Below are 227,023 nucleotides of genomic sequence, written 5' to 3'. Positions count from 1 at the left end.
GCCTTGGCCCCGGGCTTCAGGGCGGCCAGGGCAGGGGATGCAGCGAGCACGGCAATGGCCGCGAGGCCTGCGGTCAGGCGGTTCATAGGAGACTCCACGGTTTTCGTGCCCGAGTTACGGTGCGCCCGGCAATTTGGACGCCTGAAGATGGAATACAAGCCATGGTCGGAAAAGCCCCGCACTTGCCGGGCCGGAGCCTTTCCCCTAACCCTCCGCCCCCAGGAACCGCATGAATCTCTAGAACGGAGCGGGCTTTCATGAGCATCGCCTTCATTTTCCCCGGTCAGGGCAGCCAGGCCGTCGGCATGGGCACTGATCTCGCCGAGGCCTTTGCCGCCGCCCGCGAGGTGTTTCAGGAAGTCGACGACGCCCTGGGCCAGAAGCTTTTTGCCCTGATGAAGGAGGGTCCCGAGAGCGACCTGACCCTCACCGAGAACGCCCAGCCGGCCCTGATGGCCGTCAGCCTCGCGGTCAGCCGTGTGCTGGAAAAGGAGTTCGGCATCGGGATTGATCGCGCCGCCTTTGTGGCGGGCCATTCGCTGGGCGAATACTCGGCCCTCGCGGCGGCAGGGGCCATTACCCTGGCGGATACGGCGCGGCTGCTGAAGCTGCGCGGCCAGGCCATGCAGCGCGCCGTGCCGGTGGGCGAGGGGGCCATGGCCTCCCTGATCGGTCCGAAGACCGATCTCGCCCTGGCCGAGGCCGCCGCAGCGGCCGGCTCCGAGGTCGGTGTCTGCGTTGTCGCCAATGACAATAACAACGGCAATGTCGTGATCTCCGGTGACAAGGCTGCGGTCGACAAGGCCATCGAGAAGGCCAAGGAACTGGGCGCGCGGGCCATTCCGCTGAACGTCTCGGCTCCTTTCCACTGTCCGCTGATGCAGCCGGCGGCCGACGAGATGGCGGAGGCCCTCGCGGGCACCACGATCGTTTCGCCGCGTGCGCCCCTGGTGGCCAATATCACTGCGGGTCCCGTCCACGATCCCGACATCATTCGGGGCCTGCTGGTCGAGCAGGTCACCGGCCGGGTGCGCTGGCGCGAGAGCATGATCTGGCTGGCCGGCGAGGGCGGGGTTACGCGCTTCGCCGAGGCCGGGACCGGCAAGGTGCTGTCGGGCATGGCCAAGCGTATCGCGCCGGATTCCGAGGCGACGCCGCTCAACAGCCCGGCCGACCTCGAAGCTTTCGCGAAATCGCTCTAACGACTCCGAACGGAGAACCATCATGTTTGATCTTACCGGCAAGACCGCTCTCGTCACGGGTGCCACCGGCGGCATCGGCGGGGCCATCGCCCGGGCGCTGCATGCCCAGGGTGCCCATGTCGTGCTCTCGGGCACCCGCGAATCAGCCCTGACCGAGCTGAAGGCCCAGCTCGGCGAGCGCGCCTCTTTCGTGGTCGCCAATCTCTCTGACGCCGAGGCCGTCGACGGCCTGGTCGCCAAGGCCGAGGAGGCCGCCGGCGCGCCGCTCGACATCGTCATCGCCAATGCCGGCATCACCCGCGACGGCCTGATCGTGCGGATGAAGGACGAGGACTGGGACACCGTCATCAAGGTCAATCTGGAGGGCTATTTCCGACTGGCCCGCGCCGCCGCCAAGGGCATGATGAAGCGCCGCTCCGGCCGGATCATCGGCATCACTTCGGTGGTCGGAGTCACCGGCAATGCGGGCCAGACCAACTATGCGGCCTCCAAGGCCGGAATGATCGGGTTTTCCAAGGCCCTGGCCCAGGAACTGGCCAGCCGCAATGTCACCGTCAACTGCGTGGCACCCGGCTTTATCGCCAGCCCGATGACCGACGCCCTGACCGATGCCCAGAAGGCCGGTATCCTGTCGGGAATTCCGGCGGGCCGCCTGGGCGAGGGCGACGATATCGCCGCCGCCTGTGTCTATCTCGCCAGCCAGGAAGGTGCCTACGTCACGGGCCAGACCTTGCATGTCAACGGCGGCATGGCGATGATCTAGCCGCCACTGCCTGGCTCGGGTTCTTTGTGTTCGCAAAGACCCGGGCGGCACGTATCTTCGCTGGTGACCCGCTGGTCACCCGAAAAAGAACGTGATAGGCGGAGGCCGACAATTCCCGTCAATGGCGAGGCTTCGGCCGAAATCGTTGGCGGACAACAGATTCAAAACTGAGGGACTAACAGAATGTCCGACATTCTCGAGCGCGTGCGTAAGATCGTCATCGAGCATCTGGATGCCGATCCCGAGAAGGTCACCGAGAAGGCCAGCTTCATCGATGACCTGGGCGCCGACAGCCTCGACAACGTCGAGTTGGTGATGGCGTTCGAAGAAGAGTTCGACATCGAAATTCCGGACGACGCCGCTGAGCACATCCAGACGGTTGGCGACGCCGTGAAGTTCATCACGGAAAAGACCGGCGCCTAAGGGCCCCGTTCGCCTCTTGCGAACAAGTCTTCAACCGCCGCGCAGCACGGGCTCTTGCCATCGTGCGCGCGGCGGTTTTCGTATGTGGCCAGGATTCGCGCCGCGCGGGCCGACGGGTTCGCCCGTCTCTCCGGTGGCGCGCGAGAAGGTTGGGAGTGATCCATGCGTAGAGTTGTTGTCACCGGACTGGGACTGCTGACCCCCCTGGGTCATGGCGTTGACGTGTCCTGGAAGAACATTCTCGCCGGCAAGTCGGGTGCGAATCGCATTTCGGCGTTCGACCCGACCGACTATGCCTGCAAGGTGGCCTGCGAGGTTCCGCGCGTCGACGGCCGTGGTGGTGGCGGTCCGGACGTGGAAGGGGCCTTCAATCCCGACCTGACCATGAGCCCGCGTGATCAGAAGCGGGTCGACGATTTCATCCTCTATGGCATCGCCGCCGCAGATGAGGCCGTGAAGGATTCGGGCTGGGTCCCGGAGACCGAAGACGACCGCTACCGCACCGGCGTGATCCTGGGATCCGGGATCGGCGGTCTGTCGACCATCGCCGATACGGCCCTGGAGCTTGAGGCCAAGGGGCCGCGCAAGATCAGCCCGTTCTTTATCTCCTCTGCCCTGATCAACCTGATCTCGGGCCAGGTTTCGATCCGCTATGGCTTCAAGGGCCCCAACCACTCGGTGGTGACGGCCTGCGCCACGGGGGCCCATGCCATCGGCGACGCGGCCCGCCTGATCAAGTACGGCGATGCCGACGTGATGGTGGCCGGCGGGGCCGAGGCGGCCGTCTGCAAGGTCGGCATTGCCGGCTTCATCGCCTGTCGCGCCGTCTCGACCGATTTCAACGACACGCCGGAAAAGGCCTCGCGGCCCTATGACCAGGATCGCGACGGCTTCGTGATGGGCGAGGGCGCCGGTGCCATGGTGCTGGAAGAGTACGAACACGCCAAGGCGCGCGGGGCCAAGATCTATGCCGAGGTCGTCGGCTATGGCCTGTCGGGCGACGCCTATCACATCACGGCCCCGTCCGAAGACGGCGACGGCGGCTTCCGGGCCCTCTCGGCGGCCGTGAAGGATGCCGGCCTGCAGCCTTCCGACATCGACTATGTCAATGCCCACGGCACCTCGACCATGGCCGACGGCATCGAGGCCAAGGCTGTTGAACGCTTCCTCGGCGATCACGCCAGCAACGTCGTGATGTCCTCGACCAAGTCGATGACCGGTCACCTGCTGGGCGCTGCGGGTGCCATCGAAGGCATCTTCTCGGTGCTGGCCATCCGCGACCAGATCGCGCCGCCGACGATCAATCTCGACAACCCGAATGTCGACGTGGCCATGAACCTGGCCCCCAACAAGGCCGTTCCGATGAAGATCGATGTCGCCGTCTCCAACAGCTTCGGTTTTGGCGGCACCAATGCCTCCATCGTGTTCCGTAAAGTCTCGTGAGCCGTAAAGCCGCCTCGCCGCGTCGGCCCGGCAAGCCCGAGACCGCCCCGATCGGTCGACGGCTGATCGCCATGGCCTTTGCCGCCGCCGCGACCCTCGCCGTGATCGGCATGGTTGTCGTGGCCGGTGCGCTGTGGCTCTACCAGGGGCCTGGACCGGCGGCTAAGGGCGGCGACATCACCTCGGTGGTCCTGCGTCGCGGGGCCAGTGTGCCGGAGATCGCCGCCAGCCTCGAACGCGGCGGTGTGATCCGCTCCTCGTCGCTGTTCATGACCGCCGCCCAGATCACCGGCGCGGCGCGCGCGCTCAAGGCCGGCGAATACGAGTTCAAGAGCCGGGCCTCGATGGCCCAGGTTCTGGAGACGATCCGCAAGGGCAAGGTCGTGCGTCACTTCGTGACCATTCCCGAAGGCGTCACCTCTGACATGGCCGTCGAGATCCTGATGCGCTCGCCGGTCCTGACCGGGGTCGCCCCGACCCCGCCGGAAGGGGCCATCCTGCCCGAGACCTACCAGGTCGAGCGAGGCGAGGATCGCGCCGCGGTTCTGCAGCGCATGATGGATGATCGCGACGAACTGCTGAACCAGCTGTGGTCGCAGCGGCAGAAGGATCTGCCCTTCTCCACCAAGGACGAGGCCATGACCCTGGCCTCGATCGTCGAGAAGGAGACCGGCATCGCGTCGGAGCGTCCCCGCGTGGCGGCCGTGTTCGTCAACCGGCTTCGGACCGGCATGCGGCTGGGTTCTGATCCGACCATCATCTATGGCCTGACGCGCGGACGGCCTCTCGGGCGGGGCATCCTGTTGTCGGAGCTTCGGCGCGAGACACCCTACAATACCTATCTGATCGACGGCTTGCCGCCGACGCCGATTGCCAATCCCGGCCGGGCCGCTATCGCCGCCGTCCTGGATCCGCCCAAGAGTGACGAGCTCTATTTCGTCGCTGACGGCACCGGCGGCCACGTATTTGCCAGGACCTATCCCGAGCACGAGGCCAATGTCGCCAAGTGGCGGCAGGTCGAGCGCAACCGGGCAGCCAAGAAGACGGCTGCCACGCCCCTGAGCGGAGGCTGAGGTGGCGCTGTCGGGCATGACCGGCTTTGCCCGCGTCGACGGGGCTCTGGGAGCCTGGTCGTGGGCCGTGGAAGCCCGCAGCGTCAATGGCCGCAACCTCGAGACCCGCTTTCGGGGTCCTCCGGGCTTTGACAGCCTGGACCGCGTGGCGCGCGACGGGGCCCAGGCCCGCTTCCAGCGCGGCCAGCTGACCGTCAATGTCCAGGGCAAGCGGGCCGAGGCTGTGGGGCAAACCCAGGTCAGCGTCGAGACTCTCGAGCGCTATCTGAAGGCGGGCGGCCCCTATGTGGCCACCGGCATGGTCGTAAAGCCCTCCCTCGATGGCCTGCTGGCCCTGCGCGGCGTCATCGAGGTCCGCGAGGAAGACGATGACGCAGAGACCCGCGCCGCCGTCGAGCAGGCCATGGCTGCCTCCATCGTCCAGGCCCTGGAAGCCCTGAAGCTTGCCCGGCAGGAGGAGGGGGCTGCCCTTACGCCCGTCCTGAATGGCCAGGTCGATACCATCGAGCGGCTGACCACGGCGGCCGGTGCCGAGGCTGCCGGTCAGCCGGCCGTTCTGAAGGACCGCTTCGCGCGCCGGATGGCCGATTTGCTCGGCGAGGCCGCGTCCGAGGACCGTATCATCCAGGAAGCTGCTGCCCTGGCCGTCAAGGCCGATGTCCGTGAGGAACTGGATCGTCTGGCCGGCCACGTCACAGCTGCCCGCACCTTGCTGACCGGTGATGCCGCCGCCGGTCGCCGGCTGGACTTCCTGTCCCAGGAGTTCATGCGCGAGGCCAATACCCTCTGCTCGAAATCGGCCCTCAGCAGCCTGACCACAATCGGTCTGGAGCTGAAGGCGACGATCGAGCAGTTCCGCGAACAGGTTCAGAACGTTGAATAAGTCCCACCATAAGACCCGCGGCCTCTTGCTGATGGTCGTCGCGCCCTCTGGCGTCGGCAAGACCTCCCTGACCCGCCGCCTGGTGGCTGACCATGGCGACCTGCACCTGTCGATCAGCGCCACCACCCGGGCCCCTCGTCCGGGCGAGCACAACGGGCGCGACTACCACTTTGTCTCCCGCGAGACGTTCCAGGAGATGATCGCGGCTGACGCATTCCTCGAATGGGCCGAGGTCTATGGCAATTTCTACGGCAGCCCCAAGCCGCCGATCATGGACGCCCTGGACCGCGGCGAGAGCGCCCTGTTCGATATCGACTTCCAGGGCGCGATGAAGGTCCACAAGCAGGCCGGCGCTGATAGCGTGCTTGTCTATATCCTGCCGCCGTCCCTGGCCGAGATGAGCCGTCGCCTGCACGCCCGCAGCCAGGACAGCGAAGAGGTCATCCACCGTCGTCTGGCCCGGGCCAAGGATGAAGTCGCTGCCTGGGAGCAGTTCGACTACGTCATCCTCAATGACGACTTCGACAAGGCCTATGCCGATCTGGCCCATATCTATCATGCCGAGCGTCAGAAGCGGGCCCGCAATCCGTGGATCGGCGACCTGGTTGAAAGCCTTCTGAAGGAAAACATCTAGGAGACCTGGACCTCGGTCCTGGTCGGTTTTCTGCCTATCTCATTACCTTGCAGCGCAAGGTACCGTGTATTGCAAGGCTTTCCGGTTCAATGACCGGGGCAGGGAGGGCCACATGTCGCTCGCCACGATGATGTTTGATGCCCAGGGCAAGCTACGCAGTGGCTGGTGGGCGGCGATCTTCATGGTCGTCCTGACGCTGCTGCTGTTTCCGGCTCTGCTGATATCCCAGCACCTGGGTCGCGAACTGTCGATTGCGGAGCAGGCACTCATCCTTCTGGTGACGACCTGGCTTTGTCAGCTCCTGCGCCGCAGACCGCTGACGGAGGTCGTCGGCCGGCTGGACGGGCTTTGGGCTGTGCAACTTGGGATCGGGGGTGCGCTGGGCGCAGCCCTGATGCTGGCACCTGCCGCACTCCTGGCGCTGGGCGGATGGATCAACTGGAAACCGAATTCGACCGGACTCGATGCCCTCATCGCCAGTCTGGCGCTCATGGCTGCCGTGGCCGTGGCCGAAGAGCTGATGTTCCGCGGCTTCCTGTTCCAGAGGCTGCTGGCCGGTCTGGGCGAGTGGCCGGCCCAGATCCTGGTCGGCGGCTTCTTTCTGCTGACCCATCTGGACAATGAGGGGATGCACGGCGCGACCAAGATCTGGGCGGGGATCAATATCTTCCTGGCCTCGATCCTGTTCGGACTGGCCTATCTGCGAACCCGGAGCCTGGCCCTGCCGATCGGCATCCATTTCATGGCCAATGTCACCCAGGGCGGCATTCTGGGTCTCGGCGTGAGCGGGGCCTCTGAGGCGGGCCTGCTGACACCGACCCTGGACAGTGGAATCACCTGGCTGACCGGCGGAACCTTTGGTCTGGAGGCCAGCTTGCCCGGCCTGGTCGCGGTGATCGTCCTGCTGGTGATCCTGGCCCGATGGCGCGGCGTGAAGCCCGCTGTCCAAAACCGCGAGGCCTAGAGCCCTTTCCAACCTGATGGCTTCATCAGGCCCGGGCGAAAAGGGCTCTAAATCAGAAGGTTAGAGCGTTTTCCGATCCTCTAACCGGTGCACACTTATCGGAATACGCTCTAGGACAGGGTCGCCCTGGCCAACGCCAGGAAGCCCTCGATCGGCACGTTCTCGGCGCGGATGTCGGGGCTGATGCCGGCCTTTTCACAGAGATCGCCGCCGCCGAGCGCCTTGAGGCTGGAGCGAAGCATCTTGCGACGCTGCCCAAAGGCCGCGGCGGTCACGCGTTCCAGGGCGGCCAGTTCGGCGGCCGGCGGGATGACCGCTCTGGGAACAAGCTTGATCACCGCCGAATTGACCTTGGGCGGCGGGGTGAAGGCGCGGGCCGGAAGGTCCATGACGATCTTGGCCTCGCAGACGGTCTGGGCGATGACGGCAAGCCGTCCATAGGCGTCGTCATTGACCTGGGCGGCAATACGTTCGGCCACTTCCTTCTGGAACATCAGGGTCATGGAGACGGGCAGGAACGGGCCCGTCAGCCAGTTGATCAGCAGCTGGGTACCGACATTGTAGGGCAGGTTGGCGACCACATGGGCGGGAACGCCGCCGACGGCGCGGCTGGCGTCGACCTTAAGGGCATCGCCCTGCACGACCTCCAGGCGCTGGTCAGCGGCTTCGCCCAGTTCGGCCAGGATCGGCATGAACCGGCTGTCCATCTCGATGGCGACCACGCGGGCTCCGGTTTCCAGCAGGGCGCGGGTCAGGCCGCCGGGACCGGGCCCGACCTCGACCACCACGTCCTCGGGACCGATGCCGGCCAGCCGCGCGATCTTGCGGGTGATGTTGAGGTCCAGCAGAAAGTGCTGACCAAAGCTCTTGCGGGCCAGAAGGTCGTGACGCTCCAGGGCGTCGCGCAGCGGCGGCATATCGGCCAGGCTCATGGGCTCAGGGTCTCGGCAAGAGGTCAGGCGGCCCGGCGGGCGGCGATCTGGGCCGCCATCCGGATGGCGGCAATCAGGCTATCGGCTCGGGCCAGTCCGCGTCCAGCAATGTCGAACCCGGTGCCATGGTCTGGCGAGGTGCGGACGATCGGCAGGCCGAGGCTGACATTCACGCCGCCCCAGAAGTCGAGCATCTTGACCGGGATCAGGGCCTGGTCGTGATACATGCACAGCACGGCGTCATAGCGGGCCCGGGCCTCGGCGTGGAACAGGGTGTCGGCGGGGGCTGGCCCCATGACCTCAACGCCCAGATCGCGCAGGACGCGGGCGGCGGGTTCGATGATCTCGATCTCCTCCCGGCCCAGAGCCCCGCCTTCGCCGGCGTGGGGATTGAGGGCCGCCAGGGCCAGTCGCGGGTGGGCTATGCCGAAGTCGCGTTTCAGGGCCTGGTGGGTGACCATGCCGGCCGTGACGATGGCCTCCACCGACAGGGCGGCCGAAACATCGTTCAGGGCCTTGTGGATGGTCACCAGGGTGGCGCGCAGATTGCCGGCCGCCAGCATCATCACGGGGCCACGTAGGCCCTCGCAGGGTGCCCCGGCCGTCAGTTCGGCCAGGAACTCGGTATGGCCCGGGAAGGCAAATCCGGCCTCATAGAGGGGGGCCTTGGCGATGGGGGCCGTGACCAGGCCCGAGACTGAGCCGGACAGGGCCAGGCCCGCCCCGGTTTCGATGCAGCGGATGATTTGGGCGGCGTGGGTGCTGGAAGCCTGGCCCGCGATCACGGGGCTCAGCAGGGGGACATCCAGCACGGGCAGGGCGGTTGGAAACAGATCCATGGCCTCGGCCGGACCCGTCACGGTCCTGACCCGGACGCCCGAGCCGGCCGCAGCCAGGGATCGCGCATCACCCACGACCATGAACGGCGGGCCTTCCCAGCGCAGCGCCGTCCAGGCCTTGGCGATGATCTCGGGCCCGATGCCGGCGGGGTCGCCGGCGCTCAGGGCCAGGGGGGCGATCGTCACCGGGTTTCTATGGTCGCCGAGTTGCGCAGGTCGCGCAGGTAGCGCTTCGAAATCAGGGCCAGCTGCTGGCCGCGCAGACGGTTCTCGATCTGGTCATGGGACGGCGCATTACCGCCCGACTGTCGCTTGCCACAGACGGCGATCAGGTGGAGCCCGGCGTCCGTACGGATCGGATCGGAAACCTGACCGATATCCAGAGCCGAGGCCGCAGCCTGGAAGGCCGGGGCCAGGTCGGTGATCTCGGCTTCGCCGAGGTCGCCGGCGACCAGTCCGTCCACCTTGTTGGCCGCCGCTTCCAGAGCCGAACAGCTCGTGATCTGCGGCTTCAGGGCCAGCAGGGCGCTGTTGGCGGCTTCAACCTGCTGGGCCGAGGCATCGGCGGCCAGCGGATAGGCGACCTGTTTGAGATCGACCAGAGCGGTCTTGGCCCCGGCGCGCTTGTCGCGGAGATAAATGATATAGACGCCGTCCCGCACCGGGATGGGTCGCGAGAGTTGTCCGGGGCGGAGCTCTTCAAGGGCCGCGTCGACTTCAGGCGGCATCTCGCCCGGGCCGACCCAGCCGGCGTCTCCGCCATTGGCTGCGGTGGCGGCCGACGAGAACTGGCGCGCGACCGCGGGGAAGGGTGCGCCCTGCTGCATCTGGCCGACCAACTGGGTGGCCCCGTTTACAGCTGTCTCCATACCGCCCACGCGGGTGGCGTCGATGAACACTTCGCTGACCTGATACTGCGGCTTGCTGGCCGACTCGGCCAGGCGGCGCTGGAAGGCCTTGATCTGGTCTTCACCCACCCGCAGGCGCGATCCGTAGCGGCCGCTGATCCAGTTCTGCCAGCTGCTGTCGATGCGGATCTGCGAGCGGAAGGTCTCAGCGCCAACCCCTTGCGAGGCCAACTGGGCCATCAGCATGGCACCGGTCATGTTGGCATTGTTGCCCTTGGCTATGTCGTCGATCTGCTCGTCGACTTCCTTGTCGGTCGAGATGATCGTGATCTTCTGGGCCTTTTCGACCCGGCGCAGTTCCTGCAGCTGGACGCGCTCGTCAATCAGCGAGCGAAGGGCTTCCTGCTCCAGTTGGGGCAGGTTCTCTTCGGTCGGCTGAACACCGGAACTGACCATCAGCAGGCGCATGCGCTGGGTCAGGTCGTAGCTGGAGACGATATCGTCATTGACCACGGCCGCGACGCTTTCCGACAGCGGGCGGGGCGCAGCCGGGGCCCGGGGCGGCGTTGCCTCGACCGGCGCTGTGTCCTGGGCGAGAGCCGGCGCGCCGAGGCTCGCCATGGCCAGGGCGATGATGGACGCGGCTCCGGCCGCGGCTAGGGTCTTCACGCTACGCGCAGGCCGCATGGGTAGTGTCGTTCCTCTAGGCGCATCGTGCCGATCACGCGCGCGAAAATCACGCGCGCCGGCGGCGACGCGGGATCATTTTTACTGGCTGTACCCTGTATCACCCAATGTGGCGAGGGTTAGGCGAAACACGACGGACTGATCGGCCTGAAGTTTCAGGCCACCGGTTGAGGCCTGGCTGAATCGGTCTTCGTTTTGGTAGATCACGTCGATGCGGATGCAGTCGTCATTATAGACGACGCCCAGATCGCGCCGACGCCAGACACCGGCAACGAGGTCCTTGCCGCCATAGGCCGTTATGCCCCAACGCTTGGTCAGGTTGAGCTGGCCGCTCATTTCGAAGGTTTCCAGCGGCGCGCCGACGGCGTCCTGCTGATCCTTGATATAACGCACCGAGCCGTTGGCGACCTTGTGGACAGCATTGAGGCCGGCCTCAATGCGCCGGAACTTGTTGCTGGCCAGATCCGGTGCATAGCGGGTGCGGACAAAGCCCGTCACGCCCTGAACCGGGGTGACGGTCGCCGCGACGATCCAGTCCGACGACTTTTGCTGCAGGCCCGAGCGGGACGGCAGGAGCGGGTCAAACTCGCTGCGGAAGCTGCGGCCAACCAGCATGCTGGCGCCCCGGCCGTCCTTGTACTTGACGGTCGCACGGCCCCCAAGGTTCAGGCGCTGGCCGCCTTCATAGAGATCGAAGCCCGGCGACTTGTTGGCGCGGAACAGGTTGGTTTCGTCAAACTCGAATGAGGTGCTGTCCTCGTTATAGAGGTAGCGTGTCGTCCCGCTGGATCCGACCACGATCGGCACGCGGCGGCTCTCGGAGCCGGCAGCGAGCTGGGCCAGTGGCTCAAGAATGACAGAGCCACCCTTGAGCGGCTTGAAGAAGGGGTAGCTGACATCGATGCCGGTCACGCCGAGAGCGCGCGAATAGGTCTGGCTGTCGTCGGCTCCGGGCAGGTCGGAGACGCGATAGGCGTCACCGCGGGCCTGGGCGAAGGGTGAGATGCGCACGCCGGACTTCAGGGTCAGGGTCGAACGCCAGTCGGCGCTGACGCTGCCGCGTTGACTGTCGACCCCGTCCAGGGTCGCGCCATAGGGTGACTCCGAACGGGTGAGGATGACGCCCGTGCCCTGGAGCCGCAGGCGCCCGCCTAGCACCGGATCCTTGGGCTGCCAGCGTCCCTCGACCAGTGGACCGATCAGCGGAAAGACGTCGCTGTTCTCGAAGCTGGCCAGTCCGGTGACCGCATCAATACCCGACACCCGCAGGCCCTGAACCGTGACGGCCGAGAGCGACAGGTAGGACCGCTGGTCCTGGCGAGTGGCATAGATCTGCGAACTGAGGCGGCGGTCCTCGCTCGTGAACAGGCCGCGTTGCTGATAGACGTCACTGATCGAATAGTTGTCGAACAGCAGCTTGTCGGACGTGCGTTCGGCGCTGAAGCCCCACTTCCACTTGTCGTTGATGTCGAACAGTCCGCGGGCCAGGATATAGCTGCGCGGCGTGGCCTCGCCGAAGCGTTCGCCCCGGTTGTCGATGTCCTTTTCATAGGTGAAGCCGCCCCGGACCTCGGCGATGCCGGAATAGAAGCGCTTGCGCCAATGGGCATTCAGGAACGGGTTGATACTTGAATTGATCTGAGGGCTTAGGACCACATCCTGAGACGGCGAGATCACGTAGAGATAGGGCTGCTGATAGGACATCCCCCGGCGCTTTGACGCGCCAAGCTTGGGGGTCAGGAAGCCGGAGCTCCGGGTCGCCTGCGGATCTGGATGCCAGAAGACCGGCAGGTACATCAGCGGCGCGCCCCACAGGCGAATGACCGCGTTCTTGTAATAGACCAGCTGGCGGTCCTTGTCCTGAACCACCTTGTCGGCGGACACGGACCAGGTCGGCGTCGGTTTGTCCGCGCAGATCTCGCACGGCGTATAGATCGCCTTGTTGAGCTCCTGGATGCTGTCATTGCGCCGGATCGCCGAGACGGCTGCGATCTTGACGTTCTCTTCCATGCGCGCCGAGAAGCCGAGGGCGAAGCCGGCCTTCAGCTCCTTGTCCAGGGTCATCTCGTCGGCGAACTGGGCCGTGCCGTCACCATTGATCAGGGTGACCTTGCCCTTGGCCGTGATGACACCCGCCTTGGTGTCATAGACCACTTCCTCGGCGCGCAGCGTACGGCCCTGATAGCGGGCCTCAACTTCGCCGCGGGCGGTGAGCACGCCGGTCTTGTCATCGCGGATCAGCAGGTCTGACTCGAGATAATAGCCCTCTTCGCCCAGGCCGTCAGACGGCGGGGCCTTGATGGCGGGCGCAGGCGGCGTGCTGGCCAGGGGTTGCTGGGCCTGGGCCGCCGTGGCGGCCAGCACCAGCGAGGCGACGCCGCCAAGCAGATACAGGCGGGCCCGCAGGGGCAGAGCGCCTTGACGCTGATCCATCATGAACGACCTCGGAAACACGGACTCAACCATCCTCGGTATAGCAAAGTAGGGTGAAGCCCGCCAAAAGCGCGACAAGGGGCGGGGTCCAGGCGGCGACTGCCGGATGTAGCACCTCGGCCTTCGCCAGCGCGCTGCACAGCTCGTTGAAGAAGAAGAAGCCGAAGCCGAGGGCAACCCCCGAACCGGCCAGGGCCGCCAGTCCGCCGAGACGCATCAGGCGGAGTGAAAAGGCCGCCGCCAGGACCGACATGGCGGCGAACAGCAGCGGTGTGGCGAGGATCTGATGATAGCGCAGCTTGAACGGGGTCGCTGAGAACCCGGCGTCTTCGGTCCGCGCAATGGTCGTCGGCAACCGCCAGAGTGCGACGGCCTGGGGCGAGTTGAAGCGCTCGGAGGCGGTGCGGTCATCGAGATTGGACGGAATCGACAGGCTTTCCGAGCGGATCGCCCCGGCTCCCGGGGTGGCCTCGCGCACGCCGATCAACCGCCAGAAGCCAGGCTCGAGCCTCGCCTCATTGGCCTCGATCCGCCGGGAGAAGTCCATCACGCCCTTGCTGTTGAGCGTATAGACGAACAGAGAAACACCCCTCAGCCGCACGGAGCCATCGACCTGGTCACGGGCGCGGGCCCGGATCACAATCTGGGTCTTGTCGTCGCCCTGGCGCAGCCATGTGCCCTTGGGCGCGGCCTTGAGATAGTTCTCCATCAGGGCGTCGCGGGTGGTTTCATACTGCGCCGTCATGGCCGTGCTCAGGGGGTTGAGCAGGGTGATGGTCAGGACGCCCATGACAAAGGCCGCCATGGCCGCCGGCAGGATGAAGCGCCAGGCTGAGACCCCGGCGGCGCGCATGGCGATCAGTTCGCTGCGCCGGTTCAGGCCAACAAAGGCGCCCAGCGTGCCGAACAGGAAGATGAACGGCGTCAGCACCAGGATCGTGGCCGGGGCCTGAAGGATCGTCAGATAAAGCAGCTGGAAGAAATTGATGTCGGCTCGGGTTCCGACATTGCGGGCAATGTCGACGAAGGCGATCAGCATCACCATCGAGCCTAGCACGGCCAGGGCCGCCCCCAGAGAGGCCATGGTGCGCTGGAGGACGTAGCGCTCGACCATGCCGATGCCAAGGCTCATGCGGCACCTGCCTGCGGGGCGTAGGCGGCCTTGCGTCGTCCGATCGCGATGTGCCGTGACACCCTCTGCCGGAAGATCTGGGCCAGTCCCCACCACAGGGCCCCCAGGGGCACGACATATTGCAGGATGTTCAGCCAGGCGGAGTCTTCGCAGGCGGCCTGGACGCCGAATCCGATGATCCGCACGACCGCCGCCGCCGCACCGACGGCCGCGATGCGCTTGCCATAGCCCATGCGGCTGAACTGACCGCCGATCACGGCGGCCAGGGCCATGGCCATCAGGGCGATATTGTACAACGGCGTGGCGAAGCGGGAATGGGCCTCGGCCAGCAGGCCTGTCCGGTTCTTCTGCTCCCACTCCTGGGTCAGGTCGGGATAGAACAGCTCGTGCAGGTAGCGGTCGGCGATCTTGTAGTGCAGCAGCTCGTCGCTCTGGAACAGGGACGAGAGGTCGAAGGTGTACTCCTCGAACGAGGTGTACTGGAGCACGCCGGCATTGGAGAACTGCTGGTTGGAACCCTTCAGCATGATCAGGACCGGGGCCCCGTTGCGGGTGGCGATCACCGCTTCCCGCGAGGAATAGGTCGAGGCTCCGCCATCCGGCCGTTCCTGGTGGATGAACAGGTTGTGGATCAGGTTGTCGCGGTCGATCGACTGCGCATAGACGGTCAGGCCTGGCCCTGGCTCGGTGAACTGCCCTGGCTGCACCAGGGTCGAGGCCACATCGGTTTTCACCGCGAAGGCGGTCTCGCGAATCTGACGGGCGCTCCACGGCTGAACCCACAGGCCCAGGAACAGCGAGAACAGGGCCGCAAACACGGCAAGGCGCATGGCGGGGGAGATCACCTTCCAGCGACTCATCCCGCCCGCGAAACAGACCACGATCTCCTGCTCGGTATGCAATCTGTTGAGCGCGACGAGGGCGGCGACAAACAGCGAAATGGGCAGGACGATGTTGAGGAGCTGGGGCAGGGCCAGCAGGATGATCTTCAGGAAAACCAACGCGCTCTGGCGCTGAGTGACCAGGATATCGAACTCCGACAGGCTTCGGGCCAATAGCGCAAGCGCCGCCAGGGCTGCCGTCGCGAAGAGCGTCGGACCCAGCAATTGGCGGAAAAGATAGCGTTCGATCAGGCGCATCGAATGGGGGTTCGGTCGGACGGATTCGGGAAGAGCGAACCCCAGGGAATGGGCTGTTCTACACGGGCGCTTTGCCCCGGCACAACCGAAGACCTCGCCGGGTACGGCGCCGCGAGTCTTTTCTCTCGACGAGGCTTAGACTATGCCGCCTCATCAAGGTCGAGACGGCCCAGCAAAAAGGCCGCGCCGCGAGTCGCCACGCGTTTGGCGGAGTTCAAGGTGCGAAGCCAAATCAGGAGCGTGTGATGCGTATCGAGTTCGTTCCCGCCGATCTCCATGCCGGGGCTACGGCCGCCGTGGCGGTTCTGGCCCATCAGGCTGCCGCCCTGTCGCCGGAAGCGCGCGTCATCGACGAGGCCACCGGCGGAGCTCTGTCGCGGGCCATTGCCGGCGGGCGGTTCACGGGGGCCAAGGGGCAGATCCTGGACCTGGTCGCGCCCCACGGCCTGGATGCTGCGCGTGTCGTGCTTGTTGGTGTGGATGGCGTCGGCGCTGTTGAGCCGGAGGGGATCGAGACCGCCGCGGCCCATGCCTTCCAGGCCGTGAAGGCCACCGGGGTCACCGAACTGGTGCTGAAGCTCGGCGCGGACGCCGAAACGGCAGCTCGAGCCGCTTTCGGGGTCAAGCTCGCCGCCTATCGCTTCGACCGGTATCGCACCACCGAGAAGGCGGACAAGAAGCCGTCGGTCACCGTGGTCAAGGTCGCTGCCGCCGATCCGGTCAAGGCGGCCAAGGTCTTCGAAGGGCTTGATGCCCTGGCCAATGCCATTCTGTTCAGCCGGGATCTGGTCTCCGAGCCCGCCAATATCCTGCATCCCGAGGAATTTGCCGCCCGTGCCAAGAGCCTGGAAAGCCTGGGTCTCGAGGTCGAGATCCTCGGCGAGGCCGAGATGGCCGAACTGGGCATGGGCAGCCTGCTGGGCGTCGGTCAGGGCAGCGTCCGCGAGAGCCAGCTGGTGATCATGAAATGGAACGGCGCAGTCGATAAGGCGGCCCAGCCCATCGCCTTCGTCGGCAAGGGTGTCTGCTTCGATACCGGCGGCATCAGCATCAAGCCGGCCGACGGCATGGAAGACATGAAGTGGGACATGGGCGGCGCGGCCGCTGTGGCCGGCGTCATGCACGCCCTGGCGGGCCGCAAGGCCAAGGTCAATGCCATCGGGGTTCTGGGCCTTGTCGAGAACATGCCGGACGGCAACGCCCAGCGTCCAGGCGATGTCGTCACTTCGATGTCCGGCCAGACGATCGAGGTCATCAATACCGATGCCGAAGGCCGCCTCGTTCTGGCCGATGCCCTCTGGTACACCCAGGAACGCTTCAAGCCGCAGTTCATGATTGATCTGGCCACCCTGACCGGGGCCATCATCATCTCGCTGGGTCATGACTACGCAGGTTTGTTCAGCAATAACGATGGTTTGTCGGAGAAACTTCTGGCGGCTGGCAAGGCTGAACGCGAGAACCTCTGGCGGCTGCCCCTGCCGGCGGCCTATGAGAAGCAGATCGAAAGCCCGATCGCGGACATGAAGAATATCGGCGGGCGTCCGGCCGGGTCGATCACGGCGGGTCTGTTCCTGCAGAAGTTCGTCAATGGCGTGCCGTGGGCTCACCTCGACATCGCTTCGGTGGCGTGGCGCAAGCCCTCGACCGATCCGACCGTGCCGGACGGTGCCGCCGGATTTGGCGTGCGCCTGCTCAATCGCCTGGTCGCCGACGCCTACGAAGGCTGATCCGGCGGATGTCCGACGCGCCCTGCGAGGTCTGGTTTTACCATCTGGAGCGAAGCAGCGCCGAGCAGGTGCTGCCCGAGCTTCTGGAAAAGACCCTCGGGCGTGGCTGGAAGGCCCTGGTGCGCGGGGTTGATCGCAGTCGACTGGAGACCCTGGACGGTCTTCTCTGGACCTATCGCGACGACGCCTTCCTGCCGCACGGACTGGCCCATGAACCCATGGCCGACCGGCAGCCGGTTCTCCTGACCGAGGGGCTGGACAATCCCAATGGCGGCGATGCCCTGTTCCTGCTGGACGGGGCCGAGCCGGGGGATTTGGCGGGCTTCGCCCGCTGTGTCCTATTGTTCGATGGTCGTGACGAGTCGGCCCTGGCTCAGGCCCGGGGTCGCTGGACATATTTCAAGAAGGGCGGCCATCCGGTGTCATACTGGCGGCAGGGTGCCGAACGCGGATGGGAGAAGCAGGCATGACATCCTTGCGGGTTTTGGGCGTTGCCGTCACTGCGGCCCTTCTGGCGGTGTCCTGCACCAGTGCGCCACCACCCGCGCCCCTGCCACCTCCGGAGACGCCGGTGGCTCCTCCGCCGGTGGCGATTGCCCCGCCCCAGCCGAAGGACCAGTGCGGCATGGTTGAGGCCAAGGCCTATATCGGCAAGAATCGCACTGAATTGCCGGCCGCCGTGGACCCCACCCGTTGGCGGGTGGCCTGCACGACCTGTCCGGTGACCATGGACTTTCGGCCAGATCGCCTGAACATCTTGTTCGACGCCGACACCGGCAGGGTGAAAGAGGTCAAGTGCGGCTAGCGGCGCAGGAGATGGGGCGCACCGCGCTGGCCTCGCTGATTGCGGGGCTGGGATTTGCCCTGCTCGCCTATGTCGGTGTCGAGGTGCCCCGCGCCTACGGGCAGGTGACGCCGATCTGGCTGTCCAACGGCTTCGTCCTCGCCTGCCTACTCGCGGTCAATACGTCGCGCTGGCCCTGGATGCTGGCTGCGGCCCTGGCCGGGGCGCTGTTGGCAGGGGCCCATGCCGGCGACTCCCTGCTGGTCAATCTTGTACTAGCCCCGAGCAACATTGTTCAGATCTGGCTTTGCGCCTGGTCTACCCGCCGATTTTTGGGACGGGACATAGACCTGGGTCTGCCCAGGCATATGATCGGCTTTGTCGGCCTGGCCGGTTTTGCTGTGCCCCTGGTGACCGGGGTTATTGCCTCGCTCCTGCATACGGTGACCCGGGGTGGCGAGATCTGGACCAATATGGCCATCTGGGTTCTGGGCGACATTCTGGGCGTTTTGACCGTGACGCCGTGTATTCTGGTGCTGGTCCGGGCCAGGGCCAATCTCGCCGAGCGCAGTGTGACCCGCGAGGGGCTGGTGGCCCTTGCGGCCCTACTTCTGGTCACTACGGTTGTCTTCGCCCAGAGTCGTTATCCCTTACTGTTCGTGGTTCCGCCGGTGATGCTGCTGGTGGCTTCGCGGCTGGAAATTCTGGGGGGCGTTATCGGGGCGGCCATGGTCGCCATGATCGCTGTCGTCTTCACCATGGCCGGCCTCGGCCCCATCCATCTGATCCACGGCTCGACCTCTGAACAGTCGATCATCCTCCAGGCCTTTCTGGCCGTGTCGATCTTCGTAAGCCTGCCGGTAGCCGCCTATCAGCGACAAAGGCGCGATATCCTCGATCGCATGGCCCAGGCCAGCGAAGCCGTCGCCCGCAGTGAAGCGCGCTATCGGCTGCTGACCGAGAATGCCCTCGATGTGATCGTCCACAGCGACCTTGCCGGTCGGGTGACCTATATGTCGCCCTCCGTCGTCGCCGTGCTCGGTTATACGGCCGAAGAATTGACCGGCGGGCGTCCGATCGAGCTCGTTCACCCAGACTATGTGAAGGCCGTGGTCTCTATCAGCCAGGCGCGGGTTGAAGGCCGAAGCGAAGGCTATCCCGACCGCATTGAGTATCTGGCCTTTCGCAAGGATGGCACGCCCATCTGGCTGGAATCACGACCGACACTGGCCCTGGATCCCGTCAGCGGCAAGAAGATCGGCCTGACCGACGTGGTCCGTGACATCACCGCGCGCAAGGCCCTGGAGCAGGAGCTGCGCGAAGCCCGCGCCACCGCCGAGGCCGCCGCGGCCGCCAAGGGCGAGTTCCTGGCCAATATGAGCCATGAGCTGCGCACGCCCCTGACGGCCGTGATCGGCTTTGCCAATCTCGTCGACGAGCAGCCGAACCTGGCGAGCGAAACGCGCCGTCATGTCAGCCGGATCGTCGATGGCGGCCGGTCGCTTCTGGCGACCATCAATGACATCCTGGACTTTTCCAAGCTTGAGGCCGGCCAGATGGAGATCCGGCCGCGTTCAGTGGCTGTGGCGGAACTGGCGCGCGAGGCTCTGGATATCTTCAGCCTGCAGGCGTCCGACAAGGGTCTGGCCCTGACCAGCGAGGGGTTTGAGGCCCTGCCGGACCAGCTTTGGCTTGATCCCGAGCGCCTGCGGCAGGTCCTGCTCAACCTGATCGGCAATGCCATCAAGTTCACCGAGGCCGGTGGGGTGACCCTGAGTCTCGGCTATGCAGCGGACACCGAAAGGCTTTCGGTGGCGGTCAGGGATACTGGCCAGGGCATCGCCGAGACAGACATGAAGCTGCTGTTCATGCGCTTCTCCCAGGTCGACGCCTCGATCCGTCGCCAGCATGGTGGCACTGGCCTTGGGCTGGCGATCTCCAAGGGGCTGGTGGAAGCCATGGGCGGTCAGATCGGCGTTGAAAGCCGGCTGGGGGAAGGCTCCTGTTTCCGGTTCGACCTCAGCGCGCCCGTACCGATTGACGGCCTGTCGGAGGGTGAGGAGCCTGTCCTGACTCTGCCTCCGGCCTGCCGGGTGCTGGTGGTCGATGACAATGCGACCAATCGCGAACTGGTCCGGACGATCCTGGAGGCCTTCGGGGCCAAGGTCAGCGAGGCGGCAGACGGCGAAGAGGGTGTCAGCGCCGCCGAAGGCGAGACCTTTGACGTCATCCTGATGGATCTGCGCATGCCTCGCCTCGACGGCGTCCAGGCGGCGGAAAGGATCCGCAGCGGGGCGGGGCCCAGCGCCCATTGCCCGATCATCGCCTTCTCGGCCGATGTCAGCTCGGGCCCGCCCGGAGTGCCGTTTGACGGTTCGGTATCCAAGCCGATGACGGTCGCGTCCCTGGTCGGTGCAATCTCGGCGGCCATGGTGGCGGCCTAGATGCGCTGAGGCTCAGGCTTCGGCCTCGGCCAGTTCCTCGGCCAGGGTCATCCAGGTCGCCTCTGCTTCGTCGAGCTTTGACTTGGCCGTTTCACGACGCTTGGTCAGTTCGGCCAGCTTGGTGGGGTTCTTGTAGAGCTGGGGGTCGGCGAGCTGGGCGTCGAATTCGGCGACCTGGCGGGTCGTGCGGGTGACGACCTGCTCGGCGGCCTCGATCTTGCGCTTCAGGGGCTCGATGGCGACGGTCTTGCGTGGCGGGGCGGCGGGAACGTCCGGCTTGGCCGGATCCCGGGCGACCTGGGTCGGCTTGACCGCCTGCTTGGCGCGATCCAGCACGAACCTGGCATAGTCGTCCATGTCGCCGTCGAACGGCTTGACCGTGCCGTCGGCGGCCAGCCACAGGCGGTCGGCGACCAGTTCCATCAGCGAGCGGTCGTGGGTGATCAGGATGACCGCGCCTTCATAGTCATTGAGCGCGTCCAGCAGGGCCCGGCGGCTGTCGATGTCCAGGTGGTTGGTCGGCTCGTCGAGGATCAGCATGTGGGGCGCATCCATCGCCACCATGTTGAGCAGTAGACGGGCCCGCTCGCCGCCGGACAGGTTGGCGACCGTGGTCTCCTGTTTGTCGAAGCCCAGGCCGAACTGGGCCAGCTTCGAGCGCCGCGAGGATTCCGAGGCGTCCGGCATGGCCCGGCGGATGATTTCCAGCGGGGTGTCGTCCGGATCCATGGCCTCGATCTGGTGCTGGTGGAACCAGCCGACCTTCATCTTTCGGTCGCGGTGGAACTCGCCGGACTGCACGCCGAGGGCCCCGGCGATCATCTTGGCGAAGGTCGACTTGCCCGCGCCATTGACGCCCAGCAGGCCGATCCGGTCGTCCAGGTCCATGCGCAGGTTGAGGTTCTTGAGGATCGACCGGCCTTGCTCATAGCCCACATTGGCCCGCTCCAGCCGGATGAGCGGTGGCGGCAGGGGGCGGGGGGGCGAGGGCAGGGTGAAGGGCGCGACGCGCTCCTCGATCGTGGTCGCGACGGGCTCCATCTTGGCCAGCCGCTTCATTCGCGACTGGGCCTGGGCCGCCTTCGAGGCCTTGGCCTTGAAGCGGTCGACGAAGGACTGCAGGTGGGCGCGCTCGGCATCCTGCTTGGCCTTGGCCGAGAGCTGCAGGCGGGCCTTCTCGGCCCGGCGCTTTTCGAAATCGTCGTAGCCGCCAGTGTAGAGCTCCAGCTTGCCGCCGGCGAGGTGCAGCATGTGGGTACAGCTGTTGTTGAGCAGTTCGCGGTCGTGGCTGACGATCAGGGCGGTGTGCGGGTACTTCTGGAGCCGGGCTTCCAGCCACAGGGCGCCTTCGAGGTCGAGATAGTTGGTCGGTTCGTCGAGCAGCAGCATGTCCGGCTCGGCGAACAGGGCGGCGGCCAGGGCGACGCGCATCCGCCAGCCCCCCGAGAACTCGGCCATCGGCCTCTGCAGGTCATCCTGGGAGAAGCCCAGGCCCGACAGGATTTCCGAAGCCTTGGCCGGTGCCGCATCGGAGTCGATCTCGATCAGGCGGGCCCAGATCTCGCCCATTTCCTCGGGCGGGGCGTCCTCCAGCCGGGTCAGAAGGCTGTGACGTTCTTCGTCGGCCTCAAGCACCGTGGCCAGGAGTGAGACCGGCGTGGCGGGGTGCTCCTGGTCGACCGAACCGATGCGCGCCGTTTTGGGCAGGCTGATCTCGTCGTCGCTGGCGGCAAGCTGGCCCAGGATGAGCTTGAACAGGGTGGACTTGCCCACGCCGTTGCGGCCGATCAGACCCACCTTCGCCCCCGGCGGCAGGCTGACGCTGGCATGGTCGAAAAACTTCCGTCCCCAGGCGTTGAAGGTCAGGTCTTTGATCTGAAGCATTTGTAAGGACGACTACGCGGCGGGTTGGCGGGGAGGAAGCGCCCGGCTATAAGCCCGCAACCTCCCAATTCACAACTTTATGTGTGAGATATCTTCGTGACCGAACGCACCTTCTCGATCCTCAAGCCGGACGCCACGCGTCGCAACCTGACCGGCGCCATCAATGCGGTGATCGAGGCCGCCGGCCTGCGCATCGTCGCCCAGCGCCGCGTGCATCTCACCGATGCCCAAGCCAAGAAGTTCTACGAAGTGCACGCCGAGCGTCCGTTCTACGGCGAACTGGTCGGCCAGATGACCGCCGAGCCGGTCGTGGTTCAGGTTCTGCAAGGCGACAACGCCGTCGCGCGCTATCGCGAAGTCATGGGCGCCACCAACCCGGCCAATGCCGACGAGGGCACCATCCGCAAGCAGTTTGCCCTGTCGATCGGCGAAAACTCGGTCCACGGTTCGGACAGCCTGGAGAACGCCGCGATCGAGATCGCCCAGTTCTTCACGGAAGACCAGATCGTCGGCTAAGGCTTTCCAGCCCTTGCACACCGATCAGGCCGGGGCGAAAGCTCCGGCCTTTTTCGTTCAGGCGGGGCGCAAGCCGCGTCCGGCAACGGGAAACAGGCGCTTCCAGCCCAGATATGCCAGGAGCCCCAACAGCAGAAGGCCGGTCCCGAGGGCGACGCCGGCGACAGGGTCTGTCGTCAGCAGGTGCAGGTTTCGGGCGGCCATGTAGCCCGGGGCCAGCATGGCAATGACCCAGAGCGGGGCGGTCAGGACGCTGGCGGCCTGGAAGGCCCAGGGCCGAGAGCGGGTCATGCCCGCCACGATCGGAATGAACGGGCGAACCGGGCCCATGAAGCGTGCCAGGGCGATGGCAATGATCCCATGCCGCCGCGAAACCAGCTTGGCGCGGGCCAGCAGCCGTCGGTGACCGGCCAGCAGGCCGTTGGCGAGCCGCCGGGCTCCAAGACCCCGGCCGAGCAGATAGGACAGGCCGTCACCGATGATCGCCCCGGCGCTGCACCAAAGGATCGCTTCGACCGGATGCAGAACACCCTGGGCCACCAGGGCACCAGCCATGACCATGACAGCAACGATGGGGATCAGCAGTCCGACCAGCAGGAGGGCCTCCAGCAGGGTCAGGACGAACAGGGCCAGCCCCGCCCAGAGGCTGTTCTGGGCGATCGTCTCGGTCAGTTGGGGCAGGAGCGATTCCATGACCGCCATTCTGACCCCGAATAGTGACAACTCCCTGACCCTGGATGGTTACCAATTCGAAGCGCGACATTCGGTCTCGCCGGGTCCGCCCCATTTGCGTCACAGATCGGGTGCGGCTGGGCCCAGGCGGGATAGCCTGTTCACGGAGGCTCACCTTGAAGGACTATGCCGGGCGTGACGTAGCCCTTGCGGCGGCTCTTTCCGGCGTGGCCGGCTATGTCGACGCCATCGGTTTCCTGAAGCTGGGCGGCTTCTTTGTGTCGTTCATGAGTGGCAACTCGACGCGACTGGGTGTGGGCCTGGCCACCGGCCATGTCGCGGCGGCCCTGACGGCCCTGGGTCTGATCGGCCTCTTTGTGGCCGGGGTGGTGCTGGGCGCGCTTGTCGCCCGAAGGGTAGGCGAAGACCGACGGTCCGCGGTCATGGCTCTGGTGGCCGGTCTGCTGGTCAGCGCTGCGATCTTGATCATGATGGGGCTGGACGGCCCGGGCGTTGCGGCGATGGTCCTGGCCATGGGGGCCGAGAACGCGGTCTTCCAGCGCAATGGCGATGTCGGCGTCGGCCTGACCTATATGACCGGGGCCCTGGTCAAAGCCGGCCAAAGGATCGCTGCGGCGCTGACTGGCGGTGACCGCTGGGCCTGGGTCCCGTTCTGCCTGCTCTGGACCGGCCTGACCCTCGGCGGAGCCCTCGGTGCGGCGGCCTATCTGAAGTTTGGCGTCATGGCCCTGTGGGGTGCGGCCCTGGTTGTCACGGCCTTGGCGGTGGCCCGCTATCGTTTCGAGAAGGCTTCAGCCTAGGCCCCGGCAGAAGCTGGCCAGGGTCTGGGGATAGAGCCTGTGCTCCTGCTCCAGGACCCGCAGGGCCAGGGCGTGTTCGTCATCGCCGGGCAGGATGGGCACGCGGGCCTGGCCCAGGATGGGCCCCTCATCGACCCCGGCCGTGACCAGGTGGACGGTACAACCGGCCTCGGCCTCGCCAGCGGCCAGCGCCCGGGCATGGGTGTCCAGGCCCGGATAGGCGGGCAGAAGGGAAGGGTGGATGTTCAGCATCCGTCCGGCCCAGGCATCGACCAGGAAGGGTGTCAGGATGCGCATATAGCCCGCCAGGGCGATGACCTGGATGCCCCGCGACCGCAGGGCGGTGTCTATGGCGCGTTCATGGGCCTCGCGGTCCTTGCCGAACGGCTTCTGGTCCACGCAAAGCGCCTCGATCCCGGCCGACTGGGCCGTGGCAAGACCGCCGGCCTTCGGCTTGTTGGCCAGGACCAGGCTGATCTCGAACGGGCAGTCCCCGGCCTGGGCCGATCGGACGAGGGCCTCCATGTTGGAGCCCCGCCCGGAGATGAAAACAGCCACCTTGGTCTTCGAGGCCATCAGGTCCACCCCATCCATCTCCCGCAAGGGGAGAGGGCCCAAACCTAGCCCGCGACCAGCTGGCCGCAGATGAAGGCGTCCTCGCCGGCATTGAGCAGGGCGGCCAGCACGGGTTCGGCATCGCTGGACGCCACCACCAGAATGAAGCCGACGCCACAGTTGAAGGTTCGGCGCAGTTCGTGATCCGAGATGCCCCCGACCTCCTGCAGCCAGGCGAACACGGGGGGCAGGGGCCAGGCGTTCCAGTCAAACTCGGGAACCAGGCCCTGGGCGATACAGCGTGGCGGGTTTTCGATCAGGCCGCCGCCCGTGATGTGGGCCCCGCCCTTGACGCGGCCTGACTGCAGCAGGGGCAGGATCGACTTCACATAGATCCGGGTCGGGGCCATCAGGGCCTCGGCCAGGGTCTTGCCGTCTTCGAAGGGAGCCGGGGCGTCCCAGGTCAGACCCGAGCGCTCAACCACCCGACGGACCAGCGAATAGCCGTTGGAATGGGGACCGGAAGAGCCCACGCCGATGATGATGTCGCCGGCCCTCTGCTTGTCGAGCTTGGGCAGGACACCGTCGCGCTCGACGGCACCGACCGAGAAGCCGGCCAGGTCATATTCACCGTCGCTGTACATGCCCGGCATTTCGGCGGTTTCGCCGCCGACCAGGGCCGCGCCGGCCAGCTTGCAGCCTTCGGCAATGCCCGCGACCACGCTGGTGGCGGTGGCCAGGTCCAGCTTGCCGGTCGCGAAATAGTCCAGGAACAGCAGGGGTTCGGCCCCCTGGGCCAGCAGGTCGTTGACGCACATGGCCACCAGATCGATGCCGACCGAGCCATGCATCTTGGCGTCGATGGCGATCCGCAGCTTGGTACCGACGCCATCCGTGGTGGAAACCAGCAGGGGATCGTCGTAGCCGGCGGCCTTCAGGTCGAACAAGGCACCGAAACCGCCCAGGCCGCCATCGGCACCGGGGCGGCGCGTGGCCTTGGCCAGGGGTTTGATCGCTTCAACCAGGGCGTTGCCGGCATCAATATCAACGCCCGCCTGGGCGTAGGTGAGGCCGCTCTGCTGATCGCTCATTCGCTTGCTCTGGTCTAGTTGAGGACGCCAACGCGCCTTCAATTCGCGGAAATCTGCGCCCCGGGGCTGCTTGACGCTTGCAGACTCGGGGGTGCGCGAGGCTATTAGCAGCCGATGAAGCCGATAACCACTACCGCCGCGCTGGCGGCGTTTTGTAATGAGTTGCAGGGTCAGCCCTTTGTCGCCGTGGACACCGAGTTCATGCGTGAGACGACCTACTGGCCCAAGCTCTGCCTGATCCAGGTTGGCGCCCCCAATGTCGAGGCCGTAATCGATCCGCTGGCGGAGGGTATCGACCTGACGCCCCTGCTGGATCTGATGCGCGACGAGCGTGTGCTCAAGGTGTTCCACGCCGCCCGTCAGGACGTCGAGATCTTCAACAATCTGGGGGCCATGCCCCGACCACTGTTCGACACCCAGGTGGCCGGCATGGCCGCCGGGTTTGGCGAGCAGATCGCCTATGACGCCCTGGTCCGCCAGATGCTGAAGATCGAGCTCGACAAGTCCAGCCGCTTTACCGACTGGGCGCGGCGTCCCCTGTCTGAGGCCCAGCTGACCTATGCCCTGGCCGATGTCACCCATCTGGCCTCGCTGTATCCGATGCTGCGACAGCGTCTGGAGGACGCGGGACGGCTGGCCTGGGTCGAGGAAGAGATGCAGGCCCTGTGTGATCCGGCCTTCTACGATGTCGATCCGGAAAAGGCCTGGCGCCGACTGCGGCCGCGCAAGACGGCGCAGAAATATCTGGCAGTCTTCAAGGCGGTCGCCGCCTGGCGCGAACGCACCGCCCAGCAACGGGACCAGCCGCGGGGCCGCATCCTGAAGGATGAGGCCATCGACGAGCTGGCCACCCAGGCACCGACCACGCTGGACGGGCTCAACACCTTGCGTGGCGTGCCCAAGGGCTTCGGCGGCAGCAAGTTTGGCCCGGACCTGCTGGCGGCCATCAAGGCGGCCCTGGCAGATCCTGAAGGCTATGCGCCCGTTCTGGAAAAGGCCGGTCCCGCGCACCCGCCGTCGGCAGGGGCCGTGGTCGAGCTGCTGAAGGTCTTGCTCAAGGCCCGGGCCGAGGAAGCCGGCGTCGCGTCGAAACTGATCGCGACCGTTTCGGACCTGGAAAAGATCGCCGCCGACGACAATGCCAGTACCCCCGCCCTGGCGGGCTGGCGCCGCGACGCCTTCGGGGCTGACGCCCTGAAGATCAAACGTGGTGAGCTGGCCTTGGTGCTGGATGGTGCCCGGGTGCGGGTCGTGGAAGTTCGACGGGCCCCCAAGGCGGACTCTGAAGCCTGAGGCGTGCGTCCGCCGGGCGTTCAAGCCATAGCGAGTAAAGTTTAGGCTGCGGGCAGTTTAGTGACCCTGCTGCGCCATGGGCGGCCTGCTATCGGCCTTGCTGACCAAGGACCTAGCCTGGCCATGCCCTGATCTGTCTTTTGGAGAAGCCTGGCGGCGGAAAGCCGTCCGGGCGAAGGGGCGTGCTTCATGCTTGCCCTGGCAGGATCAGAGGGCTCTGCTCCAGCCTCTGCTGTTCTCGCCGACCTGCTGGCGGTGGCGTCCCGGGAGAACTGGCCCAAGATCCAGTTTGGGCCCTTCCAATGATCGACAATGTTCGCGCCAGGCCGGGGCGGGCGTCGGACCCCCTGGCCTTGCGGTGCGCGAGGCCAGGGAGGCAAAGACTGTTAGTGGGGCAGGACCGCGCCGCCGGCAGCGAGACCCAGGGCGACCAGGACGCTGACATGGAAGACGATGGCGATCGCGACGGTGCGTCGGACCGACCAGGTCGACTCCTGGGCAAAGACCCGGCCGATTTCATGCTGGAGACTGTGCGCAGCACTTTCCACCGGCGCATCATTATCATTGGCGAGGCGTAGATCAGGACGCTTGCGCGGGTTGGGCGCGATAGCGTCAAGGTAGTCCACTTTACGCTGCAGCATCACTGGCCTCCTTATGTCGTTACAGACACGCTAGCGAAGTGAAGCTAACAAATTATGCTCAAACGACAGCAGTTTGACTGCGTCATTCGGCCTCGTTTGCATTATGGGTAGATTTAGACTGCATTAAGCACGTCTAACACTCAGCAACATCTTGTTTAGGATGTTGAGATCTTCAACTTCAGGCCCAGCAGATGGGCGACCGTGCCGGCACGCTTGCTGGTCTGTTCCCCCAGCAGCAAGTCGGCATAGCCGGGCTCTGCGGTGAGGGTCAGCTGGGTCCTGTCGATCATCAGCCGTGAGCGGGCGAGCAGGGGCGCGCTGCGTCCCGAGAGGTCGCAGCCGAGGCGGATGGCCGCGCCAAGGGCCCGGGCCCGCTTCAGCCGCAGGGGGCTCAGCAGGCGATGCAGCACCTCGATCTCGGGCGGGTCGAAGGCGGTGGAGTGACGGGCATAGGCGGCAGTGGCCAGAAAGGCCCGCTCGGCGTGATCCTGGCCGGCGATCGGCGCGCGCAGCACCTGCTCGAAGACCAGGTCGGCGCGATGGTCGGGATGCAGCCGGGCGCCGAGATCGGCCAGGCGGCAGGCGGCCGACATCAGCACCTCGTCCCGCCCGCCCTCGAACAGCGGCGGCAGGCTGGTAAAGGCCGGGGCCAGCCAGGCATTGAGGCCCTGGCCCAGTTCGTCAGCGACGCCCTGTCGGGCGCCGAGCGAGGCGCAGCCCTCGATCAGCGGGTCCAGACCCCGGGTGCGCGGCGGCATGGCCTCGAACAGCAGTCCTTCGCGGACGCCAAAGGCCGAGATCTCGATCCGCTTGAGCGCCAGGCTATCGATCAGGCTCTCGAGCACCACCGCAGCATAGGGCAGGGTTTCCGAGCGCTTCTTGCTCATGCCCTCGATCCGCTCGAGCGAGGCCCTGGACTGGTGCGAGACCAGCCGGGCGGCATCGAGAGCCTCGCTGGCGCTCATTTCATACTGGTGCACCACATGCAGCGGGTAGCCTGACAGCCGCATGTGCAGCAGGGCCAGGTTGCGCCAGGCTCCGCCGACCGCATGGAAGGTGTCGGTGCGGAAAGCGCTGGCCACGGGCGCCAGGCGCTGGGCGCACAGCCGTCGCACGCGCTCGCCGTCGAAGCCCTCCGACAGGCCCAGGCTGAACGGGCCCAGGGGCAGGGTGACGCCGAGGCCCGCGCCGGTGGTTTCCAGTCGGACGAGCTCGAGGCTGGCTCCGCCGAGGTCGCCGACGACCCCGGTGGCCGAGGGCGCGCCGGCCAGGACGCCCAGGGCGGCGTAATGGGCCTCTTCCTCGCCCGACAGCACCCGGACGCTCAGGCCGGTCTCGGCCTTGACCCTTGCGACGAAGTCAGGCCCGTCGCTGGCCTCGCGGGCTGCGGCGGTGGCGACCACGAAGATCTCGGCCGGGGCCACGGCCTCCAGCACGGCGCGGAAACGCTTCAGGGCCGCCAGGGACTGCTGCACGCCCTCGGGCGACAGGCGGCCATGGTCGCCGAGGTCCCGGCCCAGGCCCGCCAGCACCTTCTCGTTGAACACGGTCCAGATGGCGCGGCCTTCCAGCCGGTACACCACGAGGCGCACCGAGTTGGATCCGATATCGATCACAGCCGCGTCGCGCGGCGCCGGGAAAGGCATGGGCGTGGTTTAGCCTATTCGGCCGCAGGAGAAAGCGGGGCCGGAAGAAAATCGCTGCAACAGGTCAGGACGCGCCATTAATCCGGCAGGCCAGCAAGCGCCAGCGGGTTTCGGTCCTTACGTAGAAGCAGGTGCCGAAGGTTTTCTGCGCCCCGTCGGCCCGCAACCCACCCTTGGTGGCTGCGTGATTCCCGTCGAGCAGCAGCATCTCGACCGTCGGGGCGTGGGTCGGACAGCGGCCCCAGGAGCGGATCTGGCCCAGACGCAGTCCCGGACCATAGATCTTGCCCTTGGCCTGCAACTGCCGGTCCACAGGGGCGAGGGCGCCGCCGTCGCCGATCCGGTCAAGGCCGGGCACGCCGGGCGCGGCCAGGATGGCGCAGATCTCGGCCTGTTCCGCGGGCGCAGGGCCGCAGCCGGCCAGGCCCAGGACTGCCAGAGCGGCGAGGCGCTTCAAGGCCCGCGGCCCTAGCCGCGCCTTGGTCCCACATGGTCAAAGGCCATGGGCAGATCCTTCACCTTGTGGCCGCGCCCCGACAGGCTGGGATTGGTCATGAAATAGTCGTGGGCCGAGAAGGCTCCCTTCCTGTCCCAGGCCGGATTACGGACATAGTCGCCGTCGCTCTTGAGGTTCCAGCTCTGGGCCTCGTCCTTGAGATTGGCGACCATGATCTGGCTGAGCACCTGCTGGTGCACGGTCGGGTTCTCGACCGGCACGAGGGTCTCGACCCGGCGGTCGAGGTTGCGGGGCATCCAGTCGGCCGAGCTGATGAACAGGCGGGTTTGCGGGCCGGGCAGGGTGGCCCCATTGGCAAAGGCGACGATGCGGGCATGTTCCAGGAACCGCCCGACGATGCTCTTGACCCGGATGTTTTCCGACAGGCCCTTCACGCCCGGACGCAGGCAGCAGATGCCGCGCACCACCAGATCGATCGAGACCCCGGCCTGGCTGGCGGCATAGAGGGCATCGATGATCTGCGGATCGACCACCGAGTTCATCTTGGCCCAGATGCCTGCGGGCTTGCCGGCCCGGGCGTTCTCGGCCTCGCGGGCGATCATCCTCAGCAGATCCGGCTTCAGGGTCTCGGGCGAGAAGCTCAGCTTCTCCAGGCCCGAGGGCTGGGCATAGCCGGTGATGAAGTTGAACAGCTTGCCGCCGTCCCGGCCCAGGGCCTGATCACAGGTGAACAGCGACAGGTCGGTATAAACCTTGGCCGTCTGGGGGTGATAGTTGCCGGTCCCGAAGTGGCAATAGGTCCGCAGGGCATCGCCCTCGCGCCGCACCACCACCGACAGCTTGGCGTGGGTCTTCCAGTCGACGAAGCCGAACACCACGTGGACGCCCGCGCGCTCCAGGTCGCGGGCCCATTTGAGATTGTTCTCCTCGTCGAAGCGGGCCTTGATCTCGACGAGGGCCGTGACGTTCTTGCCGTTGTCGGCCGCCTCGATCAGGGCCGCCACGATCGGGCTGTCCTTGGAGGTGCGGTAAAGGGTCTGCTTGATCGCCAGCACATTGGGATCGCGGGCCGCCTGGCGCAGGAACTGCACCACCACATCGAAGCTCTCGAAGGGGTGGTGGACCAGGATGTCCTTCTCGCGGATCGCTGCGAAACAGTCGCCGCCATGGTCGCGCACCCGCTCGGGGAAGCGCGCATTATAGGGCTTGAACTTCAGGTCGGGACGGTCAGGCGGGATCAGCTCGCTCATCTGGGCCAGGCCCAGCTTGCCCTCCACCAGCACCACATCCTCGGCCTCGGCCCGCAGGCCCTCGATGATGAACTCGCGCAGGTCCTCCGGCATGGTGGTCTGCATCTTGACCCGCACCACCTGACCCAGCCTGCGCTTCTTCAGCCGCGCCTCGAACTCGCGCACCAGGTCTTCGGCCTCTTCCTCGATCTCGAGGTCGCTGTCGCGGATCAGGCGGAACAGGCCCAGGCCCTCGACCTCATAGCCGGGGAACAGGTGATCCAGGAACAGGATGATGAAGCTTTCCAGGGCGACGATCTTGCGCTGGCGCTTCTTGCCGCGGGTCATCACGCTGGACAGTTCCCAGAACCGCTGCACCTGGCTGGGCACCGGCACCAGGGCATAGAGGTGCTTGTCGTCGGCGATCCGGCGCAGCTTCAGCGCCAGGCAGAAGCCGAGATTGGGGATGAACGGAAACGGATGGGCCGGGTCGATGGCCAGGGGCGTCAGCACCGGGAACATCCGGGTCAGGAACAGCTCCTCGGCCCGGACCCAGTCCTCGCCGACAATGTCCTTGGCATCCAGCAGCTTCAGGCCCTCGGCCCACAGCTCGGCCCGGATCTCGCGCCAGATCTTCTGCTGCTCGGCCATCAGGTCGCTGGTCGAGGCATTGATCTTGGCCAGCTGTTCGCCGGGCGTCAGGCCGTCCTGGCTGATCACCCGCACGCCCTCGCGGACCTGACCCTTCAGGCCGGCGACGCGGACCATGTAGAACTCGTCGAGGTTGTTGGCCGAGATCGACAGGAACCTCAGGCGCTCCAGCAGCGGATGGCGCGGATTGGCGCTCTCTTCCAGCACCCGCTCATTGAAGGCCAGCCACGAGGTCTCGCGATTGATGAACCGCTCCGGCGAGGCCATCAGTGCCATGTCGAGGCGGCAGGTGACGTCGTGCGGCCCGGCTGGAGCGGCGGTTTCGTTGGCGGCGGTCGGCAGGGCGGCGGCGTCAGTCATGCGGGCAACCATAGGCGAACTGTGTTCGCACATGGTGAACGCGGCAGGTGACAGGGGCAAGACAGCGGGGGCGTGCCCACAAACCAGGCACGTCATCCCGGACAGGCCCGGCGAAGGCCGGGCGCAGATCCGGGACCGCCGGGAGCGCAGGGCTCAGGCGTCGGTCCCGGATCTTCACGCTGCGCGTTCGTCCGGGATGACAGCCCTATTGGAGTGCCCCCTCAGTCCTCCGCCTCATCCGCGTCAAAGGCCAGGACCTGACCGGCCAGCAACCGGCTGATGGCCCGGCCCTCGGCCGAGGCGGCCTCGTCCAGCAGGTCGACGGCGGCTATGGCCTCCAGGGACGAGCGGGGGATGCGGCGCAGCAGATAGGGATAGACCTCCTCGGCCGGGGTCATGGCCCGGGCCGCAAAGGCCCGGCGCAGCACGGCCTCCAGCACGATGTCGTCGGGCTCGTCGATGCGGGCGACGCTGGTGGCATTGAGCCGCGAGCGCAGGTCCGGCACCGCGCAGTCCCAGGCCACTGGCGCCAGTCGGCCGGTGAGGAGCAGCGTGCCGCCGTCGACCCCGGCCATGTTGATCAGGTGAAACAGGGCCTCGTCATCGAGGTGCCCGCCCTCGGCCCGGCGGTCGGCATCATCGACCAGCACGGCCCGGCCGCGCAGGGCCGAAAGGTCGACCGGCTCCGACAGGGGATTGGCGGCCTCGATCACCAAGGCATCGGCCTTCAGGGCCCAGTCGCGCGCCAGATGGGTCTTGCCGGCCCCGGCCTCGCCGATCAGGGCCAACCGTCCCTCGACCCAGCCGGGCCAGGTGTCCAGGGCCGCCAGAGCCAGTGCGTTGGTCGGCGACACGGCAAAGTGCTCCCGTGCAAACGATGGCGGGCTGTGCAGCGGCAGTCTGAACTGACGGGACAAACGCGAGGGGTCCGGCGTGGTTACGGGATGGTTTGGTATAGGCCGGGTGGGGCGTCAGGGCGAGTGGGGCGGGGAGGGAAGGTGGGGATGGAGTGGGGCGGGGTGTGGATGGGGGACCATCAGAGTCCCCACCGCACCGCCAACAACCCAAACCCCAGCAAGATCACCGGCCCGAACACCGCAAAGGTCCAGCGGGTGATCCGCTCCGGCAGGAAGGTGTCGTAAGCCCCGTCCCTGGTCGCGCCGTACTTCACGGCGATGGCGGTCAGGGGGCATTTGAGGCCGAAGGCGGCGAAGACCGCGCTCTCGACGGCGACCAGAGCGACCGCCACCCACAGCCACGGGCCGTGCGCGCCGGTGATCCCGGCATAGAGGACGACGAGGCTGGCGCCGGCCATCACGACATAGATCACCGTGTGCAGGGCGCGGACCAGGGTCAGGCTTTGGGCGTCGGTCATGGGGGTATTCTACGCTTCCAAATACTCCCGTCATTCCCGCCCTTGTGGCGGGAACCCCTCGCGCCGCTGCAGGTGCAGAAGGGGCGAAGTGCGCGCGCACTTCGCTTGCGCCTCACGTGCAAGCTGAAACAGGGGTTCCCGCCACAAGGGCGGGAATGACTGGGGTATGGGGAGTGGTGTGGGGGCCCTATATCTCACCCATGCAACACCCACCCCCCGACCTCGCCGCCTGGCGCGCCCAGATGACCAAGCCCGCCGGCCCGCTCGGCGGCCTTGCGCGCAAGGCCCAGGTGAGGATCAACCAGATCATCCCCGAAAAGGTCCATGCCACCATCACCACGGCCATGGAGGGCCTGACGCGGGGCATATTGACCGGGGCCGACTTCGCCACCGGCTCGCCGCAGCACGGCCTGAGCCTGGACGAAAAGCGCGCCAAGGCCGCCGCGGCCATCGACGGCTGGAAGAAGACCGCCAGTGTCGAGGGCGGGATCACCGGAGCCGGGGGCTTTCTGGCGGCGGCGGCGGATTTTCCGCTGCTGATGAGCTTCAAGATCAAGCTGCTGTTCGAGATCGCCGCCATTTTCGGCCATGACGGCACTGACCTCGATGAGCGGCTCTACATCCTGCACATCTTCGAGCTGGCCTTTTCCGACGCCGGGCACCGGGCCCGGGTGCTGGCCTCCATGGACGATTGGAACGCCCGGCGCGGGGAGCGTCCCGCCAGCCTCGAGGCCTTCGACTGGCGGGCCTTCCAGCAGCAGTATCGCGACCATATCGACCTGGCCAAGCTGGCCCAGCTGCTGCCCGTGGTCGGCGCTCCGGTCGGGGCCATCGTCAACTGGCGGCTGGTCGAGCACCTGGGCGTGACGGCGGTGATGGCCTACCGGATGCGGGAGGAGGGGGCCGCGCTCCCCCGGCCAACGCCGCTGGCCCCCTCCTGACCGCTACGCGGTCGTCCTCCCCCCTGCGGGGGGAAGATGAAACACGCGAACCCATCTTCCCCCTCCGGGGGAAGACGATCGCGAAGCGATCCGTAGGGGGCAAGTGCGGGGATAGAGACCAATCAATCCCCGGGGCTTTCAGGGAAAAGCTCAACCCGATCAACGCCCTGCAAAAACAACCATCGCGCCAATCCGACGCGCCCAAACCTGCCGTATTCTTGACCCACCTCGTCGCAAGGAAAGGGCGCAGGGCCAGCGACCATTGCGGCGGCGGGGGGTGATCGAGCGGGGCTGGGCTTCAGGGGGATACTGAAGCGTGTCCGGGGATCTGGTTGCTGGCCAGACCCGCCCGCCGTCGGCGTGGTTGAAGGCAAAAGGGCGTGTCTGGCTGTAAGCCCGTCCTCTTCGACCGCCGGAACGCGCTGGAAACGGCGGGATCCGGGTCCCGGTAAGGCCTCAACAGGGCCACCTGGCGGGAGGCTGGCGGATAACGGTCGCGCGGAGCGCTCGGCTTCGTCGAAACGGTATTTTCTATCTCTCATCCGGACGTGGTCCGGACGCTCCGCGACCCTTTCCAGAACCTCAGCGAGGGATCGCGTGGGGGCGTGGAGCTGTAGCTGCTCCCCCTCTGGGGGAGCTGTCGCGGAGCGACTGAGGGGGCTAATGTGGCCTTCGCCCAGATGGCCCCCTCCGGCCCCTCGGGCCACCTCCCCCGGAGGGGAGGATCAGGATCAGACGTCCAGATCCGCCGCGGCGAACTCGGCGTTTTCCTGGATGAAGCGGAAGCGCAGTTCCGGCTTGCGGCCCATCAGGGTCTCGACCAGGGACTCCACCGCCTCTTCCGAGCGCGGCAGGGTCACCCGCGCCAGGGTGCGGACGGCCGGGTCCATGGTGGTTTCCTTGAGCTGGGCGGCCATCATCTCGCCCAGGCCCTTGAAGCGGCCGATCTCGGGCTTCTTGCCCTTGAACTGCGTGGCCAGCAGCTCGTCCTTGTGGGCGTCGTCGCGGGCATAGGCGCTCTTGCCGCCATGGCTGATGCGATAGAGGGGCGGAAGGGCCAGGAACAGGTGCCCGCCGCGGATCAGCTCGGGCATGGTGCGGTAGAAGAAGGTGATCAGCAGGGAGGCGATGTGGGCGCCGTCGACATCGGCGTCGGTCATGATGATGATCCGCTCGTAGCGCAGATCTTCCTCGCGATACTTGTTGCCGCCCTGGGCCCCCAGGGCCAGCATCAGGTCTGACAGCTCCTTGTTGGCGCTCATCTTCTCGCCGGTGGCCGAGGCGACATTGAGGATCTTGCCGCGCAGGGGCAGGATGGCCTGGGTCTTGCGGTTGCGGGCCTGTTTGGCCGAGCCGCCGGCGCTGTCGCCTTCGACGATGAACAGTTCGGCCCCGTCGACCGCGCCGCCGGCGCAGTCGGCCAGCTTGCCCGGCAGGCGCAGCTTGCGGGTGGCGCTGGCGCGCTGGACCTCCTTGTCCTTGCGGCGCTTGAGGCGTTCCTCGGCCCGTTCGACCACGAAGTCGAGCAGGGCCTGGGCGCTCTTGGGCGAGGCGGTCAGCCAGTGGTCGAACGGGTCGCGCAGGGCGGCCTCGACGAAGCGCTGGGCCTCGGAGGAGGACAGCTTTTCCTTGGTCTGGCCCTGGAATTCCGGATTGCGGATGAACACGGAAATCAGGGCCCCGGCCTGGGCGATGACGTCGTCGGCGGTGATGATCGCCGCCCGCTTCTCGCCCTTCAGCTCGGCATAGGCCTTGAGGCCCCGGGTCAGGGCGGCGCGCAGGCCGCTCTCATGGGTGCCACCCTCGGGGGTGGGAACGGTGTTGCAGTAGGACTGCATGAAGCCGTCATGCTCGCCGAAGCCGCGTGGCGTCCAGGCGATGGCCCATTCGACGGCCCCGGCCTCGCCCTGGCGCTCGATGCGGCCGGCAAAGCTTTCGGGGGTGACAGTTTCCAGGCCCTTGGTGCGCTCGGCCAGGAAGTCGGCCAGGCCATTGGGGAAGTGGAAGACGGCCTCGGCCGGGGTCTGATCCTGGATGCGCTCGGCCGCGCAGGACCATTTGATCTGTACGCCACGGAACAGATAGGCCTTGGAGCGGGCCATGCGGTACAGACGCGCCGGCTTGAAATTGGTTCCCTCGCCGAAGATCTCGTCATCGGGCTTGAAGCGGACCATGGTGCCGCGCTTCTTGCTGGGGCCGATCTTCTCGACCGGACCCAGGGGCTTGCCGCGCGAGAAGACCTGCAGGTGCTCGAAACCGTCGCGCCAGACGGTGACCTCGACCAGCTCCGACAGGGCGTTGACGACGCTGGCGCCGACGCCGTGCAGGCCGCCGGAGGTTTCATAGGCCTTGCCGCTGAACTTACCGCCGGCGTGCAGGACGGTCATGATGACCTCCAGCGCCGACTTGCCCGGGTGCTTGGGGTGGGGGTCGACCGGCATGCCCCGGCCGTCGTCCTTGACCGACAGGAAGCCGTCGGCGTCGAGCTTGACCTCGATGGTCTTGGCGAAGCCGGCCACGGCCTCGTCCATCGAGTTGTCCAGCACCTCGGCGAACAGGTGGTGCAGGGCCCGCTCGTCGGTGCCGCCGATGTACATGCCCGGTCGCTTGCGGACCGGCTCCAGCCCCTCCAGCACCTCGATGTCGCTGGCGGTGTAGCCGCCCGATGTCGCTGCAGCCGGGGCAGGCGGCGGCGGGGCAGGGGCGCGCGGAGCCGGCGTCGGCGCAGGCTGGGCAGCCTTGGCCGGCGGCTGGGGCTCGTCGCCGAACAGCGAGAACAGGGAGTTGGAATCGTCAGAAGAGGACATTACGGGAACATGCGTCGATTCGGGCGGAAGCTCCGTATGGGCTTCCCATCGCCCCCTGAAAAGAGGCGTGTCGTCGCGGGCCGGAAAATCCCGGGGAAACCGGGCCCTGCCGTTGTGGCAGGGCCCGGTCGCCGGCTAGCGGTAGGCGATCGGCAGGCCGTTATCGGGGGCCGCATAGCGGTCGCGCAGCTGGGTCTGGCGGCTGTCCTTCGGCTGCTCGACCCCGCCGATGAACACCTTCTCGGGCCAGGTGGTGGTCTCCAGCGGATCACCGGTCCACAGCACGACATCGGCGACCTTGCCGACCTCGAGCGAGCCGATGCGATCGGCCTGGCCCCAGAGCCTGGCCGGGTTGAGCGTGATCGCCGCCAGGGCCTCGGCATAGGGCAGGCCGTTGGCGACAGCGAGACCGGCGTTCAGGCGCTCCTGGCGCAGGTTGGCCAGGTCGCGGGAGCCATTGATCGACACCTTGACCCCGGCCGCCTGCAGCCGGGCGGCATTGTCCAGCCGCGAGCCGATCGTCTCGAAGCTTTCGGGCAGGTCAGCCTGGGGATCGACGATCACCGGAACGCCGGCCTTGGCGATCTCGGCAGCGACGACCCAGCCCTCTTCGACACCTTCCAGGATGATCCGGACCTTTTCCTCGGCCGCCAGCTTCAGGGCCAGACGGATGTCCGATGCCCGGTGGACACTGATCAGCAGGGGCGTCTTGCCCTGCACGACCGGCACCAGGGCCTGAAGGTCGAGGCGCGAAAGGCCGTAGTCCCGGGTCGCGCCCTGCTCGAAGGCCGCCCGATTGCGGGCAAAGGCGCGGGCGTCCTCGAGGGCCGACTTGATCAGGACGATCGAGGCTCCGCGCGATCCGCCGGCGGCCCGTGCCCCGGACTCGCCCAGCGACACGGTCACGGCAAGTCTGGAGCCCTCGACGAGATCGGAGTCACCCGCCTGAAGCCGAACAAAGGCTGCCTGGCCGCCGAACAGGGGCGGATCGCCAGAGCCACCGGCACCGGCGGTCATTTCTTCGACCACGCCGTCGTCCGCATGGTCATGAGCCCCACCGCCGGCGCCCGACAGCACTGGCGTCACGGCCGAGGCCGTGATCCCGCCGTCGCGGGCGAGGCCGATCTTCGGCGAGGCCGGATTGACGCTGTAGGAAATGTCGAAGGCGGCCGAGAGCGCGGAGCCCGTGCCGTCATCGCGGGTCTCGCGGACGCCGCTGATCTCCGAGGCCGTCAGGTTGGAAGACGGCGCGATCAGGCCGGGGGTGACCACGCCACCCTTGGCGTCGATCACCGTCGCCCCGGCCGGGGCCGTGACCTGGGGCCCCAGGGCGGCGATCTTGCCGTCCTTCAGGACGATGGTCCCCGAAGGGATGGCCGGGCCGCTGACCGGCTCGATCCGGGCATTGGTGATGGCAATGGTCTGGGCGACTGCGGGTGCCGCGAGAGCCGCGCAGGCCACGCCTGCGAGAAGGATGGACCGGATCATCAGTTGAACGCTCCCTGGCCGGTTTGGCCAAGTTCGAAGTCGGACTTGGGCTGGTACTTCGGATCATGACGATCATAGGTCAGGGCACCGTCGATGTAGACCTGCTCGGCCTGGGCATAGACGCTGAACGGGTCGCGATTCCAGATCACCAGGTCGGCAGCCTTGCCCGGGGCGATCGAGCCGGTCTTGTCGCCAATGCCCATGGCCTTGGCCGGATTGGCAGTGATCCACTTGATCGCTTCGGCCCGGCTGATGCCATAGCCCAGCTTGTTGCCGGCGGTCATGGCGATGGCGGCCTCCTGGTTGAGGCGCTGGGTCATGATCGGATCATCAGAGTGGATGACGACACAGGCACCGGCCTTCCAGAGGAGGGCCGCATTGGCGTCGATGCCGTCCAGGCTCTCCATCTTGAAGCCCGTCCACGAGGCCCAGGTGGCCGAACAGATGTCCTCCTTGGCCAGCAGGGCACCGACCTTGTAGGACTCGATGGCGTGGTGGAACATCGTGATCTTGTAGCCAAATTCGCGGGCAATATCGATCATCACGGCCATTTCATCGCCGCGATAGCAGTGGTTCTGCACCAGGATTTCGCCCTTGAGGACACCGCTCAGGGTCTCGAGCTGAAGGTCACGTTTCGGCGCATCGGCCTTCTCGCCCTTCTGCACCTTGGCGCGATAGTCGTCCCATTTGCGGGTATAGTCCGCAGCGTCGATCCAGGCTTTGCGGAAACCGAAGACATTGCCCATCGCTGTCGACGGTGTGCGACCCTTGCCGCCATAGACGCGCTTGGGATTCTCGCCGCAGGCCATTTTCAGCCCGTAGGGTGCGCCAGGAAACTTCATGCCCTGCATGGTGGTCGACGGCACGTTCTTGAGAGTCACCGATCGGCCGCCGAACAGATTGGCCGAGCCGGGCAGGATCAGAAGGGTCGTGACCCCGCCAGCGCGGGCCCGGTTAAAGCCGGGGTCCTGCGGCCAGACCGAATGCTCGGACCAGACCTGGGCCGTGTTGGGGTCGGTGGCCTCGTTGCCATCTGACCTGGCCTGGACACCGGGCGACGGATAGACGCCCAGGTGGCTGTGTGCATCGATGATGCCGGGCGTCAGCCATTTGCCCTTGGCCTGGATGACTGCAACATCAGCCGGGATGGGCGTGTCAGCTCCACCAACCGAGACGATCTTGCCACCGGAAACAAAGACGACGCCGCTCTCGATCTGATCGCCCGTCGCGGTCAGCACCGTGGCACCGACTATGGCCGTGGCCTTTGAGGGCAGGGGCGAATAGGTCGATGGGAAGCCTGACGAGGCTGCACCGTCGAGGCCCTTTGGCAAGGGCTTGATCTCGACCTTCTCCGCCGGTTTTGCGGCCGGTGTGCCAGGCTTGGCTCCGGCCCCACCCGTAGTCGCGCAGGCCGATAGACCTAGCGCAAGCAGACTTGCAGCCGCAGCCGCGCGACGCCATTCAAACATGAAAATCCCCGACTCCCGCAGAAGGGAGAAGCACAGACGAAAACACCGGTCCAGGCAAGGGACCTTGCTGTTTGAAACGTCCGTTCCCCCCAGATTACCACTATCTTCTGTCCGGCAGTCGGACGCTGACCTCAATGAAAAAGGGGCCGCAGATCGCTCTGCGGCCCCTCGATTTTCCGACTACGGGATCGGCTACATCTTCACGTTCAGCGAGACACCGATCACGCGGGGCTCGTTGACGAACGCGGTGTTGTTGTTGAAGTCGATCGCGCCCTTGAGGTTGTTCTCATCGGTGATGTTGCGGGCAAACACCGCCGCCTCCCAAGCACCGTCCAGCTTGGCATAGCCGAGCTTGAGGCCGCCTTCGAAGTCGCCCTTGCTGTAGAACTCCTTCGATTCATAGAGGAAGAAGTTCGTCAGACCCTGCACCTTCCAGTCGGTATAGGCGAAGAGCTCGCCATCAGCACCGAACGGGACAGCGTAACGGGCCGTCACGTCAAAGGTATATTCGGGTGCATTGGGGAAGGGGTTACCGTTGATCAGGGCCAAGCCGGTCGAGGTGCGCGGATCGGTTACCGTGCACTGAGCGCAGGTCGCCGTCGTCAACTTGGAGTCCTTGATCTCGGTTTTGGCGTAGGAATAGCCCGCCGTCACGACGAGATTGTCCGTGACGACGAACTCGGCGTCCAGTTCCACACCGTAGGCCTCAGCCTTGTTGGCGTTGATCAGGCGGTTGGAGTTCGAGCCGCCGCCGACTGCACTGAACTGAGGATTGTCGATCGTATAGGTGAACAGCGCGCCGTTCAGGCGAACGCGGCGATCGAGCAGTTCGCTCTTCAGGCCGACTTCGTAGGACAGGATGGTTTCGGACTGCGCGACTGAGGCGGGAGCGAAGAAAGCGATGTCGCGGCCCTGGATCGACGGACCACGGAAGCCCGAGGCCACCTTGCCGTAGACGCTGACATTGTCTGCGACTTCATAGAATGCGCTCAGATCCCAGCTGACTTTTTCGTCAGAGACCGAGACTGGGGCCACCTTGTTCGGACCGGACACAACGCGCATGTCCTTGTCGTCGCTGGTGTAGCGAAGGCCACCCGTCAGGGTCAGGGCTTCGGAGGCCTTGTAGGAGGCTTGGCCGAAGACGGCCCAGGAGGTGTTCTTCTGCTCAAGGGTCGTCACCGGCGCAAAGCCAGGGTCGGTGCGGATCTGGTAGCTGGTGTCGAAATAGAAGGCACCAACCTGCCAGCTCAGCGGTCCATCGGTATCGCTGGCCAGGCGCAGTTCCTGGGTGACCTGGTCAAGTTCCTTGATACCGTCGGTGCTTTCCGACGGGAAGGGAATGAAGCCCGGACCCTTCAGGTTGCCGCCGTCGATGTCGCCGCGGCTGGAGCCGTGGGTTTCTTCATAGGCGGTGATCGAGGTCAGGGTGACGTCGCCGAAGTCGTAACCGATGTTGGCCGAGGTGCCCCAGCCCTTGTACTTCTGCGGGTTGCCGGCCCCCGCGTCGAAATAGACCGTCTTGCGGTCATAGTTGGCATTGAGCTTGTTGGAGCCCTTGGTCAGGACGTTGGCGCGGAACGTGGCCGAGGTGCCGTCCAGGTCGCGGCCGTGAATGTTGAACAGGGCGCTCATTGCTTCGGTCGGCGTGAACAGGACCTGCAGACGCGCCGCCTTTTCGTCGAAACCGCCCAGGGCGTCATTCTTCTTGGTGAAGGCGTTATTGATGTAGTCGTCACGGTGCTGGACGAGCAGCGAGGCGCGCGCCGCGACCTTGCCGGGGACCAGAGCGCCACCAAAACCGCCGTCAAAGGTCAGGGTGTTGAAGCTGCCATAGGACAGGGCGGCGCGGGCCTTGGTTTCTTCGCTCGGCTTGACCGAGCTGAACTTGACGATGCCGGCCGTGGTGTTGCGACCAAAAAGCGTGCCTTGCGGACCGCGCAGGACTTCCACCTGATCAATGTCATAGATCGGCGAGCTTTTCAGGACGACGTTTTCCAGAACGACTTCGTCCTGGATGATCGAGACCGGCTGCGAGGCGGCCAGGTCAAAGTCGCTGTTGCCCAGGCCGCGGATATAGAAGCGCGGGGCCGCGCGGCCGTTCGAGGATTCGGCATAGAGGCCAGGAGCCTTGGCCGACAGCGCCAGGATGTCGTCACCGGCGGCAAAAGCCGATTGCAGCCGCTCGCCACCGAGAGCGGTCACCGAGACCGGGACATCCTGAAGGTTTTCGCTGCGCTTCTGGGCGGTCACGATGATGTCGCTGACGGTATCTTGCGCCATCGCGGCCGGTGCGGCTGCGATGGCTGCGCTGAGGGCGGCGAAACCGCAGGTGACGCGCAGAGCGCGGCGAAGGAGCTTATTGGAGCTTTGCATGGAGAGATCCTGTGCTGACCAAGCTTCGAGATGCCGATTCTAACGAGGGCGTTCGCGTCGCTTCCGTGGGAGATGCGATACGCTCAGTTCGCCTGATGGCGATATCGTCCATTGTCTGATTTCAGGCGGTTATGGTGGATTGCGGCGGTTCTGTTGCGGAGTTGCGACAATTTTGTTCAGCCGATGCTGCCTAAGTAAGAAGTCATTCTCATTCGGCGACGGGCCCTGGGACAGCTCGGGCAAAAAAAATGGGCCAGAGAATGCTCTCTGACCCATTTCCGAACTTCGGAAGACGCTTAGGTTAGCACTTGTAATACATCTCGAACTCAACCGGGTGTGGATGCAGTTGCAGACGCATCACTTCTTCCATCTTGAGTTCGATATAGCTGTCGATGAAGTCGTCATCCATCACGCCACCGGCCTTCAGGAAGGCGCGGTCCTTGTCGAGGTTTTCCAGGGCTTCGCGGAGGCTGCCGCAAACTTCCGGGATCTTCTTCTGCTCGCGCGGGGGCAGATCATAGAGGTTCTTGTCGGCGGGCGCGCCCGGATCGATCTTGTTGTTGATGCCATCGAGACCAGCCATCAGCAGAGCCACGAAGGTCAGATAGGGATTGCCCATCGGGTCGGGGAAGCGGGCTTCCAGGCGCTTGGCCTTCGGCGAGTCGACGTGCGGGATCCGGATCGAGGCCGAGCGGTTGCGGGCCGAATAGGCCAGCTTCACCGGAGCTTCATAGCCGGGCACCAGGCGCTTGTAGGAGTTCGTCGTCGAGTTCGAAAAGGCGTTGATGGCCTTGGCGTGCTTGATGATGCCGCCGATGTACCACAGGCACATGTCGGACAGACCGGCATACTTGTCGCCGGCGAAGAGCGGCTTGCCGTCGCCCCAGATCGACTGGTGAACGTGCATGCCCGAGCCGTTGTCGCCAAACATCGGCTTGGCCATGAAGGTGGCGGTCTTGCCGTAGGCGTGGGCCACGTTGTGGATCACGTACTTATACAGCTGCAGACGGTCGGCCATGGTCACCATGGTGTCGAACTTCAGGCCGAGTTCGTGCTGGGCCGGTGCCACTTCATGGTGGTGCTTTTCCGGCTTCATGCCGAGTTCGCCCATGACTGCCAGCATTTCGCCGCGCAGGTCTTGCGCCGAGTCAATCGGGTTGACCGGGAAGTAGCCGCCCTTGGGACCCGGGCGGTGGCCCATATTGCCCTCGGGATAGGTCTTGGCGGAGTTACCCGGCAGTTCGACGGAATCGAAGGAGTAGCTGGTGTCGTTCGGCGAGGTGTTCCACTTGACGTCGTCAAAGATGAAGAACTCGGCTTCGGGGCCGAAGAACACGGTGTCACCGATGCCCGAAGCCTTGACGTAGTTCAGGGCAGCCTTGGCGATCGAGCGCGGGTCGCGGTTATAGGGCGTGCCGGTGTCAGGGTTCACCACGTCGCAGAACAGCGCCAGGGTGGTTTGCTGATAGAACGGGTCGATGATGGCCGTCGTCAGGTCCGGACGCAGCTTCATGTCCGACTCATTGATGGCCTTCCAGCCGGCGATCGACGAGCCGTCGAACATGGTGCCGTCATTGAGGAAGTCGTCATCAACGAGATCGATGTCGAAGGTGACGTGCTGCATCTTGCCGCGCACGTCGGTGAAGCGAACGTCAACATACTTGACGTCCTTTTCCTTGATGAGATTCAGGATTTCCTTGGCCGTGCTCATTCCGTATCCCCTTCTTGAGCGTCGTATGCGTTCAAAGGTCCGTGCCTAGACGGCAGCTGGACCGTTTTCTCCGGTTCGGATGCGGATGACTTCCGCGATCTCCGAGACGAAAATCTTGCCGTCGCCGATGCGGCCCGTCCGGGCGGCGCGAGTGATCGCCTCCAGCGCCGGTTCCAACTGGCTATCCTCGATGACGACCTCCACCTTGATCTTCGGCAGGAAGTCGACGACGTACTCTGCGCCGCGATAAAGCTCGGTGTGACCCTTCTGGCGGCCATAACCCTTGGCTTCGAGCACGGTCATGCCCTGGACGCCCATCTCCTGGAGGGCCTCCTTTACCTCATCGAGCTTGAACGGCTTGATGATGGCTTCAATCTTCTTCATCGGTTCCACTTTCGGGCCCGCCGACGCGCCGCGTCGCTTGTGACGGGCACCGACCACGCCCCCCGGGGGACTCGCAAGCGCCGCCCCGGAGGAATCTGCCTGCCTGAGGGCGGTTTGATCGTGATGTTCAAATTTTGTGCAGCGCGAGCATGAAAACTAGTCATAGCGAGATTGCCGTCCAATTGACCTTGCCGTGCGCTGTTTCGCCCCTAGGATCGGCCCCAACAAGCGTTTGAACGGGGGTGAACATGCGTGACAACACGCCAGTTTTGATCGGGGCCGGCCAGTTCACCTTTCGCGGAGAGATCGAAAATTCACCGTCTCCCCTGCAACTGCTGAAGATTGCAGCGGAAAGGGCTGTGGCAGATGCAGGCCTCTTGGGGTCGGATCTTGCCGGACTCGACGCCATGGCGGTCATCGCATTCAGTATCGATGCGCCGGGGGGGCTTTCGAAGCTTCCGATGCCGCGCTTGATCAATCCTCCGGCAAGTCTGGCCAGGGCGCTTGGTGCCGACCCTGCATGGAAAGTCTACACGGAGACGGGCGGCAACAGTCCCCAGCAAGCCGTGAATGCGGTCTGCGAGCGCATCGCACAGGGAAGCTCGGAGCTGGCGCTCGTAGCGGGTGCCGAGTTTCTCGGTTCTTTGATGAAGCGCCTGAAAGGGGGGCATGGCTTTGACGGATGGGGCGATGACCTCGTTGAAGCCCCAGAGCGAATGGGCGACTCCCGGCCTGGCGTGACAGCTCAGGAGGCCGCGCATGGCCTCGGCTATCCGGTCAACACCTATCCGCTGTTCGAGAATGCACTTCGGGCGCGCGACGACCGGTCTCTGCAGGACCACCAGCAGCGCCTGGGTGAGCTGTTTTCGCCGTTCAGCAAGGTGGCGGCCGGCAATCCCATGGCCTGGTTCCCGCTGGAACGGTCAGCAGAGGAGCTGACAACGGTCACCGATCGGAACCGGATGATCAGCTTTCCCTATCCCAAGTATCTGAATGCGATCATGGAGGTCGACCAGTCCGCTGCGATCTTGATCTGCAGCGTCCGGAAGGCGCGGGAACTAGGCGTATCGGAAGACAAGTGGGTGTACCTGCACGGCTGCGCAGATGCGGCTGATCTCTGGTATCCATTGGACCGGCAGAATTTCCATTCCAGCCCGGCCATCCGTTTGACGGGAGAGCGCGCCCTGGAGATGGCGGGGGTCACCCTGGCCGATATTGACATCATCGACCTCTATTCCTGCTTTCCGTCCGCTGTTCAGGTGGCGGCAGAGGAACTGGGCCTGGCGCTTGATGATCCGCGAGGTCTGACGATTACCGGAGGTCTGCCCTATTTTGGTGGACCGGGTAACAACTACGCTCTGCACTCGATCGCGGAGATGATGACCCGGCTCCGGGAACGTCCCGGTGCCTTTGGTCTCTGCACGGCCAATGGCTGGTTCCTGACCAAGCAATCGATCGGGATCTATTCCACCAAGCCGTTCGACGGCGATTGGGTGCGCGAGGCTCCCTCACGAATTCAGGCGCAGATCGACAGCCTGCCCCATCCGGAGATTGTCGAGCGACCCGTCGGGCCATCGACGATCGAGACCTACACCGTTGTCCACTCACGAGAGGGCGTGCGGATGGGCATTGTCGTGGGGCGTGACGCTTCGGGGCGTCGCTTCGTCGCCCATACACCTGATGATCCTGCAACCCTTCTAGATCTTGAGTCTCGGGAGGGCGTCGGTCGCACCGGGATCGTCGGTCCACATCCTGATGGCGTCCGAAATCTCTTTATTCCGGATTGATCCCATGGCCCGCGTGTACGTCATCAGACATGGCCGTCCGGCATCGAGTTGGGGAGGGGACGACGGCGACCCCGGGCTGGATGAGATCGGCCGCCAGCAGGCCATCGAGGTGATGGAGTCCATGCTGACTCTGCCCGAGGCGACAAGGCCGCGACGGGTGGTCTCTTCGCCGCTCCGTCGATGCCGGGAGACCGCTGAGCCTCTGGCTCAGGCACTGGGTCTGGATCTGCACATTGATGCCCGCGTTGGCGAGATCCCAACGCCGGCGGCCTTGTCAGATCCAGAGCGTCCCGCCTGGCTCAGGACCGCGTTCGGCGGTGAATGGGACCAGATCGTAGGCGATATGGACTACGCCGCTTGGGCGAGGGGTGTGGCAGCTGCGGTGGCTGAGTACCCCCTGACAGCCGTATTCAGCCACTTTGTCGCCCTGAACGCAGCCGTCGGCGTTGCGACCGGCAATAGGCAGGTAGCCGCCTTCAGGCCGGACCACTGTTCGGTCACAACCTTCGATATTCAGGATACGCGCTTGCTCTTGATCGAGAAAGGACGCGAAGCTCAGAGTCAGGTTCTCTGAGGGAGACGACGTGTCGCGGGAAATTCTGACCGTCGCTGAGATGACGCAGGCTGACCGCCAGGCGGTCGAGCAAGGCCTTTCCATCGATCTGCTAATGGACAGAGCCGGGTTTGCAGTCGCGGAAGCGGTCATGAAGCGCTTTCCGCCGGGCCGAGCGGTGATCTGGTGTGGTCCGGGCAACAATGGCGGCGATGGCTATGTGGTTGCGCGATGCTTGCACGACAAAGGCTGGTCCGTTCGGGTTGAAGCCGCCGCGGCCCCGGCGACGGAGGCCGCCAAAAGAGCCGCTGCGCTTTGGAAGGGCGAAACGGTTCCGCTATCGCCTTCACCGTTCCCAGCGGATCTGTATGTGGATGCGCTGTTTGGCGCTGGTCTGTCGCGCGGCCTTGAGGGTGACGTGGCCAAACTTGCGTGTGCGTGCGCCCAGTTGAATGAGCCGGTCGTCGCGATCGATCTACCCAGTGGCTTCAATGGGGATACGGGGCGACGTCTGGGCGAGGCTGTTTTCTGCGCCGATCTCACGGTGACCTTCCATCGCCTGAAGGTCGGGCACTGCCTTTACGAGGGGAGGGCTGCCTGTGGCGAAGTTGTCGTGGCCGATATCGGCTTGCCTGCGTCAGAAGGGACTGCATCGCTCTTTGAGAACACGCCTGATCTCTGGGAGAGGCATTTTCCGTGGCCGGCTCTGAATGTGCACAAGTACCAACGGGGCAGGCTAAAGGTCGTTAGCGGCGACGCCGGGAAGACCGGGGCGGCGCGATTGGCTGCCCGCGCGGGCCTTCGGATCGGCGCAGGCGTTGTCACCCTTCTATCCCCATCCGGAGCCCTTGCCGAAAACGCGGCTCACCTTGAAGCGGTGATGCTGGCACCTTTTGAAAGCGATGCAGATCTGCGGGCTGCGGGGGAAACAGCGGACGCTGTTGTGATCGGACCTTCAGCGGGCGTAGGCGAGACGACGGTTCGAAACCTATTCGCCCTCGCCGGGACCGGTTCGGCCCTTGTGGTCGATGCCGACGCCCTGACCAGTTTCCGGCAGGATCCTGAGGCGCTCTTTTCTGCCCTCGATCGCGATGACGTGCTGACGCCGCATCCGGGTGAGTTCGAACGGATTTTCCCTGGTCTATTGGCACGCTCGGCCGAACGGATTTCGGCAACTCGCGAAGCCGCAAGACTGGCTGGCGCCGTTGTATTGCTGAAGGGCCCCGATACGGTCATTGCCGCCCCGGATGGACGTGCTGCCGTGTCGCTCAATGGCTCGCCCTGGTTGGCAACGGCCGGATCGGGCGACATCCTGGCGGGGTTCATCGGCGGCTTGATCGCCCAGGGCATGACGAGCTTTGAGGCAGCCTGCGCCGGAGTGTGGATTCATGCCGAATGTGGCCGTGCACAAGGGCCGGGTCTGATCGCTGAGGATTTGCCGAATCTCGCGCCTGCCGTCCTTGCCGGACTCCTGGCTCGACGTCCTAGCGTCAAGCGCAGCGGACTTGCCTCGGGGCGGTGAAATCCGTAAGGCCTGCCCCAATGCGGATGTGGCGAAACTGGTAGACGCACCAGATTTAGGTTCTGGCACCGAGAGGTGTGGAGGTTCGAGTCCTCTCATCCGCACCAAGATCGACCTAATGCTCTCCCGATGAAGAGGGATGGGCGTGACTTTTGCCGCTGGCGCTCTTGGATGGTCGCGCACGTCGTGACATAAGGGCGCTCTTTCGCCGCCCCGGCCTCGCGGGCGGCGTCGATGTTTTTGACCCCAGGGCGGACCCCCGGCGCATGCGTCGCAGGTTCGAGAATATGACCATGTCGATGCAGATCGTTGAAAAGTCGGGCGAAGGCCTCAGCCGCGTTTATGGGGTGACCGTGCCCGCCGCCGAGTTGGCCACGCGTCTCGAAGCGCGGATCGCTGAAGTCGCGCCGCAAATGAACGTCAAGGGCTTCCGCCCCGGCAAGGTCCCCGCCGCCCATGTGCGCCGCCTCTATGGCAAGGCCCTGATGGGTGAAGTCGTTGAGCAGGCGCTCAATGAGACGACCCAGAAGGTTCTGGACGACAACAAGCTGCGCCCGGCTGGCCAGCCCGAACTGAAGCCTTCCTCTGACATGGAAAAGGTTGTCGCCGGCGGCGAAGACCTCGCCTTCGAGGTGGCCATCGAAATCATGCCTGATTTCGAGCCGATCGATCCGGCCGGCATCGAGCTGACCAAGCCCGTTTACAAGGTCTCGGACGCCGAGGTCGACGAGGCCCTGGCCGAGCTTGCCAAGCAGGCCCGCACCTATGAGCCCCGCAAGGGCAAGAGCCTGAAGTCCAAGGACGGCGACCAGCTGTTGATCGACTTTGTCGGCACCGTCGATGGCGTCGAGTTCGCCGGTGGCAAGGCCGAAGGCGCAGAACTGGTCCTCGGTTCGGGCCAGTTCATCCCGGGCTTCGAGGACCAACTCATCGGTGCCAAGCCGGGCGACGAACTGGTCGTGAAGGTCACCTTCCCGGAAGATTATCAGGCCAAGGATCTCGCAGGTAAGGCCGCCGAGTTCGCCACGACCGTCAAGGAAGTGCGCGCTCCGCTCGACGCCGAGGCCGACGACGAACTGGCCAAGCGTTTGGGCCTGTCCGACCTCGCTGCCCTTAAGGAACTGCTGAAGTCAAACCTTTCGGGTCGCTACGAAAATTCGTCGCGGTTCAAGCTGAAGCGCGCCCTGCTGGACATCCTGGACACCAAGCACGAGTTCGACCTGCCGCCGCGCATGGTCGACGCCGAGTTTGCGGGCATCTGGCAGCAGGTTCAGGCGGACAAGGCGCAGGGCGGCCTGCCGCCTGAGGACGCCGACAAGACTGAAGACCAACTCAAGGACGAGTATCGCAAGATCGCCGAGCGTCGGGTTCGCCTGGGTCTGGTGCTTGCCGAAATCGGTCGCAAGAACGAGGTGGTTGTGACCGACCAGGAACTGACCGACGCTATCATGCGCGAAGCTCGCCAGTATGGCGCGCAAGCCCAGCAGGTGTTCGACATGTACCGTCAGCGCACCGATCTGCAGGCCGCTCTGCGCGCCCCGATCTATGAAGACAAGGTCGTGGACCTGATCTTCGGCAAGGCCAAGATCGAGGAAAAGGAAGTCTCCAAGGAAGAGCTCCTTGAAGAGGACGATCTGCCGGAAGGCTACGGCGGCTAAGGCTTCCGTTTAGAAATGAGACCAGGCGCGACTCGCAAGGGTCGCGCCTTTTTCTTTGGCCCACGAGGGCCTTCGGCTCCTTGCAACCTGTTAATCGCCACGCGATATGCGTTGGCGACGCTGTGCGAGGTCTGATTCGCGCAGCCCCAAAACGCGAAAAAGGGCGAACCCTATGTACGATCCGGTTGCAACGGCGATGAACCTCGTTCCGATGGTGGTCGAACAGACCAGCCGCGGTGAGCGCGCGTTCGATATCTTCTCGCGCCTGCTCAAGGAGCGGATCATCTTCCTGACCGGGCCCGTCGAGGACGGCATGGCCAGCCTGATCTGCGCCCAGCTTCTCTTCCTGGAGTCCGAGAACCCCAAGAAGGAAATCGCGATGTACATCAACTCGCCGGGCGGCGTGGTGACCGCTGGTCTGGCGATCTACGACACCATGCAATACATCAAGAGCCCGGTTTCGACGGTCTGTATGGGCATGGCGGCCTCTATGGGCAGCCTGCTGCTGTGCGCCGGTGCCGCTGGGCAACGGATCTCACTGCCAAACTCGCGCATCATGGTGCACCAGCCTTCGGGTGGCTTCCGCGGTCAGGCCTCTGATATCGAGCGTCATGCCGAAGACATCATCAAGACCAAGCGTCGTCTGAATGAGATCTACGTCAAGCATTGCGGCCGCACCTATGAAGAGGTCGAGCGCACCCTGGACCGCGACCACTTCATGAGCGCTGAAGAGGCCAAGGCTTGGGGTCTGATCGACCATATCAATGAGACCCGCGACGAGACCGACGCCAAGGCTTAGGCCAAAGCGTCCCTCACCAGGTGATCAAGCCGCCGCCCGCAAGGTCGGCGGCTTTTTTGCGCCGGCCTAGATCGGCCTGCCGCGAAAGACGCGATAGCCACGCTCATCGGCGATGGCCAGCATCTCGGTATCTCCGGAGGTGTCGCCATAGGCGGCGGTCAGCCGAACCTCTTCGCCAAACAGTTCCTTCAGTCGGACAACCTTTTCCCGGGCGCGGCAGTTTGGTCCGGCCAGGACGCCAAGGGCGCAATCATCTGGACCGAAGGCCAGCCTTGTGCCGATCAAAACGTCGGCGCCAAGGCCTCGGGCGAAGGGTGCGACCGTGATGTCGGGAGACGCGGTGACGATCACCATCTTGGCGCCCTTGGCCCGCCAGCGCCGCCAAACCGCAAGAGCGTCGGGCCGAAACAGGGAAGGGGCGTAGAGTTCAGCAAAGGTGCGTGCGTCTGATTCCAGCTCGGTCTGGGTTGCGCCTTTCAGGAACTCCCGAACGGCCGCAGCCTTGAGCTTGCCGCGATTGCGATTGAACGCGTAGCCCAAGAGAGCTGGCGACAGGCGGACAATTCCGAGTGTCCAGCGCGCGGGCCCGGCGCGCCATTTCAGAAAGGCGTTGAAGCTGTCGCGAACGGTCAGGGTGCCATCGAAGTCAAAGGCCACCAGCGCCGGGGCGTCAGTCATTTCCCCTGTCATCGGCATCGAGGCCGTAAGGCCTTTGGACATCAATGAGCGCTTCGCCATTCTACTCCACGCGCGCCTGGCGCGTCCCGTTCATCAAGCGGTTGTTCGAACACGATTCCCGGCTGCGCTCTAAACGCTTCCGCGCCCTCGAACGCTATCGGAATAGCCCTGTCGTTGTGTCTACGACCTTGGTAACCATTTTAGACTCTAAGATCGTTACAGGGTACGGCGCATTGACGGGTTGGGCGGCCGAAAAAGCCTCCAAGGCTTGTGAACTGCGGCCGGATCGGGGAATGTCAAGGATTAGACAACTCCCGGCCTGTAAGCTGTCGCTTCGGTGGCGGCATGTGAGCCAGGAGCGGGCGTCACGGCAGTGGCCGTCGCCGCCATAGCGTGAGAAGCGACCATGACGAAAGCCGCGAGCGGCGATACCAAGAGCACTCTGTATTGTTCTTTCTGCGGAAAGAGCCAGCATGAGGTGCGTAAGCTCATCGCGGGACCGACGGTGTTCATTTGCGATGAATGCGTTGAGCTCTGCATGGACATCATTCGCGAAGAGCACAAAATAGCCTTCGTGAAGTCAAAGGACGGCGTTCCGACGCCGCGTGAAATTTGCGAAGTCCTGGACGATTACGTGATTGGACAGGGGCACGCCAAGAAGGTGCTCGCCGTAGCGGTGCACAATCACTACAAGCGTCTGAACCATGCGTCGAAGAACAATGACGTTGAACTGGCCAAGTCCAACATTCTTCTGGTCGGCCCGACCGGTACCGGCAAGACCTTGCTGGCCCAGACCCTGGCCCGAATCATCGACGTCCCCTTCACCATGGCCGACGCCACGACCCTGACCGAAGCCGGTTATGTGGGTGAAGATGTCGAAAACATCGTGCTCAAGCTCCTGCAGGCGGCCGACTATAACGTCGAGCGTGCCCAACGGGGCATCGTCTACATCGATGAAATCGACAAGATCAGCCGCAAGTCCGACAATCCGTCGATCACCCGTGACGTCTCGGGGGAGGGCGTGCAGCAGGCTCTGCTGAAGATCATGGAAGGCACCGTCGCCTCCGTGCCGCCCCAGGGCGGGCGAAAGCATCCCCAGCAGGAGTTCCTGCAGGTGGACACCACGAACATCCTGTTCATCTGTGGCGGGGCGTTCGCCGGCTTGGAGCGCATTATCTCGGCGCGGGGCCAAGGTAAGTCGATTGGCTTCGGTGCCAAGGTCGCAGATCCGGAAGAGCGCCGTACCGGCGAAATCCTGCGCGGCGTCGAGCCGGATGACCTCCAGCGCTTCGGCCTGATCCCGGAGTTCATCGGGCGCCTTCCTGTGGTCGCCACCCTTGAAGACCTGGATGAGATCGCTCTGGTCAAGATTCTGACCGAGCCTAAAAACGCCTTCGTCAAACAGTACCAGCGACTGTTCGAGATGGAGAATATCGGTCTGACCTTCACTGAGGATGCGCTTCACGGGGTCGCGACCAAGGCGATCGCCCGCAAGACAGGTGCGCGGGGCCTCCGTTCCATCATGGAGGGGATCTTGCTCGAGACCATGTTCGAATTGCCCAACTATGAGGGCGTCGAGGAGGTTGTGGTCAATGCAGAGGTCGTTGAAGGCCGTGCCCAGCCTCTACTGATCTATGCCGAGAAGAAGGGTGGCGCTGCGTCAGCCTGACGCTCGCCTCCAATCCAGTGATCAAGGCGCGCTCCTTGGAGCGCGCCTTTTTCGTGAGTCGCTGCGGCTATTCGGCCGGGCCCGACCCAATCTGCATTAGTGACCTGTGAGAGTGGTCAAGTCGTTCCAGCTCAGCTGATCCCTGATTTTGGAACGAATTTGCGCAATGGAACCCTTTGGGGGCATATCCCCTTCAGCTTGGCGACTAATGCGCGACTCGTCGCCGCTATCAGGCGACTCGGCTTGAACGCAGTTGCGAAACGTCCACATAAATAGGGACCATTCCGTCCAGTCCCGGACGGACGGACCGAGCGACTCAGGCGCATCGTCTGAATAACGCCGGCCCGCATGGCCGAGCGCGAATGTCGCGACGGCCGGGAGTAAGAGCATCATGTCTGAACTTCGTACGCTTCCAGTCTTGCCACTTCGGGATATCGTTGTTTTCCCGCACATGGTGGTGCCGCTCTTTGTCGGGCGCGACAAATCTGTCCGCGCCCTTGAAGAGGTAATGCGCGGCGACAAGCAAATTCTCCTGGTCACCCAGAAGAACTCTGCAGACGATGATCCGTCGCCGACGGACATTTATGACGTTGGGGTTCTGGCCACCGTTCTTCAGTTGCTGAAGCTGCCTGACGGTACCGTGAAGGTTCTGGTCGAGGGCAAGGGACGGGCCGCCGTGGTCAAGTTCACGGAACAGGAGTCGTTCTACGAGGCCCAAATCGGTGAGGTCAGCGAAGACGAAGGCGCTGGCCCCGAGGTCGAGGCCCTGTCGCGGGCTGTGGTCGAGCAGTTTGAAAACTACGTCAAGCTCAACAAGAAGGTGCCTCCGGAGGCCCTGGCTTCGATCCCTCAAATCGCGGAGCCCGGCAAGCTGGCGGACAGCATCGCTGCCCATCTCTCCGTCAAGATTGGCGACAAGCAGAGCTTGCTGGAAATCTTCGACATCGTGAAGCGGCTTGAAAAGGTCTTCGCCCTGATGGAAGGCGAGATCAGCGTCCTTCAGGTTGAGAAGAAGATCCGCTCGCGCGTCAAGCGTCAGATGGAAAAGACCCAGCGCGAGTACTACCTCAACGAACAAATGAAGGCGATCCAACGCGAGCTGGGCGATCCCGACGACCAGCGGGATGAGCTGATTGATCTCGAAAAGCGGATCAAGAAGACCCGTCTGTCGAAAGAAGCCCGGACCAAGGCCGAGAGCGAGCTCAAGAAGCTTCGCAACATGAGTCCGATGTCAGCGGAAAGCACGGTTGTTCGCAACTATCTCGACTGGATGCTGTCGATCCCCTGGGGCAAGGCCAAGACCAAGAAGATTGACCTCAATGAAGCCGAGGAGATCCTCGACGCGGATCACTATGGGCTGGAGAAGGTCAAGGAGCGCATCCTTGAATATCTCGCCGTCCAGGCCCGCACAAACTCGCTGAAGGGCCCCATCCTTTGCCTCGTCGGCCCCCCCGGGGTCGGCAAGACCTCCTTGGGCAAGTCCCTGGCCAAGGCCACGGGGCGCGAGTTTGTTCGCATGAGCCTGGGTGGGGTTCGCGACGAAGCCGAGATCCGCGGTCACCGGCGGACCTATATCGGCTCGATGCCCGGCAAGGTCATTCAGTCGATGAAGAAGGCCAAGACGACCAACGCCTTCGTGCTACTCGACGAAATCGACAAGATGGGCAGCGACTACCGGGGTGATCCGGCTTCAGCACTGCTGGAAGTCCTGGATCCGGCCCAAAATTCGGCCTTTGGCGACCACTATCTGGAGGTGGATTACGATCTCAGCCAGGTGATGTTCGTCACGACGGCCAATAGCCTCAACATGCCCCAGCCTCTGCTGGATCGCATGGAGATCATCCGGATCGCCGGCTATACCGAGGATGAGAAACTCGAGATCGCCAAGCGCCATATCCTGCCCAAACTGACCAAGGATCATGGTCTGAAGGCGGCTGAGTTCGTGGTTCCGGAAAAGGCGATCCGTGATCTGATCCGCTACTACACACGGGAAGCCGGTGTGCGGTCGCTTGAGCGCGAGCTTGGCGCACTGGCGCGCAAGACGGTCCGTGACCTCTCCCGCGAAAAGGTGGCATCGATCACGATCGATGATGAGCGTCTGGCCAAGTACGCCGGCGTCAAGAAGTACCGCTATGGCGAAACCGACGAAGTTGATCAGGTCGGAATCGTGACCGGTCTGGCCTGGACGGAGTTTGGCGGCGACATCCTGACGATCGAAGCCGTGAAGATGCCCGGCAAGGGCCGCATGACGGTGACCGGCAATCTCAAGGACGTCATGAAGGAGTCGATTTCGGCCGCTCAGTCCTATGTGCGGTCTCGGGCTCTGCACTTTGGCGTAAAGCCGCCGATCTTTGAAAAGACGGATGTGCACATCCACGTGCCCGATGGGGCCACGCCCAAGGATGGTCCTTCCGCAGGTGCCGCCATGGCCGTCGCCATGGTGTCCGTACTGACGGGAATTCCGATCCGCAAGGATATCGCCATGACTGGTGAGATCACCCTGCGGGGGCGGATTACGGCCATCGGCGGGCTCAAGGAAAAGCTCCTTGCGGCTCTGCGTTCGGGCGTGAAGACGGTCTTGATCCCTCAGGAGAACGAGAAGGATCTGGTCGATGTCCCGCAGTCCGTCAAAGACGGTCTGGAGATCATTCCGGTCTCGACTGCCGATGAAGTTCTCAAACACGCCCTTACAGGTCCGCTGACGCCGATTGAATGGAATGAAGCGGATGAGCCAATTGCTGCAAGTGCGAAGGCGGATGAGGGCGAGGTTGACGCCATTTTGACTCACTGAATGTAAGTTATTGTTGATAAGTTGAGCGGCGCGGGACTTTGCCGCGCCGCCTTCATTTGACGGGGCATTTTCCGCCGCCATAATCCCGGCCGAGCGAAGTGGCGTAGGCTTTTGCGAAGCGCCGCCGCTTTATTGGCTGGGAGAAAAACATGACCACAAAAGCCGAACTCGTCACGGCGATCGCCGAGAAGGCGGGCATCAATAAAAACCAGGCCAAGGACGCCCTGGAAGCCTTCATCGAAACCGTCACCGACTCTCTTAAGTCAGGCCATGACGTTCGCCTGGTCGGCTTTGGCACATTCAAGGCCGTTGCCCGGGCGGCGGGCACTGCCCGCAATCCGCGGACCGGTGAAACGGTCAACCGTCCGGCTTCGAAGACGGCGCGGTTCCAGGTCGGCGAAGGCTTGAAGACCACATTGAACGGCTAAAACGGTCTATGAGATTACAGGGCGGTGCGCCACTTGGCGGACCGCCCTTTTTTGTTGGCGCTTTTCAGGGGCGCTACTGACGGCTAGAAGGCCGCTTCGGCATCTCTAGAGGGCGGTTAGCTCAGCGGTAGAGCGTCTCGTTTACACCGAGAGGGTCGGGGGTTCGATCCCCTCACCGCCCACCAGAATGTCTTGGTTCACGTCAGCAGGCCCTCCAGCAGGGTTGCGGCGGATCGCTGGTCCTGATCGGCCCTGATCGCTTCGCCAAGGGCTGCGGCGGCCTGGCGATAGCGGCTATCCTCCAGCAGCTCTGCAAGTGCTGCCGTGATCGGCTCAATACCAGCGTCGGGTGCCAGACGCAGCCCGGCACCGCGGGCCGAGACACGTGCTGCATTGTCAAGCTGGTCGCGTCCCATCGGCAGGCAAAGCAAGGGAACGCCAGCCATCAGCGGCCTGAGGGTCGAGCCATGGCCCGCGTGAGTCACGAAGACCGCAGCTTGCTTCAGCAGATCAGCATGGGACGCGCTGCGGACGACCGTGACATTTTCAGGGTGAGAAAACTCTGCGGGGTCCAGGGTGGGGCCGGTCGTAACCAGGCCCCGCACCGGGAGTCGGCCCAAGGCGGCTATAACATTGGCCAGTGCGGCCTCTTGCGCTTGATAGAGGCTTGAAAAGGAGACTAGCACCAGAGGAGCTGTCCCGGCCGGGACCGCTTCAAGTTCGATCCAGGCCGGATCAGCGAGGTAGGGGCCTGCATAGGCAAAGGGCTTTGGGAGCGGGTCCGGCCCGAAGTCAAAGGCGCGGCTGCTGGCAATCAGGATCAGACTCGCTGCGTTAAGTTGCGCAAACAGATCGTTCAGGCCCTCTAGGCCGAGGTGGCTACGCGCCGCATTGAGTTCCTCCAGCCCGACCTGAAAGAAGCCCCGGCTCATCTGGGTCACCATGGCGTGCATGGCCCGTTCGTCGTCCGAGTTGGCCGGTAGCATGCCGGCACCAAACGGAGGGACGCCGGGCAGGGTAGGGAGCGACCAGATGTTGGCAGCGAACAGGGCCAGCGGCAGGTTGCGCGCCTCAGCAGCGGCCATAACGCCTAAAAGCAGTTCCTGGGTGACCACGGCATCCGGCCTGAAGGTGTCGATGGCCGACAAGGTGTCTTCTGCATAGGCCTGGGCCGGGCCGGCCATGACCCGTTCGATCAACCGGTGAATGACCTCCAGAGGATTGTCGGCTTCATGATCCTTCAGGCGATCATCCTCGCGTCGTTTTCCAGTTTGGTTCGGCGCCTTGGTCCAGGGCAGGAAGTCCAGGCCCAGGGCGGCTGCGTCTGACGCATTGCAGATGTCGCTCAGGATCAAGACGCTGTGGCCGCGGTCTTTGAGTTCCAGTGCTGCGAGCAGCATGGGTTGGACGTGTCCGCCGCCTTCCCAGGTCGTGAATAGATATCGCGGCATCTCGTCCTCACTCTGTCGGCTCAAGGGCTTACGCGGTCCGGGTTCGCCTTGCCAATAGCGATCAAAGTGATATCACTTGTATATCAATTTGGAGAATGGCGATGGACCAGGTGCACACCATCAACAGATCAGTCGAGCGGATCGGAGCCGGTCGCAGCGGAGGTCTACCACTCCTGTCAATGCCGTTGCTCATTGGCCTAGGGGTCTGGGCCTTTATCAGCGCTGAAACCTATGGGGGTGGCTACAACGCGCTTGGGGCCATTCTGGTCACCTCGGCCGTTCTGGTTGGTTGCGGCTTCTATTCGCTGCAGCCGAACGAAGCGTCTGTGAATACGCTGTTTGGGGCCTATGTCGGAACCGACCGCACAACGGGACTGCGCTGGGTCTTACCCTGGTACGGGCGAAAGAAGATCAGCCTTCGGGTTCGCAACGTCACAAGCGAAATGCTCAAGGTCAACGACAAGCGCGGCAATCCCATCGAGATCGCTGCCAACATTGTCTGGCGCGTCGCTGACTCGGCTCAGGCTCTGTTCGATGTCGATGACTATGTCGCCTTCGTGAACATCCAGATTGAGACCGGCCTGCGGGAGGTCGCCTCGCACTACGCCTACGACCATGCCGAAGAGGGGGAGCCTACGCTCAGGGCCGATGCAGAGGAAGTTGGCGCCAGGCTGCAGGCTGACCTGCAGGCCCGGATCGCCGTGGCGGGCGTGGCCATCGATGAGGCACATCTGATGCACCTTGCCTATGCGCCCGAAATCGCCGGCTCGATGTTGAAGCGGCAGCAGGCCGAAGCGGTGCTGTCTGCCCGGCGCACGATCGTAGCCGGGGCCGTAGGGATGGTTGAAAACGCCCTCAATCAGCTCAATGAACGTGGCGTCGTTGTCCTGGACGACGAGCGCAAGGCCGCAATGGTGTCCAACCTCCTCGTGGTCCTGTGCGCGGATCGAGAAGCTCAGCCGGTCGTCAACACCGGCACCCTTTACGGCTAAGCCTTGAAAGCGGTGCCGGAGGAAACGGGTAAGACAGTGCGGCGATCGTTCCTGATGCGCGTCCGCCCAGACGTGTTGGCCGCCGTCGAGCGCCTTGCAGCAGAAGAACTGCGGAGCGTGAACGCCCAGGTTGAAATGCTGCTGCGGGAAGCTCTTATCCGTCGCGGGAGGTCGCTTAAGCTGCCGCCAGGCAGTGAGGAACCCGAGTTGTCGTGAAAGCTTTATCGTTCTGAGCACGAATGCGTGGTCGGGGTTACGATGAGGATTCGGCGTGACGGACATGAGATCGAACCACCCGATCAACAGGGTCGGGCCTGCGCGCGGCGAGGCTGAATATGATGCGCGCGTTCGCCTCGTCGACACGACAATGCTCTATGCGCCCCGCAGCGGTGGCGTTCGCCGCTACCTCAATTCAAAGCGTGCCTGGCTTTCGGTTCACCGTCCGCTGGTCCAGCATACCCTTGTCGTGCCTGGTGCTCGTGACGCTCATGACGGGCAGGGTCGGGTTTCGATCTATGCCGCGCCCTTGCCATTCGGGGACGGATATCGCTGGCCTGTCGTCAAGCAGGCCTGGATGGAGAGGTTGATCCGCCAAAGTCCGGACATCATTGAAGCGGGAGACCCTTATACGCCCGGGCTTGCGGCTCTGCGTGCCGGCGACAGTCTCGGCGTGCCGGTCGTCGGATTCTGCCATACCGACCTCGGGGCGCTGGCGGCGCTGCATATCGGTGAATGGGCTGAGAAGCCTGTGCAGAAGCGCTGGGCTGCGATCTACGGCCAGTTTGATCAGGCCGTTGCGCCGAGCCGCTTCATCGCGGGTCGCCTGATCGAGGCCGGAGTGGCCAATGCGATCGGGCTGCCCTTAGGCGTGGATGTGGATGTCTTTCACCCCCGATGCGGCGACAGGGCCAAACTCAAGACGACTCTCGGCCTGAGGCCAGACCACCGCATTCTCGTTTTCGCTGGCCGACCTGCGCGCGAGAAGCGGCTGGACGTGCTGGTGGAGGCCGTCGAGCGACTCGGCGATCCTTACGTGCTGCTTCTGATCGGTGCCGGCAGTGGAGCTCCGGCCAGCGATCGCGTGGTCTGCCTGGACTATCAGCGGGATCCTCTGGCCCTGGCCGCGATTCTGGCCGGTTGCGACGCCTTTGTGCATGCCAATGACAATGAGCCGTTTGGTCTTGTCGTTCTTGAAGCCATGGCCTGTGGTTTGCCGGTTATTGGCGTAGCGGCCGGAGGCGTGGCGGAATCCGTGGATAGCTTGGTTGGCGAACTTGCCACGGCGTCGGAGGCTGGCGCGTTCGCGGAGGCTATCGAGTCGGTTTTCGCGCGCGGTTCGGTTCAGCTGGGTCAGGCTGCGCGGCGTCGCGCCGAAGAGCGGCATGGCTGGGACTCGGTTTTCACCGCCCTTTGCCAGATCTATGGCCGTCTCACGGGCGCAGCGGGTTTTTCCCAAGGTTCGACGCTACCACGGCACCAGGCGCATTGATCAGGCGGGCAGAGCAATACGCTCAAACACGCCGGACAGGATTTCATAGCTGCGAACACGCGCCGCATGCTCATGGATCTGCGATGCTGCCATGAGCTCGTCGGCACCCGTCAGGGCGAGGACCGCCTCGATCTTCTGTTGGACGGTCTTTGCCGAGCCCACGGCCGAGTAGCGGAAGATCTGGTCCAAGCCGGCGATTTCTGACGTCGAAGCGATCTCGCCGATATCGTCCACCGGCGGCGGAAGCAGCCCTGGTCGGCCACGCCGCAGGGCCAGGAACTGTTGTTGGGTAGACGTGGAAAGCCTGCGGGCCTCCTGGTCCGTGTCCGCCGCGCAGACGCCAATACAGATCATCACATAGGGCGCAGCCAATGATTCCGAGGGTTTGAAATGGCGGCGGTAGAGGGTGATCGCGTCCATAAGTTGGTCTGGCGCGAAATGGGCTGCAAAAGCAAAAGGCAAGCCCAGGGCCGCCGCAAGCTGGGCGCTGTAGGTACTGGATCCCAGCAGCCAAAGCGGAACGTCCTGGCCCTCGCCAGGTATGGCGCGCACGGCTTGATCGGCAGTGGCCGGTTTGAACCAGGCCTGAAGCTCAACGACATCCTGCGCGAACGAATCAACAGCGCCCATGTAGCGTCGAAGTGCCCTCAGGGTGGCTTGGTCCGTCCCCGGCGCCCGACCCAAACCCAGATCGATGCGACCGGGAAAAATGGCCGCCAGGGTGCCGAATGCCTCCGCGACCATCAGGGGCGCATGGTTTGGCAGCATGATTCCGCCGGAGCCGACCCGAATCGTTGATGTGCCCGCCGCGACATGACCGATCGCGACCGCTGTCGCCGCACTGGCGATCCCCGGCATGTTGTGATGTTCGGCCAGCCAATAGCGGTGATAGCCCAAGCGCTCGGTCTGCCTTGCGAGATCGAGGCTGTTTCGCAAGGCATCCCCAACACTGGAGCCCATCGGGACCGGGCAGAGGTCGAGAACGGAAAGCCGTGGGGAGGGGGGAGGGGCCATTGATGCTAGATCATGCCGCCGCGCGAAAAGCTCAACCCCAATTCACCAGACAACTGGTCGGAGGCTAGCCAAACAACTGTAAAATATGGGATCTTGCTTTTGAAGCAGGACGGTGGCGCGAATGACGGGACTTGAACCCGCGACCTCCGGCGTGACAGGCCGGCGCTCTAACCAACTGAGCTACATCCGCGTCGTGCGCCATGGCGCGACGGTCGTCCGTATTTCGCCACTGAAGTGGGAAGCATCACCACCACCCAAGAAAGGTGGCGCGAATGACGGGACTTGAACCCGCGACCTCCGGCGTGACAGGCCGGCGCTCTAACCAACTGAGCTACATCCGCATTGGGCCTCCGCCGGAGCGAAGGTGCGACCCGCCCTTCGGCGAGGCGCGTCTGATATGTCGGGCGCGGACTCGTGTCAACGGCCATGTCGTACCATCTGTCACTGACGATCAGTTGCGACCGTTTCTCAATGTGTCGCAGGTGTTTGAAGCGTCGGCGGGCATGGGCTACAACCCGCACGATTCAAGCCAAGGGCTGTCATGAACGCCTTCCTTCTCCAATACCTGCCGATCGTGATCTTTCTCGGGATTGCGACCATCATCGGCGTTGCATTCCTTGCGGCGGCTGCTGTCCTGGCACCCAAGGCGCCGGACCCTGAAAAGCTGTCCGCCTATGAATGCGGCTTCAACGCCTTCGACGACGCGCGCATGAAGTTCGACGTTCGATTCTATCTCGTGTCGATCCTCTTCATCATCTTCGACCTGGAAGTGGCATTCCTGTTCCCTTGGGCGGTCACACTGATGAAGCTGCCGCATGAGGCGGCTGTCTTCGCCTTCTGGTCGATGATGACGTTTCTGGGCATCCTGACTGTCGGCTTTATCTACGAATGGAAGAAGGGCGCCCTCGAATGGGAGTGATCGTTCCCGGCAATAGCTCGCCCCTGATACCAGCCGGCTCCGCTGGTCGCTCGACGGTGCAGGGTTATGATCCCAAGTTGCACGATCCGTTCTTCGACGGCATCTCGGGTCAATTGGCCGACAAGGGCTTCATCACGGCCGCTGCTGACGACCTCATCACCTGGGCCCGTACGGGGTCGCTGATGTGGATGACGTTTGGCCTGGCCTGCTGCGCTGTGGAAATGATGCAGGCCTCGATGCCGCGCTATGACCTTGAGCGTTACGGCTTCGCACCGCGGGCCAGCCCGCGCCAGAGCGATGTGATGATCGTCGCCGGTACCCTGACCAACAAGATGGCTCCGGCTCTGCGCAAGGTTTACGACCAGATGCCCGAGCCGCGCTACGTGATCTCCATGGGCAGCTGCGCCAATGGCGGCGGCTACTATTATTACAGCTACAGTGTCGTTCGCGGCTGTGATCGCGTGGTGCCGGTGGACATCTATGTTCCGGGTTGCCCGCCGACCGCAGAGGCACTGGTCTATGGCGTGCTGCAACTGCAGAAGAAGATCCGTCGCACGGGGACGATCGAGCGATGAGCGCAACCCTCGAACTTCTCGGCCAGGATATCGTCGCCCGTTGTCCCGGGGTGCTCGGTCATTCGGTAGCCTTTGGTGAGCTGACCATCGTGGCGCGCTCGGCGACGGTCTGCGACACGCTGATCTTCCTGCGTGATGACGCCGCCTGCCGTTTCCACCAGTTGATTGACCTGGCTGGCGTCGACTATCCGGAACGCGCTGCGCGCTTTGATGTGGTTTACCACCTGTTGTCGCTGGTGAAGAACCATCGCATCCGTCTGAAGGTCTCGACCGACGAGGATACGCCGGTTCCGACGGTCACTCCGGTGTTCGAAGTGGCCAACTGGTTCGAACGCGAGGCGTTCGACATGTACGGCATCTTCTTCGACGGGCACCCGGACCTGCGCCGAATCCTGACCGACTACGGCTTCCACGGCCATCCGCTGCGGAAGGACTTCCCGATGACGGGTTACGTGGAGGTTCGCTACGATGACGAGCTGAAGCGCGTCGTCTATGAGCCCGTAAAGATTACCGAGTTCCGTGCGTTCGATTTCCTCTCTCCCTGGGAAGGCGCGAAGTACGCCCTGCCGGGCGATGAGAAGGCCGAGAAGAGAGCAGGGGATGCATGATCATGGGTCTGCGCCGGCCGACGTTTCGCTCCGCCACAGCGTTTTTCCTGGTGACCTTTTCGACGGCCTTCCTGATGACCATCGGCATGAGGCTCACAGGCTGGTTCACGCGGGCACCGGTTATCACGGTCGAACAGAACAAGGGGCTTGGGATTGCGATCATGATCGCGGTCATGACCCTTGCGGTTGGGGCCGGGCTTCGTCGCATGGAGATCGCCGAGCTCCGCAGTGCGCTTCTCGGGGCGGCGTCCGTCCTTCTGGCTTTGCCGCTGTCACAAGCCGCGATTTCCCAGTCCTGGGATGTCGCGACCACCATCATCACGCTGCTGGGCGCCGTTCTGCTGGTTGCCGGGCTGCTAGTTTCGCTCAGCATCGAGCAGCGTAAGGAAGGCCAGGAAGCATGACCGGCCATGACACCCCCGCAGCGGTGACTGATCTCGTTCAGGACGAGTCGACGGTTCCGGCGATTCCGGAAACTCCAGTCCGCAAGTTCAACATCAATTTCGGCCCGCAACACCCCGCCGCGCACGGTGTGCTGCGCCTTGTGCTTGAGCTGGACGGTGAAGTCGTCGAACGCGTCGATCCGCATATCGGCCTGCTGCATCGCGGCACCGAGAAGCTGATGGAGGCCCGCACCTACCTTCAGAACATTCCGTATTTCGACCGCCTCGACTACGTGGCGCCGATGAACCAGGAGCACGCCTTCTGCCTGGCCATCGAGAAGCTGCTGGGCGTCGATGTGCCCCGCCGTGGCTCTCTGATCCGGGTGCTCTATTCGGAAATCGGCCGGGTTCTGAACCACCTTCTGAATGTGACGACCCAGGCCATGGATGTCGGCGCCCTGACGCCGCCTCTCTGGGGCTTCGAGGAACGCGAAAAGCTGATGGTGTTCTACGAGCGCGCCTGCGGCGCTCGCTTGCACTCCAACTACTTCCGTCCGGGCGGCGTCCACCAGGACCTGCCGCCGCAGCTGATCGAAGACATCGACACGTGGGCCAAGGCCTTTCCGAAGATCTGCGACGACATTGAAGGCCTGATCACCGACAACCGCATCTTCAAGCAGCGCAACGTCGACATTGGCGTGGTGACGCGCGAGCAGGCGATTGAGTGGGGCTTCTCGGGTGTGATGGTGCGCGGCTCTGGCATCGCCTGGGACCTGCGCCGCAATCAGCCCTATGAGTGCTACAACGAGTTCGAGTTCGATATCCCGCTCGGCAAGAACGGCGATTGCTACGATCGCTATCTGTGCCGCATGCAGGAGATGCGCGAGTCGACCAAGATCATCCGTCAGGCCTGCGACATGCTCCGCAAGACGCCGGGCCCTGTGATGACCGAGGACAACAAGGTCAGCCCGCCGCGTCGTGCCGAGATGAAGCGCTCGATGGAAGCCCTGATCCATCACTTCAAGCTCTACACTGAAGGGTTCCGCACGCCGGCCGGCGAGGTCTATGCCTGCGTCGAAGCCCCCAAGGGCGAGTTTGGCGTGTTCGTGGTCTCCGACGGGACCAACAAGCCTTATCGCTGCAAGATCCGCGCACCGGGCTTCCCGCACCTGGCGGCCATGGACTGGATGAACCGCGGCCACATGCTGGCCGACGTTTCCGCCATCCTGGGTTCGCTGGACATCGTGTTCGGGGAGATCGACCGGTGAGCTTCGCTGCCGTCGCTCAAGCCCAGCTGGATGCCTACAACGCTCAGGACGTGGACGGTCTCTGCCGCCACTTCGCCGACGACATGGCCGTCGCCGACCTGAACGCCGAGCCAAACCTGCACGGCGTCGAAGCCTTTCGCGAGCGCCATCTTGGCCTGTTCGCGCAGTTTCCAGATAACCGCGCCGAACTTCTGTCGCGCGTGGTGATCGGCAACAAGGTCATCGACCACGAGCGGGTCTTCCGTTCGCCCGACGCGACGCCTTTCGAGGTCGCCGCCATCTACACCTTCGCCGGCGAAAAGATCGCCCGCGTTGATTTCGTGAAAGCCTGACGCATGTCCGTTCGTCGTCTCGCCAAGGAACAGCCCGCCAGCTTCGCCTTTTCGAAGGACAGCCAGGCCAAGGCCGACTGGTGGAAAGCCAAGTACCCCGCCGAGCGCAAGCAGTCGGCGGTGATCCCCATGCTCTGGCTGGCCCAGAAGCAGGAAGGCTGGATCCCTGAGCCCGCGATCCAGGAGATCGCCAAGCAGCTCGAGATGCCGGTCATCCGGGTCTTGGAAGTCGCGACCTTCTACGTGATGTTCCAACTGCAGCCGGTCGGCAAGGTCGCCTTCGTGCAGCTCTGTGGCACGACGCCCTGCCAACTTCGCGGCGCGCTCGACCTGCGCCAGGTGCTGAAGGACAAGATCGGCGAAGCCCACCACGTCTCGGCTGACGGCAAGTTCAGCTGGGAAGAAGTCGAGTGCCTGGGCGCCTGCTGCAATGCGCCGATGGCCGCGATCAATGATTACTATTACGAGGACCTGACGCCCGAGAGCCTGGCCCAGATCCTCGATGACTTCGCTGCCGGCAAGTCGCCGCAGCCCGGAAGCTATGAAGGCCGCAAGGCTTCGGAGCCCAAGGACTCGATCAAGACCCTGACCGATCCCAAGCTCTATGACGGCTCGCTGGCCAAGAAGATCAAGATCCCGAACCTCCCCGAAAAGCCCAAGAAGGCCAAGGCGGAGCCTGCCGCCTGATGAACGCTGACGCCGTCTTGCAGAAGAAGCGACTGACCGCGATGCTTGCCATCGACGCGGTCTGCTTCGTGCTGGCCGGCGCGGCGATTGTCGGCCATGTGGCCATGGGAATCGGCTGGCTTCTGCCGGCTTTCCTGGTTCTCGTGGCGGCCGGTCTCGGCGCACAGATCTGGTTTGTGCTGGGCTGGATGCGCGCCGTGAAGCGTGAAGGGGGCGCAACGTCATGATCGACGACAGCGACTTCAACACCCGCAAGGCGGCCTATCTGGAGTCGATTCGTGTTCTTGGTCGCCGCGAACGCGGCATCGGCTTCGTGGCCTGTCTGCTCGGTGCCCTGCTCCTGATCTGGGGCCGGGTCGTGGCTGGTGCGCCCGAATGGGCCGTTGCACTCGGTCTTGTGACTATTGCAGTCGGCTGGCTGCTTTTCGCCTATGTCATCCTACGTCGGACGCGCTATGTGCGCGCCCATCCATTCGATCCGCAAAGCTGAGTCATGGTCGGTATCCTCGAAGACAAGGACCGCATTTTCACGAACCTCTACGGTCTCCAGGATTGGGGCCTCGAGGGCGCGAAGAAGCGCGGCTGCTGGAATGGCACCAAGGACATCCTGGACGCGGGTCGCGACTGGATCATCGACAACATGAAGAACTCCGGCCTGCGCGGCCGGGGCGGGGCGGGCTTCGGCACCGGCCTGAAGTGGTCGTTCATGCCCAAGGAAGTGAAGGACGGTCGTCCGCACTATCTGGTCGTCAACGCCGACGAATCCGAGCCGGGCACCTGCAAGGACCGGGAGATCATGCGGCATGACCCGCATCTCCTGATCGAGGGCTGCCTGATCGCCTCGCGCGCCATGCTGGCCCACGCCTGCTACATCTATATCCGCGGCGAATATGTCCGTGAGCGCGAAATTCTGGAAGCTGCCATCAAGCAGGCCTACGAGGCCAAGCTGGTCGGCAAGAACAATGTCCATGGCTGGGACTTCGAGATCTACGTCCACCACGGTGCGGGTGCCTATATCTGTGGCGAAGAGACGGCCCTGCTGGAAAGCCTGGAAGGCAAGAAGGGCCAGCCGCGCCTGAAGCCGCCTTTCCCTGCCGGCGCAGGCCTCTACGGCATGCCCACGACGGTCAATAACGTGGAGAGCATCGCTGTCGCCGGGACGATTCTGCGTCGCGGGGCTTCATGGTTTGCGGGCTTTGGTCGTCCCAACAACACCGGGACCAAGCTCTTCTGCGTCAGCGGCCATGTGAACACGCCCTGCAACGTCGAAGAGGCGATGAGCATCCCGTTCCGCCAGTTGATCGAGGATCACTGCGGCGGCATCCGGGGCGGCTGGGGCAATCTGAAGGCCGTGATCCCGGGCGGATCGTCCGTACCGATGATCCCGGCCGAGCAGTGCGAAGACCTGCCGATGGATTTCGATGCCCTGCGCGCCCTTCGTTCGGGTCTCGGGACCGCAGCGGTCATCGTTATGGACAAGGACACCGATCTGGTCCGCGCCATCGCTCGCCTGTCGTACTTCTACAAGCATGAGAGCTGCGGCCAGTGCACGCCGTGCCGCGAAGGCACCGGCTGGATGTGGCGGGTCATGGAACGCATGGTCACCGGCGAGGCCGATCCGAAAGAGATCGACACCCTGCTGGACGTGACGACCCAGGTCGAGGGTCACACCATCTGCGCCCTGGGCGATGCGGCCGCCTGGCCGATCCAGGGCCTGTTCCGTCACTTCCGCCACGAGGTGGAGGACCGGATCGCATCCTATCGTAGCGGTCGCCTGCACGTGCAGGGCGCCAAGCTGATCGCGGCGGAGTAACAAGAATGGCTATCGCCAAGGTCAACGGCGTCGAGGTCGAGTTCGAGCCCGGCATGACGGTTCTGCAGGTCGCGGAACTGGCCGGGGAAGAGATCCCGCGCTTCTGCTATCACGAGCGTCTCAGCATCGCCGGCAACTGCCGGATGTGCCTGGTCGAGGTGAAGCCCGGCCCGCCCAAGCCGCAGGCCTCTTGCGCCCTGCCGGCTGCCGAGGGCCAGGAGATCTTTACCAAGACCCCGATGGTCAAGAAGGCCCGCGAAGGGGTGATGGAGTTCCTGCTCATCAACCACCCGCTGGATTGCCCGATCTGCGACCAGGGCGGCGAGTGCGATCTGCAGGACCAGGCCATGGGCTATGGCCGCGACGACAGCCGCTACGAAGAGAACAAGCGCGCCGTTGAAGAGAAGGCCATGGGCCCGCTCATCAAGACGGTGATGACGCGCTGCATTCAGTGCACGCGCTGCGTCCGTTTCATCACGGAAGTGGCCGGTTCTCCGGAAATCGGCCTGATATCGCGCGGCGAAGACGTTGAAATCACGACCTATCTGGGCGCGGCAGTGACGTCAGAACTGTCGGCCAATGTGATCGATCTCTGCCCGGTCGGTGCCTTGACCTCCAAGCCTTACGCCTTCGAGGCGCGGCCCTGGGAGTTGAAGAAGACCGAGAGCATCGACGTCATGGACGCTCTGGGCTCGGCGATCCGCGTCGACAGCCGCGCCGCCGCCGTTCTGCGTGTGCTCCCGCGCGTCAACGAGGACGTCAACGAAGAGTGGATCTCCGACAAGACGCGCTATGCCGTTGATGGCCTGCAGCGCCAGCGTCTGGACCGGCCCTATGTGCGCGTCGGCGGCAAGCTGCAGCCCGCGACCTGGGGCCAGGCCTTCGCGGCCGTGGCCGAGAAGATCAAGGCTGCCAAGCCCGAGCGCATCGGCGTCATCGCCGGTGACCTGCAGGATGCCGAAAGCCTGAAAGCGACCAAGGATCTTTTCGCCGCCCTGGGCGTGAAGAACCTCGATGCGCGCCAGGATGGCGTCGCGCTAGGTGCCGGTCCACGCGAAAGCTGGCTGTTCAACTCGACGATCGCCGGCATTGAAGACGCCGATGTCGTGTTGCTGGTCGGCACGAACCCGCGCCTGGAAGCGCCGGTCCTCAACACCCGCCTGCGCAAGCAATGGCTGGCCGGCAAGGTCCGCGTCGGGGTGATCGGCGAGCAGTCAGAACTGACCTACGGCTATGACTATCTGGGTGTCGGCGCGAAGACCCTTTCGGGCCTGAGCAAGAGCAAGTCCGATTTCGTCACCGCTCTGAAGAACGCTGAACGTCCCGCGATCATCATCGGCCAGGGCGCACTGACCCGTGCCGACGGCGCTGCGGTGCTGAAGGCAGCTGGCGCTGCCGCCAAGAGCTTCAAGATCGTCCGCGAGGGCTGGAACGGCTGGAATGTGCTGCACACCGCCGCCGCGCGTGTGGCGGGTCTCGATCTGGGCTTCGTGCCGGGCGAGGGCGGTCTGTCGACTGGCGACATGCTGAAGCCGGGCGCGCTGGACGTGCTGTTCCTGCTCGGTGCCGACGAGTGCGAGACGGCCGCTTCGGACGCCTTCAAGATCTATCTTGGCACTCACGGCGACAACGGTGCGCACAAGGCCGACGTGATCCTGCCGGGCGCGGCCTATACCGAGAAGAACGGCCTCTATGTGAATACCGAAGGCCGCGTCCAGATGGGCGAACGGGCCGTGTTCCCGAAGGGCGAGGCCAAGGAAGACTGGTCGATCCTGCGGGCCCTCTCCGAGGTCCTCGGCCATAAGCTGCCCTATGACAGCCTGGACCAGCTTCGGGCCAAGCTGTTTGCCGACCACCCCACCTTTGGCCAGATCGACTTCGCGCCGGGTTCGATCCCGACCGTGTTCGACGCTTCGGCCCTGGGCGAAGCCGGCGATCTGTCGGACGCCCCGTTCGAGAGCACGGTGAAGGCGTTCCACCTGACCAATCCCATCGCGCGCGCCAGCGTGACCATGGCCGAATGTGCGGCCACGGCGTCGGGCGCGGCCAAGATCGCGGCGGAGTAGGCCGACATGAGCGAGTTCCTCTCCAACCCTGCCGTAACCTGGACCCTGCTGACCACCGGCGGGATCCTGCTGGTCGTGATCTGGGTGCTGCTCAGCCTGGCTTTCCTGCTGCTGGCCGACCGCAAGATCTGGGCCGGCGTCCAGATGCGCAAGGGCCCCAATGTCGTGGGTCCCTTCGGCCTGCTGCAGTCCTTCGCCGACTTCTTCAAGTTCGTGCTCAAGGAAATCATCATCCCGGCTGGTGCCGACAAGGTGGTCTTCATCCTGGCGCCGCTGCTGAGCCTGGTTCTGGCCTTTGTCGGCTGGGCGGCCATTCCGTTTGCTCCGGGCTGGGTCGTCTCCAACCTGAACGTCGGCATCCTGTACCTGCTGGCGATGAGCTCGCTGGGCGTCTACGGCATCATCATGGGTGGCTGGGCTTCGAACTCGAAGTACCCCTTCCTGGGAGCCCTGCGCTCGGCGGCCCAGATGGTTTCCTACGAGGTTTCAATCGGCCTGATCATCATCACGGTGATCCTGCTGGCCGGTTCGATGAACCTGACGACGATTGTCGAAGCCCAGTCCGGCTGGTTCTGGAACTGGAACGTCTTCGGCGGCGGCCTCAAGAACATCGTCCTGCTGCCGGTCATGGTGATCGCCATGGGCATGTTCTACATCTCGGCCCTGGCCGAGACCAACCGCCCGCCCTTCGACCTTCCCGAAGCCGAATCCGAGCTCGTGGCCGGCTATCAGGTCGAGTACAGCTCGACCCCGTACCTGCTGTTCATGGTCGCTGAATATTCGAACATCGTCCTGATGTGCGCGATGATCAGCGTCCTGTTCTTTGGCGGCTGGAACCCGGGCTTCCCGACCGACTTCCTGGTGACCTGGGGCTGGTGGGGTAACTTCTTCCTGGCCTTGGTGTTCTTCGCCAAGATCTGCTTCTGGTTCTTCATGATCGCCATGGCCAAGGCCATCGTGCCTCGCTACCGCTATGACCAGCTGATGCGTCTGGGCTGGAAGGTGTTCCTGCCCACCGCTCTGGTGCTGGTCGTCCTGGTCGCGGCCTGGCGCGTGTTTGGTCCGGGTGCCTGATGAACCGCCAAGTCGCCATTGCCCTGATGGGACTGACCTTCGCCTCACTCGCGGCCTGTTCGGCCACGATGGCGTCGGACCGGTCCTATTCGCTGGGCCGCGGCGTGGTGAACTATGACGAACTCCGCCGGGCCGGCGACAAGTGCAAGGCCGACGGCGGGGTGCTGCAAGCCAAGCAGGACGGGGGAGATCCCGCCCAGCTTTCAAACTACACCTGCGTCATTCCGAAGGGTGATTGACGGCCATGATGCAACGCATTTCCCAGGCGATTAAGGGTGCGGCCCTTCTCGACTTCGCCAACGCCTTCGGTCTGGCCATGAAGTACATGGCCGCGCCGAAGAAGACCGTCATCTATCCGAACGAGCGCAACCCGCAGTCGCCGCGCTTCCGGGGCGAGCATGCCCTGCGTCGCTATCCGTCGGGCGAGGAGCGCTGCATCGCGTGCAAGCTGTGCGAGGCCATCTGCCCCGCCCAGGCGATCACGATCGAGGCCGAACCGCGCGAGGACGGCAGCCGCCGGACGACCCGCTACGACATCGACATGGTCAAGTGCATCTATTGCGGCCTGTGCCAGGAGGCCTGCCCGGTGGATGCGATCGTCGAAGGTCCGAACACCGAGTTCGCGACCGAGACGCGCGAAGAACTCTATTATGACAAGGAACGGCTTCTCGATAACGGCGACCGTTGGGAACGCCTGATCGCGAAGAATCTGGAGTTGGACGCGCCTTACCGTTAAGGACGGGGCGCGATTCCGAAGAGGGCGACGCGCCGATCGGCGCTGTTGTCGTGGATGTAGTTTTCAGGGGAGCAGCCTTGCAGGCGATCGCTTTCTATTTGCTGGCTTTTGTGACGCTGGCGGCGGGTCTTCTCGTCGTCTCGGCGCGAAACCCCGTGCACTCGGTGCTCTTCCTGATCACCGCCTTCTTCTCGGCCGCCGGCCTCTTCGTCCTGCTGGGCGCGGAGTTCCTCGCGATGCTGCTGATCGTCGTCTATGTCGGCGCGGTCGCGGTGCTGTTCCTTTTTGTGGTCATGATGCTCGACGTCGACTTCGAGGAACTGCGAAAGGGCTTCGCCCAGTATCTGCCGATCGGCGGACTGGTGGCGGGTGTGCTGACGCTGGAGATGATCTTCGTCGCCGCCACGGTCGCCACGAACGGCGCTGCCGGCAAGAACGCCCAGCCTCTGGCGTCGCCGGAAGGTGTCAGCAACACCGAGGCGATCGGTCGGGTGCTCTACACCGACTACGCCTTCTTCTTCCAGTTGGCCGGGATGGTTCTGCTGGTGGCCATGATCGGTGCCATCGTCCTGACCCTGCGCCACAAGCCGGGTGTCCGCCGCCAGAACATCGGCGATCAGGTCGCCCGTTCGCCGAAGACCGGCATGGAACTGGTTCAGATCAAGCCGGGTGAGGGGATCTCCGAATGATCGGCCTGTCGCACTATCTCGTTGTCGCTGCGATCCTGTTCACGATCGGCGTCTTCGGCATCTTCGTGAACCGCAAGAACATCATCGTCATCCTGATGTCGGTCGAGCTCATCCTGCTGGCCGTAAACATCAACCTGGTCTCGTTCTCGGCCTATCTGCACGACGTGGTCGGCCAGATCTTTGCGATGTTTGTGCTGACCGTCGCTGCGGCAGAGGCCGCCGTCGGCCTGGCCATCCTCGTTACCTTCTTCCGAAACCGCGGCGATATCGCGGTTGACGATGCCAGCATGATGAAGGGCTAAGCGACATCATGCAGTCTCTCGTCACCATCCTCGTTTTCGCCCCGCTGGTCGCGGCGATCATCGCGGGCCTGTTTGGCCGACGCATCGGCGACGTGGCCTCGCAAGCCGTCACGACCGGCGCCCTGCTGCTGGCCTGCGGCCTGTCCTGGTACACCTTCAGCCAGTGGACCTGGGGGCACATGGAGGCCTTCACGGTCACCCTGCTGCCGTTCATCCATATCGGCGACTTTGTCGCCAACTGGTCGATCCGTATCGACGCCCTGTCGGCCGTGATGCTGATCGTGGTCACGACGGTCTCGGCCCTCGTGCACATCTATTCCTGGGGCTATATGGCCGAGGACGACAGCAAGCCGCGCTTCTTTGCCTATCTGTCGCTGTTCACCTTCGCCATGCTGTCGCTGGTCACTGCCGCCGACTTCATGCAGCTGTTCTTCGGCTGGGAAGGGGTGGGTCTGGCCTCGTATCTGCTGATCGGTTTCTGGTTCAAGAAGCCCTCAGCCAGCGCCGCAGCGATCAAGGCCTTTGTGGTCAACCGGGTCGGTGACTTCGGCTTCGCCCTGGGCATCATGACCACCTACTGGGCGTTCGGAACGATCCAGTTCGCCGAGCTGTTCCCGCAGATCGCCGCCAATGCCGGCCGCACCTGGGAGTTTGTGGGCCACAGCTGGCCCCTGATGGATATTGCCTGCTTCCTGCTGTTCATCGGCGCGATGGGCAAGTCGGCGCAGTTTTTCCTGCACACCTGGCTTCCCGATGCGATGGAAGGCCCGACCCCGGTCTCGGCCCTGATCCACGCGGCCACCATGGTCACGGCCGGCGTCTACATGCTGTGCCTGCTGTCGCCGATGTTCGAATATGCCCCCATCGCCAAGAACATCGTCACGGTGATCGGCGCGATTACGGCCCTGTTCGCCGCCACGGTCGGCCTGACCCAGAACGACATCAAGCGGGTCATCGCCTATTCGACCTGTTCGCAGCTGGGCTACATGTTCTTCGCGGCCGGCATCGGTGCCTATCAGGCGGCCATGTTCCACCTGTTCACCCACGCCTTCTTCAAGGCCCTGCTGTTCCTGGGTGCCGGTTCGGTGATCCACGGCATGCACCATGAACAAGACATGCGTCGCTATGGTGCCCTGGCTAAGCTGCTGCCAGTGACCTTCATCGCCATGACCATCGGCACGATTGCGATTACGGGTCTCGGCTTCCCGCCGCTCCACCTGGGCTTCGCCGGCTTCTATTCGAAGGACACGATCATCGAGGCGGCCTTTGCGGCCGGCGGCGAGAATTCCATCGCCATGTTCGCCTTCGTCATCGGCCTGCTGGTGGCCGGCCTGACCGCCTTCTATTCCTGGCGCTTGGCCTTCTTCACCTTCAATGGTCACGCCCGCTGGGGTCATGACGATCACGGCCATGACGCGCACGCCGCCCATGGCCATGACGACCATGCTGCGCCCGCCTCCGCTGATCACGGCCACGACGATCATGGCCATGGCCATGACCACAAGCCGCACGAGAGCCCGCTGATCATGCTGTTCCCGCTCGTGGTGCTGTCGATCGGGGCTGTTCTGGCCGGCTTCGTGTTCGTCGAATACTTCGTCGGCCACCATCAGGAAGAATTCTGGCGCGGCGCGATCTACAACGCCCCGACCAACCATGTCCTGCATTTGGCCCATGAGGTTCCGACCTGGGTGAAGTGGGCACCGCTGGTCGCGTCCGTTCTGGGCCTGCTGGGTGCCTTCTATGTCTACATTCTGAAAGAAGGCCTGGGTGCCAAACTCGCCGCCCGCAACGGCCCGCTGTACGTGTTCTTCTACAACAAGTGGTTCTTCGACGAACTGTACCAAGCCACCTTCGTGCGCGCGGCCAAGTTCCTGGGTGACCTGTTCTGGAAGGGCGGTGATCAGAAGATCATCGACGGGCTTGGACCTGACGGTGTCAGCGCCCTGAGCTACGAGGTCGGCCGCCGGACCGGCAAGCTCCAGACCGGCTATGTCTATCACTATGCGTTTGTCATGCTGCTCGGCGTCGCCGGTCTGCTTGGCTTCGCCCTGTACGCCTTCCATTGAGGGGGACGGAGCTTATGAGCGGCCTTCTCAGCCTGACCACTTTCGCCCCGCTCGCCGGCGTCGCCATCCTTCTGGCGGTTCGCGCGATCAAGGGTGACAATGCGGCTACCGACGCCCTGGCCAAATGGATCGCCCTGGCGACCACGCTGGTCACTTTCGCGCTGTCGATCCTGATGGTCGCCCAGTTCGACCCCAAGAACCCGGGCTTCCAGTTCGTGGAAGACGTGTCTTGGTTTGCGGGCCTGCACTACCGGATGGGCGTTGACGGGATCTCGATCTTGTTCGTCCTGCTGACGGCCTTTCTGCTGCCGATCTGTATCCTCGCCAGCTGGCGCTCGATCGAGAAGCGGCTCGTCGAATATTTGATCTGTTTCCTGGTTCTGGAGACCCTGGTCATTGGCGTCTTCTGTGCGCTGGACCTGATCCTCTTCTACCTGTTCTTCGAAGGCGGCCTGGTGCCGATGTTCCTGATCATCGGGATCTGGGGCGGGAAGCGCCGGATCTATGCGGCCTACAAGTTCTTCCTCTACACCCTGCTTGGCTCGGTGCTGATGCTGGCCGCCATCCTGGCGATGATCACCATCTCGGGAACCTCTTCGATCCCCGAACTGATGACCTTCAAGTTCGCCCCGTGGCTCCAGACTTGGCTGTGGCTGGCCTTCTTCGCCAGCTTCGCGGTGAAGATGCCGATGTGGCCGGTCCACACCTGGCTGCCTGACGCACACGTCGAGGCACCGACGGCCGGTTCGGTCATCCTGGCGGGCATCCTGCTGAAGATGGGTGGCTATGGCTTCATGCGCTTCAGCCTGCCGATGTTCCCCAATGCATCGGAGATGTTCCAGCCGCTGGTGTTTGCGATGTCGGCCATCGCGATTGTTTACACCTCTCTGGTTGCCTTCCGTCAGACCGACATCAAGAAGCTCATCGCCTATTCGTCCGTCGCCCATATGGGTTTTGTGACCATGGGGATCTTCTCGGGCAATGCGGCGGGCGAGCAGGGCGCGATCTTCCAGATGCTGAGCCACGGGGTGATTTCCGGCGCGCTCTTCCTCTGCGTCGGCGTCGTCTATGACCGCATGCACACCCGAGAGATCGCCTTTTATGGCGGCCTGACCAATCGCATGCCTTTGTACGCCGCGACCTTCCTGCTGTTCACCATGGGCAATGTCGGCCTGCCGGGCACCTCGGGTTTCGTCGGCGAAATCCTGACCATGACCGGTGTGTATCAGGCCTCGACCTGGACGGCGGTGTTCGCTGCGAGCGGTGTGATCCTCTCGGCCATGTACGCCCTGACGCTCTATCGTCGGGTGATGTTCGGCGAGATCGTCAATCCTGAACTGAAGACGATCACCGACCTCGACAAGCGCGAGATCCTGATCTTCGCGCCGCTGATCATCTCGACCCTGGTGCTCGGCATCTATCCGAATTTCGTATTTGACCTGACCGCGTCGTCCGTCGACGCGCTGGTCGGCGCCTGGCGCGCCGCCTTGGCCGGGTGAGGGACTGATGACGCTTTCAGCCAATCTTTCGCTGATCCTCCCTGAGGTCATTCTCGCGGGTTCAGCCCTCGTGCTGCTGGTCTGGGGTGCGTTCCAGGGCAAGACGAGCCCCCTGTTCACTCTGGCCGCTGTGGCGGCGCTGCTGGCGGCGGCCGTCGCTGCGGTCGTCGGGCCGCACGGACATGCCTTCAATGGCGTCTATTCGGCAGATGCTGCGGCGACCTACGCCAAGGTCGCCATCTTTATCTCGAGCGCCATCGGCATCGTGCTGGGCGACCGCTGGCTGGCCCAGCGTGGGGATCAGAAGTTCGAGTATGCGGTGTTGGTGATCCTGGCGGCGCTGGGCATGGGCGTCACCGCCTCGGCCGGCGACCTGATCAGCCTCTATATCGGCGTCGAACTTCAGTCCCTGGCGCTCTATGTGCTGGCGGCCTTCCGCCGTGACGATGCCAAAGCCTCCGAAGCCGGCCTCAAGTATTTCGTCCTGGGTGCTCTGTCATCGGGCCTGCTGCTTTATGGTTCGTCGCTGATCTACGGCTTTGCGGGTTCCACCCGGTTCGCTGACATTGCCGCCGCCGCCCATGGCACACACGGCGTGGGCCTGCTGTTTGGTCTGGTGTTCCTGATCTGCGGTCTGGCGTTCAAGGTCTCTGCCGCGCCGTTCCATATGTGGACACCGGACGTTTATGAGGGTGCGCCGACTCCGGTCGTGGGCTTCTTTGCAGCCGCGCCCAAGCTGGCGGCCATGATGATGTTCGCCCGCGTGCTGGGCGACGCCTTCCCGGACTCCGTCGCTCAATGGCGCCAGGTCCTGGTGATCGCCGCCCTGATCTCGGTCTTTGTCGGTGCCTTCGCGGGCCTGGCCCAGACCAACCTCAAGCGTCTGTGGGCCTATAGCTCGATCGCCAATGTCGGCTATGCCCTGCTGGGCGTCGCCACCGGCGGAGAGACCGGCCTGCATGCCATGCTGGTCTTCATGGTGCTCTATATGGTCGACGTGACCGGCTTCTTTGCCTGCCTTCAGGCCCTGAGCCGCAACGGCAAGCCGATGGAAACCATCGAGGACATGGCCGGCCTGATCAAGGAACGTCCGGGCATCGCCCTCGCCATGACGGCCTTCTCGCTGTCGGCTCTCGGCCTGCCGCCGTTCTCTGGCTTCTGGTCGAAGTTTTATGTCTTCAAGGCCGCGATCGGCACGGGCGACGTGATGATGCAGTGGGCCGCCGTGCTGGGCCTGGTCGGAAGCGTGGTTGGGGCCTTCTACTATCTGCGTCTGATCAAGAGCATCTGGTTCGATGCCGCCAAGGGCCCTGTCGATGCGCCTGCGCCTGCGGCGCGGGCCGTGGGCTTTGCCGCCGCACTGTTTTCGTTCCCGGTGGTTCTGGTTGCCCTGGTCTGGCTAGACCCGGCTGCAAAGGCAGCCGCAGCGGCCTTTGGCCACGCGTGACGTGACGGGCGAACCCCCAGCGCCTGCAGCGCGCCCTGTCGTCGTCTTTGACGAGATTGACTCCACCAATGCCGAGGCGCGCCGTCGCGCCGAGGCGGGCGAGCCCGGGCCTGTCTGGCTTCTGGGCTTGAGGCAGAGCGCTGGCCGTGGCCGGAGGGGGCGGGCCTGGGAAACAGGCGCAGGCAATCTCGCGGCGACTCTGCTCTTTTCAACCGACAAGCCGCCGGCAGTGGCCGCCCAGGTGTCGTTCGTGGCAGCGCTTGCCGTGGCAGACCTGCTGGCGAGTTTTGTTCCGTCCCAAATGGTCAGTCTGAAATGGCCGAACGACCCAATGCTCGATGGATTGAAGGTCAGCGGAATACTGGTTGAATCCGGCACGCGGCCTTCGGGAGGCCTTTGGATCGCAGTTGGCTTCGGGGTCAACCTGGCCGCCAAACCGCTCGAAAGTGAACGTCCAGCGACCGCATTGTCGGTTCATCTTGCTGGCGCGCCGCCCTTGCCCACTGAGGCTGTTCAGATTCTGGCCGAGGCCTTCGACCGTTGGTCGCTGGTTTGGGACAGCCTGGGATTCCCGGCCATTGCTGACGCCTGGACTGCAAGAGCCCACGGTCTGGGCGCGCCTTGTGTAGCGCGATTGGGGACTGAGACCGTCGAGGGCATAGCCGAAGGGCTGGATGATGACGGTGCTCTGAGGCTTCGTTTGCCTGATGGGCGCTTGCGGCGCATCACAGCTGGCGATGTCTTTTTCGGCGAGGCGATTTGATGCTGCTGGCGATCGAACAAGGCAATACCAACACCATGTTCGCCATCCATGATGGCGAGCGTTGGATTGCCCAGTGGAGGTCCGCGACGGAGAGCACGCGCACCGCCGATGAGTATGTCGTCTGGCTGTCCCAACTGCTGTCCATGCAGGGTCTGGGATTCAGGGCCATCGATGCCTGCATCATCTCGAGCGTGGTGCCGCAGTCGATTTTCAATCTGCGCAACCTGTCTCGGCGCTATCTCAATGTCGAACCTCTCGTGATCGGCGAGAACGCCAAGCTTGGGGTGGATGTCCGGATTGAAAAGCCGTCAGAGGCCGGTGCGGACCGTCTGGTCAATGCCGTCGGGGCCAGCATGGTCTATCCGGGCCCCCTGATCGTGATCGATAGCGGCACGGCGACCACCTTTGACATCGTCGCTGCCGATGGAGCCTTTGAAGGCGGGATCATCGCGCCAGGCATCAATCTCTCCATGCAGGCCCTGCACGAGGCGGCGGCCAAGCTCCCGCGGATCGCAATCCAAAGGCCGGCTCGCGTGGTCGGCAAGGACACCGTCGGGGCCATGCAATCCGGCGTGTTCTGGGGCTATATCGCCCTGATCGAAGGCCTGATCACGCGGATCAAGGCCGAACGCTCAGAATCCATGACCGTGGTCGCAACGGGCGGCGTCGCATCCCTGTTTGAGGGCGCGACCGACAGCATCGACCACTTCGATCCCGATTTGACCATTCGTGGTCTCCTGGAAATTCACCGTCGCAACACCATCTCAGAGACCTGATGACAAAATCCTCCCAAGACGAACTCGTCTTCCTGCCGCTAGGCGGGTCGAACGAGATCGGCATGAATTTCAATCTCTATGGCTTTGGGCCTGCCCATGATCGCAAGTGGATCGTGGTCGATCTTGGTGTGACCTTCGGCGATCAGACAACGCCCGGCGTCGAGATCATCCTGCCTGATCCCGAATACATCGAGGCCTATGCCGACGACATTCTGGGCATTGTCCTGACCCACGCCCATGAAGATCACCTTGGTGCCGTCCACTGGCTATGGCCCCGTCTGAAGGCCCCGGTCTACGCAACCCCGTTCACAGCCTTCCTGCTCCGGGAAAAGCTGCGCGACGCTCGTCTGCTGGACGAGGTCTCGATCACCGAGATTCCATTGGGTGGACAGTTCAAGATCGGCCCCTTCGATCTGGAAATGATCACCCTGACGCACTCGATCCCGGAACCCAATGGTCTGGCGATCAAGACCCCGCTGGGAACGATCCTGCACACGGGCGACTGGAAGATCGACCCGAACCCGCAACTGGGCGAAGCCACAGACATCGAAGGCCTCCGTCGTCTCGGTGACGAAGGCGTTCTGGCCATGGTCTGTGACTCGACCAACGTCTTCGTCGATGGCGAGGCCGGCTCTGAGGCCGATGTGCGCGTGGCGATGAACAGGCTGATCTCGGGCCTTAGCGGCAAGATCGCCGTCGCCTGCTTTGCCTCGAACGTTGCCCGTATGGACACCGTCATTCGCGCCGCTCAAGCCGCCGGACGCAAGGTTTGCCTGGCCGGCCGCTCAATGCACCGCATGGCCGCAGCGGCCCGATCGGTCGGCTTCCTGACGGGACTAGAGCCGTTTGTAACAGACGATCAAGCCAAGTATCTGCCGGAGAACGAGGTCCTGTTCCTGTGCACGGGCAGTCAGGGCGAGGCGAGGGCAGCCTTGTCCCGTATTGCCGAGGGCAACCACCCGCATGTGAAGCTCTCACAAGGCGACCACGTGATTTTCAGCTCACGGGTCATTCCGGGCAATGAAATTCCGATCCGCAACCTGCAGAACAAGTTGGCCGACCGAGGTGTCCGTCTGCATACCGAGCGCGATACGCCCGGCATCCACGTCAGCGGTCACCCCTGTCGGGATGAGCTCAAGCAGATGTACCAGTGGGTGCGTCCAGAGATCGCTGTCCCGACCCATGGGGAGCGGCGCCACCTGATCGAGCATGCGGCCTTTGCCAAGGATCTGCAGGTTCCACACGCCATTTCGCCGCGCAACGGTGACATGGTTCGCCTGGCCCCAGGGCACCCCGAGATCATCGACGAGGTTCCGTCTGGTCGACTCTATGTTGATGGCGGCGTCGTGACGCCCGAGAATGGTCAAGCCCTGAGAGAGCGTCGACACGCTGCGTTCAACGGCATGTTGGCCGTCTCAATCGTCATTGACGGCAAGAACCGCATCGTCTCTGGGCCGCAGGTTCGCGGCCTGGGTCTCGCAGGCGACAAGGACTACCCGCTGGACGAAGCCATGGATGATCTGGCTGAGGAAGCCGAGAGCGCCTTCAAGCGCCTGGGCGGCGACGACAGGGAAAGCGATGAAGCGATCGAGAATGCGATTTCTCGCGCTGTAAAAAAGGCTGCTTTCCGCATCTGGGAGCGCAAGCCTGTGGTCGAGACCACCGTTTTGCGCACCTGACATCTAGCAAGCGACTGCCCGCCGTGATTTTGCCACGGCGGGCGCAACCTGTTCGCGCCAGGGCCTAGATGTTAGGTCTTCGCGCGGGCAATTGGATAGGCAGGACTAAGGGCCATGATCGGCAAGCTGAACCATGTTGGCGTCGCCACGCCCTCCATCGATGAGGCGCTCGTGATGTATCGCGACCTTCTGGGCGCGACCTCCGTCACCGAGAAATGGGCCATGCCGGAACAGGGTGTATGGGTCTGTTTCGTAAACCTGCCCAACAGCCAGATCGAACTTATTGAACCCTATGGCGAGAAGTCGCCGATCCATGGTTTTTTGGCCAAAAATCCCAAGGGTGGGCAGCATCATATCTGCTTTGAGGTCGACAACATCTACGAGGCGCGCGACGCCCTGGTCGCAAAAGGTGCGACAGTCCTGGGCGAGCCGCGCATCGGCGCACATGGCACCCTGATTATCTTCGTTCACCCCAAGGACATGGGCGGCCTTCTGGTCGAACTCATGGAGACGCCCAAGGAGGCGCAGCACTGATGGGCCCAATCACCGGGATCGCAATCTTTTTTACTATCTGGTGGACGGTGCTGTTCGTCGTCCTGCCCCTGGGGTCGCGAAGCTACCACGAGATGGGGCTGAAGCCGCCGGGCGGCGGCGACCCGGGTGCGCCGGTCAATCCAAACCTGAAGCGCAAGTTCATCACGACGACCTGGGTGTCTGTCGTCGTGTTCGCTGTGCTTTGGTTGATCATCCGTTTCCAGCTGATCACCCTGCCGCAGCTGCCGGCGACCTATTAGGCCTTCCGGTTGCCCAAGCCTTGGGCGTCGCGCGAGCTTTCTCCCTGCAATCGCCCAAGCCTTGGGCGAAAAGACCTAAAGCTCCAGGCCGTTGGCATGCACATGCCCCAACAGTTGTTCGAGGGACTAGGGTGACCTTGCGAGATCGGATGTTCCTGATCTCACTCTGTGGCGTCTTCCCCGACGACGAACTTGCAAGGCCGCGCGAGGATCGCGCGGCCTTCTTTTCGTTTGCAACGGACTTGGTGGCCATCTTTTCGCCGCGTGCGTTGCCAAGCTGACGGCCAAGAGGCTATCTCAGGCCCTCGCATTTCCTCGGAGACGTCTTTCTGATGCGCCTGTCGCGCTATTTCCTGCCCGTGCTGAAAGAAGCTCCGTCCGATGCCCAGATCGCATCGCACCAATTGATGCTGCGTGCCGGCATGATCCGCCAGGAAGCGGCGGGTATCTATGCCTGGCTACCGCTGGGCCTGCGCGTCCTGAACCGCATCGAACAGATCGTGCGGGAGGAGATGGATCGTGCAGGGGCCATCGAGCTTTTGATGCCGACCCTGCAACTTGCGGATCTCTGGCGCGAGTCAGGGCGTTACGATGCCTATGGCCCCGAAATGCTCCGCATCACCGACCGTCATGAGCGCGAGCTGCTCTACGGGCCGACGAACGAAGAGATGATCACCGAGATCTTCCGGGGTTCGGTGAAAAGCTACAAGGACCTGCCCAAGAACCTCTACCATGTACAATGGAAGTTCCGGGACGAGCGACGCCCGCGCTTTGGGGTGATGCGTGGCCGTGAATTCCTCATGAAGGACGCCTACAGCTTCGACCTCGATGCCGATGGCGCGCGCAAGTCTTATAACCGCATGTTCGTCGCCTATCTGAACCTGTTCTCGAGGATGGGTCTCAAGGCCGTGCCGATGCGCGCCGACACCGGACCGATCGGGGGCGACCTGAGCCACGAGTTCATCGTTCTGGCCGAAACCGGTGAAAGCGCCGTCTTCTGTCACAAGGACCTGGTCGAGATGGACGCGCCTGGTCCAGACGTCGACTGGTATGGCGACCTCCAGGCCCTCGTGGATCAGCGTACGGCGCTCTATGCGGCGACCGAGGAAATGCACGACGAGGCCGCGTTCTCTGCGGTACCGGAAGGCGATCGTCTGTCGGCTCGCGGCATCGAGGTCGGCCATATCTTCTCATTCGGCACGAAGTATTCCGAGCCGATGCGGGCTTTGGTCACCGGACCGGACGGCAAGGACGTCCCGGTTCAGATGGGCTCGTACGGTGTGGGCGTTTCGCGTCTGCTGGGCGCGATCATCGAGGCCAGCCATGACGACGCCGGGATCATCTGGCCGGAATCGGTCGCGCCGTTCGATGTCGGAATCATCAACATGCGTCAGGGCGATGCGGCTTGCGACGCGGCCTGCGAAGCGGCCTACAAAGCCCTGACGGCTGCCGGCAAGACGGTGCTCTATGATGACACCGATGCCCGGGGCGGTGCCAAGTTTGCCACCATGGATCTGATTGGATTGCCCTGGCAGATGATCATTGGTCCCAAGGGCATTGCTGAAGGCGTGGTCGAGATCAAGAACCGGGCGACGGGCGAACGCTCCACCGCGTCGCTCGATTCCGTTCTGGCGGGCCTCATTCAAAGCAAGGCCGGCTAATGAGCGATCTGCGGGCGGCCGGACCGTTCAGCCGCTGGGAGAGGTCCGTCGCGCGGCGGTACCTGTTCGCCAAGCGCAAGAACGGCGGCGTCGCCCTGATTTCGGTGATCTCGTTCAGCGCCGTGATGCTGGCGGTTTTCGCCCTGATCACGGTGATGAGCGTCATGAACGGCTTCCGAGCGGAGCTGCTGGGTCGCATTCTGGGGTTCAATGGGCACCTGTATGCCCAATCACCACTGATCAACGGTCCGGATCGCGAGGGTGTGATCAGTAGAATTCGGGCAGTGCCGGGCGTGATCCAGGCCGTCCCGATGGTTGAGGCCCAGGCCATGGTCATCGGTCCGGGACAGGTGACCGGGGGTATCGTTCGCGGTGTCACCCCCCGTGACCTGCTCGGCCTGAAGATCATTTCCGGAAACATCAAAAAGGGCTCGCTCGCCGGCTTTGGCCAAGGCGAGTTCGGTGGCGACATCGTGCTCATCGGAGACCGAATGGCGGCCAATCTCGGTGTCGGCCCAGGCGATGCGATCACACTGATCTCGCCCTCCGGGCCGGCAACAGCGTTCGGATCCTCGACCCGGGAGAAGGACTACATCGTCGGCGGCGTCTTCAGCGTCGGTATGAGCCAGTTCGATGAGGCCTATGTCTATATGCCCCTTGAGCAAGCTCAGCTGTTCTTTGGCCGTGACACCTCGGTGGACTATGTCGAGATCAAGGTCGACGACCCAGACGACGCCAAGCTCCTGAAACCTGCTGTTGAAGCCGCCAGTGGTCCCGGGGCCCTGGTCGCCGACTGGATGGACAAGAACCACAGCTATTTCACGGCGCTCCAGGTCGAGCGGAAAGTCATGCGCCTGATCTTGTTCTGCATCGTGGCCATTGCCACCCTGAACATCATTTCCAGTCTGGTCATGCTGGTGAAGAACAAGGGCAAGGACATCGCCATCCTTCGCACCATGGGGGCGGGGCAGGGGGCTGTTCTGCGAATTTTCGTGATGGCCGGGGCCTCGATCGGTGTGGCCGGCACCCTGGCAGGGCTGATGTTGGGCGTACTGTTCTGCGCTTACATCACCCCTATCCAGAACTTCGTTGAGTGGGTGACCGGAACGGCCGTGTTCAGCGCCGACGTCTATATGCTTTCCCACATCCCGGCCAAGATCGACTGGGTTGAAGTCAGCGGGATCGTCGGCTTGTCCGCCCTGATGAGCGTCGCGGCGACGCTTCCGCCGGCCTGGCGTGCCTCACGTATCGATCCGGTTGAGGCGCTGCGTTATGAGTGAGCCTGTTCTGTCGCTGCGCGGGGTTGAACGCGTCTACAAGACCGAAGCTGGTGATTTGCCCGTACTTCGCGGTGTCGATATCGACGTGTATCCTGGCGAAGTCGTCGGCCTGATCGGCCCTTCCGGGTCGGGAAAGTCATCGCTTTTGCATTCTGCCGGGCTGCTGGAACGGCCAGACGCGGGGATCGTCGCCCTGGGTGGCCGCGACTGCTCAAAGCTTTCAGAGCGGGTCCGTACCCGCATTCGTCTGGGCACGGTCGGTTTCGTCTATCAGTTCCATCACCTCTTGCCCGAGTTCACGGCCCTCGAGAATGTCGCCATGCCGGGCCTGATCGCCGGGCGTAGCCGGGAGGTCGCCGAAGCCCGAGCCCTGGAGCTGCTCGGCGAGCTTGGCCTCACCGCCCGTGTCAACCATCAGCCTGCCCAGATGTCCGGCGGCGAGCAGCAACGGGTTGCGATAGCCCGGGCCTTGGCCAACAAGCCACAACTGCTGCTGGCAGATGAACCGACCGGCAATCTTGACCCGACGACATCAGCGGCGGTGTTTCAGTCCCTTTACAGCCTGGCGCGGGGACAGGGCGTAGCCGCCCTGATCGCAACGCACAATATGGACCTGGCACGCTACATGGATCGGGTCTTCGCCCTGAAGGACGGCTACCTCGCGCCACAGACCTTCTAGGGGCCGTGACGGTTAGAGCAGCGCCTGGCGCATGGCCTTGAAGAAGGCCGCTTGGTCGACCTTCTTGATCACACGAGCGTTCGGCGGTTTCCGCTTCAGGGCGGGATCGGCCAGCTCGATATCGGGCAGAATGGCATGCGAAACACTGAGATAGCCGCGTGTGAGTTCGCCAAGGGTTTCGACATCAACCACGGCTTGATCGGCCTCCAGGATCAGTGAGGGATCCAGAGCCAGTGCGCAGGTCAAGGCGTCGGGATGCAGGCTACCGTTCAGGCCCTCTGTTTCCTGTGCGAAGGCCAGGGAAGCCCGGTTGACCTGCGTGAAGAACCTCGCGCGTGGCGTGCCAAGTGCCTCCAGTTCGGCCAACTGAGCAAGGTCGAGGAGGCCATCGCGCAAAGTCTCGGTCCAGGTCACAACAGACAGGTCAAAGCCCGCATTGACGACGATCTTGGCGGCTTCGGGATCGACATAGAAATTGTACTCGGCGGCGGGCGTGACATTGCCGACCCCGTTGTCGGTTCCGCCCATCACCCAGAGATGCTTCACGGCCTGGGCGATGCGGGGCTCGCGCAGATAGGCCAGGGCGATATTGGTCAGGGGGGCCTGGGCGATGAGGGTGATTTCACCGGGCGCAGCCATCACTCGTCTGACGATCTCGTCGACGGCATGACCGGCGGCCGGGCGTTGGCTGGCGGGCGCAAAGTCCATGTCACTCATGCCATCCGCGCCGAAGACGTAGGCCGCATCGAGCGGCGCGCGGGAGAAGGGCGCCTGGGCACCCTTATAGACGGGCACCCCGGCCTTGTCGCAGACCGCTAGGGTGAGGAGCGCGTTCTCGGCGTGTTGCACGAAGCCCACATTGCCGTGGGCGATGGTGATGGCCTCAACAGTCACACCCGGACGGGTAAGGGCGAGCATCAGGGAGAAAACGTCATCCCCGGCGGTGTCTGTGTCGATGATCAGGCGCATGGCCCGATCTGACCTGATCTGGGGCCTATCGCCAACACCGGGCCGCAAGGCTCCATGGCACGTTCACAGAAAAAGCGGTGGAACGTTCTGGAACATCTTGTGAACGGAACAAAAGTAGAATACGGAACAAACACGAAACAAATGTGGAGGTCCCCATGGTCCGTATCGCGCGTGAGTCATTGGCGCTTGTATCCGTCGTCAGCTTCGTCTGGATGATGTGCACGGTCGCCCAGTTGGTGGCCTGAGTCGAACGGAGGCGGAGCTATGGCGGACGGCGAAGGACAGGGTTTCGTCCACCTTCGGGTTCGCTCGGCCTATTCACTCCTCGAAGGGGCCATCAAGGCCGACCAGATCGGCAAACTGGCAGAGGCAAGCCACATGCCGGCCGCTGGCCTGACCGACCGGGCCAACCTTTTCGGCGCGCTCGAATATTCGTCCTATGCAAAAGACGCTGGAATCCAGCCGATCATTGGCTGCGCCTTGCCGGTGTCAGGAATCGGCGCGGGCCCGACTGAGCGGTGGGCACGAGCCCCGACCATTACCCTTCTGGCTCAGAATGAGCGTGGCTATCTCAATCTCTCGGAACTTTCTTCGATCGCTTATCTGGAAAGCGGTGAACTGGCCGAACCCATCGTGCCTTGGGCCAGGGTCGTTGAACACGCTGAAGGCCTGATCCTGCTGTCGGGCGGTACCGACGGCCCGGTGGACGCCTTGTTCGCCGCAGGAAAAGGCGCAGAGGCCACCCAGGCCCTGGCGGAGATGAGCCGGGTGTTTGGTGACCGGTTCTATGTCGAACTTCAGCGGCACGGCCTGCCCAGGCAGGCCGCAGCTGAGCCCGGTCTGGTGAACTGGGCCTATGAGCATGACGCGCCGCTGGTGGCCACCAATGACGTCTATTTCGCCAAGGCAGAGCTCTATGATGCTCACGACGCCCTGCTTTGCATCTCCGATGGCGCTTTTGTCGGACAGGATGAACGCCGCCGGGTGACGCCAGAGCACTGGTTCAAGCCAGCAGCCGATATGCGCAAGCTGTTCGCCGACCTGCCCGAGGCCTGCGACAACACCCTCGATATTGCGCGGCGCTGCGCCTTTCTGGTCAAGAAGCGCGATCCGATCCTGCCCAGTTTCCCAACTGGAGACGGCCGCAGCGAGCCCGAAGAACTGGCGCACCAGGCGCGAGAAGGCCTGAAGGCCCGGCTGGCCGAAAACGTCCTGGCGGTGGAGGAGCAGGTCTATTGGGACCGACTGGATTTCGAGCTCGGCATCATCACCCGCATGGGTTTTCCCGGCTACTTCCTGATCGTGTCCGACTTCATCAAATGGGCGAAGTCGCACGGCATTCCCGTCGGCCCAGGACGGGGGTCCGGTGCCGGTTCACTGGTCGCCTGGGTGCTGACGATCACCGATCTGGATCCCTTGCGCTTTGGTTTGCTGTTCGAGCGGTTCCTGAACCCAGAACGTGTCTCCATGCCCGACTTCGACATCGACTTCTGTCAGGAGCGACGGGAAGAGGTCATCGTCTACGTGCAGGAGAAGTATGGCCGCGACCGTGTGGCCCAGATCATTACCTTCGGCTCCCTGCAGGCCCGCGCCGTCCTCCGGGACGTAGGCCGCGTTATGCAGCTTCCGCTCGGCCTTGTGGACCGGCTCTGCAAGATGGTGCCGAACAATCCGGCTGCCCCGGTAACCCTTGCCCAGGCGATCGAGCTGGAACCGCGACTCAAGGAGGCCAAGAGGGAAGACGGCAATGTGTCGGCTTGTCTCGATGTCGCCCTGCAGTTGGAAGGCCTTTACCGCAACGCCTCTACCCACGCGGCGGGTGTGGTCATCGGTGACCGGCCCCTGACCCAGCTGACGCCGTTGTACAAGGATCCGCGCTCGGATCTCCCGGCCACCCAGTTCAACATGAAGTGGGTCGAGAGCGCTGGTCTGGTGAAGTTCGACTTCCTGGGCCTCAAGACCCTCACCGTGCTGGACCGGGCCATAAAGCATCTAAAAAAGCGGGGCGCGGACGTCGATCTGGGCAAGCTGCCGTTTGACGACGCCAAGACCTACGAGTTGCTCGCGTCTGGTCAGACGGTCGGTGTGTTCCAGCTGGAAAGCCAGGGCATGCGCGACACGCTGCGCAAGATGCGCTGCGGGTCCATTGAGGAAATCACCGCCCTGATTTCCCTGTACCGCCCCGGTCCGATGGACAACATCGACACCTTTGTTGACTGCAAGTTTGGTCGCAAGCCGGTCGATACACTGCATCCCTCACTCGAGACGGTGCTCAAGGAGACCTATGGCGTCATCGTCTATCAGGAACAGGTGATGCAGATCGCCCAGATCCTGGCGGGCTACAGCCTGGGCGAAGCCGACCTTCTGCGCCGCGCCATGGGCAAGAAGAAGAAGGAAGAAATGGATCTGCAGAAGATCCGTTTCGTCGACGGCGCAAAACAGAAGAACGTTCCGGAAGAACAGTCCGGCTCGATCTTCGAACTGGTGGCCAAGTTTGCCGGCTATGGCTTCAACAAGAGCCACGCGGCCGCCTACGCGCTGATTGCCTACCAGACGGCCTGGTTGAAGGCCAACACGCCGGTCGAGTTCCTCGCTGCGTCGATGAGCCTGGATATCTCCAACACCGACAAGCTGGCGGTTTTCCATCAGGACGCGCGCCGGTTCGACATCACGGTTCGGGCACCCGACGTCAATCGCTCGGGCGCGGATTTCGAGGTCGAGAACGGCGAGGTGCTTTACGCCCTGGGCGCGGTGCGCAATGTGGGTCTTGAAGCCATGAAGCACCTGGTCGCTGTGCGCGAAGAGGGTGGCCCCTTCCGTGACATTTTCGATTTCGTCGAACGGGTCGATCCCAAACAGGTCAACAAGCGGGCGATCGAGAACCTGGCTCGGGCGGGAGCCTTTGACTCCTTCCACAAGAACCGGGCCCAGATCCTAGCCTCATCCGATGTGCTGATCGCCCACAGCCAGAGCATCGCTGCGGACCGCCAGGGTGGCCAGCACGCCCTGTTCGGAAGTGATCCGGCGGCAGGACGGCCCCGCCTGAAGAAGACCGAGCCCTGGAGCCAGGTCGATCTGCTCGATGAGGAACTGGCCGCCGTTGGCTTCTATCTGACCGGGCACCCGCTGGAAGACATGGTGGGGCTGTTGCGCCGCAAGCGCACTGCCATGTTGACCGAGGTGATCCCCCAGGCCGAAGCGGGCATGGAAGCTTTCCGGATGTGCGGCGTGGTCCGTCGTCGACAGGAGCGGGCGTCCCAGAACGGAGAGCGGTTCGCCTTCGTCTCGCTATCCGATCCGACCGGAGAGTATGAGGTGCTTTTCCCCCCAGAAGCCCTTCGCAAGTGCCGGGACGTGCTGGAGCCCGGCAAGTCTGTGGCCATCAAGGTGCGGGCCAAGGCGCGAGACGGTGAGGTTCGCTTTTTTGGTGACGACGCTGAGCCTATCGAGAAGGCGATCGAGAACGTCGTGGCGGGACTGCGCGTCCACCTATCGCCGTCGGCGACGGAAATCGAAGCCTTACGAAAACGTCTTGAGCCGGCCGTGTCGCAGAAAGGCGGGGAAATCAGCTTCATCGCTGCGATCGGCGGTGGACGCGAGATCGAACTGAAGCTGCCCGGCCGCTATGCGTTGGATGCGTCGTTGCGCGGGGCCTTGAAGACCGCGCCCGGCGTGGCGCTTCTGGAAGACGTCTAAGGATGGGCAGGCATCAAGGCGGTTGTCAGTGCGGCAGGGTGCGGTTCGAGGTCGAAGTCGAGCTCCAGGACCTCATCAGCTGCAACTGTTCGCGTTGTGGCAAGCTGGGCTCGGTTCTGGCCTTTGCGGCCGAGGATGATTTCAAACTCCTGCAGGGGCAGGGCGCTCTGACCGAGTACCGGTTCAATACAGGCAAGATCGCCCATCTGTTCTGTTCCGAGTGCGGGATCGAATCCTTCGGGCGCGGTGAAGGTCCCGGCGGCGTGCTAATGGCAGCGATCAATGTGCGTTGCCTCGACGAGGTCGATGTCTTCGCGCTTGAGCCCGTTCAGGTGAACGGCAAGGCGTTCTGAAGGGTTAGAGCCAGCAGCGTCGGACCAGCCTCCTGCAGCTCACAAGGCCTTGCTCTGGTTCATGACGTCAAAGTGGATGCCCTAGCTGTCCCCCCGGCCGCGCTTCGCGACATCAACGCTATGGTACTGGCTCCCGTCTGGATCGCGGAGCAAGGACTGCATTGCTCGCTCAAGTCCGGTTTATATGCCGCCGACGGGGTGGCCAGGGAGACTGCGGCCTGGGGGATTATTCTGGCGGATCGCGCGGGTCACGTCGCGGATGCGCTCAGCGCCGGTGGCATGGGTGCCAAAGCCGACTTGTTCGAAGCCATTGTCGATGGCTTCAACGAAGAAGTCTCGGCACCATCCTCTACACGGATGGGCCAGTCCGGGGCCGGGTCCAGCTAGTCTCTGAACCATGGGCTATAGGGTCCGCTCCGTGGCATCCGATCGAGACCGGCCATGGCCAACCTCTTTCCGCTGCAGTCGGACAAGGCTTGCTTTTTGGATCAATCCCGCCTATCTGCGCGCCATTCCACACGCGGACGTTCGGCTGTGACCCGGGGAGACATCCCGGCATCGCCGTTCCGGTCCCGCTCCAGATGTCTGGATCGGGGGTGTCCGCGGAGGTTCAACCGGAAGAAGGATTATAGGCCTCATGGCGCTTCCCGAATTCTCCATGCGTCAGCTCCTCGAAGCTGGCGCCCACTTCGGCCACCAGACGCACCGCTGGAACCCGAAGATGGACCGCTACATCTTTGGTTCGCGTTCGAACATCCACATCATCGATCTGTCGCAGTCGATCCCGCTCCTGCACCAGGCTCTGGTGAAGGTGCGTGAAGTCGCCGCAGCCGGTGGCCGCGTGCTGTTCGTCGGCACCAAGCGCCAGGCTTCCGATCCGGTCGCCACCGCCGCCAAGCGTTGCGCCCAGTACTATGTCAATCACCGCTGGCTCGGCGGCACCCTGACCAACTGGCGCACCGTGTCGGGCTCGATCGCTCGCCTGCGCGAGCTGGAAGGCGTTCTGTCGGGCGAAGGCCAGGGCCGTTCCAAGAAGGAACTGCTGCAGCTGACCCGCGAGCGCGACAAGCTCGAGCTGTCGCTGGGCGGCATCAAGGACATGGGCGGCATCCCCGACATCATGTTCGTGATCGACACCAACAAGGAAGCGATCGCGATCCTTGAAGCCCGCAAGCTGAACATCCCGGTCATCGCGATCCTCGACACCAACTGCGATCCGGATGGCATCACCTATCCGATCCCGGGTAACGACGACGCCGCTCGCGCCCTGCAACTGTACTGCGACCTGATCGCGGATGCGGTTCTGGACGGTCTGGCCGCTGGCCAAGCCTCTTCGGGCGTCGATCTGGGTGCCTCGGTGGCTCCGATGGAACCGACCCTGGCCCGCGAGCTGACCCCCGAGCCGGTGGCTGAAGCCGCCGCCCCGGAGGCCGCTCAGGAAGCGACTGCAGAGGCCATCGAAGCCGTCGCTGAAGAGCCGGCTGCGAGCTGATATCCGACGGCCGCCAGGCGGCGGCTGTTGTGACCCTGACATGCGACCGGGCTATCAAGCCCGGTCGCTAACCGTTTGAATATGGAGATTTTCCATGGCTGAGATCACGGCTGCGCTGGTTAAGGAACTGCGCGAGAAGTCCGGCGTCGGCATGATGGACTGCAAGAAGGCCTTGCAGGAAAATGGCGGCGACATCGACGCTTCCATCGACTGGCTGCGCGCCAAAGGCCTGTCCAAGGCCGCCAAGAAGGCTGACCGGGTTGCCGCTGAAGGCCTCGTTGGCATCGCCGTTCGCACCGATGGCGCCGGCATGACCGCCGCGGCCGTCGAAGTGAACGCCGAAACCGACTTCCTGGGTCGCAACGAACTGTTCCAGAACGCCGTCCGCAAGATCGCGGCGGTTGGTCTGGACAATGATGGCGTTGAAGCCATCAGCGCCGGCAAGACCGCTGACGGCGAAGTCGTTGCCGACCTGCTGACCAACCTGATCGCCACCATCGGCGAGAACATGGTTGCCCGTCGCTCGGCGCGCTTCAGCGTCGCCCAGGGCGCGGTTTCGACCTACATCCACAATGCTACGGCACCGGACCTCGGCCGCATCGGCGTGCTCGTGGCTATCGAAGGTGCTGGCGACCAGGCCAAGATCCTGGAACTCGGCCGCAAGATCGCCATGCACGTCGCAGCGACCTCGCCGCTGTCGCTGTCGCCGGATGATCTGGATCAGGCCGCGATCGAAAAGGAACGCGCCATCTTCACCGAACAGGCGCTGGAGTCGGGCAAGCCCGCCGCCGTCGTCGAGAAGATGGTCGAAGGCCGGATCCGCAAGTTCCTGGAAGAAGTCGTGCTTCTCAAGCAAGCCTTCGTCATGAACCCCGACCAGACCGTCGAACAACTCGTCGCCGAAACGGGCAAGGAACTGGGCTCGCCGCTGACGGTGAAGGGCTTCGTTCGTCTGGCCCTGGGCGAAGGCGTCGAAAAGGCACCGGCTGGCGATTTCGCCGCTGAAGTCGCCGCAATGGCTGGCCAAGCCTAAGGTCCGGGGTTTGATGGGCCTCGCAGGAGGCTCGTCATCCGATATCTTCAAGAGGCGCGGCGCGTTTTGCGCGTCGCGCCTTTGTTGCGCCTGCGTGGTGCCGCTCACGACTTGCTTTGCCGAGCGGTGCCGCCCCGGCGCAAAACCAATCCCACTTTTTCTGAACCCGCACTATGTTGCATTCCGACGACTCAGGAACAGCACGGCCCATGTCTGAAACCGCTCCCGCCATGCCCAAACGCTTTCGCCGCGTCCTCCTGAAGGTCTCTGGAGAGGTGCTGATGGGCGATACGCCCTACGGGATCGACACCAACACCGTTCAGTCCGTAGCCGAAGACATTGCCGAGATCGTCAAGTCCGGCGTGGAGCTGTGCCTTGTGATCGGCGGCGGCAATATCTTCCGGGGCATGGCCGGTGCCGCCAAGGGCATGGAACGTTCCAGTGCTGACTATATGGGCATGCTGGCGACCGTCATGAACGCCCTGGCGATGCAGGATGCCCTCGAGCGGATCGGTGTCTCCACGAGGGTCCAATCTGCCATTCCGATGGCAACGGTCTGTGAGCCCTACATCCGCCGGCGTGCCCAGCGCCATCTGGAAAAGGGCAGGGTGGTGATCTTCGCCGCCGGGACTGGCAATCCGTTCTTCACGACCGACACCGCCGCCGCCCTGCGCGCCGCAGAAATGCAGTGTGATGCCCTGTTCAAGGGCACCAGCGTCGACGGTGTCTATACGGCTGACCCCAAGAAGGATGCCACGGCTGAACGCTATGACCGCCTGACCTATATGGATGTCCTGGCCAAGGACCTTAGAGTCATGGATGCGTCAGCTGTTGCCTTGATGCGTGACAGCAACATCCCGATCGTAGTCTTCTCCATCAAAGGGCGCGGCAATCTGCTGAATGTCCTGCGTGGCGAAGGCACCTTTACCGTCGTCGCCCAAGACGCCGCCGCCTAACTCAAGCGAAGAGAGCCCCGCCATGGCCGCCGCCGAAAAGCCCGTTCTGTCCCGCTATAAAGAGCGCATGGAAAAATCCGTATTGGCTCTGAAAGAAGATTTCGCCGGTTTGCGGACGGGCCGCGCGTCTTCAAACCTGCTCGACCAGATCATGGTCAATGCCTACGGTTCCATGGTTCAACTGAATACGGTTGCCTCGATCAGTGTTCCGGAGCCGCGTCAGATCAATGTCAATATCTGGGACAAGGGTGTCGTCTCGGCGGTAGAGAAAGCGATCCGCAATTCGGATCTCGGGCTGAACCCTGTCGTTGAAGGTAATAACCTTCGCATTCCTATCCCGCCCCTGACCGAAGAGCGTCGTAAGGACCTCTCGAAGATTGCTGGGAAATACGCTGAGGCCCAGAAGGTGGCCGTGCGCAACATCCGCCGTGACGCCAATGACGATCTGAAGAAGGCCGAAAAGGCGAGCGTCATCAGCGAGGATGAGCTCAAGAAGATGGAAACCGAGGTCCAGAAGATGACCGACGAAGCCATCAAGAAGGTCGACGAGGCCTTGAAAATCAAAGAGCAAGAGATCATGCAAGTTTAAGGACCGGCCTGAGTATATGGGACGGTTAGGGAAGGCTTGAAACGATGTCGGCGACGACCGGCCTGCAGGATGTTTCGGCGCGCGCTGGGGGCGATGCGTCGAGTCGCTCCTTGCATGTGGCCATCATCATGGACGGGAACGGTCGCTGGGCGAAGCGTCGCGGGATGCCGCGTGCGCTGGGTCATCGCGCCGGCGTCAACGCGCTCAAGCGCACGGTCGAAGCCGCCCCAGACCAGGGTGTCGGCGTTCTGACCGTGTTCGGTTTTTCGACCGAAAACTGGAGCCGTCCTGCGCATGAAGTGTCGGAGTTGATGGGCCTTCTCAAGGCCTATGTGGAATCCGATCTGGAGCGTCTGGACCGAGAGGGGGTTCGGGTTCGGATCATCGGCCGCAGAACGGGCCTAGCTCCGGATATACAGGAGATTATCGAGCGGGCGGAGCGGCGAACAGCCAGCAACACCAAGTTCACGCTTCAGGTCGCCTTCAACTACGGTGGCCGCGCCGATATCGCTGATGCTGCCCGGGCCTTTGCTGAAGCCGTGGAACGTGGCGAGGCCAAGGCGGCCGACCTCAATGAAGCCGTTTTCGAAAGCCTTCTTTCGACATCCGCCGCGCCGGCTCCTGATGTGATTGTGCGCACCAGCGGAGAGCAAAGGATTTCAAACTTCCTGCTTTGGGAATGTGCCTACGCCGAACTGGTTTTCCAGGACGTGCTGTGGCCCGATTACGGACCCGAAGCCCTCTCTGCGGCCATCACAGAATACCGCGGTCGTGACCGTCGCTATGGAGGCATTGCTGCCGATGACGTCGCCGTCGCCGGCTAAACGCTTCAACTGGAAAAACCTGCGAGTGCGCGTGCTGTCTGGCACCGTACTCGTGCCTACGGTCGTGGCCGCCGTTTGGTTTGGTGAGATCTGGTTCCTGGCACTTGTCGCCGTCTGTGTTGCGCTTTTGGCCCGCGAATGGGGCAAGATGAGTGCGCCCAGAGCCTCAGGTGGCGTTGCCTTTGCCATCGGTGCGGCAGTGCTGGTTGCCGTTATTGCAGCCTATAGAGGCCACTATTATCTTACCTGGCCGCTCCTCGTTGCAGGGGCGATCCTGGCCGCATTGCTCGCCCGCGGCGCAGTTGAGCGACGCGCGGACGCTGCTTATGGCGTGATCTATATTGGTCCGGCCTGTATCGCGCTGGTCTGGTTACGTGGTCTGGATGTGGGGCTAAGCTGGACGCTGTTGCTGTTCGCCGTCACCTGGTTTGCAGACATTTTCGCCTTTGTCGTCGGCAGTATCCTGAAGGGGCCCAAGCTCTGGCCCCGGTTCTCGCCTAACAAAACGTGGTCGGGCTTTTTCGGCGGGCTGGTGGCAGCTTCCCTCGCGGCTGTCGGAATTGATGTTCTTTCCCGTCATCTCCCGGCTCTGCCCGACCTAAATCTCAGCTGGCCCGTGGCGGCCTTGATTGGATTGCTGGGTGGTCTCTCGACCATGATGGGCGATCTCTGGGAGTCGATGCTGAAACGGCGTTTCGGCGTGAAGGACTCCGGCGATCTGATCCCTGGACACGGCGGCCTGCTCGACCGGGTAGACGGGTTGATGTTCGCAGCCATCGTCATCGCGGGCATCCGCCTGATCTATCTTTATGGATGGGCCAATTGACGCCGATCCGGAAGGTCGTGGTTCTGGGCTCCACTGGCTCAATCGGTGTTTCGACTCTGAGCCTGTTTGAAGCCTCTGGCGTCGAGGTTGACGTCCTGGCGCTCACGGCTGGTCGCAACGTCGAAAAGTTGATCGAACAGGCGCTACGCTGGCGGCCCAACGTTGTGGTCATTGAAGATGAGGCGCTGCTCCCCAGGCTTCGAGACGGCCTTCAAAACACGGGCATCCGAACCGCTGCCGGGGCCTCGGCTATTGTCGAAGCTGCGGCAATGGGTGCCGACTGGGTGATGTCGGCTATCGTCGGGGCTGCTGGCCTGGCACCGACCCTGGCGGCAGCGCGGACCGGAGCCGTGATCGCTCTGGCGAACAAAGAGAGCCTTGTTTGTGCTGGACCTGCGCTGTTGCGGATTGCCCGCGCAGCAGGCGGATGCGTGATTCCGGTCGACTCAGAGCACTCCGCGATCTTTCAGGTGCTGCAGCCGGCCTGCATCCACAGGGTATCGCGACTGATCCTCACGGCTTCCGGTGGGCCTTTTCGAACCTGGACTCGCGAGCAGATGGCCGTGGCCACGCCCGAACAAGCCGTGGCTCATCCAAATTGGTCGATGGGCGCCAAGATTTCGGTCGATTCCGCATCCATGATGAACAAGGGCCTCGAAATGATCGAGGCGTCCTATCTGTTCGATACACCTGAAGAGCGCATCGAGGCCGTGATCCACCCACAGTCCGTCATTCACAGCCTGGTCGAGTATGTCGACGGCTCGACCCTTGCCCAATTGGGACCTCCGGATATGCGGAGCCCGATCGCCTGCGCCTTTGCATGGCCTGATCGCCTGCCTTGGCCGGCGCCCCGACTTGATCTGGCGGCCTATGGCCAGCTGACTTTCGAGCAACCGGATCAAGAGCGCTTTCCCTCCATCGGCATCGCCCGAGAGGCGATGCGGCTAGGCGGTGGCGCTCCGGCTGCTATGAACGCAGCCAATGAAGTGGCCGTAGCGGCATTCCTTGACCGTCAGATCGGCTTTCTCGATATTGCCGCTTCGGTGGCGGGGACCCTGGAACGCATGAATAGCTTGGGGGCCTTGATGGAAGCTGACGCCGATCCAGTCGAAAGCGCCATGACTACGGACGCGAGCGCCCGCCGCATTGCGGCCGAGGTTGTGCGTCAAGTTCAACGGCACAACTGAAGACGAGAAGAAAACCGACATGCTCGGCTTCATGCAATCGGCTATCGCCTATATCATCGCTTTCCCGCTCGTGATCCTCGTTGTGGTCACCGTGCACGAGCTTGGTCACTTCTGGGCGGCCAAGGCCTGCAAGGTAGAGATCGAGAAGTTCTCCATCGGTTTCGGGCGCGCCATCGTATCGTGGCGTGATCGCGACGGCGTCCAGTGGCAGATCGGATGGCTGCCCCTTGGCGGTTATGTACGGTTCGCCGGTGATGAGAACGCGGCAAGCGTTCCTGACCAGCAGGACCTCGCAAGCCTGCGCACCGCCATCGAGCGTCGGGAGGGGCAGGCAGCAGTCAGTCGCTATCTGCATTTTAAGCCGCTTTGGCAAAGAGCCTTTATTGTCGTGGCGGGGCCTCTGGCCAATTTCGTCCTGGCCATCGTGCTGTTCGCCGCTCTGCTCGGCGTGTTTGGCGAAACAGTGCGTCGCCCCGTCATCAGTGGCGTCAACGCCGGCAGCCCTGCAGCCGCCGCGGGCTTCCGCCAAGGCGACGTGATTCTTTCGGCCGACGGCCGCACGGTCAAGAATTTTGGCGAACTGGAAACCTACGCCCTGCTGCGCAGCGATGTTCCAATCCGCTTCAAGATCGAACGCGACAAGCAAACCCTCGAACTGGTGGCGACCCCGGCCCTGGTTGAGGTCTCAGATGGTTTCGGCGGCAGCCAGAAGGCCGGGGAGCTCGGCTTTGGCGCTCCGCCTCTGATCGCCAATGTGGAACCAGGCTCGGCCGCTGATAAGGCTGGGCTGCGCCGCGGGGACCTTGTGCAGAAGGCTGATGGCGCTGCGATCGGCAGTTTCGAAGACCTCACGCAACATGTAGCCCAGAGTGGTGGCCGCCCGATTGCGTTTGATGTCTATCGTGACGGCGCGACGATCCAGGTCCTCGCTACCCCGAGGCTCCAGACCCGACCCGATGCGGCGGGTAAGCCCAGCACGCGCCTCCTACTTGGGGTGGCCGGTGGGCTGCCAGCCAGCGACGTGCAGCGTGTTCGCTACAATCCGGTTGAGGCCTTGGCCGGCGGCGTGGCCCGTACGTGGGATGTTCTTGAGACCACGGTCTACTATCTGGGGCGCGTCATTCGCCTGGAGGTTTCGGCCGAACAGATCAGCGGTCCGATCGGCATTGCCAAGACGTCTGGCCAGTTGGCTCAGGCCGGTGCGGCCGGTGCGGCCGATTTTCCGTCCATGCTGCTTGGGTCAGCGGTGGCTCTGATCTGGCTGTCAGCCATCCTGTCCGTCAGCGTCGGCTTCATGAACCTGTTGCCGATTCCTGTATTGGATGGTGGGCATCTCTTGTTCTACGCCTATGAAGCGATCGCCCGGCGTCCGCTTGGCGCACGTCTTCAGGCCGCTGGTTACCGGGTTGGTCTTGCGCTCTTGCTGAGTTTCATGTTGTTCGCGACCTGGAATGATCTGCAGCGCCTGAGCGTCTTCAAATTTTTTGGTGGGTTGTTCTCTTGAACGGCCACCTTCCGTCCATGATTGGTCCCATGAGCAAAATTCGCGCCCACAGCGCCGCGTTCGCCACCGGTGTGGCGATTCTCTTCGGTTCGACCGCGTTGGTCGCGCCCGCTGCGGCATTCGCCCAGTCGGCGCAGACCAGTGTGGTTCAGAGAATCGTCGTGCAGGGAAATGAGCGGATCGAGCAGGGGACCGTGATGTCCTATCTGCCGATCCAACCCGGCGATACTGTGGACGCCGCGCGGCTCGATTTGGCGCTCAAGACTCTCGCCCGCACGGATCTCTTTGCAGACGTCAAGATCGACATGATCTCGGGCGACCTGATCGTGAAGGTCGTCGAGAACCCGATCATCAATCAGGTCGTCTTTGAAGGGAACTCGTCGCTCAAGGAAGACAAGCTCAAGGACGAAGTGCAGATCCGGCCGCGGGGCATTTTCACCCGCGCCAAGGTTCAGGCCGATGTTCAGCGGATTATCGAGCTCTATCGCCGGTCTGGACGTATCTCGGCGACGGTTACGCCCAAGGTCGTGGAACTGCCGCAGAAGCGCGTCGATCTGGTCTTCGAGATCAATGAAGGCCCCAAAAGCGGCGTTCTGGGCATCAACTTCCTCGGAAATTCGGAGTTCTCCGACAACGATCTGCGTGATGTGATCGTGACCAAGGAGTCGCACTGGTACAAGTTCCTGACCAGCAACGACAATTACGATCCCGACCGGATCGAGTACGACCGCGAGCAACTGCGCAAGCACTACCGCAACCGCGGCTATTTTGATTTCCGGGTCGTCTCCTCGATGGCCGAGCTGGCACCCGACAAGAACGGGTTCGCCGTAACCTACACCCTGGACGAAGGGCCGAAGTATAAGTTCGGCAAGGTCACGGTTGAGACTGAACTCAAGAAGCTGGACGGCACCCTGCTTGCCCAGATTCTGCCGATCCGCACCGGCCAGCTTTATGAAGACGAGCGTATCGAACAGGCTACCGATGCTCTGACCTTTGCGGCCGGCGCGGCAGGCTTCGCCTTTGTCGATGTTCGCCCCCGCTATGTGCCCAATCGCGAAACCAACACCGTTGATGTTGTCTTCCAGGTTCGTGAAGGCCCGCGGGTCTATGTCGACCGGATCGATATCGTCGGCAATACGCGTACCCTGGACTATGTCCTGCGCCGCGAACTCGAAGTGGCCGAAGGCGACGCCTATAACCGTGTGCTGGTCGACCGTTCGAAAAACAACATCCGCCGCCTCGGCTTCTTCAAGGAAGTCGAGATCGAGGAAGTTCCCGGCAGCGCACCAGACCGCACAGCCCTGCGTGTGAAGGTCGAGGAACAGCCGACCGGGGAACTCTCGTTCAGCGCCGGCTACAGCTCGGTGGACAAGCTTGTGCTCGACGTCGGCATCACGGAACGCAATTTCCGAGGCCGCGGTCAGAACATGCGCGGACGGATTTCCGTCGGTTCCCTGCGTCAGCAGATCGATTTCGCCTTTACCGAGCCGCGGTTCCTCAATCGCAATCTGGTCGCAGGCGTCGATATCTATTCGTTCCGCTATGACCTGAGTGACTATGCGGCCTATGACACCCGATCGCTGGGGGGCAATGTTCGCGTCGGCTTCCCACTGACCCAAAACGCCTCCATGAGCATGCGTTATACGCTGCGGCGGGATGAGGTCAGTGTTTCTGACGGCCTCTGCAACAGCGGGTCAGTTTCTCAAATTCTCTGCCTGCAGCGCGGTGCTTATATGACCTCGCTGGTGGGCTACGGCCTTAGGATCGACAAGCGAAATGACCCGATCCAGCCGACCCGTGGCTGGTTCGCAGACCTGAACCAGGATCTGGCCGGCTTTGGCGGCGACGTGAAGTACCTCAAGACCGAAACCGATGCCGGCTGGTATTGGGGCTTCAACAAGGACTTCATCTTCAGTGCTACGGGCTCCGCCGGCTATATCGAAGGCTGGGGTGGGGACAATGTCCGCATCAATGACCGCTTCTATAAGGGCGGCACCAACTTCCGTGGCTTTGAAACGGCTGGCATCGGCCCGCGTGACATCTCGACCCAGAGCAATTCGCTGGGCGCGAAACTCTACGCCATTGGCACGTTCGAGCTAACCGTTCCGACGCTTCTGCCGGAGCAGTACGGGATCAAGGCGGCTTTGTTCAGCGATTTTGGTACTGCGGGCTTGCTCGATGACTCAGACCGTCAGTCTTCGGCTGGCGTCTTTGACCCGAACATCCGTGACAACCTGGGTCTTCGGGCCTCGGCGGGTATCAGCATCGACTGGAAGTCGCCCATGGGTCCGATCCGGTTCGACTTCAGCAAAATCCTTTCCAAGGAAGACTACGACCGGACCGAAACGTTCCGGTTCTCCACCTCCACAAGGTTCCAATGATCATGACTTCCAAGTTCCTGTTTGCGGCCGCTTCGGGCGTCGTCGCCATCGCCATGTCGAGCACCGCCCTGGCCCAGACAGCACCGGCCGCCGCTACCGCCGCACCGGCGATCACGCACGGCGCACCGATTGCAGGTGTTTGCATCTTTTCGAGCCAGCGCGCTGTCGGCTCCTCGGCTGTCGGCAAGGCGGTCGACGCCCGTCTGAAGACGATCATTGCGCAAGTGAATGCTGAACTGACCGGCGAACGCACCACGCTCGACAATGAAGCCAAGGCGCTGGACGCCAAGAAGGCCACGCTGGATCAAGGTGCACTCGAGCAGCAAGCCGCGGGCCTTCAGGTCAAGGCCAACGCCTGGCAGCGCAAGGGTCAGCTTCGCCAGAAGGAAGTCGAAGCAACCGAGCAAAAGGCGCTGTCGCGCGTCTATCAGGAGCTCGATCCGGCCATCAAGCAGGTCTATCAGCAACGCACCTGCGGCATTCTGGTTGACCGCGAGTCGGTTCTGCTGGCGAACCCCGCCATGGACATTACTGACGCCGTCGTCGTGGCCTTGGACGCTCGCATCAAGACCCTGACCTTCGATCGCGAACGTCTGGACCAACCGGCCGCCGGCGCTCAAGCTCTGACGCCGACCAAGAAATAAGCGACTCGGCAGGCGCTGAGCGCCGTGCCATTCGCCGAGAGGACCAGATGCCGGACCCACGATTTTTCGATCACCTGGGTCCGGCGTCACTTCAGGAGCTCGCACTCCTGGGCTCTGCCGAACTCTCCGACGCTCGACAGGCGTCTCGAGCCTTTGCCCAGGTCGCGCCACTCGACGCCGCCAACAGCGAGGCCATTGCCTTCTTTTCGGACGTCAAGCGTCGGGATGCTGCCGCCGCCACTCAGGCGGGGGCCTGCTTTGTCAGGCCTGAATATCGCGATCTGCTAGGCCCTGGCTGCGCGGCCCTGCTGACGGCCCACCCTCAGGCTTCCTGGGCGGCCGCAGCGGCGAGGCTGTATGCCCCACGCCGGCACGAGCCTGATACAGACCAGATCCATCCCGATTGTGAACTGGAAGAGGGCGTCAGGTTGTCTCCCGGCGTTACAATCGGGCAGGGGGCCCGGATTGGCCGAGGGACCCGACTGGCACCCGGTGTCGTCATTGGGCCCGGCGTCACTCTGGGCCGTGACTGTCTGATTGGGGCCAATGCCGTGATCGGGTTTGCCATCATAGGTGACCGCGTCAACATTCATGCTGGAGCCGTGATTGGCGAGGCCGGTTTTGGGGCCGCAGCCGGGCCCAAAGGGGTGGTGGATCTTCCACAGCTTGGCCGGGTCATTATTCAGGACGGCGTTACCGTCGGGGCCAACAGCTGTATCGATCGCGGAGCCTTTTCCGATACGACCGTCGGTGAGAACACCAAGATCGACAATCTGGTCCACGTCGCGCACAACGTCCGCATAGGTCGCAATTGCGTGTTGGCGGCCTATACCGGTATCTCTGGCAGCACCGTTGTCGGTGATGGCGTTGCCTTTGGAGGCAAGGCCGGGGTAGCCGACCATCTCACGATCGGCTCAGGCGCGAGCATTGGCGCTTCTGCGGCAGTGTTTAAGGCCGTGCCTGACGGTGAAACATGGACTGGATTTCCGGCCCGGCCGCTGAAGCGGTGGCTCCGGGAAACCGCATGGCTCTCGCGCATGGCGGGTGGCCGGGGAACAAGGGGCTAAGTATGGGCCAGGACATCGCCGAAACGGCGCAAACCGATATCGACATCGCCGAGATCCTCGCTCGGATCCCGCACCGTTATCCTTTCCTGCTCGTCGACCGGGCCGAGGACTATCGTCCACATCAGTCCATCGTCGGCATCAAGTGCGTCACCGTGAACGAACCCTTCTTTCAGGGCCACTTTCCCGGCAATCCGGTCATGCCGGGCGTCCTGATCATTGAAGCCATGGCCCAAACGGGAGCCGTGCTCATGAGCAAGTCGCTTGAGGTCGATACGGAAGGCAAGACGATCTTCTTCATGTCGGTCGACAATGCCCGCTTCCGCAATCCGGTCCGCCCCGGTGACGTCCTGCGGATGGAGGTCGAGGTGACCCGTTCGCGCTCGACCATCTTCAAGTTCAAGGGCGTTGCCAAGGTGAACGAGAAGGTCGCGGCAGAAGCAGAGTTTGCCGCCATGGTGGTGGAGACGCCGACCAAATGAGCCAGATCCATCCTACCGCCCTGGTGGCTCCTGGTGCTGAACTGGGTGCCGATGTCGAAATCGGCCCGTTCTGCACGGTGGGCCCGAAGGTCAGGCTCGGCGACGGCGTGCGTCTGATCTCCCATGTCGTGATCGACGGCGCGACCTCGATTGGCTCGGAGTGCACCGTCTATCCGTTCGCGGTCCTCGGCGCGCCACCCCAGCACCTTGCTCACAAGGGCGAAGATACACGGCTCGAAATCGGCGACCGCAATCTGATCCGCGAGCATGTGACCATGCAAACCGGGACCGTGGGCGGAGGCGGCGTAACGCGGGTTGGGTCCGACAGCCTCTACATGGTCGGCGCTCACGTCGCGCACGACTGCATCGTTGGCGACCGGGTGACGTTCGCCAATAGCGCCACGCTTGGCGGCCATGTGACCGTTGATGATTACGTGTTCATGGGCGGTCTTTGTGCCGTTCACCAGTTCAGTCGCATTGGTCGCTACGCGTTCGTAGGCGGCGGCGGCATCGTCACCAAGGATGTCATCCCCTATGGCTCCGTCTGGGGGAACCACGCGCACCTCGAGGGTCTGAACCTCGTGGGTCTTAAGCGTCGAGGTTTCAGCCGGGAGGCCATCAACGCCCTGCGGGCCGCCTATCGCCTGTTGTTCGCAGACGAGGGAACCTTCCAGGAGCGGCTCGAGGACGTGGCCGAAATCCATGCTTCCAATGCTGAGGTCATGGAGATCGTGAATTTCATCCGGTCGGACAACAACCGGCCCCTCTGCCTGCCCGAGCGGGAAGTCTAGGCACCGCGAATGCGCAAGCTTGGCCTGATTGCTGGTGGTGGCGCACTCCCCGTCGAACTGGCAGCCCATTGTCAGGCTGCTGGACGGCCGTTCAGCGTCATGCGATTGCGCAGCTTTGCTGAACCCAGCCTGGCCGACTATGCCGGCGTTGAAGTCGGACTTGGCGAGTTCGGCAAGATCTTCAAGGCGCTGAGGGCGGAAAACTGCGAAGTCGTTTGCTTCGCTGGAACGGTCGATCGGCCTGATTTTGCGGCCATCATGCCTGACCTTCGCGGCATGGCTGTCATTCCCGGTTTGATCAGCGCCGCCCGCCAGGGCGATGACGCCCTGCTACGCCGCGTTCTCCTTGAGTTTGAGAAGGAAGGCTTTGAGGTCGAGGGGGCCCACGAGGTGGTCGGCGAGCTCACCCTTCCGCCCGGGCCGCTCGGAGCCCATGCTCCGCGTCCTGAGGACAGGCCTGACATCGACCGGGCGCTGCTCGTCGCCCGTGCGATCGGCAATCTCGACGTCGGGCAGGGCGCGGTTGTCTGCGAAGGCCTGGTCCTGGCGGTCGAGGCGCAGGAAGGCACTGACGCGATGCTCCGACGGGTTGCGGACCTACCCGAAGCCATCCGAGGGACAGCTGAAGCGCGTCGCGGCGTATTGGCCAAGGCCCCGAAGCCGATACAGGAAACCCGGGTCGACCTGCCCACCATCGGGGTCGCCACCTTGCAGCGCGCGGCCCGAGCCGGATTGGCGGGTATTGTCGGTGAGGCCGGTCGCCTGCTGATCGTCGATCGTGCCGCCGTGATCGCCTGCGCCGACGATCTCGGCCTGTTTGTGCTTGGCGTTGAGCCATAGGCCACTGCGTGACCCAGCCCCTGACCATCATGCTTGTTGCCGCCGAGGCTTCTGGCGATTCCTTGGGTGCCGGTCTGGCAAAGGCCTTGAAGCACCGGCTGGGCGAGCAAGCCGTGCGCTTCGTTGGAGTCGGCGGTGCCAAGATGGCGGCGGAGGGATTGGTCAGTCCGTTCGATATCGCCCAGCTCTCGATCATCGGAATTGTGGAAAGCCTCAGGGCCTATCCCAGGGCCATGGCGCGCCTCAAGGACACCTTGGCCCTGGCTGAACGTGAAAAGCCCGACGTTGCGGTCCTGATCGACTCCTGGGGCTTCAACATCCGACTCGCCCAGGCCTTGCGGCGGCAGGATCCTGGGCTTCCCTTGGTGAAATATGTCGCCCCTCAGGTTTGGGCCTACAGGCCCGGACGCGCCAGAGCCCTGGCGAAGGCTGTTGATCTGCTTCTGTCCATCCAGCCGATGGATCGGCCGTTTTTTGACCGCGCTGGATTGGACAGCGTGTTTGTCGGCAACTCGGCCCTCGCCAAGGACTTCAGCCAGGCCGACAGTGGCCGCTTGCGCAGGGCGCTCGGTTTGACGAACGACCAGCCCATTCTGCTGGTCTTGCCGGGTAGTCGCCCCTCCGAGATCGAGCGGGTCATGCCGGTTTTCGAGGATGCGGTAAGGCAATTGAAGGCGGGACGTCCCGATCTTGCCGTTGTCGTTCCCGCTGCCTCGACTGTAGCCAGTGCCGTCAAGGCGCGCGTTGCAGGCTGGCCATTCCGGGCCCACGTGATCGAGGACGAGGCCCTGAAGGACGATGCTATGGTGGCCGGGACGGTCGCCCTGGCCTGCAGCGGTACAGTGACGACGGAACTGGCCCTGGCCGGGTGCCCGATTGTCGTAGGCTATCGCACGGGTGCGATCACCTACGGACTATTGAAGCTCCTGTTCAAGCCGCATTGGGTTACCCTGATCAACATTGCGGCCGGAAAATCCGTAGCGCCCGAGTATCTCCAGGACGCGATGCAAGGCTCTGCCCTGTGTCGGGCCGTAGCGGCCAGACTCGATGATCCGGCTCTTCGTCAGGACCAGGTTGAACAGCAGAATGCCGCTCTTGAACTGATGGGACGAGGCATGCCTGATCCCTCGGACGCTGCGGCCGAAGCGCTCCTCGCATTTTTGAAGGCTAGACCTGCGGTCATGCCACCGAGCGCCTGAGCTTCTGCTTCAAGCCATGCTGAGCAAAGAAAAAGCCCCGTCGATCGACGGGGCTTTTCCAGTTCAACAGGCGATGGAAACCTTAGCCGCGCTGGTCCAGCGGCTTGTAGTCGCGCTGCGTCGCGCCCGTATAGAGCTGGCGCGGACGACCGATCTTGCGCGAGGGATCCTCGAACATTTCCTTCCACTGGCTGATCCAGCCCACGGTCCGGGCCAGGGCGAACAGCACGGTGAACATGTTGGTCGGGAAGCCCATCGCCCGCAGGGTGATGCCCGAATAGAAGTCGATGTTGGGATAGAGCTTGCGTTCGATGAAGTAGGGATCGCTGAGGGCGATCTTTTCCAGCTCCATGGCCACTTCGAGCAGCGGGTCATTGATGCCCAGCTGACCCAGCACTTCGTGGCAGGTCTTCTGCATGACCTTCGCGCGCGGGTCGAAGTTCTTGTACACGCGGTGGCCGAAGCCCATCAGCTTGTACTTCTTGTCCTTCACGCCCTGCACATAGGCGGGAATGTTCTCGACCGTGCCGATTTCCTCGAGCATTTCGAGGGCTTCCTGGTTGGCACCGCCATGCGACGGGCCCCACAGGCAAGCAATGCCGGCCGCGATACAGGCAAACGGGTGCGCGCCCGACGAGCCGGCCAGGCGAACGGTCGAGGTCGAGGCGTTCTGCTCGTGGTCGGCGTGCAGGATGAAGATGCGGTCCATGGCGCGGGTCAGGACGGGGTTAGGCACCCAGTCTTCGGCCGGCACGGAGAAGCACATGCGCAGGAAGTTTTCCGAATAGGACAGCTCGTTACGTGGCGACACAAACGGACGGCCCACGCTGTACTGGAAGGCACGGGCAGCGATCGTCGGCATCTTGGCGATCAGCCGGTGGGCGCTGATCTCGCGCTGCTTGGGATCATCGACATTCAGGCTGTCTGCATAGAAGGCCGAGAGGGCACCGACGGCACCGGTCATGATCGCCATCGGATGGGCGTCGCGGCGGAAGCCCTGAAAGAAGCTGTCGAACTGGGCGTGCAACATCGTGTGGTAGGTGATGTTGTGCTCGAACTTGGCAAATTCGTCGGCCGAGGGCAGTTCGCCGTTCAGCAGCAGGTGGCAGACCTCAAGAAACGACGACTTCTCGGCCAGCTGGTCGATCGGATAGCCGCGGTGCAGCAAAATGCCGGCGTCACCGTCGATATAGGTGATCTTGCTTTCGCAGGATGCGGTCGAGGTGAAGCCCGGATCGAAAGTGAAGTGGTCGCTGTCGCCGTAGAACTTGCGAACGTCCACGACGTCAGGACCCGTGCTGCCCTTGAGGATCGGCAGGTCGTAGCTCTTTTCGCCGATCGTCAGTGTGGCTTTATCGGTCATGCGGGAACCCCCTTCATCGATGGAACGAGCAGTCCAAGTTTCATTTCGCGAGTGCGTTATAGCGCCTCATGCGCGCTCAGCCAGCGCGTCGTCAAGACGGCCCAGGCTCTCATCTCGACCCAGGGCAGCCATGATCTTGTTCAGGTCGGGAGCCTGTGATCCGCCGGTCAGGATGCCGCGCAGGGACGGGCCGAACTTGCCGAACCCGACGCCTTCGGATTCCGCGAAGGATTTCAACAGACTGCCCAAGGCCTCAACCTCCCAGTCCGGGGTTTGGGCGAGGCGATCCCGCAAGCGGGCCAGCCGCTCGACGGTCTCGGCAACCAGTTGCTTGGTCGTCTTTTCCTCAAGGGCGAACGGACGAATTTTCAGCGCAAATGCGCAATGCTCGGCCAGTTCGAGGATGGTCTTGGCCCCTTCCTTGACCTGGGGCACCACGGCGAGCAGCCGGGTGGCGGCGTCGGCCGGCAAATTCGCGCCCTGAGCGATCAGGGCCTTCAGCACCAGGTCCGCCAGACGCGCATCGTCGGCGAGGCGCAGGTGCTGGCTATTGATGTGATTCAGCTTGGCCCAGTCCAGTCGGGCAGGAGCCTTGACCACATCCTTGACGTCGAACCAGCTGATGGCCTGGGCGTCGTTGAAGACCTCGTCATCGCCATGGCCCCAGCCGAGCCGCGCGAGATAGTTGCGCAGGCCTTCGGGGATGTAGCCCATGTCAGCGAACTCGCCGACGGCCTGAGCCCCGTGGCGCTTGGACAGCTTGGCCCCGTCGGGACCATGGATCAGTGGGATGTGGGCAAACGCCGGCAGATCCCAGTCCATGGCCTGATAGATCAGGGTCTGGCGGGCAGCGTTGTTCAGATGATCATCGCCCCGGATCACGTGGGTGACGCCCATGTCGTGGTCATCGACCACCACGGCGAGGTTGTAGGTCGGGGCTCCGTCGGCGCGCAACAGGACCAGGTCATCCAGGTCGGTATTGCGGAACGTCACCGGACCCTTGACCAGGTCATCGACCAGGGTCTCGCCGTCGGCAGGTCCCTTGAAGCGGATGACGTGCGGCAGGGCAGGATCGCCTGGCTCGGCAGCGTCACGCCAGGGCGAGCGGATGGCATGGCCCTCTGCACGAGCCTTTTCGCGGGCAACCTCTAGCTCCTCGACGCTCATCCAGCAGCGATAGGCCCGGCCACGCTCCAGCAGCTGCTGCACGACCTCGGCGTGACGGGGCGCGCGGGTGTGCTGAAACACCGGTTCTTCGTCCGATGTCAGGCCCAGCCAGTCCAGACCCTCAAAGATCGCTGCGACGGCAGCCTCTGTCGAACGCTCCCGATCTGTATCTTCCACGCGAAGAAGGAACTTCCCACCCGTATGGCGCGCATATAACCAGTTGAACAGCGCCGTGCGCGCCCCGCCGATATGCAGGAAGCCGGTGGGCGAGGGGGCGAAGCGGGTGACCACGCCGCGGTCGGTGGAGGAGGGGTTCGACATCGAACTCAATGCTGACAAGCTTGACGCCGCCGAGACGGCTAGGAGTGCGCGCCTGGGCGCGCCTTGGGCGGGGCGTCTTAGCACGGCGTTTCGCGCATGGCCTAGTCCGTCGACTCTGTTCGGACAGCTTGCCGCAGAGTTCGAGGCCAATCTGAAACGCTGGTTCCTTTGGAGCCCTGTGTGCCTTGGAATGGGGGCTGCAGCCTATCTTGAGGCTCCGATTGAACCGCCGCTTCTCTCATTGGTGATCTTGGCCCTTGGAGGTTGCGCACTTTGGTGGCGGGCGAGGTCGGCCAAGCCCGTCCTCGCTGTGATGGCGGCGCTCCTCGCCTTCGCCTTTGTCGGAGGACTTGCGGCGAAGATCCGCAGCGATGGGGTCTCAACACCGGTCATCGATGGCGAGCGTGCGCCGCGCTGGGTGAAGGGATTTGTTGTTGATGTGGTCAGCCCAGGCGCAGGCGGGCCGAGGTTACTCATCGCTCCGGTTGCGATCAGCGGCTTGGAGCCTCGTGATACGCCGAAAAGAGTCCGCATAACGGTGGACGCCGAACATCTGCCGAGTCCGGGAGAGGCCGTAAGGCTACGCGCCATACTGGGGCCTCCGCCACCGCCTGCGGCTCCCGGTGCATATGATTTCGCCCGCGACGCCTGGTTCAACGGTGTCGGTGCGGTCGGTTTTTCGCTTAGCGGCGTGGACAGGGTTCGTCTCGAGGCAGCGCCGCAGCGGCTCAAAGCGACGATGGCGGTGAATGCTTTCCGATGGCGCCTGGCAGAGCGCATCTACACTCGTATGGGCCCAGCCAGCGGAGGGATCGGAGCGGCCATGGTCACAGGCCATGAAAACTGGATCCCCGCCGAGCAGACCGAGGCCATGCGTGCGTCTGGGTTGGCTCACATTTTGTCGATATCCGGACTGCACATGGCCATTGTTGGAGGCTTTGTATTCGGCGCTGTCAGGCTAGGGATTGCAGCCTGTCCCTGGCTGGCCCTTCGTGCGCCCGGCAAGAAGATTGCAGCAACCGCAGGACTGTTTGCGGTCGCGACCTATTTGGTAATCTCCGGTGCGCCCGCGCCGGCCGAGCGAGCGGCCATCACAGCCAGCGTAGCCTTTGCCGCCATTCTGGCTGATCGTCAGGCTGTCAGTCTCCATGGCCTGGCCTTGGCGGCGCTGATCATTCTCTTGATGCAGCCTGAGGCCGCCGGCGCGCCGGGTTTTCAAATGTCGTTTGCAGCCACGACGGGCCTGATCGCTCTGGCCGAAGGGTGGCCGAGGCCCGCGCGCGAAATCTCGGTCCCATGGCTGATCCGGATCATCCAGGCCGCCATCAATTGGCTGGCCATCAGTATTGGGGCCAGTTTTGTGGCAGGGCTGGCGACTGGCCCTTTCGCCATGCAGCACTTCAATCGCGTCGCGATCTGGGGCCTGCCGGCCAATCTGATGGTGGCTCCGTTGTCCTCCTTCATCATCATGCCCTTTCTGGCGCTCGGCGCAGCGCTCGAGGCCACGGAGTTGGGTCGGCCATTTCTGCAAATCGCGGGATGGGGTGTCGAAGCCATGGTCGCTGTGGCCCGGAAGTTCGAGTCGCTCGGTGGCCAGGTCCTGGTCTCCAGCGCACCGCCATTCACCTTGGCCATCGCTTTCCTCGGCCTGATGCTGCTCTGTCTTTGGCAGGGAAAGGTCCGTTGGGTTGGTGCGCCTCTCGCCCTGGCCGTGGCCCTATGGCCGCGGCCCGAACCGCCAGACATCTGGATCGCGTCGGATGGAGCGACCGCTGCAGTGCGCTTTGAGCAGACAGCCATTCTGCTTCGACCAGACAGTCGGCGGTTCGCTGCGGAACTCTGGGCTCGCCGGCAGGGCCTTACGATTGCCACCACATTTGGATTTGAATGCGCCGCCTATGCTTGCCGACCCAGAAGTGATGCCCCGGGACCCGTTGCACTCTCCTGGAGTCGAAAAGCGCTGGCGGGCGAAGCTCTTGGGGCGCTTTGCTCAGCCGCAGAAGTTGTTGTTCTGCGCGGAAACCTCACGGGACAGATACCGCCCCAATGCGCAGATCGCGTTATCCTGACGGCAGAGGATTTTGCGCGCGGCGGAGCAGCTGAGCTTTATCGACGGCATGATGGCTGGTGGATTGTTTGGGCTCAGCCACTGCGGGGACGGCGTCCCTGGAGTCTTCAGGATTGAAAAAGCCGGCATGCCGCCCGCCCATTTCAGCCTCGCCTTCGGCTGCCTAGCTCGAAAAGACGAGTTACCGCGCTTTGGCGGCCTTTACTGAATGCAAGACCGAGGTCATCTCGCCGGCGCTATTGGCCAAGAGCCTGATCGATGGCCATGGCGATCCGGTCAGGCGTCTCCGCACCAACTACAGCGACCTTGCCGCCAAAAATCACATAGGGCACGCCCGTGACTCCGCCTTGAACGGCAAGAGCGTGCTCGCGCGAGACCGACTGGCTATCGGCTCCTTCCGAAAGCAATTGAAGGACGACGAGCCGTTCCATGCCCGCCGCTTCGGCGATATCCGCAAGGACCAGAGGATCGCCAATATCGCGCCCCTCGGTGAAATAGGCTGCGAACAGCCCTTCGACCACATGATCCTGCACGCCAGCGGTCAAGGCCCAGCGGATAAGCCGATGGGCCGCATTGGTGTTTGGCGATTTCTCGATGACCTCGAAGTTGAAAGTGATCCCGTCCTCAGAGCCACCTTCCATCAAGGCCTGATGCACGGCCTTGAGACTCCCCGGGTCCTTGAACTTCGCGGCCATATAGGCTTTGCGATCGACTCCGTCCTCGGGAAGGGTCGGGTCCAGCTGATAGGGCCGCCAGATCAGCTTGGCGTCGATATCGGGCCTGAGCGCGAGGGCCGCCTTCACGCGCCGCCAACCCAGATAACACCATGGACAAACCACATCGGCGACGACGTCCACGATCATCGTTTGGCTCATGGCGGATCTCAGCTGGCTTCGCGCTGCAGGGCAAGTGCCGCCGCCCGCTCGAGAGCCTTCACGGCACCTTCTCCGGCCTCGATCTGGGAGACGCCGATATCGAACTCACACACGAAGGGAGGCCGATCCTCGCCGGCGTCAAAGGCTGTGCAGCCAATCACCGCTGCAATGCGCTCTGCCGCAGCGCGGGCTGCATTCAGATTGGTCGCCGGGAGGGCAAGCGCGAACACCTCCGGCGCAAGTCGCGCTGCGGTATCTTCCACCCGGACCAGGCGGCCGACCATCGAACCGATCTGCGGAATGGCCCGATCCAGCCAACCGTTCTGCCGCGCCCACAGGGTATCGGGCTTGTCAGCGACCCGGAGCACGCAGATCGACAGAGGCCGCGACCGTTCCCGTGCCGCCGCAGTCAGGCGCGCCAGGTGGGCGGCAAAAAGATCCCGCGTAAAGAGTCCGGTCGCGGCATCCATCAGACCCGAGCTGCGGGCCTTCTCGAGAGCGCCTCGGATGGACTCTCCGCGGCGGTAATTGCGCGCGAGTTCAATCACCCGCCTTGCGGTTTCGACCTCGGGCGTCTCTGGCGATGCGACATCGGATACACCCCGATGGAAGGCCTCGGACATGGTCACATAGCTCTCGGCCTGCAGATACAGCATGGCCGGAATATGGAAGAGCCGAGTGTTGCGGCGCATGCCTGCGGCGATCGACAGCGCTTCTTGCTGATTGTCTCCCGCCCACAGGACAACGGAGTCGAAGGCGCGCTCATGCAGATAGTCAAAGGCCGTATAGGCGGTGAAGGCCCCCACCACTTCGGCACCGCTGCGTTTCAGGGCATTGGATAGGGCCAGAAACTGCGGAGCCGGCTCACCCACGGCAAGGATGCGGAAAGGCGAGGGTTGCGGTTCCGGCAAATCCATCCGGCGACCCCGGTCGCCAAAGGTTTCAAGCCGCAGCTCGAATTCCTCTTCAGCGACCGCTGTCCTGACAAGGGATTCCAGACGCAGGGCTGCCTGGGAAGGATGCAGGGGCGGGGAGAGGGTTAGATCAAAGGCCTGGCTCGACTGTCCGCCATCGAGCTCGCCAATGGCGATCACGGGCAAACGACGGGGCGAGACGGCAGCCTTCAGGCGCCTGGCAAGCGACTGGGTGTCCGGTCCAGCGCTGGCGAGATCAACAATCACGGCCTCGATCGGCAAATCACCCAATGCGGCCAAGGCGGCATAGGGCCCGCGCGCCGTAATGGTCCGCCAGCCAAGCCGGTCAAGACCTTCCGCAAGGGGGCCTGCGCGCAGATCGTCACGCGCCACGATCAGAATTCGGGCGTCAACCGCCACACTCTACCTCCGCCCGAAATCCCGCCGAACGCCGGTCGCATTCGACCGTCGGGATTCGACGGTGCAACATAGCAGAGGCGTTCAGAGGGGATAGGGACGCAACGTCGCGGTCGGGCCAGCAAATTGCATTCGACGCATCGCCAAGCGCGAATTGAACCCGAATTGCCCCGAGGATGCGCCGTCTTCTCCAAATCCTGCGCTTGCATGACCGAGGGTCAGCATCGTTCTAGTCCTGTCCGTCGTTTTACATCGCGCCGTTGAGGAGACCACCATGGGCCAGGGGCCACTTTCCGGACTGAAGATTGTCGAGTTTGCCGGCATTGGACCGGGTCCCTTTTGCGGCATGCTCCTGTCTGACCTGGGAGCCGACGTTGTCAGGATCGATCGGAAAGGCCAGGGCCGGGGTGGTTCACCCGCCGACGTTACGGCGCGGGGGCGCCGTTCAGTGGCCCTGGATCTCAAGCAGCCTGAGTCCATCGAAGCCTGCCTGACCCTGCTTGAAGGCGCAGACGGGCTGATCGAAGGCTTTCGGCCCGGCGTTATGGAACGCCTGGGCCTGGGCCCCGATGTCGCCCTGGCCCGCAACCCCAAGCTTGTCTATGGCCGGATGACGGGCTGGGGACAGTTCGGGCCTTATGCCAAGGCGGCCGGCCACGACATGAACTACATCGCCATTACGGGCGCTCTGGATGCCATTGGCACGACGGACAAGCCCGTCCCGCCCTTGAATCTGGTCGGTGATTTCGGAGGCGGTGCGCTCTATCTGGCCTTCGGTCTTCTGGCCGGCATCATCCATGCGCGGTCGAGCGGCGAGGGCCAGGTCATCGACTGCGCGATGAGCGATGGTGCCGCCTCCTTGATGGCCATGTTCTATGGGTTCAAGGCCGGCGGCATGTGGAGTGACGGCCGTCGCGCCAACCTGCTCGATGGCGGTGCGCATTTCTATGACACCTATCAGTGCAGCGATGGCGGCTGGATTTCGATTGGGTCGATCGAACCACAGTTCTATCTGCTGCTGCTGGAAAAGACGGGCATCACCGATCCCCAGTTCCAGCATCAGATGAGCCGTGATGAGTGGCCGGAATTGCGTGACAAGCTCGCTGCGGTCATTCGCACCAAGACCCGGGATGAATGGTGCGAGCTAATGGACGGTACGGATGTTTGCTTCGCGCCCGTCCTGTCGATGGAAGAAGCACCCCGACATGCCCACAATTCAGCGCGGGAAACCTTTGTCGAAGTTGCGGGCGTAATCCAGCCCGCACCGGCCCCGCGTTTCTCAGCCACACCCGGCAAGATCCAGGGGCCGCCCCCCAAGGTGGGCGGCGACAATGAAACGGCTCTGCGGGATTGGGGCTTCACGGTCGAGGCTATTGACGCCCTGAAGGCCAAGGGGGCGCTCTGAAAGTTGACGCTGAACGGACTCGCGCCGTTCAGCGTCGGTTCAGGCAGCGCCTCCTAGCCTGGCGATGTTCCGGGCGCTGCGCCATTCCGTCCCTCGATGCGGCATCCGGTTTCAGGCCCGTCCTGCGGAGACGCGTCGCCTTTCCCTGAGGCGGCGCGTCTCTGTCCGTTAGGGCCTGGGGTTGCGCATGGCGGTGAGCGCGGGCAGGTTCCGGCCGATGCAAGACCCCAAACCCATCCGTTGGCGCGACCTGGACCTTGATCCGATCCATTGGGCGCGGGAGGTACTTCGCGTCCTCGGTCTGGCGCTGTCGCGGATCTGGGGACGCGACGTCATGCTCTATGTCGGCGGGGTTTCCTTCTTCGCCCTGCTGGCCGTTTTCCCGGCGCTGGCGATCATCATCGGGATCTACAGCCTGTTGCTAACGCCAGCCGTGGCGGCCGCTCAGGCTGAAAACCTTGCGCAGTTGATGCCCGAGGGTGCCAGGTCCCTGTTTCAAAGCGAGCTGACACGCCTGGCCCATGCCCCCGAACAGGCCGTTTCGGCCCAGAGCGCGGTCGCCCTCGTCATCGGTGCCTATGCCGCTCACAGAGGCTTTAAGGCCCTATTGGCCGGCCTCTCCTTCATCCACGATGAGGAGGACCAGAGGGGCTTTGTGGGCTTCAATCTGATGGCCCTGATCGTCCTGATCGCCGCCTTTGGGCTGCTGTTTATGATGTCCGGCATTTTCCTGATCTTGCGGCTGCTGAGCAGCGCGTTGCACTTGCGACCCTTGGAAGGCGTGCCATGGGTCCAGAGCGAGTGGACATGGGCCAGTCTGGGTGTGGTGATCGGGATGACCCTGATCTATCGCTACGCCATGTCTCGAGCGCCCGTCGGCTGGCGAGCCTCGACAGCAGGCGGCGTCGCCGCAGCCATCCTCTGTCTTTGCATGTCGTCAGCCAGCGCCTTCTATGTCGACAAGGTGGCCCAGCTTGGTGCCACCTACGGTTCGATTTCAGCGGTCATCATCTTTCTGATCTGGCTGTCCTGGAGCGTGAACGCCATTTTCCTTGGCGGGGCCTTGGCAACAGAGGTTGAGATTGCCCTTGATGAGCGCCCACGGGCCCTCGTCGAGGGTCCACGCGCTATCCCGCTCAAGGTGCCTTCGTCACCAGAAAGCTGATCGATCCGCCATCTCCGTCCGTTATCGAGTCCACCGTGGCACCAGTACTTGAAGCAAAGTGCGGGACATCGATCCGGGCCATTGGATCATCTGCAATCAAATGGATCTGACCGCCCGGCGGTGCAGTCTCCAGGGCCCGGCGCAGCTTAAGGGTCGGCACCGGACAACGGTGACCTCTCGCGTCGACAAGGGTCGGGCTAGCCATCGACAAAGACCGCTTCGGCTTCGAGTTCGGACAGGATCCGGAACTGACCGGGCTCAAGATCATCAGGCAGATTCACGCCGCCGATCCGCTCCCGATGGAGGGCCAGGACATGATTGCCGGCCGCGGCGAACATCCTTCTGACCTGATGGTATCGACCCTCAGTCACCGTCAGACGGGCGCGATGAGCATCCAGCGGAACCAGCTCGGCGGGCAGAAGTGGCTTTTCTTCGCCCTCCAGCATCAATGTGCCGGAAGAAAACAGCGGACCTTCCAGGCCCGAGAGCGGCCGATCGAGGGTCGCCAGATAAGTCTTCGGGACATGGCGTTTGGGCGAAATGACCCGGTGCAGGTAGTCGCCGTCATCGGTGATCAGGATGAGGCCAGAGGTGTCCTTGTCCAGGCGCCCGACCGTCGAAAGTCCCGGGTCACGGATCCGCCAGCGACGGGGCAGCAGATCATAGATCCGCTCGCCATCTTCCTTGTGGGAACAGACGACGCCCAGGGGCTTGTGCATCAACACGACAAGCGGGGCAGGCGGATCAACCGGCGCGCCCTTGATGGTCATGCGTCCGGGCAAGTCAGGGGTGACCGCAACCTTTGTCCCGACATCCTTCAGGATCTTGCCGTCCAGGACGACCCTGCCGCTGGCGATCAGGGCCTGAACGTCCTTGCGGCTGCCATAGCCGAGATTGGCCAGCAGCCTGTCCAGCCGGGCCATCAAGGCCTTGGTCACCTGCGCGCCTCGAAGACCTTGTAGCCGTTCGTCTCTCCGGCCAGGCGCACCTGTGTGAAGTGCTCCTTCAGGATCGCCTCGTAGGGCAGATGGCGGTTGGCCACCAGCCAAAGATCGCCGCCTTTGCGCAGGCATGCGGCCGCGGTCTTGATGAAAGCCTGACCCAGGGATCTGTCCTCGCCGCCGGTCTCATGGAACGGTGGGTTGGTGACGATGAAATCGAGCTTTTCCATCCGGCCGCCGGCCTGACGGACATCGTCCCAGAGGAACTCGGCGCGAGGGTCGTCGATGTTGCGGCAGGCTGCATCCACAGCTCGCCGATCGAGATCAACCAGGGTCAGCTTCGTTACTTTCGGGGAGGTCAGAACGCTGCGCGACAGCCAGCCTATGCCGCATCCAAAGTCTGCTCCTGCCCCGGAAAGCGGTGGCAGGGTCTTCTGAAGCAGGGCCGTGCCGGGGTCCAGTCGGTCCCAACTGAAGACACCTGGCTGGGTCCAGAGTTCGTCCACGGCGCGGCGCGGTGACCCGGCTTCGATCGCGACTTCCAGACCCTCGGTCACTGCGGGGCGAAGCGCGACACAGATCCGATGGTGCTTCTTGGAACTTTCGCCAACCACGCAGCCGAAAGCCTCAAGTTCCTTTTTCAGTCGCAGACCGCCCCGGTCCTTCGGGCCAAAGACCGTCAGTCGGCCTTCCAGACTCAGCGTCCGAAGAGCCTGCGCAAGGACATAGCGGCGCTCGACAACGCCGGCCGGCGCACGCACTGCAAAGGCCTCAAGCGATTGGTCCGGGATGGAGGCCAAGTCGGTAGCGCCAACCACCAGCGGGGATACCTGAATCGCGTCGGCCGCGACTGGTGCCAGATCATGATCGGCCAGGCCGTAGTACGCGGTGCGGGGTGCTGACATCGGTATCCTGGAAGCCCGCCGCACCGGCTTATGGTTGGCCGGCGCGGCGGAGAACGGGGTGGCGGACAGAGTGGGATTCGAACCCACGGTAGACTTTCACCTACGGCGGTTTTCAAGACCGCTGCCTTAAACCACTCGGCCATCTGTCCGGAGCGGCGGCTATATCAGTGCGTCTTCGCCTTAACCAGACTTCAAAACAACTGGGGCATGCTGAAAATTCGGAAGGGCTCGCCCGCGTCAGAAAGACGTCAGCATGGTAATGGATCGGCTCCTTTGGCGCGGACTGCGCACTGTGGGCATGGTGGCCCTGGCTGCCGCAAGCCTCGCGGCATGCGCCACGCCCAAACCCAGGCTCGAGACAAGGGTCAGTCCCGACTACCGTGGCTCGGCAGCGCCCCGCGGCCCCATGACCGGACCTTCTGGACAGCCCCTGAGGGGAACGGAAAAGCCGTATCAGATCAAAGGTGTATGGTATTATCCCAAGGCCGATCCCGACTATGATGAAAAGGGCATTGGCTCCTGGTACGGTGAGCAGTTTCACAATCGGAAGACAGCCAACGGCGAGATATTCGACATGGACGCCGTCTCGGCGGCCCATAAGACCTTGCCCTTGCCCAGCCTGGTCGAAGTGACAAATCTCGACAACGGCCGCAAAATGATCATCCGGGTCAATGATCGCGGTCCTTTTGTCGGTGACCGTGTGATCGACCTTTCCAGAGCGGCAGCTGATCAGCTGGGCTATCGCCGTCAGGGCATTGCACGCGTGCGGGTGCGTTATGTCGGCCCGGCTCCCAAGTCAGCCTTTGACGGGCGGCAATACGCCCAAACACCCGTTTCCCCACCCCAACCTCCCTTGCGCCAGCCTGTGAGGGAAGACGCTGAACCTGTCTGGCCAGCCGAGCCGCCGCCGGTCAGGACCCAGATCATTCCGCCACGTCAAAGCGCCTTCAAGGTTCAGGCTGGTGCCTTTTCCAGCCGGGAGAATGCCGAGCGCGCCGTTGCACAACTGCAGTCTGCGGGTTCGGCCACGATCGAACGGCTCGAAAGGAACAGCGGAACCCTTTATCGCGTAACCGTTTCTGCCGGCGAGGATGAAGCCCAGGCCTGGACGCTGCGAGATCGCGTGGTAGCTCTGGGGTATTCCGGGGCGACAGTGCTGCGCCCCTGATTCCTTTATCAAAGGCCACTGGACAAGCTCTGCGTTCCGGTCGAATTGAGACCCGTGGCACGCGGAACATTCATCAGTTTTGAAGGCGGGGAGGGGGCAGGCAAGTCGACCCAGATCCGTCGTCTTGCCGACCGGCTGCAATCCGGCGGGTCCGATATCGTCCTGACGCGTGAACCTGGCGGAAGCCCTGGTGCGGAGACGATTCGGGATCTGCTGGTCAATGGCGAAGCGGACCGATGGTCGCCGGTCACTGAAACCCTGCTGATGTACGCGGCACGGCGCGATCACCTCGAAAGGGTGATCCGTCCAGCCCTGGAACGCGGTGCAGTGGTCCTGTGCGACAGGTTCTCCGACTCGACCCGGGCCTATCAGGGCGCAGGAGGGGATGCTCCGGCGGCCCTGATCGCGGCGCTCGAGGAGCATGTCCTTGGCGATTCGGTTCCGGACCTGACCCTGATCTTCGACCTTCCCCCGGCCGTCGGCCTGGCCCGTGCCGCCGCGCGGGGCGGAGCCGCACGATTCGAGTCCAAGGGTCTTGAGTTCCATGAGCGACTGCGGGCCGGATTCATGGCCATCGCCCAGGGGGAACCAAAGCGTTGTGCGCTGATCGACGCCAACGCCACGCCCGACCAGGTTTCTGAAGCCGTCTGGACCGTCGTATCGACCAGGCTGGCCCTTTGAGATGGAGCCGCCTCCGCATCCTCGCGAGGTTTATGCGCTTGAAGGCCTGATTGCCGCTGAGTCTGCGTTCCTTGACGCCCTTGGCCGTGGCCGTCTGCATCATGCCTGGCTACTGGCCGGACCCGAGGGCGTAGGCAAGGCAACTCTGGCCTACCGCATGGCGCGCCGCCTTCTCGGTGCGGCTCATGATCCAGCCTTTGGCCTTTTGGGTGCCGCCCCAACTGATGTCACCAGCCGCCAGGTCGCTGCCCGGTCGCATCCGGACCTGATGGTCCTGGAGCGCGCCACGGATGACGCCAAGACGCGAAAATCGATCCCGGTCGACGAGGCCCGACGGCTACCGGAATTCTTCGCCAATTCGCCGGCGGTATCGCCCTATCGCGTCGCAATCATCGACGCGGCTGACGACCTGAACGTCAATGCCGCCAATGCCGTGCTCAAGACGCTTGAGGAGCCACCCGCCCGCGGCGTGATCTTGCTGATCAGCCACGCGCCTGGAAAGCTCCTGCCCACCATTCGTTCGCGTTGTCGCAGGTTAATGGTTCCTGCGCCGGGCGTCGAGGCCGCAACCAGAATGGTCAGCCAGCGTGGCGGCCTGGCTCACCAGGAGGCTGAACGCCTGGCTCGCATGGCCCACGGCGCGCCGGGCAGGGCACTCCAACTGGCCTCATCAGGGGCCCTGGCCGTGGATGACGCCGCCAGCGAGATTCTGCGAAACCTGCCCGCCATCGATGAAGGGGCGCTTCTTGCCCTGGCCGACAGCTTTCGCGGCAGCGAGGGTGCCGCCCGGTTTGAATTGCTGCTGGAACGACTGGCCGATCAGATCCACGCCATGGCCACGCGCCTCGCGGCAACCGGTTCCTCGTCTGCCCTGGACCGCTGGGCATCGGTCTGGGACCGTCTGGTGCGCTGGCCGGGCGAAGCCGAGGCCATCAACCTGGATCGCGCGGATGTGTTCTGGAGCGTGATCTCGGACTTGCGTGCCGCCGCCAAGACGGCGATGTGAGCGCCATGCTCATAGACAGCCACGTCAATCTCCACGCGCACCAGTATGATGAAGACCGCGACGCCGTGATTGCCCGCGCCCGAGAGGCGGGCATCGGTCTGATGGTCACCATCTGCGACAAGGTTTCATCCTTCGAGGCCGTCCATGCCATTGCCATGGCCGAGCCGGACATCTGGTGCACGGTGGGTACCCATCCGCACGAAGCCAAAGAGAACCCGGACCTTTCGGTCGAGGCCCTCGTGGCCCTCGCCGACCGCCCCCGCGTGATAGGCATCGGCGAGTGCGGCCTGGATTTTCACTACGACTTTTCGCCCCGCGACATTCAGGCGCGTGTTTTCCGAGCTCATATCGCGGCTGCCCGCCAGACGGGTCTGCCCCTTGTCGTCCACACTCGCGAAGCGGATCCGCTGATGGCTGAGATCCTCGAAGAGGAACACCAGCGTGGGGCCTTCAAGTTGCTGATGCACTGCTACACGAGCGGTGCCGAGCTGGCAGCGCGGGCGGCCGCCCTGGGAGCCTGGTTTTCGGTCTCAGGGATCGCGACTTTCAAAGCGGCCGAAGATGTCCGGGCGATCATTCGCGACATGCCGGCCGACAGGATCATTGTCGAAACCGATTGCCCGTATCTGGCACCTGTGCCGATGCGCGGCCGACGCAATGAACCAGCCTATCTGCCCCACATTGTGGACAAACTCGGCGAGATTCGAGGTTGGACGCGCTCTGAGGCCGAAGCCCGCACAGAGGATGCGTTTTTTGCGCTGTTCGACCGGATACCGCGTCCGTGAACGGAGCCCTGGAATTCACGATCCTGGGTTCCGGCTCTTCAGGCGGCGTTCCACGGGCCGATGGCGACTGGGGCGACTGCGATCCCGCCGATCCGCGGAACCTGCGGACCCGGTGTTCCTTGCTGGTCCGACGCAAAGGGGAGGGCGGGCCCAAGGCCGAGACCACCATCGTTGTCGACACGTCACCTGACTTCCGTCTGCAAGCCGTGGCTGCTGGGGCCAGGCGGATCGACGCCGCGGTGTTCACGCACGACCATGCCGATCAAGCCCACGGCATTGATGACCTGAGGCCATTCTTCCTCAATCAGCGCCATAAGATCCCTGCCTTTATGGACGAGGCCACTCGCGTTGGGCTCACACACCGGTTCGACTATGTGTTCACGACGCAGGGCGGCTATCCGGCGATTTGCGAGCCGCGGCCCATTCCCCCTCACGGCGAGCCTTGGGCGATCACAGGGCCAAGCGGTGACATCCCGGTCCTGAGCTTCGACCTGGATCACGGCAACATCCGCTCCGTCGGCTATCGCTTTGACAAGGTGGCCTATACGCCCGATGTCGTTGGCATTCCGGAGGACAGTTGGCCTGCCCTGATGGGGTTGGATGTCTGGATCGTCGATGCCCTGCGCTGGACACCCCATCCGACCCACGCCCATGTTGAACGGACGCTGGAATGGATTGCCCGGGCCAAGCCGCGGCGCGCCATTCTAACGAACCTCCATATTGACCTGGATTTCAAGGCCTTATCGGAAAAACTTCCGGCTGACGTCTTTCCTGCATTTGATGGCTTACGCTTCTCGATCTAGCGGTTGCGGCCAAGAGGATCGCGCTCGAAGCGCTCAGAAGTTATCCAGATGCGTGAAAAGCCAAAGAGATAATTCCGGCATTTTTCGAACTTAGTCAGGCTGTTAGCGGACCCTTTTGACAAATTCTTGTTCCGCCTGGTGCCCGGCGAAGTGCCAATTCAGGGTCTCACCTGCATGGAACGGCACCAAAACCGCGGCCCCCAAGGTCATGTTTTCAGGAACCGGACTGGCTCTACGCTCCAGGACAACGACGCCGTCATTAAGCGGTAGGCCATAGAAGCGAGGGCCGTTTTCCGACGCAAAGGCTTCCAGGCGGTCGAGCGCGCCCTCTTCATCGAAGGTCTTCGCATAGCTTTCGATGGCATAGGGCGCGTTGAAGACGCCGGCGCAGCCGCAGGCGGCTTCCTTTGCACCGACGGTGTGCGGCGCGGAGTCCGTGCCAAGGAAGAACTTGGCGGAACCTGAAGTCGCCGCCCTGCGCAAGGCGAGTCTGTGGGTCTCCCGCTTTACGACCGGCAGGCAATAGAAGTGCGGGCGGATCCCGCCTTCGAACATGGCGTTGCGATTGATCGCCAGATGGTGCGGCGTGATCGTGGCCGCGATATTGGGCCCGCTGGCTTCCACAAAGGCCACGGCATCCGCCGTCGTTATGTGTTCGAACACCACCTTGAGGGCTGGGAAATCGGCGATCAGCTTGCCGAGAATGCGCTCAATGAAGACGGCCTCCCGGTCAAAGATGTCGACATGGCGATCCGTCACCTCGCCATGAATCAGCAGAGGCATGCCGATCCGCTGCATGGCCTCAAGCACGGCATGGATGTTGCGGATATCCGTGACACCGTGCGCTGAGTTGGTGGTGGCGTGCGCGGGGTAGAGCTTGCAGGCCGTGAAGACGCCCTCAGCAAAGCCGCGTTCAACTTCACCCGCGTCGATGGTGTCAGTCAGGTAGCAGGTCATCAGCGGCTCGAAGGCCAGACCCGGCTCGACGACCGCGAGGATTCTGTCGCGATAGGCCCTCGCCGCCGAGACGGTCGTGATCGGCGGGCCGAGATTGGGCATGACGATAGCCCGCGCGAATTGCCTGGCCGTGTAGTTGACGACGGAGGCCAGCATGTCGCCGTCACGAAGGTGGACATGCCAGTCATCGGGTCGGCGAAGGGTCAGGCGAGATTGCGAGGAGGGATTGGGGCGGGCTTCGGTCACCGAACTATCCGAGATCGTCATTCATCGGCTCCTTGGCGGGCGCGGCTTGCATCAGGACAAGACTACATTGGGCTTGGCGCTCTCATATCCTGCAAGCAAGTCCGCGAGCAAAGCGTTTGGGAACCGACGGTTCTGAATGATGGCGTAAAAGCTTTCCGTAAGCTGTGGGATCCGGCAGTGCTCGACCAGCACGCCGGACTTCAGTTCGTCGCGCACGATAATGGGGGGAGCCAGGGTCACACCTTCGCGCTCGCGGGCGAGCAGGCGCAGCATTGCCATATCGTCGACTTCGGCCAGGATGATGGGCCGGATTCCAGCTAGGTCGAGCAGGCGGTCGAACCCGACCCGAATGTCACTGTCGAGGCTCGGAAGCAGTATCGGCTCGCTGCGCAGATCCTCCGGGAATCGGAACGGCGGCTTGTCGGGTCTGGGCCGACCAATCAAGCTGACAGGCTGCTGGTTGAGCAAGTAACTGCTAAAGGGCGCGCGAGCGTCCCTCTGCGGGACGCTATTGGAAAGCACCACATCGATGGCATGGGCCTCGAGCTGCGCGAGCAGATCGCGCGTCGTGCCGGAGCGCACGATCAGCTCCACGTCAGTACGACCGACCAAAGGGCGCAGGAACTCAAGCTGGAAGTTGCGCGACAGGGTCGTAAGCGCCCCGACTCTCAGAACCTGGCGGCTGGCCTGGGGACGTCCCGCAAGCGTGCTCATCAGCTCGTCGCCGGCCTGGAAAACGGTATCCGCATAATCCAGCGAAATCTGCCCGGCCTCAGTCAGGACGAGCCGCTTGCCGACCCTTTCGAACAGCGGGTGGCCCATCTGGTGTTCGAGTTTCTGGATCTGCACCGAAAGCGCAGATTGCGACAGGTTCAGACGCTCGGCTGCTCGCGTGAGGCTTCCCTCATGCGCGACCGCCCAGAAGTAGCGAAGATGGTTGAAGTTCAGGCTTTTCACATCGTTCTATAAAACAGAACGATGTCGAAGGAACAATGAATTTTTGCGCGGCCGGGGCATCGGTTACCGGTCTCGCCAATCCGCACGGTGCGTTGAAGGGGAAGACCTTTGCCAATCGATCTCCTGCCGTTTGCCGCGCCCTTGGTGCTGTTGCTGTGCGCCGCTGTCGGGTTCACGAACCCTGGTCGCAGGCCTCGTCACCTTCCTCGGCTGGCCGAAGCCTCCGCCCTTATTGCCCTTGTGGTCGCGGCGATCTCAGCGGTGGGGCTCGTTTTGGACGGGGCGGGGGGCAGCCGTTTGATCGGCCTGAACGGTGTCGGTCTGTCCCTCAGGCTCGACGCTGTCAGCGCCGTGATGTTCCTGCTGGTCTCGTTCATCGGCTGGGTCGTGGTGCGATACACTGCGACCTATCTGGACGGCGAGGCGCGGCAAGGGGCGTTCACCGGCTGGCTGTGCATGACCCTGGCCTCGGTGCTCCTGCTGGTACTGTCAGGGAACCTGGTCCAGCTCGTCCTGGCCTGGGTCGCGACGAGCCTCTTTCTGCACCGGCTTCTGCTGTTCTATCCGGACCGCGTCGCCGCCCAGCGTGCGGCCGCGAAGAAACGCATCACCGCGCGCCTCGGCGATGCGGCCTTGATCGTTGCGGCGGTGTTGCTGGCCCTGGCCTATGGCACAGCCGACATCGCGCAGATCCTGAGCAGCGCTCGCGCCGGGAATGGTGGCGGTCTCGCGATAACGGCGGCGGGCTTTCTGGCCGCGGCGGCCCTCTTGAAATCGGCGCAGTTTCCTCTGCATGGCTGGCTCACAGAGGTGATGGAAACCCCGACGCCCGTTTCGGCGCTACTGCATGCCGGCGTCATCAATGCCGGCGGGTTCCTGCTGATCCGATTTGCTGATGTGATGTTGCTGGCACCGGGCGTCCTGGCGGTCATGGTGATGATCGGTGGGTTCACCGCGCTGTTCGGCGGCTTGGTGATGCTGACCCAGCCTGCTGTGAAGACCTCTCTGGCCTGGTCGACGGTCGCCCAGATGGGCTTCATGATCCTGGAGTGCGGGCTTGGGCTCTTCCCGCTCGCCCTGCTGCACATCGTCGCTCATTCCCTTTACAAGGCCCATTCCTTCCTGGCCTCCGGCGGCGCAGTCGACCTGATCGCTGCCAATCGCAGGCCAGGTCCGGTGGCCATTCCCAAGGCCGGCGCGGTTGGACGCGCCTTCCTTCTGGCTCTGGCGATCTATGGCATCGTCGGTCTCGCGTTCGGATTCCAAGATAAATCCCCTCAGACCATCGCTCTGGGAGCCATCCTGATCTTCGGCGTGGCTTACATGCTGGCCCAGGGTCTCGCCGACGCCGCGCCGCGGGCCTTGACCCGGCGGACGATCGTCTACGCCGTCGCCACCTCGGTCAGCTACTTCGCGCTGCAGGTCCTGGCTGTCTGGCTCACCTCTGGAGCATTGCCAGCCGCGCCGGCACCGGGACCGCTACAGTGGGCGTTGATCGTGCTGGCGGTCATCAGCTTCGGCCTCGTCGCCGTGGTCCAGGCGATGTTCCCGCTCTGGGCCTATCACCCGGCGGCCGCCGGCCTGCGCGTGCATCTCTCCAATGGCTTCTACGCCAACGCGGTGTTCGACCGGCTGCTCCGCGGCTGGCGTTTGCGCAGCGCGTCCTGATCTGACTGGAGCATGACGATGACGAATTCAGAGACTCCGCTTCTGCAGGCCACCCTGGACCTGGACGCCGCCGCTGATCGGGCCGCCCGGGCGATCCCTCCGGTCTGGCCGCTGGCATCGAGCGTCGCGGTCAACCCCTTTCTCGGCCAGACCCATGAAAACCTGGCCTCGGTCGCTGCGCGCCTGGGGCGAGTGGCCGGCGTATCGGTGACGCTGCCCCGCGACTGGTACCAGGAGCGAATCGCCAGCGGTGTGATCACCGACGGCGATCTGACCGACGCCTTGAGCAGCACACAGGAGGCCACGCGACCTGCGAGCCTCGCCGCGCTCAAGTCAGCCGCTGCGGCCTCAAGGCCGACAGTCTATGCGTTGCCGACGATCGCAGACCTTGCCGCCGATGTGTCGGGTATCGACTGGCCGGCTCTGATTGCAGAGCGCTTCGGCGCTTGGGCAGCAGGTTATTTTGACGAGGGGCAGGCGCTGTGGGCCGCGCCACGCGGGCGAGGTGCCTATGCGGCCTGGCGCGCCGTCGCAACCCATGATCTGACACCCGAGATTGTCGGCCTGGCGGGTTTCGCCACCCATGTTTCTCAGGCCCCGGAAACCGCCTCGGGCGCGATTGCCGGCGTCGCGCAGCAGATCGCTGTTCCGAGTGAGGCGCTGGAAACCTACTTCCACCAGATGCTGATGACGCTGGGTGGCTGGGCACAGTATGCGCGCTACCGGCTTTGGCAGGCCGAGTTGGCCGGGACTGCCGACTCGACCCTCACCGATTTTCTGGCGATCCGTCTGATCTGGGAAGCCGCGCTCCTAGAGCGATATGAGGCCAAGATCGCTAATCGCTGGAAGGCGGTTGTCGCCTCCCATGTCGACCCGATCATGCCGACGCATGATCAGGTCGTGGACGCCATTCTCCAGGATGCGGCGGAACGGGCCGCGCAGCGGATTTTGGCCGAAACCCTCGCTGCGCCCGGGAGCGACGCGCCCGAAAAGCGCCCGGTCGTCCAGGCCGCCTTCTGTATCGATGTCCGCTCCGAGGTGTTTCGGCGGGCGCTGGAATCCGTCAATCCCGAGATCCAAACCCTGGGTTTCGCCGGGTTTTTTGGCCTGACCGCCTCGCATCGTCGCTTTGCATCGGATGTGCAGGAGCTCCGTCTGCCGGTGCTGCTTAATCCGGGAGTGACCACCTGTTCTGGCGGTCCCGCGGACGCCGAGGCTGACCAGTCGGCGCGGTTCAAGGCCCGTGCGAAGCGGGCCTGGGGGCGCTTCAAGCTCGCCGCTGTTTCGTCCTTCGCCTTCGTAGAGGCGACGGGCCCGGTCTATGCCAGCAAGCTGGTCAGCGACGCCTTGGGGCTTCATGTCACGCCCGCGCCGAATGAACCCGCGCCCCGGCTGGATCCCGCGCTCGACCTGACGACCAGGACCAAGGCCGCCGAAACGGTGCTGCGAGCCATGTCCCTGACCACCAACTTCGCAAGACTGGTCCTTCTGGCCGGTCACGGTGCGAACGTCGTCAACAACCCCCACGCCAGCGGTCTTCATTGTGGGGCGTGCGGCGGTTACTCCGGCGAGGTCAACGCCCGGCTGCTTGCGACCCTGCTGAACGATTCGGAGGTCCGCGCGGGCCTGGTTCCTCAGGGGATCGACATCCCGGCCGACACCCTGTTCCTCGCCGCGCTGCATGACACGACGACGGACGCGGTCATGCTCTATGCAGACGATCAGGCCTCGCTGTCCCATCAGTCCGATATCCGCCAGGTCCAGCTTTGGCTGGAAGGGGCGGGCGTCATCTCAAGGGGCGAGCGAGCCATGCGACTGCCCAGAGCGACAGGGGAGGGCAGTCTTGAGCGTCGAAGCCGAGATTGGGCGGAAGTACGGCCCGAATGGGCGCTGGCCGGCTGCAAGGCGTTCATTGCCGCGCCCCGTCGGCGTACCGCTGGCAAGACCCTCGAAGGGCGCGCCTTCCTGCATGACTACGACTGGAAGATCGACAAGGACTTTGGCGTTCTTGAGCTGATCCTGACCGCACCGGTGGTCGTCGCGAGCTGGATCAGCCTGCAGTACTACGGGTCTACTGTGGCACCGGCGGTGTTCGGCGGCGGCAACAAGCTGCTGCATAATGTGACCGGCGGAGTAGGCGTTGTTGAGGGGAATGGCGGCGTGATGCGCGCTGGGCTTCCCTGGCAATCGGTCCACGATGGCGAACGCTACGTCCATGAACCGCTGCGCCTGTCTGTCTGTATCGAAGCGCCCCGCGAAGCGATGTCCGAAATCCTCAAACGGCATGAGGGGGTTCGCACACTATTCGACAATCGCTGGCTCCATCTTTTCGCTCTTGATGAAGCCGGCAGGATGGCCTGGCGCTATGCCGGCGATCTGCAATGGACCGCGATGGAGTTGGCCGCAGATCCGGACGGTGCGTTGAAGATTGCGATATGACCTGTGATGGCTGTCGCCCCTCGGGCGTGATGTCAGACTGCCCCAGCCCGTTCAGGGTGCGACGGCGAGCATCAGTTCGTTGCGTCGCATAAACCAGAGGGTCCATGGCGGATCGTACTGGGCCAGCGAAACCGGGCCGGTGGCACTTAGATGGTGAGTTCTGACAAGCTCTTCGAGCCTGGCGGCTTTTGCGGCGACGTCTTCCTTGCCCGCCAGGCCGGAGAACTTCAGCACCGCAAAGCGAGTCGGCGGCACGGCTCTCAGGTGGACGTTTGGATCGTTCGGTTCCGGCAGTGTGGCCATAGAATAGGCACTCGGCATCGTGAAACGCACGATCCATTTTCCGGCGCTCTGGACCTGGGTGACTGGCGCGGTCATGGCGATGCTTTGACGTCGTGTATTGCCACCAAAAATGTAGCCGGCAAGCAGGCGAAAGCCCGATCCGGCCGCTACCTTCTGGTCGCCACTGACGCTGACCTCAGCCACTATGAGGGTTGGGTAGTCGCGAATTTCGAACGCTCCAACTCGCAGGACCGATCTGTAGGCTGGTTCTTCGACGGCCAAGGGGTTCGTTCCGAGAAAGAGTTGCGCCGAGCATCGCAGCCAGAGCCCGGAAACGTAACGACATCGGTCTTGACTGCGTTCCGCAGTTGGCCACGCTTTTTCCCTAAACCCATAAACCTCAGGGCCTATGTGGCGCTACGCATCGAGTTACATTATTTCCGATAATATACCTTAGACGAACAATTGAAGGGAAGCTCTGGACAACCGTCTCCGGAAAATCCGCCCTTGTTCTCCTGGTAGTTCAGCGCAAGCCAGTTATCGCCCACTAGGCCGAACAAAACTAACTGGGCACCAGCACCGCCCTGGCCTTCAGCTCACTAGGATCCATGTCGAAAGTCGGAGGCTTACGCCAGGCCATGGCCTGCGCGGCCTGCGTCCGTCCGACCACGCCTCCGTCCTGGATCCGGCGCAGTCCGGCTACCGCACAGACTTTCAGACACCAGAGCCGCACGCCCGAAACCGCTAGGCCGGAAAGGCAGCCCTGCCCTTAAGATCCTGCCCGTAACGTGGCGGGCTTCAAAGAGGAAGCCCGCCATGCCATCGGGTACAACTCAAGATATGGCAGCGCCAAGCGCGCTAGAACTTGGCACGGAGCCCGAGGAAAGCCCCCCGTCCGGGCGTGCCATAGTTCAGAATGGTCTGGTAGGCCTCATCGAAGGCATTTTCTAAACGGCCATAGACTTCCAGGCGGTCATTGATCGGGTACGAAGCCCGCAGGTCCACCAGCGTGTAGCCTTGGACAACGACCGTATTGGCCTCGTTATTATAGGTCTTGCCAACATGGCGCGCCGCAACAGTCGTCCTGAGGCCAACTGGCCACCGATAGGTGGCGGAGATGTTGGCGAGATGTTTTGGCCGACGCGTCAGTTGCTTGCCGCTATTGCTCCCGGAGGCATTCTCGGATTCCGTGAACGTGTAATTGCCGACAACGCTTAGCCGGTCGGTCGCCTGCACCTGCCCGATCATTTCGAGGCCCTGGGCTCGGGTCTTCTGAATGTTCTTGTAGTAGCCAAAGCGCTGAACGCCCGCTGGCCGGCACATGGGATCAACCGATGACGAAGAGCAGGAAAAGAAGCGAATCTCATTGTCCGCCTCGCGCTTGAAGACCGTGGCTGAGATCCTGGCTTTGCGTCCCCAGAATTGCTGCTCTGTGCCGATGTCCCAGCTTTCAAACGCCTCTGCCTGAAGCTGCTGATTTCCGTATTCGCTGAACAGCTCATAGAGGCCGGGGGCACGGAATCCCTGGCCGAAACTGGCGCGCACAACCGTTTTGCCTTCATTCAAGGACCAGGCTGCAGCCGCCTGACCAAGGCTGTGGGCCCCATAGGCATCATGGTCTTCATGGCGGAGGCCTCCGGTGAGGGTCAGGCCTGAAACGGGCTCGGCCTGGATTTGGCCATAAACGCTATCAACGCCAATCCGTCCGGTCTTGAAGGCGGGATTGGGGGCAAACTGGCTCGGCGACCGCGTCCTCATGGTTGAGCGTTCTCGCTCCGCACCAAAGTTGGCGGTCACCGCATCATTGAGCGCAAAAGCGCCCTGATACTCCCAGCGGCGGTTCTTGCCGGCAGCATCGAAGGTCAAAGGCTGGGCAACCCGGCTTGGGTTGAAGTTTTCCCGATCGGTGTCCGTGTGGCCATAACCCAACCGGTTGTTCCAGCGGCCGTCCAGAAGAGTGAAATTCAGGCCGGAATAGACCACGAGTTCATCAGTGCGTCCGAACTCGGCTGAATCCGTATTGAAGCCGTCAAAGTCGGCCTTGCCGCGCGAATAAACGGTCCGGATCTCGACCGAAGCCGCCGGATTGATGGCAAGCCGCATCCGAGCCGACAGCCCTGAGTTCTGATAGGCGTCTTTCTCCTTGCCGCCGGCATAGGCGGAAAAGCCGTCTGTGGTGTAGTAGCTGCCAGCCACTCGCCAGGTCAGGTGATCACCAATGCCGCCTGTGCCCGCCCGGAGGTAGGCGGTGTTTCTTGCGCCCCCCTCCCCGCTGACAAAGCTTTCAAAGGCCGCAGTCGGTTCGGCGGTCACCAGATTGATCACGCCACCAATGGCCTGGCTGCCCCACAGTGTCGATTGACCGCCGCGCAGAACTTCGATGCGCGAGATGTCACCAACCAGAAGGTTGCCCGCGTTGAATCCACCTTGGGTCGAAGAAGGATCGTTCAGCTTGACGCCATCAATCAGAACGACGGTGTGCTGGTTCTCCGCCCCCCGGATATAGAGGCTGGTCGCAGAGCCTGCGCCTCCGTTACGGCTATAGCTGACGCTGGGGGTCTGGACCAAGAGTTCGACGGCGGTCGTGGCCTGGCTCGCCTTGATGGCCTCGGTGGTCAGGATGGTGACGGATGAACCAACCTTTTCGATCGGCTGTGTCGATCGCGTGGCCGTCACCACGAGATCGGCGAGAGCGGTCGCGCCGGTCCGGCCGGCGACATCGGTTTCTGGAGCCTTCTGGTCCCGGGCCATTGCGGGTCCGGAGATGAGAGTAATGGCGAGTGCGCTGGAGCACAGGTGCGCTCTGATCATGGTCTTTCCCTTTGAATGACCGGCACACGTCCTCAAGCCCTGAGCGCAGGACTGCGCCAACGGCCAGAGGCCGTGACACGGCCCGACTGACATGTCGTTTCGCGGGAAATCCCGTTCGCTCGGCGCACCCCGGCCGGACGATGAACGACTGCGCCGGGCAGGTCTCCTGGCTCACGGGTCACGGCTTGGCGCGTCGCCTTCCCAGGACCGAGATCCCAGTGGCATGTGACGCGCAAGCTCGCCGCTTACAGTTGCGGGGGCAGCCGGGGTTTTGAACCCCGTTCCCTATTCATCCTCTTGCGAGGAACCTGACGCATGGCCAGACCTATAGGGCGAGCCCTAGAGCGTCAATCTTGGCCTTCGGATGATCGGAGCGACTGCCGGAAGGGAAAGCTCAAGGCCTAATCCGAACAATTGTTCGGGAGCGCGCATTGGTCACTGGCGTTTTGCCACGCGCGGCCGCAAGGTTCCCTCCGTGAGACTTGATGCGGAGTTTCGACCATGAAAATCCCGATGGCACTTTCGGCTCTGGCGATGGGTTTCGCACTGCCAGCCTCGGCCGCGCCCCAGGTTTCCAGCGTTCGCGTGTCAATTGGTCCGGATCTGGCCAAGCAGACCCAAACGCTGGATGCCCGGGAGTTCGACTATCTGACACGGGAACTCAAACGCTCCGTCGAGAAGCGGCTGGACCGATCGGGAGCGCTGGACCCTGCAGGCGGCGAACTCGAACTCATCATTGAAGATGCCCGGCCCAATCGTCCCACTTTTAGGGAGATGGCCGCTAAACCCGGCCTTTCCTACCAAAGCTTTGGCGTGGGTGGTGCCCGCATTAGCGGTGAGTACCGCGCGCCGACCGGTGCTCGAACCCCGGTCGACTACAGCTGGTATGAAACCGATATTCGCTGGGCCCAGTACGGATCCACCTGGAGCGATGCGGACGAAGCCTTTGATCGACTTGCCGAACGCCTCGTCAAGGACGGGTTCAAAGCCAACGACTAGGATACGCGAACGGCGCCAGCGCTGGACGCACCAATAAGACGGGAACCATCCCGCAGTACTGGGAGAGATATAGGCAGAATGTCTGATCGTAAATCAGCCTGGTCCTTGGCGGCTTTCGCCGCGCCCTGCCTGCCCCTTTCTGCGCTTGGCCTGCCACTCGTGGTCTACCTTCCCGAGTTCTACGTCAGTGAGCTGGGCCTTTCGCTCGGCGCGGTCGGCGCTGCGTTCCTGATCGTCAGACTGATCGACATCATATTCGACCCGTTCATAGGCGGGGTCATGGATCGAACACGAACCCAATGGGGCCGTTTCCGACCTTGGCTGGTAATTGGCTCACCGCTGGTGATGCTGGGAGCCTTTGGGCTGTTCATGGCTCAGCCAGGCATTGGCCCGGCATACCTCTGGCTTTGCCTCATCGTGGTCTATGCCGGCTATTCCATGATGACCCTCTCCCACACAGCATGGGCTGCGGTACTTTCAAGCGACTACCAGCAACGGTCCCGGATCTATGGCTGGTGGCAGGCCGGCAATGTGGTGGGCATGATCCTCGTGCTGACACTCCCGCCGATCATGGCCCTGGCGTTCAAGAGCGATCACGCGTCAGGGATCCGCTCGATGGGCTGGTTCATTGTCCTGCTGATCCCGTTCACGGTTCTTCTCGCGACGCGCGCCGTTGGGGAACGCCCGGTCCCGCCTTCCCGACACAAGTCGGGCCTGGATCAGTACTTTGCGCTGCTCAAGCGCAAGTCGACCCAGAAATTGCTGATTGCGGACCTGTTGATGGGTCTCGCACCGGGCATCGCCGGAGCGCTGTTTTTCTTCTTCTTCGAGCGCATCAAGGGCTTTGACAAAACCGAGGCAGGCATCCTGCTGCTGGTCTACTTCCTGGCCGCCTTGGCCGGCGCACCGATTTGGCCGGTTCTGGCCAAGCGGATCGGGAAACACCAGGCCCTTGCCGTGGCATCCGTCGTCTACGCCGTCGTGCAGGTGTGCGCCGTCTTGACCCCGGCTGGCAACTCTTGGGCCGGGATGCTGGTCCTGATCCTGGCAGGCCTCCCCTACTCTGCCGCGCCACTTCTGGTCAGGTCCATGATGGCTGACATCGGCGATGAAGAACGCCTGGCCAGTGGGGCTGATCGGACCGGTCTGCTCTATGCCCTGGTCAGTGGTACCGTGAAGCTGGGACATGCCCTGGCCATCGGGGCCTTCCCCCTGTTGGCCTGGCTGGGCTTTGATCCCAAACTGCCTACGGCCACAGGCGAGACGGCACTCATTGCCCTTTACTCGGTCATCCCGGCGGCCATGGGTCTTGTGGTAGCCGTCGTCATGCTGCGCTATCCGCTCGACGCGACTCGCGTTGCTGAGATTCAGAGCCAACTCGCGGCGCGTGATGCGGCGAGTCTGGAGCACCCAGAGCCGGAACCGCAGAAACATGCCGCCTACCCCGCCCCTGCTGAATGATTCGGCTCATCCGCTTCTTGTCCTGATCGAGATCATGGCCCGCCTGCGCGATCCCCTCGGCGGCTGCCCGTGGGATCAGGAGCAGACCTTTGCAACCGTAGCGCCCTACACCGTGGAGGAGGCCTATGAAGTCGCTGACGCGATCGAGCGTGGCGATCTGGGCGATCTCAAGGAAGAGCTGGGTGATCTTCTTCTTCAGGTCGTGTTCCATGCTCGCATGGCCGAAGAACAGGGAGCGTTTGACTTCGGCCAGGTCGCGGCCGCCATTTCCGATAAGATGATCCGCCGCCACCCCCACGTGTTCGGGGACCACGCCTATGACGATCAGGCCGCCCAAATAGCGGGTTGGGAGGCCCTGAAGGCTCAGGAGCGGAAAGCCAAGGCCAAGGTCGGCGTTCTGGACGACGTTCCCATCGGCCTGCCAGCCCTGACCCGTGCGGTAAAACTGACCAAGCGCGCCGCACGCGTGGGATTTGACTGGCCGTCAACGCGCGAGGTTTTGGCCAAGCTGCAGGAGGAGGTCGCTGAACTCGAGGTCGAGATCGCAGCAGGAGACAAGGCCAAGGCTCGGGAAGAACTGGGGGACCTTTTGTTCGTGTGCGCCAATCTGGCCCGTAAACTCGATGTCGAACCCGAAGATGCCCTGCGCGCTACCAATGCCAAGTTCAGCCGGCGCTTTGCCTTTATCGAGGCGGCGCTAGCGCGCGACGGCAGAACCCCTGATCAGTCTGATCTGGCGGAGATGGACGCACTGTGGGATGCCGCCAAGGTCGACGAAAAAGCCTCTAGTTCGTAACCATCACAAAGGCTTCCGGGAACTGGCGCTCAAATCGCCCCAGGGCTTGCGGGTCTAGCCGTGCAACGATCATCACGCCGCCCTCAGCCTCGTCCTCACGCGTCATCACGCGTCCATTGCGATAGATCCAGGCGAGTGCCTCACCTTCAGTGGCCGATAGCCGAATGGCGATGGGCGGCGAGTCATCAATCAGGCCAGCAATACGCTTGAGAAGAGCCTGGCACCCCTCTCCTGTGACCGCCGAAACCGGCGAAGCCTCAGCGCGGCGGGCACCACCTTCAATGGCCTCACGCTCATCCTGAGCCACGAGGTCGAACTTGTTCCAGACCTCGACCACGGTCTTGCCTTCGTCGAAGGTGACACCCAGTTCGGCGAGAACGGACTCGACATCCCGGGCCTGGGCCTGGCTGTCCGGATTGGCGATGTCTCGGACGTGCAGGACGACATCGGCTTCCTGCACCTCCTCCAGGGTGGCGCGGAATGCCTCTACGAGTTCGTGCGGCAGGTCAGAAATGAAGCCCACGGTGTCGGACAGGATCGCGGGGCGGCCGTCGGGAAGCTTCACAGTTCGAAGGGTGGGGTCCAGGGTCGCAAACAGCATGTCCTTGGCCAGCACTTCAGCCTCGGTCAACCGATTGAACAGCGTCGACTTGCCGGCATTGGTATACCCGACCAGGGCTACGGTTGGATAAGGCACCTTCTTGCGGGCCTTGCGGTGGAGCGTTCGAGTCCGGCGGACCTCTTCGAGCTCACGCTTCAGTTTGAGAATGTGATCGGCGATAAGGCGGCGATCCAGTTCGATCTGGGTTTCGCCTGGCCCGCCTGTATTGCCCGTACCACCACGCTGGCGCTCCAGGTGGGTCCAGGTCCGCACAAGACGCGACCGTTCATAGTCCAGACGCGCCAGTTCGACCTGGAGCTTGCCCTCGCGGGTACGCGCCCGCCGCGCAAAGATCTCCAGGATCAGACCGGTCCGATCGACGACCTTGACGTTCAACCCGCGTTCCAGATTGCGCTGCTGAACCGGGGTCAACTGATCGTCAAAGACCGCAACGTCGATCTTTTCGACCTCACAGATCGCTGCAAACTCTTCGATCTTGCCCTTGCCGAACAGAGTCGCAGGCGTGACGACGCGCAGCGGCGCGATGGCCGTTTCGACCACATTCAGATCAAGCGCCACAGCGAGGCCTACCGCCTCCTCGAGCCGCGACTGTGGGTCGCGGGCCAAGGCAGCAGCCGGGCCCCGCAATGGCCGGACCGGATGAATGACGAACGCCTTAAGGATCGGCGCGGCGTGATCTACGGATTTGGAAGACTTGGACAAGCGTCTCTAATTCAATCGTCGGAATCGGCGCTCGGCTCATACAGCTGGACAGGCTGGGCCGGCATGATGGTCGAGATGGCGTGCTTATAGACCAGTTGCGACTGTCCATCGCGCCGCAAAAGCACACAGAAATTGTCGAACCAGCTGACAACGCCCTGCAGCTTGACGCCATTGACCAGGAAAATGGTGAGCGGCGTCTTTGATTTGCGCACGCTGTTCAGGAACGTATCCTGCAGATTTTGTTTCTTTTCGGCAGACATTGGGGGTTCCCCTCTTATTGTTTCGGAGGGCAAAGCACCCTCCACACAAACAAGTCCATGCTAGTTCATTTTTCGCTGAACGCGATCACCATTCAGTGGGAAAATGCGTCCTGCGTCGAAATCGCGCTGTTTCCAGCCTGTAGAAAGGCTGATGATCAGATGGCTTTCGCTCTGGCCCTCTCGATGTAAAGACGCCGCAACCGGGTCGCTACGGGACCAGGCGATCCGTCACCAACCTTGGTCCCGTCAATGCTGACAATGGGCAAGACCAGGGTGCCCGCTCCGGTGATGAAGGCCTCCCTGGCAGACTGCGCCTCGGCAATCGTGAAGGGCTTTTCGTTGATGGGCAGGCCTGCGTCCCGGATCACCTCAAACAAGGTCGAGCGAGTGACGCCACGCAGAATATTGGCATTGGTGTCCCGGGTCCGCAGATGACCCTCGGCGTCTATGATCCAGGCATTTGACGATGCGCCCTCGGTAACCAGCCCAAGGTCGTCAACAAACCAGGCTTCGATCGCGCCACGTTCCCGCGCTGCCTGCTTGGCCAAGGCGTTCGGCAAGAGACCAATCGACTTGATATCGCAGCGCCCCCATCGGTTCTCAGGCACGCTGACCACAGCCCCACCTTGTTCGGCCTTGCGTTCAGCCAGGGCACGATCCGTTGATTTGGCGGTGACGACCACCGACGGCGGGACGGCGGGATTTGGAAAGGCATGATCGCGGCGCGCAACGCCCCGCGTCACCTGCAGATAGACCAAGCCATCCCGTACCATGTTTCGGCGGATCGCTTCGCGCAGGACGCAGGTCAGAGCCGCCTGGCCCATCGGATGCGCGATACGCAAGCTATCCAGACTGCGCCACAGGCGCGCAAAATGGCCTTCAGCATCGGCCAGCTTGCCGTCGAAAATCGCCCAGACCTCATAGACGCCGTCGGCCAGCTGATAGCCACGGTCCTCAATATGTACGACGGCGTCGCCATGGCGGACAAAACGGCCGTTCACATAGGCAAAGCGCGACATCTAGTCTTCCTCGTCCGCCCGAGCGCCGGCCACACCCAGGGATTTGAGCTTGCGGTGGAGTGCCGACCGCTCCATCCCGATGAAATTGGCCGTTCTGGAGATGTTGCCGCCAAAACGCAGGATCTGGGCATTGAGATACTCGCGCTCGAACAGCTCTCGTGCCTCGCGCAACGGCAAGGCAATGATCCGCTCAGCCCCGATGGCACCCGCGTGACCTGCTGATGGCTGTTCTGATCCGGCCAGCATCTCGGCGGTGATCAGGTCACCGGGTTCGCCGGCAGCGAGGATCAGCATACGCTCAACATTGTTGCGCAGTTGGCGGACATTGCCCGGCCAGGTCTGCACCTGCAGGGTCGCCAGGGCGTCATCGCCCAAACGCCGCCGAGGCAAACCGGTGGCCTCAACGATGCGGTCGATGAAGAAGCTGATCAGTTCGGGAATATCTTCGCGACGCTCCGAAAGGCCCGGAACGCGAACGGGCACGACATTCAGCCGATGAAACAGGTCCTCTCTGAAGCGACCGGCTGCGATCTCGTCCCGCAGGTCGCGCGAGGTCGATGATATGACGCGAACGTCGACCTGCACGTCACTATCGCCACCCACGCGACGGAAACGTTGTTCAACCAGGACGCGCAGAATGCGACTCTGCGTTTCCCGCGGCATATCGGCCACTTCATCAAGATACAGGGTGCCACCATGGGCACGCTCAAAGACGCCGATCTTCCGGGGCCGTCCGCCCTCGCCTTCCTCACCAAACAGCTCGACGTCCAGACGCTCCGGGGCCATGCCGGCCGAACTCACCGCCACAAACTCCTGACGGGTCCGGGCACTCGCGCCATGGATGAGGCGGGCGACGAGTTCCTTTCCTGAGCCTGGGGGCCCGGAAACCAGCACTCGGCTGTTCGCAGGCGCGACCTTGGCAATCATCTGGCGAAGGGCCTGGGCGGCGGCCGATTTTCCCATCAAGCCGTCAGATGTGAAGCTTTGGGCGCGAAGCCGGCGGTTTTCGCGCTTCAGTCCTGCGGCTTCCAGCGCTCTTTCGACCACCAGCAACAGCCGATCCGCCTTGAAAGGCTTTTCCAGAAACTCATAGGCACCGCGCTTGATCGCACTGACCGCGGTTTCAATATTGCCGTGGCCTGAAATCATGATGACTGGGAGATCAGGATCCAGTCCCTTGACCATGTCGAGCAATTCCAGCCCGTCCATACCCCCGCCCTGCATCCAGATATCCAGGACGAGCAAGGCCGGTTTCCGCGCACGCAAGGCCGCCAGGGCTTGATTGGAATCGGCAGCCGTCCGCACGGCGTAGCCCTCATCCTCCAGTATGCCGGCCACGAGATCGCGAATGTCGGCCTCGTCGTCAACGACAAGCACGTCAGCGCTCATATCAGCTCCTCTACGCCACCGAGGGCCGACGCGGACAGGCGTGCGGTCGCCGGAAATTTCAGGATTACCCGGGCACCGGGCACAACTTGGGCATCGGTCAGAACCAGCGAACCCTCGTGGTCTTCCATGATCCGCTTGACGATCGCCAGACCCAGGCCAGTTCCCTTCTCCCGGGTCGTGACATAGGGCTCAGTCAGGCGGTCCCGATCACGCTGAGGCAGACCGATGCCATTGTCCTCAATGAACACGCAAAGGTCGTCCTCCTGCGCAACGAGGGTCGCAGTTATGCGACCCCGTGGCTCCGGGGTGATGTGCCGTCGGGCCCCTACGGCTTCGCCGGCATTCTTGAGAATGTTTGTCAGGGCCTGCCCCACCATGCGTGCATCACACTTGATGAGGATGTCTTCACCCGGCTCGTCGAGCACCACATCGATTTCCGGGTCGACAAAACGCTGGGCAAAGACGCTCTGGCGCAGCATCTCCGTCAGGTTCGCGGGCTCGAAACGCGGAGCGGGCATCCGGGCGAAAGCCGAAAACTCATCGACCATTCGGCCAATGTCTCCAACCTGCCGGATGATGGTCTCGGTGCAGCGATCAAAGGTATCGAGATCGCTGGAGATTTCCTTGCGGTACTTGCGCTTGATGCGCTCTGCAGAAAGCTGGATCGGAGTCAGGGGGTTCTTGATCTCGTGGGCAATCCGTCGGGCAACGTCTTTCCAGGCGGCATTACGCTGCGCGGCGACCAATCGCGTAATGTCGTCGAAGGTCAGAACAAGCCCTTCGGCGACCTGTCCCGCGCCACGAACACGCAGGCGCCGTGTCTCGCCGTCCCGCACCAGATCAACCTCGACCTCGGCGTCCGAGCGCCCCTCCAGGATCGTCTCGACGACGACGTCAAATTCCGGTGCCGCCGCGATCAGATCAACCCCTACAGCATCCTCGCGCAGGCTGAGCAGGGTCACCGCCCGTCGGTTCAGAGCCGAGATGCGGCCCTGGCTGTCCAGGCTCACGACGCCTGCGCTGACCCCGGACAAGACTGTTTCGATGAAATGCCTTCGGGTCTCCGCGTCCAGACTGGCGGTCCGAAGAGCCGCCTGCTGAACCTGAAGATCTGTCGTCATCATGTTGAAAGCATGAGACAAGGCCCGTATCTCTTCAGGGCCAATCTCAGCATCCACCCGCGCATTCAGATCGCCCGCAGATACGCGGCCCGCCGCTTCCACCAGCCCGGCGACGGGACCGGCGATCGAGTTGGCAGCGGCCATCCCGACCCAGACTGCCGCGACCAAAACCAGAAGAGCAGTCTCGGCATAACTCAAACCAAAGATGGCCTGAATTCGCACCCGACTGCGTTCAGCATCCCGGTAAGAAATCAGCGAATCCTCGGCTTCGATCAGGTGGCTCAAAATACCTGTGTCGATCGGACGGACGACATAGAGATAGGCGTCAGGAAAGGCCTTCAGCCGATAGAGTGCGCGAAAGAGGTCAGAGGACACAAAGCGTTGGGCCATGGCCACGCCTGAATCGGCGCCCTCAAAGGTAGAGGGCGGCGGTGCCAGGAAGGCCGGAGCCCCCGGCATTTCGGCCCGGGCGAGGATCCGTCCATCACGGTCCAGAACATAGGCGGCTGTAAAGCCGCTGTTGGCGGTTTCTCCGGCCAGGAAATGGCTGAAAACCACCGGCGACTGCGACATCGCCGGTGCGGCGTCGTTCAGGTTGGCCGCCATCGGACGGATGTGTTCGCTGATAAAGCTGGTTTGCTCAGAGACGTAGGACCGCGCCACCTTTGCCGAATTTTCGACGACGGTTCGGACCCTCTGGCTGAACCAGCCTTCGACACCGCGATTGACCAGAACCCCAAAGAACAGAGCGACAATGACGGCGGGAGCAACCGCAGCGAACGAAAACAAGCCAACAAATCGAAGGTGTAGTCGAGCGCCGGCGTCATTCGCACGGGCGTCGATCATTTCAAACAGCCGAAGCCCCACCACCGTGGCAATCGCCAGGATGAGGACCAGATTGAAACCGAGTACGACGAGGATCGCGGTGCTGGCAGGGCTTATCGGGCCGCTCTTGGGCGGTGACGAAACCAGGGCCACGCCTGTCACAGTCAGGATCACTGCAAGGGCGTAAGCTCCGCCTAAGACAGAGCGCGACGTGAGCACCTCCGACCACCAGGACCGGCTGAACCGGGGCGCGGGGAGCTCTGACCCAACTGCGGACATGACTGACGCCATGGGACCAGTTTAGGAGTGAGTGTGCCTCAAAATCAACAGCTATGTGCTATATTAGCTTCATCGCCTGCCGCGAGACATCTCAACGCCCAGATCCTGGATTTTCTTGCGCAGGGTATTGCGGTTAAGGCCGAGGATCTCAGCCGCGCGCACCTGGTTGCCCCGGGTAGCAGACAGGGTCAGTTGGATCAGTGGGCGCTCCACTTCCTGCAGGACCCGATCATACAGGCCAGCGGCAGGAACTCCGTCCGGCTGGTCTGCGAAATGCCCGGCAAGATGGCGCTCGACCAGCATGGACAGGGTCACCGGGCCTTCATCAGCGCGAACCGCCGGTGTGTGGTCCTGCAATTCCCGATCGACGATGCGCGCCGTGATCAGTTCCTCGGCGTAGAGGGCACACATCCGCCGGATCAGATTCTCCAGTTCGCGAACATTTCCCGGCCAGGAATGAGCCTTGAGTCGATCTAGAGCGCTGGAATCGATGGTCTTGGCCGGCAGGCCCTCACGGTTGGCGCGGAGCAGGAAGGTGCGGGCCAGATCAGGGATATCCTCAGTTCGGTCTCGCAGGGGCGGCAGCCGGACCGGTGCAACATTCAGCCGGAAGAACAGGTCCTCGCGGAACAACCCCTGCTGGATCAGTCCGCGCAGGTCGCGATTGGTGGCCGCGATGATGCGCACATTAGGACGGCGTCCGGTCTTGGGATTCAGGACGGGTTCAGTGCCGTCGATGACACGCAGGAGGCGGGTCTGGGCGTCGAGCGGCATGTCGCCGATCTCGTCCAAAAACAAAGTACCGCCATCAGCCTCGATCAACCGTCCGAGATCACCATCGCCTCGACCAAAGAGCTCGGTCTCCACCCTTTCCCGCGGGACGGCCGCCAGGTTGATAACCACGAACTTGCCATCGCGGCGACGGCCCAGCTCATGCAGCGCGCGGGCGACCAGTTCCTTGCCCGTGCCGCTCTCACCCAGGATCAGAACCGTCAGGTCCGCGCCAACCAAGCGGGCGATGGTCCGATAGACTTCCTGCATAGGTGCCGAACGGCCGATCAGCGGCAAGCGTTCGTCGCGCATGGCCCGGGCCTGGGCCTTGGAGGCCTCCGCATCGGCCGGGCGAGACAGGGCGCGCCTGGCCGCCGCCGTGACGTCGTCCAGATCAAAAGGCTTTGAGACATACTCGAAGGCACCCGCGTCGGCAGCGTTGACGGCTGTCAGCAGGGTATTCTGTGCGCTCATCACAATGATGGGCAGTTTGGGGCGCTCCTTGCGGATGCGCGGCAGGACGTCGAAGACGTTCTCATCGGGCATCATGACATCGGTGACCACCAGGTCACCTTCCCCATCCATGACCCATTTGAGCAAGGTGGTAGCATTGCCGGTGGCGCGAACCTGGTAGCCCAGCCGGGTGAAGGCCTGGCTGAGAACAAGCCGCACCGACGAGTCATCGTCCGCGATCAGGATCTTCTTGCTTGCGGCGTTCATGCTTACGCGTCTCCGGCGGAGGGTTCAGGCGCCACAGGAAGCAGCACGCGGAAAACGGTGCGACCGGGCTCGGACTCAAAATCGATCAAACCGCCATGGGCGGTGACCAGCTTGGTCACCAGGGCCAGGCCAAGGCCGGTGCCATTGGGCTTGGTGGTGACGAACGGTTGGAACAGGTGGTCGCGAAGGCTCTGGGGAACGCCAGGACCATTGTCCTGCACCCGGATCTCGATCGGTGCACCGCTGGCCGCCTTGCCATTGGCCCCTCGAACCCGAACGCCCGGTCGCCAGGCTGTATGGATCGAAATAGCGCCGCGTCCGTCGCCACGCATGTGAGCAGCTTCGGCGGCGTTCTTCACCAGGTTCAGGAAGATCTGAATCAGATGATCTTCATCGCCCCAGACCGCCGGAAGGGATGGGTCATAGGTCTCTCGCAGGGTGAGCCCATCGGCGACTCCGTTAGCGACAAGGGCGCGGATGCGATCAAGGACCTGGTGGATATTGACCGCCTCTCGCGGCGTCGGCAGGTCTTCGGAGAAGGCTTCCATACGATCGACAAGGCGCCGAATGCGGTCCGTCTCATCGACAATCAGTTGGGCCAGGGGCTGGTCTGCCGCAGAGGCACCGGTCTTCAAAAGTTGGGCGGCACCGCGAATTCCGGCGAGTGGGTTCTTGATCTCATGGGCCAGCATCTTGCCCAGCCCGACGACCGAGCGCAGCCCGGCGGCATCCGCGCTGCGATCTACGCCCAGCACACCCTTGACATGCAGGGTCAGGAGGACTGAGCCGTCTCCAAGCGGTGCGGCTGCCCCGTCAGCCTCAAAAGGCGGCTGACCAAAGAGATTGACCTCAACCCCATGCTCGCGAACCGGTGCCCCTTCAAAGATGGCACGGTCCAGCAGAGATACCAGCACGGACCCGGGCGGTAGGGCGGCGCGAAAGCGACCACGCGCCAGGAGCGACAGGCCATGACCAAACAGCGCCTCAGCCGCTTCATTGACGGCGACCAGACCGCCATCGCGGTCAACGACCAGGGCGGGTTCCGGGCTCAGGTCAAAGGCGGCCGCCTTCAGGGTCTCAGGGGCCTTGCCGCCAAGTGCGCGGGCGTGGTCGCTCATGCAGCGATCCTCCGGTCTCCGAGCCAAAGGCGCGTCAAGGCGCTTTCAACCCGTTCAGGTTCATCCAGGCGACAGAGGCTGGAGCGCGCGGCGCGGCGCTCTTCGGCTGTCTCAGGCCAGGGTGCGGCATCGATGTAGGACGCCAGATGCTTGCGGAACATCTTCAGGCCGAGAGGCAGCCCGTAGAACTCGAGGCTCCGCCGGAAGTGGGTCAGGGCGATCGCCAGCCGCGCCTCGGCATCAGGCTCAACGAAGGATCGGCCCTCCAGGGTCGCTTCAATGGCACCCGCGATCCAGGGCCGACCATAGACTCCACGGCCAATCATCACGCCGTCGGCACCGGATTGGTCGAGCGCCCGGCGCGCGCTGTCACCGTCGACGATATCGCCATTGACCAGCACGGGGATGGAGACCGCCGCCTTGACCTCAGCAACGGCGGACCAATCCGCAATGCCCTTGTAGAACTGGCTGCGCGTTCGGCCATGGACCGTGATCGCCTTGGCACCCGCCGCTTCGGCCCGGCGGGCGATGTCGGCGGCATTGCGAGTTGAATCGTCCCATCCCAAACGCATCTTCACTGTGACCGGAACAGAGACGGCGGCGACTGCCGCCGCGACCAGGGCTTCGGCCAAGGCTGGCTCGCGCATAAGCGCCGAACCACACTGCTGTCCGGCGGAAACCTCTTTGGCGGGGCACCCAAAATTGAGATCCACGATCTCAGCCCCGGCTTCTGCCGCCATGCGTGCACCCTGGGCCATCAAGGCCACGTCGCGACCGACCAACTGAACCACCATAAGCGGCAAGCCCTCGCCGACTGCGGCCCGCCGAACGACGTCAGGCCGTCCGCGCGCAAACTCGGCGCAGGCCACCATTTCCGTCGCCACATAGGGTGCGCCAAGCGCCGTGGCCGTTTCTCTGAAAGGCAGGTCAGAAACACCGGTCATGGGCGCGATCCAAACGCGTCCCGGTACTTCCACACCGCCAATATCGAGCGAGTTGCTCATTTTGTAATCATCCCCACCGCTGTGTTTTTAGGCACATTGTGCGCCGCAGTAAAGCCCGGATCGACTGGACAACCGCAGCCGCCGGACTAAACAGCGGACATGACCTTTTCCGTCGTGATTGTCGCTGCCGGCACCGGGACCCGGGCAGGCCCGGGCCAAGCCAAACAATGGCGCTCCCTCTCCGGGAAACCCGTTCTGCGCTGGTCGGTCGAGAGCTTCCTTGCCGCAGGGGCCGCTGACGTGGTGATCGTCACCTCCGACGACGGGCAGGACATGCTGCCAGAGGTTCTGGCGGGACTAGACGGCTGGCGCAGCGCTCGGGGCGGCGCAACGCGGGCGCTTTCAGTGCAGGCCGGCCTTGCGGCATTGTCTGAACGGCCGTCTGACGAAGCCGTCCTGATCCACGACGCTGCCCGGCCCTTCGTGACGCGCAGTACAATCCTGGCCCTGCTCGACAAGCTTTGTGAGGCGGACGGCGCCATACCGGCGCTCCCTGTCGCGGACACCCTGAAGCGCGCCCTACCCGGCTCTCCCCTGGAAACCACATCACGGGACAATCTCTGGCGAGCCCAAACGCCGCAGGCTTTCCGCCGAGGGCGCCTGATCTCCGCCTATTCCGCCTGGTCAGGCCCGCTTGAACCCACCGATGATGCCCAGGTCATGGAAGCCGTCGGCGGCAAGGTTGCCCTGGTGACAGGTGATCCGCTCCTTCTGAAACTGACCTACCCCGAGGATTTCAACATGGCCGAACGCCTGGCGGGCGCAGCCCGTATCACTCGCATAGGTCAAGGATTCGACGCCCATCGCTGGGGCCCAGGCGACTCTGTCTGGCTCTGTGGCGTTGAAATCGTCCACGATGAAACCCTGATCGGACACTCTGACGCTGACGCCGGTCTGCATGCCCTGACAGACGCCATTCTGGGGGCCATTGGCGAAGGCGACATTGGCGACCATTTCCCGCCGACTGACCCCCAATGGAAAGGCGCATCGTCGGATCGGTTCCTGCAGCATGCGGCAGACCTTGTCCGTCGCAAGGGGGGCACCCTCATCAATGTCGACGTTACGCTGATCTGCGAGCGCCCAAAGATCAAACCTCACCGTGCCGCGATGCGAGAGCGTCTGGCGGAGATTCTTTCACTTCCGCTCGACCGGGTCAGCGTCAAGGCGACGACAACCGAGCAAATGGGTTTTACCGGCCGAGGCGAAGGCTTGGCGGCTCAGGCCGTCGTCGCCGTCGAGACTCCGGCCTGAAGGGTATAGGCTCAGGCCTATGGCTGCTGGAGATACCTGATGTTCCCGCTCGAGATCGAAACCCTGGCCCGACTGCTTGTCGCCGAGGCGCGCGACCAGTCCTTGCGGCTGGTCGCCGCCGAGAGTTGCACAGGGGGGCTCGTTGCCGGAGCAATCTGCTCGATCTCCGGCGCTTCAGACGTCTTCGAACGCGGATTTGTCACCTATACCAATCGGGCCAAGTCCGAGATGCTGGGCGTTCCTGGTGATCTGATCGCTGACCACGGCGCCGTTTCCGAGCCCGTCGCCAGAATGATGGCCGAAGGGGCCCTGGCCCAAAGCCATGCCCATGTCGCCGTCTCGATCACCGGCATAGCCGGTCCAGGTGGCGGCACGCCAATGAAGCCGGTGGGGACCGTCCACTTTGCGCTGGCGCGATCCAATCGCTCGGTTGTGCACCGACACGAGGTCTTCGATGGCCAAACCCGTGAGGCGGTACAACTGGCAGCCGTCAGGACCGCGCTCGAAATGCTTCGCGAAGCGGTGGCTAAGCGAGGCTAGGCCCGTGGATCTGTCGGGCACGCTCCTCAAAACAGGCGATCAGCTTGTCGGCGGCCCGATCCAGATTTGACGCGAGAAGAGCGTCGAGCATCCGCGACTTGAAGGCAAAGTCGATTACGAACTCAACCTTGGTGCCGCCACCGTCCGGGCTGAAGCGCCACTGGTTGGCCAAGCGCTTAAACGGGCCGTAGAGCAGGCTCACATCCACCGTCAGTTGCTCGGTATCCCGCCTCACGCGCGTGGCAAACCGCTCCCTCAGGAACGAAAAGCCCACCTGCGCCTCGGCGTCGACCGTGCTGATTCCGCCATCCTCGCGTGCGTTCCAGGTTCGCATGCCGGTAAGCCAGGGCACGAAATCGGGATAGGCATCGACATCACCCACCAGGGTGAACAACTGCTCAGGGGTGTAAGGCAGGACCCGGGTGACAACGTGACGGTGCAAGCCTAGGCCGTCCTGGCATCAAGGGCACGGCGGGCGGCCTGAAGCTTCGCAAAATCCTCGCCCGCATGGTGTGATGACCGCGTCAGAGGGCTGGCAGAGACCATCAGGAAGCCCTTGGCGCGCGCAATGGCCTCATAGGCCTTGAACTCTTCCGGGGTAACGAACCGGTCAATCGCAGCGTGCTTGCGGGTAGGCTGCAGGTATTGGCCGATGGTGATGAAGTCCACGCCGGCGGACCGCATGTCGTCCATCACCTGCATGACCTCTTCCTTGGTCTCGCCCAGACCGACCATCAGGCCCGACTTGGTGAACTGGCCCGGATCGCGCTCCTTGACCCGCTCCAGCAGGCGCAGGGAGTTGTAGTAGCGGGCACCCGGGCGGATTTTCAGATAGAGCCGCGGCACGGTTTCGAGGTTGTGGTTGAAGACGTCCGGACGGGCGTCGATCACCACGTTTTCCGCGCGATCCTTCCGCAGGAAGTCCGGGGTCAGGATCTCGATGGTGGTGCCGGGTGCGGCGGCGCGGATGGCCAGGACCACCTCGGCGAAGTGCTGGGCCCCGCCATCGGCGAGGTCGTCGCGGTCCACCGAAGTGATGACCACGTGCTTGAGGCCCATCTTGGCGACGGCCTCGGCAACGCGGCGCGGCTCGTCGGCGTCCAGCGCATTGGGCAGGCCGGTGGAGACATTGCAGAAGGCGCAGGCTCGCGTGCAGATCTCGCCCATGATCATCATGGTGGCGTGCTTCTGGCTCCAGCACTCACCGATGTTCGGGCAGGCTGCTTCCTCGCAGACCGTGGTCAGCTTGTGGTCACGCACGATGCTGCGGGTTTCGTTGTAGCCTGGAGACCCGGGAGCGCGCACACGCAACCAGTCGGGCTTGCGCAGGACGGCCGTATCCGGGCGGTTCTGCTTTTCGGGGTGGCGCGCCGCACGATCTTCCGCACTGCGCGCCTTCAGCGTGTCGATCACTGTGGCCATGTTGCCTAAATCGGACTTCTTGCGCTCCGGATCAAGCACGCGATCTTGCATGTACGGCAAAGGCACGAAATGACTGGCCGCCATGCGCCGCAGCTTTCTCGCAGTCCTGCTTCTCCTGAGCTTGGCCGGTTGTACCGACGGCGGCTCTCGCGCACCGTTTGCGGAAAGCCGGACCCCGCCGTCCCTCGCCTCTCGATTTTACCCGCCGGACAATTGGGCCTGGGGCTATGTCCGCGTCGGAGATGGCCCGGCCCAGCGCTACGGCGTATCGGCGCCCCCCATCGGGCCCAGGGCGACCATCGTCATACTGACCGGCTATGGTGAACCCGCGGAGAAATGGTTCGAAACGGTCCAGCACCTGAATTCAGCCGGTTACACGGTCTGGATCCTCGAGCGCCAGGGCCAGGGTGGTTCCGAGCGCCTGACGCCTTGGCGGGACCTGGGGCATGTCGACAGCTTTCAGCCCGATGCCGCAGCCCTCCGTGCCCTGGTCAAGGTCGTCATCCGGCCGAGAGCTGACAGACCGCTCCTCCTCCTGGGTCACGCCGATGGCGCTCTGGTCGCTTTAGGGAGTGTCGAGGATGGCCTGCCGACGGACGGGCTGATCCTGTCCTCGCCGACGTTCGCGTTGAAGCCGTCGTCAAGTCGGAGCAGTGCCCTCTATCCATGGGCCAACCGGTTGAAGCTGGGCTGGATCCGATCGCCCCATGAGAAGGGTTGGAGCCGTGCTGGTCCTGATGAGTTCCAGTCAGCCCTGACCAGCGACAGGGTCCGCGGAGGCGTTCAACAGGCCTGGCTTACGGCCAATCCCGACCTGCGCATGGGCGAACCCAGCATTGGCTGGCAAGCCGCGCACGAAGAGGCTTCAGGCCTCGTGCGCACCAAGACAGCCCGGGTTCAAGCTCCAGTCCTGATCCTGGCTGGCGGCAAGGACACGGTGACGCCTAACGCCCTGGCATCCAAAACCTGCTCGGCGCTCGCCGATTGCCGGATGGTCAGTTTTCCCGCCGGGCGTCACGTCCTGCATATGGAATCAGATGCCGTTCGCAATGTTTGGCTGGCGGAAATTGACGGGTTCATAAGGACTCGCATTGCCGCCAGGACCCAACGCCGCAACAGTTAATGTCACGCTTTGTGACTCTTCCTTGCAAAGCTGGACCTTCCCCGGCAGACTCCCCCCTCAACGAACGAAAGCGAGCACGCTTTTCGGGGAGGTTTCGCCGGGATGCCGGTAGTTTTCAAAGCGGAAGACGGCCAGAAGGCTCTCTTCGACGCCCTTATCGACGCGCGTGACACCTACGGCGCGAAAAAGCCCATCCTTGAGGACCAGGACCGGAACCCGCTTAGCTACACGGATCTGATCCGCGCGAGCTTTGCCTTGGGCCGCAAGATCGCAGCCATGACCAAGCCGGGAGAGAATGTCGGCATCCTGCTGCCCTCGGGGTCTGCAGCGGTGGTGACCTTCTTCGCCCTGCACGCCTTCGGCCGCGTCCCGACGATGCTGAACTTCACGGCGGGCCTGCGCAACCTCAAGGCCGCCTGCGCGCTGGCCAAGGTCAAGCGCGTCCTGACGGCGCACAAGTTCATCGAGCTGGGCAACCTGCACGATATCGTCGACGCCCTCGAAGCCCAGACGACCATCACCTATCTCGAAGACGTTCGCGGTTCGATTGGGGTTGCCGACAAGCTTTTCGCTGCAACGGCAGGTCTCTTCCCGCGCCAGTTCCGAGCGCCGGCCAAGCCGTCGGATCGAGGCGTCGTCCTGTTCACCTCGGGCAGCTTTGGTGCCCCTCGGGGCGTAGTGCTGAGCCAGGCCAACATGGTCTCGAATGCCGAACAGGTGGCGGCTCATATCGAGCTCGATCCGGACTGGGTGTTCTTCAATCCCCTTCCGGTGTTCCACTGCTTTGGCCTGACGGGTGGGGTGATCCTGCCTTTGCTGAAGGGCATGAAGGCCTTCCAGTATCCCTCACCGCTGCACACCAAGCAGATCCCGGCCCTGGTCAAGGACACCAAGGCCTCCGTGCTGTTCGCCACGGACACCTTCCTCAATCACTATGCGCGCGCTTCGGATGGTGATGAGCTTTCTGGCCTCAGATTTATTGTTTGTGGCGCTGAAAAGGTTCGGGAAGAGACCCATAATCTCATCCATGAAAAGTTCGGGCCCGTGCCGGTTCTTGAGGGCTATGGCGCCACAGAGGCATCTCCGGTCATTGCGGTGAACAAGCCTGACGACAACCGTCGGGGAACCGTCGGTGGGCTCCTGCCCGGCCAGGACTTCCGGATTGAACCGGTTGAGGGGATTTCCGGCGGCGGCAGACTGCTGGTCCGGGGTCCCAATGTGATGCTCGGCTATCTGAGGGAAGATGGCGGCATCGACGCTCCGGACGGCGGCTGGCACGACACCGGAGACGTTGTCGCCATGACTGACGACAACTGGATCACCATCAAGGGGCGCGTGAAACGCTTCGCAAAGATCGCCGGTGAAATGGTCTCGCTCACAGCGGCAGAAGACCTGGCCTCAGCCGTCTGGCCGGATGGACGCCATGCCGTGATTTCCATGCCCGACAAGAAGAAGGGCGAAAGGCTCATCCTGGTCACGGATCGCCATGATGCAGCGGTTTCAGAACTGGTCGCACATGCCCAGACCATCGGAGCGCCCGAACTGGCCGTGCCGCGCAAGATTCTCAAGGTCCCCGAGGTACCGGTCCTGGGGAGTGGCAAAACCGACTATGTCGCCATTCAGCGCATGGCCGACCAGGATGCTAAGGCCGCATAGACCGAAACCGTGAGACCAATGGGCAGGAATGCGTCGAGGTCGACTCGGGTGCTTCCTGCTCTTCGGGCCAACCGCCGCCCATTCGTCAGAGTGCAAGTGCACACTGGCCCTAGAAGGACCCGCCCAGGGCTTCCAGCTCGGCGCGGAAGCCCTGCTTGCGGCCGTGCATGGCCCTCAGGTCGGCCATGAAGGTCTCGTGGTCCGGGAACTCGCCGAAGTCAGAGATCATCGGTGCCAGGCTTTCCATCTCCAGCCATTGCTGGGCAGCAGCCCTGTAGCGGCCAGCGACGCCATAGGTCAGGACATTGCGGATCATGGCCCTCAGCAACAGGGTCGCCGCCAGCGGATAGGTCCCTTCAAGACGACGCGCGGCGGCGGTCAGCAGGTCTTCGTCCGCACCGTTGATGGCGCCGTGACGGTTGATGATCAGTCGCGCCGCCGCGGCCAGATCCGGCCACTCGATCAGAAAGGCCAGGGCGGCCTCGAAACGCGGAAACTCGGCCGCGATCTTCTTGGCGTCATCCTCAGCGACAACGTCGTCAAAGTCTGGCAGGCCCTTCAGGAACGCCCTGAGCCTCGGGATCGACAGGGTGTCCTCGAACGCCGCCCAGCGCCGGCGCTGGGCCTCGTCCTGGCGACCATTGGCCTGTAGCGCTTCGAGATAGACATCCTCCCAGGCAGCGCGCTCGACCGGATCGTCAGGCTCGGCACGCACCGACAGCGGGCCGCGTGGCTTGACCAGAGCTGCTGCGGCCTCCAGAGCGGCCAGGGCCTCGCCCGCCTTTCCAGCGGCCAGAAGACGGCGCCCGATCTCGGCAGCGATGGCTGGAAAACGCCGCTGGGTCTCGCTGAAGGTCGCAATAAAGGCCCCCACGTCACCTTTGATGTCGGCCAGGCGGCGCAAGGCATCCCGGACCACTGACGCCTTGGCGTCATAGGCCCCCGCAGACCGCGCTGAGCGCTGGGTCAAGGCGGCCTGCAGGCGCTCGCCCAGTCGCGCCTGACCGGCCACGCCCAGAGACGGGGCCGCGACAGCGACCAGTGGGCCAAATACGAAATGATCGTCGCACAGGATCAGCCGCGCCACCCTATCGGCCAGATCGACGGGCGCGATCTTGGCACTCGGGGCGATGTCGCCGACCGCGTCCCGCGCCTCGGCGAAGGCCTCACCGATCGGTCCCTCGGGCTGGCTGATGCGATCAAACACCGAACCGGCAAGGTCCAGAAAATCCATCAGCAGCGCCAGGGCCGCCTTGGGGTCGCTTTCCGCAAGCCGCCGGATCATCCGAAAGTGCAGATCCATGTCGCGTGCGAAGGCGGCGCGCTTGCGCCAGTGGATGCGCGAGGTGGCCTTGGCAATGGCCGCCAGACGCTTGGAGATCTCCAGCGCCAGGCCTTCCGGACTGGCCTCGGCGAACAGCTCCAGCCGCAAGGCGCGCTTGACGTAGCTGTCGACCGACAGATCCATCAGGATCGTCGCCAGCCGCTCCGCGCCCAGATCGGCGAGATTGGCCTCGGAAAGGGTGGTCTTAGACCCTTTCCTGGTCTTGGCAGCGACCTTGGCCGGCTTGTCAGTGGTCGTGGCCGTCACTCGCGCCATTCAGGCCCCTAGATGTGCAGCACCCGGCCGTACGCATCGAGCGCGGCTTCGTGCATGGCTTCCGACATGGTCGGGTGAGCGTAGACGATTCCGTGCAGGTCTTCCTCGGTCGCCTCCAGCGTGATGGCGGTGACGAAGCCCTGGATCATCTCGGTCACTTCGTGGCCGATCATGTGTGCACCGATCAGCGCGCCGGTCTTGCCGTCGAACACCGTCTTGACGAAGCCCTCGGTCTCGCCGGCGGCCACGGCCTTGCCGTTGACCTTGAACGGGAAGCGGCCGGCCTTCACGTCGATGCCGGCGGCCTTGGCGGCGGCTTCGGTGTAGCCCACCGAGGCGACCTGCGGGTTGGCATAGGTGCAGCCCGGGATCGGCGAATGGACGGCCGGGGTCTTGTAGCCGGCGATGAATTCGGCGGCGTGGATACCTTCGTGGCTGGCCTTGTGGGCGAGCCACGGCGCGCCGGCGACGTCACCGATGGCGTAGAGGCCCGGAACGTTTGTCTCGCCGTGCTTGCCGGTGACGACGTGGCCGCGATCGGTGGTCAGGCCCACCGCTTCGGTGCCTTCGGTATTGGGCACGATGCCGATAGCAACGATGCACTTCTCGGCCGTCAGTTGCTCGGCCTTGCCGCCGACCTCGACCGACACCGAGACGCCCGTGGCGGTCTTGTCGATCTTGGTGACCTTGGCACCGACTCGGAACTTGATCCCCCGCTTCTCGAAGGCCTTTTGAGCAGCCTTGGACACCTCGGCGTCCTCGACCGGCATGATGCGGTCAACGGCTTCGACGACGGTCACTTCGGCACCGAGGGCGCGATAGAAGCTGGCAAACTCGATGCCGATGGCACCCGAGCCGATCACCACCAGCGACTTGGGCATGGTCTTCGGTGCCAGGGCGTCGCGATAGGTCCAGACCTTGTCGCCGTCCGAAACCGCGCCGATGGCAGGGATGTTCCGGGCACGCGCGCCGCTGGCCAGGATCACGTTCTTCGCCTGGATCGTACGGCTGCCGCCGGCCTTCAGGGCCACGACCACCTTCGGAGCCGGGGTCCCCTTTTCGAGCTTGGCATCACCTTCGATCACTTCGATCTTGTGCTTCTTCATCAGGAAGGCGATGCCGCCCGACATGGTCTTGGCCACGCCGCGCGAGCGCTCGATGATCTTGGTGAAGTCGAAAGAGGGCTTCTCGACCGAGAGGCCATAGGCGTCGAGGTGCGACAACTGCTCGAAGATCTCGCCGGACTTCAACAGGGCCTTCGTCGGGATACAGCCCCAGTTCAGACAGATCCCGCCCAGGTTTTCCCGCTCGACGATCGCCGTCTTCAGGCCCAGTTGGCTGGCGCGAATGGCGGCCACATAGCCGCCAGGACCAGCGCCGATGACGACGACATCGAATTCCGTGGACATGGTGTTCTTACCCTAGCTTGAACGTCGCCCGAGGGGAGCCGGGCGGCCTCGATCGATCGGCCTGCAAGCCGATCCGGGAGAATTAGAGCAGCGCCTCGACCGCGACCTTGAGGTCTTCGGGCTTGGTGGTGGGAGCGAACCGCTCGACGACTTCACCGTCGCGGCCAATCAGGAACTTTGTGAAGTTCCACTTGATGCCCTCGGTGCCCAGCACGCCCTTCTGTTCCTTCTTCAGGAACGCATAGAGCGGATGGGCCGAAGGGCCGTTGACGTCGATCTTGGCCAGCATCGGGAAGGTCACGTCATAGGTCAGCGAGCAAAAGCTGGCGATCTCTTCGGCGTTCCCAGGCTCCTGAGCGCCGAACTGATTGCAGGGGAAGCCCAGGACGGTCAGGCCGCGACCCTTGTAGTCGCGGTAAAGCGCCTCAAGGCCCTCATACTGCGGAGTGAACCCGCACTTGCTGGCCGTGTTGACGATCAGCAGAACCTGCCCGCGATAGTCGGCCAGGCTCACGTCCTGGCCGTCCAGCGTCTTGGCCGAGTAGTCATAGACCGACATGGCGCTCTCCTGCCCTTTCCTTTGATCAAACGATCAGGGTCAGCGGCTCTTCGATCAGCGGCTTGAAGGCCGCCAGGAACTTGGCACCAATCGCGCCGTCGACCACGCGGTGATCGCAGGTCAAGGTCACGGTCATCACAGTGGCCACGGCCAGCTGACCGTTCTTGACCACTGGACGCTGCTCGCCGGCCCCCACGCTCATGATCGCGCCCTGCGGCTCGTTGATGATCGAGGCGAAGGCCTTGATCCCGAACATGCCCAGGTTGGAAACCGAGAAGGTGCCGCCCTGGAATTCCTCAGGCTTCAGCTTCTTTGCCTTGGCGCGGGCCGCCAGATCCTTCACCTCGGCCGAGATCTGGGCCAGGCCCTTGGTTTCGGCGGCACGGACGATCGGGGTGATCAGGCCACCGTCGATGGCCACAGCCACGGCGATGTCAGCATGCTTGTGCATGGCGATGCCCTCCGGCGTGTAGGAGGCATTGGCCTCAGGCACGCGCTTCAGGGCCACGGCCACGGCCTTGATGATGATGTCATTGACCGACACCTTCACGCCCTGGTCACCCAGCAGGCTGTTGATCTTGCCGCGCGCCGCCAGCAGGGCATCGATCTCGAGATCGATGGTCAGCGGGAAGTGCGGCACGTCGCGGAAGCTGTCAGTCAGACGCCGCGCGATCGTCTTGCGCATGCCGTCGAGCGGCACCAGGTCGTAGGAGCCAGCGGGGATGCCCATCTGCTCCAGCGACAGGACCTGACGCGGAGCCGCAGCAGCCGGGGCCGGCGCAGCAGCGGGTGCCGCCTTGGCCGCCGGTGCGGCCACTGGGCCGCCCTTGGCTGCATTTTCCACGTCCGCCTTGACCACACGGCCATGCGGGCCACTGCCCTTGACCGTCTTCAGATCCAGACCAGCGGCCTGGGCCAGACGGCGGGCCAGCGGCGAGGCGAAAACCCGAGAACTATCGGCGACGACCGGAGCCGGTGCTGCCGCAACCGGCGCAGCGGCAGCGGGTGCAGCGGCCTTGGGCGCTTCAGTGGCCGGAGCGGCGGCCGGCGACGGAGCCAGGTTCTCACCCTCTCCGGCCAGCTTGGCGATCAGGGCATTGACCTTGACGTTCTCGGTGCCGGCCTCGACCAGAATGGCCTCGACCACGCCCTCGTCGACGGCTTCGACTTCCATCGTCGCCTTGTCGGTTTCGATCTCGGCGATCACGTCGCCGGCCTTGACGGTGTCACCCACCTTCACGTGCCACTTGGCGAGGGTCCCCTCCTCCATGGTGGGCGACAGGGCGGGCATAAGGATGTCGATCGACATTGAGTGTCTTCCTCAAGCGTTCGGGACGTTGTCGGCCGGGCCGGCGTCCGCGCGATCTCGCCTTGCAGCGAGGCTTAGTTCTTGGCCGGATTCGATACGGCTCACATCCGACAGATATGCAGGGATCCCTGCCATCCCGCCAGACATGAGCCGCATCGGCATCAGCGATAACAGACCGTCTTGGCTGCCTTTACGATCTTCTCGACCGACGGCAGGCTGAGGGCCTCGAGGTTTGCCGCATAGGGCAGCGGCACGTCTTCCTGGTGTACGCGCAGGGGCGGTGCATCCAGATAGTCGAAGCCGTGCTCGGTGATGCGGGCCACGATCTCGGCCCCGACGCCCATCGGGCCCCAGCCTTCTTCGGCAGTGACCAGACGGTTGGTCTTCTTGACGCTTTCCAGGATGGTGGCGTGGTCCATCGGGCGAATAGTCCGCAGGTCGATGACTTCAGCGGAAATGCCTTCAGCGGCCAGTGCCTCGGCGGCCTTAAGGCAGAAACCCACCATCCGGCTGTAGGCCACCAGAGTGACATCCGTGCCTTCGCGGCGGACCTTGGCCTTGCCGATCGGCACGACATAGTCCTCGACGTCCGGGATATCGAACTCCAGCCCGTACATCATCTCGTGTTCGAGGAAGACGATGGGGTTGGGGTCGCGGATGGCCGCTTTCAGCAGGCCCTTGGCGTCAGCGGCGTCATACGGCGCGATGACCTTCAGACCGGGGACGTTGCCGTACCAGGCTGCATAGTCCTGGCTGTGCTGGGCACCCACGCGCGAGGCCGCACCGTTGGGACCCCGGAACACGATCGACGACTTGATCTGACCGCCCGACATGTAGAGCGTCTTGGCCGCCGAGTTGATGATGTGGTCAATCGCCTGCATGGCGAAGTTCCAGGTCATGAACTCGACGATGGGCTTCAGCCCCGCCATCGCCGCGCCGACGCCCATGCCGGCAAAGCCGTGCTCGGTGATCGGTGTGTCGATGACACGCTTGTCGCCGAACTCCTGCAGCAGGTCGCGGCTAACCTTGTAGGCCCCCTGATACTGGGCGACTTCCTCGCCCATCAGGAACACGCGATCGTCGCGACGCATCTCTTCAGCCATGGCGTCGCGCAGGGCGTCGCGCACCGTGATCTTCTTCATCGGCGTGCCGGCCGGAATTTCCGGATCGGCAAAGCTCGAGGCCGAAGCGACGGGCATTGCCGCAGCGACCGGCGCGGCCGCTTCAACGACGACGGGCGCAGGTGCCGAGGGCGTAGCCCCGGCTTCGCCGGCCAGACGTGCGATCGGCGTATTGACCTTCACGTTCTCGGAACCGGCAGCGATCAGGATGGCTTCCACCACGCCCTCATCGACGGCTTCGACTTCCATCGTTGCCTTGTCGGTCTCGATTTCGGCGATCACGTCGCCGGCCTTGATGGTGTCGCCTTCCTTGACCAACCACTTGGCCAGGGTGCCCTCTTCCATGGTCGGCGAAAGGGCAGGCATGAGGATGTCCAGGCTCACTGGGCGGCCTCCAGATAAACGTCGGTGTACAGTTCAGACGGATCCGGCTCGGGGCTGGTCCGGGCGAATTCAGCCGCTTCGGCAACGATGCGTTTCACGTCGGCGTCGATGCCCTTCAGGTCGTCTTCGGTGACGCCGGCCGCAGCCAGGCGTTCCTTGATGTGGTCGATGGGGTCGCGGGTCTGCTTGACCTCGTCGACCTCTTCCTTGGAGCGATACTTGGCCGGGTCCGACATCGAGTGACCGCGATAGCGATAGGTCTTCATCTCGAGGATGTAGGGGCCCTGGCCGCTGGCCGCGTGCTCGCGGGCGCGGGCTCCGGCTTCGCGCACGGCCACCACATCCATGCCGTCGATCTCCTCGCCCGGGATCCGGAACGAGACACCGCGCTTGTGGAAGGCGGTTTCAGAGGCTGAGCGCTCAACGCTCGTGCCCATGGCATATTGATTGTTCTCGATCACGTACACGACCGGCAGCTTCCACAGCTGGGCCATGTTGAAGCTCTCATAGACCTGGCCCTGGTTGGCCGCACCGTCACCGAAATAGGCGTAGGAGACGTTGCCATTGCCCTTGTAGTGGTTGGCCAGTGCCAGGCCGGTGCCAAGCGCCACCTGAGCCCCAACGATACCGTGACCGCCGTAGAAGCCGGTCTCGATGTCAAACATGTGCATCGAGCCGCCTTTGCCGCGCGAGGAGCCTCCAGCGCGACCGGTCAGTTCAGCCATGACCTCGCGAGGATCCATCCCAGCGGCCAGCATGTGACCGTGATCGCGATAACCGGTGATGATCTGGTCGCCCTTGGAGGAGATCGACTGCATGCCGACCGCAATGGCTTCCTGGCCGATATAGAGGTGGCAGAACCCGCCGATCAGCCCCATGCCGTACAATTGCCCGGCCCGCTCCTCGAAGCGGCGGATCAACAGCATGCTCTGATAGAACTTCAGAAGCTCGTCCTTGCTGACAAAGGTGTTGCCACCGATGTCACCACCTTTGCCTTCGGTGGATTCAGCCTTGCGCGTACGCGCCATTCAACTCTCCCTGGCCAATCTTCATCGCGGCCTTCATCCCAGAACAAATCCCGCCGAAGTCGTCGTCGGTCCCTCGAAGGATATGCCCATCAAATGACGCCCAGACCGTTCCAGGCATGTAAGGGCCCAGTTACGATCGACAGTCCTGTCAGAAGGCAAGGTCCGACGTCGCTAGCGCTTCGTGCGGATCACAAAGTCCTTCGGGTCGGCATAACCAAGGAGAGAACGTGCCCGTTCTTCCAGAAGATCTGCCGACAGACTGCCGCTGCGTAATAGACGAGCCCGGGCCTCCAGGTCCATCCTTTCGGCACGGATCTTCCTGAGCTCCCTGGTCTTTGCGGCAAGATCTGCATTCCGTTCAGACGTCGACAAGAGACCGCGTTCGCCCGTCAGAGCGTGAAACACGAAGTAGAAGATCAGAAAAAGGATCGCCGCAGTCGGCAGGATCGGTTGCAGTCGGGCGAACATTTTGGATTCCCGGAAGGGGATTCTCAGGGTCTCAGATCGTGCTTAACGCCTTCTGAATAAGGGCTCACGGATAGCAGCCCTCAGAGCAACGCATCGGCGTCGCGATGCTTTCAATTGAGATGGTTTCATCGGCATCTAGATACCGCAACGCAACACTTCATTCGCAGCCGCGAACGGCACTTGGCGGCAGTCTTCATCGCGCCAAAAGGAGCTTATAGAAAAAATGGGGGCGGACAGGTTGCAAACCACTCGCCTTCGGCCTTGTGAAGCACCCTTGGTCCTCCAGAATCGACCGCCGAACTGCGCTGCCAGGCCGGTGGGGCGCACTTGTCTGAGGGGCAGCTTCAGATCTGGTCCCGACATGAAAAAGGCGCAGCCTGCATGACAGGCCGCGCCTTTTCCGGAGACATCCGTATCCGCGACTAGCGCCCCTTGAGCGCTGCCCGGCCGGCGTAAACCGCCTGATCATCCAGCATCTGCTCGATGCGCAGCAGCTGGTTGTACTTCGCCAACCGGTCCGAACGCGCCAGCGAACCCGTTTTGATCTGGCCGCAGTTCAGAGCCACAGCGAGGTCAGCGATCGTGCTGTCCTCGGTTTCGCCCGAGCGGTGGCTCATGACGCTGGTATAGCCGGCACGGTGGGCCAGATCGACGGCGTCAATCGTTTCAGACAGCGTACCGATCTGGTTGACCTTCACGAGGATCGAATTGGCCAGACCCTTATCCAGGCCCATTTGCAGGCGCTTGGGATTGGTCACGAACAGGTCGTCGCCGACCAGCTGGACCGTCTTGCCCAGGGTGTCTGTCAACAGCTTCCAGCCGTCGAAATCATCTTCGGCCATGCCATCTTCGATCGACAGGATCGGGAACTTGCTCGCGAGATCCGCGAGGTAGGCCACCATGCCGGCCGGATCGAGGACCTTGCCCTCGCCTTCCAGATGGTACTTTCCGTCCTTGAAGAACTCGGTCGACGCGACATCAAGGCCCAGGACGAAGTCATCACCCGCCCGGTAGCCGGCCGCCTCACTGGCCTTGACGATAAAGGCCAGGGCTTCTTCGGCCGAGCCGAGGTTGGGCGCAAAGCCGCCCTCGTCGCCGACATTGGTATTATGACCGGCGTCCTTCAGGGCCTTCTTCAGGCCGTGGAAGATCTCTGCGCCCATCCGAAGGGCCTCGGAGAAATTCGCCGCGCCTGTGGGCAGGATCATGAATTCCTGGATGTCGATGGGATTGTCGGCGTGGGCACCGCCATTGATGATGTTCATCATCGGTGTCGGCAGGACGCGTGAATTGACCCCGCCGACATACTTGTAGAGCGGCAGACCGGCCGATTCCGCAGCAGCCTTGGCCGTCGCCAGCGAGACGCCGAGAATCGCGTTGGCACCGAGGCGCGCCTTGTTCGGCGTGCCGTCCAGGCCGATCAGCAGGGTGTCGACCCGGCGCTGATCTTCGGCGTCTACGCCCGACAGGGCATCGAAGATCTCGCCATTGACGGACTCGACGGCTTGAAGAACGCCCTTGCCCAGATAACGGCTCTTGTCACCGTCCCGCTTCTCGCTGGCTTCGTGGGCACCGGTCGATGCCCCTGAGGGTACGGCGGCCCGGCCAAAGGCGCCGTCTTCCAGGACGACATCGACTTCAACCGTCGGGTTGCCCCGGCTGTCGAGAATTTCGCGGGCGATGATATCGACGATCTCGGTCATGGAAGCTCCTCAAGGCGAAAGGCGCGGGAGGCTTAACCGCCATGGCGACGCGGCGCAACTTGACTTCCCGGCCCCACGCCGACTGATCATCAGTCACACATAGGGAGAACGCCATGTTGACCGTCGAGAAGAGCGGACCGATCGCCGTCGTGACCTTGAACCGACCGGAGGCCATGAACGCCCTGTCGAAAGCGCTCCGGGCGGCACTGCATACGGTCATGTTCGAACTGGACGCCGATCCGGCCATCAGTGTGGTGGTGCTGACCGGTGCCGGGGAGCGGGCCTTCACGGCCGGTCTCGACCTCAAGGAGCTGGGCAGTGATCCCAAGGCCATGAGCGCCGCCAATGACCAGGGGGCCGACTCCAATCCCGTCCGCGCCATCGAGGTCTGCCGCAAGCCGGTCATCGGCGCGATCAACGGCGTGGCCATCACCGGAGGCTTCGAGCTGGCCCTGGCCTGTGATGTCCTGATCGCCTCGGAAAACGCCCGCTTCGCCGATACCCATGCCCGGGTCGGGATCATGCCGGGCTGGGGCCTGTCGCAGAAGCTGTCGCGACTGATCGGCATTTACCGGGCCAAGGAGCTGTCCCTGACCGGCAATTTCATCGATGCCGCGACGGCAGAGGCCTGGGGCCTGGTCAATCGCGTCGTTCCGGCCTCCGAGCTGATGCCGACGGCGCTCAAACTGGCGGCCGACATGGCCTCCATCCCGGTCGAGACCCTGTCGTTCTACAAGTCGCTGATCGACGAGGGCTATGGCCGGTCGTTCAACAAGGGGCTGGAGATCGAGCACAAGCGCTCCAGCGCCCACAATCGTGACGTCACCCCGGAGTCGGTCGAGGCCCGCCGGGCGGCGATCCAGGCCCGGGCCCGGACCCAGTAGGCATAACGAAAAGCGCCGCCTGGCAAGCCGGGCGGCGCTTTCGAAACCGTTGATACCTCGGGAAGAGCTTAGTCTTCCTTCGGCGTCAGGATCTGCTTGCCGTTGTACAGGCCCGTCTTCAGGTCGACGTGGTGCGGACGGCGCAGTTCGCCCGAGTCCTTGTCTTCCACGAAGGAGTTGGCGCCCAGGGCGTGGTGCGACCGGCGCATGTTCCGGCGAGAAGGCGAAGTTTTTCTTTTAGGAACGGCCATCGAAGTGACTCTGCTCGCTGAGCGTGAAAATCGGAAGCGGCGACTCGGGATGAACCCAGGCCGCCGCGTGAGGGCGCGCTTATGCCTGAATCTCTTCAGACATGCAACAGCACCTGTTAGACCAGCCTGCCCTGCTCTTTCGCCGCGGCGATAAAGCTGGCGAACAGCGGGTGCGGGGCGAACGGACGGCTCTTCAGTTCCGGGTGGAACTGCACGCCGATGAACCAGGGATGGTCCTCGCGTTCGACGATTTCCGGCAAGACGCCATCAGGCGAGCGACCGGTCAGTTTCAGGCCGGACTCCTCCATCCGGTGGCTGTAGCCGATATTGACCTCGTAGCGGTGCCTGTGGCGCTCGCTGATGGCCGTGTCGCCATAGATGGCCGCCACCTTGCTTCCCGGCGTCAGGACGGCGTCGAAGGCCCCCAGGCGCATGGTGCCGCCCAGATCGTCGCCCTTGCGGCGCTCGACCTTCTCATTGCCCTTGATCCACTCGGTCATGATCCCGACCACGGGACGCTCGGTGGGCCCAAATTCGCTGGAGCTGGCATCGGTGATGCCGGCCACATTGCGCAGGGTCTCGATGACCGCCATCTGCATGCCGAAACAGATGCCGAAATAGGGCACCTTGCGTTCGCGGGCGAACTGGGCCGCGCGGATCTTGCCTTCCGCTCCCCGCTCGCCGAAGCCGCCGGGCACCATGATGGCATGGGCATTCTCAAGCCGGGCCGCCGCCGCGCCGGGGTCACCCTCGAAGGTCTCGCTCTCGACCCAGTCGAGATTGACCTTGACCTTGTTGGCCAGGCCGCCGTGGTGCAGGGCCTCAATCAGCGACTTGTAGGCGTCTTTCAGCACCGTGTACTTGCCGACCACGGCGATGGTGACTTCGCCATCAGGGTGGTTGACCGTCTCGTCGATGGCTTCCCAGCGCGTCAGGTCGGGCTTGGGCGCGTCGCTCATGCCGAACACGTCCAGCACCTCGGCGTCCAGGCCTTCCTTGTGATAGTCGATCGGCACCGCATAGATCGACGATGAGTCCATCGCCTGGATCACGGCGCTGGGCCGCACGTTGCAGAACTGCGCGATCTTGCGCTTTTCCTCGACCGGAATGTCCTGCTCGCAGCGGCACAGCAGGATGTCGGGCTGGATGCCGATCGAGCGCAGTTCCTTGACCGAGTGCTGGGTCGGCTTGGTCTTCATCTCGCCGGCCGTCTTGATGAACGGCAGCAGGGTCAGGTGGACATAACAGCTCTGGCCGCGCGGCAGGTCCTGGCGCAGTTGGCGAATGGCCTCGAAGAACGGCAGGCCCTCGATGTCGCCCACCGTGCCGCCGATCTCGACCAGCACGAAGTCGACCGGCTTTTCGCCCGTCTCGTCCATGGCCGGAGACAGGACGAAGTCCTTGATCTCGTTGGTGACGTGCGGGATCACCTGGACGGTCGCGCCCAGATAGTCGCCGCGGCGTTCCTTCTCGATGATCGTCTTGTAGATCTGGCCGGTGGTGATGTTGTCGGCCTTGGTCGCCGAAACGCCGGTGAAGCGCTCGTAGTGGCCAAGGTCGAGGTCCGTCTCGGCACCGTCGTCGGTCACGAAGACCTCGCCGTGCTGATACGGGCTCATCGTGCCGGGATCGACGTTGAGATAGGGGTCAAGCTTGCGAAGGCGGACCTTGTAGCCGCGAGCCTGAAGGAGCGCTCCGAGCGCTGCGGAGGCGAGGCCTTTTCCAAGCGAGGAAACCACGCCGCCGGTGATGAAGATATACCGGGTCATGGGCGCTCAGATTAGCCGCGATTCGGCGTTCGCGGCGAAAAGACCAACGTTCATCAACAGCTTTCGCTGAAAAGGCTTACTGCGCAGGGGTTTGACCCGGCACCGGAGCCGGCGCCGACGGCTGGGCCGGGGCCGTTTGCGAGGTCAGAGGCTGGTTGATGCTGGGGGTCGGGGCCTGGATGGCGCCCGGCTGGGCGGTTCCGGGGGTCTGACCGACCGGCGCGACCGGCGTGATCGGGGCGTTCAGGGTCTTGGTGTCGAGGCTGTCGATATCAAGCCGATCCACGGCCGACTCCCCGCCCATGCGGCCCGTCAGGATGGTCAGGACCAGGCTGATCACCAGGAAGATCGAAAACAGGATCCAGGTGATGCGGGTCAGCAGGTCACCGGCACCGCGTGCCGTCATGAAACCGGTATTGCCACCACCCATGCCCAGGGCACCGCCTTCGGAGCGCTGCAGAAGGACCACGCCGATCAGGCCAAGGCAGACGACGATATTGATGGCGAGCAGGATGCCGATGAGCATGAGGAAACTGATCTCGATCCGGGCGACGGCGACAACCGTCATGAAAAACGAAGCGGCCCCTCTACCACTAGCGGCGCGCTCACGCCATAGCTGGGAAGGAAGCCGGTCAACTCAAGCCCCCGGCGCGAAACCCGTCAAAGCCATGATCCTCGAAACCGAGCGACTGACCCTGGCTCCCCTGGTCGAAACGGACGCGCCCCATGTCTATCCGTTTCTCAGCGATCCGGAAGTCATGGCCCACTGGGACCAGGCCCCGATCGAGGATCCCGACGAGGTCGCCGCCTGTGTCGCCGCCCAGGTCGCCGAGATGGACCAGGGCAAGGCCCACTACTGGGCGGTTCGCCTGTCGGAAACCGGCGATTTTCTCGGCTCTTGCGAACTGGTCGATATCGACCCGCGCCATCACCGCGCCGAACTTCGTGTCATGATCGCCCGCGAGGCCTGGGGGCATGGCTATGGTCTGGAAGCCGTCCGCGCCCTGCTGGCCCACGCCGCCTCGATCGGGCTCAAGCGCCTGATCGCCCGCACCCATGTTGGTGATCTCCGCGCTGAACGCCTGCTGGAACGGCTGGGCTTCGAGGCCGAAGGCTATCTGAAGGGTCATGTCCATCGCGACGGCGAGCGGCGGGACTGCCGGCTGTTCGGGTTGCTATTCTAGGCACGGCTTCAATCCCTCACGCGATCTCTCGCTGAGGTTCTGGAAAGGGTCGCGGAGCGTCCGGACCACGTCCGGATGAGAATAGAAAATACCGTTTCGACGAAGCCGAGCGCTCCGCGCGACCGTTATCCGTCCGCCTCCCGCCAGGTGGCCCTGTTGAGGCCTTACCGGGACCCGGATCCCGCCGTTTCCAGCGCGCTCCGGCGGTCGAAGAGGACGGGCTTACAGCCAGACACGCCCTTTTGCCTTCAACCACGCGGACGGCGGGCGGGTCTGGCCAGCAACCAGATCCCCGGACCGGTCGAGTATCCCCCTCGACCCCTGCCCCGCTCGATCACCCCCCGCCGCCGCAATGGTCGCTGGCCCTGCGCCCTTTCCTCGCGACGAGGTGGGTACAGAATACGGGAGGATTGGGCGCGTCGGATGGGCGCGCTCGCCTTATCTTCAGGGTGTTGATTTTGCTGGCCTTCGCAGCCAAGCCTTGTGGATAGCGCGCAGCTTATCCCCGCACTTGCCCCCTACGGGTCGCTTCGCGACCGTCTTCCCCCGGTGGGGGAAGATGAGGTCGGCGCGTTTCATCTTCCCCGCGCAGGGGGGAGGACGACCTGCGTAGCAGGTCAGGAAGGGGCCTGCGGCGCTGGCCGGGAAACACCGCCCTGCCTCCGCAGCCAAGCTGGCACCCTCCTTGACCCCTGCGGCCAAACGATCGCCGGCCGGCCCATCAACAAGGCCTTCCCCGTCTACGCCGCCGCGATGATCGCCAGGAAATCGGCCGCCTTTAGCGACGCCCCGCCGACCAGGGCCCCGCCGACCTCGGCCGCGCCCAGGATCTCGGCGGCATTGTCTGGCTTGACCGAGCCGCCATAGAGGATCGGAACCGTCGCGCCGTGACCGCCGAAAAGCTCTACCAGCTGGGCCCGGATCGCCGCGTGCATCTCTTCAATGTCGGCGACCGTCGCCGTGCGGCCAGTGCCGATGGCCCAGATCGGCTCGTAGGCGACCGAGAAGGCCTGGCCCGCCAGGGCGGCCGGCAGCGATTCGCGGACCTGGGCGGTCACCACCGGCAGTGCCGAGCCCGCCTCGCGTTGCGCGAGGCTTTCGCCGACGCAGATGATCGGCTCCAGACCCGCCGTCAGGGCGGTTTCGACCTTGGCCGCCACCAGGGCGCTGGTCTCGGCATGGTCCTCACGGCGTTCGGAGTGGCCGAGGATGACGAGGCTGGCCCCGGCATCGATCAGCATCGCGGCCGCGATGTCGCCCGTATGGGCCCCACTGGTCTTCACATGGCAATCCTGACCGCCGGTCAGGACGCTTGAGCCGTCCAGGGCCGCGCTGAGGCGATCCAGGAGCGTGGCCGGCGGGCAGATCGCAACGCGCGCCCCCGCGGGCCTGGCGTCCAGGGCGGCGGCGACGGCGCGGGCTTGATCCAGCGACTCGGCGAGGCCGTTCATCTTCCAGTTTCCGGCGATCAGCGGCCGGGGCTTCAGGCTTGAAAGGGTCATGGAGTGCTCTTGACCCTCCCCTCCCGAGGGAAGTCAAGACCGCCGTGGCTTGCCCCCTCGCCTCCGGCTCTACTATACCCGCTGCTCGCGTCCGCCGCGTTGCCCCAAGGTCGCTCCTCGGGGCCGCGCGGATACGGCAAGTCAGGAAGGTTTTCGCAAGTATGCTCGCCGGTTTCCGCACCTTCGCCAAATCGCCCTTCGCGGTGATCCTTTTCGGCCTGCTGATTGTCAGCTTCGCCGTGTTCGGGATCAGCGACGTGTTCAAGGGACCGCGCCTGTCCGGCGTCGTCGCCGCCGGTTCGCGCTCGGTTTCGGCCGCAGACTTCAAGACCCGCTACGAGAACTATCGCAAGGGGACCGAGCGCCAGTCCGGCGAGACCCTGACGGCCGACCAGGCCGTCGAGCGCGGCATTGACCGGCAGATCCTGCAGGAAATCGCCCTGCAGGAATCGATGTCGGAAGTGATCCGCAAGTTCGGGATCCAGCCTTCCGACAAGCTGGTCGGCAATGTCGTGCGTGAGCAGATGAGCAATCTGCATCCCAACCAGCGGCCGTTCGATCCGATCACCGGCAAGTTCGATCCCAAGATGTACGAGGCCCTGCTGCGCGAGAACGGCATGACGCCGGACAGCTACCAGGCCTCGATCAGCGACGAGATTGCCCAGACCCATGTCTTCACCGGCGTGGCCAATGGCCTGCATGCCCCGCGCATCTATGCCGCCCTGCAGGCTGCCTATGGTCTGGAGAGCCGCGACCTGGCTGCCTTTGCGATCAATCCGGCTACGGTGGAGCGCCCGGGCAATCCGACCGACGCCCAACTAACGGCCTTCATGAAGCAGAACGCGGAACGCCTGACCCGCCCGGAGTCCCGGGTCCTGTCGATCATGCGCGTCAGCGCCCAGGCCCTCGAGCCTTCGGTGACCATCAATCCGGCCGATGTGCAAAAGACCTTCGACTTCCGTAAGGAAACCCTGGCGACCCCGGAAACCCGCTCGCTGGTCCAGATCGTCGCCCCGGACGCCAAGGCCGCCGGCGTGATCGCCCAGCGCCTGGCCAAGGGTGACCAGCCGGCCGTCGTCGCCAGCGCCTTTGGCCAGAAGCCGGTGATCCTCAACGACAAGCCCAAGTCCGCCCTGCCCGACCGCAAGGTCGCCGACGCCGCCTTCAGCCTGGCCGCAGGCCAGGTCAGCGCACCGATCACGGGCAGCCTCGGCATCTCGGTGGTCAAGGTGACCAAGGTGACCCCCGGCGCCGTCCCCAGCCTGGAGAGCGTGCGCTCACAGATCGAAGCCGAACTCCGCGTCCAGGGTGCCCAGGCCAAGGCCTATGAGCAAACCCAGACCTATCAGGACGCCCACGACGCCGGTTCCGACCTGATCGCCGCCGCGTCCAAGGCCGGAGCCATGGTCATGACCTCGGCCCCGATCACCGCCCAGGGTACCGACCAGACCGGCCAGCCCATTCCCGGCCTGACGCCGGACATCCTCAAGACCGCCTTTGACCTGAGCTCCGGCGGCGAAAGCGAACTCGTCGAGATCGGCAAGGGTGAGTACTATGCCGTCAAGGTCGAGAAGGTCATCCCGGCCGCTCTGCCGGCCCTGGCTGACATCCGGCCGCAGCTGGCCCAGGTCTGGCTGCAGAACGAGATGACCAATCGCCTGCAGGCCAAGGCCGAGTCCCTGGCCGCGCGTGTCAAGAAGGGCGAGAGCCTTGAGGCCGTCGCCGCCGCAGCGGGATCTCGCGTTCAGCGCGTTCCGGGCATCAGCCGCGAAAACGCCCAGCAGCATCAGGGCCTCGGCCGTGACCTGCTGCTGGCCACCTTCGCTGCCAAGCCGGGCGAGGTGTTCAGCTCGCGGGCCGGCCAGATGGCCTTCGTCGTCGCCAAGCTGGAGGCCGTTCGCTCGGGCAAGATCGCCGACATGGCCCGCATCAGCCAGACCATTCGGCCCCAGGTCGACAGCGGTCTGATGCGCGATCTCGGCGAGGCCGCGCGTCTTGGGGCCCAGGCCAGCCTGAAGACCAAGACCAACCTGACCCTGGCCCGTCAGGCCATCGGCGTTGACACCGACGCCCTGGCCAAGGCCGAAGCCGCCAAGTCCGGCAAGGCCCAGAAATGAGCCTGGAGCCGGCCTTCGACGCCTTCGCCAGGACCTATGAGGCCGGACAGCCCCAGGTCGTCTGGACCCGGCTGATCGACGATCTCGAGACGCCGGTCTCGGCCTATCTGAAGATCGGACAGGGCAAGCCCTACGCCTTCCTGTTCGAAAGTGTCGAAGGCGGTGCCTGGCGCGGCCGCTATTCCATCGTGGCGATGAAGCCGGACTTTGTCTGGCGCTGCCGCGGCGATGTCGCCGAAGTGGCCGAGGGCGAGGCCATCGGCCGGGGTGAGTTCACCGTCCAGGCCGGCGGGGCTTTGGACAGCCTTCGCGATCTGATCGCCCGCTCGCGCATCGAGCTGCCGGCCGGCCTGCCGCCGATGGCGGCCGGCGTCTTCGGCGCTCTGGGCTATGACATGGTGCGGCTGGCCGAACGCCTGCCCGACATCAACGAGGACACCACGGGCCTGCCCGACGGGATCATGACCCGGCCGTCGATCGTGGCGGTGTTTGATGCTATCGCCCAGGAAATCATCCTGGTGACCACGGTGCGCCCGGTGGCCGGGGTCTCGGCCGAGGAGGCCCACCACGCCGCCCGGGCCCGCATCGAAACGGTGATGGCCGACCTGCGCCGTCCCCTGGCGCATGAAGCGCCGCGCAAGGGCCATGCACCGATCGAGTTCACCACCCCGGTCAGTCGCGAGGACTATGCCGTCGTGGTCGAGAAGGCCAAGGACTACATCCGAGCCGGCGACATCTTCCAGGTGGTGCCCAGCCACCGCTTCAGGGCCCCGTTCGACCTGGATCCGTTCGCCCTCTACCGCTCCCTGCGCCGGACCAATCCGTCGCCGTTCCTCTATTTCCTCAACCTCGATGGCTGCCACCTCGTGGGGTCCAGTCCCGAGATCCTCGTGCGGCTGCGCGACGGCAAGATCACCATCCGCCCGATCGCCGGCACCCGCCCGCGCGGCGCGACGCCGGAAGAGGACCTGGCCCTCGAGGCCGAGCTGCTGGCCGATCCCAAGGAGCGGGCCGAGCACCTGATGCTGCTGGATCTCGGCCGCAACGACGTCGGCCGCGTCTCGATGCTGAAGGAGCCGGGCAAGAACGAACCCGCAAAGCCGCACCAGGGCCCGCGCGTCAAGGTCACCGAGAGCTTCAAGGTCGAGCGCTACAGCCACGTCATGCACATCGTTTCCAATGTCGAAGGCGTCGCGCCCGAGGGCGTGGATCCGGTCGACGTGCTGATGGCCGCCCTGCCCGCCGGCACGCTTTCGGGCGCGCCCAAGGTCCGGGCCATGGAGATCATCGACGAGCTGGAAATCGAAAAGCGCGGCCTCGGCTACGCTGGCGCAGTCGGCTATGTCGGCGCTGACGGCTCGGTCGATACCTGCATCGTGCTGCGCACAGCCCTGGTCAAGGACGGCATGATGTATGTCCAGGCCGGCGGCGGCGTGGTCGCCGACAGCGATCCCGATGCCGAATATGACGAGACCCTGCACAAGTCCCGCGCCCTAAAGCGGGCGGCGGAAGAGGCCTGGCGTTTCGCCTGACGGCAAGCGTGACAGCCGAAAGTGGATTCCGGTTTCGGCGCCTGTCACGCGCCCAGTATCAGTACCCCAGGCGGTCAGCCGGCAGGTGCTGCGTCACGGCCGGCGGGGCCAGCACCATCACCGTGGCGAAGCTCAGCGCGCAAAACGCTGCAAAGGCCGCCGCTGCCAGGACGGGCCCCATCCTCTGGCGACGCTCCCGCGGCCGCAGCAGGGCGCGGGCATAGGCGATGGCGACCGGATCGAGGGCGGAATCAGACGAGACCATGGCGGCAGCTTGCCCGACCCGACCGGATCTGTAACGGGCTTAAGGCTTTCTCGCGCCCAAATGCCGCAAACCCCCTCCCGCTCCCGGCCCAGCCGTTCTAGAAGCTAGCCCATGATCCTGGTCATCGATAACTACGACAGCTTCACCTACAACCTCGTCCACTATCTGAACGAGCTTGGGGCCGAGACGCTGGTCCATCGCAACGACGACCTGACCGTGCAGCAGGCCCTGGCCCTGCGCCCGGCGGCGATCCTGCTATCGCCGGGCCCCAAGGCCCCCGACCAGGCCGGGATCTGCCTGCCCCTGCTGCGGGGCGCTCCCGAGGACATGCCGATCCTGGGCGTCTGCCTGGGCCACCAGGCCATCGGTCAGGCCTATGGCGGCGAAGTGATCCGCGCCAAGGACGTCATGCACGGCAAGACCAGCCCGATCCATCACGCCGACAAGGGCCTGTTCAAGGGCCTGCCCAACCCGTTCACCGCCACCCGCTATCACAGCCTGGCCGTGCGCCGCGAAGACCTGCCGGCCGAGCTGGAGGTCACCGCCTGGACCGCTGACGGCGAGATCATGGGCGTGCAGCATCGCACCCGCCCCGTCCACGGCGTCCAGTTCCACCCCGAATCCATCGCGACCGAGGGCGGTCACCAGATGCTGGCCAATTTCCTCGACCTGGCCGGGGTCAAGCGCGACCTCGCGGTCGGGGCCTAGGCCGAGCATGTCCGACGCCTTCAAGCCGCTGCTGGCCAAGCTGGCCGACGGTCAGACCCTGTCTGAAGATGACGCGGAAATCTTCTTCAGCGCCTGCCTGCGCGGCGAGCCCACACCGGCCCAGATCGGCGCGGCGGTCACCGCCATGCGCCTGCGGGGCGAGACGGTGGGCGAGATCGCCGCCTGCGCCCGCGCCATGCGGCGCGCCGCCGTCAGGCTGGACCATCCTTATGAGGTCATCGACGTCTGCGGGACCGGCGGCGACGGCCTGCACACCCTGAACATCTCGACCGCCGTCGGTTTTGTGGCCGCAGGCGGCGGCCTGAAGGTGGCCAAGCACGGCAACCGGGCCGTGACCTCAAAGTCCGGTACGGCCGATGTCCTGGCCGCCCTCGGGGTCAATATCGACGCCAGCCGCGCACAACAGCGCAAGGCGCTCGATGAGGCCGGGATCTGCTTCCTGTTCGCCCAGGCCCACCATGGCGCGATGAAGCACGTCGCCCCGATCCGCCAGCAATTGGGCTTCCGGACAATCTTCAACCTGCTGGGTCCACTGACCAACCCCGCCGGGGCCCGGCGCCAGGTCATGGGTGTCTCGGCGCCCCGCTTCGTCGAGCCCATCGCCCGGGCCCTCGGGGCCCTGGGGGCCGAGCGCGCTTGGTCGGTGCACGGCCAGGGCATGGACGAGCTGACCACCACCGGCGAAACCGAGGTGGCCGAATGGCGCGACGGCGTCGTGCGCTTCTTCACGATCACGCCGGAAGCGGTCGGCCTGCCGCGCGCCGCCCTGTCCGACCTGACCGGCGGCGAACCCGAGTATAATGCCGCTGCCCTGACCCGCCTGCTCGACGGCGAGAAGAGCGCCTATCGGGACATCGTCTTGCTGAATGCCGCTGCGGCCTTCCTGGTCGCCGACAAGGTCGAGACCCTGGCCGAAGGCATCGCGATGGCCGCAACCGCCATTGATAACGGCGCGGCCAAGGCGGCCCTTGCCGGACTGGTCGCAGCGACCAATACCGAACTGGCCAACGCATGACCGACATCCTGGCGAAAATCGCCGCCTACAAGCGCGACGAAGTGCTGGATCGCAAGCGCCGCCGCACGCTGAATGCCCTCGACAACGCTGCGCGCAATGCCTCGTCGCCGCGCGGGTTCAAGGCGGCTCTGGGCCACGCCCATGCGCCGGGCAAGCTGGCCCTGATCGCCGAGATCAAGAAGGCCTCGCCCTCCAAGGGGCTGATCCGCGCTGATTTTGATCCGCCGGCCCTGGCCCGTGCCTATGAGGCCGGCGGCGCGGCCTGCCTCTCTGTCCTGACCGACGGCCCCAGCTTCCAGGGCGCGGATGCCTATCTGATCGACGCCCGTGCCGCCGCCAGCCTGCCCTGTATCCGCAAGGACTTCCTGGTCGACCCCTGGCAGGTGACCGAGAGCCGCGCCCTGGGCGCAGACGCCATACTGGTGATCCTGGCGATGATCGACGACGCCCTGGCCGCCGATCTGATGAGCGAGGCCGCCCGCCTGGGCATGGATGCCCTGGTCGAGGTGCACGACGAGGCCGAGATGGAGCGGGCCGGCCGGCTGGGTGCAACCCTGGTCGGGATCAATAATCGCGACCTGAAAAGCTTCGTGGTCGATCTGGCCGTCACCGAGCGACTGGCCGCCCGGGCCCCGCGCGAGGCCCTGCTGGTCACGGAAAGCGGCATCTTCACCCCGGAAGACGTCGTGCGCATGGAAGCCGCCGGTGCCACGGCCATGCTGGTCGGCGAAAGCCTGATGCGGCAGGCCAATGTGGCCGAAGCGACGCGCACCCTGCTCGGCTGAGCACCGAACATCTGGCGTTCCTGCGCCCAACCGTCCAACCTGACGACTCAAGACGTTCCGCGACACCCACCCGACAGGAACGCGCCGAGGGAGAAGAGACGCCGATGAGCCCAATAGCTCGACTGGTGAAATGGGCCTTGGCCACCTACTTCCGCCTTCAGGGCTGGAGCGTAGAGGGCCAGGCCCCGGCGTCACGCAAGTTCGTGGTCATCGCCGCCCCCCATACGAGCAACTGGGACTTCGTCTATTTCATCGGCGCAGCCGACGCCCTGCACCTCAATCTCAGCTTCATGGGCAAGGCGTCCCTGTTCCGCTGGCCCTTCGCGGGGATCATGCGCGACCTCGGCGGCGTGCCGATCGACCGCTCGCAGTCGCGCGATACCGTTTCAGTCATGGCGGAGGAGTTTTCGCGGCGCGACGAATTCATGCTGACCATCGCGCCGGAGGGCACGCGCGGCAAGGCTCGCCAGTGGAAGACGGGCTTTTACAACATCGCCCTGAAGGCCGGCGTGCCGATGGTCTGTGGCATGATGGACTATCGCCGCAAGGTCGTGAGCCTGGGAGAAGCCATCATGGCCTCGGGCGACTACGAAAAGGACATGGTCAAGCTGGCGGCCATCTACCAGTCCTGTAGTCCCAAGTACCCGGAACGGGCGACCACCTTTCAGGGCTGAGGGCGCCACGATTTCGACAAGCTCGGCCTTTCCCCTATCCCACTTGAGTTCCGGGAGCGTGCGATGAACGACAAGGCCGATTCGAGCCCCAAGCCACCACTCTTGGCCGAGGTCATCGACTGGACCCGCTTCTTCGCCGTGGCCCTGGCGATCCTGATGATCCCCAGGACCGTCCTGGCCCAGCCTTTCTTGATCCCGTCAGGATCGATGCAACCGACCCTGGAAATCGGTGACCGCATCCTGGTCTCGAAATACGCCTATGGCTGGAGCCGCCACGCCCTGCCCTTCAGCCCGCCCATCGGACAGGGACGCCTGTTTGAACGTCAGCCGGAGCGCGGCGACATCGTCGTGTTCAAGCGGCCTGGCGACGGCCGCACCGACATCATCAAGCGGCTGGTCGGCCTGCCCGGCGATCATATCCAGGTCCGCAACGGGGTGCTGATGATCAATGGTTCGCCTGTCGAGCACTTTGCCCAGGCCCTCCGCGTCCAGGACGATCACGGTCAGCCGACGGTCGTCGAGGAAGTGGCCGAGCGCCTGCCCAATGGGCGGGCCTATCTGACCTACACCCAGGGACCGCAGACACCGGCCGCCAATACCGGCGTCTATCAGGTCCCGGCCGGCTGCTACTTCATGATGGGCGATAATCGCGACAACTCGGTCGACAGCCGGTTCGATCCCGGACCGGCCCCGCGCGGATATGCACGCTGCGCCTGGGACAGCGCCCTGGACGGTCATCTGCCCCCCGAAAGGGGCATGGGCTTTGTACCGGCCGAGAACCTGGTGGGGCGGGCCGAGCGCGTGCTGTTTTCCTGGGCTCCGGCCAAGGGGCCGCGCTGGAGCCGGACCTTCAAGAACCTGTCGGCGGCTGCCAGGTCACCCTCAGCCTGAGTCGAATCAGGGTTCGGCCGGTGAGATCCGCGTCGGAATCAAAGCATCCTTGCGGTGTTCGGAGCGCTTTGGCTCACCGTTTCTGGCGGCGCGCCGGGAGAAGCCTGCCAGCCCGTGGTTCCAGGCTGCGAATGATGTTTCAGGCCCTAGCCCATGACGACAAAGGGAAATTCCATTCCGCCCCGGGCCATGATGCGCCTTACGGGCCATTCGACGCGACCCAGGTCGTCAACTTGACATTAAGGAAGAACGCCTAGAGAACATTCGCAAGGTTTGCGGTTTGTTCCGCGTCTTCATCGAGGTCGAGATGCTCACGCGCAAGCAGCACGAGCTGCTGATGTTCATCCATGAACGCATCAAGGAGAGCGGGGTTTCACCGTCCTTCGACGAGATGAAAGAGGCCCTGGACCTCGCCTCGAAGTCCGGCATCCACCGCCTGATCACCGCGCTGGAAGAGCGCGGCTTCATCCGCCGCCTGGCTCACAGGGCCCGGGCGCTGGAAGTGGTCAAGCTTCCGCAGCAGGCCACGACGGCTGCCCCGCCCAAGGGGCGCGGCACCTTCAAGCCCCAGGTGCTGGAGGGTGGCGGCTCCGTTCCCGCAGCTCCCGCCGGGGCCACGACGGCTGCCGCCAATGACAGCCGCGAATTGCCGATCCTGGGCAAGATCGCCGCTGGCACGCCCATCGACGCCATCCAGCACGAACGCGATCGACTGCCAGTGCCAGAATCCATGCTCGGCGGCGGGGAGCACTATGTTCTGGAGGTGCAGGGCGACTCGATGATCGAGGCCGGCATTCTCGACGGCGACTATGTCATCATCAAGAAGGGCGACACGGCCACCTCGGGGGAGATCGTCGTGGCCCTGGTCGGCGAGGAAGCCACGCTGAAGCGCCTGCGCAAGAAGGGCGGCTCAATCGCCCTGGAGGCGGCCAATCCCAAGTACGAGACCCGCATCTTCGGACCTGATCAGGTCGAGGTTCAGGGCAAACTGGTGGGGCTCATTCGCCGGTACCACTAGGTCTTCAGGCTTGGCGAGATTTGAGGCCGTCCCGGCGATGTCGGGGCGGCCTTTTTTGGTTTCCGGACCACTGGCCCCCTCCGCGCCTTCGGCGCTCCTCCCCCGCAGGGGGAAGATGGTGAGGTCCGCGCTACCGATCTTCCCCCTCCGGGGGAAGATGATCGCGAAGCGATCCGTAGGGGGCAAGTCGCCGCCCTGCCCTACTCCCGCGCGATCCGCGCCAGGTGCCCCAGGATCTTCTCCGCCGCATCCAGCCGCTGGGCCGGGCTGTCCCATTCGCCCTTGATCACCACCTTCTGGTCGGGCCTTACCTTCCAGATCAGGCTGTTCTTGGCGACGTACTGCATCAACCCCAGCGGGTTGGCGTAGGTATCGTTGCGGAAGCTGGCCACAGCCCCCTTGGGCCCGACATCGATCTTGGCGACATTGGCTTCGCGGCACAGGCCCTTGATGGCGACAACCTTGAGCAGGCTGTCAGTCTCGGGCGGCAACGGGCCGAAGCGGTCGATCAGCTCGGCCGCCAGGGCCTCGCGGTCGGCCGACTTCTCGGCTTCCGACAGACGGCGATAGAGCGACAGGCGCACATTGAGGTCCGGCACATACTCGTCCGGGATCATCACGGCCGCGCCGGTATTGATCTGGGGTGACCAGCCGCGATCCTCCAGCAGGGCTTCGGCACCCTGGCGCTGGCGCAGTTCGGCGACGGCATCTTCCAGCATCTGCTGATAGAGCTCGACCCCGATCTCCTTGATGTGGCCGCTCTGCTCGTCCCCGAGCAGGTTGCCCCCGCCGCGCTGGTCCAGATCGTGGCTGGCCAGCTGGAAGCCGGCCCCCAGGCTGTCGAGGGATTGCAGGACCTGCAGGCGCTTCTCGGCCGACAGGGTGATGGTCTTTTCGTTCGGCGTGGTCAGATAGGCATAGGCCCGCGCCTTGGACCGGCCGACCCGGCCGCGGATCTGATAGAGCTGGGCCAGGCCGAACATGTCGGCACGGTGCACGATCAGGGTGTTGGCCGAGGGGATGTCCAGCCCGCTTTCCACGATGGTCGTGGCGAGAAGCACGTCGTACTGGCCCTCATAGAAGGCCGTCATCACGTCTTCCAGCTGGGTGGCCGCCATCTGTCCGTGACCGACGATGTACTTCACCTCCGGCACCTGGGTGCGGAGGAACTTCTCGATCTCCTCCAGGTCCTTGATGCGCGGCACGACGTAATAGGCCTGGCCGCCGCGATACTTCTCGCGCAGCAGGGCCTCGCGCAGGGTCACCGGATCGAACGGGCTGATATAGGTCCGCACCGCCAGGCGATCGACCGGCGGGGTGGCGATGATCGACATTTCGCGAATGCCGCTGAGCGCCATCTGCAAGGTGCGCGGGATCGGGGTAGCGGTCAGGGTCAGCATGTGCACATCGGCGCGAAGCTCCTTGAGCTTCTCCTTGTGCTTGACCCCGAAGTGCTGCTCCTCGTCGACGATCACCAGGCCCAGGTCCTTGAACGAGACCTGCTTGCTGAGCACCGCATGGGTGCCGACAACGATCTCCATCTGGCCATTGGCCAGGCCTTCGCGGGTCTCGGCGGCTTCCTTGCCGGTGACCAGACGCGACAGGCGGGTGATCTTGACCGGCCAGCCCTGGAAGCGGTCCTTGAAGGTCTTGTAGTGCTGGCGGGCCAGCAAGGTGGTCGGGCAGACGATGGCCACCTGCTTGCCGCTCATGGCGACGACAAAGGCGGCGCGCAGGGCGACCTCGGTCTTGCCGAAGCCGACGTCGCCACAGATCAGGCGGTCCATGGGCTTGCCCGAGCCCAGATCACTCAGCACATCGGCGATGGCCGACAGCTGGTCGTCGGTTTCCTCATAGGGGAAGCGGGCGCAGAACTCGTCGAACACACCTTGCGGCGCATCGGTCTCTTCCACCGACTTCAGCTGGCGGGCGGCAGCGATCTGGATCAGGCCCTCGGCCATGACCCGCAGGCGTTCCTTGGCCTTGGCCTTGCGGCCCTGCCAGGCCGCGCCGCCGAGCTTGTCGAGCTGGACGTTCTCGCCGTCGGTGCCGTAGCGGGTCAGGAGGTCGATGTTCTCGACCGGCAGATAGAGCTTGGCCTCGCCGCCGTAGAGCAGGTCCAGGCAGTCGTGCGGCGCGCCCTGGACGTCGAGGGTCTTGAGGCCCTCATAGCGGCCGATGCCGTGGTCGATATGCACAACGAGATCGCCCGGCGTCAGGGCGCTGGCCTCGGCCAGGAAATTGGCGGCGCGGCGCTTCTTGCGCGGTCGGGCCAGGCGGTCGCCGAGGATGTCGGTCTCGGAAATGACCGCCAGGTTCTCGGTCTCGAAGCCGTGGTCGAGCGGCAGGACAACCCGCTGCGGGACCTTGGGATCATTGGCCTTGGCCGCCTGCCAATAGGCCGCATAGGGGATCTTCTTGAGACCGTGGTCGGCCAGCATGGTCCCGAGGCGCTCTGAGGAGCCCTCCGACCAGGAAGCGAACAGCACGCGCTTGCCACTGCTGGTCAGGTCGCTGGCATGGGCCGCGGTGGCCTCGAACAGATTGACGCTGTCCTGGGCCCGCTCGGCGGCGAACACCCGGCCGAGCTTTGCGCTCATGTCGATCACATCCAGGCCCTGGGGCTGGAACGGCGTGAACCGGCGGTGCGGACGATCGTCGAGGGCCTCTTCCCACTCTGCAGCGGTCAGGTAGAGCGCACTGGGCTCAAGCGGACGATAGGCCGACTTGCGGTCTGCGCTGGCGCGAGCCTCATAGGCGTCGGCGATCATCGCCAGCCGCTCGTCGCGCGCCTCGGTGGCCTGATGGTCGACGCCGATCAGGGATCCGGCCGGCAGATAGTCAAAGAGGGTCGCCATCCGCTCGTAGAACAGCGGCAGCCAGTGCTCGAGGCCGGCGCGGCGACCGCCTTCACTGACCGTATTGTAGAGCGGATCATCGCCCGGCGCGCCGAACTTGGCGACATAGCCACGCCGGAACCGCGAGATGCCGTCGGCGTCCAGCAGGGCCTCGCTGACCGGCAGCAGGTCGATGTCCTTCAGCTGCTTGGTCGAGCGCTGGGTCTCGGGATCGAAGGCACGGATGCTCTCCAGCGTGTCGCCGAACAGATCCAGCCGGACGGGTTCCTCGGCATTCGAGGGATAGACGTCGATGACCCCGCCTCGGATTGCGAACTCGCCCTTTTCCGAGACCGTGGAGGCGCGGACATAGCCGTTGACGGCGAAATAGCGCTCCAGATCCTTGATATCGACGCTGTTGCCGACCGTGGCCGAATAGCTGGCGCGCATCAGAACGGACTTGTCGGGCACGCGCTGCAGCATGGCAGGTGCCGCGATCACCAGCAGGGCGGGCTTGGCGGTGCCCAGGCCACGGGCCAGGCGGGACAGGGTGGCCATCCGCTGGGCGGCCACGCCGGCCGAGGGCCCGACCCGGTCATAGGGCAGGCAGTCCCAGGACGGGAACAGAACGGCGTCGATCTCCGGCGCGAAGAACTTCAGCGCGTCGACAAAGGCATTGGCACGGGCGGTATCGCGGGCGACGAAGGCGGTCAGTCCACCCCGAGCCCGGGCAATGTCGGCCATGACCAGGGCATCGAAGCCCTCGGGCGCGCCGGCGAGAGTCAGCCCACCGGCCGCCTTGGCGATCTGCTTGGCATCGTAGGCCATGGGACCCTCTTAAGCGCCGTCGCCGATCGGGCGGACCGCATGGGCCTCAAAACGGAAGGTGCGGATCATGGCCAGGACGTCGGTCTCGAACGCCTCGGGCGTGGCCTCCTGGCCGACGATCCACGCATAGATCTCGCGATCCGGATTTTCCAGAAGCGCCTCGAGCCGATCCAGCTGTTCTGGCGTCAGGGTCTGGGCGTGGTTGTCCGCAAACGGCCCCAGAATGAGGTCCGCTTCCCGAAACCCGCGATGCCAGGCGCGGAACCGAAGCCGCCGGAGGCGGGAGTCGTGATCAATGGTCATGTGCCCGGCGGATATAGAGGGCCCAGCGGGCGGGCGCCAGCGCTCAAGCCCCTTAAGCGGCGGGTTTGCGCCACTCCAGGATCACATACCAGGGCACGCGGTTGTAGCGCGCGGCCTTGGCCGGTGGGCCACCGGTGGCTGCGGGCTCGTCAAAATGGGTCAGGACCAGCCCCTGGGCCAGGAACCACTGCATGTAATCGCTGAGCGGCCGATGCCAGTTGCGAATGGAAATGCCGCGCCAGCGCTCCCAGGTCGACCGCCGCTCCAGATAGTGATCCATGGCGAAATGGACGAGCCGGCCCAGCAGATTGCGCTGCCAGCCATCATGGGCGCGGGCGGTGCTGAAGCCACTGAGATTGGCGACCAGCAGGGTCCCGCCCGGGCGAAGGACCCGCGCCATCTCGGCGATCGCAGCCTGTGCCCCCTCGATGTCGATCAGTGTCAGATAGGTGACCACGAGATCAAACTGCCCGTCGGCGAAGTCGAGCGTCTCGGCCCGACCCTCGACATAGACACCGTCAGGATCGCGGGTCCGTGCCGCAACCAGAAGCTCCGGGGTCGGATCAAGTCCGACAGGCTCGAACCCCTCGGCCCGCAGAAGGCGACAGAACCGCCCTTCTCCGCAGCCCACATCCAGGGCCGCACCCCTGGTCAACCGGCGCAGCCTCTCGACCATTGGACCATCGAGGACATACTGGCGGCCAAAATCACCGGTTTCGCCCATATCGTCGATCCAGGCCTTGGCCGAGCTCTTCCATCCCCCGTCGTCCATCTTGGTCTCTCGCCTCGACTGCTTGCCATCATTGACTTTGCCGGGGTTCGGCCTATTTATCCCCAGCTTCGGAGCAGGTCAGGCGAATCCGCGCCACCCGTTCGCCCAAATACGGGTGGCTTCGAATTTCAGCCAGAATGACATGACAGAATTTTCCGAACTCGGGCTGTCGCCCACGACCCTCCAGGCGGTCGCAGACACCGGCTATACGACAGCTACCCCCATCCAGGCCCAGGCGATCCCGGTCGCCCTCGCCGGTCAGGACGTTCTGGGCATCGCCCAGACCGGCACCGGCAAGACCGCCGCCTTCACCCTGCCCCTGATCGACAAGCTGATGACGGGTCGCGCCAAGGCCCGCATGCCGCGCGCCCTGGTCATTGCCCCGACCCGCGAACTGGCCGACCAGGTCGCCTCCAGCTTCGAGAAGTACGCCAAGGGCACCAAGCTCTCCTGGGCCTTGCTGATCGGCGGCGTCTCGTTCGGCGACCAGGAAAAGAAGCTCGACCGCGGCGTTGATGTGCTGATCGCCACCCCCGGCCGCCTGCTCGACCATTTCGAACGCGGCAAGCTGCTGATGACCGGCGTGCAGTTCCTGGTCGTCGACGAAGCCGACCGCATGCTGGACATGGGCTTCATCCCGGACATCGAGCGCATCTTCAAGATGACGCCGCCCAAGAAGCAGACCCTGTTCTTCTCGGCGACCATGCCGCCGGAAATCACCCGCCTGACCAAGCAGTTCCTCAAGGATCCCGTGCGGATCGAGGCGGCTCGTCCGGCGACGACCAACGAAAACATCACCCAGCTGCTGGTCAAGGTGCCCTCCTCCGATCCGAAGGCCAAGCGCCTGGCGCTGCGCGCCTTGATCGAGAAGGCCCAGATCGAAACTGGCATCGTGTTCTGCAACCGCAAGACCGAGGTCGACATCGTCGCCAAGTCCCTGCGCTCGCACGGGTTTGACGCCGCTGCCATCCACGGCGACCTCGACCAGAGCCAGCGCATGAAGACCCTGGCGGCCTTCCGCGACGGCTCGCTGAAGATCCTGGTCGCTTCGGACGTTGCGGCCCGCGGGCTGGACATTCCGGCGGTCAGCCACGTCTTCAACTATGATGTGCCGCACCACGCCGACGACTATGTGCACCGCATCGGCCGCACCGGTCGGGCCGGACGCTCGGGCGTGACCTACATGCTGGTCACCCCGGCCGACGACAAGGGCTTCGACAAGGTGGTCAAGCTGATCGGCTCGACACCGGACGAAGAAAAGCTCGAGCTCGACTATTCCCAGGCTGTCACTGTCCATCGCGACGGGGACCGCAAGCGCGGTGGCCGCGGCGCGCCGCCCAGCCGCGATCGCGGCGGCGAACGCGAACCGGGTGAACGCTCGGCCCGTGGCGGCCGCGGGGCTCGCAACCGCGACGCCGAAGCCGTCGCCCCTGAAGCCGCCACCCCGGTCGACAGCCAGCCAGAAGCCGCTGCAGTTGAACCTCGTGAACCGAGGCCGCCGCGCGAGCGCAAGCCCCGCGAACGCGGTCCCCGCGCTGATCGCCCTGAACGGGTCGTCCAGGCCGAGACTGTCGAAGCCGTTGCAGAGCCTGTCGAGGCCGAGAGCGAAGCCCGTCCGGCTCGGGATCGCGGTCGCGACCGTGGACGCGGTCGCCCGGAGCGTGCGCCCCGCCCGGAACGGACTGAGGCTCCCGCTGCCGTCGAAACCGAGACCTTCGCGCCGCGTGAGCGCAATGATCGCCCGCGCCCCGAGCGGGAGGCCCGACCGGCTTCACCGGTGCGCGGCGTCCAGCCGGTGCGTGGCCGCGAGGACGATGATGATCGCCGCGTCGTCGGCTTCGGCTCCGATACCCCGGCCTTCCTGATGCGCGCCCCGCCGCGCCTGCCGAAGGTTCCGACCGACGACTGAAGCCGCGTCGCGGTTTCTGCCCAAAAAGAAAGGCGCCCGGCTTCTGGCCAGGCGCCTTTTTTGTGCTGCAGGCCCTGGAGCCGGCGGGATCAGCGCTTGATCTGGCCCGCCAGATACTTGCGGATGCCTTCGCCATAGGGCGGACGCAGGCCGAGCATCGGCGCAATGTCCTTCTTCAGCTGCTGGAACACGGCCTTGCGATGGCTGAACTCCAGGAAGCCGTCATGGCCGTGATAGGCGCCCATGCCGGCGGGGCCCACGCCACCGAACGGCAGTTCTTCTTGGGCAACGTGGAAGATCACGTCATTGACCGTAACGCCGCCGCTGGTCGTGCGCTCAAGCACCCGATCCTTCTCGGCCTCGTCCGTTCCGAACCAGTAGAGGGCCAGAGGGCGATCATGGGCATTGATATAGTCCACCGCCTCCTCGACCCGTTGGTAAGTTTTCACCGGCAACAGGGGACCAAAGATCTCTTCCTGCATGACCGCCATGTCGTCGGTCGGATTGAGGATCAGGGTCGGGGCGATCTTGCGGTGCGGCTGCTGGGACAGGTCCTCATTGGCCGGATTGATCTCGACGATCGTGGCCCCCTTGGCCCGGGCATCCTCGACATAGCCGGTGATCCGGTCGAAATGCCGCTGCGCCACGACCGCCGTATAGTCGGGATTGTCCTTCAGCGTCGGGAAGTAACGGCCGACCGCCGTCTTGGCCTCGGCCACGAAATTGTCCAGCTGATCGGCCGGGGTAAAGACATAGTCCGGGGCCAGGCAGATCTGGCCGGCGTTAAGGGTCTTGCCGTTCATGATCCGGGCCGCGGCGGTCGCCATGTCCACGCCGCGCGACAGGATCACCGGGCTTTTTCCGCCCAGTTCCAGGGTGACCGGCACCAGGTTCTCGGCTGCGGCCCGCATGACGTGCCGGGCCACGGATGTCGCGCCGGTGAAGACGAGGTGGTCAAAAGCCAGTCCGGAGAAGGCCTGCCCGACCTCAGCGCCCCCGACAAAGACAGCGATTTCATCCTCGGAAAACGCCTTGGCAAACATGGCCTTCATCAGGTCCGAGGTTGCCGGCGTGAACTCCGACGGCTTGATCATGGCGCGGTTGCCCGCCGCCAGAATGCCCGCCAGGGGGGCAAAGGTCAGATTGACCGGGAAGTTCCAGGGGCTGATCACCCCGACCACGCCCTTGGGTTGGTACTGGACGCTGGCCTTGGCACCAAACAGACCCAGGATCGCCGGCGTCGTCTTGCGCTTCTGCGGCTTCATCCACTTGGCCAGATTGTCCTTGGCGAACTTCAGCGGCCCGATGGAGCCTGCGACGTCGGTCAGGGCAGTGGCTTCCGGCGAGCGGGATCCGAAATCGGCACTGACAGCCTTGGCGATCTCGGCCTGGTGCCCGACCAGCAGATCTATGCAGCGATCCAGCCGCGCGATTCGCTGTTCCGCGGTCCAGGGGCCGTCCTGTAGGTGAGCCGCCTTCTGGCGCTGCAGCACATGGTTCATCTCGGCCTTGTGGGCCTCGAGCGTCAGATTTGTGGGTGCGTTCATGGTCGCTGTCCTCCCGTCGGCCCTCTGAGGGCTCATCTTATCACTGTTCACAATGATCGGCGAAGGCGTGAAGTGCAAGAGAACCTTGTTCGCTCTTAACCGCTCGTTTGAACTCTCGGGCCTAGAGTGCTGCTCCAAGCGCTCGGCATTCTCGCTACGGGAAGACGCCGACTGGGGAAGAAAAGATGTCGGACGTCGAAATTACGCTGCGTGGCCCCGAGGCCTACAAGATTGCGCGACGCGCTCTGGACCTCATGGAACGCCATCAGGTCTGGCCTACCGCGTTGAATTTCGAACTGTGGACCCACTTTGTTGCGGACCCGGACGGCGCTCTGGCGCGTGAACTCACACGGCTGATTTCGCTTGGCGAGCCGATGACCGAGATCATCAGCGAAGAGCTCGCAGCAGCCTACCTTCCCAAGGCGCGCCTCAACGAACAGATCCGCGACGCCGGTGACCTGCTCAGCAAGGAACTGGCCTCGGTTTCCAAGGCGATCCAGAACGCCCAGAAAACCAATGCGGCCTTCGGCAAACAGCTGGATGGCGCGACCAAGGACCTCAATGCCAGCGCCGATGTCGGGGCCATCAAGTCGGTGGTGACCAGCCTGGCCCAGGCCACAAGGCGGGTCCACAAGGAGAACCAGTCGCTCGAGGCCCGCTTGGCCGAATCGACGGCCGAGGTCGATCGCCTGCGCGAACACCTCGAACAGGTCCGGCGGGATGCCACGACGGACGGCCTGACCAACCTCGCCAACCGCAAGGCCTTCGACGAAGAGCTCGATCGGGCTTGCGCCGAAGGTGATGAGGCAGGCTCCAGCCTTTGCCTGGCCGTGCTCGACATCGACCATTTCAAGGGCTTCAACGACACATGGGGCCACCAGACCGGTGACCAGGTCATCCGTTATGTCGCTTCGGTGATCGGCCGCGTCGCCGCCATGCCGCGCTTCGCGGCCCGCTACGGCGGCGAGGAGTTCGCCATGATCTTCCCGCGGGAATCGGCCGCGATCGTTGCCAGCTGCCTTGAGGAAATCCGGGTTGAAGTCTCTTCGCGGACGCTCAAGCGCCGCTCGACCAATGAGGATCTGGGGACAATCACCATCTCGTCCGGCTTTGCGGAACGGGCTCGCGACGAAAGCAGCCATTCGCTGATGGAACGCGCTGACGCGGCGCTCTACGCCTCCAAGCGCAGTGGCCGTAACAAGGTCAGCTCGGCCGCCGATGCAGCCGCCTCGGCCAACGCCGCCTAGGCTTTTCAGCCCTGGACCTTCGAAGAGCGCCGCCGTTTTCGCGAACGGCGGCGTTTTCGTGTCAAATTCCCTCTGGCCTTCCGCCGGGTCAGGGGCGCCTAGCTAGGCCCCAAGAGCGCAAAGAGCATGGCGGCCAAACCGGACAGCCGGTTTGGGCGACCGCCGTGCGCCAGAATGAATGCCTTGGGAGGACGCCATGGACTATCAGAGAATCCGCCTGACGGCCGAGAACGGCGTCGCCACGATCACCCTGGCCGACCCGACCACGCTGAACGCAGCCAGCCTCGACCTGGCGCGGGAAATCACCCACGCCCTCGCGGCCATCACCCACGGCAAGATCGAGGCACGGGCCCTGGTCATCACCGGGGAAGGCCGGGGCTTCTGCTCCGGAGCCAATCTGTCCGGCGGTGGGCCCGCCGCCCGGGAACTGGACGTCGACGGCAAGCCTGACGCAGGCTCAGCGCTTGAGACCGTCTACAATCCGATGATGACGGCGCTGCGCGACTTTCCCTATCCGATCGTCACGGCTGTCAATGGGGCCGCCGCCGGCGTCGGCTGCTCGCTGGCCCTGATGGGCGACATGATTGTCGCCGGTGAGAGCGGCTATTTCCTGCAGGCTTTCCGACGTATCGGCCTGGTGCCCGACGGCGGCTCGACCTATCTGCTGCCGCGCCTGGTCGGCAAGGCCCGGGCCATGGAAATGATGCTGCTGGGCGACAGGATCCCGGCCACCAAGGCGCTCGAATGGGGCCTGGTAAACCGCTGTGTACCCGATGGCGAGTTGATGGCCACGGCAACCACCATCGCCCGGGAACTGGCCAACGGCCCGGTGGCCCTGGGGGCGATCCGCAAGCTGGTCTGGGACAGCCTCGACGCCGACTGGAACGGCCAACTGCACGCAGAGCGCAAGGCGCAAAAGTTCGCCGGCAAGACCGAGGACTTCATCGAAGGCGTCAGCGCCTTCCTGCAGAAGCGCGTCGCTCAGTTCAAGGGGCGCTAGAGCTTGTCTGCAGGTCCTGCAGGATCCGCAGGGCCTCTTCGGCCTGCTCGGCCGGCACAAGGACATGGTCGTGGTGAAGGGCCGCGACCATGTTGCAGGCGATCCCGGCTTCCGCCAGGGCCGATGCCACCGCAGCCGTAAGGCCGACCCCGTCCAGGGCTGAATAGACATTCAGGGTGATCAGCCGCATGGGGTCTGCGACGGAAAATCCCTCTGCCTCGGCCTGGTCGCGGTCAAGGATCAGGCTGACGCCCTCGACCTCGCGAAACATGCCCAGGGGCTGATGCCTGGCCCAATCCTCGTCGGCAGCGCAGAAAACCAACTGGCCAGGCTGGAGGCTGGGCGAGAGTCCGGCCAGCATGGTCTGACGGTCCCGGACGATCTCCGTCATGCGCCCGGAGCATCAAGATAGGGCTTGTAGCTCTTCTCCTCGACGATCTCCGACCCGGCCGCAGCATTGATGGCGCGCTTGATGGCGGCCCTCTGGTCGTTCTCGATATAGACCCGGCGCGCCAGGGCCACGAAGTCCGGTCCAAAGTCCTGCCGGCGCTCGCAATCGCGCTTGCCGTCCTCAACATCCCACAGCGCGGCATTCACGGCCGTCAGGTCACCGGTCAGGCGCTCGATTTCATCGCTGGCCGGAAGGTGCGAGGCCGCTGTCGCCTCCAGCAGGGCCAGTTCCTTGCGGACATTGGCCTCCTTGGCCGGATCGCCGATCCGCTGGGCCTTAACCCGCAGGATGGTGATCTTGTCGATCAGTTCGCCGGCCGAGATCGGCGCAAGGATAGGCATGAGGGCAACTCCGCAATTCAGGCCCGCGCCATCAACCTCGACAACGCCGCCTCAACCGCTTCGCTGGGCAAAGCGGCCATGGCGTCTCCGTAGTCCTCCGCGACCAGCATCTCAAGTCGGGCGGCGGCCGGACGGAACTTTACCGCCTTGCGGGCGTCCTTCTGCAGCGACAACAGCGGCGCGCCGCCGGCCGCCAGCATATGGCCCGGCCCCGCATCATTGGCGACGGCCGCACAGAGACGACCGGCCAAGGCGATGACCAGGAGCGGCCCTTTCACATGCGGAAAGGCGTCGGTGCGCTCGCGCTCGGGGAAGCACGCCTTGGGGAGTTCGGCCCGGGCCCGGGCAGCGTCCTCAGCCTCGTCCGGACCAAAGAAGAATACCGGCGTCGCGCCGATCTGCTCCAGATGGCTGGCGAGCGCGATATAGCGCTCCAGCGGCCAGCGCTTCTCCTGACCGCCCGCCCCCGGGGCCAGTCCGACATAGGCCTGACCGTCAGGCAGCAGGGCCCGGGCAGCGGCCAGGGCGTCGGAATGGGCCAGGGCAATTGGTCGCGGCGCGCCCTGCCCGTCCGTCGCCAGGGACAGCAGCCTCGCCAGACGATCTGTCACCGCCAGCGGCCAGTCCTTGCTGCGCGCCAGCCGCGCGGCGGAGATGAAGCGCCCCGTGGCGGCCCGCCGGGCCACGACGCTGCGGCGGAGGTTTTCCTGGGTGTCGATGACCAGATCAAACCGACGGCCGCCGAAGGGCCGGGCCCAGGGCAGCAGGTCGCGCAGTCGCGCTCCGGTCACGTCCTTGGACAGGATCTCGTCGACATAGCCCTCGACGACCGCCTTCAGGGGCCCCGAATAGACGGTTTCGCCCTTGGCGGCGCACCAGCTGATGGTGGCGTCGGGGAAGGCGGCGCGCAGGCCGGCGATGAAGGGCAGCTTGATCAGCCCGTCACCGATCACCTCACCCATCGAATAGACCAGGATCGACTTGACCATGGTCTGGATTAGGCCGCCGGCGGCCTTTGGGTCAATCGGCGGACTCGACCGCAGGCTGGATCGTCACGCTCTCGCCACAGCCGCAGGCGTCGGTCTCGTTGGGATTGTTGAACACGAACTTCGACGACAGCTTGGTGGTCTCATAGTCGATCGTCGTGCCGATCAGGAACAGCACCGCCTTGGGGTCGATCAGGATGGTGACGTCCTTGTCCTCGACCACCTCGTCCAGCGGGTTCTTCTCGAGGGCATAGTCGAAGACGTATTCCGAGCCGGCACAGCCACCGTTCTTCACACCGACCCGCAGGCCGGCATAGGGCTTGTCGGGCTCTTCAAGCGCCTTGCGGGCCATGATCTCCTTCACGCGCGCCGCCGCCGCGTCGGTCAGGGTGACGACCTTGGGACGGGGGCGACGAACGCGGGGGGTGATGGCGGTTTCCATGGGTTTCGAACCGATCAGAACATGTTCAGTTGCAGCTTGGCTTCGTCGCTCATCCGCGACGGATCCCAGGCCGGGTCGAAGACGAGGTCGACGGTGCAGGACTTGAGACCCGGGATTTCCATCACCGCATCGCGCACCCAGCCCGGCATCTCGCCGGCCACCGGGCAGCCCGGCGCGGTCAGGGTCATGTCGATGGCCACGTCCTTGTCGTCGCTGACATCGACCTTGTAGATCAGGCCGAGCTCATAGATGTCGACCGGGATTTCCGGGTCATAGACCGACTTCAGCTTCTCGATCAGCAGATCGGTCAGCTTGGCCAGCTCTTCCTTGGGCAGGGCTGAGGCGGTCTCGGGAACGGCAGCGTCGGTCATGAAGGGCTCAACTGAAGAAACGGCGGGCCTTGGCCAGAGCGTCCACGAACGCATCGGCCTCGGCCTCGGTGTTATATAGGGCGAAGGACGCACGGGCGCTCGACGTGACGCCAAAGCGGCGCATCAGGGGCTCGGCGCAATGGGTGCCGGCCCGCACGGCCACGCCGTAACGGTCCAGCACCTGGGCGATGTCATGAGCGTGGGTGCCCTCGATGGTGAAGGACAGGACGGCGCCCTTGCCCGGGGCCTCGCCCAGGATCTTCAGCCCGTTGACGCCCCGCAATTGCTCGGCAACCCGGTCATAGAGCGCATGCTCGTGGGCGAAGATGGCGTCGCGATCCAGGCCGGTGAGCCATGCAATCGCTGCGCCAAGGCCGACGGCCTCGAGGATGGCCGGTGTGCCGGCCTCGAAGCGATGCGGCGGGTCGGCATAGGTGATGACGTCCATCGACACCGAGCCGATCATCTCGCCGCCACCCTGATAGGGCGGCAGGGCGACCAGGCGTTCGGCCTTGCCGTACAGCACGCCGATGCCGGTGGGGCCGTACAGCTTGTGGCCAGAGAAGACGTAGTAGTCGACGTCCAGGGCCTTCACATCAACCTTGGAGTGGACCACGCCCTGGCAGCCGTCGATCAGCACCTGGGCCCCGGCCGCATGGGCCAGACGGACGATCTCGGGCACATCATTGACCGTGCCCAGCACGTTCGACATCTGGGTCAGGGCGACCATCTTGGTGCGCTCGGACAGCAGGCCCCGATAGGTCTCCATGTCGAGCTGGCCGTCGTCCAAGACCGGCACGAACTTCAGGACCACGCCCTGGCGCTCGCGGAGGAAGTGCCACGGCACGATATTGGCGTGGTGCTCCATCTCGGAGATGACGATCTCGTCCCCGGCCTTCAGCGACTGGCCGAAGGTCGCCGCCACCAGGTTCACCGCCTCGGTCGCACTCTTGGTCCAGACGATTTCGGTCGGTTCGGCATTGATGAACTTCGCGACCGTTTCCCGAGCCGCCTCATAGGCTTCCGTCGTTTCATTGGCCAGGGTGTGCAGGCCGCGATGGACATTGGCATAGGAGGTGCGGGCGAGACCCATCATGGCGTCCAGAACCGCATCAGGCTTCTGGGCGCTGGCGGCGCTGTCCAGATAGATCAGCGGCTTGCCGTGCACGGTCCGTTGCAGGACCGGGAACTGGGTGCGGATCGCCTCGACATCGAAGGGGGCATCGAACGCCATCAGGTCGCGCTCCGTCCGAGCCGCTGGGCGACCCAGGCGCGGGCCAGTTCGCGGGCGGCATCATGTTCGATGCGCTCGACCACCTCGCCGACAAAGGCCTCGGTCAGCATGGCGCGGGCTTCCAGCTCGGGGATGCCGCGCTGGCGGGCATAGAAGATCGCCTGCTCGTCCAAGGCGCCGATGGTGTTGCCGTGGGCGCAGGACACGTCGTCGGCGAAGATCAGCAGCTCGGGCTTGGCGTCGACCTCGGCCCGGTCCGACAGGATCAGGGCGTGGTGACCCATGCGGGCGTCGGTCTGGTCAGCGCCGGGCTGGACGATGATCCGGCCCTGGAACACGCCGCGCGCCTGGTCGGCGACCATGCCCTTGGTCAGCTGCGAGGTTACGCCCTCGACGCCGCCATGAGTGACCTGGGTGGTCAGGTCGGCGTGGCGCTGCCCGTCCAGCAGGTAGATCCCGTCGAGGCGCAGGTCGGCATGGGCACCGGGATGGGCGACGCGGGTCTCGAGCCGCTGGCGTCGGGCGCCGGAGGTCAGGATGGTTTGCGCATAGGTGGCGCCAGGCGCCAGGGCGACGTCGGCCGTGCTCACCGTCACCGCATCGGCCAGGTCGTCGACAAGGACGATCCGCTCCAGACGAGCGCCTTCGCCAACCGAGACGTCGAGACCGATATTGGCCAGATAGCCGCCCGCCCCCTGCCCTTCATAGCTTTCCAGCAGGGTCAGGGTCTGGCCGGGCGCGACCGTCACCGCAAACTCGGCGTCGTGCGCCGTGGCGTCGGCGTGGGACACGAACCGCAAAGCCAACACCCCGGCCTCGGGCACCGGCTCACCTTCGCGTACCCAACCATTGACGATCAGGACAGTCGCGTCGGCCAGCGCGTCGAACGGACCCGCGCCGACGTCGCCGAGAAACGCCGGTGACTCAGCCGGGATGGTCCGGATCAGCCCGCGCAGGTCCGTCCAGCGCCAGTCCTCATCACGTCGCGACGGCAGACGGCTGGCGTCTCCAGTCTTCAGGGCGAGAGCCAGGCTCATGCCGCGGCGCTCGCATACTTGTCGTAGCCTTCGGCTTCCAGCTGCAGCGCCAGCTCCGGACCGCCCGAGGCGACGATGCGGCCGGCGGCCAGCACGTGGACGCGGTCGGGTTTGATATAGTCCAGCAGGCGCTGATAGTGGGTGATCACCAGCATACCGCGCTCGGGAGAGCGCAGGGCGTTGACGCCCTCGGAGACGATCTTCAGGGCGTCGATGTCGAGGCCGCTGTCGGTCTCGTCGAGGATCAGGAACTTCGGCGACAGCATCGCCATCTGGAAGATTTCCATCCGCTTCTTCTCGCCGCCCGAGAAGCCGACATTCAGGCCGCGCTTGAGCATCTCGAAGTCGATCTTCAGCGAGGCGGCCTTCTCCTTGGCCAGCTTCAGGAAGGCCGGCGCGGCGACCTCATCCTCGCCCCGCGCGCGGCGCTGGGCGTTGAGGGCGGTGCGGATGAAGGTCAGGGCCGGAACGCCCGGGATTTCAAGAGGATACTGGAAGGACAGGAACAGGCCCTTGGCGGCACGCTCATTGGCGTCCAAGGCCAGCAGGTCCTCGCCATTGAGGCTGGCCGAACCCTCGGTGACCTCGTAACCGCCGCGGCCGGTCAGGACGTAGGACAGGGTCGACTTGCCCGCCCCGTTCGGCCCCATGATGGCGTGCACCTCGCCGGCCGGCACGTCCAGGGTGACGCCCTTGAGGATGGCCTTGTCTTCGACGCGGGCGTGGAGGTTCTGGATATTAAGCATTGAAAGCCGTGATCTTTTCGAGCGTCTGGATAGCGAAGGTGGTCGGCTTGCCGGTCAGGGCCGGCGCCTCCCATTCATGTTCGGGGCTATAGGCGGCGAGTTTCAGAAGTTCAGTCAGCAGCGCGCGCTCGGCTGCGGCATCGGCATTGCCTTTCGCCAGCAGCTTGGCGCAGCGGTCGATCAACGGGGCCTCGTCGCCATAGGGATTGATCCACGTGCCGTGCGCCGCCTGATAGGCCAGCTGGCGCGCGTACTTGTATTCCTTGTCGTTCAGACCGAAGCGGGCGGGGATCATGTCACGGGCTCCAGCAACTCAATCCGGTTGCCAAAGGGATCGTCCACATAGATGCGGTCGTAGCCTTCGAGCGGTTCATCGTCCCGCAGCACGTAGCCGCCGTCCCGAAGCAAAGCCTTCAGCGTTTGAAGATCGGAGACCAGCAGCCCCGGATGTGCCTTGAGGGCGGGGTGGAAGTCGGCCTCGACGCCAAGATGGATCTTGAGCGCCCCGCGCTCAAACCAGCAGCCGCCGCGCGTGGCGAGTTTCGGCGGCTTGGGAGTCTCGGGTAGACCAAGCACATCGCCATAGAAGGCGCGCGCAGCGGCTTCACCACCGGCGGGCATGGCCAACTGAACATGGTCGATCGCCAACAGCATCAGCCGACCGAGCCTTCCAGCGAGATCGCCACCAGCTTCTGGGCCTCGACGGCGAACTCCATCGGCAGCTGCTGCAGCACGTCCTTGACGAAACCGTTGACCAGCAGGGCCACGGCCTCTTCCTGGTTCAGGCCGCGCTGCTGGCAATAGAACAGCTGGTCGTCCGACAGGCGGGTGGTGGTGGCCTCGTGCTCGAACACCGACTCGCCATTGCGGGCCTCGATATAGGGAATGGTGTGAGCCGCGCAGGTCTTGCCGATCAGCAAGCTGTCGCACTGCGTGAAGTTGCGGGCACCCTTGGCCTTGGGGTGGGCGCTGACCAGGCCGCGATAGGTGCTGGTCGACTTGCCGGCGCTGATGCCCTTGGCAACGATCCGCGACTTCGTGTTGGCACCCAGGTGGATCATCTTGGTGCCGGTGTCGGCCTGCTGGTGACCATTGGTCACGGCGATCGAATAGAACTCGCCCGAACTGCCTTCGCCGCGCAGCACGCAGGAGGGATATTTCCAGGTCACGGCAGAGCCGGTTTCAACCTGGGTCCAGCTGACCTTGGAGCGATCGCCCCGGCAGTCGGCGCGCTTGGTGACGAAGTTGAAGATGCCACCCTTGCCGGTTTCCGGATCACCCGGATACCAGTTCTGGACGGTGGAATATTTGATCTCGGCGTCGTCCAGCAGAACCAGCTCGACCACGGCGGCGTGCAGCTGGTTCTCGTCGCGCATCGGGGCCGTGCAGCCCTCGAGATAGGAGCAATAGGCCCCCTTGTCGGCGATGATCAGGGTGCGCTCGAACTGGCCGCTGTCCTTGGCATTGATGCGGAAATAGGTCGACAGCTCCATCGGGCAGCGCACACCCGGCGGGATGTAGACGAAGGATCCGTCGCTGAAGACCGCGCTGTTCAGGCAGGCGAAATAGTTGTCCGAGGTCGGCACAACCGAGCCAAGATACTGCTTCACCAGATCGCCGTGCTCGCGGATCGCCTCGCTCATCGAGCAGAAGATCACCCCGACCGCCGCCAGTTCCTTCTTGAAGGTGGTGACGACGCTGACGCTGTCGAACACGGCGTCCACGGCATAGCGCGGGGCACCTTCAACGCCGGCCAGAACTTCCTGCTCTTTCAGCGGGATGCCCAGCTTTGCGTAGACGGCAAGGATCTCGGGATCGACCTCGTCCAGGCTCTTGGGCCCCTCCTTGGTCTTGGGGGCCGCATAATAGTAGGAGTCCTGGTAGTCGATCTTGGGATAGCTGACCTTGGCCCAGTCCGGCTCTTCAAGCTCAAGCCAGCGACGATAGGCCTCCAGACGCCAGTCCAGCATCCACTGCGGCTCGTCCTTCTTGGCCGAGATGAAGCGCACGATGTCCTCGGAGAGCCCCTTGGGGGCAAACTCCTGATCGATTTCGGTGGTGAAGCCGTGCTCGTATTTCTCAAGCGAGGCAACGGCTTCGACGGTTTCTTTAACTGCGGCCACTATGCCACCTCCCGGCGCCGGGCGCCGATACGCTTCCAGGCGGCGATCCAGGCGTCGCCGCATTTGATCCAGTCGTCTTCCGTGCTCGCCCAGCCGCCGCTGACTCGCAGGGCGAAGGGTGCCAGGTCGGAACGGCCCATGGCCTCCACCACGCGGCTGGCCTTGACCTTGCCCGACGAGCAGGCACTGCCGGCACTGGCCATCACGCCGGCCAGATCCAGGTTCATCACCTGGATCTCGGAGCCGAAGCCCTCGCCGGCAAAGCACAGGGTCTGGGGCAGGCGATGTGCTGCCTCCCCGAGCACGACAGCGCCTTCAGCCCTGACGCGTTCCGCCAGGGCGTCGCGCCATTGGGCTTGTTCGGCCATCGCGGCAAGGTCGCGCGACGCCGCGTCGGCGGCCGCGCCGAAGGCGGCTATGCCCGCGACATTCTCGGTGCCGGCCCGGCGTCCCCGCTCCTGTCCGCCGCCGTGCTGACGACGATGCAAGGTGGCGCGGGTGCCGGCGACCAGGGCGCCGACGCCCTGAGGACCGCCCAGCTTGTGAGCCGACAGCGCCAGGGTATCGGCACCGAGGGCGGAAAAATCGATGGCGAGCTTGCCGGCAGCCTGGACCGCATCGACATGCAGCCACCCCTCGGCCGCGCGCACCAGGGCGGCGGCTTCGGCGACCGGCTGAATGACCCCGGTCTCGTTATTGGCCAGCATCAGGCAGACCAGGGCGCGGCCGGGGGCCTTCAGGTCCGCTTCCAGCCAGGGCAGGTGCGCGACACCATTGGCATCGACCGGCCAGGTCTCGACCGGCAGGCCGCTGGCCTTGGCGGTCTCGACAACCGCGTCATGCTCGGTCGCGCCGACGATGATCCGGGTGAAACCACTGGCCCGGGCGCTCTCGATGGCCAGGGCATTGGCCTCGGTGCCGCCACTGACAAAGGTGACCGAGCCCGACGGCACGCCGACCAGGGCGGCGACCCGGGCCCGAGCCGCTTCGACGACATCCCGCGCGGCACGGCCGGCGGCGTGGACTGAGGAGGGATTGGCCGGCACCTCAAGGGCGCGCAGCAGTGCCTCGCGCGCCTCAGGACGGATCGGCGCGGTCGCGTTGTAGTCGAGATAGATCGAGGTGCGGGACGGGGTCACTCCGCCGCGATCTCCAGAGGCCCGGGACGAAGACGCCCCTGCAGCACGTCGGCCACCGAGACCGAGGCCAGATAGCCATGGATCTGCCGGCCCATCTCCTCCCAGAGGTCATGGGTCATGCAGCGCTCGCCACCGGCCATGCAGCCCTTTGGGCCGCCTTTGGTCAGGCCGCAGCGGGTAGCCCGGAGCGGTTCATCGACCGCCAGGACAATGTCGGAAATCAGGGTCGTCTCGGCACCCTGGGCCAGGCGATAGCCGCCGCCGGGACCGCGGGCACTCTTGACCAGACCCTTGCGGCGCAGGCGCGCGAAAAGCTGTTCCAGATAGGACAAAGAGATCTGCTGACGGGCGGCAATCTCGGCCAGGGCGACGGCGCGCCCCTCCCCTTCGTCCTGGCGCTTGGCCAGGTCGGTCATGGCCATGACGGCGTATCGTCCCTTGGTGCTCAGGCGCATGCGCCTTACTCCTTGCAGATTCCGCGCGCATCGGCTTTTGCGTGTGCTACAAGCCGCGACTTCGCGCCGGACCCCAGGGTCCGCGTCGCTGGTTGGATTTAGGAAGACCAAGCGCAGTGGTCAAGTATTCCATCGGTCGAAAGACCCGGAATCGTCCGCCGCTTGTCGAAACGATGGGGTCGATATGCCTGATGTGATTTTGACTGGCGCGTCCGGACGGATCGAAGGTCGCTACTCGCCGGGCAAGACGGAATCCGCGCCGATCGCGCTGATCCTGCACCCGCACCCGAAGGCCGGCGGCCATATGAACCATCCGGTTTCGGTGCAGCTCTATCACCTGTTCATGAAGCGCGGCTTCGCGACCCTGCGCTTCAATTTCCGCGGCGTGGGTCGCAGCCAGGGCGAGTTCGACGCCGGCATCGGCGAGCTGGCCGACGCGGCCACGGCCCTTGACTGGTTGCAGACCTCCAACCCGGCCGCCAGCCAGACCTGGGTCGCCGGCTTCGATTTCGGGGCCTATATCGGCATGCAGCTGCTGATGCGTCGCCCGGAGACGGATGGCTTCATCAGCGTCTCGCCGCCGACCAACATGTACGATTTCAGCTTCCTGGCCCCCTGCCCGGCCTCGGGCCTGTTCCTGACCGGCTCGGCCGACAGCATCACCCCGCCGGTGGAAGTCGAGCGCGTGGTGTCGAAGCTGCGCACCCAGAAGGGCATCGTCATCGACTACGAGGTCATCGACAAGGCCAGCCACTTCTGGACCGAGCACCTGCCCTTCGTGGAAAAGAGCGTCGGCGACTATCTGGACAAGCGGATCGAGATGAACCCGATCTGATCCTTCCCGGTCTGACAGTTCAAAGGCCTCCCTTCGGGGAGGCCTTTTTCGTTCAGGGCTGAACGATCCGGCCGCCGGTCATCGGCGCAGCGACGCCTGTGGTTCCCGGAAAACTGATAGGCAGACCCCGGGCGGTGCGGGCGGCCAGAAAGGCGAAAGCCTCGGCCTCGATCGCATCGCCGCGCCAGCCCACGGCCTCGGCCGTCTTGACCGGCACCGGCACACGGGCGGCCAGCACCCGCATGATCTCCGGATTGTGCCGACCGCCACCGCAGACAATCAGGGCGCTCGGCCGCGCGCCCTTGTCGAAGGCCTTGACCACGGCCTCGGCCGTGAAGGCCACCAGGGTGGCTGCCGCGTCTTCTGTCGACAGCCGCTCGACGGCGTCGAGGCTGAAGTCATAGCGGTCCAGCGACTTGGGGGCCGGGGCGTCGAAATAGCCTCCCGACAACAGGGTCCGCAGGGCGGTCTCGTCGACCGTGCCTGATGCGGCCAGGCGGCCGTTCTCATCGAAACGGCCCAGGCCCCGCCCCTGCAGCAGCAGGTCGATCATGCCATTGCCAGGCCCGGTATCGAAGGCCAGCAAGGTGCCCTCGGCATCGATCAGGGTGATGTTGGCCACCCCACCGATATTGAGCGCCGCGACGGGGGCGGCGAGACCCGAGGCCCGGGCCCGGGCGGCGTGATAGACCGGGGCGAGCGGCGCGCCTTCTCCGCCAGCCGCGACATCGGCGGTGCGAAAATCGAAGCCCACGGGACGTCCGCTGCCGGTGGCCAGCCTCTGGGCATCCAGCAGCTGAACGGTGCGGCCGATCCGGTCGGGCTGGGGGCGCTCGTGCAGCACGGTCTGACCGTGCACGCCCAGCAGGTCGAAATCTTTCCAGGCCAGGCCATGCTCGGCGATGAACCGCTCGGCGGCGTACAGATGCTCGTCGGCGACGGCCCGCCTGGCGTCGTCAAAGATGGCCGGCTCGGGCTCGCCGCGCGGCCAGGCCCGAGCCTGGTCTGTCGCCTCCAGCAACAGGTCACGGGTTGCCTCGCGGAGCTTGCTTTCACCGGCCGGGCCGAAGGCCTGGATGGTCTCGCCATCGGTCTCCAGCACCGCCATGTCGACGGCGTCGAGCGAGGTGCCGGTCATGAATCCCAGGATGCGCATGGCCGTTGACTGCCATGCCGGCGGGCCTGTAGCTAGACCCCATGATCGTCGTCCGCCTCCCCGTCCGCGCCTATTACCGCCCGCTGAAATAGCGGGAGGCCGGCCTGACACGTCGATGCGCCCCCGCCCTGCCGGGGTCGCGTCTCACCAGATCAAAGCGCTCCGGCCCTATCCGGAGACTGACCTTATGAAACCCTCGCCACATCCGGCCCCGCCCGTGCTAGACGGCGCGTCGTCAGAATTAGAGAGTCGAGCCATGTCCGCCCCCGCCGCCTTCAAGTCGGAATTCCTTCAGACCCTGCAGGCGCGCGGCTATATCCACCAGATCACCCATCCGGACGAGCTGGACGCCGCTGCGACCTCCGGCGTCGTGACGGCCTATATCGGCTTCGACGCCACCGCGCCGTCCCTGCACGTCGGCTCACTGATCCAGATCATGATGCTGCGTCGCCTGCAGCAGGCCGGCCACAAGCCGATTGTCCTGATGGGCGGTGGCACGACCAAGGTCGGCGACCCGACCGGCAAGGACGAGAGCCGCAAGCTGCTCAGCGATGCCGACATCGCCGCCAACATCGCCGGCATCAAGTCGGTGTTCGCCAAGTTCCTGACCTTCGGCGACGGCCCGACCGATGCGATCATGGTCGACAATGACGCCTGGCTGTCCAAGTTCGGCTACGTCCAGTTCCTGCGCGACTACGGTGTCCACTTCACGGTCAACCGCATGCTGGCCTTCGACAGCGTCAAGCTGCGGCTCGAACGCGAACAGCCGATGACCTTCCTTGAATTCAACTACATGCTGATGCAGGCGGTCGACTTCCTTGAACTGAACCGCTCGCATGGCTGCGTCCTGCAGATGGGCGGCTCGGATCAGTGGGGCAATATCCTCAACGGGGTCGAGCTGACGCGACGGGTCGACCAGAAGGCCGCCTACGGCCTGACCACGCCCCTGCTCGCCACGGCCTCGGGTGCCAAGATGGGCAAGACCATGTCGGGCGCAGTCTGGCTGAATGCCGAGCAGCTTAGCCCCTATGACTACTGGCAGTTCTGGCGCAACACCGAAGACGCCGACGTCGGGCGCTTCCTGAAGCTGTTCACGGATTTGCCGCTCGAAGAGATCGCGAAGCTTGAAGCCCTGCCGGGAGCCAAGCTGAACGACGCCAAGAAGGTTCTGGCGGACGAGGCCACCCGCATGGCGCATGGTGAGGAGGCCGCACGCTCTGCCCGCGACGCCGCCGAGAAAGCCTTTGAGCAGGGCGTGACCTCCGCCGACCTGCCCACCTTCGAGATTCCTGCGGCGGATCTGCAGGCCGGCATCGTCCTGGCCAACCTGTTTGCCGATGCCGGCCTGGCCGCCTCGCGCGGCGAAGCCCGTCGCCTGGCCCAGGGCGGCGGCGTAAAGGTCAATGACCAGGCCGAGCCCGATGCCAACCGCCTGGTAACGGAGGCCGACCTGATCGACGGTGTCGTCAAGCTGGCGGCCGGCAAGAAGAAGATCGTTCTGATCAAACCGGTCTAAGCTGCGCGCAGTCCCGACTCGCGCGCGCGGGTCGGGTAAAGACCTCGGACTTGTGGAGAGAGACGATGCTGGAAGCTGGCGACAAGGCTCCCGAATTTGACCTGCCGACCGATACGGGCCGGGTCAGCCTCGCGAGCCTGAAGGGCAAGAAGATCGTTCTCTATTTCTACCCCAAGGACGACACCTCGGGCTGCACGTCCGAAGCCCTGCAGTTTTCGTCCGAGGTCGAGGAATTCGCCAAGGTCGGCGCGGTGATCGTTGGGGTCTCGAAAGACAGTGCCGCCTCACATGCCAAGTTTCGCAAGAAGCATGACCTGACCGTCGAACTCGCCGCCGACACCACAGGTGAGATCGTCGAAACCTACGGTGCCTGGGTCGAGAAGAGCATGTACGGCCGCAAGTACATGGGGATCGACCGCTCGACCTTCCTGATCGACGCTGAAGGCGTCGTTCGCGAAGTCTGGCGCAAGGTAAAGGTGCCGGGTCACATCAAGGCGGTTCTGACCGCCGCCAAGGCGCTGAAATAGCGCCCGGAGTCGCCTGAGGCGGAACCAGGTCCGCGCACCGGTGTTGTATTTGCGCCGCGCCCCTCAGCCAAGTGGCAACAAACCGGACCCCGGACTTGCTGATCCTGTTCAGCTCGCATTAACGATTTGCGGGGTAAGCTCTATTTTCCGACTCACGCTCTCCTGGAGCGTGAAGAGCCTTGCGCGGCTGCGCAATATCGTTGCATATCCCCGTGTTCTGTAAACGGGGGTTTCGTGAGCGATGGCCATCAAACGCTTCAAGCGACTGCGCCAATCCCTCGAAGGTCTGTTCCCTGAAAGGCATCTCTATATCCGCTCAGGCGGTGAGATGCGGGGCTACGTCTTCTCGACCAACAAGCAGCTTTTGGCCGCGACCGCCGTCGGCTGCGCCGCGCTGTGGATGGGCGTCTGCACCGCCGCCATGATGGTCAATGCCCTGGCGGTCAGCTCGACCGACCAGCAGGTCATCAAGCAGCGCGCCTATTATGAGCGGCTCAATGCCGACCGTCAGGCCCGGCTGAACAGCGCCGTCGCCCAGCTTTCCGCCACCAACGGTTCCCTGGACGAACTGGCGGCCTCCGTCGAAAAGCGCCACTCGGCGCTCGCCATGCTGGTCAGCGACTTCAAGGGGGTGCCCGGTGCCGCCGACGCCCTCAAGACCTCACAGCCCCACCTTCTCGCGGCGACACCGGTCCAGCGCATCCAGGCCACCCGGATGGATCAGGAACGCCTGATTGACGCTGCCGAGACCTTTGCCAAGAGCCGCGCCGAGCGCCTGCGACTGGCCATGCGGATGGCCGGCCTCGACGCCAGCAACTATACCGGCCGCGGCGTCTCCCTGGGTGGCCCCCTGATCGAAGCCAAGGACCCCCGCGCCCTCGCCGCCGTCCTCGACGTCGACGAAGAGTTCGCAACCCGTATCCACCGCGCCGCGACCGACATGTCCGACATGCGTTCGCTGAATGCCGCGGCACAAAAGCTTCCCTTCTTCCGCCCCACCAGCAATCCGGCCATGAGCAGCAGCTACGGCGTGCGGTTTGATCCGTTCACGCGCCGGCCGGCCTTCCATTCGGGGCTGGATTTCCCGGGCGCGTTCTACACCCCGATCATGTCGACCGCGCCGGGCGTGGTGTCGTTCACCGGCGTTCGGTCCGGCTACGGCAATACGGTCGAGGTCGACCATGGCGGCGGCTTCAAGACCCGCTACGCCCACCTGCAGGCTATCGCCGTGCGCGTGGGCCAACGGGTCGCGATCGGCCAGCGCGTCGGGGCCATGGGCTCGACCGGCCGGTCGACCGGGCCGCACCTGCACTACGAAGTCTGGGCCAATGGCAGGGCCCAGAACCCTAATCGCTTTTTGAAGGCTGGTGAGTATGTTCAGCAAGCAAACTAAAGGCTCCACCAAGGGCCCGGCCAAGATCGAGCCCCTGCCCACGCCCGTCGCCAGTGTTGACCAGGTGCGCAAGGTCGCCCCGAAAGTGGCGTCCCTGATCTCGGCCGACATCACCATCGAAGGTGGCGTCACCGGTGATGGCGAACTGCAGATCGACGGCGTCGTGCGAGGCGATGTGCGCGTGGGTCGCCTGACGGTCGGTGAAACCGGTCACGTCGAAGGCTCGGTCTATGCCGAGGCCGTCGAGGTCCGCGGCCGGGTGGTCGGTGCCATCACCTCCAAGCAGGTCCGCCTGTACGGCACGTCCTATATCGACGGCGACATCACCCACGAACAACTGGCCATGGAAACCGGTGCCTTCTTCCAGGGCCGCAGCCTGAAGTTCCAGCGTCCGGCTCATCAGCCGGCTCCGGTCCCCACGCCCGTCCTCAGTTCGGTCCCCGAGCCGCAGGCCAAACCAGCCTAACCCCGAGACACGATCAAGAAAAACGCCCCGGATCACTCCGGGGCGTTTTGCTTTTCAGGGCTCTACCCTTGGTCAGGCGTCGCGGGTGGCACCGACCCGCTGGGCGAGAGACGCGCCCATGAACGCGTCCAGATCGCCATCCAGCACCCCCTGGGTGTCGGAGGTTTCGACATTGGTCCGCAGGTCCTTGACCATCTGATAGGGCTGCAGGACGTAGCTGCGGATCTGGTGACCCCAGCCGATGTCGGTCTTCTGGTCTTCAAGCGCCTGCTGGGCGGCTTCCCGCTTCTGCAGTTCGGCCTCATAGAGGCGCGCGCGCAGCATCTTCCAGGCCTCTTCGCGGTTCTGGTGCTGCGAGCGGCCAGACTGGCAGGCGACGGCAATACCGGTCGGAATGTGCGTCAGACGCACCGCCGAGTCGGTCTTGTTGATGTGCTGCCCACCGGCACCGCTGGCGCGGTAGGTGTCTGTGCGCACGTCCGAAGGGTTGATCTCGATCTCGATCGTGTCATCCACCACCGGGTAGACCCAGGCCGAGGCGAAGCTGGTATGGCGCTTGGCGGCCGCGTCATAGGGGCTGATGCGCACCAGGCGGTGCACCCCGGCCTCGGTCTTCAGCCAGCCATAGGCATTGGGCCCCTTGACCAGCAGGGTCGCAGACTTGATGCCGACCTGGTCACCGGAGGTTTCTTCTACCAGTTCCACGCTCATCTTGTGCGCGTTCGCCCAGCGCGAATACATCCGGAGAAGCATGCCGGCCCAGTCGCAGGACTCGGTCCCGCCCGCGCCGGAATTGATCTCGACATAGCAGTCATTGCCGTCAGCCTCGCCAGACAGCAGAGCCTCCAGCTCAGCGCGACCAGCCCGCTCCTTGAGGTCCTTCAGCTGGGCGCGGGCATCCTCCAGCAGGGCTTCGTCGCCCTCCATGTCCGCCAACTCGGCATATTCCAGCGCATCCTTCAGGCCCTGTTCAAGGGCCTGAACGGCTTCAACGCGCACCGCAAGGCCCGCGCGTTCGCGCGAGACAGCCTGGGCTTCAGCGGGCTTGTCCCACAAGGTCGGGTCCTCGACCCGGGCGTTCAGCTCATCGAGCTTTCGAAGTGCGGCATCCCAGTCAAAGACGCCTCCTGAGCAGTCCTACGGACTGCTCGATGTCGGCCGCAGAGGCCTCAACATCCGGTCGCATCACGTTACTCCGTGACAAAAAGAAGGGGCGCGGGAGATAGCCCGCGTCGGACGGCGGCGCAACGCCGATGATGGATCAATAGAGGCCGCTCAGAGGATCAACAGTCTTGGGCGGAGGTTTGGCCGCCTCTGCAGCGTTGTTGGCTCCAGTCGGCGTCCCATTCGGCCATGTGGTCGAATAGGGCTGGGGGCCGTCTACCGCAGCCGGAACTTCGGTTTTCGGCTCTGTGCCCGGACGGAAAGCCTCCCGGATCCCGCGCACCATGGCGAACTTGGCCGTCTTTGGCGGCTTGAAGTCGCTGACCGGCTGGCCCTTCAGGGCGACCTTCATGAAGTCCATGAACACCGGCACGGGTCCGGCCGCGCCCGTTTCACCCTCGCCCAGTGAACGGTTGTCATCAAAGCCGATAAACACCCCGACCACCAGGTTGGGCGAGTAGCCGACGAACCAGGCGCTGCGGTATTCATTGGTGGTCCCGGTCTTGCCCGCCAGGGGGCGTCCCAGGGAACTGACGGCGGCAGCCGTGCCACGCTGCACGACACCCTGCAGCATCGACGTGATCTGGTAGGCGGTGACAGGGTCCATGACCTGCTCGCCCGGGGCCGCAAAGCGCGGACTCTCGTCGCCATTGAATCCGGCAGTACAGCGCACGCATTCACGCTTGTCGGCGCGGAAGATGACCTTGCCTTCGCGGTCCTGGACCAGTTCGATCAGGTGAGGCTCGACCCGGCGGCCCCCATTGACGAACGGCGCATAGGCCGATGTCAGCTTGAACGGCGTGGTCTCGCCCGCCCCCAGGGCCATGGCCAGGACCGGTTGCATGTCGCGCACGACACCGGTGCGCTTGGAGAAGTCGATGATCTTGCGCATCCCGACGCTTTGGGCGAGGCGCACGGTCATGGCATTGATGGACTGTTCCAGGCCCTTGCGCAGGGGTTGAGCGCCATAGAACTCCTTGTGGTAGTTCTCCGGGCTCCAGTCCTCGCCATTCGCGCCTTTGAGGGTAATGGCGCTATCGACGATCACGCTGGCCGGGGTGTAGCCGTTCTCAAGAGCGGCGGCATAGACGAACGGTTTGAAGGCCGAGCCGGGCTGACGCATCGCCTGGGTGGCGCGGTTGAAATTCGACAGCGAGAAGCTGTAGCCCCCGACGAGGGCCACGACACGGCCACTGAAGGGTTCGATGGCCACCAGGGCCCCGTTGACGGCCGGCACCTGCCGCAGGCGATAGGTGGCTGCACCTTCGACCTTCTCGACAAAGACCAGATCGCCGGCTTTCAGACCCTTGCCCGCCCTGGCCCAGGCCATATCTTCACTGACGATGGCCCCTTCGCCCTCGCCCTTGACCAGTCGAACCCGACCATCACCTGACACCACGACGGCCGCACGCCACCCCTGACGCTCCGAAGGCGGGTTCTTGCCGCGCGCGGCCTTCTCCCAGTCTGCGTCATCGGCGGTCACATGCCCCCAGGCACCCCGCCAGCCGTGACGACGATCGTAACGCTCGAGGCCGTCCATCAGCGCGACACGCGCCGCAGTCTGCATGCGCGGATCCAGGGTCGTGCGCATGTAATAGCCGCCCTCGCTGAGGCGCGGTCCGAGGGTCGCGACGCCACGCTGGCGCACTTCCTCGACGAAATAGTCGGCATCACGATAGGCGGCACGCTTGGGTGCCGCCTGAACCACCAGATCCTCGGCCATGGCCTTTTGAGCGTCAGCCTGTGAGACCCAGCCCAGTTCGGCCATCTGGCCCAGGATCCAGTCCCGACGCCCCTTGGCCTTGGCCTTGTTGCGGATCGGATGATAGTTGTCCGGCCCCTTGGGTAGGGCCGCCAGATAGGCGGACTCAGCCAAGGTCAGCTCCGGCAGGGACTTGCCAAAATAGTTGTACGAGGCCGCGCCGACGCCGAACGAGCGGTAGCCCAGCCAGATTTCGTTGAGATACAGCTCAAGGATCTGCTGCTTGTCGAGCGACTGCTCCAGGCGATGGGCCAGGATCGCTTCCTTGAACTTGCGCCCGACCGTGGCGTCACTGGTCAGCAGAACGTTCTTGGCGACCTGCTGGGTGATCGTCGAACCGCCCTCCAGTCGCCGGCCCCGCGCGGCATTGCCGACGTTCTTGAGCATGGCGCGCGAAAAGCCGCCGACATCGACACCGCTATGGCGGAAGAAATTGCGGTCCTCGGCGGCCATGAAGGCCTGGGCCAGTTGCGGCGGGATCTGGTCATAGGGGACGAAGATCCGGCGCTCCTTGGAGTACTCGCCGATCAGGGTCCCGTCCCAGGCATAGACGCGCGTCGCCGTCGGCGGACGATAGTCCTGCAGTTCACCGGCATCGGGCATGTCGTGGAACAGCCACGCCGCATAGACGGCGATCGCAAAGCCCGCCACGGCGATCGCGGAAAGCACCGCAACGCCGGCGATGGCCATCCATCGTTCGGTGGGTTTCAGATCCACACGGCCTCCGTCGGACGACGCACTCTCGCCCGCCCTGCTCTCATCCTCTAGAGCCCGATCCGCAAAAGTGTAAGCGGTTTTGCGGTCAAAAGGCCGCGTCCGGACTCTGACTCAAGCCTCTAGCCTGCATCGGGGCGGGCGCCAACGGCGCGCTTGCCTCAGGACTTGCGGATCTGGGCCGAGAAATAGGACTCAATCGCGTCCCCGACGGCATTGACGATGCGGGTCCGGCTGGCGGGGTTGCTCAGCAGACGCTCGTCATCGGGATTGGTGATGAAACCCATCTCGAGCAGCACGGCGGGGACATCCGGTGCCAGGAGCACAATAAAGCCCGCGTCACGATGGCTGCGACGCAGAAGGGGCGTCTCCTCCCCCACCCGGTCCAGCAAGAGTTGGGCGAAGGCGGCGGAGCGGTTCTTGGTAGCCCGCTGCGACAGATCCAGCAGAATCTGGCTGACCGCGCGATCACGGCCCGGCAGGTTGGCCTTCATCAGCCAGTCGTCTTTTTCGAGCACCCGCGCCACGCGCTCAGTGCCCTTTTCAGACAGGGTGTAGACGCTGGCACCCCGCGTGGTGGCGTCGGGGCCCGAGTCCGCATGCATTGAGATGAAGAGATCGGCATCCGACCGGCGGGCAATCTGGACACGCGCCTCCAGCGGAATGAAGGTGTCAGTCTCCCGCGTCATCACGACCTGGAATCGGCCCGTACGCTCCAGCCTGGCCTTAAGCGCTTTCGCGGCAGCGAGGGTGACGTCCTTTTCGTAGACAGAGGCCCCCATTGAGCCGGGATCCTTGCCGCCATGGCCGGCGTCGATGACGATCACCTTCTTGAGCCGCAGAGGCGGTGCCTTGACGGGGTTGGAAGCAAAGGTGAGCTTCGGCGCGGCCTCGGGGACGGTGCCGTCCGTTGCGATCAAATCAATCACATAGCGATAGGCCGTGGCTCCATCACCGGGCGGCAGCAGAAACCGCCGCCGGACCTCGGCCCGACCGGCCAGATCGAGGCGAAGGCGCGCGCCGCCCCCGGCCTCGTCGATCACCCAGCGCTTGACCAGGCCCTGACCGGCCCCCTGCAGGTCACCCGAGACCGAAACATTGGGCAGGCCGATGACAATACGTTGATCAAGGGCACCGTCGGCGATCAGACGCCCGACAGCAGCGCGATCCAGGTCGATCACCACCCGGGTTTCGGCGCGATCGCCGCCAAAACGAACTTTTTGAACACCGGATGCCGGCGCAGGGCCCTGGGCGGTGGCAACCGCCACGCCGGCCAGGGTCAGGCCGCCGACGATCAACGCCGCTCGCAACCAGCCCGTTCGCGCTAAACCGATGAGAACTCTGCGCATCCCTCGCCCAAGTATTCCGATGCCGGTGGACCAACCGCCACTATCGGGCATCCGCGGTAGCGAAAGGGTTAAATCAGGGCCTGTTGTCCAGAGCTTTCCTTTTGCCTCGCGATGTTGCTACAATTCGCCGGCGTGCGAGCGACGTGATCGTCATGGAAGCTCGCGCGAGCGACCGCGTAGCGTTGGTGGCCTTTCGCCACCTTCACGACGTGCGCCGCGACTAGACGAGTTATCCGAGGATCGACCCCTTGTCCGCAGGCAGATGCCTGTCTTGGGAGAAGTCCACAGGGCCCGCGTCGGGCTTTCCGCCTTCCGGCGACGACGCGCCATCCGATCCGCGCCACTTCGGTGCGACCCGGTAAACCATCCAGTCCGCGCCTCACGGTGCGGTAGAGAAAACAGAAACCTCATGGGCTGCGCCGCACCCGTCCGCCATTGGCATCCGACCTCTCGCAACCGCACTGGCGGAGCGACGGACGGTGACGCGCGCGCCTGTCTTTCATTTCGGCGACCGGGCCAGGAGCCCGTCGTGCGCCGTGGAGATTCCCTTAATGTCGAAGAAGATGCTTATCGACGCAGCACACGCCGAAGAGACGCGTGTGGTCGTCGTGGACGGAACCCGGGTTGAAGAATTCGATTTCGAAAGCCAGACCCGCAAACAGCTTCGCGGAAACATCTATCTCGCCAAGGTAACCCGCGTCGAACCCAGCCTGCAGGCGGCGTTCATCGAGTATGGCGGCAATCGCCACGGGTTCCTCGCCTTCAACGAGATCCATCCCGACTACTACCAGATCCCGGTCGCCGACCGGGAAGCGCTCATGCGCGACGACTCGCACGATGACGAGGACGACCATGTCTCCGCCCGTCGCGATGACGAGGATGGCGATCACGTCGACGACGAGGAAGACGCCGTCGAAGAAGAACTGGCGCGCCGCAAGCGCCGGCTGATGCGCAAGTACAAGATCCAGGAAGTGATCCGCCGCCGGCAGATCATGCTGGTTCAGGTCGTCAAGGAAGAGCGTGGGAACAAGGGCGCGGCCCTGACCACCTACCTGTCCCTGGCCGGCCGCTATGGCGTTCTGATGCCCAATACGGCGCGGGGCGGCGGCATCAGCCGCAAGATCACGACGGTCACTGACCGCAAGCGCCTCAAGAGCGTGGTCCAGAGCCTCGATGTGCCCCAGGGCATGGGCCTGATCATCCGCACGGCCGGTGCCAAGCGCACCAAGGCGGAAATCAAGCGCGACTATGACTACCTGCTGCGCCTGTGGGAGAACATTCGCGAGACCACCCTGCATTCGGTGGCCCCGGCGCTGATCTACGAGGAAGAAGACCTCGTCAAACGCGCCATCCGCGACATGTACGACAAGGAACTGGAAGGCATCTGGGTCGAGGGTGAAGCCGGCTTCCGCGAAGCGCGCGACTTCATGCGCATGCTGATGCCCAGCCAGGCCAAGAAGGTGTTCCACTACCGCGATCCGGCGCCGCTGTTCGTCAAGCACCGTATCGAAGACCATCTGGCGCAGATCTATTCGCCGGTCGTGCCCCTGCGCTCAGGCGGCTATCTGGTCATCAACCAGACCGAAGCCCTGGTCGCCATCGACGTCAATTCCGGCAAGGCGACGCGCGAGCGCAACATCGAGGCGACCGCTCTCAAGACCAATACCGAAGCCGCAGAAGAAGCGGCCCGCCAGCTGCGCCTGCGCGACCTGGCCGGGCTGATCGTCATCGACTTCATCGACATGGATGAAGGCAAGAACAACCGCGCCGTCGAGAAGGTCCTCAAGGACGCGCTCAAGGACGATCGCGCCCGCATCCAGATGGGCAAGATCAGCGGTTTTGGCCTGATGGAAATCAGCCGCCAGCGCCGCCGCACGGGCGTCCTGGAAGGCACCACCCACGTCTGCGAACACTGCGAAGGCACCGGCCGGGTCCGTTCGGTCGAGTCCAGCGCCCTGGCGGCCCTGCGGGCCGTCGAGGTCGAGGCCCTGAAGGGCAGCGGTGCCATCACCCTGAAGGTCTCGCGCGCCGTCGGCATCTATATCCTGAACGAAAAGCGCGCCTACCTGGTCCGCCTGCAGCAGACCCACGGCCTGTTCGTGACGGTGCTGGTCGACGAGAGCCTCCACGCGGCCGAGAACGAGATCGAGCGCACCGAGCTGGGCGAACGCATCGCCATCGCCCCGCCGCCTCTGTCGGAAGAGGACTTCGACGACGAGGCCTATGACGACGAGGATGAAGCCGACGAGGACGAAGAAATCCTCGATGAAGAGTCGCTCGACGATGAAGACGGCGATGATGACGCCTCGGCCGTCCGCGCTGCAGCTCGCGCCAAGCCTCGGACTGAGCCTGCCAGTGACGACAGCGACCGCAATCGCAAGCGCAAGCGGCGCCGGCGCGGGCGTCGTGACGATGTCGACGCCGGCTCGGAAGATGAAACCTCGGAAGAGGCCGAAGGTGAAGACGACGCCGAAGGGGACCGCAGCGACTTCGCCATCGAGGGTGAGGACGAAGAAGCCCGCCGCCGCCGCCGCCGCCGCGGCCGCCGGGGCGGTCGTCGCGGGGGTCGCGAAGACGGTGATCGTCCGACCGACGCCTTCGTCTGGATCCGTCCGCGTGTCCCGTTCGGCGACAGCGCCTTTGCCTGGCATGACCCCGCAGCCCTGGACGGCCGTGGCGGCGAGCCGCGCCGACCTGCGCCTGAGCCGACCCAGGCCGCGGCCAAACCAGAGCGTGCGGAACGGGCCGAACGGTCGGAACGACCAGAACGGGCCGAACGGTCCGAAGGCCGCTCAAGCCGCAACCGTGGTCGCGGCCGAGGCGAACGTGATGCGCGGCCTGCCGCCATTCAGCCTGTGGCCGATGTCGAGCTGCCGCCGATTCCGACCGTCATCGCCGAGCCTCCGCCCAGCGACATCTGGGTCGAACTGCCGGCCCCCAGCGTCGATGCGCCGAAAAAGGCCCGCCGCCCCCGCTCACGCGGTCGCAAGGGTGACGCCCCGGTGATCGAGGACACCATCGAGGCCACCTCCGACGCCGCTGCGCCGGAAGAGGCCGCGCCGGTGGAGCCCGTGGCCGTCGAGCCTGTTTCAGTGCCCCAGGTCGCTGAGCCGCCGGCGGTAGAGGTGCAAGCCGCGCCCGAGCCGACCCCGGCCGTGGAAGCGGTTATCGCGCCGACGGCCCCGGTCACGCCGGACCCGGCCGAAATCACCACCCCCCCGGCCAAGCCGCGTGGCGGCTGGTGGCGCCGGGGCTGATGCCCGTTGATGGACGGCCGGACTCTGGTCTGGCCGTCCATGACCCCCATATGCCAGTGTCGCGAACGAAAGCGACGGTTCACAGACCGGCAAGTAGCGCGCTAGACTGGCCTCAATCGCGGGGGCGCGACTGGAGACGCTGGATGACCTCGCGAAAGCGGTGGGCTGAACTAAGGCTTCGCGCCCTGTGCTCCGTGACCCTGGTCACGGCACTGACCCTTTCAACCTGGGCTCCTGCCGCCGCCCAGGAAGGGCCCTCTCTGATCCGCGACACCGAGATCGAGGAAATCCTGCATCGTGATGCGGATCCGATCTTCGAGGCGGCGGGGCTGGATTCCCGAACCGTTCGTATCCTGCTGGTCGGCGACAAGTCCCTGAACGCCTTCGCGACCCAGGGTCTGATGATGGGCCTGAATACCGGCCTGATCCTGCAGACCGAGACGCCCAACCAACTGAAGGGTGTCATTGCTCACGAAGCCGGGCACCTGGCCGGCGGTCACCCGATCCGGTCTTCAGAAATGATGCGCGCCGGCCTCAAGCCGATGATCCTGACCATGGGCCTTGGCGTGCTGGCTGCCCTGGCCGGGGCCCCGGACGCCGGTGCCGTGCTGTTGGGCAACGCCTCCTATTTCGGGACCCTCGGCGCGCTCGGCTATAGCCGGGACCAGGAGTCGCGCGCCGACCAGGCCGCCGCGGGTTTCCTGGAAGCGACCGGTCAGTCCGGCCGCGGGCTGGTCGAGTTTTTCGACAATTTCCGCTACCAGGAAGTCTTTGATCAGGCCCGGCGGTTCGCCTATTTCCGCAGCCACCCCCTGTCCTCAGAGCGGATCGAGACCCTGCGCAGCCGGGTTGAGCGCCAGTCCCACTACGACGCCGTGGACAGTCCGGCGGACCTGGCCGAGCATCAGATCATGCGGGCCAAGCTCGAAGGGTTTCTCAACCCTCAGATTGCGCTGATGAAATACAGGGAAGCCGATACCAGCTTCCCGGCCCGCTATGCCCGCGCGATCGCCTATTATCAGATGAAGGAGCCCGACCGGGCCCTGAAACTGATCGACGGCCTGCTCGAGGACAATCCCGAGAACCCGTATCTGTGGGAACTGAAGGGTCAGGTCCTGTTCGAGTTCAATCGCGTCGAACAGGCCGAAGCGCCTCAGAGAAAGTCCGTGGCCCTGAAGCCCGACGCTCCCCTGCTGCGCATCAATCTGGGCCAGACCCTGATCAGCCTGAAGGACACCGCCAAGGTCGAGGAGGGTGTGCGCGAGCTCAAGCGCGCCCTTCTCAATGACAACGACAATGCCGTGACCTGGCGTTTGCTGGCCCAGGCCTATGACAAGCAGGGCAAGGACGGCGACGCGCGTCTGGCGACCGCGGAACAGTATTTCTCGCTCGGCGCGGCCCAGGAGGCGCGAGTCTTCGCCATGCGGGCACGAGAGCTCCTGACCAAGGACACCCCCGAGTGGCGACGGGCCACGGATATCGTCCTGGCCTCGCGTCCGAGCAATCAGGACCTTAAGGATCTCGCCAAGGAAGGCGCGACCCAGTCCGTTTTCCGTCGTTAAACCAGACCCCAAACCTGAGACTCTTATGAGCCCTTTCCGCCGCCCCGGCGCCCTCGTCCTGTCTTTCGCCCTTTCGGGCATCCTCCTGGGGGCCTGCGCTCCGGCCAAGGCCGACAAGGAGTTTGGCGACAAGGTTCGCGCCTATCTTCTGGAGCACCCCGAAGTGCTGTTGGAAGTCAGCGCCAAGCTGGAGCAGAAACAGGCCACCAAGGCCGCCGAGGCCGGACGCAAGGCGCTTGATCAGTTCCGGCAGGCCATCGAACGCGATCCCCGCGATTTCGTCGCCAATCCGAACGGCACGATCACGGTCACCGAGTTCTTCGATTACCGGTGTGGCTATTGCCGGCTCGCCGCGCCGGAGATCCTGAAGCTGATCGCCGAAAACCCGGATGTGCGGTTTGTCTTCAAGGACTTCGTGATCTTCGGCCGCGACTCCGAAGCCGCCGCACGCCTGATGCTGGGAGCCAAGGCCCAGGGCAAGTCCCTGCTGCTGCACCGGGCCTTGATGGCCGAGAAGAGCCTGGATGAAGCCTCAGCCTACCGCATCGCGGCCGGCCTGGGCATTGACGTTGCCAAGGCTCGCAGTCTTGGCGCATCGGCAGGCGTAACCCAGCACCTCGCCGACACCCACGCCCTGGCCCAGTCCCTGGCCATCGAAGGCACGCCGGCCTACATCGTCGGGGACACCATCATTCCCGGGGCCGACATTCAGGCCCTGAAACTGGCGATCGCCAAGGCCAAGGCTGCGGCGCTGAAACGCGCCTAGATCAGACCCGCGAGAGGCGAGCTCGGATCGGCGTAGCGACGCATCGGCATACGTCCGGCCAGATAGGCCTCGCGGCCGGCGATCACCGCATGCTTCATCGCGCGCGCCATGCGGATCGGGTCCTTGGCCTCGGCGATGGCCGTGTTCATCAGGATGGCGTCGCAGCCCAGTTCCATGCCGATCGCAGCATCCGAGGCTGTGCCGACCCCGGCGTCGACCAGAACGGGAACCTTGGCGTTCTCGATGATGATGCGCAGATTGACCCGGTTCTGAATGCCGAGGCCTGACCCGATCGGGGCCCCCAGCGGCATGATCGCCACGGCCCCGGCCTCCTCGAGCTTGCGGCAATAGACCGGATCGTCCGAGCAATAGACCATGACCTGAAACCCGTCAGCGACGAGCAGTTTCAGAGACCGAAGCGTCTCCTCCATGTCGGGGAAGAGGGTCTTGGGATCGGAAAGGACTTCCAGCTTCACCAGGTCCCAGCCACCGGCCTCGCGGGCCAGGCGCAGAGTTCGCACCGCATCCTCGCCGGTGAAACAGCCCGCCGTATTGGGCAGGTAGGTGAAGCGGTCCTGCTTGATGTAGTCGACCAGCAGGGGCTGGCTCGGGTCGGTGAGATTCACCCTCCGGACCGCCACGGTGACGATCTCGGCACCGGCGGCCTCTGCCGCTGCGGCATTGGTCGCATAGTCCTTGTACTTGCCCGTGCCGACGATCAGGCGCGAGGTGAAGGTACGACCGGCGACCGTCCAGCTGTCGTCGGAGGTCAGGGCGGATTCGGGGGAAACATGCGCGTTCATGGGGGTGGTTTACGCCCCGGCAGGCGCGGATTCAAACCTGTCGGTCAGCCGCCGCCGATAAATGTCACGATCTCGATCCGATCGCCGTCCGTCAGGGCCGTTTCACCATAGGTCGATCGCGGCACGATCTCGAGATTGCGTTCCACAGCGACCTTGCGGGCGTCGAGACCCAGGACGTGAACCAGATCTGCGACGCTGGTAACGTCAGCGATGTCTCGCTCGTCGCCATTCAGAAAAAGCCTCATCTCACCTCCTGCGCGAGCGCTGCTTGTGACCCGGCGGAACCGGCTATACAAGACCTTCGGAATCGACGGCGGAGCCGAATGGTAAAACCGATCCATGTGCTGAGCGGCCCCAATCTCAACTTGTTGGGAACGCGTGAGCCCGAGATCTATGGCAAGGACACGCTGGACGATGTCCGGGCGCGCTGCGAGGCGCGTGCGGCAACGCATGGCCATTCGGTGGTCTTCCTTCAGTCCAACCATGAGGGCCAGTTGATCGACTGGGTCCAGGAGGCGCGTGTGTCGGCTTCCGCCCTGATCCTCAACCCGGCTGGCTACGGCCACACCTCGATCGCCTTGCTGGATGCCCTCAAGACCTTGAGCATCCCGGTGATCGAGTGCCACCTGTCCAACCCGGCGGCCAGGGAGGAATTCCGCCGCCATACGTATGTCTCGCTGGCAGCCACGGGGATCGTCTCCGGCTTCGGCGCGGCGAGTTATGAACTGGCGATCGAGGCCGCTATCGGCCTGATCGGCGCGAACTAGGTCCTGCCCGCCGCTGGGTCAAACCCTGCGGGCCACGAGAACAAGGTAGCTTCAATGTCCAATTCCAAGGCTTCCGCCGATCCGGTCGAAACTCCGTCGATCGACGCCCGCCTGGTCCGCAAACTGGCGGACATCCTGAAGGACACCGGCCTGAGCGAAATCGAGGTCGAGCACGCCGGACTGAAGATCCGGGTCGCGCGCGAACTGACCGTGGCCGCCTCGGCCACAACCTATGTCCAGGCCCCGCAAGCCTATGCGCCGCAACCTGCGCCGGCACCTATGGCTGCAGCGGCTCCGGTCGCTGAAGCGCCCGCCGCAGCCGCGCCCGCCGCACGCGCCGCCGGCGATCTGGTCAAGTCGCCGATGGTCGGCACCGTCTACATGTCGCCGCAGCCCGGCGCGGACGCCTTCATCAAGGTCGGTGACACGGTCGCAGCGGGCCAGACCCTGCTGATCGTCGAGGCCATGAAGACGATGAACCCGATCTCGGCCCCGAAGGCCGGCAAGGTCGTCGAGATCCTCGTCGGTGACGCCCAGCCCGTCGAGTTCGGCGAACCCCTCGTCGTCATCGAGTAACGATCATGTTTGACAAGATTCTGATCGCGAACCGGGGCGAGATCGCGCTCCGGGTTCACCGCGCCTGCAAGGAAATGGGCATCGCCACTGTGGCGGTCCACTCCGAGGCCGACTCCAACTCCATGTGGGTGCGCCTGGCCGACGAAAGCGTCTGCATCGGCCCCGCCCCCGCCGCCAAGAGCTACCTGAACATCCCGTCGATCATCGCCGCTTGCGAGATCACCGGCGCCCAGGCGGTCCACCCAGGCTACGGCTTCCTCTCCGAGAACGCCCGCTTCGCCGAGATCGTGGGCGCACACGGCTTCACCTTCATCGGTCCCAAGCCGGAACATATCCGGATGATGGGCGACAAGATCACCGCCAAGCAGGCCGTGAAGGACGCCGGCATCCCCGTCGTTCCGGGTTCCGACGGCGGCGTGGCGACCGAGGAAGAGGCCTTTGCGGCCGCCGACATGATCGGCTTCCCCGTGCTGATCAAGGCCGCCTCCGGCGGCGGCGGTCGCGGCATGAAGGTCGCCCAGACGCGTGAGGATCTGGCCGAAGCGGTTTCGACCGCCCGCTCGGAAGCCCGTGCGGCCTTCGGCGACGACACGGTCTATATGGAGCGCTACCTCCAGAAGCCGCGCCACATCGAGATCCAGGTCATCGCCGACAGCCACGGCAATGTCGTGCACCTGGGCGAACGCGACTGTTCGCTGCAGCGCCGCCACCAGAAGGTTCTGGAAGAAGCCCCCTCGCCCGCCCTCGGCGCCGCTGATCGCGCCAAGATCGGCAAGATCGTCGTCGATGCGGTCAAGGCCATCGGCTATCTCGGCGTCGGCACCATCGAGTTCCTGTGGGAGAACGGCGAGTTCTTCTTCATCGAGATGAACACCCGCCTGCAGGTCGAACATCCGGTCACCGAGGCCATCACCGGCATCGACCTGGTCCGCGAGCAGATCCGCATCGCCGCAGGCCTGCCCCTGTCCTTCACCCAGGCCGATGTGGTGTTCGAAGGCCACGCCATCGAGTGCCGGATCAATGCCGAGAACGCCCGGACCTTCACGCCCTCGCCGGGCACCATCACTGACTTCCACGCCCCCGGCGGCCTGGGCGTTCGCCTGGATTCGGCGATCTATACCGGCTACGCGATCCCGCCCTATTACGACAGCCTGATCGGCAAGCTGATCGTCCATGGCCGCGACCGTCAGGAGTGCATTGCCCGCCTGAGGCGCTGCCTGGGCGAGATGGTCGTCGGCGGTATCGAAACCACGATCCCGCTGTTCCAGGACCTGCTGGTCCAGCCAGACATCCTGGCGGGCGACTACGACATCCACTGGCTGGAGCGCTGGATCAAGGCGCAGGGCTAGGGCTGGCGAAGGCGCGCGGATGGACGCCTTCACAGTCGATGATCTGATCCGATGCTACGAGCGCGGCGTCTTTCCGATGGCCGACGCGCGTGAGGATGACAGCATCTTCCTGATCGACCCGGAGCGACGGGGCGTGTTGCCGCTTGAGGGCGTCCACATCCCCCGTCGCCTCGCGCGGACGGTTCGTTCGGATCTCTTCCAGGTCCGGATCGACAGCGCCTTCGATGGCGTCGTTGAGGCCTGCGCGGCCTCCCGTCCCGGCCGGCTGGAAACCTGGATCAATGCCCCGATCCAGCAGATGTATGGGGCGCTGTTTGCCCGTGGCCTGGCCCACTCCGTCGAATGCTGGCGGGACGGCCGGATGGTCGGGGGTCTCTACGGCGTCGCCTTGGGCGCGGCCTTTTTCGGCGAAAGCATGTTTTCGACCGAACGCGACGCCAGCAAGGTGGCTCTGGCCCACCTGACGGCGCGGCTGAAGTTCGGCGGCTACACGCTGCTCGACACCCAGTTCATCACCGACCATCTGCAGCAGTTCGGAGCCGTCGAAATTCCGAGAGCAGACTACCGGCGGCGTCTCAGGAGCGCCTTGCCGGGCCTGGCCGACTTCTACCGCTTCTCGGCGGGCGCAACCGGCGCGGAGGTCTTGCAGGCGATCAGCCAGGCGTCATAGACGGGATGCTGCAACGGGTTCATGCCCGGCGAATTGGCGTACATCCAGCCCTTGTAGACCTGGCGCCCGGGAGGGGCGACCCGACCGGCCACAGCCTTGGGCTGGGTATCGACCAGGACATAGGCCGTGGATTCCGGAGCCACTTCGTCGGAGGCCGAGGTCTCGCAAGCCCGCACCGTGAAGATCAGCGTCTTGTAACGGATGGGCTGGCCGACCGGGGCCTCGAACCGCATGGTTTCGGTGGTCACCTTGTCGAGCGCCTGCAGAATGGCGACGTTCGAACGCGCCCGCTTGGCCGGCTCGAGCGGCTTTGACACTGTTGCTGGCTTGACGGCGGCGGGCTTGGCGACCGGTGGTTCTTCCACGGCATCGCTTTGAATGACCGGCGTTGCCGGCCGCGGCTGGACCGAGTCCGGTGCCGGAGCAACGGGGGCCGACGGGGCCTGCAGGGCTACAGGAGCGGTCGATTGACGCGCGGACACGCCGCCAACAGCCGCCAGGCTAAGGGCCAGCACGACCAGGCCGAGTTTCGCCCTGCGGGTCATCAGACCTATTCCGGCTTCCAGGGCTGGTAGTCGCTCGTCGCTACGGCGCGCTCTCCGCCCCGCGACAGGGAGCCCTTTGGACGCCAGGCGTGGACGGTCCCGGTCAGGTTGGGGATGTGATCCTTTTCCCAGCTGCGACGCGGCAGCGGGTTCGTGGTCGGCGGCTCATCGAAGGTATAGTGCAACCAGCCGCTCCATTCGGCCGGCACCTTCGAAGCCTCGGCATAGCCGTCATAGATAACCCAGCGGCGCTTGTGGCTGTCATAGCTGTCGCTGGCGTCACGGGCTTCGAAATAGCGATTGCCGAAATCGTCCTGACCCACGAACACGCCGCGACGGCCAATGTGGAAGCGCTGACCGAGGGTCGCGCCGTTCCACCACGTGAAGATCGCTTTCAGCACTACTTCTGCACCCGAGTTTGCAAGGCCTTCATGATCGCGCCCAGCACGACGAAGCGCTCGGACTATAGGCCGCGCAGCCTCTAGCGTCCAGCTTCTGACCGGGCGATGGCAATTCAACATCTTGTGGATGGTATGCAACTGGACCCCCACATCTATTGAAGCGCCGCGGACCTCGATCTAGATTGTCGGCCTCTTGGCGCTCAGCCGCGGAATCGCCCATGCGCAGTCAGTCCGGAATTGTCGATCAACCTTACCGGGCGGAACGTCGCGAGCTTGAGCGCTGCAACGGCGTCGTTGAGGTCCTCGCACCCTCCACCTGGACCGATGCTCGGGTCGAAGCCTGGCTGGATTGGTTCGGTGAACCCCAGGCGGCAGACGAACTCTTGGGAGGCGGGCCGGCCCGCTATGCCGAAGGTCTCGCCAAGGCGGGCCTGGCCAAGGGCCTGTTCGCCGATCCTGCGGATGCCGGCGCGTTCCAGGACGCACTGCTGACGACCATGCTCAGCGGCCTGGCGACGCCAGGCTCGGCCGGGTTGGCCCTGACGCCCCTGCCAGACATCGCCGAGATCGAATTTCGCCACGCCGCCGAAGCCCAGCTGGGGCGCCTGAGAAGCCATGCCCTGGCCAGCAGGGCCGCTGGACGGCTGGACGCTGCCCTTGCCCAGGTGGGAGACACCGTCCAGCGCTGCCATGGCGACGCCAAGGCCTGCGCAGATCCCCGCAAGAACAGCGCCCTCGCCCGCGCCGCCCGCCGGGCCCGCGACCTTGGGGCCGATGACCGGATGATCTCCGAAGCCATCGCCCTGGCCGGCGCCAGCCGGACACCGCTGCTTGATCACAGCGCGCCGCCGAAAATCTCGATAGTGGCGTCTGGCTCGCGCGCCACCGTTTCTGCCGGCGATGACAATGCCAGTTTCGCCGCCCAGATCGGCTGGGAAACCAGTGCCCTGACCCTGGCCCTATCCCTGGAAGACACCGAAGTCCTGGCCCGCGGGAGCGGGTTTGGTGCAGTGATCGATGCCTGCGCCTTTCAGAAGGACGACGGCTTCGACATCCAGGGCTTCACCTATGCCGTTCACATCTGGGCGACGGCGCTGGAAATCGAGCGCGGGGAACAGCCCGCAAGGCTCGGCCTGGCCGGCGTCGGCGACTGGCTGCTGACCCAGGGCCTGTCCCTGGCGAGCAGTGACGGTCGCGACGGTGCCGCAGCCCTCTGGGCGCTGACCGTCGGTGCCGCCCTGTCCGCCAGTGCGGAAGCCGCTGCAAGCCTGGGGGCCGAACCGGCCTTCATCCAGGATCGGCAGATTGTCCTGCGCGGTCTCGCCGAGCGACGGGTACGGGCAGCCGCCCTGCGTTCACCCCTGGCCTCGGAAGCGGCCACGGCCCTGGCCATGGCCCACGGCCTGGCCAAGAAGCATGGACTGCGGTCCTGCGCCCTGATCTCGGCTTTCGAGGACCCCGAAGCGGCCCTCCGGCTGGGTGCTCGCCCAACGGGCTGGGCGGGTGTCGCATCGCCGGTATCCGTCACCCAGACCGCGGATGGCCTGCTCGTGCCGGCGTTCAGCGCCGCCGCCTTCGGATGCCTGTCCGGGGCCAAGGCCGATATAGACGCCGCGCGCCGCCATGCCCTCGGCCATGGGTCTCTGATCGACTCTCCGGCCATCGACCACGCCGTCCTGCAGGCGCGAGGCTTTACATCCCACGAGATCGAACAGGTCGAGGACACTCTGAGATCGGCCAGCGGGCTTCGGCAGGCCTTTGCGCCGGCTATCGTCGGGGCCGGATTCCTGAGCGACGTCCTCGGTGCGCCATCCCGCGCCCTGGCCCAGGCCGATTTCGATACCCTGGCCTTTGCTGGCTTTTCGCCGGCCGAGATCCTCACCGCGGAGCACCATGCCCTCGGTACCGGCCGACTGGCCGACTGCGAGGCCCTCAGCCCCGAAATCCGTGCCGTCTTTCTCTCCGCCGAAGCGCCGGTCTTGGCCGATCGCCTGGCCATGGCGGTGGCCGTGGAGACCTTCGCCTGCCTGCCGGTACCGGTTGAGCTGCACCTGCCCTTCGACTCCCGGCCGGCGGATGGTGCGCGCCTGCAGGCCGCAGCCGCCCGCGCCGGGGTACGCGCCCTTCGCCTGCAACGGGCCGAGCCGCCGGCCAGCTTCAAGCTGGACCTGCCGGAAGAACCCGTCGAGACGCCGCGACCGGCGGCTCGCGAGCCCATCGTCACAGAGCGGGTCATTGAGAAGATCGTCGAGCGTGACCGCTCGCGCCGCAAGCTTCCGGACCGCCGCAAGGGCTATATCCAGAAGGCGGCCGTCGGGGGTCACAAGGTCTATCTGCATACCGGCGAGTATGACGATGGCGAGGTCGGCGAGATCTTCATCGACATGCACAAGGAAGGCGCCGCCTTCCGCAGCCTGATGAACAACTTTGCCATCGCCGTGTCGCTGGGCCTGCAGCATGGCGTGCCTCTGGACGAATTTGTCGATGCCTTTGTCTTCACGCGCTTTGAGCCGGCCGGACCGGTAACGGGCAACGACTCCATCAAGTCGGCGACCTCGATCCTCGACTATGTCTTCCGCGAACTCGGCGTTTCCTATCTCGGCCGGGACGACCTCGCCAATGCTGACCCGCAGGAGTTCAATGCGGACGGCCTGGGCCACGGCAAGGCCGACGCTCCCGAGGCTGCGGCCGAGCCCCTGCCCGCCAGCAAGTTCATCTCCAAGGGCTTCTCGCGCGGCGCGGCCACAGACAACCTCGTCTTCCTGCCGTTTGGTGGACGCAAGCTCGAGGACAGTGGACGGGCCGCCAGCAGCGAAGCCGACTTCTGCCCGGCCTGCGGCGACATCGCCCTGACACAGCGCGGTGCCATCACGGTCTGTGACAGCTGCGGGACCCAGTCCAACCGCTCTGAGCCGGCCAGCTGATCCTCGCCGGGGGTCCCTGTTCGTCTGGCCTTAAGGTTGCTGAGCCATGGTCCTAGCGCCTTTACCCGCCAGGATGCGTTCCAGAATGACACCGATCGCCCGCCTTGCCGCCCTTGTCCTCAGCCTTGCCACTGTGGCGAGCGCCCAGCCTGTGCTGGCCCAGAACGCCGGGCAGATCGCCAAGGTGCGCAAGGGTGCCAGTTGCCCGGGTTGCAATCTCTTTCAGGCGGACCTTACCGGCCTGACCCTGCGCGGCCTCAATCTGTCCGGAGCACGACTGCGCCAGGCCGAGCTCTCCACGGTCGTCATGAACCGCACCCGTTTCGCGAGGGCGGATCTTCGCGATGCCAATGCCTATGGCGGCGTATTCAGCGGAGCCAGCTTTGCCGGGGCGGATCTGACCAATGCCAGCTTTGTCGGCACCTACCTTGCGGGGGCCAATTTCACCGGGGCCAATCTGGGTGGTGTCAATTTCTCGGGGGCCGAAATGAACCGCGCCCTGGGACTGACCCAGGCCCAGCTGAACCGGGCCTGCGGCGATCCCGCCACCCGTTTACCGCGTGGCCTTACCCTCCCCGGTTGCCGTTAAGGTCCTGTCATTACGGCGATTTAAGTGGCGCCGGGCGGCTCCCGGCCCCAAATCGTATCCATGCCGTCGCGTACTGACGGGTAGGAGAACATCATGTCCCGCATGGGCGTTTCACTCGCGGTTCTGACCCTGGCTCTTTCGACCCTGGCCGGACAGGCCCAAGCCGGTCCTGAGGACAAGGACGTCGCTCGGCTGGTGTCGTTCGGCGGCATGTGCGTCAGCTGCGAGCTGTCGGGCCGTAAGCTGACCGGTGCCAAGTTCACCGGTGCCAATTTCGACCGCGCGATCCTGATTGGCGCGGACCTCCGGGGTGCAGCCTTCTACGGCTCCAACTTCTCAGGTGCGGATCTGAGCCGTGCCGATCTTCGCGGGGCCGAGATGCGGGGTGCCAATTTCGTCAATGCCAACTTTTCCGATGCCCGCCTGTCGGGCGTGGAAAGCAGCGGCGCAAACCTGGCCAATGCCAATCTCAGCCGCGCCGACTTCTCATCATCTGAACTGCACGGTGCCAACATGGTCGGGGCCAATCTCGGCAAGGCCAACTTCTCCAGTGCGGAACTGACAGGGGCCAACCTGATGTCGGTCAATGCCCGCGGAGCCGATTTCCGGAACGCCGAGCTCAATGCCGCCAACCTGACCGGCGGCCGGTTCGACCAGACCGACCTGCGGGGCGTGGAGATGACCGGGGCGACCCTGCGCGGCGCGATCTTCCATGGTGCCGATTTCCGAGGCGCGGACCTGTCGGGCGCGTCACTGGGTGGCGCGGACCTTTCCAATGCGAAGGGTCTGGACCAGGATCAGCTGGACGAGGCCTGCGGGGACAGCTCGACCCGACTGCCGCGCGGACTGACGGTGCGTGCCTGCCGTGGCGAGCGGCGGCAGATCCGCGTGATGGTCGACTTCCAGCGGGCCAAGGCCGAGGCCGAGGCTCAGCGCGCCGCCGCCGAAGGGCAACGGGCGGCCGCAGAGGCCCAGCGCGCGGCTCAGGCTGCAATCCCCAAGCCGCCCAAGCCGCCAGCACCGCCCAAGCCCCCCAAGTACTAGCCGCAAAATCAAAAGGCCCTGGTCTCACGACCAGGGCCTTTTTCATTCAAGCGAAGGTCTGGAAACTAGACCTTGATCGGCGGTGCCGAACGGATGTGCAGTTCCTTGTACTGCCGGTCCTGGGCTTCAGCCGGGGCATTCATCAGCAGATCCTGGCCCTGCTGGTTCAGCGGGAAGGCGATGACCTCCCGGATGGCGACCTGCTCGGCGAGCAGCATGACGATGCGGTCGATGCCGGGGGCCAGACCGCCGTGCGGGGGAGCCCCGAAGCGGAAGGCGTTCAGCATGCCGCCAAACTGCTCCTCGACAACCTCGGCGCCATAGCCGGCGGTCTCGAAGGCCTTGAGCATGATCTCGGGCTTGTGGTTCCGGATCGCGCCCGAGCACAGCTCGTAGCCATTGCAGACGATGTCGTACTGATAGGCGCGGATGGTCAGGGGGTCCTGGGTCTCCAGGGCCTCCAGACCGCCCTGCGGCATCGAGAACGGGTTGTGCGAGAAGTCGACGCGCTTTTCGTCCTCGTTCCACTCGAACATCGGGAAGTCGACGATCCAGCAGAACTTGAACTGCTCTTCGTCCACCAGCTTCAGCTCGGTGCCGACGCGAGTGCGAGCCAGACCGGCGAACTTGGCGAAGACAGCCGGATCGCCGGCCACGAAGAAGGCGGCGTCGCCGTTCTTCAGGCCGAGGCTCTCCATCAGGGCCGAGACTGGTTCCCCGAGGTTCTTGGCGATCGGGCCACCCCAGCCGCCCTGGTCTTCCGACCAGAAGACATAGCCAAGGCCGGGCTGGCCTTCGCCCTGGGCCCAGCTGTTCATGCGGTCGCAGAAGGCGCGGCTGCCGCCGGTCGGTGCGGGAATGGCCCACACCTTGTTCTTGGCATCAGCGCCGAGGATCTTGGCGAACAGGCCAAAGCCGCCGTCGCGGAAATGCTCGGAGACATCCTGCATCTTGATCGGGTTGCGCAGGTCAGGCTTGTCGCTGCCGTACCAGGCCATCGACTGGGCATAGGTCAGGCGCTCAAAACCCTTGTGCTCCAGCGACGCGCCGAAATCGTTGGTGAAGGTATGGGTGCCCGAGATCGGCGAGACCGGCTTGCCGCCCGAGAATTCCTCGAACACGCCGTGCATCACCGGCTCGATGGCCGCGAACACGTCTTCCTGGGTGACGAAGCTCATCTCGACGTCGAGCTGGTAGAATTCCAGCGAGCGGTCGGCGCGCAGGTCTTCGTCGCGGAAGCACGGGGCGATCTGGAAGTAGCGGTCGAAGCCCGAGACCATCAGCAGCTGTTTGAACTGCTGCGGGGCCTGAGGCAGAGCGTAGAACTTGCCAGGATGCAGACGCGACGGCACCAGGAAGTCGCGTGCGCCTTCCGGCGATGAGGCCGTCAGGATCGGGGTCTGATACTCAAGGAAACCCTGCTCGACCATGCGGTGACGGATCGAGTGGATCACCTTGCTGCGCAGCACGATGTTCTTGTGCAGGGTCTCGCGGCGCAGATCCAGATAGCGGTGCTTGAGGCGGATTTCTTCGGGATAGTCCGGCTCGCCGAACACCGGCAGCGGCAGCTCGGCGGCTTCCGAAAGCACTTCCACGGCGGTGACGTGGATCTCGATCTCGCCGGTCGGCAGGTTGGGATTTACCGCCGCGGCGTCGCGGGCCAGCACCTTGCCATCCACCTTGATCACGCTCTCGGCGCGCAGGCGCTCGACGATGGCGAAGCCGGGCGTTTCGGGATGCAGGACCAGTTGGGTCAGGCCGTAGTGATCGCGCAGGTCGATAAAGACCAGGCCACCATGGTCGCGCTTGCGATGGATCCAGCCTGAGACCCGGACATCGGCGCCGGTGTCGGAAGCCCGAAGGGCGCCGCAGGTGTGGGTGCGGTAGGCGTGCATCGTGGTCATGACAAAGTCTTCGAAAGTCGCGGGAACGCGTTGATTTGCAAGGCGCGGAAAGGCGCATGGGGGGGCGTTGATGTCAAGGATTCTGAGGTTTCACCCATGATCCTTTCCCTCTGAAATCACGAGCTCGCGCGTTGGCGGGGGCCTGGCCTATTCCGCATGCAGGCCCACCGAACGGCCCCTTGGCGCCTGAAAAGCTCGGCATTGACTTCCCGAATTACCACCGTAATTCTAGCTAATCTTACAGCGGTAATTCATTTGGAGACTTCCATGCGCCTCATTGCCCTGTCAGCTGCCGCAACGTTCCCATTGGCCACGCCGGCACTGGCCGCTCCCGCAGCCGAACACCTGACCCTGGTCGAGGTCTTCGGTCATGCCGCCCTGCCCGTCCAACTGATCATGCTGCTGCTGGTGGCCTCCACCCTTTGCGCTCCGGTCCTGCTGAGCCTTGGCCGGTCCGCAGCCCTGTCCGCCCTCGCCAGGGGCGCGCCGTTGCTCGCCGGCGCCGCCAGCCTGTTTACCCTGCTCGCCGGAGCTGTCGGTATCGCCAATAGTCCGGCGGTTCCCAGCCTGACGGTACTGGCCCCGGGCTTTGCGGAAATGCTGCTCCTGCTGGTCCTGGGCCTGCTGGCCACCTTCTCGGCGGTCGTCTGTCGCGAGTTGGCCACGGAGCCTCCACGGGGCCTGCCCTCTTCCGACTAGTCACCGTCATGGCGCGGGGTCGTTCGGTCCCGGTCTCGCGCCCCTCACACCTGCGGCGAATCCGCCGCACCTGGTGAGAATTGCCGCCTCGCCCTTGCAATCCCGACTGTTTTAGCCTCCTTAAGCGGCCCATCGGACCTCTTTTCGCCCGCGCCTCATCGGCAAGGCGGCCAAAAAGGTCTATATTTCAGAAGATAAGACCAAGAACACGGTCCATTTGGGGGTCGTATTTGGTCGTGGCGCGGGCCGCACGTGTGTGTGTGCCGTCCGCTTGAACCGAATTGGACCTATATGCCCTTCCCCGCCTCCCACCCCGCTCTTGAGCGGGCTCTTGCTGCTCAGGGTTATGCTGAGCCCACCCCCGTCCAGGCCGCCGTGCTGGAAGCCGATGCCGACGGCCGCGACCTGCTGGTCAGCGCCCAGACCGGCTCCGGCAAGACCGTCGCCTTCGGCCTGGCCGCCGCACCCACCCTGCTCGGCGACGCCGAAGTGCTGGGCAAGGCCGGCGCGCCCATGTGCCTGGTCATCGCCCCCACACGCGAACTGGCCATCCAGGTCAATCGCGAGCTGGCCTGGCTCTATGCCGAAGCCAAGGCCGTGGTCGTCAACTGCGTCGGCGGCATGGATGCACGCCGTGAGCAACGCGCCCTGAATTTCGGGGCCCACATCGTGGTCGGCACGCCTGGCCGCCTGCGGGACCATATCGAGCGGGGCCACCTGGACCTGTCGGAGCTGAAGGTCGCCGTCCTCGACGAGGCCGACGAGATGCTAGACATGGGCTTCCGCGAAGACCTCGAGTTCATCCTCGACGCCGCACCCAAGGAACGCCGCACCCTGCTGTTCTCGGCAACCCTGGCACGCGAGATCGTGCAGCTGGCCAAGAGCTATCAGAACGACGCCCTGCGCATCGACACCGTCGGCCGCAATGAACCGCACCGCGACATCGAGTATCGCGCCGTGCGGGTTGCCCCCAACGAGATCGAGCACGCGATCGTCAACCTGCTTCGCTATTTCGAAAGCCCCGGCGCCCTGGTGTTCTGCAACACCCGCGAAAGCGTCCGCGCCATGCACAGCAAGCTGCGCGAGCGCGGCTTCGCCGTGGTCGGCCTGTCGGGCGAGCTGTCGCAACGTGAACGCGCCGACGCCCTGCAGGCCCTGCGCGATGGTCACGCCCGCGTCTGCGTCGCCACCGACGTCGCCGCGCGCGGTCTGGACCTTCCCGATCTGGGCCTGGTCATCCACGCTGAACTGCCGGTCAACAAGGCCACCCTGCTTCACCGTTCGGGCCGCACCGGCCGGGCCGGCAAGAAGGGCGTTTCGGCCCTGGTCGTGCCCTATACCCGCCGTCGCAAGGCCGAGCAGCTGCTGATGGCCGCCGGCGTCGAAGGCCACTGGGGCGGTGCCCCGACCGCCGACGAGATCCGCATCAAGGACACCGAGCGTCTGCTCGACGATCCGATCTTCGACGAGGCCGTGGTCGAGGAAGACACCGCCCTGGCCGAGGCCATGCTGGCCAAGCGTACGCCGCTTGAGATCGCCGCCGCCCTGATCCGCACTCGCCGCGCCAAGCTGCCGGCGCCGGAAGAGATCTATGATGACCCGCGCCACGGCGCCGATCCGGGCCCGCGCAGCCGCGAGCCCCGCGAGTTCGGCCAGGACCGCGACTTCGGTGGCGACCGTCCCGAACGCGAGCCACGGACTGATATGAACGGTGCCGAATGGTTCCGCCTCAATACCGGCCGTCGCAACAACGCGGACCCCAAGTGGCTGATCCCGCTGATCTGCCGTCTGGGCCACGTGACCAAAAAGGACATCGGTTCAATCCGGATCTTCGACTACGACACCAAGTTCGAGATCTCGGCCGAGGCTGCGGTGAAGTTCGGCGCGGCGGTGCAGGCCACCGTCCGTGACGACGTCGCCATCACTCCGACCGCAGCTCCGGCCGCTCGCGATGCCGGTCCGCGCAAGGAATATGCGCCGCGTCCGCCCCGCGACGACGCCGCGCCGCGTGAGTTCAAGCCACGTCCGCCTCGCGATGAAGCGCCGCGTTCGCCGCGTGCCAACGCTCCGGGCTCGCGCGATCACACTCCGCGCCCTTCGACCTATAGCGATGACGGCTTCAGCACCGCCAAGCCTTACGGCAAGGGCGAAGAGCCGAAGGGCGACTACAAGGCTCGCCCCCCTCGCGATCGCGACAATGCCGCGCCGCGAGAGTTCAAGCCCCGTGCAGAATTCAAGCGCGACGCTGCCCCACGCGACTTCAAGCCCCGCGCGCCCCGGGATGACGCGCCGCGTCCGTACTCGCCGGCCGACAGCGAAGGCGGTGCAAAGCGCGCCTACAAGCCGCGCGCCGAAGGCCGGGATGATGCTCCCAAGCGGGACTTCAAGCCCCGTGCAGGCGCTGCGCCCAAGGCGTTCGGCGAGAAGGCCTCCGGCCCGCAGACGACCTATTCGCCCAAGCCGCGCGGCGAGGGTCCCGCCAAGCCGTTCAAGGGCCCCAAGCCCTTCAAGGCCAAGGGTTTCGACGGCGGCAAGCCGGCGGGTAAGCCGTTCAAAAAGAAGTAGCTATGGATTGAAAATCCTCCCCCTAGCGGGGGAGGTGTCCGCGAAGCGGACGGAGGGGGAAGTTCTGTTGGCGCATTGCCGGCCACCCCCTCCGGCCCTTTCGGGCCGCCACCCCCTTCAGGGGGAGGACTTGCGCTTCTCGCGCTAAACCGCCTGGCCGGCGCTCCAGCCCGAGGCCCAGGCCCACTGGAAATTGAAGCCACCCAGCCAGCCGGTGACGTCTACAACCTCACCGATGAAATAGAGGCCAGGGACGTCCTTTACCTGCATGGTCCGCGAGTCCAGATCATTGGTGTCCACGCCGCCTAGCGTCACTTCCGCCGTGCGATAGCCCTCAGAGCCAACGGGCTTAAAGGTCCAGGCATTCACGGCAGCCGCCAGCCTGCCGAGCACCTTGTCGGAACAGTCCGCGATATTGCCCTGGGCACCTTCGTCGTCGGAGACGATCTGGGCCACCCGTTGCGGCAGGAAGCTCGCCATCACCGTCGACACCGCCCGCTTCGGCGTCGCGGTGCGCGCCGCCTTCAGGGCCGCCAGGGCGTCAACGCCGGGGGCCATGTCGACCCGGATCTCGTCGCCTTCCCGCCAGTAGGACGAAATCTGCAGGATCGACGGACCGGACAGCCCCCTGTGGGTGAACAGCATGCCTTCCTGGAACTTCGTCTTGCCGTGGGCCACGACGGCGTCGAGCGCCACGCCTGACAGGGGAACCAGACGCTCCAGGGCCCGGACCTCGAACGTCAGGGGCACAAGGGCCGGTCGGGTCTCGACGAGGCCGACCCCGAACTGCCTGGCGATCTCGTAGCCGAAGCCCGTCGCGCCCATCTTCGGGATGGACTTGCCGCCACAGGCCACGACCAGT

At 64.2% G+C, this 227,023-nt stretch carries 207 protein-coding genes, 5 tRNA genes, 1 pseudogene and 1 riboswitch (2 of these 214 cut by a window edge); of the genes and pseudogenes, 122 read left to right on the top strand and 91 right to left on the bottom strand.

The annotated features are described in order from the left end of the window. Positions 1-86, bottom strand: the start of a protein-coding gene (locus tag ACW17U_RS08475) for a peroxiredoxin (RefSeq protein WP_492055526.1). 445 nt of this gene lie to the left of the window's left edge; 86 of the gene's 531 nt are visible here — the first part of the coding sequence; it begins with the start codon at positions 84-86; the stop codon falls past the left edge of the window. 171 nt (positions 87-257) lie between these two features. Here ACW17U_RS08475 and fabD point away from each other — a divergent pair, with 171 nt between their 5' ends. From fabD to ACW17U_RS08435, 8 genes are all read left to right on the top strand, one after another. Further along, the gene (gene fabD, locus ACW17U_RS08470; protein ID WP_492055525.1) at positions 258-1,202 is read left to right on the top strand and encodes an ACP S-malonyltransferase; all 945 of its coding nucleotides are present in this window, start codon (positions 258-260) and stop codon (positions 1,200-1,202) included. A gap of 22 nt (positions 1,203-1,224) precedes the next feature. Further along, entirely contained in the window at positions 1,225-1,965 is a 741-nt protein-coding gene (fabG, locus tag ACW17U_RS08465) for a 3-oxoacyl-[acyl-carrier-protein] reductase (protein ID WP_062146233.1), read from the top strand. Positions 1,966-2,148: 183 nt separating this feature from the next. Beyond that, complete coding sequence (locus ACW17U_RS08460) at positions 2,149-2,388, top strand: acyl carrier protein (protein WP_007672577.1); 240 nt, start codon at positions 2,149-2,151, stop codon at positions 2,386-2,388. A 162-nt stretch (positions 2,389-2,550) separates the two neighbouring features. Next, entirely contained in the window at positions 2,551-3,831 is a 1,281-nt protein-coding gene (gene fabF / locus ACW17U_RS08455) for a beta-ketoacyl-ACP synthase II (RefSeq protein WP_062146235.1), read from the top strand. A 71-nt stretch (positions 3,832-3,902) separates the two neighbouring features. Further along, entirely contained in the window at positions 3,903-4,904 is a 1,002-nt protein-coding gene (gene mltG, locus ACW17U_RS08450) for an endolytic transglycosylase MltG (protein WP_492055713.1), read from the top strand. Between the two features lies 1 nt (position 4,905). Next, on the top strand, positions 4,906-5,787 hold the full coding sequence (locus tag ACW17U_RS08445; RefSeq protein WP_492055524.1) for a YicC/YloC family endoribonuclease: 882 nt from the start codon (positions 4,906-4,908) through the stop codon (positions 5,785-5,787). Beyond that, a complete protein-coding gene (gene gmk, locus ACW17U_RS08440) occupies positions 5,780-6,421 on the top strand; it encodes a guanylate kinase (protein ID WP_492055523.1) in 642 nt (213 codons plus the stop codon). Before ACW17U_RS08445 ends, gmk begins: the two co-directional genes overlap by 8 nt. Before the next feature lie 112 nt (positions 6,422-6,533). Next, positions 6,534-7,385, top strand: a complete 852-nt coding sequence (locus ACW17U_RS08435) for a CPBP family intramembrane glutamic endopeptidase (protein ID WP_492055522.1) — start codon at positions 6,534-6,536, stop codon at positions 7,383-7,385. A 110-nt stretch (positions 7,386-7,495) separates the two neighbouring features. Here the strand turns inward: ACW17U_RS08435 and rsmA are convergent, their stop codons facing one another. From rsmA to lptF, 6 genes are all read right to left on the bottom strand, one after another. Further along, positions 7,496-8,317: a 16S rRNA (adenine(1518)-N(6)/adenine(1519)-N(6))-dimethyltransferase RsmA gene (rsmA, locus tag ACW17U_RS08430; protein WP_492055521.1), complete on the bottom strand. Its 822-nt coding sequence runs from the start codon at positions 8,315-8,317 to the stop codon at positions 7,496-7,498. 23 nt (positions 8,318-8,340) lie between these two features. Beyond that, positions 8,341-9,342, bottom strand: coding sequence for a 4-hydroxythreonine-4-phosphate dehydrogenase PdxA (pdxA, locus tag ACW17U_RS08425; RefSeq protein ID WP_062146246.1), 1,002 nt, complete (start codon positions 9,340-9,342; stop codon positions 8,341-8,343). Then, positions 9,339-10,673, bottom strand: a complete 1,335-nt coding sequence (locus ACW17U_RS08420) for a peptidylprolyl isomerase (RefSeq protein ID WP_492055520.1) — start codon at positions 10,671-10,673, stop codon at positions 9,339-9,341. Before ACW17U_RS08420 ends, pdxA begins: the two co-directional genes overlap by 4 nt. A gap of 99 nt (positions 10,674-10,772) precedes the next feature. Next, complete coding sequence (locus ACW17U_RS08415) at positions 10,773-13,127, bottom strand: LPS-assembly protein LptD (RefSeq protein ID WP_492055519.1); 2,355 nt, start codon at positions 13,125-13,127, stop codon at positions 10,773-10,775. Positions 13,128-13,149: 22 nt separating this feature from the next. Next, on the bottom strand, positions 13,150-14,256 hold the full coding sequence (gene lptG / locus ACW17U_RS08410) for an LPS export ABC transporter permease LptG (protein ID WP_062146254.1): 1,107 nt from the start codon (positions 14,254-14,256) through the stop codon (positions 13,150-13,152). Continuing rightward, complete coding sequence (lptF, locus tag ACW17U_RS08405) at positions 14,253-15,395, bottom strand: LPS export ABC transporter permease LptF (protein WP_378109139.1); 1,143 nt, start codon at positions 15,393-15,395, stop codon at positions 14,253-14,255. Before lptF ends, lptG begins: the two co-directional genes overlap by 4 nt. Positions 15,396-15,640: 245 nt before the next feature. Between lptF and ACW17U_RS08400 the strand changes: the two genes are divergently transcribed. From ACW17U_RS08400 to ACW17U_RS08385, 4 genes are read left to right on the top strand one after another with little or no spacing between them, the layout of a single operon-like run. Then, complete coding sequence (locus ACW17U_RS08400; RefSeq protein ID WP_492055518.1) at positions 15,641-17,122, top strand: leucyl aminopeptidase; 1,482 nt, start codon at positions 15,641-15,643, stop codon at positions 17,120-17,122. 8 nt (positions 17,123-17,130) lie between these two features. Continuing rightward, on the top strand, positions 17,131-17,592 hold the full coding sequence (locus tag ACW17U_RS08395) for a DNA polymerase III subunit chi (RefSeq protein WP_492055517.1): 462 nt from the start codon (positions 17,131-17,133) through the stop codon (positions 17,590-17,592). Then, a complete protein-coding gene (locus ACW17U_RS08390) occupies positions 17,589-17,927 on the top strand; it encodes a peptidase inhibitor I78 (RefSeq protein ID WP_492055516.1) in 339 nt (112 codons plus the stop codon). Before ACW17U_RS08395 ends, ACW17U_RS08390 begins: the two co-directional genes overlap by 4 nt. Before the next feature lie 11 nt (positions 17,928-17,938). Beyond that, positions 17,939-20,350: an MASE1 domain-containing protein gene (locus ACW17U_RS08385; RefSeq protein WP_492055515.1), complete on the top strand. Its 2,412-nt coding sequence runs from the start codon at positions 17,939-17,941 to the stop codon at positions 20,348-20,350. 12 nt (positions 20,351-20,362) lie between these two features. Here the strand turns inward: ACW17U_RS08385 and ACW17U_RS08380 are convergent, their stop codons facing one another. After that, a complete protein-coding gene (locus ACW17U_RS08380) occupies positions 20,363-22,234 on the bottom strand; it encodes an ABC-F family ATP-binding cassette domain-containing protein (protein WP_492055514.1) in 1,872 nt (623 codons plus the stop codon). 96 nt (positions 22,235-22,330) lie between these two features. Here ACW17U_RS08380 and ndk point away from each other — a divergent pair, with 96 nt between their 5' ends. Then, a complete protein-coding gene (ndk, locus tag ACW17U_RS08375) occupies positions 22,331-22,750 on the top strand; it encodes a nucleoside-diphosphate kinase (protein ID WP_062146266.1) in 420 nt (139 codons plus the stop codon). 57 nt (positions 22,751-22,807) lie between these two features. On the opposite strand, the gene ACW17U_RS08370 is transcribed toward ndk, so the two are convergent. Beyond that, complete coding sequence (locus tag ACW17U_RS08370) at positions 22,808-23,443, bottom strand: DedA family protein (RefSeq protein ID WP_492055513.1); 636 nt, start codon at positions 23,441-23,443, stop codon at positions 22,808-22,810. 155 nt (positions 23,444-23,598) lie between these two features. Here ACW17U_RS08370 and ACW17U_RS08365 point away from each other — a divergent pair, with 155 nt between their 5' ends. Then, positions 23,599-24,243 carry a YoaK family protein gene (locus ACW17U_RS08365; RefSeq protein ID WP_492055512.1) on the top strand — a complete coding sequence of 215 codons (645 nt, stop codon included), beginning with the start codon at positions 23,599-23,601 and terminating at the stop codon, positions 24,241-24,243. On the opposite strand, the gene purN is transcribed toward ACW17U_RS08365, so the two are convergent. Both purN and purM read right to left on the bottom strand, forming a co-directional pair. Then, positions 24,235-24,819, bottom strand: a complete 585-nt coding sequence (gene purN, locus ACW17U_RS08360; RefSeq protein WP_492055511.1) for a phosphoribosylglycinamide formyltransferase — start codon at positions 24,817-24,819, stop codon at positions 24,235-24,237. The two genes, ACW17U_RS08365 and purN, sit on opposite strands and share 9 nt — an antisense overlap. Positions 24,820-24,863: 44 nt before the next feature. After that, the gene (gene purM, locus ACW17U_RS08355) at positions 24,864-25,889 is read right to left on the bottom strand and encodes a phosphoribosylformylglycinamidine cyclo-ligase (protein WP_062146275.1); all 1,026 of its coding nucleotides are present in this window, start codon (positions 25,887-25,889) and stop codon (positions 24,864-24,866) included. Between the two features lie 114 nt (positions 25,890-26,003). Between purM and rnd the strand changes: the two genes are divergently transcribed. Continuing rightward, complete coding sequence (rnd, locus tag ACW17U_RS08350; protein WP_492055510.1) at positions 26,004-27,182, top strand: ribonuclease D; 1,179 nt, start codon at positions 26,004-26,006, stop codon at positions 27,180-27,182. Between the two features lie 386 nt (positions 27,183-27,568). Here rnd and ACW17U_RS08345 read toward each other — a convergent pair whose 3' ends face one another. The 6 genes from ACW17U_RS08345 to ACW17U_RS08320 form a co-directional block, all read right to left on the bottom strand. Next, complete coding sequence (locus ACW17U_RS08345) at positions 27,569-27,826, bottom strand: hypothetical protein (RefSeq protein WP_166504191.1); 258 nt, start codon at positions 27,824-27,826, stop codon at positions 27,569-27,571. A 152-nt stretch (positions 27,827-27,978) separates the two neighbouring features. Then, positions 27,979-29,469 (bottom strand): Ppx/GppA phosphatase family protein, encoded by a 1,491-nt coding sequence (locus tag ACW17U_RS08340; RefSeq protein ID WP_062146283.1) that lies wholly within the window; start codon positions 29,467-29,469, stop codon positions 27,979-27,981. 64 nt (positions 29,470-29,533) lie between these two features. After that, a complete protein-coding gene (locus ACW17U_RS08335; RefSeq protein WP_492055509.1) occupies positions 29,534-29,926 on the bottom strand; it encodes a hypothetical protein in 393 nt (130 codons plus the stop codon). 11 nt (positions 29,927-29,937) lie between these two features. After that, positions 29,938-32,166, bottom strand: coding sequence for an RNA degradosome polyphosphate kinase (locus tag ACW17U_RS08330; RefSeq protein ID WP_492055508.1), 2,229 nt, complete (start codon positions 32,164-32,166; stop codon positions 29,938-29,940). Between the two features lie 221 nt (positions 32,167-32,387). After that, the gene (gene hdaA / locus ACW17U_RS08325) at positions 32,388-33,083 is read right to left on the bottom strand and encodes a DnaA regulatory inactivator HdaA (RefSeq protein WP_492055507.1); all 696 of its coding nucleotides are present in this window, start codon (positions 33,081-33,083) and stop codon (positions 32,388-32,390) included. A 119-nt stretch (positions 33,084-33,202) separates the two neighbouring features. Continuing rightward, positions 33,203-33,541: a hypothetical protein gene (locus ACW17U_RS08320; protein ID WP_492055506.1), complete on the bottom strand. Its 339-nt coding sequence runs from the start codon at positions 33,539-33,541 to the stop codon at positions 33,203-33,205. A gap of 200 nt (positions 33,542-33,741) precedes the next feature. On the opposite strand from ACW17U_RS08320, the gene ACW17U_RS08315 reads away from it, so the two are divergent. Further along, positions 33,742-34,482, top strand: coding sequence for an EcsC family protein (locus tag ACW17U_RS08315; protein WP_492055505.1), 741 nt, complete (start codon positions 33,742-33,744; stop codon positions 34,480-34,482). Positions 34,483-35,213: 731 nt separating this feature from the next. Here ACW17U_RS08315 and parE read toward each other — a convergent pair. The 6 genes from parE to ACW17U_RS08285 form a co-directional block, all read right to left on the bottom strand. Further along, a complete protein-coding gene (gene parE, locus ACW17U_RS08310; protein WP_492055504.1) occupies positions 35,214-37,289 on the bottom strand; it encodes a DNA topoisomerase IV subunit B in 2,076 nt (691 codons plus the stop codon). 135 nt (positions 37,290-37,424) lie between these two features. Beyond that, positions 37,425-38,777 (bottom strand): amidohydrolase family protein, encoded by a 1,353-nt coding sequence (locus ACW17U_RS08305; RefSeq protein ID WP_492055503.1) that lies wholly within the window; start codon positions 38,775-38,777, stop codon positions 37,425-37,427. Continuing rightward, a complete protein-coding gene (locus tag ACW17U_RS08300; protein WP_492055502.1) occupies positions 38,777-40,246 on the bottom strand; it encodes an amidohydrolase in 1,470 nt (489 codons plus the stop codon). The genes ACW17U_RS08305 and ACW17U_RS08300 overlap by 1 nt, the downstream gene beginning before the upstream one ends. Positions 40,247-40,438: 192 nt before the next feature. After that, entirely contained in the window at positions 40,439-42,619 is a 2,181-nt protein-coding gene (locus tag ACW17U_RS08295; RefSeq protein ID WP_062146302.1) for a TonB-dependent receptor, read from the bottom strand. 301 nt (positions 42,620-42,920) lie between these two features. Then, positions 42,921-44,330 carry a type I glutamate--ammonia ligase gene (glnA, locus tag ACW17U_RS08290; protein ID WP_062146304.1) on the bottom strand — a complete coding sequence of 470 codons (1,410 nt, stop codon included), beginning with the start codon at positions 44,328-44,330 and terminating at the stop codon, positions 42,921-42,923. A 45-nt stretch (positions 44,331-44,375) separates the two neighbouring features. Beyond that, on the bottom strand, positions 44,376-44,714 hold the full coding sequence (locus tag ACW17U_RS08285; RefSeq protein ID WP_062146307.1) for a P-II family nitrogen regulator: 339 nt from the start codon (positions 44,712-44,714) through the stop codon (positions 44,376-44,378). 248 nt (positions 44,715-44,962) lie between these two features. Here ACW17U_RS08285 and ACW17U_RS08280 point away from each other — a divergent pair, with 248 nt between their 5' ends. From ACW17U_RS08280 to ACW17U_RS08255, 6 genes are all read left to right on the top strand, one after another. After that, a complete protein-coding gene (locus ACW17U_RS08280; RefSeq protein WP_492055501.1) occupies positions 44,963-46,501 on the top strand; it encodes an acetyl-CoA acetyltransferase in 1,539 nt (512 codons plus the stop codon). Positions 46,502-46,505: 4 nt separating this feature from the next. Beyond that, positions 46,506-47,075: a histidine phosphatase family protein gene (locus tag ACW17U_RS08275; RefSeq protein ID WP_492055500.1), complete on the top strand. Its 570-nt coding sequence runs from the start codon at positions 46,506-46,508 to the stop codon at positions 47,073-47,075. Between the two features lie 10 nt (positions 47,076-47,085). Continuing rightward, positions 47,086-48,576, top strand: coding sequence for an NAD(P)H-hydrate dehydratase (locus ACW17U_RS08270; RefSeq protein ID WP_492055499.1), 1,491 nt, complete (start codon positions 47,086-47,088; stop codon positions 48,574-48,576). A 22-nt stretch (positions 48,577-48,598) separates the two neighbouring features. Beyond that, positions 48,599-48,683, top strand: a tRNA-Leu gene (locus ACW17U_RS08265). A gap of 192 nt (positions 48,684-48,875) precedes the next feature. Then, positions 48,876-50,234, top strand: coding sequence for a trigger factor (gene tig / locus ACW17U_RS08260; protein ID WP_492055712.1), 1,359 nt, complete (start codon positions 48,876-48,878; stop codon positions 50,232-50,234). 172 nt (positions 50,235-50,406) lie between these two features. Beyond that, the gene (locus ACW17U_RS08255; protein WP_062146317.1) at positions 50,407-51,033 is read left to right on the top strand and encodes an ATP-dependent Clp protease proteolytic subunit; all 627 of its coding nucleotides are present in this window, start codon (positions 50,407-50,409) and stop codon (positions 51,031-51,033) included. Positions 51,034-51,099: 66 nt separating this feature from the next. Here the strand turns inward: ACW17U_RS08255 and ACW17U_RS08250 are convergent, their stop codons facing one another. Then, positions 51,100-51,771 (bottom strand): HAD-IB family hydrolase, encoded by a 672-nt coding sequence (locus ACW17U_RS08250; protein WP_492055498.1) that lies wholly within the window; start codon positions 51,769-51,771, stop codon positions 51,100-51,102. A gap of 346 nt (positions 51,772-52,117) precedes the next feature. Here ACW17U_RS08250 and clpX point away from each other — a divergent pair, with 346 nt between their 5' ends. The 4 genes from clpX to ACW17U_RS08230 all read left to right on the top strand — a co-directional run bounded on the left by clpX (position 52,118) and on the right by ACW17U_RS08230 (position 56,784). Further along, complete coding sequence (gene clpX, locus ACW17U_RS08245; RefSeq protein WP_062146321.1) at positions 52,118-53,380, top strand: ATP-dependent Clp protease ATP-binding subunit ClpX; 1,263 nt, start codon at positions 52,118-52,120, stop codon at positions 53,378-53,380. A gap of 391 nt (positions 53,381-53,771) precedes the next feature. Further along, the gene (gene lon / locus ACW17U_RS08240; RefSeq protein ID WP_492055497.1) at positions 53,772-56,171 is read left to right on the top strand and encodes an endopeptidase La; all 2,400 of its coding nucleotides are present in this window, start codon (positions 53,772-53,774) and stop codon (positions 56,169-56,171) included. A gap of 149 nt (positions 56,172-56,320) precedes the next feature. Continuing rightward, positions 56,321-56,599 (top strand): HU family DNA-binding protein, encoded by a 279-nt coding sequence (locus tag ACW17U_RS08235; RefSeq protein ID WP_062146326.1) that lies wholly within the window; start codon positions 56,321-56,323, stop codon positions 56,597-56,599. Between the two features lie 110 nt (positions 56,600-56,709). Beyond that, positions 56,710-56,784: transfer RNA gene (locus ACW17U_RS08230), tRNA-Val, on the top strand. Positions 56,785-56,796: 12 nt separating this feature from the next. Here ACW17U_RS08230 and ACW17U_RS08225 read toward each other — a convergent pair. Continuing rightward, the gene (locus ACW17U_RS08225) at positions 56,797-57,999 is read right to left on the bottom strand and encodes a nucleotide disphospho-sugar-binding domain-containing protein (protein WP_492055496.1); all 1,203 of its coding nucleotides are present in this window, start codon (positions 57,997-57,999) and stop codon (positions 56,797-56,799) included. A 152-nt stretch (positions 58,000-58,151) separates the two neighbouring features. Between ACW17U_RS08225 and ACW17U_RS08220 the strand changes: the two genes are divergently transcribed. Both ACW17U_RS08220 and ACW17U_RS08215 read left to right on the top strand, forming a co-directional pair. Further along, the gene (locus tag ACW17U_RS08220; RefSeq protein ID WP_062146330.1) at positions 58,152-59,042 is read left to right on the top strand and encodes an SPFH domain-containing protein; all 891 of its coding nucleotides are present in this window, start codon (positions 58,152-58,154) and stop codon (positions 59,040-59,042) included. Positions 59,043-59,379: 337 nt separating this feature from the next. Then, a pseudogene (locus tag ACW17U_RS08215) lies at positions 59,380-60,531 on the top strand (glycosyltransferase family 4 protein); the annotation flags it as partial. Here ACW17U_RS08215 and ACW17U_RS08210 read toward each other — a convergent pair. The 3 genes from ACW17U_RS08210 to ACW17U_RS08200 all read right to left on the bottom strand — a co-directional run bounded on the left by ACW17U_RS08210 (position 60,532) and on the right by ACW17U_RS08200 (position 61,886). Beyond that, positions 60,532-61,545 (bottom strand): LLM class flavin-dependent oxidoreductase, encoded by a 1,014-nt coding sequence (locus ACW17U_RS08210; RefSeq protein ID WP_062146332.1) that lies wholly within the window; start codon positions 61,543-61,545, stop codon positions 60,532-60,534. Positions 61,546-61,658: 113 nt separating this feature from the next. Then, positions 61,659-61,735, bottom strand: a tRNA-Asp gene (locus ACW17U_RS08205). A 74-nt stretch (positions 61,736-61,809) separates the two neighbouring features. Then, positions 61,810-61,886 (bottom strand) — tRNA-Asp (locus tag ACW17U_RS08200). Positions 61,887-62,086: 200 nt separating this feature from the next. Between ACW17U_RS08200 and ACW17U_RS08195 the strand changes: the two genes are divergently transcribed. The 27 genes from ACW17U_RS08195 to ACW17U_RS08065 all read left to right on the top strand — a co-directional run bounded on the left by ACW17U_RS08195 (position 62,087) and on the right by ACW17U_RS08065 (position 85,641). Next, positions 62,087-62,464 carry an NADH-quinone oxidoreductase subunit A gene (locus ACW17U_RS08195; RefSeq protein WP_492055495.1) on the top strand — a complete coding sequence of 126 codons (378 nt, stop codon included), beginning with the start codon at positions 62,087-62,089 and terminating at the stop codon, positions 62,462-62,464. After that, positions 62,434-63,039: a NuoB/complex I 20 kDa subunit family protein gene (locus ACW17U_RS08190; protein ID WP_166504192.1), complete on the top strand. Its 606-nt coding sequence runs from the start codon at positions 62,434-62,436 to the stop codon at positions 63,037-63,039. The genes ACW17U_RS08195 and ACW17U_RS08190 overlap by 31 nt, the downstream gene beginning before the upstream one ends. Further along, positions 63,036-63,647, top strand: a complete 612-nt coding sequence (locus ACW17U_RS08185) for an NADH-quinone oxidoreductase subunit C (protein ID WP_062146338.1) — start codon at positions 63,036-63,038, stop codon at positions 63,645-63,647. Before ACW17U_RS08190 ends, ACW17U_RS08185 begins: the two co-directional genes overlap by 4 nt. A 2-nt stretch (positions 63,648-63,649) precedes the next feature. Further along, on the top strand, positions 63,650-64,051 hold the full coding sequence (locus tag ACW17U_RS08180) for a hypothetical protein (protein WP_062151433.1): 402 nt from the start codon (positions 63,650-63,652) through the stop codon (positions 64,049-64,051). After that, entirely contained in the window at positions 64,048-65,298 is a 1,251-nt protein-coding gene (locus tag ACW17U_RS08175) for an NADH-quinone oxidoreductase subunit D (RefSeq protein ID WP_062146340.1), read from the top strand. Before ACW17U_RS08180 ends, ACW17U_RS08175 begins: the two co-directional genes overlap by 4 nt. After that, a complete protein-coding gene (locus ACW17U_RS08170) occupies positions 65,295-65,630 on the top strand; it encodes a nuclear transport factor 2 family protein (protein WP_062146342.1) in 336 nt (111 codons plus the stop codon). The genes ACW17U_RS08175 and ACW17U_RS08170 overlap by 4 nt, the downstream gene beginning before the upstream one ends. Positions 65,631-65,633: 3 nt before the next feature. Next, a complete protein-coding gene (gene nuoE / locus ACW17U_RS08165) occupies positions 65,634-66,317 on the top strand; it encodes an NADH-quinone oxidoreductase subunit NuoE (RefSeq protein WP_492055494.1) in 684 nt (227 codons plus the stop codon). After that, entirely contained in the window at positions 66,317-66,544 is a 228-nt protein-coding gene (locus tag ACW17U_RS08160; protein WP_062146346.1) for a hypothetical protein, read from the top strand. The genes nuoE and ACW17U_RS08160 overlap by 1 nt, the downstream gene beginning before the upstream one ends. Continuing rightward, positions 66,541-66,807, top strand: a complete 267-nt coding sequence (locus ACW17U_RS08155; RefSeq protein WP_062146348.1) for a hypothetical protein — start codon at positions 66,541-66,543, stop codon at positions 66,805-66,807. The genes ACW17U_RS08160 and ACW17U_RS08155 overlap by 4 nt, the downstream gene beginning before the upstream one ends. A 3-nt stretch (positions 66,808-66,810) precedes the next feature. Continuing rightward, on the top strand, positions 66,811-68,130 hold the full coding sequence (gene nuoF, locus ACW17U_RS08150; RefSeq protein ID WP_492055493.1) for an NADH-quinone oxidoreductase subunit NuoF: 1,320 nt from the start codon (positions 66,811-66,813) through the stop codon (positions 68,128-68,130). Positions 68,131-68,135: 5 nt separating this feature from the next. Further along, on the top strand, positions 68,136-70,196 hold the full coding sequence (gene nuoG, locus ACW17U_RS08145; protein WP_492055492.1) for an NADH-quinone oxidoreductase subunit NuoG: 2,061 nt from the start codon (positions 68,136-68,138) through the stop codon (positions 70,194-70,196). A 6-nt stretch (positions 70,197-70,202) separates the two neighbouring features. Next, positions 70,203-71,270 carry an NADH-quinone oxidoreductase subunit NuoH gene (gene nuoH / locus ACW17U_RS08140; RefSeq protein ID WP_492055491.1) on the top strand — a complete coding sequence of 356 codons (1,068 nt, stop codon included), beginning with the start codon at positions 70,203-70,205 and terminating at the stop codon, positions 71,268-71,270. 26 nt (positions 71,271-71,296) lie between these two features. Beyond that, positions 71,297-71,509, top strand: coding sequence for a hypothetical protein (locus ACW17U_RS08135; RefSeq protein ID WP_378109168.1), 213 nt, complete (start codon positions 71,297-71,299; stop codon positions 71,507-71,509). 5 nt (positions 71,510-71,514) lie between these two features. After that, complete coding sequence (nuoI, locus tag ACW17U_RS08130; protein ID WP_062151436.1) at positions 71,515-72,006, top strand: NADH-quinone oxidoreductase subunit NuoI; 492 nt, start codon at positions 71,515-71,517, stop codon at positions 72,004-72,006. A gap of 77 nt (positions 72,007-72,083) precedes the next feature. After that, the gene (locus tag ACW17U_RS08125; protein ID WP_062146358.1) at positions 72,084-72,695 is read left to right on the top strand and encodes an NADH-quinone oxidoreductase subunit J; all 612 of its coding nucleotides are present in this window, start codon (positions 72,084-72,086) and stop codon (positions 72,693-72,695) included. Beyond that, entirely contained in the window at positions 72,692-72,997 is a 306-nt protein-coding gene (gene nuoK / locus ACW17U_RS08120; RefSeq protein WP_062146360.1) for an NADH-quinone oxidoreductase subunit NuoK, read from the top strand. The genes ACW17U_RS08125 and nuoK overlap by 4 nt, the downstream gene beginning before the upstream one ends. 8 nt (positions 72,998-73,005) lie before the next feature. Continuing rightward, entirely contained in the window at positions 73,006-75,063 is a 2,058-nt protein-coding gene (gene nuoL / locus ACW17U_RS08115) for an NADH-quinone oxidoreductase subunit L (RefSeq protein WP_492055490.1), read from the top strand. Next, complete coding sequence (locus ACW17U_RS08110; RefSeq protein WP_492055489.1) at positions 75,060-76,562, top strand: NADH-quinone oxidoreductase subunit M; 1,503 nt, start codon at positions 75,060-75,062, stop codon at positions 76,560-76,562. Before nuoL ends, ACW17U_RS08110 begins: the two co-directional genes overlap by 4 nt. A gap of 7 nt (positions 76,563-76,569) precedes the next feature. Next, on the top strand, positions 76,570-78,009 hold the full coding sequence (nuoN, locus tag ACW17U_RS08105; RefSeq protein ID WP_062146367.1) for an NADH-quinone oxidoreductase subunit NuoN: 1,440 nt from the start codon (positions 76,570-76,572) through the stop codon (positions 78,007-78,009). A 1-nt stretch (position 78,010) separates the two neighbouring features. After that, complete coding sequence (locus ACW17U_RS08100) at positions 78,011-78,772, top strand: biotin--[acetyl-CoA-carboxylase] ligase (RefSeq protein WP_492055711.1); 762 nt, start codon at positions 78,011-78,013, stop codon at positions 78,770-78,772. Beyond that, entirely contained in the window at positions 78,769-79,548 is a 780-nt protein-coding gene (locus ACW17U_RS08095) for a type III pantothenate kinase (protein WP_062146369.1), read from the top strand. The genes ACW17U_RS08100 and ACW17U_RS08095 overlap by 4 nt, the downstream gene beginning before the upstream one ends. Then, positions 79,548-81,227 carry a ribonuclease J gene (locus tag ACW17U_RS08090; RefSeq protein ID WP_062146371.1) on the top strand — a complete coding sequence of 560 codons (1,680 nt, stop codon included), beginning with the start codon at positions 79,548-79,550 and terminating at the stop codon, positions 81,225-81,227. The genes ACW17U_RS08095 and ACW17U_RS08090 overlap by 1 nt, the downstream gene beginning before the upstream one ends. A 114-nt stretch (positions 81,228-81,341) precedes the next feature. Beyond that, a complete protein-coding gene (gene mce, locus ACW17U_RS08085; protein ID WP_062146373.1) occupies positions 81,342-81,761 on the top strand; it encodes a methylmalonyl-CoA epimerase in 420 nt (139 codons plus the stop codon). Then, positions 81,761-82,021: a DUF1467 family protein gene (locus tag ACW17U_RS08080; RefSeq protein WP_492055488.1), complete on the top strand. Its 261-nt coding sequence runs from the start codon at positions 81,761-81,763 to the stop codon at positions 82,019-82,021. Before mce ends, ACW17U_RS08080 begins: the two co-directional genes overlap by 1 nt. Positions 82,022-82,353: 332 nt before the next feature. Continuing rightward, complete coding sequence (gene proS, locus ACW17U_RS08075; protein ID WP_062146376.1) at positions 82,354-83,682, top strand: proline--tRNA ligase; 1,329 nt, start codon at positions 82,354-82,356, stop codon at positions 83,680-83,682. Continuing rightward, positions 83,682-84,962 (top strand): lipoprotein-releasing ABC transporter permease subunit, encoded by a 1,281-nt coding sequence (locus tag ACW17U_RS08070; RefSeq protein ID WP_062146378.1) that lies wholly within the window; start codon positions 83,682-83,684, stop codon positions 84,960-84,962. The genes proS and ACW17U_RS08070 overlap by 1 nt, the downstream gene beginning before the upstream one ends. After that, positions 84,955-85,641 (top strand): ABC transporter ATP-binding protein, encoded by a 687-nt coding sequence (locus tag ACW17U_RS08065; RefSeq protein WP_492055487.1) that lies wholly within the window; start codon positions 84,955-84,957, stop codon positions 85,639-85,641. The genes ACW17U_RS08070 and ACW17U_RS08065 overlap by 8 nt, the downstream gene beginning before the upstream one ends. Before the next feature lie 12 nt (positions 85,642-85,653). Here the strand turns inward: ACW17U_RS08065 and ACW17U_RS08060 are convergent, their stop codons facing one another. After that, positions 85,654-86,610 carry a nucleoside hydrolase gene (locus ACW17U_RS08060; RefSeq protein ID WP_492055486.1) on the bottom strand — a complete coding sequence of 319 codons (957 nt, stop codon included), beginning with the start codon at positions 86,608-86,610 and terminating at the stop codon, positions 85,654-85,656. Between the two features lie 155 nt (positions 86,611-86,765). Between ACW17U_RS08060 and sidA the strand changes: the two genes are divergently transcribed. The 19 genes from sidA (at position 86,766) to lpxB (ending at position 106,471) form a co-directional block, all read left to right on the top strand. Continuing rightward, a complete protein-coding gene (gene sidA / locus ACW17U_RS08055; RefSeq protein WP_062146385.1) occupies positions 86,766-86,855 on the top strand; it encodes a cell division inhibitor SidA in 90 nt (29 codons plus the stop codon). Positions 86,856-86,874: 19 nt separating this feature from the next. Continuing rightward, positions 86,875-90,306: a DNA polymerase III subunit alpha gene (gene dnaE, locus ACW17U_RS08050; protein ID WP_062146387.1), complete on the top strand. Its 3,432-nt coding sequence runs from the start codon at positions 86,875-86,877 to the stop codon at positions 90,304-90,306. A 2-nt stretch (positions 90,307-90,308) separates the two neighbouring features. Then, on the top strand, positions 90,309-90,659 hold the full coding sequence (locus tag ACW17U_RS08045; RefSeq protein ID WP_492055485.1) for a GFA family protein: 351 nt from the start codon (positions 90,309-90,311) through the stop codon (positions 90,657-90,659). Between the two features lie 120 nt (positions 90,660-90,779). Next, on the top strand, positions 90,780-91,046 hold the full coding sequence (locus ACW17U_RS08040; protein WP_492055484.1) for a DUF5076 domain-containing protein: 267 nt from the start codon (positions 90,780-90,782) through the stop codon (positions 91,044-91,046). A 250-nt stretch (positions 91,047-91,296) separates the two neighbouring features. Next, the gene (gene rpsB, locus ACW17U_RS08035) at positions 91,297-92,151 is read left to right on the top strand and encodes a 30S ribosomal protein S2 (RefSeq protein ID WP_062146393.1); all 855 of its coding nucleotides are present in this window, start codon (positions 91,297-91,299) and stop codon (positions 92,149-92,151) included. A 94-nt stretch (positions 92,152-92,245) separates the two neighbouring features. Beyond that, entirely contained in the window at positions 92,246-93,184 is a 939-nt protein-coding gene (gene tsf / locus ACW17U_RS08030) for a translation elongation factor Ts (RefSeq protein WP_062146395.1), read from the top strand. A gap of 230 nt (positions 93,185-93,414) precedes the next feature. Continuing rightward, complete coding sequence (pyrH, locus tag ACW17U_RS08025; RefSeq protein WP_378109167.1) at positions 93,415-94,140, top strand: UMP kinase; 726 nt, start codon at positions 93,415-93,417, stop codon at positions 94,138-94,140. A 22-nt stretch (positions 94,141-94,162) separates the two neighbouring features. Further along, entirely contained in the window at positions 94,163-94,729 is a 567-nt protein-coding gene (gene frr, locus ACW17U_RS08020) for a ribosome recycling factor (protein ID WP_062146399.1), read from the top strand. Between the two features lie 44 nt (positions 94,730-94,773). Further along, on the top strand, positions 94,774-95,553 hold the full coding sequence (uppS, locus tag ACW17U_RS08015; RefSeq protein ID WP_062146401.1) for a polyprenyl diphosphate synthase: 780 nt from the start codon (positions 94,774-94,776) through the stop codon (positions 95,551-95,553). Further along, positions 95,531-96,379: a phosphatidate cytidylyltransferase gene (locus tag ACW17U_RS08010; protein ID WP_062151441.1), complete on the top strand. Its 849-nt coding sequence runs from the start codon at positions 95,531-95,533 to the stop codon at positions 96,377-96,379. Before uppS ends, ACW17U_RS08010 begins: the two co-directional genes overlap by 23 nt. Further along, positions 96,367-97,566, top strand: coding sequence for a 1-deoxy-D-xylulose-5-phosphate reductoisomerase (dxr, locus tag ACW17U_RS08005; protein ID WP_492055483.1), 1,200 nt, complete (start codon positions 96,367-96,369; stop codon positions 97,564-97,566). Before ACW17U_RS08010 ends, dxr begins: the two co-directional genes overlap by 13 nt. After that, entirely contained in the window at positions 97,538-99,070 is a 1,533-nt protein-coding gene (rseP, locus tag ACW17U_RS08000) for an RIP metalloprotease RseP (protein WP_492055482.1), read from the top strand. Before dxr ends, rseP begins: the two co-directional genes overlap by 29 nt. Before the next feature lie 17 nt (positions 99,071-99,087). After that, positions 99,088-101,451 carry an outer membrane protein assembly factor BamA gene (gene bamA, locus ACW17U_RS07995; RefSeq protein ID WP_062146408.1) on the top strand — a complete coding sequence of 788 codons (2,364 nt, stop codon included), beginning with the start codon at positions 99,088-99,090 and terminating at the stop codon, positions 101,449-101,451. A gap of 2 nt (positions 101,452-101,453) precedes the next feature. Beyond that, a complete protein-coding gene (locus ACW17U_RS07990; RefSeq protein WP_492055481.1) occupies positions 101,454-102,095 on the top strand; it encodes an OmpH family outer membrane protein in 642 nt (213 codons plus the stop codon). Between the two features lie 47 nt (positions 102,096-102,142). Beyond that, entirely contained in the window at positions 102,143-103,162 is a 1,020-nt protein-coding gene (gene lpxD, locus ACW17U_RS07985) for a UDP-3-O-(3-hydroxymyristoyl)glucosamine N-acyltransferase (RefSeq protein ID WP_492055480.1), read from the top strand. A 2-nt stretch (positions 103,163-103,164) separates the two neighbouring features. Continuing rightward, positions 103,165-103,641, top strand: coding sequence for a 3-hydroxyacyl-ACP dehydratase FabZ (fabZ, locus tag ACW17U_RS07980; protein ID WP_062146412.1), 477 nt, complete (start codon positions 103,165-103,167; stop codon positions 103,639-103,641). Further along, a complete protein-coding gene (gene lpxA / locus ACW17U_RS07975; protein ID WP_062146414.1) occupies positions 103,638-104,432 on the top strand; it encodes an acyl-ACP--UDP-N-acetylglucosamine O-acyltransferase in 795 nt (264 codons plus the stop codon). The genes fabZ and lpxA overlap by 4 nt, the downstream gene beginning before the upstream one ends. 9 nt (positions 104,433-104,441) lie before the next feature. Continuing rightward, positions 104,442-105,272, top strand: a complete 831-nt coding sequence (gene lpxI, locus ACW17U_RS07970; RefSeq protein WP_492055479.1) for a UDP-2,3-diacylglucosamine diphosphatase — start codon at positions 104,442-104,444, stop codon at positions 105,270-105,272. A 29-nt stretch (positions 105,273-105,301) separates the two neighbouring features. Beyond that, positions 105,302-106,471, top strand: a complete 1,170-nt coding sequence (gene lpxB, locus ACW17U_RS07965) for a lipid-A-disaccharide synthase (RefSeq protein ID WP_492055710.1) — start codon at positions 105,302-105,304, stop codon at positions 106,469-106,471. Between the two features lie 82 nt (positions 106,472-106,553). On the opposite strand, the gene gltA is transcribed toward lpxB, so the two are convergent. Both gltA and gltX read right to left on the bottom strand, forming a co-directional pair. Then, positions 106,554-107,834, bottom strand: a complete 1,281-nt coding sequence (gene gltA / locus ACW17U_RS07960) for a citrate synthase (RefSeq protein ID WP_062146418.1) — start codon at positions 107,832-107,834, stop codon at positions 106,554-106,556. 66 nt (positions 107,835-107,900) lie between these two features. Next, positions 107,901-109,322, bottom strand: a complete 1,422-nt coding sequence (gene gltX, locus ACW17U_RS07955; protein ID WP_492055478.1) for a glutamate--tRNA ligase — start codon at positions 109,320-109,322, stop codon at positions 107,901-107,903. Between the two features lie 115 nt (positions 109,323-109,437). Between gltX and ACW17U_RS07950 the strand changes: the two genes are divergently transcribed. Continuing rightward, the gene (locus ACW17U_RS07950) at positions 109,438-111,507 is read left to right on the top strand and encodes a ComEC/Rec2 family competence protein (RefSeq protein WP_492055709.1); all 2,070 of its coding nucleotides are present in this window, start codon (positions 109,438-109,440) and stop codon (positions 111,505-111,507) included. Positions 111,508-111,626: 119 nt separating this feature from the next. Here ACW17U_RS07950 and ACW17U_RS07945 read toward each other — a convergent pair whose 3' ends face one another. Then, a complete protein-coding gene (locus tag ACW17U_RS07945; RefSeq protein ID WP_492055477.1) occupies positions 111,627-112,265 on the bottom strand; it encodes a DsbA family oxidoreductase in 639 nt (212 codons plus the stop codon). Positions 112,266-112,273: 8 nt separating this feature from the next. Next, entirely contained in the window at positions 112,274-113,599 is a 1,326-nt protein-coding gene (locus ACW17U_RS07940; RefSeq protein ID WP_062146424.1) for a diguanylate cyclase domain-containing protein, read from the bottom strand. Between the two features lie 271 nt (positions 113,600-113,870). Between ACW17U_RS07940 and ACW17U_RS07935 the strand changes: the two genes are divergently transcribed. Next, entirely contained in the window at positions 113,871-115,001 is a 1,131-nt protein-coding gene (locus ACW17U_RS07935) for a CaiB/BaiF CoA transferase family protein (protein WP_062146426.1), read from the top strand. 187 nt (positions 115,002-115,188) lie between these two features. Beyond that, positions 115,189-116,166, top strand: a complete 978-nt coding sequence (locus tag ACW17U_RS07930) for a YihY/virulence factor BrkB family protein (protein ID WP_492055476.1) — start codon at positions 115,189-115,191, stop codon at positions 116,164-116,166. Here the strand turns inward: ACW17U_RS07930 and ACW17U_RS07925 are convergent. The 4 genes from ACW17U_RS07925 to ACW17U_RS07910 form a co-directional block, all read right to left on the bottom strand. After that, positions 116,138-116,371, bottom strand: a complete 234-nt coding sequence (locus tag ACW17U_RS07925; protein WP_492055475.1) for a sulfurtransferase TusA family protein — start codon at positions 116,369-116,371, stop codon at positions 116,138-116,140. The two genes, ACW17U_RS07930 and ACW17U_RS07925, sit on opposite strands and share 29 nt — an antisense overlap. Continuing rightward, complete coding sequence (locus ACW17U_RS07920) at positions 116,364-117,104, bottom strand: pseudouridine synthase (RefSeq protein ID WP_492055474.1); 741 nt, start codon at positions 117,102-117,104, stop codon at positions 116,364-116,366. Before ACW17U_RS07920 ends, ACW17U_RS07925 begins: the two co-directional genes overlap by 8 nt. Continuing rightward, positions 117,101-118,012 (bottom strand): class I SAM-dependent methyltransferase, encoded by a 912-nt coding sequence (locus ACW17U_RS07915; protein WP_492055473.1) that lies wholly within the window; start codon positions 118,010-118,012, stop codon positions 117,101-117,103. The genes ACW17U_RS07920 and ACW17U_RS07915 overlap by 4 nt, the downstream gene beginning before the upstream one ends. Positions 118,013-118,071: 59 nt before the next feature. Next, positions 118,072-118,161 (bottom strand) — tRNA-Ser (locus ACW17U_RS07910). A 104-nt stretch (positions 118,162-118,265) separates the two neighbouring features. On the opposite strand from ACW17U_RS07910, the gene ACW17U_RS07905 reads away from it, so the two are divergent. Genes ACW17U_RS07905 through ACW17U_RS07885 form a run of 5 tightly spaced genes read left to right on the top strand, consistent with a single transcriptional unit; the run spans position 118,266 to position 122,455 of the window. After that, entirely contained in the window at positions 118,266-119,180 is a 915-nt protein-coding gene (locus ACW17U_RS07905) for a septal ring lytic transglycosylase RlpA family protein (protein ID WP_492055472.1), read from the top strand. 54 nt (positions 119,181-119,234) lie between these two features. Next, the gene (gene tmk / locus ACW17U_RS07900; RefSeq protein WP_492055471.1) at positions 119,235-119,861 is read left to right on the top strand and encodes a dTMP kinase; all 627 of its coding nucleotides are present in this window, start codon (positions 119,235-119,237) and stop codon (positions 119,859-119,861) included. A 1-nt stretch (position 119,862) separates the two neighbouring features. Next, complete coding sequence (locus ACW17U_RS07895; protein ID WP_492055470.1) at positions 119,863-120,867, top strand: DNA polymerase III subunit delta'; 1,005 nt, start codon at positions 119,863-119,865, stop codon at positions 120,865-120,867. Continuing rightward, the gene (locus tag ACW17U_RS07890) at positions 120,864-121,652 is read left to right on the top strand and encodes a TatD family hydrolase (protein WP_062146439.1); all 789 of its coding nucleotides are present in this window, start codon (positions 120,864-120,866) and stop codon (positions 121,650-121,652) included. Before ACW17U_RS07895 ends, ACW17U_RS07890 begins: the two co-directional genes overlap by 4 nt. Beyond that, positions 121,649-122,455: an MBL fold metallo-hydrolase gene (locus ACW17U_RS07885; RefSeq protein ID WP_492055469.1), complete on the top strand. Its 807-nt coding sequence runs from the start codon at positions 121,649-121,651 to the stop codon at positions 122,453-122,455. Before ACW17U_RS07890 ends, ACW17U_RS07885 begins: the two co-directional genes overlap by 4 nt. A 102-nt stretch (positions 122,456-122,557) precedes the next feature. Here ACW17U_RS07885 and pyrC read toward each other — a convergent pair whose 3' ends face one another. After that, positions 122,558-123,679, bottom strand: coding sequence for a dihydroorotase (gene pyrC / locus ACW17U_RS07880; RefSeq protein WP_492055468.1), 1,122 nt, complete (start codon positions 123,677-123,679; stop codon positions 122,558-122,560). Positions 123,680-123,709: 30 nt separating this feature from the next. Then, the gene (locus ACW17U_RS07875) at positions 123,710-124,615 is read right to left on the bottom strand and encodes a LysR family transcriptional regulator (RefSeq protein ID WP_492055467.1); all 906 of its coding nucleotides are present in this window, start codon (positions 124,613-124,615) and stop codon (positions 123,710-123,712) included. A 144-nt stretch (positions 124,616-124,759) separates the two neighbouring features. Here ACW17U_RS07875 and ACW17U_RS07870 point away from each other — a divergent pair, with 144 nt between their 5' ends. Both ACW17U_RS07870 and ACW17U_RS07865 read left to right on the top strand, forming a co-directional pair. Next, positions 124,760-126,283 carry a proton-conducting transporter transmembrane domain-containing protein gene (locus tag ACW17U_RS07870; RefSeq protein ID WP_492055708.1) on the top strand — a complete coding sequence of 508 codons (1,524 nt, stop codon included), beginning with the start codon at positions 124,760-124,762 and terminating at the stop codon, positions 126,281-126,283. 12 nt (positions 126,284-126,295) lie between these two features. After that, the gene (locus tag ACW17U_RS07865) at positions 126,296-128,722 is read left to right on the top strand and encodes a YbcC family protein (RefSeq protein WP_492055466.1); all 2,427 of its coding nucleotides are present in this window, start codon (positions 126,296-126,298) and stop codon (positions 128,720-128,722) included. A 51-nt stretch (positions 128,723-128,773) separates the two neighbouring features. Here ACW17U_RS07865 and ACW17U_RS07860 read toward each other — a convergent pair whose 3' ends face one another. Together ACW17U_RS07860 and ACW17U_RS07855 are read right to left on the bottom strand one after the other, a co-directional pair. Further along, a complete protein-coding gene (locus ACW17U_RS07860; RefSeq protein WP_492055465.1) occupies positions 128,774-129,286 on the bottom strand; it encodes an SOUL family heme-binding protein in 513 nt (170 codons plus the stop codon). Between the two features lie 576 nt (positions 129,287-129,862). After that, on the bottom strand, positions 129,863-131,815 hold the full coding sequence (locus tag ACW17U_RS07855; RefSeq protein WP_492055464.1) for a TonB-dependent receptor plug domain-containing protein: 1,953 nt from the start codon (positions 131,813-131,815) through the stop codon (positions 129,863-129,865). A gap of 139 nt (positions 131,816-131,954) precedes the next feature. Continuing rightward, positions 131,955-132,142, bottom strand: a riboswitch (cobalamin riboswitch). Between the two features lie 174 nt (positions 132,143-132,316). Between ACW17U_RS07855 and ACW17U_RS07850 the strand changes: the two genes are divergently transcribed. The 3 genes from ACW17U_RS07850 (at position 132,317) to mazG (ending at position 135,071) form a co-directional block, all read left to right on the top strand. Then, the gene (locus ACW17U_RS07850; protein ID WP_492055463.1) at positions 132,317-132,814 is read left to right on the top strand and encodes a hypothetical protein; all 498 of its coding nucleotides are present in this window, start codon (positions 132,317-132,319) and stop codon (positions 132,812-132,814) included. 105 nt (positions 132,815-132,919) lie between these two features. Continuing rightward, positions 132,920-134,275 carry an MFS transporter gene (locus ACW17U_RS07845; RefSeq protein ID WP_492055462.1) on the top strand — a complete coding sequence of 452 codons (1,356 nt, stop codon included), beginning with the start codon at positions 132,920-132,922 and terminating at the stop codon, positions 134,273-134,275. After that, the gene (gene mazG / locus ACW17U_RS07840) at positions 134,247-135,071 is read left to right on the top strand and encodes a nucleoside triphosphate pyrophosphohydrolase (RefSeq protein WP_378109114.1); all 825 of its coding nucleotides are present in this window, start codon (positions 134,247-134,249) and stop codon (positions 135,069-135,071) included. The genes ACW17U_RS07845 and mazG overlap by 29 nt, the downstream gene beginning before the upstream one ends. On the opposite strand, the gene hflX is transcribed toward mazG, so the two are convergent. From hflX to dusB, 8 genes are all read right to left on the bottom strand, one after another. Further along, positions 135,061-136,395: a GTPase HflX gene (hflX, locus tag ACW17U_RS07835; protein ID WP_062146458.1), complete on the bottom strand. Its 1,335-nt coding sequence runs from the start codon at positions 136,393-136,395 to the stop codon at positions 135,061-135,063. The genes mazG and hflX overlap by 11 nt on opposite strands. Positions 136,396-136,406: 11 nt before the next feature. After that, a complete protein-coding gene (gene hfq, locus ACW17U_RS07830; RefSeq protein ID WP_013079113.1) occupies positions 136,407-136,655 on the bottom strand; it encodes an RNA chaperone Hfq in 249 nt (82 codons plus the stop codon). 155 nt (positions 136,656-136,810) lie between these two features. After that, positions 136,811-137,674: a D-amino-acid transaminase gene (locus ACW17U_RS07825; RefSeq protein ID WP_062146459.1), complete on the bottom strand. Its 864-nt coding sequence runs from the start codon at positions 137,672-137,674 to the stop codon at positions 136,811-136,813. Further along, positions 137,675-139,063 carry a nitrogen assimilation response regulator NtrX gene (ntrX, locus tag ACW17U_RS07820; RefSeq protein ID WP_062146460.1) on the bottom strand — a complete coding sequence of 463 codons (1,389 nt, stop codon included), beginning with the start codon at positions 139,061-139,063 and terminating at the stop codon, positions 137,675-137,677. Beyond that, positions 139,060-141,300 (bottom strand): sensor histidine kinase NtrY-like, encoded by a 2,241-nt coding sequence (locus ACW17U_RS07815; protein ID WP_492055461.1) that lies wholly within the window; start codon positions 141,298-141,300, stop codon positions 139,060-139,062. The genes ntrX and ACW17U_RS07815 overlap by 4 nt, the downstream gene beginning before the upstream one ends. A gap of 57 nt (positions 141,301-141,357) precedes the next feature. Continuing rightward, the gene (locus ACW17U_RS07810; RefSeq protein ID WP_062146462.1) at positions 141,358-142,779 is read right to left on the bottom strand and encodes a sigma 54-interacting transcriptional regulator; all 1,422 of its coding nucleotides are present in this window, start codon (positions 142,777-142,779) and stop codon (positions 141,358-141,360) included. Between the two features lie 2 nt (positions 142,780-142,781). Further along, positions 142,782-143,897 (bottom strand): two-component system sensor histidine kinase NtrB, encoded by a 1,116-nt coding sequence (locus ACW17U_RS07805; protein WP_062146463.1) that lies wholly within the window; start codon positions 143,895-143,897, stop codon positions 142,782-142,784. Next, entirely contained in the window at positions 143,894-144,901 is a 1,008-nt protein-coding gene (gene dusB, locus ACW17U_RS07800) for a tRNA dihydrouridine synthase DusB (protein ID WP_492055460.1), read from the bottom strand. The genes ACW17U_RS07805 and dusB overlap by 4 nt, the downstream gene beginning before the upstream one ends. A 99-nt stretch (positions 144,902-145,000) precedes the next feature. Between dusB and ACW17U_RS07795 the strand changes: the two genes are divergently transcribed. Together ACW17U_RS07795 and ACW17U_RS07790 are read left to right on the top strand one after the other, a co-directional pair. Next, positions 145,001-146,152: a bifunctional 2-C-methyl-D-erythritol 4-phosphate cytidylyltransferase/2-C-methyl-D-erythritol 2,4-cyclodiphosphate synthase gene (locus tag ACW17U_RS07795; RefSeq protein WP_492055459.1), complete on the top strand. Its 1,152-nt coding sequence runs from the start codon at positions 145,001-145,003 to the stop codon at positions 146,150-146,152. 39 nt (positions 146,153-146,191) lie between these two features. After that, positions 146,192-146,692, top strand: coding sequence for a CinA family protein (locus ACW17U_RS07790; protein WP_492055458.1), 501 nt, complete (start codon positions 146,192-146,194; stop codon positions 146,690-146,692). On the opposite strand, the gene ACW17U_RS07785 is transcribed toward ACW17U_RS07790, so the two are convergent. After that, on the bottom strand, positions 146,679-147,134 hold the full coding sequence (locus ACW17U_RS07785; protein WP_492055457.1) for a type II toxin-antitoxin system RatA family toxin: 456 nt from the start codon (positions 147,132-147,134) through the stop codon (positions 146,679-146,681). The two genes, ACW17U_RS07790 and ACW17U_RS07785, sit on opposite strands and share 14 nt — an antisense overlap. Before the next feature lie 2 nt (positions 147,135-147,136). Further along, the gene (gene lipA, locus ACW17U_RS07780; RefSeq protein WP_062151458.1) at positions 147,137-148,114 is read right to left on the bottom strand and encodes a lipoyl synthase; all 978 of its coding nucleotides are present in this window, start codon (positions 148,112-148,114) and stop codon (positions 147,137-147,139) included. Between the two features lie 82 nt (positions 148,115-148,196). On the opposite strand from lipA, the gene ACW17U_RS07775 reads away from it, so the two are divergent. Next, complete coding sequence (locus ACW17U_RS07775) at positions 148,197-149,237, top strand: alpha/beta fold hydrolase (protein WP_492055456.1); 1,041 nt, start codon at positions 148,197-148,199, stop codon at positions 149,235-149,237. A gap of 102 nt (positions 149,238-149,339) precedes the next feature. Beyond that, complete coding sequence (locus ACW17U_RS07770) at positions 149,340-150,893, top strand: AMP-binding protein (RefSeq protein ID WP_062146475.1); 1,554 nt, start codon at positions 149,340-149,342, stop codon at positions 150,891-150,893. Positions 150,894-151,002: 109 nt separating this feature from the next. Here the strand turns inward: ACW17U_RS07770 and ACW17U_RS07765 are convergent, their stop codons facing one another. From ACW17U_RS07765 to eno, 8 genes are all read right to left on the bottom strand, one after another. After that, positions 151,003-152,493 carry a DUF6880 family protein gene (locus ACW17U_RS07765; protein WP_492055455.1) on the bottom strand — a complete coding sequence of 497 codons (1,491 nt, stop codon included), beginning with the start codon at positions 152,491-152,493 and terminating at the stop codon, positions 151,003-151,005. Between the two features lie 8 nt (positions 152,494-152,501). Beyond that, positions 152,502-153,902 (bottom strand): dihydrolipoyl dehydrogenase, encoded by a 1,401-nt coding sequence (gene lpdA / locus ACW17U_RS07760; RefSeq protein ID WP_492055454.1) that lies wholly within the window; start codon positions 153,900-153,902, stop codon positions 152,502-152,504. Between the two features lie 82 nt (positions 153,903-153,984). Then, complete coding sequence (locus ACW17U_RS07755) at positions 153,985-154,461, bottom strand: glutathione peroxidase (protein ID WP_492055453.1); 477 nt, start codon at positions 154,459-154,461, stop codon at positions 153,985-153,987. 25 nt (positions 154,462-154,486) lie between these two features. Then, complete coding sequence (locus ACW17U_RS07750; protein WP_492055452.1) at positions 154,487-155,770, bottom strand: pyruvate dehydrogenase complex dihydrolipoamide acetyltransferase; 1,284 nt, start codon at positions 155,768-155,770, stop codon at positions 154,487-154,489. A gap of 161 nt (positions 155,771-155,931) precedes the next feature. After that, positions 155,932-157,257: a pyruvate dehydrogenase complex E1 component subunit beta gene (locus tag ACW17U_RS07745; RefSeq protein ID WP_492055451.1), complete on the bottom strand. Its 1,326-nt coding sequence runs from the start codon at positions 157,255-157,257 to the stop codon at positions 155,932-155,934. A gap of 14 nt (positions 157,258-157,271) precedes the next feature. After that, positions 157,272-158,303 (bottom strand): pyruvate dehydrogenase (acetyl-transferring) E1 component subunit alpha, encoded by a 1,032-nt coding sequence (gene pdhA, locus ACW17U_RS07740; protein WP_062146485.1) that lies wholly within the window; start codon positions 158,301-158,303, stop codon positions 157,272-157,274. A gap of 171 nt (positions 158,304-158,474) precedes the next feature. Then, on the bottom strand, positions 158,475-158,771 hold the full coding sequence (locus tag ACW17U_RS07735) for an FtsB family cell division protein (RefSeq protein ID WP_492055450.1): 297 nt from the start codon (positions 158,769-158,771) through the stop codon (positions 158,475-158,477). 422 nt (positions 158,772-159,193) lie between these two features. Then, entirely contained in the window at positions 159,194-160,474 is a 1,281-nt protein-coding gene (gene eno, locus ACW17U_RS07730; RefSeq protein WP_062146488.1) for a phosphopyruvate hydratase, read from the bottom strand. Positions 160,475-160,587: 113 nt separating this feature from the next. Between eno and ACW17U_RS07725 the strand changes: the two genes are divergently transcribed. Further along, a complete protein-coding gene (locus ACW17U_RS07725) occupies positions 160,588-161,358 on the top strand; it encodes an enoyl-CoA hydratase (protein ID WP_062146489.1) in 771 nt (256 codons plus the stop codon). Between the two features lie 68 nt (positions 161,359-161,426). On the opposite strand, the gene rpmF is transcribed toward ACW17U_RS07725, so the two are convergent. From rpmF to secG, 3 genes are all read right to left on the bottom strand, one after another. After that, on the bottom strand, positions 161,427-161,609 hold the full coding sequence (gene rpmF, locus ACW17U_RS07720) for a 50S ribosomal protein L32 (protein ID WP_007671126.1): 183 nt from the start codon (positions 161,607-161,609) through the stop codon (positions 161,427-161,429). A gap of 116 nt (positions 161,610-161,725) precedes the next feature. Continuing rightward, positions 161,726-163,378, bottom strand: a complete 1,653-nt coding sequence (pyrG, locus tag ACW17U_RS07715; RefSeq protein ID WP_062146490.1) for a CTP synthase — start codon at positions 163,376-163,378, stop codon at positions 161,726-161,728. Positions 163,379-163,454: 76 nt separating this feature from the next. Then, a complete protein-coding gene (gene secG, locus ACW17U_RS07710; RefSeq protein ID WP_492055449.1) occupies positions 163,455-163,946 on the bottom strand; it encodes a preprotein translocase subunit SecG in 492 nt (163 codons plus the stop codon). 100 nt (positions 163,947-164,046) lie between these two features. Here secG and ACW17U_RS07705 point away from each other — a divergent pair, with 100 nt between their 5' ends. Further along, positions 164,047-164,562, top strand: a complete 516-nt coding sequence (locus tag ACW17U_RS07705; RefSeq protein WP_492055448.1) for a GNAT family N-acetyltransferase — start codon at positions 164,047-164,049, stop codon at positions 164,560-164,562. A 740-nt stretch (positions 164,563-165,302) separates the two neighbouring features. On the opposite strand, the gene tpiA is transcribed toward ACW17U_RS07705, so the two are convergent. Continuing rightward, positions 165,303-166,064, bottom strand: coding sequence for a triose-phosphate isomerase (gene tpiA, locus ACW17U_RS07700; RefSeq protein WP_492055447.1), 762 nt, complete (start codon positions 166,062-166,064; stop codon positions 165,303-165,305). 161 nt (positions 166,065-166,225) lie between these two features. Here tpiA and ACW17U_RS07695 point away from each other — a divergent pair, with 161 nt between their 5' ends. Both ACW17U_RS07695 and trpE read left to right on the top strand, forming a co-directional pair. Next, positions 166,226-168,181: a peptidylprolyl isomerase gene (locus tag ACW17U_RS07695; protein ID WP_062146493.1), complete on the top strand. Its 1,956-nt coding sequence runs from the start codon at positions 166,226-166,228 to the stop codon at positions 168,179-168,181. Continuing rightward, the gene (trpE, locus tag ACW17U_RS07690; RefSeq protein WP_492055446.1) at positions 168,178-169,713 is read left to right on the top strand and encodes an anthranilate synthase component I; all 1,536 of its coding nucleotides are present in this window, start codon (positions 168,178-168,180) and stop codon (positions 169,711-169,713) included. The genes ACW17U_RS07695 and trpE overlap by 4 nt, the downstream gene beginning before the upstream one ends. 58 nt (positions 169,714-169,771) lie before the next feature. Here trpE and ACW17U_RS07685 read toward each other — a convergent pair whose 3' ends face one another. Continuing rightward, on the bottom strand, positions 169,772-169,978 hold the full coding sequence (locus ACW17U_RS07685) for a hypothetical protein (protein WP_492055445.1): 207 nt from the start codon (positions 169,976-169,978) through the stop codon (positions 169,772-169,774). A gap of 111 nt (positions 169,979-170,089) precedes the next feature. On the opposite strand from ACW17U_RS07685, the gene ACW17U_RS07680 reads away from it, so the two are divergent. From ACW17U_RS07680 to lexA, 6 genes are all read left to right on the top strand, one after another. Then, on the top strand, positions 170,090-170,686 hold the full coding sequence (locus ACW17U_RS07680; RefSeq protein ID WP_492055444.1) for an anthranilate synthase component II: 597 nt from the start codon (positions 170,090-170,092) through the stop codon (positions 170,684-170,686). A 7-nt stretch (positions 170,687-170,693) separates the two neighbouring features. Next, positions 170,694-171,722: an anthranilate phosphoribosyltransferase gene (gene trpD / locus ACW17U_RS07675; protein ID WP_492055443.1), complete on the top strand. Its 1,029-nt coding sequence runs from the start codon at positions 170,694-170,696 to the stop codon at positions 171,720-171,722. Then, positions 171,719-172,507, top strand: a complete 789-nt coding sequence (gene trpC, locus ACW17U_RS07670) for an indole-3-glycerol phosphate synthase TrpC (RefSeq protein WP_062146501.1) — start codon at positions 171,719-171,721, stop codon at positions 172,505-172,507. Before trpD ends, trpC begins: the two co-directional genes overlap by 4 nt. A gap of 104 nt (positions 172,508-172,611) precedes the next feature. Further along, positions 172,612-173,181: a lysophospholipid acyltransferase family protein gene (locus ACW17U_RS07665; protein ID WP_062146503.1), complete on the top strand. Its 570-nt coding sequence runs from the start codon at positions 172,612-172,614 to the stop codon at positions 173,179-173,181. Positions 173,182-173,244: 63 nt separating this feature from the next. After that, positions 173,245-174,072 (top strand): signal peptidase I, encoded by an 828-nt coding sequence (gene lepB / locus ACW17U_RS07660; RefSeq protein WP_492055442.1) that lies wholly within the window; start codon positions 173,245-173,247, stop codon positions 174,070-174,072. A 307-nt stretch (positions 174,073-174,379) separates the two neighbouring features. Continuing rightward, entirely contained in the window at positions 174,380-175,090 is a 711-nt protein-coding gene (lexA, locus tag ACW17U_RS07655; protein WP_492055707.1) for a transcriptional repressor LexA, read from the top strand. Positions 175,091-175,290: 200 nt separating this feature from the next. Here lexA and mfd read toward each other — a convergent pair whose 3' ends face one another. The 3 genes from mfd to ACW17U_RS07640 are packed head-to-tail and all read right to left on the bottom strand — an operon-like array spanning position 175,291 to position 179,830. Beyond that, positions 175,291-178,755 carry a transcription-repair coupling factor gene (gene mfd, locus ACW17U_RS07650; protein WP_492055441.1) on the bottom strand — a complete coding sequence of 1,155 codons (3,465 nt, stop codon included), beginning with the start codon at positions 178,753-178,755 and terminating at the stop codon, positions 175,291-175,293. Positions 178,756-178,764: 9 nt separating this feature from the next. Beyond that, positions 178,765-179,058 carry an FAD assembly factor SdhE gene (locus tag ACW17U_RS07645; protein ID WP_062146508.1) on the bottom strand — a complete coding sequence of 98 codons (294 nt, stop codon included), beginning with the start codon at positions 179,056-179,058 and terminating at the stop codon, positions 178,765-178,767. 52 nt (positions 179,059-179,110) lie between these two features. Then, the gene (locus ACW17U_RS07640; protein ID WP_492055440.1) at positions 179,111-179,830 is read right to left on the bottom strand and encodes a class I SAM-dependent methyltransferase; all 720 of its coding nucleotides are present in this window, start codon (positions 179,828-179,830) and stop codon (positions 179,111-179,113) included. A 142-nt stretch (positions 179,831-179,972) separates the two neighbouring features. Here ACW17U_RS07640 and ACW17U_RS07635 point away from each other — a divergent pair, with 142 nt between their 5' ends. Next, complete coding sequence (locus tag ACW17U_RS07635) at positions 179,973-181,739, top strand: DEAD/DEAH box helicase (RefSeq protein ID WP_492055439.1); 1,767 nt, start codon at positions 179,973-179,975, stop codon at positions 181,737-181,739. Positions 181,740-181,828: 89 nt separating this feature from the next. On the opposite strand, the gene ACW17U_RS07630 is transcribed toward ACW17U_RS07635, so the two are convergent. Next, entirely contained in the window at positions 181,829-183,286 is a 1,458-nt protein-coding gene (locus ACW17U_RS07630) for a coniferyl aldehyde dehydrogenase (protein ID WP_492055438.1), read from the bottom strand. Positions 183,287-183,471: 185 nt separating this feature from the next. On the opposite strand from ACW17U_RS07630, the gene ACW17U_RS07625 reads away from it, so the two are divergent. Together ACW17U_RS07625 and ACW17U_RS07620 are read left to right on the top strand one after the other, a co-directional pair. Next, complete coding sequence (locus tag ACW17U_RS07625) at positions 183,472-184,533, top strand: GGDEF domain-containing protein (protein ID WP_492055437.1); 1,062 nt, start codon at positions 183,472-183,474, stop codon at positions 184,531-184,533. Between the two features lie 196 nt (positions 184,534-184,729). Next, positions 184,730-185,533, top strand: a complete 804-nt coding sequence (locus ACW17U_RS07620; protein ID WP_492055436.1) for an enoyl-CoA hydratase/isomerase — start codon at positions 184,730-184,732, stop codon at positions 185,531-185,533. On the opposite strand, the gene ACW17U_RS07615 is transcribed toward ACW17U_RS07620, so the two are convergent. From ACW17U_RS07615 to ACW17U_RS07555, 13 genes are read right to left on the bottom strand one after another with little or no spacing between them, the layout of a single operon-like run. Then, positions 185,520-185,924 (bottom strand): ACT domain-containing protein, encoded by a 405-nt coding sequence (locus ACW17U_RS07615; protein WP_492055435.1) that lies wholly within the window; start codon positions 185,922-185,924, stop codon positions 185,520-185,522. The two genes, ACW17U_RS07620 and ACW17U_RS07615, sit on opposite strands and share 14 nt — an antisense overlap. Beyond that, a complete protein-coding gene (locus tag ACW17U_RS07610; protein WP_492055434.1) occupies positions 185,921-186,325 on the bottom strand; it encodes a DUF6165 family protein in 405 nt (134 codons plus the stop codon). Before ACW17U_RS07610 ends, ACW17U_RS07615 begins: the two co-directional genes overlap by 4 nt. Before the next feature lie 17 nt (positions 186,326-186,342). Further along, positions 186,343-187,314, bottom strand: a complete 972-nt coding sequence (locus ACW17U_RS07605; protein ID WP_492055433.1) for a glycosyltransferase family 9 protein — start codon at positions 187,312-187,314, stop codon at positions 186,343-186,345. Positions 187,315-187,345: 31 nt separating this feature from the next. Beyond that, on the bottom strand, positions 187,346-187,753 hold the full coding sequence (locus ACW17U_RS07600; protein ID WP_492055432.1) for a HesB/IscA family protein: 408 nt from the start codon (positions 187,751-187,753) through the stop codon (positions 187,346-187,348). 14 nt (positions 187,754-187,767) lie between these two features. Next, complete coding sequence (locus ACW17U_RS07595) at positions 187,768-188,124, bottom strand: SUF system Fe-S cluster assembly protein (protein WP_062146525.1); 357 nt, start codon at positions 188,122-188,124, stop codon at positions 187,768-187,770. 7 nt (positions 188,125-188,131) lie between these two features. Next, on the bottom strand, positions 188,132-189,358 hold the full coding sequence (locus ACW17U_RS07590) for an aminotransferase class V-fold PLP-dependent enzyme (RefSeq protein WP_492055431.1): 1,227 nt from the start codon (positions 189,356-189,358) through the stop codon (positions 188,132-188,134). Further along, entirely contained in the window at positions 189,358-190,395 is a 1,038-nt protein-coding gene (gene sufD, locus ACW17U_RS07585) for a Fe-S cluster assembly protein SufD (protein ID WP_492055430.1), read from the bottom strand. Before sufD ends, ACW17U_RS07590 begins: the two co-directional genes overlap by 1 nt. Then, the gene (gene sufC / locus ACW17U_RS07580) at positions 190,392-191,141 is read right to left on the bottom strand and encodes a Fe-S cluster assembly ATPase SufC (protein ID WP_492055429.1); all 750 of its coding nucleotides are present in this window, start codon (positions 191,139-191,141) and stop codon (positions 190,392-190,394) included. The genes sufD and sufC overlap by 4 nt, the downstream gene beginning before the upstream one ends. Continuing rightward, entirely contained in the window at positions 191,134-191,436 is a 303-nt protein-coding gene (locus ACW17U_RS07575) for a hypothetical protein (protein WP_492055428.1), read from the bottom strand. Before ACW17U_RS07575 ends, sufC begins: the two co-directional genes overlap by 8 nt. Further along, positions 191,433-191,795: a VOC family protein gene (locus ACW17U_RS07570; protein ID WP_492055427.1), complete on the bottom strand. Its 363-nt coding sequence runs from the start codon at positions 191,793-191,795 to the stop codon at positions 191,433-191,435. The genes ACW17U_RS07575 and ACW17U_RS07570 overlap by 4 nt, the downstream gene beginning before the upstream one ends. Next, positions 191,795-193,264 (bottom strand): Fe-S cluster assembly protein SufB, encoded by a 1,470-nt coding sequence (gene sufB, locus ACW17U_RS07565; protein ID WP_492055426.1) that lies wholly within the window; start codon positions 193,262-193,264, stop codon positions 191,795-191,797. The genes ACW17U_RS07570 and sufB overlap by 1 nt, the downstream gene beginning before the upstream one ends. Continuing rightward, positions 193,264-194,403: a cysteine desulfurase family protein gene (locus ACW17U_RS07560; RefSeq protein ID WP_492055425.1), complete on the bottom strand. Its 1,140-nt coding sequence runs from the start codon at positions 194,401-194,403 to the stop codon at positions 193,264-193,266. Before ACW17U_RS07560 ends, sufB begins: the two co-directional genes overlap by 1 nt. Further along, complete coding sequence (locus ACW17U_RS07555) at positions 194,400-194,858, bottom strand: Rrf2 family transcriptional regulator (protein ID WP_062146538.1); 459 nt, start codon at positions 194,856-194,858, stop codon at positions 194,400-194,402. The genes ACW17U_RS07560 and ACW17U_RS07555 overlap by 4 nt, the downstream gene beginning before the upstream one ends. Positions 194,859-195,042: 184 nt before the next feature. Between ACW17U_RS07555 and ACW17U_RS07550 the strand changes: the two genes are divergently transcribed. Continuing rightward, entirely contained in the window at positions 195,043-195,693 is a 651-nt protein-coding gene (locus ACW17U_RS07550; protein WP_062146540.1) for an alpha/beta hydrolase, read from the top strand. A 52-nt stretch (positions 195,694-195,745) separates the two neighbouring features. Here ACW17U_RS07550 and ACW17U_RS07545 read toward each other — a convergent pair whose 3' ends face one another. After that, positions 195,746-196,849, bottom strand: coding sequence for an anhydro-N-acetylmuramic acid kinase (locus ACW17U_RS07545; protein ID WP_492055424.1), 1,104 nt, complete (start codon positions 196,847-196,849; stop codon positions 195,746-195,748). Between the two features lie 187 nt (positions 196,850-197,036). Between ACW17U_RS07545 and tyrS the strand changes: the two genes are divergently transcribed. The 4 genes from tyrS to ACW17U_RS07525 all read left to right on the top strand — a co-directional run bounded on the left by tyrS (position 197,037) and on the right by ACW17U_RS07525 (position 200,751). Beyond that, positions 197,037-198,365: a tyrosine--tRNA ligase gene (gene tyrS, locus ACW17U_RS07540; protein ID WP_492055423.1), complete on the top strand. Its 1,329-nt coding sequence runs from the start codon at positions 197,037-197,039 to the stop codon at positions 198,363-198,365. Between the two features lie 65 nt (positions 198,366-198,430). Further along, entirely contained in the window at positions 198,431-198,892 is a 462-nt protein-coding gene (locus tag ACW17U_RS07535) for a peroxiredoxin (protein ID WP_062146546.1), read from the top strand. Positions 198,893-199,133: 241 nt separating this feature from the next. Next, on the top strand, positions 199,134-200,285 hold the full coding sequence (locus ACW17U_RS07530) for a peptidoglycan DD-metalloendopeptidase family protein (protein WP_062146548.1): 1,152 nt from the start codon (positions 199,134-199,136) through the stop codon (positions 200,283-200,285). Beyond that, complete coding sequence (locus ACW17U_RS07525; protein ID WP_062146550.1) at positions 200,266-200,751, top strand: bactofilin family protein; 486 nt, start codon at positions 200,266-200,268, stop codon at positions 200,749-200,751. Before ACW17U_RS07530 ends, ACW17U_RS07525 begins: the two co-directional genes overlap by 20 nt. 72 nt (positions 200,752-200,823) lie before the next feature. Here ACW17U_RS07525 and prfB read toward each other — a convergent pair. The 3 genes from prfB to ACW17U_RS07510 all read right to left on the bottom strand — a co-directional run bounded on the left by prfB (position 200,824) and on the right by ACW17U_RS07510 (position 205,740). Then, positions 200,824-201,937 (bottom strand): peptide chain release factor 2 gene (prfB, locus tag ACW17U_RS07520; RefSeq protein WP_492055422.1). Its coding sequence is split into 2 segments (ribosomal slippage): positions 200,824-201,867 and positions 201,869-201,937, totalling 1,113 coding nucleotides; the frame shifts between segments, so codons are not numbered across the junction. Between the two features lie 75 nt (positions 201,938-202,012). After that, entirely contained in the window at positions 202,013-204,394 is a 2,382-nt protein-coding gene (locus ACW17U_RS07515) for a penicillin-binding protein 1A (protein WP_062146553.1), read from the bottom strand. Positions 204,395-204,552: 158 nt separating this feature from the next. After that, positions 204,553-205,740 (bottom strand): N-acetylmuramoyl-L-alanine amidase, encoded by a 1,188-nt coding sequence (locus ACW17U_RS07510; RefSeq protein WP_062146555.1) that lies wholly within the window; start codon positions 205,738-205,740, stop codon positions 204,553-204,555. Between the two features lie 409 nt (positions 205,741-206,149). Between ACW17U_RS07510 and ACW17U_RS07505 the strand changes: the two genes are divergently transcribed. From ACW17U_RS07505 to ACW17U_RS07490, 4 genes are all read left to right on the top strand, one after another. Further along, positions 206,150-206,368, top strand: coding sequence for a hypothetical protein (locus tag ACW17U_RS07505; protein WP_166504196.1), 219 nt, complete (start codon positions 206,150-206,152; stop codon positions 206,366-206,368). Further along, positions 206,292-208,997, top strand: a complete 2,706-nt coding sequence (locus tag ACW17U_RS07500) for an Rne/Rng family ribonuclease (RefSeq protein WP_492055421.1) — start codon at positions 206,292-206,294, stop codon at positions 208,995-208,997. The genes ACW17U_RS07505 and ACW17U_RS07500 overlap by 77 nt, the downstream gene beginning before the upstream one ends. Positions 208,998-209,140: 143 nt before the next feature. Beyond that, complete coding sequence (locus ACW17U_RS07495; protein ID WP_492055420.1) at positions 209,141-210,559, top strand: M48 family metalloprotease; 1,419 nt, start codon at positions 209,141-209,143, stop codon at positions 210,557-210,559. A gap of 25 nt (positions 210,560-210,584) precedes the next feature. Continuing rightward, positions 210,585-211,325, top strand: coding sequence for a DsbA family protein (locus tag ACW17U_RS07490; protein ID WP_062146561.1), 741 nt, complete (start codon positions 210,585-210,587; stop codon positions 211,323-211,325). On the opposite strand, the gene ACW17U_RS07485 is transcribed toward ACW17U_RS07490, so the two are convergent. Both ACW17U_RS07485 and thiS read right to left on the bottom strand, forming a co-directional pair. After that, the gene (locus ACW17U_RS07485) at positions 211,322-212,128 is read right to left on the bottom strand and encodes a thiazole synthase (RefSeq protein WP_492055419.1); all 807 of its coding nucleotides are present in this window, start codon (positions 212,126-212,128) and stop codon (positions 211,322-211,324) included. The genes ACW17U_RS07490 and ACW17U_RS07485 overlap by 4 nt on opposite strands. A 44-nt stretch (positions 212,129-212,172) precedes the next feature. Further along, positions 212,173-212,373 carry a sulfur carrier protein ThiS gene (thiS, locus tag ACW17U_RS07480; protein WP_492055418.1) on the bottom strand — a complete coding sequence of 67 codons (201 nt, stop codon included), beginning with the start codon at positions 212,371-212,373 and terminating at the stop codon, positions 212,173-212,175. 78 nt (positions 212,374-212,451) lie between these two features. Between thiS and aroQ the strand changes: the two genes are divergently transcribed. Genes aroQ through aat form a run of 4 tightly spaced genes read left to right on the top strand, consistent with a single transcriptional unit; the run spans position 212,452 to position 215,490 of the window. Further along, the gene (gene aroQ, locus ACW17U_RS07475; RefSeq protein ID WP_062146567.1) at positions 212,452-212,895 is read left to right on the top strand and encodes a type II 3-dehydroquinate dehydratase; all 444 of its coding nucleotides are present in this window, start codon (positions 212,452-212,454) and stop codon (positions 212,893-212,895) included. A gap of 54 nt (positions 212,896-212,949) precedes the next feature. Next, positions 212,950-213,471 carry an acetyl-CoA carboxylase biotin carboxyl carrier protein gene (gene accB, locus ACW17U_RS07470; protein WP_492055417.1) on the top strand — a complete coding sequence of 174 codons (522 nt, stop codon included), beginning with the start codon at positions 212,950-212,952 and terminating at the stop codon, positions 213,469-213,471. 5 nt (positions 213,472-213,476) lie between these two features. Continuing rightward, positions 213,477-214,820, top strand: a complete 1,344-nt coding sequence (gene accC, locus ACW17U_RS07465) for an acetyl-CoA carboxylase biotin carboxylase subunit (protein ID WP_492055416.1) — start codon at positions 213,477-213,479, stop codon at positions 214,818-214,820. A gap of 19 nt (positions 214,821-214,839) precedes the next feature. Then, positions 214,840-215,490, top strand: a complete 651-nt coding sequence (gene aat, locus ACW17U_RS07460) for a leucyl/phenylalanyl-tRNA--protein transferase (protein WP_492055415.1) — start codon at positions 214,840-214,842, stop codon at positions 215,488-215,490. Here aat and ACW17U_RS07455 read toward each other — a convergent pair. Both ACW17U_RS07455 and ACW17U_RS07450 read right to left on the bottom strand, forming a co-directional pair. Further along, positions 215,427-216,035, bottom strand: a complete 609-nt coding sequence (locus tag ACW17U_RS07455) for a DUF2155 domain-containing protein (RefSeq protein WP_492055414.1) — start codon at positions 216,033-216,035, stop codon at positions 215,427-215,429. The two genes, aat and ACW17U_RS07455, sit on opposite strands and share 64 nt — an antisense overlap. A 5-nt stretch (positions 216,036-216,040) precedes the next feature. Next, a complete protein-coding gene (locus tag ACW17U_RS07450; protein WP_062146577.1) occupies positions 216,041-216,436 on the bottom strand; it encodes an NADH:ubiquinone oxidoreductase subunit NDUFA12 in 396 nt (131 codons plus the stop codon). Between the two features lie 218 nt (positions 216,437-216,654). Between ACW17U_RS07450 and ACW17U_RS07445 the strand changes: the two genes are divergently transcribed. From ACW17U_RS07445 to ACW17U_RS07435, 3 genes are all read left to right on the top strand, one after another. Next, positions 216,655-219,360: a TSCPD domain-containing protein gene (locus ACW17U_RS07445; protein WP_492055413.1), complete on the top strand. Its 2,706-nt coding sequence runs from the start codon at positions 216,655-216,657 to the stop codon at positions 219,358-219,360. A gap of 85 nt (positions 219,361-219,445) precedes the next feature. Further along, a complete protein-coding gene (locus ACW17U_RS07440) occupies positions 219,446-219,949 on the top strand; it encodes a pentapeptide repeat-containing protein (RefSeq protein WP_062146581.1) in 504 nt (167 codons plus the stop codon). A gap of 93 nt (positions 219,950-220,042) precedes the next feature. Then, positions 220,043-220,993, top strand: coding sequence for a pentapeptide repeat-containing protein (locus ACW17U_RS07435; RefSeq protein WP_062146583.1), 951 nt, complete (start codon positions 220,043-220,045; stop codon positions 220,991-220,993). A gap of 65 nt (positions 220,994-221,058) precedes the next feature. Here ACW17U_RS07435 and aspS read toward each other — a convergent pair whose 3' ends face one another. After that, positions 221,059-222,897: an aspartate--tRNA ligase gene (aspS, locus tag ACW17U_RS07430; protein ID WP_166504197.1), complete on the bottom strand. Its 1,839-nt coding sequence runs from the start codon at positions 222,895-222,897 to the stop codon at positions 221,059-221,061. Between the two features lie 267 nt (positions 222,898-223,164). Between aspS and ACW17U_RS07425 the strand changes: the two genes are divergently transcribed. After that, a complete protein-coding gene (locus tag ACW17U_RS07425; RefSeq protein ID WP_492055412.1) occupies positions 223,165-223,596 on the top strand; it encodes a hypothetical protein in 432 nt (143 codons plus the stop codon). 291 nt (positions 223,597-223,887) lie between these two features. Continuing rightward, positions 223,888-226,161, top strand: a complete 2,274-nt coding sequence (locus ACW17U_RS07420) for a DEAD/DEAH box helicase (RefSeq protein ID WP_492055411.1) — start codon at positions 223,888-223,890, stop codon at positions 226,159-226,161. A gap of 144 nt (positions 226,162-226,305) precedes the next feature. Here the strand turns inward: ACW17U_RS07420 and ACW17U_RS07415 are convergent, their stop codons facing one another. Continuing rightward, positions 226,306-227,023: the 3' portion of a BaiN/RdsA family NAD(P)/FAD-dependent oxidoreductase gene (locus ACW17U_RS07415; RefSeq protein WP_492055410.1), read on the bottom strand. Its footprint extends 464 nt past the window's final position; 718 of the gene's 1,182 nt are visible here — the last part of the coding sequence; the start codon falls outside the window, past its right edge — the gene reads right to left on this strand; it ends in the stop codon at positions 226,306-226,308.

This window comes from Caulobacter sp. AVps16 (assembly GCF_058681455.1).
The sequence above is the reverse complement of the archived record's forward strand: the minus strand, read 5'-3'. Positions and strand labels throughout refer to the sequence as shown.

What these genes read in the sequence shown, in the direction of transcription:
- fabD (WP_492055525.1), top strand. Translation starts at nt 258, where the DNA reads ATGAGCATCGCCTTCATTTTCCCCGGTCAGGGCAGCCAGGCCGTCGGC.
- fabG (WP_062146233.1), top strand. Translation starts at nt 1,225, where the DNA reads ATGTTTGATCTTACCGGCAAGACCGCTCTCGTCACGGGTGCCACCGGC.
- ACW17U_RS08460 (WP_007672577.1), top strand. Translation starts at nt 2,149, where the DNA reads ATGTCCGACATTCTCGAGCGCGTGCGTAAGATCGTCATCGAGCATCTG.
- fabF (WP_062146235.1), top strand. Translation starts at nt 2,551, where the DNA reads ATGCGTAGAGTTGTTGTCACCGGACTGGGACTGCTGACCCCCCTGGGT.
- mltG (WP_492055713.1), top strand. Translation starts at nt 3,903, where the DNA reads ATGGCCTTTGCCGCCGCCGCGACCCTCGCCGTGATCGGCATGGTTGTC.
- ACW17U_RS08435 (WP_492055522.1), top strand. Translation starts at nt 6,534, where the DNA reads ATGTCGCTCGCCACGATGATGTTTGATGCCCAGGGCAAGCTACGCAGT.
- rsmA (WP_492055521.1), bottom strand. Translation starts at nt 8,317, where the DNA reads ATGAGCCTGGCCGATATGCCGCCGCTGCGCGACGCCCTGGAGCGTCAC.
- ACW17U_RS08415 (WP_492055519.1), bottom strand. Translation starts at nt 13,127, where the DNA reads ATGATGGATCAGCGTCAAGGCGCTCTGCCCCTGCGGGCCCGCCTGTAT.
- lptG (WP_062146254.1), bottom strand. Translation starts at nt 14,256, where the DNA reads ATGAGCCTTGGCATCGGCATGGTCGAGCGCTACGTCCTCCAGCGCACC.
- lptF (WP_378109139.1), bottom strand. Translation starts at nt 15,395, where the DNA reads ATGCGCCTGATCGAACGCTATCTTTTCCGCCAATTGCTGGGTCCGACG.
- ACW17U_RS08400 (WP_492055518.1), top strand. Translation starts at nt 15,641, where the DNA reads ATGCGTATCGAGTTCGTTCCCGCCGATCTCCATGCCGGGGCTACGGCC.
- ACW17U_RS08395 (WP_492055517.1), top strand. Translation starts at nt 17,131, where the DNA reads ATGTCCGACGCGCCCTGCGAGGTCTGGTTTTACCATCTGGAGCGAAGC.
- ACW17U_RS08390 (WP_492055516.1), top strand. Translation starts at nt 17,589, where the DNA reads ATGACATCCTTGCGGGTTTTGGGCGTTGCCGTCACTGCGGCCCTTCTG.
- ACW17U_RS08385 (WP_492055515.1), top strand. Translation starts at nt 17,939, where the DNA reads ATGGGGCGCACCGCGCTGGCCTCGCTGATTGCGGGGCTGGGATTTGCC.
- ACW17U_RS08380 (WP_492055514.1), bottom strand. Translation starts at nt 22,234, where the DNA reads ATGCTTCAGATCAAAGACCTGACCTTCAACGCCTGGGGACGGAAGTTT.
- ACW17U_RS08370 (WP_492055513.1), bottom strand. Translation starts at nt 23,443, where the DNA reads ATGGAATCGCTCCTGCCCCAACTGACCGAGACGATCGCCCAGAACAGC.
- purN (WP_492055511.1), bottom strand. Translation starts at nt 24,819, where the DNA reads ATGGCCTCGAAGACCAAGGTGGCTGTTTTCATCTCCGGGCGGGGCTCC.
- purM (WP_062146275.1), bottom strand. Translation starts at nt 25,889, where the DNA reads ATGAGCGATCAGCAGAGCGGCCTCACCTACGCCCAGGCGGGCGTTGAT.
- rnd (WP_492055510.1), top strand. Translation starts at nt 26,004, where the DNA reads ATGAAGCCGATAACCACTACCGCCGCGCTGGCGGCGTTTTGTAATGAG.
- ACW17U_RS08340 (WP_062146283.1), bottom strand. Translation starts at nt 29,469, where the DNA reads ATGCCTTTCCCGGCGCCGCGCGACGCGGCTGTGATCGATATCGGATCC.
- ACW17U_RS08330 (WP_492055508.1), bottom strand. Translation starts at nt 32,166, where the DNA reads ATGACTGACGCCGCCGCCCTGCCGACCGCCGCCAACGAAACCGCCGCT.
- ACW17U_RS08320 (WP_492055506.1), bottom strand. Translation starts at nt 33,541, where the DNA reads ATGACCGACGCCCAAAGCCTGACCCTGGTCCGCGCCCTGCACACGGTG.
- ACW17U_RS08315 (WP_492055505.1), top strand. Translation starts at nt 33,742, where the DNA reads ATGCAACACCCACCCCCCGACCTCGCCGCCTGGCGCGCCCAGATGACC.
- parE (WP_492055504.1), bottom strand. Translation starts at nt 37,289, where the DNA reads ATGTCCTCTTCTGACGATTCCAACTCCCTGTTCTCGCTGTTCGGCGAC.
- ACW17U_RS08305 (WP_492055503.1), bottom strand. Translation starts at nt 38,777, where the DNA reads ATGATCCGGTCCATCCTTCTCGCAGGCGTGGCCTGCGCGGCTCTCGCG.
- ACW17U_RS08300 (WP_492055502.1), bottom strand. Translation starts at nt 40,246, where the DNA reads ATGTTTGAATGGCGTCGCGCGGCTGCGGCTGCAAGTCTGCTTGCGCTA.
- ACW17U_RS08295 (WP_062146302.1), bottom strand. Translation starts at nt 42,619, where the DNA reads ATGCAAAGCTCCAATAAGCTCCTTCGCCGCGCTCTGCGCGTCACCTGC.
- glnA (WP_062146304.1), bottom strand. Translation starts at nt 44,330, where the DNA reads ATGAGCACGGCCAAGGAAATCCTGAATCTCATCAAGGAAAAGGACGTC.
- ACW17U_RS08285 (WP_062146307.1), bottom strand. Translation starts at nt 44,714, where the DNA reads ATGAAGAAGATTGAAGCCATCATCAAGCCGTTCAAGCTCGATGAGGTA.
- ACW17U_RS08280 (WP_492055501.1), top strand. Translation starts at nt 44,963, where the DNA reads ATGCGTGACAACACGCCAGTTTTGATCGGGGCCGGCCAGTTCACCTTT.
- ACW17U_RS08275 (WP_492055500.1), top strand. Translation starts at nt 46,506, where the DNA reads ATGGCCCGCGTGTACGTCATCAGACATGGCCGTCCGGCATCGAGTTGG.
- tig (WP_492055712.1), top strand. Translation starts at nt 48,876, where the DNA reads ATGCAGATCGTTGAAAAGTCGGGCGAAGGCCTCAGCCGCGTTTATGGG.
- ACW17U_RS08255 (WP_062146317.1), top strand. Translation starts at nt 50,407, where the DNA reads ATGTACGATCCGGTTGCAACGGCGATGAACCTCGTTCCGATGGTGGTC.
- ACW17U_RS08250 (WP_492055498.1), bottom strand. Translation starts at nt 51,771, where the DNA reads ATGGCGAAGCGCTCATTGATGTCCAAAGGCCTTACGGCCTCGATGCCG.
- clpX (WP_062146321.1), top strand. Translation starts at nt 52,118, where the DNA reads ATGACGAAAGCCGCGAGCGGCGATACCAAGAGCACTCTGTATTGTTCT.
- lon (WP_492055497.1), top strand. Translation starts at nt 53,772, where the DNA reads ATGTCTGAACTTCGTACGCTTCCAGTCTTGCCACTTCGGGATATCGTT.
- ACW17U_RS08235 (WP_062146326.1), top strand. Translation starts at nt 56,321, where the DNA reads ATGACCACAAAAGCCGAACTCGTCACGGCGATCGCCGAGAAGGCGGGC.
- ACW17U_RS08225 (WP_492055496.1), bottom strand. Translation starts at nt 57,999, where the DNA reads ATGCTGCTCGCAGCACTGGAACTCAAAGACCGCGGCCACAGCGTCTTG.
- ACW17U_RS08220 (WP_062146330.1), top strand. Translation starts at nt 58,152, where the DNA reads ATGGACCAGGTGCACACCATCAACAGATCAGTCGAGCGGATCGGAGCC.
- ACW17U_RS08210 (WP_062146332.1), bottom strand. Translation starts at nt 61,545, where the DNA reads ATGGCCCCTCCCCCCTCCCCACGGCTTTCCGTTCTCGACCTCTGCCCG.
- ACW17U_RS08195 (WP_492055495.1), top strand. Translation starts at nt 62,087, where the DNA reads ATGAACGCCTTCCTTCTCCAATACCTGCCGATCGTGATCTTTCTCGGG.
- ACW17U_RS08190 (WP_166504192.1), top strand. Translation starts at nt 62,434, where the DNA reads ATGGAAGAAGGGCGCCCTCGAATGGGAGTGATCGTTCCCGGCAATAGC.
- ACW17U_RS08185 (WP_062146338.1), top strand. Translation starts at nt 63,036, where the DNA reads ATGAGCGCAACCCTCGAACTTCTCGGCCAGGATATCGTCGCCCGTTGT.
- ACW17U_RS08180 (WP_062151433.1), top strand. Translation starts at nt 63,650, where the DNA reads ATGGGTCTGCGCCGGCCGACGTTTCGCTCCGCCACAGCGTTTTTCCTG.
- ACW17U_RS08175 (WP_062146340.1), top strand. Translation starts at nt 64,048, where the DNA reads ATGACCGGCCATGACACCCCCGCAGCGGTGACTGATCTCGTTCAGGAC.
- nuoE (WP_492055494.1), top strand. Translation starts at nt 65,634, where the DNA reads ATGTCCGTTCGTCGTCTCGCCAAGGAACAGCCCGCCAGCTTCGCCTTT.
- ACW17U_RS08160 (WP_062146346.1), top strand. Translation starts at nt 66,317, where the DNA reads ATGAACGCTGACGCCGTCTTGCAGAAGAAGCGACTGACCGCGATGCTT.
- ACW17U_RS08155 (WP_062146348.1), top strand. Translation starts at nt 66,541, where the DNA reads ATGATCGACGACAGCGACTTCAACACCCGCAAGGCGGCCTATCTGGAG.
- nuoF (WP_492055493.1), top strand. Translation starts at nt 66,811, where the DNA reads ATGGTCGGTATCCTCGAAGACAAGGACCGCATTTTCACGAACCTCTAC.
- nuoG (WP_492055492.1), top strand. Translation starts at nt 68,136, where the DNA reads ATGGCTATCGCCAAGGTCAACGGCGTCGAGGTCGAGTTCGAGCCCGGC.
- nuoH (WP_492055491.1), top strand. Translation starts at nt 70,203, where the DNA reads ATGAGCGAGTTCCTCTCCAACCCTGCCGTAACCTGGACCCTGCTGACC.
- ACW17U_RS08135 (WP_378109168.1), top strand. Translation starts at nt 71,297, where the DNA reads ATGGGACTGACCTTCGCCTCACTCGCGGCCTGTTCGGCCACGATGGCG.
- nuoI (WP_062151436.1), top strand. Translation starts at nt 71,515, where the DNA reads ATGATGCAACGCATTTCCCAGGCGATTAAGGGTGCGGCCCTTCTCGAC.
- nuoK (WP_062146360.1), top strand. Translation starts at nt 72,692, where the DNA reads ATGATCGGCCTGTCGCACTATCTCGTTGTCGCTGCGATCCTGTTCACG.
- nuoL (WP_492055490.1), top strand. Translation starts at nt 73,006, where the DNA reads ATGCAGTCTCTCGTCACCATCCTCGTTTTCGCCCCGCTGGTCGCGGCG.
- nuoN (WP_062146367.1), top strand. Translation starts at nt 76,570, where the DNA reads ATGACGCTTTCAGCCAATCTTTCGCTGATCCTCCCTGAGGTCATTCTC.
- ACW17U_RS08090 (WP_062146371.1), top strand. Translation starts at nt 79,548, where the DNA reads ATGACAAAATCCTCCCAAGACGAACTCGTCTTCCTGCCGCTAGGCGGG.
- mce (WP_062146373.1), top strand. Translation starts at nt 81,342, where the DNA reads ATGATCGGCAAGCTGAACCATGTTGGCGTCGCCACGCCCTCCATCGAT.
- ACW17U_RS08080 (WP_492055488.1), top strand. Translation starts at nt 81,761, where the DNA reads ATGGGCCCAATCACCGGGATCGCAATCTTTTTTACTATCTGGTGGACG.
- proS (WP_062146376.1), top strand. Translation starts at nt 82,354, where the DNA reads ATGCGCCTGTCGCGCTATTTCCTGCCCGTGCTGAAAGAAGCTCCGTCC.
- ACW17U_RS08070 (WP_062146378.1), top strand. Translation starts at nt 83,682, where the DNA reads ATGAGCGATCTGCGGGCGGCCGGACCGTTCAGCCGCTGGGAGAGGTCC.
- ACW17U_RS08065 (WP_492055487.1), top strand. Translation starts at nt 84,955, where the DNA reads ATGAGTGAGCCTGTTCTGTCGCTGCGCGGGGTTGAACGCGTCTACAAG.
- ACW17U_RS08060 (WP_492055486.1), bottom strand. Translation starts at nt 86,610, where the DNA reads ATGCGCCTGATCATCGACACAGACACCGCCGGGGATGACGTTTTCTCC.
- sidA (WP_062146385.1), top strand. Translation starts at nt 86,766, where the DNA reads ATGGTCCGTATCGCGCGTGAGTCATTGGCGCTTGTATCCGTCGTCAGC.
- dnaE (WP_062146387.1), top strand. Translation starts at nt 86,875, where the DNA reads ATGGCGGACGGCGAAGGACAGGGTTTCGTCCACCTTCGGGTTCGCTCG.
- ACW17U_RS08045 (WP_492055485.1), top strand. Translation starts at nt 90,309, where the DNA reads ATGGGCAGGCATCAAGGCGGTTGTCAGTGCGGCAGGGTGCGGTTCGAG.
- ACW17U_RS08040 (WP_492055484.1), top strand. Translation starts at nt 90,780, where the DNA reads ATGGTACTGGCTCCCGTCTGGATCGCGGAGCAAGGACTGCATTGCTCG.
- rpsB (WP_062146393.1), top strand. Translation starts at nt 91,297, where the DNA reads ATGGCGCTTCCCGAATTCTCCATGCGTCAGCTCCTCGAAGCTGGCGCC.
- tsf (WP_062146395.1), top strand. Translation starts at nt 92,246, where the DNA reads ATGGCTGAGATCACGGCTGCGCTGGTTAAGGAACTGCGCGAGAAGTCC.
- pyrH (WP_378109167.1), top strand. Translation starts at nt 93,415, where the DNA reads ATGCCCAAACGCTTTCGCCGCGTCCTCCTGAAGGTCTCTGGAGAGGTG.
- frr (WP_062146399.1), top strand. Translation starts at nt 94,163, where the DNA reads ATGGCCGCCGCCGAAAAGCCCGTTCTGTCCCGCTATAAAGAGCGCATG.
- uppS (WP_062146401.1), top strand. Translation starts at nt 94,774, where the DNA reads ATGTCGGCGACGACCGGCCTGCAGGATGTTTCGGCGCGCGCTGGGGGC.
- ACW17U_RS08010 (WP_062151441.1), top strand. Translation starts at nt 95,531, where the DNA reads ATGACGTCGCCGTCGCCGGCTAAACGCTTCAACTGGAAAAACCTGCGA.
- dxr (WP_492055483.1), top strand. Translation starts at nt 96,367, where the DNA reads ATGGGCCAATTGACGCCGATCCGGAAGGTCGTGGTTCTGGGCTCCACT.
- bamA (WP_062146408.1), top strand. Translation starts at nt 99,088, where the DNA reads ATGATTGGTCCCATGAGCAAAATTCGCGCCCACAGCGCCGCGTTCGCC.
- ACW17U_RS07990 (WP_492055481.1), top strand. Translation starts at nt 101,454, where the DNA reads ATGACTTCCAAGTTCCTGTTTGCGGCCGCTTCGGGCGTCGTCGCCATC.
- lpxD (WP_492055480.1), top strand. Translation starts at nt 102,143, where the DNA reads ATGCCGGACCCACGATTTTTCGATCACCTGGGTCCGGCGTCACTTCAG.
- fabZ (WP_062146412.1), top strand. Translation starts at nt 103,165, where the DNA reads ATGGGCCAGGACATCGCCGAAACGGCGCAAACCGATATCGACATCGCC.
- lpxA (WP_062146414.1), top strand. Translation starts at nt 103,638, where the DNA reads ATGAGCCAGATCCATCCTACCGCCCTGGTGGCTCCTGGTGCTGAACTG.
- lpxI (WP_492055479.1), top strand. Translation starts at nt 104,442, where the DNA reads ATGCGCAAGCTTGGCCTGATTGCTGGTGGTGGCGCACTCCCCGTCGAA.
- lpxB (WP_492055710.1), top strand. Translation starts at nt 105,302, where the DNA reads ATGCTTGTTGCCGCCGAGGCTTCTGGCGATTCCTTGGGTGCCGGTCTG.
- gltA (WP_062146418.1), bottom strand. Translation starts at nt 107,834, where the DNA reads ATGACCGATAAAGCCACACTGACGATCGGCGAAAAGAGCTACGACCTG.
- gltX (WP_492055478.1), bottom strand. Translation starts at nt 109,322, where the DNA reads ATGTCGAACCCCTCCTCCACCGACCGCGGCGTGGTCACCCGCTTCGCC.
- ACW17U_RS07945 (WP_492055477.1), bottom strand. Translation starts at nt 112,265, where the DNA reads ATGAGCCAAACGATGATCGTGGACGTCGTCGCCGATGTGGTTTGTCCA.
- ACW17U_RS07935 (WP_062146426.1), top strand. Translation starts at nt 113,871, where the DNA reads ATGGGCCAGGGGCCACTTTCCGGACTGAAGATTGTCGAGTTTGCCGGC.
- ACW17U_RS07930 (WP_492055476.1), top strand. Translation starts at nt 115,189, where the DNA reads ATGGCGGTGAGCGCGGGCAGGTTCCGGCCGATGCAAGACCCCAAACCC.
- ACW17U_RS07925 (WP_492055475.1), bottom strand. Translation starts at nt 116,371, where the DNA reads ATGGCTAGCCCGACCCTTGTCGACGCGAGAGGTCACCGTTGTCCGGTG.
- ACW17U_RS07915 (WP_492055473.1), bottom strand. Translation starts at nt 118,012, where the DNA reads ATGTCAGCACCCCGCACCGCGTACTACGGCCTGGCCGATCATGATCTG.
- ACW17U_RS07905 (WP_492055472.1), top strand. Translation starts at nt 118,266, where the DNA reads ATGGTAATGGATCGGCTCCTTTGGCGCGGACTGCGCACTGTGGGCATG.
- ACW17U_RS07895 (WP_492055470.1), top strand. Translation starts at nt 119,863, where the DNA reads ATGGAGCCGCCTCCGCATCCTCGCGAGGTTTATGCGCTTGAAGGCCTG.
- pyrC (WP_492055468.1), bottom strand. Translation starts at nt 123,679, where the DNA reads ATGACGATCTCGGATAGTTCGGTGACCGAAGCCCGCCCCAATCCCTCC.
- ACW17U_RS07865 (WP_492055466.1), top strand. Translation starts at nt 126,296, where the DNA reads ATGACGATGACGAATTCAGAGACTCCGCTTCTGCAGGCCACCCTGGAC.
- ACW17U_RS07855 (WP_492055464.1), bottom strand. Translation starts at nt 131,815, where the DNA reads ATGATCAGAGCGCACCTGTGCTCCAGCGCACTCGCCATTACTCTCATC.
- ACW17U_RS07850 (WP_492055463.1), top strand. Translation starts at nt 132,317, where the DNA reads ATGAAAATCCCGATGGCACTTTCGGCTCTGGCGATGGGTTTCGCACTG.
- mazG (WP_378109114.1), top strand. Translation starts at nt 134,247, where the DNA reads ATGCCGCCTACCCCGCCCCTGCTGAATGATTCGGCTCATCCGCTTCTT.
- hfq (WP_013079113.1), bottom strand. Translation starts at nt 136,655, where the DNA reads ATGTCTGCCGAAAAGAAACAAAATCTGCAGGATACGTTCCTGAACAGC.
- ACW17U_RS07825 (WP_062146459.1), bottom strand. Translation starts at nt 137,674, where the DNA reads ATGTCGCGCTTTGCCTATGTGAACGGCCGTTTTGTCCGCCATGGCGAC.
- ntrX (WP_062146460.1), bottom strand. Translation starts at nt 139,063, where the DNA reads ATGAGCGCTGACGTGCTTGTCGTTGACGACGAGGCCGACATTCGCGAT.
- ACW17U_RS07815 (WP_492055461.1), bottom strand. Translation starts at nt 141,300, where the DNA reads ATGGCGTCAGTCATGTCCGCAGTTGGGTCAGAGCTCCCCGCGCCCCGG.
- ACW17U_RS07810 (WP_062146462.1), bottom strand. Translation starts at nt 142,779, where the DNA reads ATGAACGCCGCAAGCAAGAAGATCCTGATCGCGGACGATGACTCGTCG.
- ACW17U_RS07805 (WP_062146463.1), bottom strand. Translation starts at nt 143,897, where the DNA reads ATGAGCGACCACGCCCGCGCACTTGGCGGCAAGGCCCCTGAGACCCTG.
- dusB (WP_492055460.1), bottom strand. Translation starts at nt 144,901, where the DNA reads ATGAGCAACTCGCTCGATATTGGCGGTGTGGAAGTACCGGGACGCGTT.
- ACW17U_RS07795 (WP_492055459.1), top strand. Translation starts at nt 145,001, where the DNA reads ATGACCTTTTCCGTCGTGATTGTCGCTGCCGGCACCGGGACCCGGGCA.
- ACW17U_RS07790 (WP_492055458.1), top strand. Translation starts at nt 146,192, where the DNA reads ATGTTCCCGCTCGAGATCGAAACCCTGGCCCGACTGCTTGTCGCCGAG.
- lipA (WP_062151458.1), bottom strand. Translation starts at nt 148,114, where the DNA reads ATGGCCACAGTGATCGACACGCTGAAGGCGCGCAGTGCGGAAGATCGT.
- ACW17U_RS07775 (WP_492055456.1), top strand. Translation starts at nt 148,197, where the DNA reads ATGCGCCGCAGCTTTCTCGCAGTCCTGCTTCTCCTGAGCTTGGCCGGT.
- ACW17U_RS07770 (WP_062146475.1), top strand. Translation starts at nt 149,340, where the DNA reads ATGCCGGTAGTTTTCAAAGCGGAAGACGGCCAGAAGGCTCTCTTCGAC.
- ACW17U_RS07765 (WP_492055455.1), bottom strand. Translation starts at nt 152,493, where the DNA reads ATGGCGCGAGTGACGGCCACGACCACTGACAAGCCGGCCAAGGTCGCT.
- lpdA (WP_492055454.1), bottom strand. Translation starts at nt 153,902, where the DNA reads ATGTCCACGGAATTCGATGTCGTCGTCATCGGCGCTGGTCCTGGCGGC.
- ACW17U_RS07755 (WP_492055453.1), bottom strand. Translation starts at nt 154,461, where the DNA reads ATGTCGGTCTATGACTACTCGGCCAAGACGCTGGACGGCCAGGACGTG.
- ACW17U_RS07750 (WP_492055452.1), bottom strand. Translation starts at nt 155,770, where the DNA reads ATGTCGATCGACATCCTTATGCCCGCCCTGTCGCCCACCATGGAGGAG.
- ACW17U_RS07745 (WP_492055451.1), bottom strand. Translation starts at nt 157,257, where the DNA reads ATGCCTGCCCTTTCGCCGACCATGGAAGAGGGCACCCTGGCCAAGTGG.
- pdhA (WP_062146485.1), bottom strand. Translation starts at nt 158,303, where the DNA reads ATGGCGCGTACGCGCAAGGCTGAATCCACCGAAGGCAAAGGTGGTGAC.
- ACW17U_RS07735 (WP_492055450.1), bottom strand. Translation starts at nt 158,771, where the DNA reads ATGTTCGCCCGACTGCAACCGATCCTGCCGACTGCGGCGATCCTTTTT.
- eno (WP_062146488.1), bottom strand. Translation starts at nt 160,474, where the DNA reads ATGACCGAGATCGTCGATATCATCGCCCGCGAAATTCTCGACAGCCGG.
- ACW17U_RS07725 (WP_062146489.1), top strand. Translation starts at nt 160,588, where the DNA reads ATGTTGACCGTCGAGAAGAGCGGACCGATCGCCGTCGTGACCTTGAAC.
- rpmF (WP_007671126.1), bottom strand. Translation starts at nt 161,609, where the DNA reads ATGGCCGTTCCTAAAAGAAAAACTTCGCCTTCTCGCCGGAACATGCGC.
- pyrG (WP_062146490.1), bottom strand. Translation starts at nt 163,378, where the DNA reads ATGACCCGGTATATCTTCATCACCGGCGGCGTGGTTTCCTCGCTTGGA.
- secG (WP_492055449.1), bottom strand. Translation starts at nt 163,946, where the DNA reads ATGACGGTTGTCGCCGTCGCCCGGATCGAGATCAGTTTCCTCATGCTC.
- ACW17U_RS07705 (WP_492055448.1), top strand. Translation starts at nt 164,047, where the DNA reads ATGATCCTCGAAACCGAGCGACTGACCCTGGCTCCCCTGGTCGAAACG.
- tpiA (WP_492055447.1), bottom strand. Translation starts at nt 166,064, where the DNA reads ATGACCCTTTCAAGCCTGAAGCCCCGGCCGCTGATCGCCGGAAACTGG.
- ACW17U_RS07695 (WP_062146493.1), top strand. Translation starts at nt 166,226, where the DNA reads ATGCTCGCCGGTTTCCGCACCTTCGCCAAATCGCCCTTCGCGGTGATC.
- trpE (WP_492055446.1), top strand. Translation starts at nt 168,178, where the DNA reads ATGAGCCTGGAGCCGGCCTTCGACGCCTTCGCCAGGACCTATGAGGCC.
- ACW17U_RS07685 (WP_492055445.1), bottom strand. Translation starts at nt 169,978, where the DNA reads ATGGTCTCGTCTGATTCCGCCCTCGATCCGGTCGCCATCGCCTATGCC.
- ACW17U_RS07680 (WP_492055444.1), top strand. Translation starts at nt 170,090, where the DNA reads ATGATCCTGGTCATCGATAACTACGACAGCTTCACCTACAACCTCGTC.
- trpD (WP_492055443.1), top strand. Translation starts at nt 170,694, where the DNA reads ATGTCCGACGCCTTCAAGCCGCTGCTGGCCAAGCTGGCCGACGGTCAG.
- trpC (WP_062146501.1), top strand. Translation starts at nt 171,719, where the DNA reads ATGACCGACATCCTGGCGAAAATCGCCGCCTACAAGCGCGACGAAGTG.
- ACW17U_RS07665 (WP_062146503.1), top strand. Translation starts at nt 172,612, where the DNA reads ATGAGCCCAATAGCTCGACTGGTGAAATGGGCCTTGGCCACCTACTTC.
- lepB (WP_492055442.1), top strand. Translation starts at nt 173,245, where the DNA reads ATGAACGACAAGGCCGATTCGAGCCCCAAGCCACCACTCTTGGCCGAG.
- lexA (WP_492055707.1), top strand. Translation starts at nt 174,380, where the DNA reads ATGCTCACGCGCAAGCAGCACGAGCTGCTGATGTTCATCCATGAACGC.
- mfd (WP_492055441.1), bottom strand. Translation starts at nt 178,755, where the DNA reads ATGGCCTACGATGCCAAGCAGATCGCCAAGGCGGCCGGTGGGCTGACT.
- ACW17U_RS07645 (WP_062146508.1), bottom strand. Translation starts at nt 179,058, where the DNA reads ATGACCATTGATCACGACTCCCGCCTCCGGCGGCTTCGGTTCCGCGCC.
- ACW17U_RS07640 (WP_492055440.1), bottom strand. Translation starts at nt 179,830, where the DNA reads ATGGACGACGGGGGATGGAAGAGCTCGGCCAAGGCCTGGATCGACGAT.
- ACW17U_RS07635 (WP_492055439.1), top strand. Translation starts at nt 179,973, where the DNA reads ATGACAGAATTTTCCGAACTCGGGCTGTCGCCCACGACCCTCCAGGCG.
- ACW17U_RS07630 (WP_492055438.1), bottom strand. Translation starts at nt 183,286, where the DNA reads ATGAACGCACCCACAAATCTGACGCTCGAGGCCCACAAGGCCGAGATG.
- ACW17U_RS07625 (WP_492055437.1), top strand. Translation starts at nt 183,472, where the DNA reads ATGTCGGACGTCGAAATTACGCTGCGTGGCCCCGAGGCCTACAAGATT.
- ACW17U_RS07620 (WP_492055436.1), top strand. Translation starts at nt 184,730, where the DNA reads ATGGACTATCAGAGAATCCGCCTGACGGCCGAGAACGGCGTCGCCACG.
- ACW17U_RS07615 (WP_492055435.1), bottom strand. Translation starts at nt 185,924, where the DNA reads ATGACGGAGATCGTCCGGGACCGTCAGACCATGCTGGCCGGACTCTCG.
- ACW17U_RS07610 (WP_492055434.1), bottom strand. Translation starts at nt 186,325, where the DNA reads ATGCCTATCCTTGCGCCGATCTCGGCCGGCGAACTGATCGACAAGATC.
- ACW17U_RS07605 (WP_492055433.1), bottom strand. Translation starts at nt 187,314, where the DNA reads ATGGTCAAGTCGATCCTGGTCTATTCGATGGGTGAGGTGATCGGTGAC.
- ACW17U_RS07600 (WP_492055432.1), bottom strand. Translation starts at nt 187,753, where the DNA reads ATGGAAACCGCCATCACCCCCCGCGTTCGTCGCCCCCGTCCCAAGGTC.
- ACW17U_RS07595 (WP_062146525.1), bottom strand. Translation starts at nt 188,124, where the DNA reads ATGACCGACGCTGCCGTTCCCGAGACCGCCTCAGCCCTGCCCAAGGAA.
- ACW17U_RS07590 (WP_492055431.1), bottom strand. Translation starts at nt 189,358, where the DNA reads ATGGCGTTCGATGCCCCCTTCGATGTCGAGGCGATCCGCACCCAGTTC.
- sufD (WP_492055430.1), bottom strand. Translation starts at nt 190,395, where the DNA reads ATGAGCCTGGCTCTCGCCCTGAAGACTGGAGACGCCAGCCGTCTGCCG.
- sufC (WP_492055429.1), bottom strand. Translation starts at nt 191,141, where the DNA reads ATGCTTAATATCCAGAACCTCCACGCCCGCGTCGAAGACAAGGCCATC.
- ACW17U_RS07575 (WP_492055428.1), bottom strand. Translation starts at nt 191,436, where the DNA reads ATGATCCCCGCCCGCTTCGGTCTGAACGACAAGGAATACAAGTACGCG.
- ACW17U_RS07570 (WP_492055427.1), bottom strand. Translation starts at nt 191,795, where the DNA reads ATGCTGTTGGCGATCGACCATGTTCAGTTGGCCATGCCCGCCGGTGGT.
- ACW17U_RS07555 (WP_062146538.1), bottom strand. Translation starts at nt 194,858, where the DNA reads ATGCGCCTGAGCACCAAGGGACGATACGCCGTCATGGCCATGACCGAC.
- ACW17U_RS07550 (WP_062146540.1), top strand. Translation starts at nt 195,043, where the DNA reads ATGCCTGATGTGATTTTGACTGGCGCGTCCGGACGGATCGAAGGTCGC.
- ACW17U_RS07545 (WP_492055424.1), bottom strand. Translation starts at nt 196,849, where the DNA reads ATGCGCATCCTGGGATTCATGACCGGCACCTCGCTCGACGCCGTCGAC.
- tyrS (WP_492055423.1), top strand. Translation starts at nt 197,037, where the DNA reads ATGAAACCCTCGCCACATCCGGCCCCGCCCGTGCTAGACGGCGCGTCG.
- ACW17U_RS07535 (WP_062146546.1), top strand. Translation starts at nt 198,431, where the DNA reads ATGCTGGAAGCTGGCGACAAGGCTCCCGAATTTGACCTGCCGACCGAT.
- ACW17U_RS07530 (WP_062146548.1), top strand. Translation starts at nt 199,134, where the DNA reads ATGGCCATCAAACGCTTCAAGCGACTGCGCCAATCCCTCGAAGGTCTG.
- ACW17U_RS07525 (WP_062146550.1), top strand. Translation starts at nt 200,266, where the DNA reads ATGTTCAGCAAGCAAACTAAAGGCTCCACCAAGGGCCCGGCCAAGATC.
- ACW17U_RS07510 (WP_062146555.1), bottom strand. Translation starts at nt 205,740, where the DNA reads ATGCGCAGAGTTCTCATCGGTTTAGCGCGAACGGGCTGGTTGCGAGCG.
- ACW17U_RS07505 (WP_166504196.1), top strand. Translation starts at nt 206,150, where the DNA reads ATGGGCTGCGCCGCACCCGTCCGCCATTGGCATCCGACCTCTCGCAAC.
- ACW17U_RS07500 (WP_492055421.1), top strand. Translation starts at nt 206,292, where the DNA reads ATGTCGAAGAAGATGCTTATCGACGCAGCACACGCCGAAGAGACGCGT.
- ACW17U_RS07495 (WP_492055420.1), top strand. Translation starts at nt 209,141, where the DNA reads ATGACCTCGCGAAAGCGGTGGGCTGAACTAAGGCTTCGCGCCCTGTGC.
- ACW17U_RS07490 (WP_062146561.1), top strand. Translation starts at nt 210,585, where the DNA reads ATGAGCCCTTTCCGCCGCCCCGGCGCCCTCGTCCTGTCTTTCGCCCTT.
- ACW17U_RS07485 (WP_492055419.1), bottom strand. Translation starts at nt 212,128, where the DNA reads ATGAACGCGCATGTTTCCCCCGAATCCGCCCTGACCTCCGACGACAGC.
- thiS (WP_492055418.1), bottom strand. Translation starts at nt 212,373, where the DNA reads ATGAGGCTTTTTCTGAATGGCGACGAGCGAGACATCGCTGACGTTACC.
- aroQ (WP_062146567.1), top strand. Translation starts at nt 212,452, where the DNA reads ATGGTAAAACCGATCCATGTGCTGAGCGGCCCCAATCTCAACTTGTTG.
- accB (WP_492055417.1), top strand. Translation starts at nt 212,950, where the DNA reads ATGTCCAATTCCAAGGCTTCCGCCGATCCGGTCGAAACTCCGTCGATC.
- accC (WP_492055416.1), top strand. Translation starts at nt 213,477, where the DNA reads ATGTTTGACAAGATTCTGATCGCGAACCGGGGCGAGATCGCGCTCCGG.
- aat (WP_492055415.1), top strand. Translation starts at nt 214,840, where the DNA reads ATGGACGCCTTCACAGTCGATGATCTGATCCGATGCTACGAGCGCGGC.
- ACW17U_RS07455 (WP_492055414.1), bottom strand. Translation starts at nt 216,035, where the DNA reads ATGACCCGCAGGGCGAAACTCGGCCTGGTCGTGCTGGCCCTTAGCCTG.
- ACW17U_RS07445 (WP_492055413.1), top strand. Translation starts at nt 216,655, where the DNA reads ATGCGCAGTCAGTCCGGAATTGTCGATCAACCTTACCGGGCGGAACGT.
- ACW17U_RS07440 (WP_062146581.1), top strand. Translation starts at nt 219,446, where the DNA reads ATGACACCGATCGCCCGCCTTGCCGCCCTTGTCCTCAGCCTTGCCACT.
- ACW17U_RS07435 (WP_062146583.1), top strand. Translation starts at nt 220,043, where the DNA reads ATGTCCCGCATGGGCGTTTCACTCGCGGTTCTGACCCTGGCTCTTTCG.
- aspS (WP_166504197.1), bottom strand. Translation starts at nt 222,897, where the DNA reads ATGACCACGATGCACGCCTACCGCACCCACACCTGCGGCGCCCTTCGG.
- ACW17U_RS07425 (WP_492055412.1), top strand. Translation starts at nt 223,165, where the DNA reads ATGCGCCTCATTGCCCTGTCAGCTGCCGCAACGTTCCCATTGGCCACG.
- ACW17U_RS07420 (WP_492055411.1), top strand. Translation starts at nt 223,888, where the DNA reads ATGCCCTTCCCCGCCTCCCACCCCGCTCTTGAGCGGGCTCTTGCTGCT.